Here is a 227,095-nt window from a genome sequence, read left to right as displayed (position 1 = left end):
AGCTTCTCCGTCGACGACCCGCGGTTCTCGGTCGACGACCAGGGACGGCTCGCGATCGCCGAGGGAGCGGATTTCGACGCTGCGGCCGAGCCGCAGATCACGCTCGCAATCGCGGCGAGCGATGGGATCGCGGAGCCGGTTGCGAGCAGCTTCATCCTGCAGGTGGGGGCCAGCGGCGCGCTGGTGGTCGCCCTCGTGAACACGGCCACCGACCTCGCCGAGGCAGAGGTGGTCGAGGGCGCCGTGTTCGGATTTCCACCGGACGTGATTGATGTGCTCGGGCTCTCGGTCACGGTGCCGGATGGCTCGCCCCTTGCCGGCCTCGTCGGCAGCGTCCGGCTGATCCTCGACGGGGACGAGGTAAACGTCGAGAACAGTGCTCCCTACAGCCTCTTCGGCGACAGGAACGGCGATTTCGGCCCCGGCTCGATCGGCGACGGCGCGCATGTGCTGACCATCGAGATCTTTTCGGGGCGTGATGCGACCGGCAGCCTGCTCGAGACGCAGCAGATCGCCTTCCGTGTCGAGACGATGGTCGCCGCTGCCGCGGTCGACGACCTTGCCGCCACCGAGACCGGCGTTCCGGTCGTCATCGACGTGCTCGCCAACGATTTCGTGCCCGACGGCGCGGCGGTCATCACGATTGTCGAGGCTCCCCTTTTCGGAACGGTCGAGATCGTTGATGGCGAGGTGATCTACGTGCCGCTCGCCGGCCATGCCGGTTCGGACAGCTTCCGCTACGCCGTGTCGGCCGGCAGCACCTCCGGCGAGGCGCAGGTCGGAGTCGAGACGCTGGCGCCGGCGGCGGCGACCACCCTGGCCGCAGAGCAGCTTCACCTCGCATGGACCGATGACGCGGCGCGTACGCTCACCGTGGTCTGGCGCCTCGACGACACCCTCCCTGCCAGCGAGGTCCAGTATCGAGCATCGGGAGACACCGCCTGGATGGCCGACCAGAGCGGCGTCCGTCCCTCGGGCACCAAGAACGGCGAACTTCACGAGGCGACGCTGCGCGGGCTCGCGCCCGACACGACCTACGAATTCCGCGTGCGGCTCGACGATGGGACGTGGAGCCGGGTCTACGACGTCACGACGGCGCCGGCCACCGATTCCGGGGGCGTCTTCGACCTCGTCTTCTTCGCCGACACCGGGCTGATCGGCCGCGAGGACGGCCTCGCGACCGGGACTGCGCAGGTGCGCGACGAGATCGCGGCGCTGGACCCGACGCTGCTCCTGGGCGGCGGCGACTACATCTATTACAGCACCGACAAGCGCTTCGGCGACCTCGAGGCGTCGATCGACGCCTGGTTCGACCAGTGGCAGGACCCGCTCGGTCAGGCGCCCTTCATGACCGTCTACGGCAACCACGAGGTCTTCCTGCAGGAGGGCTTCGACCAATGGCGCGACCGCTTCCCCCAGGTCGAGACCGGCGCCATCGAGGGCGGGCGGTTCCATTCCTTCGACGTCGGCGACGTGCATTTCACCATGATCCTGATGGCACGGGAGCAGGACGGGCTGACTGCCACCCAACTGGCTTGGATCGAGGCCGATATTCTGGCGGCACAGGCACGCGGCGCCGACTGGGTGATCCCCGTGATGCATGCCTCGCCCTATTCGGATGGCACCAACCACGGCGACGCGCTCGAGGCGCGCGACCAACTCGCACCGCTCTTCGAGAGCCTCGGCATCGACCTCGTGCTCACGACCCACGACCAGTCCTATCTGCGGACCTTCCCCTTGGTGAACGGGTCGAGCACGCTCAGCGCGAGCACCAATGTGCCGACCTCGACCGACCTCTCGACCTACTACACCGAGAGCGACGGCGTGGTCTGGATGAAGGTCAGCCCCGGCGGCAAGCTCAGCAACATCAACGGGAGCTTCTCGGACTGGGAGACCGAGCCCGCCCCCGCCTACACGGCGGTGCGTGACAACACGCTCCACCACTACGCCCATCTCAGCTTCGATGGAGACCGCTCCCTGAGTGTCGAGGTCCTCGGCGTCGTCGGGAACGGCGAGGAACCCGTTGTCGTCGACAGCTTCACGTTCTTCGCGGGCGAGCGCATGACCTTCGCGAACGGAGATTTCGCCGCCACGGACGAGGACACGCCCACCACGATCGACGTACTGGCGAATGACGATCCCGGCACCGTCATCGTCTCATTGGGACAACCCGCCAACGGCGTTGCGGCGCTGTCAGGCGGGACGGTGGTCTACACCCCGGACCCCGATTTCAACGGAACGGACAGCTTCACCTATGTGGCCTCTACCCCGGACGGAGCGCGGAACACTGCCGTGGTCGAGGTCGCGGTGGCGCCCGTCAATGACGACCCATCGGGTCTCGCGCTCATCGGCACGACGGTAATGCCGGGAGCCGTTGCGGGCACGGTGGTCGGAAGCTTGGTCGGGTCGGACGTCGACGGCGACCAACTCACCTTTTCGGTCGACGATCCGCGCTTCGCCGTCGATGCGTCCGAACGTCTCGTGGTTGCCGAGGGAGCAGACCTCGCGCTCGCCCTTGGGACATCGCTGCCGATCGTCGTCACGGCGTCCGACGGCAACGGTGGCACCGCGACCCTAGAAGTGACCATCGTGATCGACGATGCGCCATCCGCGCCCGTTCTCGTCGCGGCCATCAACGTCGGCGGCGCGAGCTACACCTCGATGGAGACCGGGCTGAGCTATGCCGCAGACCCCGGCGTGGCTTCCGGCGCGATTTCGGTGCGCGACATCGCGAACGATATCTCGGGAACGACCGACGACCGGCTCTACCAGACTTATGGATTCGGAACCTTCGGCTACGATATCGCGGTCGCCGACGTGGGCTTTTACGTCGCGCAGTTTCACTTCATCGAGCCTTGGGCGACCACGGCCGGGCAGCGCGTCTTCGATATCGCGATGGAGAGCGTCGTTCCGGCAGAACTCGACGACATCGACCTCCACGCCGCCGCCGGTGGGCGGTATGCAGCGCTGGAGCTTTCTGCGACCACCTATGTCGACGACGGGGTGCTGGATATCGATTTCACACCGATCCAGAACAACGCGATCGTGAGCGCAATTTCGATCTTCTATTACGGCGCTTGACTGGGATGTCGGTGGGCAATGGCGAAGGAACTTCGCTGAAGGGGATGCCGGCCTCCCTCCCCTCTCGGCATGAGCAGACGCAGCCCTTTTCGCTGCGTCCAGACGTTCCCCCGGATCATCCGCCCCGGGGTCATGATGTATTTCCGGTTCCCCCCTCTCCTTCCGGAACGCCGAATACTTGCTCCATGAGGGCGGGATCGACGTCAGCAATGTAGCCAACCGTTTTTGCTGGCTCCGCTTCGGCCCAGTTTTCGCGGCAGCAATCTGGGAGCGCCGGATCGAGGTCATGCAGTCCGTCAGCTGGCGGTGGCCTCCCGGCCAGAAGTTCATCACGATCAATGGCGAGACGCACGGCCTCTCGCTGGCAGGCGACCGCGAAGGCGAGGCTCTGGAAAGCTTGGTCCCGAGGCCGCGAGACCAGGGGCCGCGCTGAAATTCCTCGGGATAGCAATGCGCAAGCGTGGTCAGCCCGAAAGGCTCGTGACCGACAGGCTTCGATCCTAGGGCACCGCGATAAAGGAACTCGGCGCCAAGGCGCGGCGGGGAACCGGTCGTTCGCCAAATGCCGGCAACGCGGCTTCAGCGAACCGCCGAGAAGCCGTCGACCTACGCACCGACGAGCCGCAACCGACCGGCCAAACATGCCGCGGCGAGGGCAGCGAGGCCGATGGCGCCGACGGTCGACGGCCAACCGAGTCTGTCATAGACCGGACCCAGCACCGCTGCGCCGACCAGCCCGCCAAGATAGTAGGCAGCGAGGTAAAGGCCGCTCGCCGCTGCCCGGTTGGACGCCGCGGCCCGGCTGACGAATCCCGTGGCGGCCGCCTGCGCGAGGAATGCCCCGACACCAATCGTCGCGAGCCCCGCAAGAACCGCCTCCAGCCGCGGCACCAGCAGCAGCGGCAATGCGCCGAAGCATGTCAGCATCGACATCAGGACCGTCTGACGAACACCGACGCGACGCACCACTCCCGCGGCAAGGGGCGTCGTGATCAATGCCGGCATGAACACCAGATAGACGAGGCCAAGATGCATCGGAGACAGGCTGAGGGGCGTCCTCGTGAGTTCGAAGTTGACGTAGGTGAAGACGCCGATGAAGACGAAGAGGATCAGGAAGCCGATGGCGAAGGCGGCGCGCAGAGCAGGATTGCCAAGATGCATCGCCCAGGCTGCCAGCGGCGGCTGCATCGGCCGGCAGATCGGCGCCATCCGCAGTGAGGGCCGGAGACTGGCCGCAACGAGCGCGGCTCCGGCGAGGTTCAGCCCCGCGAACACCCAGAAAGTCATCGCGACGCCGGCCAGATCGACCACGGCGCCCGAGATCAAGCGACCGACCAGGTTCGACGCGACGATTCCCGTGACATAGGCGGCCAGAGCCGCAGCCGCTTCGTCGGGCCCCGCACGTTCGGCGATATAGGCCATGGTAAGGGCGAAGGCGGCCGCCATCATGACGCCCTGCACACTCCGCAGGACCGTGAAGACGGCAAGGTCCGGCGCGAAGGCGAGCGAAGCGGTCGGCACGGCGAGGAGCACGAGGCTCAGCCACACTCCGCGCCTGCGGTCGATCCGGCGCGCGATCAACGAGACAAGCAGGCCCGCAGCCGCCATGCCGAAGGTGCTCGCATTGACGGCGAACCCCATTGCTGCGGGACTGACCCCATAGACATCGACCAGTGTCGGCAGGATCGCCTGTGCCGCAAAGAGGTCGACCAGGGTAAGGAAGCCGATCAGCCCGATCACCATCGCGCGCGGCAGAGCGGTGCGCCCCGGCTGAGCCACGGGCTGGACAAGTTGCAGGGTATCGGTCATCGCAGGGCTCCCGCGCGAAAGAGGATCGGGACGGGCAAGCCCGTCCCGGATTGGTCACTCGGCCCTCGGCAGGTCGGCGGCGATGAGCACGGCGGGGTCAGAGGATTCGTTGCGCCACCAATGCTCGAGCGCGCCGATCTCGGTGGCGACCTCGCCCACGCGGTGAACGATCGGCTCGGCACAGGTCGAGCGGTATTCCACGACCTCGCCCGACACCACATAGATCAGCGCGGGTCGGTCGGCATGGCTATGCCAGGGCACTTCGCCGCCCGGCTCGATGGTGAGCATGCGCACGCGCTGGTCGCGGCTCGCAAGTTCGGGGTGGTAGGCGCCGAGATCATTGACCGCGAGCACGATATCGGTGACGCCGATACCCTCGGCATGCCCCGCCCCGGTCGTCGCGGCGGCGACGACCTGATCCGGCGGACAGTCGCCGGCATTGGCAAACGGCGCCGCGCCGAACAGGGCGATCGCGCCGATCAGGAGTTTCTGCATCTGCTTTTCCTTCCGTGTCCTGGGAATGCGCCGGGGCAGCCGGCGATGGCCCAATGGTGAGGTCCGTCAGCGCGGCGTTGAAATGCCGGTTCGTTGTCGGGATCATGCGCGGCGCGCATCGCGGGGAACGTGGTGCCGCAGGCAAGACAAGCCCGCCGCACGGGGCGGTGGGCTTGGGACCGGGATGCTCGGCACCCTCAGATATCGCGGCACCCGGAACGCAGGCTCATGCGGATTTCCGGGCAGAGAACTCCGATGTCATCCAGGAGATGACCCGGCGGCGCCGAGAGATGCCAATGGGTTCGAACGCGCCGGACCAACCCTCGGAGGCATGCGCACGCGGCGACCACAGCACGAAGCTCCGCCGCTGAACCGGGCATGGCACAGGTGTTCATTTCGGGCTCACTCCGCGGTCCAGCCGCCATCGACCGGGATCGCGGCACCGGTGATCGAGGCAGCGCCGGGCGAGCAGAGAAAGGCGACCACGGCGCCGATCTCTTCCACCGTGACGAAACGCCGGTTGGGTTGTTTCTTCAGCAGCACCTCGCGGATGACCTCCTCGCGCGGGATGCCGTGCGAGCGCGCCTGATCGCTGATCTGCCGCTCGACCAGCGGCGTCCAGACATAGCCCGGACAGACCGCATTGGCGGTGATCCCGCTTTCGGCAAGTTCCAGTGCCGCGACCTTCGTCAGGCCCAGAATGCCATGCTTCGCCGCGACATAGGCCGACTTGAAGGGCGAGCCCACGAGGCCGTGCGCCGAGGCCACGTTGACGATCCGGCCCCAGCCACGGGCTTTCATCCCCGGCGTCGCAGTGCGTATAGCATGGAAGGCGCCGGAAAGATTGATCGACAGCACGCTCTCCCACTTGTCGACCGGGAACGAGTGGATCGGCGCGACATGCTGCACGCCGGCGTTGTTGACCAGGATATCGACCGAGCCGAAGGTTCGCGCGGTCCGCTCGATCATCTCCGCGACCTGATCGGGCCGCGAGATATCGGCGCCGTCATATTCGACGCTGGCGCCGGTTTCCGCGGCGAGTGCATCGCGCGTGCGGGAGATTTCGTCCGCATCCCCGAACCCGTTGAGCATGATCGCGGCGCCTTGGGCCGCGAGCGCACGGGCGATGCCAAGCCCGATGCCGCTGGTCGATCCGGTGACGATGGCAACGCGGCTGGCAAGGGGGAACGGCTTGACGCTGGCGGGCTTCGTGGCGGCGAGGTTCATCATCTGGCAGTCTCCTGATGCGGGGTGTCGGCCGGATTGCCCGGTGTCCGACGCTCTGGCGATTGTGGAGGCCGCGGGCAGATGGCGGAAATGCCGTCCCGGCAGGGTCGCGATAACCACGCCGCATGGTCGGTGGCGGCCGATCGCTCACGGATCCGACGCCCGGCCCCGCAAATCGATGTGAGGACCCGCGTCGCGGTGCTAAGCTCGATCACGAAGCGGCATTCGGGACCACGGAGATGGAGCTTCACGAGATCCGCTATTTCCTCGCGCTGAGCGAGACGCTGAACTTCACCCGGGCTGCCGAGGCCTGCAACGTCACCCAGCCGGCCTTGACCCGCGCGATCAGGTCGCTCGAGGACAAGCTCGGCGGCACGCTCATCCACCGCGAGCGTGGCAATACCCACCTGACCGAACTTGGCCGCACGATGCGACCCTATTTCGAGGAGATGTTCGTGCGGCTCGAGGAAGCCCGGCGCCAGGCCGAGAGCTTCGTCCGGTTGCGCCAGGCGAGGCTGACCGTCGGCCTGATGTGCACCATCGGCCCGACGCGGCTGATCGACCTCTTCGCCGGCTTCAACGGCCGCTACCAGGGGGTCGAACTCTGCCTGCGAGACGGGGCGGCAGGCCAGCTCGAGGAGGCGCTCGCGAAAGGCGGGATCGACGTCGCCATCTACTGCAAGCCGGACCTCGAGAGCGACGCGCTGCACAGGATACCGCTCTACAGCGAACGCTTCATGATCGGGGTGGCGCCCGACCACCCGCTGGCCAGGCTCGAAAGGATCCGGCTTCACGATCTCGAGGGTCAAAGCTATCTCAGCCGCATCAACTGCGAGTATCGCGACGTGATCCGGGAGCGACGGGAGGCCATCGGCATCGCCGTCAAGCAACCCTACAGCAGCGAGCGCGACGACTGGATCCAGAGCATGGTGATGGCTGGCCTGGGATTTACCGTGATCCCCGAATTCGCCGTGACGGTGCCCGGTCTCGTGACCCGGCCGCTGGTCGAACCGGAGTTCGTGCGGGAAGTCAATCTGGTGACGGTTCGCGGTCGTCCGCACTCGCCCGCCGTGGGCGCGTTCGTGCATGAGTGCCGGCGCTATCCCTGGGGCGAGAAGATGGCGGCCAGTCCGCCATCGCCTGCCCCGGTCGCGGCGGAATGATCTGGCTCAGGCGGCGTGGGATCGCAATGCGCTGGCCGTCGCGGGCGCGATCGGTCCGGTGATCAGCCGGGCGCTGCGATCGCGGCACAGGTAGCTCCAGGCCCAGCTCGTCGCGACCGCAAGCCTGTTCCGCGCGCCGATCAGAAACCAGAGATGTACCGCCGCCCAGAGAAGCCAAGCCGGCGTGCCGGAAAGGCGCAGTCCCGCGACCTTGGCCACCGCCGCGCCCCGTCCGATGGTCGCGAGCGATCCGGCATGGCGATAGCGGAACGGGGCGCTCCCGGTCGGGCGCCAGGCGATGCGTCGTGCGATCAGTCGCCCGGCATGCCGGCCCATCTGCCTTGCCGCCGGCGCAATTCCGGGCACCGGCCCGCCGTCGCTGGCGGCGATGACGATGGTGTCGCCGACGGCGTAGACGCCATCATCCCCGGAACGGAGAGGTCGGGCGCCACCCGGACCCGTCCCGCGCGATCGGTTTCGACGCCAAGCCAATTGCCCGCCGAGGAGGCCATCACACCCGCCGCCCAGACGATGGTGCGCGCGCTGATCTGCTCTGCACCGATCTGCACGCCCTCGGCCGTGCATTCGGCGACCGGAACACCGAGACGAACCTCGACGCCGAGCCGCTCGAGCGCCGCCTGCGCCTTGACCGAGAGCCGCTCGTCGAAGGCCGGCAACACCCGAGACCCGGCCTCGACCAGCAGGATACGCGCCGTTCGAGGGTCGATCCGCCGAAAATCACGGGCGAGCGCGTCGCGCGCAAGCTCGGCAATCGCACCGGCCAGCTCGACCCCGGTCGGACCAGCGCCAACGATCACGGAGGTCAGCAGACTCGCCCGTTCGGCAGCATCCTCGCCATTCTCTGCCCGCTCGAAGGCAAGCAGCACGCGCTGGCGGATCTCGGTCGCGGCATCGATCTTCTTCAGCCCTGGCGCGACGGGTGCCCACTCCGCGTCCCGGCCGAAATAGGCGTGCCGCGCACCCGTCGCGAGCACGAGGCAGTCATAGGGAAAGCGTCGTCCGTCCTCTGTCAGCACGAAACGGCCCGCGCGGTCGAGGCCGCAGACACGGTCCATCACGACGCGCGCATTGCTTTGTCCGCGCAGCAGCGATCGGATCGGCCAGGCGATGTCCGCGGGCGAGAGCGCCGCGGTGGCGACCTGATAGAGGAGCGGCTGGAAGAGGTGGTAGTTTCGCCGATCGATCACCGTGATCTCGGCTTCGCTGCGGGCGAGTGCGCGCGCCGCCCCGAGCCCGCCGAAGCCCGCGCCGACGATCACCACCCGGGCCCTGCGTGCCATGCCACGGCAGTGCGTCATGGCCGTACTCCAGCGATATCGGCGAGCACCACAGCGCCGCCATGATCGGCGCGCCGCAGCGCAACCTCGGGGCCGAGGGCAACGATCTGAGCGACGATCAAGCCGATACCGACCGTCGCATAGACGATCAGCGTGGCCCACAGATCCTCTTTCTTTCTGCCAACGCGCATGACGCTCCTCCTCCGGATACTCCGCCTGACGTTTCGCTCCCGAGATTGGCCGGGCTTCGCGCGCGGCGAAAATGCTGCCTCCCTATCGCATCGATGCCGCAACGGCATTCGATGGCGCGCCAGCCGGCGCGCATCCTGTCTCGCATCGCTGCATCGAAGGAGGAGGCCTGCGAATGGACACGACAATCGAACTCGACGGCCGGGCCCGGCCGCTCTTTCCGGCCCTGGCCTGGTCGACGCTCGGGACCGCGGTGCTGGCCGGTGCGGCGGCCGATCTCGTCTGGGAAGGCTGGGCTCGGATCGTCACGCCCGTCCTGGTCGGCGGACCGCTGCAACCTGCTGCGCTGGTCCAGTCGGTCTTCGGCTTCGAAAGCTGGATCTGGGCCGAGGTGATCCACGGCGCCGTCGGCGTCGTCTTCTACCCGCTCGGCTATCTCTTCATCGCCCGGCCGATCGCCCGCGTCGTCGTGCCGTTCCTGCCGTGGTGGATGGTGGGCATCGGCTTTGGCCTTGGCCTCTGGGTGTTCGCGCTTTATGTCATGGCGCACCTCATCGCCGGTCTGCCCGCGTTCCTCGACTTCATCCCGCTTGCCTGGGCCTCCTGCGCGGGGCACGCGATCTTCGGCCTCGTCACCGCGACCGTCGTGCATTGGCGCGAGGCGCACATGAAGGAGTGACGGTCATGAACATCGCGACAGGAGCGACCCGACGCACGGTCGACAGCGAACCCGCACGGCGCCCGCCGCTGCCTGGGCAGGTGGTGCTGGTCCTGCAGGGCGGAGGCGCGCTGGGCGCCTATCAGACCGGTGTCTACCGGGCGATGCACGAAGCCGGCATCGAGCCGGACTGGGTGATCGGCACCTCGATCGGCGCCATCAATGCCAGTCTCATCGCAGGCAACCCGCCAGAGGAGCGGTTGGCACGCATGGAGGAGTTCTGGGAGCGGGTCACGCACGGCCCCCTCCAGCGCCTCTTCGCCAGCATGCCGATGGTCGGAGGCACGATGGCGAACTGGCTGACCTTCGCCGGCGGCATCACGCCCTTCTTCCAGCCCAACCCGGCGGCCTTCCTCAGCCCGCATGCCCCGCTCGACGCCGAGGCCGCGGGCTATTACAGCACGGTTCCGCTGCGCCCGACGCTGGCGGCGCTGATCGACTTCGATCGGGCGAACGCGGGCCCGGTGCGCCTGACGGTCGGCGCTGCCAATGTAAGGACCGGCGAGATGCGGTATTTCGACAGCCGCGACATGCCGCTCGATGCGCGTCACGTGATGGCCTCCGGCGCCCTGCCGCCGGCCTTTCCGGCGATACGGATCGACGGGGACCTCTACTGGGATGGCGGCATTCTCTCGAACACGCCGGTCGAGGCGGTGTTCGACGACAATCCGCGCCGAGATGCGGTCGTGTTCGCGGTGCATCTCTGGAATCCAGGCGGCGAGGAGCCGCGCACCATCTGGCAGGTGATGAACCGGCACAAGGACATCCAGTATTCAAGCCGCGCGGTCAGCCACATCCGGCGCCAGCGCCAGATCCATCGGCTGCGTCACATCATCAAGGAACTCGCACACCGATTGCCACCCGAAGACCGGGCGCGGCCCGAGATCCGCCAGATGGAGGCCTATGGTTGCCTGACCCGCATGCATGTGGTCCGGCTGCTCGCCCCCAGCCTCCGCGGCGAGGACCACCAGAAGGACATCGATTTCAGCACGAGCGGAATCCGCGAGCGAAGCGCGGCCGGTTACGCCGACACGATGCGGGTTCTCGATGCGGCCCCCTGGGAAAGCTTCATCGATCCGCTCGAGGGCTTTGTCCTGCATGAAGACGGGTCAAGCCTCGGGCAAACATGACCCGGCGGTGCTCGGACCTGCGCCCGGCGCTGCGATGCGGCGCGATCGCGCCCCGGGACGCGGGCGACACCGGCACGCCTCGCCGCGGCACCGTGCAGCGTTGCGTCGACATTTGCGAGGAGCCCGACGGCCGCGCCCGACTTCGCCCTATCCTGGAGGATCCTCGCCGCCCTAATCTGCCCGCGGGCATCTCGCTGGGGTCGGGCGTTCACTGCCTGTACGGAGGCAGGATGGGACTTGGGTCGAGGCTGCAGACGATGATCGGCTGGGCGGGAGGGATCCTGGCTGCTCTGCTTCTGTGCCTGACGATCTCCGCGGGTGCGGCAGCACAGACTCCGCATTCCCGCCTCGTCACAGGCTCGACGGCGGAAACGGCGCCAGCGATCCCTCGGGATCTGACGCCGGAGATGGTCGACACGATGCTGGCGCGCCTGACCGATGCCGAGATCCGGGCGCTGCTTGCCGACGAACTGCGCCGACGTGCCGAGGAACGCGCCGCGGCCGCGCCCGCGGTCGATAGGCTGGCCGAGATCCCGGCGCGGCTCGTCGAGTTGGAGGCGAACATCCGCGCGCGCCTCGCCGAGTGGGCCGAGGCTTGGGCCGACATTGGTGCCCGGCGCGACGCCATTGCCGAGCGCCTCCGACTTGCGGGAAACGGTATCTGGGGCATGATTGCGGCCTCGCTCGCCGTGGCCGCTGCCGGGCTCATCGCGGCAAGGGCGGTCAGCCGCGCGACACACGGCTGGCGCCGACGCCTGGCCAATTGTGGTCGCGACACCTATTGGGATCGGGTCGGTCGCAGCTTCGCGCTTGGGCTGGTCGAGTTCCTGCCGATCTTCGCCTGGGCATTCGTGACGGTCCGCACGGCGCCCCTGTTGTCGGGGCCGCTTGGCCCCATGATCGACTATGTCTGGATCTACGAGGTCGGCGTCGCCTATGGCTGGGGCTTCCTGGTCATCGCGCGCCGTGCATTCGCGCCGGATGCGCCGCTGATCAGGATCAACAGCTTCAGCAACGCGACGGCCGGGCAAATCCATGCGCTGGTGCGCAAGGCGGTGCTGATCGGCGCTGGCGGCTGGCTCGTGGCGGGGCTCTCGCCGACGCTCGGTCTTGGCTACCCGCCGGCGCTGACAACGGTCGCACTGGCAGGCAGCATGGTGGCGGCGCTCTTCCTCGCGGCATCCATTCGGAACTACCGCCGGATCGGCAGCGCGGTCGCCGATCTGCTGATCGCCGACAGCGATGCGCCCTCCGCCTTCGCACGGCTCTCGGTCGCCGTCGCGCCGGTCGCGCTCGTCGGCTATCTTGTCTTCGCTTGGCTCTACTGGATCGCCAACTGGATCGAGAGCGGTCAGCAGCATCTTTACGGCCCCGCCGGAACGCTGGTCGTTCTGCTTGCGCTTCCGATCCTTGACCGGCTCGGCTTCGAGCTGTGCGACAACCTCAAGCGCGCCGACAGCGCCTCGGCCGCGCGATATCACGCGGTCTTTCACGGCGGCTGGAGGATGCTGATCGGCATTGCCGCACTTCTCTTGACCGCCGATCTTTGGGGGCTTGACCTCTACGGTCTCGCCAAGGGCGAAATGGCCTCGCCCTGGGCGGGCATGACGTTCGACATCGTCATCACGCTGCTCATCGCCCGCTTCGTCTGGCAGCTCATCCTCGCGGCACTCCACCGAGACCCGCGGGTTGCTTCCTCTGGAGAGGACGGCGATGACGAGATCCCGGCCGCAACACGGCTCGATACGCTTGTGCCGCTGCTTCGCAACCTTCTGCTCATCATTCTCGCTGTCGTCGTGACGATGATCCTGCTGTCCTCGGCCGGCGTGAACATCGGCCCGCTGCTGGCGTCGGCCGGTATCGTCGGCATCGCCATCGGCTTTGGGGCGCAGGCGCTGGTGCGCGACATCTTCTCGGGCGCCTTTTTCCTCGTGGACGACGCCTTCCGGGTCGGCGAGTACATCGAGCTCGACGACCAACTCCGCGGCGAGGTCGAGTCCATCTCGATCCGCTCGCTGCAGCTTCGGCACCATCGCGGCCCGGTCATCACCATCCCCTTCGGCGAGTTGAAGAACGTCATCAACCACAGCCGAGACTGGGTGATCTACAAGATGAGCTTCCGGATGGAGCCCGAGACGGATCCCCTGCAGGTGAAGCGCATCGTCAAGGCGGTTGGAAAGGAATTCCTGAGCGATCCGGAACACGGGCCGAAATTCCTCGAGCCCCTGAAGAGCCAGGGTGTCCAGATGATCGACGATGACTCGGCGCAGGTGTTTCGGGTCAAGTTCAAGTGTCGGCCCCGCGCGCAGTTCGTGCTCCGCCGCGAGATCTATCACCGGCTGCGTCAAGCCTTCGCCGAAAACGGCCTGCATTTCGCGCGCCGCAAGGTCGAGGTCGTCGCGGCGCAAGACGGGAATGACACCGTCCAGCTGGCGGCGGCAAGCGTCGGAGACGCGGCGCAGGACACCCCCGCCCGCCCCGCCCGATGACTGCCGAGGAAATGGCGGACAACAGGTGACGAACATTCATCTCCGCGAAGGAGCCGGCAGGGAACCGCCACCGGCGAATGGCTGCCATCGTCGCAGGGGGCCCCGTCGGAGACCCGCGCCGCCGCCGCGGAGGGGTGGCATCAGCGCGACGCGGCCTGAACCGTCCCTGCGGCCCAGGCAATCCGCGACTGGCTTGCGTTGGCCCTAGGGAACAGCCGCCGCCGCGCCGGTTTGGCGGAAGGCCGCGGGCGATACGCCGATCTCCTTCTTGAAGGCCCGGCTGAAGGCCGATTCCGAGGCGTAGCCAACCACCTCGGCGGCCGCGGCCACCGACAGCCCACGCCTCGCCAGCGCCTCGCGCGCGATCTGCATCCGCCAGGACGTGACATAGGCCATCGGCGTGACGCCGAGGCGCGCCGCGAAGCGCTCGGCAAAGCCCGTGCGCGACAACCCCGCCTCGCGGGCCAGCCCCTCCACCGTCCAGGCCGATGCCGGGTCGCGGTGGAATGCCGCCAGCGCCCGGCCAAGATGCGGATCGGCGAAACCCGCGACGCCGGACTCGGCGCCCCGCGCCTGCTCGATGCAGGCCCGGACCGCCTGGGCGAAGATCGCCTCGGACATCTTGAGCGCGATCAGGTCGCCGCCGAGCCGCGCGCCGCCAGCCTCGGCCCCGATCACCCGCAGCGTCGCCTCGAGCCAGGGGCCGGCCTCCTCGCCATAGCCGCGCAGGTGGATGAAGGGCGGCAGGCGATCGAACAGCAGGTGCCGCGAGCCCTCGGCCAGCGCAAAATGCCCGCAGATGAGTTGGGTGTCCTGCGGGCTCTCCTCGCCGCCCCAGACCAGCGTGCCGTGGCCGGGAAAGCCGGACCGCGACAGCACGTCGTCGAGCGGCAGCGCTTCCTCGGGCCCGGTGTGCCGGCAGGACAGGACGTGCGCCGCGCCATGCGGGATCACGATCAGATCGCCCTGCGCCAGATGGACAGGCAGCCGCGCGCCCGCGACCCGAACCAGCGCCTCGCCACGATGCGCGAAGTGGAACCGCGCGACATTGCGGAAGGGTGGGACGCGCAGCCCCCATGGCTCGGTGAAGCTCGTGCGGAAGTAGAGCGTGCCGCGGAGCGAGAGGCGGGTCAGGATGTCACTGAGCAGGTCCAGCATGCGGCCGAGTTTATCCGTGAAATCAGGTGCGTCCAGATCTCCGGACGCTCGGGCAAGAATCACGGACCATCCGGCATTCATGCGCCGCCTGAGTTGGGGCAACCCGATGGCACCGAAAACCGCTCAGGAGATCATCCGATGAAGGCCCTTTCCCTTGCCCTCGCCCTTGCAGCGACCGTCGCCACGTTCGGCGCCGAGGCCGGTGAGCCCATGAACGACCTCGAGATCGCTCACACGGCCTACACGGCCGGCGGCATCGACATCCGGTACGCCCATCTGGCGCTGGCGGTGTCCGAGGACGACGCGGTGCGCGAGTTCGCCCGGACGATGATCCGCGACCATTCGGCGGTGAACGAGGCTGCCGGCACGCTCGTCGCCGAGTTGAACGTCACGCCGCAGGACAACGCGCTTTCCCGGGCGCTGGTCGAAGGTGCATCGGCGAAGCGCGCGGAACTGACGGCGCTGACGGGCGCCGCCTTCGACTGCGCCTATGCGACGAACGAGCTCGCCTATCATCGGCTGGTGAACAAGACCGTTGCCGAGACCTTCATCCCGGCGGTGACGGTTGCACCCCTGAAGGCGCTGCTCGAGGACGCGCTGGCGACGTTTCGCGCGCACGAGGCCCATGCCGAACACATGGTCGCGGAGCTGAAATGCGCGGGCTGAACCTGCCCACGCGCCGGCGCTTCGGCCAGGGTCTGGGCACGGCCCTGGCTCTGGCCTGCCTCCCCCGCGCGCTCAGGGCGCATGACGGGGCACACGAGGTCGAGGTGCATGTTGCCCGCTTCGCTTTCGAACCCGCCCGGGTGGAGATCCGGGTCGGCGACAGTGTGACATGGCTCAACCGCGATCTCGCACCGCACACGGCGACGGCTGATGGCGGCGGCTGGGATACCGGGGCCCTCCCACAGGGTGCCGCCGGGCGGATCACCTTCGATACGGCCGGCCACCATTCCTATGTCTGCGCCTTTCACCCGCACATGAAGGGAGCAGTTGTCGTGCGCCCGAGAGCGGGTGCCTGACGCTTGGCGCAACCGACAGCCCGGGCGCTCGCGCACCGGCAACCCGTGATCGATGGAAGGATGAACATGAAACGCTTCTTCGAGAAACGCCTCGCCTTTGGCTTTCTCGCGGCTCGGGCAAGCGGCGGTGCCGTTGCACAGGTGACGGAGACACCGCCGACGGAGGTCGAGCCCGTGCTGCGCGTGCCCGCCGAGGACTACCGCACGCAGTGGGTGCAGATCGGCGCCTTCTCTCTGCTGGCGGAAAATCCGGCGGAAGGCGCCCGCGAAATTCACACCGTCCATGTCGAGCGGTCGGCCCTCGAGGCCTATCTCAGGGACGGCGATTTCCCCAATGGGACGAAGATCGTCAAGGAGGCGTGGTCGACGCGGACCGAAGTGCTGACCACCGGAACAGCCAGCTATGCCGACAAGCTTGAAGGCCGCTTCGTCATGGTGCGCGATGCGGCTGGCACGCTGGGGTCCGGCGCCCGGTTCGGCGACGGCTGGGGATGGGCTTTCTTCGCAGGCGACGAGACGAGGATGACCGTCACGGGCGACTACAAGGTCGACTGTCTCGCCTGCCACGAGCCGGCGCGCGATCAGGGACTTCTCTACATCCAGGGCTATCCGGCCGTCAGGAAGTGACCGCGGTCGCACCTTCGCCGGCACCGCGGCACCCGTGGCGCGGACGTGGCGCGCCGACGACGTGCTGTCATTCGGCGCGCCCCGGCACATCGCCCCGCGGTGTCCGCATCGTCCAACTTGCAGGAGACGGAACATGTCCCACCCCATCACCCTCGTGAGCCACGCGTTGTGCCCCTATGTCCAGCGCATCGCCATCACCCTCGCGGAAAAGGGCGTGGCGCATGACCGCGTCACGGTCGATCTGGCCGACAAGCCCGGCTGGTTTCTCGACATCTCGCCGCTCGGACGCACGCCGGTCCTGAAGGCAGGATCGGCTGCACTTTTCGAATCCGCGGCGATCCTCGAATTCCTCGAGGAGACGCAGCCGAACCCGCTTCATCCCTCCGACCCGATCGAACGCGCGCGCCACCGGGCCTGGATCGGGTTCGGCTCGGAATGCCTGGACGACATCGCGGGGTTCTATTCGGCGCCCGATCACGCGACGCTCGAGGCCAAGGCGGCCGCGCTGCGCGGCCGCTTTCGCACGCTCGAGAGCCACCTTGCGGTGGGTCCGTGGTTCGCCGGCAAGTCGTTCAGCCTGGTCGATGCGGTCTTCGCCCCGGTGTTCCGCTATTTCGACACCTTCGACGGGATCGACAGCTTCGGCATCCTGGAGGACCTTGCGAAGACCGCGGCCTGGCGCGCCGCGCTGGCCGCCCGCCCTTCGGTCCGCGAGGCCGTGGCCGATGACTATCATGACCGGCTGGCGGATTTCCTGCGGCGCAGGGGCGGCGCGCTGGCCGAACTCATGGGCCCACCGGCCGGGCGCGGGTCGCGCTCGACCGCGTGAGCGCGGGCGAATTGACGCTCAGGCCCCGAACACCATTGTGACGCGAAGGCCCGGCCCGGAATGGCTTCGGGACCGTGATTCACCGTCAGGCGACCGCTCACGCGTCTCCGGGTACATGTCAGCGCGTGCTCCGCACTGGAGGACCCTCGTCAGCCCAGGCTCCAACGGTCATTCCGCGGCAACGGGGGGTGTCCCGGCCGACGGTATCTGGCGCGGCAGGACCGCGACGGCACAAAAGATGATCGAAGCCGCGATGGCCAGCACCCGGAACAGCGTGTCGAAGCCCCAGTTGTCGTACACGAAGGCGATCAGGGGCAGCGAAACCGCCAGCACCGTGAAGCTCACGACGTAACGGACACCATAGATGCGGGCCCGCGCGGCGCCGCTCGCCAGCTTTCCAATCATGTAGTCGTTGATCGGGATCTGCCCGAAGGCGCCGAGCATGAAGCCCAGGGCCACCGCCAACGCCGCGGCGTCGGTGAGACCCGGCATCATGCCGAAGAACGCGATCTGAACTGCCGCGGCGACCATGAAGACGCGGCGCGGCCCATGCCGGTCGAGCATGGCGCCAACGGCCAGCTGCGCCATCGAGGCGATGGCAAAGACGACGAAGGCGAGCGAGCCGATCATGGTGGCGACCTCGCCCCGCCCGTCGGCCGATCCCGCGGTCCAGTCGGCCAGACCCTGCGCGAGGCCGTGAAGACGCTCGTCGAACATCTTCGGCAGCGCAAAGGTCGTGGACTGGAAGATGATCGAGGAAACCGCCGTCGTCAGGAAGATGATCGACGACACGCGAAGCAGAAGCCGTTGCTCGGTCGGGCCGAACCCTCGCCGGTCGGCGTCGGCGCGCGCGGCCGGCATGGCGTTGGCCATCCGGATACTCGCCCGGCGGAGCGCCAGGTAGGCGAACCCCACTGCAATGGACACGGCGCCCGGCAGCGCGAACGCCAGCCGCCAGCCGCCATGGTCGATGAGATAGCCGGTGATCAGCGCGGCGCTCGCGACGCCCAGGTTGCCCCAGACCCCGTTCGCCGCGATGCGCATGCCGGTGTTCTTCCATTTCATCGTCACGATCGCGAGGCCCACCGGATGATAGATGGCCGCGAAGACCCCGATCACGAAGAGGCCAACGCCGATCTGCAGCGGAGACTGCGAGAAACTGGTCAGGATCGATGCGACCCCGATGCCGATGAAGAAGACCACCATCATCCCGTCCCGGCTCCAGCGGTCCGCGAGCCAGCCGGCGGGCAGCGCGAAAACGCCGAACGCGAAGAACCCGGGCGTCGCGTAGGCCAGAAGCTGGGCATAGCCGAGGCCCCATTCCCGGTGAAGCGCCAGTGCCGCGACGGTTGCAAAGATCAGCGTGAACAGATGATCGAGAAAGTGCCCGATATTGAGCAGCAGGAAATGTGCGCGGTCCCGCATCGTCGTTGTCATCCGTCCTGCGGGGGCGGCGCTCTGCGCGCCCCTCACGTGCCCAGACAGGCTAGCCTTGTCGCGAATGCGATGCCCTGCCATCTTTTGTCGATCTTGCGCCAAATGGGCATGTCGTGAAACACGCACCGCTTCACTCCCGCAGCACGGACGCAAGGGACTATCAGGACCTGCCCCAACGGATCGGGGCGATGGTCAAGTCCTTCCCCGACGGGCACGCGATCGCGCCCCATCGCCACGATCGGGATCAGCTTCTCTACGCCGTCAGTGGAGTGATGCGCCTTCGCACCGATCGTGATGCGCTGATCGTGCCGGCGGACCGCGCGGTCTACATTCCCGGCGGCACCCGGCACGCGGTCAGGATGCATGGCGCCGTCGAGATGCGCACGCTTTACATCGCCCCGAGGCCGGGCGGGGAAACGGTTTCCGTGCTGCGGGTTCTCGCGGTCTCCACGCTCCTGCGCGAACTGATCGGCGCACTCTGCGACGAGCCGGTGGACTACGAGAAGGACGGCCGGGGCGACAAGATCGCGAGGCTGATCGAGGACGAGATCGACCGGGCCAGCGAGCTGCCGCTGAGCGTGCCGCTGCCTCGCGATCCCCGATTGCAGAGGATCTGTGCCGCCGTGCGGCCGACCCCGCGGACCGGCGCAGCCTCGACGCCTGGTCCGGGACCGCCGGCGCCTCGGCCCGCACCCTCGCGCGCCTGTTCGAGCGCGATCTCGGCATCAGCTTCGGCGAGTGGCGCCGCCGCCTGCGCTTCCATCGGGCGGTGGAGCAGCTGTCAGGCGGTGCATCGATCGCCAGGGTGGCGCAGGCATGCGGCTATCGAAGTCCCAGCGCGTTCTCGGCGGCGTTCCACAGCTTCGTGGGGACGCCGCCCTCGAGGTTCTCAACCTCCGACGATCAGGCGAGAAGCCCGACGACAGTTTCACGGCCTAACCGCGGCAACCCGGCCGCTTGAACGTCCCGCGCGCCCTCTCGACCTCGGCTCTGATCACGCAGCCTTCGACGTGATCGTTGATCACGCCCATGGCCTGCATGAAGGCATAGACCGTGGTGGGCCCGACGAACTTCCAGCCAAGCCTTTTCAGAGCCTTCGACAAGGCGATCGATGCCGGCGAGATCGACGCGCTCTGCGGTTCGGCAAGCTCGCCGGCGCCGGGCTCGAAACGCCAGACGAAGGCGGCCAGCGAACCTTCACGCTCGACCAGCTCCTGCGCCCGCCTCGCATTGTTGATGACCGCTTCGATCTTGCCGCGGTGGCGAACGATCCCGGCGTCTCCGAGCAGGCGCTCGACATCCTCGTGGGTGTATTGCGCGATCCGATTGAAGTCGAAGCCGTCGAAGGCACGCCGGAAGCCTTCGCGCTTGGCGAGGATGGTGCGCCAGCTCAATCCGGACTGAAAGCCCTCGAGGCTCAGTTTCTCGAAGAGGCGAAGGTCATCCCCAACCGGGAAGCCCAATTCGCCATCATGATAGGCGAGAAATTCCGGCGCTGCGCCGCACCAGCGGCATCGCGGCTTGCCGTCTGGCCCCTCGATCGTCGCGTTCACGTGTCGTGCCTCCGTCGTCTGGCCTCGCCCGAGACCGCCGCGGTGCAGAACCCCGGCGGTGTCCGCCGGGATCTGGGTTCAGTCGCGCAGGACTGTGGCGGCATCCGCCGTTGCCTGGCGAAGCGCCTCGCAACGCGCCGCAAGCTTCCGCGCGCGATCACGCGCGCAGGAACGCGAGGCGATCGTCCACCCGTGCCGGCGTGATCTCGAGGATCTCCGCCTCGACGACCGCCTCGGCGACGAAGGGGTCCTCGCTCACGCGGGCCCGAAGGTCAGCCAGCGACGTGCCGTGCGCAATGATTCCACCGCCTGCGTTCGGTTCGAGGCTTCCAACAAGCGAGAACACGCCGTCGTCGAATCCACGCCTGATCCAGTCCTTGTGAGCCTCCATGAGTTGGCCGGCGCGGGCCTTGTTGCCGGTGAACCTGAGCAGCACGATGAACATTCGATCTGGTCTCCATCAGGGCTGACGAAGGACGGATGTCCCTCGACGCCGCCGGGGTGACGGGCGGTTGCGGCGCTCAGTCCTCACGCATCTCGTGCGCCGCCTCGTCGACGCATGACGCCAGCCAGTCGCACATCTGCCGGACTTCGTGCCGGACGAACTGCTCGTCGCGGAAGGCGCTTGCGAGGGTGGCGACACCCTGGCTGCGCGCGAGAAGATGCATCGCCAGCGCATCGGCGTCCGCCTTGCGTCCGAGGAGCGCGAATTGCCGGCTCAGCCAGCTCCGGAACAGCGTGAACAGCTTGTTCGCCTCGGCATGCGAGACGTGATCGAGCTTCGCGAGCTCGGTGCTCAGGGTGCCGACCGGACAGCCGTAGAGCATGATCTTCGACTGGTTCGCGATCAGGATATGGATGAAGCTGCGGATGCGTGCCTCGGGACCATCGCCCTCGCGCTCCCAATTTTCGAGCATCTTCCTGGTGCTGTCGAGGCGCTGCTCGATCACTGCGTCCAATATATCGTCCTTTGACTTGAAGTGATGATAGAAGTTTCCGCGCGAGATCTTCACGGCACCCGCGATGTCCGCGAAGGAGGTGCGCTCGTATCCCTGTCGATAGAACAGCCGATCGGCAGCATCGACGATGTGATCTCGGGTAGACTTGCCGCTCATCAAACGCTCCATGGGCCCGCGCGACGCACCGCGAACGGATCCAACCGGTCTGCGGGAGCGCCGATCCCCAGCGACGCGACGCTGCCTGGATTAGGACAAATGTCCTAAAAAGCGTTTAGGACAATCGTCCTGGTTCGTCAAGCTCCGGAACTGGCCCCTGCGTGACGCCATCCACCCGACTGGCGCCAGCGCCCCGGCGATCCGGCGCCCGCAACCGGTCGCGACGGCAGCTTGCGGCGGTTGCAGGCGGGTTGCCCCGCACCCGGCTGACCCGCATTCGGGCGCCGCGGGACGGCCGCGTCCGGTCCCGAGCCAAACAAGGCATCCATGCGCTGATCGCGGATCGGGCGATTCCTGCGGCAGTATCATGGCCATTCGGGGCGGCTTGGAACCCCAGAGGAACCCGAAACGGAAAAGGCCGCCCCGAGAGGCGGCCATTTTCCTTCTAACTCATTGAAACGGTTGGCTCCGGCGGCAGGACTCGAACCTGCGACCCGCGGATTAACAGTCCGATGCTCTACCAACTGAGCTACGCCGGAACAGCCGTCTCGTCGAGTGAGGCGCGTATAACAAAGGCGTTTTCGCCAGTCCAGAGCTTTCCGGCAGGTTTCAGGCGCGGCAAGGCTTATGCCAGCGCGGGGCCGCGCCCCCCTGGGGGAGTGGCGTTACTGGGCGGCCACGGGCGGCGCGCCACCGTAGTCCCGGGTCGCCTCCGCCGCCGCCTGGGCCGTCATTCGCCCCAGCGTCACCAGCCGGTCGATCGGGATGCGGGCCGAGGGCCCGGACACCGAGATCGCCGCGACCGCTTGGCCATATTCGTCGAACACTGGCGCCGCGACGCAGCGCAGGCCCAGCGCGTGCTCCTCGTTGTCGATCGCATAGCCGAGCGCGCGCACCTCGGTCAGCACGGCCTCGAGCCGACCGCGCTCGGTCACCGAGTTCGCGGTCGCGCGCGACAGCGGCATGGTCGAAAGGATCCTCCCGCGCCGCATCGGGTCCATGAAGGCCAGCAGCGTCTTGCCCACGGCCGAGGCGTGCAGGGCCACCCGCCCGCCGACGCCGGTGATGGCGCGCATGGCGTGGCGCGACTCGATCTGGCCGATACAGACAGCCTCGCCGTCCGACTCGACGAACAGGTTCGCCGTTTCGCCCGACATTTCCATAAGGCGCCGCAAGTAGGGCCGCGCCAGACTTAGCTTGTCGCGGCTCCGCGCGAAGGCCGAGCCGACATAGAAGGCCGCGACCCCGACGCGCCAGACGCCGCCCTGCGGGTCGGGGCGGACGAAGCGCTCGGACTCGAGCGTCGTGAGCAGACGGTGTGTCGTCGAGGGCGGGAGGCCCGCCGCCTCGGACAGTTCGGTCAGCGACATCCCCTCGCCGCTCGCGGCAAGGTAGCGCAGGAGCGAGAGCGCCCGCGTGAGCGAGCGGACCTGGCCTGCGGATTTCACCTTTCCTTCCGTCACCGTCGCGCCCCCGGCATCATCGTCCCGAGACATATCATAGCGCCGGACGGGGCTTCGGGAAGAGCACACCGCACCATCTTCGCGTTTTCTGGAACGCTCGCCACCGCCGGGTGCCGACGGGCGCTCAAGCAACCGCGGCCGCGCCGAGGTCGAGCAATGCCGCTTCGATCGCAGCTGGCAGGGCCTCGCCCAGTGCCGCGGCGCGTGCGCTGTCGCCGGCATGGATCGCCTCCTGCATCGCGCGGGCCGCGCCGTCGAGCGCGTCGGCCCCGACCGACCCGGCAAGGCCCGTCAGGATGTGCAGTGCCCCGCGTATCGCGGTCTCGTCGCCGCTCTCGACCCCGGCGGCGAGCAGCGCGCCGGCATCGCCCAGGTCGGCCTGCGCCTTCTCGAGGATCTCGGCGAACGCCTCGGCACCGACGGCCTGCCGCAAGGTGGCCAGCGCCTCGCGGTCGACCGCCGCAGCGGGCACGGGCTCGGGCCATGCCCGGTCCGGCACAGCCTCGGCGACGGCGCGGCCGGCATCGCTGGCCGGGCCTCGCGCATCACGGCCGTTGCGGCGTCCGGCAAGGTCGAGGATCTGGCGGCCGAACTCGGCAATCGAGATGATGGGTTTCGCGATGACGCCGTCCGCGCCCGCGGCATCGATCGCCTGGCGATGCTCGCGCATCACATAGGCGGTCAGGGCGATCATCGGCACATCGCGATGCCGCCCACCCGGCTGGCGCAGCGTGCGGATCACCTCGATCCCGTTCTTCCGCGGCATCTCGATGTCCACGAGCAGGATGTCGAAGTCCCGCGTCTCGAGAATCTCGAGCGCCTCGCCGCCGTCAGACGCGACGGTCACGCCCGCGCCGAGGGCCTCGAGCATCTGCACCGCGACCATCTGGTTGGTCGGGTTGTCCTCGGCCAACAGGATTCTCAGTCCGTCGAGCACATCACGCCTCCGGGTCCGTAGAATGCCCGCAGGGGCCGGGGAGCCGGCAAGCCAGGGCGCAGGGGAACAAGCGGGCGCGGTGGAGTCACGAGACGACCCTGTCGCCGGAGCGGTCGGCGTCGAGCGCGCGCGCCAGCGCCGCGCGGTTCACCGGCAGCGGGCAGACCGCGTCGAACAGCTCGGGATGCTCGGGCGCGCCGGCTGCGACGACGCACGCGCCGGGAAAGCGGCTGCGCAGGCGCATCACCGACTCCGCCTCCTCGCGCCCGTCGGCAGAGAATATCACAGCGTCCACCGGCTGGTCGCCGGTGCTCGCGCCCTGCATCCGCCAGCCCTCGGCCTGCGCAAGGGCGCCGACGACGGCGGCGAGCGTGCGCGACTGCACGTCGATGCGGACCGAGCGCAGCCGTTCGGGCAGCCGCTGTGCCGGGACGCTCACCCGCACCGAGGCGCGCCCGGCCACCGGCCTCTCCACCACCACCCGGCCGCCCATCAGCTCGATCAGGCCCTGGGCGATCATCGGCGCCAAGGCGTCCGAGGCGAAGCTGCCATAGTCGACCGGACCGCGGTCCAGCATCTCCTCGGGCTGCCAGCCGGCCTGCTCGCGGCCATGGACGGCGGCGTCGATCTCGACATTCACGCTGCCGCCGTCATGACCGACGCGCAGGACCAGTTCGGGGCTGCCGACAATGTCGATGATGTGGGTGAGCAGGTGGATCAGCGCCTGGCGCAGGCGCACGAAGTCGCCGATCACTCGCGCCGGGGCGTCCGGCGAAACCTCGCATCGCAGGGCGAGACCCGCGCGCTCTAACCGCGGCGCGAGGTGGCGGTTCAGTTCGGTGCAGAGATCGGTCAGCGCGAAGACTTCGGCGCCGATCACCTGCTTCTCGGATTGCAGGTCCGAGAGGTCCAGCATGTCGCTGAGCAGGGTCACCATCTGGGTACCCGAGCGCTGGGCCTGCTCGACCAGCCGGCTCTGCGCCTCGGTCAAGTGGGTCTGGCGGACCAGCGCGAGCATGCCCATGACACCGTTCATCGGGGTTCTGAGCTCGTGGCTCATCATGGTGAGGAAGCGCGACTTCATGCGCGATGCCGCCTCGGCGCGCTCGGCGAGGGCCGCGCTCTCGCGCGCCATGGCGCGGTAGCGCCGCGACTCGAGAAGCAGCAGCAGCAGCAGCGTCAGGACGATGGCAAGCACCGCGCCCACGGCGGCCAGCGCGAGGAAGCTGCTGTTGCGCACGTTGCCGCGCACCTCGGCCAGCCGGTTCTCCTCGGCGCGGATCACGCGGATCGACAGCGCCCGAAGCTCGTCGCCATAGCCGAGGAAGTCCTGGAGGATCGCCTGCACCTCGGCCGCGTCCTGTTCGGCGATGCCGAGGATGGCGGGCTCATGGCGGCGCATCTTGGCGAACAGACGCTCGACGACACCGGCATGGTCGAGCGCGGCAAGCCGGCGCCCGACATCGCCTTCGCGGAACAGCAGGACCCGGCTCCACAGGATGTCGAAGCGCTCGTTCACCCGCTCGGCCCCGGTCTCGTCGGGCCCGAGCGCGAACTGCCCCATCGTCGCGGCGAAGCGCGACAGCTCGACCTCGACCTGCACCGCGCTCCAGAACAGGCTTTCCTGCGAGGCGCGCTCGAGCCCCTCCGAGCCCTGCTGCTGCGAGCGCAGCGCGACGCCCGCCGCCACCATTGCGCCGACGAGGGCGATGAAGAACAGGCTTCGCGTTATGCCGAAGGACTGGTTCACCTCAGTTCGATCTTCACGACCTGCCAGATCAGGCGATTGTTGTAGACGGGATCCTGCAACTCCTCGAAGTCGTCGAGCGGATACATCAGCCAGTGGGGCCCCTTGTCGCGCCGCGACAGCTCGCGCCCGTCCATGCGGCGCGCGAGGATCACGCCGTAGGCCTGGAAGTCCGTGATCGGGATGTCGATCGCGTAATCGTTCGCCGCGGTGAGCCGCGCCAAGGTCCACCCGCGATTCCCCACGAGCTTGAGAAGGTCGGTGACGAGGGGGCCTTCGAACCGGATCTCCCCGTCGGTGAACTCGGTCCGCGTGACGATGGCATGCGGCTGCAGCGCTTCGAGCTGCTCGGCCGACACGACGGTCTCGATCGGGGGCGTCGCCAGTGCATCGCGCACCAGGATGGAGCCTGACGCCGTCCCGGCGCGCGCCGGCGTCAGCGCCGCTACGAATGCCCCCACGCCCGCGAGGAGCACGAAGAAAAGAAATTTCCGACCCGTCGCCACCACGTTCAAGCCCTCCGCCACGTCGCCTCGTACGATGAATGCGCGTGCGACGACACCCTGCCCATCAGGGCGCCGCCGGTCCTAGGCTTAAACGATCATCCTTATCAATTCCCTTCGCGCCGCGTCGCAGAAGTCGCAAACAGCCCTGATCACGGCGCCATCATTAGATATCTTTCTATGCGGCAGAAGAATGGCGAGGCAGGAACGATTCTGCCACCAAAGGGGCATCCGCGTCCATGGCGGATGCCCCTCGCGCGGATTTCAGGCTCGCTGCGGATAGCCGAGACCGGACAGCGCGCCGCGGATCTCGTCGAGGATCGCCGGGTCGTCGATGGTGGCGGGCATCTTGAAGTCCTGCCCGTCGGCGATCTTGACCATGGTCGCCCGCAGGATCTTGCCGGAGCGCGTCTTGGGAAGACGGTCGACGACCGTCGCGAGCTTGAAGGCCGCGACCGGCCCGATCTCGTCGCGCACGAGCCTGACGCATTCGCGCACGATCTCGTCATGCGGCCGGTTGCAGCCCTTGTTGAGACAGAGGAACCCCATAGGAAGCTGGCCCTTCAGCTCGTCCGCAACGCCGATGACCGCGCATTCGGCAACGTCGGGGTGGCTGGCCAGCACCTCCTCCATCGCGCCGGTGGACAGCCGGTGACCGGCCACGTTGATGACGTCGTCGGTGCGCGCCATGATGTAGAGGTAGCCGTCCTCGTCCATCATCCCCGCGTCGCCCGTCTCGTAGTAGCCGGGGAAGGTGTTGAGGTAGCTCTTGCGGAAGCGGTCGTCCGCGTTCCACAGCGTCGGCAGCGTGCCCGGCGGCAGCGGCAGCCTGACCGCGATGGCGCCAAGCTGCCCGCGCGGCACCTCGTGCCCCGCCTCGTCGAGGATGCGCACGTCGTAGCCCGGCATAGCCATGGTGGGCGAGCCCAGCTTGACCGGCAGAAGTTCGATTCCCACGGGGTTGGCGGCGATGGCATAGCCGGTCTCGGTCTGCCACCAGTGGTCGATCACCGGCACCTTGAGCTGGTCGGCCGCCCACTTGATGGTGTCGGGGTCGGCCCGCTCGCCCGCCAGGAACAGGGTCCTCAGCGAGGGCATCGCGTACTTCCTCACGAACTCGCCCTTGGGGTCGTCGCGCTTGATCGCGCGGAAGGCCGTGGGCGCGGTGAACAGCGCCTTGACCCCGTGTTCCGAGATCACCCGCCAGAAGGTGCCGGCATCGGGCGTGCCCACGGGCTTGCCCTCGAACACGATGGTGGTCGCCCCGATCAGCAGCGGCGCGTAGACGATATAGCTGTGGCCGACCACCCAGCCCACGTCCGAGGCCGCCCAGAACACCTCGCCGGGCGCGATGTCGTAGATATTCTTCATGGTCCAGCTCAGCGCGACCATGTGCCCGGCATTCGCCCGCACCACGCCCTTGGGCTGCCCGGTGGTGCCCGAGGTGTAGAGGATGTAGAGCGGGTCGGCCCCGCCAGCCGGCTCGCACGGCGCGGGCTCGACGCCGTACTGGAAGGCGTGCCAGTCGAGGTCGCGGCCCTCGATCAGCTTCGCCACCTCCTGCTCGCGCTGGAAGATCACGCAGAAGTCGGGCTTGTGGCGCGCCTGCTCGATGGCCGCGTCGATCAGCGGCTTGTAGTGGACCACCCGGCCCGGCTCGAGCCCGCAGGAGGCCGCGATGATCGCCTTCGGCGTCGCGTCGTCGATCCGCACGGCCAGCTCGTGCGCGGCAAAGCCGCCGAACACCACCGAATGGATGGCGCCTATCCGCGCGCAGGCCAGCATCGCCTCGACCGCCTCGGGCACCATCGGCATGTAGATGATGACCCGGTCGCCCTTGGCCACGCCGCGCGCCTTCAGCGCGCCCGCGAGGCTCGCCACTCGGTCGCGCAGCTCGGCGTAGGTGATGACGTGCCGCGTGCCGGTGATCGGGCTGTCATGGATGATGGCGGGCTGCTTGCCGCGCCCGGCCTCGACATGGCGGTCGACCGCGTTCCAACAGGTGTTGCAGACGCCGTCGGCGAACCAGCGGTAGAATGGCGGGTTCGCGTCGTCGAGCGCACGCGTCGGCTTCTCGATCCAGTCCACCGCCTCGGCGGCCTCCATCCAGAAGCCCTCCGGGTCGGCCTTCCAGCGCGCATAGACTTCGGCGTAGCTTGTCATTCCAGTCCTCCCGATCCTCGCGGATGCGCGCCCTCGCGCGCCCTCAGGCGTAGTGCTGCACCGGCGTCCCCGCCAATGCCGCGATGTTCAGCAAGCCCCGCGGCGTGACCGAGGGGCTGACGATATGCGCCTTGTTCCCCATCCCCATCAGGATCGGCCCCACCTCGAGCCCGCCGGTGAGCTGCTTGAGGATGTTGCGCGAGCCCGAGGCGGCATCGACATTGGCAAAGATCAGGCAGTTGGCCTGCCCGGTCAGCCGCGAGTTGGGGAAGATCCGCGCCCGCAGGTCGGCGTCCAGCGCGTGGTCGGCATGCATCTCGCCCTCATACTCGAAATCGACCTCGCGCTCGTCGAGGATCTCGAGCGCGCGGCGCATCTTTCGCGCCGAGTCGGTGTCGAGGCTGCCGAACACGGAATGGCTCAGCAGCGCGACCTTCGGCACGATGCCGAAGCGCTTGATGTGCCGCGCCGCGCCGATCGCGGTTTCGGCCACCTGCTCGGCGGTGGGCTCGTGGTTCACCTGGCTGTCGGCGATGAAGATCACGCCCTGCTCGAGGATCACCGGGCTCAGCGCGCCCACCGGCCTGAGCTTCTCGGGCCCGCCCGACAGGACCTGGGCCACGTAGCGCAGGTGCCAAAGATACTGCCCGAAGGTGCCACAGATCAGGCTGTCGGCATCGCCGCGATGGACCATCACGGCGGCGATGGCCGTGGTGTTGGTGCGGATGATCGTGCGCGCGAGCTCGGGAGTCACGCCGCGCCGCTCCATCAGCGCGTGATAGGTCTGCCAGTAGTCGCGATAGCGCGGGTCGTTGTTCGGGTCGCAGATCTCGAAATCCTTGCCCGGGCGGATCGCCAGCCCCTCGCGCTCGATGCGCGCGGCCATGACGTCGGGGCGGCCGATCAGGATCGGGCGGTCGACGCCCTCCTGTACCACCGACTGCGCGGCGCGCAGCACTCGCTCGTCCTCGCCTTCGGCGAAGACCAGCCGGCGCGACGACGAGCGGGCTGCCTCGAACACCGGCTTCATCAGCATGGTCGAGCGGAACACCGAGCCGTCGAGCTTCGCGCGATAGGCCTCGGGGTCGGGCAGCGGGCGGCGCGCCACGCCCGTCTCGGTCGCGGCCTTGGCCACGGCGGCGGCGATCTGGCCCAAGAGGCGCGGGTCGAACGGCTTGGGGATCAGGTAGTCGCGCCCGAACACCATCCGCTCGCCCCGGTAGACCGCCGCGGCCTCGGCCGACGAGGTCTGGCGGGCGAGGTCGGCGATGGCATGGGCGCAGGCGATCTTCATCTCCTCGTTGATCTGGGTCGCGCCCACGTCCAGCGCGCCGCGGAAGATGAAGGGGAAGCACAGAACGTTGTTGACCTGGTTCGGATAATCCGACCGCCCGGTGGCGACGATCGCGTCGGCCCGCGCGTCCCTCGCCTCGTCGGGGAAGATCTCGGGCCTGGGGTTCGCCAGCGCGAAGATGATCGGGTTCTTGGCCATCGGCGCGATCATCTCGCCGGTGAGCAGGCCGGGCGCCGAGAGGCCGAGGAACATGTCCGCGCCCGCCAGCGCCTCGGCCAGCGTCTTGTCGTCGGTCGGCCGGGCGTAGGAGCGCTTGGTGTCGTCGAGGTCGTCGCGCCCGAGGTGGCACAGGCCGCCGATGTCATAGAGCCAGATGTTCTCGCGCTTGACGCCGAGGTCGCACAAGAGGTTGAGGCAGGCGATCCCTGCCGCCCCCCCGCCGGTCGAGACGATCTTGGCGTCGCCGAAGGTCTTGCCCGCGATCTGCAGCGCGTTGATCGCGGCCGCTGCCACCACGATGGCGGTGCCATGCTGGTCGTCGTGGAACACCGGGATGCCCATGCGCTCCTTGCAGAGCCGCTCGACCACGAAGCATTCGGGCGCCTTGATGTCCTCGAGGTTCACGGCCCCGAAGGTGGGCTCGAGCGCGATGACGATCTCGGCCAGCTTCACCGGGTCAGACTCGTTCACCTCGATGTCGAAGCCGTCGATGTTGGCGAACTTCTTGAACAGGGCGACCTTGCCCTCCATCACCGGCTTCGAGGCCGCGGCGCCGATATTGCCGAGCCCCAGCACCGCGGTGCCGTTCGAGATCACGGCCACGCGGTTGCCCTTGCCGGTGTAGCGATAGGCGTCGTCGGGTTCGTCGCGGATGCGCAGGCAGGCTTCCGCCACGCCCGGGCTGTAGGCGAGGCTCAGGTCGCGCTGCGTCGCCATCGGCTTGGTGACGCGGATCGCCAGCTTTCCGGGTTCGGGCGTCTCGTGATAGCGCAGCGCCGCCTCGCGCAGCGCGTCCTCGGTGGTCTTGTCCATGGTTGCGTCGCCCTCCCCGCGGCGGTCGGTGAAATCCCGTGCCCGCCTTTATGTCCTCGACACTCGCGCTGCCAGCATCTGGCGCGCAAGCATCTTGCGTTCTCATTTCCGTCCGGCACCGTCCTTCCATGGCGCCAGAATGGCAGCAACGGTCTCGGACGCGGGCGCCGCCAGCCCGTGGCGCGCCCCCAGCCGAGGCACCGCGCCCGCGAGCCAGTCGATCTCGAGCCGCTTGCCGGCCTCGAGATCATGCGCGAGCGAGGCGCGCATCTCGCCCGGCAGGCCGCGGGCGAAATCCAGCATCCGCTGCGGCAGGTCGTCGGGCAGCGCCACCCCCTCGGCCCGCCCCAGCGCCAGCACCTCGCGCGCCAGCCGCAGGTAAAGCAACTCGAGCGCGGGCGTGGCCCTGAGCGTCGCCGCGTCGCAGCGCGCCCCAGCCGTCACGCCCGAGAAGGCCGAGAGCGCCGCGAACTTGGTCCACAGGTCGATCCGCACATCGGTGCTTTCCGGCACGGTGATGCCCGCCGCGTGGAAGGCCGCGCGGATCTCGGCCACGCCCGGGTCGTCCTGCCGCCCGCCCGCCGTGCCGATGGTATAGGTCGCGCCCGGCGTGACCTGCCGCACCACCCCCGGCGCCTCGATGAAGGCCGAGATCCGGGCGATGCCGATCAGCACGCGCCCCGCCCCAAAGCGCGCCTGAAGCCGGTCCGTCGCCTCGACGCCGTTGAGGAAAGGCAGCGCCAGCGCACCTCCCGCCATCGCGCCCGCCATCTGCTCGATCGCGCCGTCGAGGTCCTGGGCCTTGACCGCCACGATGACCAGATCGGCCGCGGGCAGGTCCGCGCCGCGGTCGGTTGCGATCGCCGGATGCAGCACGACCTCGTCACCCGGCGTGACCAGCTTCAGCCCCGCCTCGCGGATCGCCGCGAGATGGCCGCCTCGCGCCAGCAGCGAGACCTCGTGCCCCGCCGCCCCCAGCCGCGCGGCCAGCATGCCGCCCACGCCGCCCGCGCCGATGATCGCAATCCGCATCACACTCACTCCGCCGCGCGCGGGCGGCGCGCCGCGCGGATCAGGTCGAGGATGTTCTTCGCCGCTTCCGGGATGTTGGTGCCGGGGCCGAAGATCGCCTGCACGCCGCGCGCCCTGAGATACTCGTAGTCCTGCGCCGGGATCACGCCGCCGCAGATCACGATGATGTCCTCGGCGCCCTGCGCCTTCAGCGCCTCGATCAGCTTCGGCGCCAGCGTCTTGTGCCCGGCCGCCTGCGAACTGATGCCGACCACGTGCACGTCGTTGTCGACGGCATCGCGCGCGGCCTCCTCGGGCGTCTGGAACAGCGGGCCCACATCGACGTCGAAGCCGATGTCGGCAAAGGCGGTCGCGATCACCTTCGCGCCGCGGTCGTGGCCGTCCTGGCCCATCTTGACCACCAGCATGCGCGGGCGGCGCCCTTCCTCGGCGGCGAAGGCGTCGACGTCGCGCTGGATCGCGGCGAAACCCTCGTCGCCCTCGTAGGCCGCGCCATAGACGCCCGACAGCGTCTGCACCTCGGCGCGATGGCGCCCGAAGACCTTTTCCATGGCGTCCGAAATCTCCCCGACCGTTGCCCGGGCCCGGGCCGCCTCGACGGCGGCCTCGAGCAGGTTGCCGCCCTCGCGGGCGCGGCGCTCGACCTCGGCCAGCGCCGCCGCGCAGGCGGCCCTGTCACGGCCCGCGCGGATGCGCTCGAGCCGCGCGATCTGGTTCTCGCGCACCTTGACGTTGTCGACGTCGAGGATGTCGATCGCATCCTCTTGGCTCAGGCGATACTTGTTGACGCCGACGATCACCTCCTCGCCGCGGTCGATGGCAGCCTGACGGCGGGCCGCGGCCTCCTCGATCCTCAGCTTGGGCATGCCGCTCGCCACCGCCCGCGTCATGCCGCCGAGGCCGTCGACCTCCTCGATCAGCTTCCATGCCTCGGCCGCCAGCCGGTCGGTCAGCGCCTCGACGTAATAGCTGCCGGCCAGCGGGTCGACGACCTTCGTCACCCCCGTCTCGTGCTGCAGGATCAGCTGCGTGTTGCGCGCGATGCGGGCCGAGAAATCCGTTGGCAACGCAATGGCTTCGTCGAAGGAGTTGGTGTGGAGGCTCTGCGTCCCCCCCAGCACCGCGGCAAGCGCCTCGTAGGCCGTGCGCACGATGTTGTTGTAGGGGTCCTGCTCCTGCAGGCTGACGCCGCTGGTCTGACAGTGCGTGCGCAGCATCAGGCTCTCGGGACGCTTCGGGCCGAACTCCGACATGATCCGCGTCCAGAGCGTGCGCGCCGCGCGCAGCTTCGCCGCCTCCATGAAGAAGTTCATGCCGATGGCAAAGAAGAAGCTGAGCCTTCCTGCGAAGGCATCCACGTCCATGCCCCGCGCGATCGCGGCCTTCACGTATTCGCGGCCGTCCGCCAGCGTGAAGGCCAGTTCCTGCACGAGGTTCGCGCCCGCCTCCTGCATGTGGTAGCCCGAGATCGAGATCGAGTTGAACCGCGGCATCTCTTTGGCCGTGTATTCAATGATGTCGGCCACGATCCTCATGCTGGGCTCGGGCGGGTAGATATAGGTGTTGCGGACCATGAACTCCTTGAGGATGTCGTTCTGGATGGTCCCTGAAAGCTCGGCGCGCGAGGCCCCCTGCTCCTCGCCCGCGACGATGAAGCTCGCCAACACCGGGATGACCGCGCCGTTCATGGTCATCGAGACCGAGATGTCCCGGAGCGGGATGCCGTCGAACAGGATCTTCATGTCCTCGACGCTGTCGATGGCGACGCCCGCCTTGCCGACATCGCCCTCGACGCGCGGGTGGTCGCTGTCATAGCCGCGATGGGTGGCGAGGTCGAAGGCCACCGACACCCCCTGCTGCCCCGCCGCCAGCGCCCGGCGGTAGAAGGCGTTCGATTCCTCGGCGGTCGAAAAGCCCGCATACTGCCGGATGGTCCATGGCCGCCCGGCATACATCGTGGCCCGCACGCCGCGGGTGTAGGGTGCTGCGCCCGGCACCCCGCCCAGATGCCCGACGCGGGTCAGGTCGTCCTCGGTGTAGAGCGGTTTGACCGCGATCCCCTCGGGTGTCTCCCAGGTGAGCGCATCGGGCGAGCGGCCCTTGAGTTCCTTCGCGGCGAGTGCCTTCCACTGCTCCAGCTTGTCGCTCATCGTCATCCTCCCGCGGTCACCGCCTTGCCGGCAGCGCGTCCGCTCACTCGAATTCCATGATCACCGCGTCGACCGCCATGCTCTGGCCGGGCTTGGCGTTGATCCTCGCGATGCGGACCCTGCGCTCGGCGCGCAGCACGTTCTCCATCTTCATCGCCTCGACGGTGCAGAGCGCCTGTCCGTCCTCGACCTCGTCGCCCTCGGCCACGTCGATCCTAACCACCACGCCCGGCATCGGGCAGAGCAGCATCTTCGATGTGTCGGGCGGCAGCTTCTCGGGCATCAGGCGCGCCAGTTCCGCCGCGCGCGGCGTGCGCACCTTCACGTCGAGATCGGCACCGCGATAGCGGATGCGGAAGCCCTCGGTCCGCAGATCGACCTTCAGCGCCATGGCGTCGCCGCCGATGTTCGCCCGCGCCACGGTGTCGCCGGGCGTCCAGTCCAGCCGCACGCCCAGCGACTCGCCGTCCGCGAACAGGATCACCGCCTCGTCGCCATTCGAGACCGAGACCGCGAAGTCCTCGCCTTGCGCCGAAACCACCCAGTCGCGGCCCACCGCCCGCTCGTGGTTCGACATGGTGCCCGAGATGCGCGCCGCGCGCCGCTCGACGATCAGCTTCATCGCCGCCGCGACCGCCGCCACGCGCCGCAGCGTCTCGGGCGGCAGGCGCACGCCGTTGAAGCCCTCGGGGAATTCCTCGGCGATGAAGGCCGTCGTCAACCGCCCCTCGACGAAGCGCGGATGGTCCATCACCGCCGACAGGAAGGGCAGGTTGTGCCCGATCCCCTCGACCTCGAAGGCGTCGAGCGCGTCGCGCATCGCCTCGATGGCACGCGGCCGGTCCGGCGCCCAGGTGCAGAGCTTGGCGATCATCGGATCATAATACATCGAGATCTCGCCGCCCTCGTAGACCCCGGTGTCGTTGCGCACGACCGAGGCGAGGTGGTTGTGCTCGGCGGGCGGGCGATAGCGCGTGAGCCGCCCGATCGAGGGCAGGAAGCTGCGATAGGGGTCCTCGGCATAGAGCCGGCTCTCGATCGCCCAGCCGTCGAGTCGGATGTCGTCCTGCGCAAACCCCAGCTTCTCGCCCGCAGCGACCCGGATCATCTGCTCGACGAGGTCGATCCGGGTGACAAGTTCCGTCACCGGGTGCTCGACCTGCAGCCGGGTGTTCATCTCGAGGAAGTAGAAATTTCGCTCGCCGTCGACGATGAACTCGACCGTGCCGGCCGAGCAGTAATCGACCGCCTTGGCCAGCGCCACCGCCTGCTCGCCCATCGCGCGCCGGGTGGCCGCGTCGAGGAAGGGCGAGGGCGCCTCCTCGATGACCTTCTGGTTGCGGCGCTGGATCGAGCATTCGCGCTCGCCCAGATAGAGGCAGGTGCCGTGCTTGTCGCCCAGCACCTGGATCTCGATATGGCGGGGGCTGGTCACGAACTTCTCGATGAAGATGCGGTCGTCGCCGAAGGATGCCGCCGCCTCGTTCTTCGAGGACTGGAATCCCTCGCGCGCCTCGCGGTCAGACCAGGCGATGCGCATCCCCTTGCCGCCGCCGCCGGCGCTGGCCTTGATCATCACCGGATAGCCGATGTCGCGGCTGATGCGCACCGCCTTCTCGGCGTCGCCGATCAGGCCCATGTAGCCCGGCACGGTCGAGACCCCGGCCTCGGCGGCAAGCTTCTTCGAGGTGATCTTGTCCCCCATCGCCTCGATCGCACCGACCGGGGGCCCGATGAACTCGACGCCCAGCCCCGCCAGCGCCTGCGCGAACTCGGCGCGTTCCGACAGGAAGCCATAGCCCGGATGCACCGCCTGCGCGCCGGTGGCCCGGATCGCGTCGAGGATGCGGTCGATCACGATATAGGACTGGCTCGCGGGGGGCGGGCCGATATGCACGGCCTCGTCGGCCATGCGCACATGCAGCGCATCGCGGTCGGCGTCGGAAAAGACCGCGACCGTGCGGATCCCCATCTTGCGCGCCGTCTTGATGACGCGGCAGGCGATCTCGCCCCGGTTCGCGATCAGGATCTTGTCGAACATGCGCCCCTCGTTCTCTCGGTCTTGCCTGTGATGCGCGCGCGGCGGCCCTGCCCGCCCCGGACGCAAGCCGCCGCCGCGCCCGATACGAGCCGCCGCGCTCCGATCTTGATGTCACTGGGTATCGCCCGCATCGCCCCGCGCGGGGCGGCTGGCTGCTTCGGCAGGAGTGCCGGGCCTATTTCTCGTCCGGCAGCATCACCATCACCCGCCAGGCGATGCCGACGAAACCGAAGGTCACCGCGAAGGACGCGAGCAGGATGAACAGCGCCGTCACGCCCTGCGCCGCTCCATGCACCAGGCTGCCGAGGCCGCCGATATCCATCGTGAGCAGGATCAGCAGGAACACCCACCCGGCCGCCACCCCGTCCGCGGCCGAGACCGCGACGTACTTCACCAGCCAGTAGGGGTCCTGGCGATACTTCTGACGGCTGTCGGGCGTCATGGTAGCCCTCCGGGGCGGAACTCCACATGTTCCATGTGGGATGCCATCCCCCGGCTTCAAGCGCGATGCCGCACGGCGACGCCATCAGGCCCCCTCCCCCATCGGGCGGCGGGCGATCATGTCGATCTCGACCAGCGCGCCCACGGCCAGCGCCGTCACCCCCACGGTGGTGCGCGCCGGGCGCCGGTCGGGCGGGAAGTAGCCCTGATAGGTCTCGTTGAACGCGGCGTAGTCGCGCTCGAACTCGGTCAGAAAGCAGCGGCACTGGATCACGTGGCTCAAGTCGAGCCCCACGCCCGCGAGGATGAGCCGCAGGTTCTCCATCACCCGCCGGGTCTGCGCCTCGATGCCGTCCGGAAGGGCTGCGTCGGGCACGGCCGGGTCGGTCGGCATCTGGCCGGTAAGGAACACCCAGCCATCGGCCTCGACGGCGTGCGAGAAGGGCGCGACCGGGCGGGGGCCGCCCGCGATCATGTGGAAGAGGGGATCGCTCATGCCGGGCCTCACAGCGGAATGTTGTCGTGCTTCTTCCACGGGTTCTCGAGCACCTTGCCGCGCAGGGCGGCGAAGGCGCGCGCCACGCGGCGCCGCGTGGAATGGGGCATGATCACCTCGTCGATGAAGCCCTTCTCGGCCGCGACGAAGGGGTTGGCGAAGCGGTCCTCGTAGTCTTTTGTGCGCCCGGCGATCTTCTCGCGGTCGCCGAGTTCCGAGCGGTAGAGGATCTCGACCGCGCCCTTCGCCCCCATCACCGCGATCTCGGCGGTGGGCCAGGCATAGTTGATGTCGCCGCGCAGGTGCTTCGAGGCCATGACGTCATAGGCCCCGCCATAGGCCTTGCGGGTGATGACGGTGACCTTCGGCACCGTCGCCTCGCCATAGGCGAACAGAAGCTTCGCGCCATGCTTGATGACGCCGCCATATTCCTGCCCGGTGCCCGGCAGGAAGCCCGGCACATCGACGAAGGTCAGGATCGGGATCGAGAAGCAGTCGCAAAAGCGCACGAAGCGCGCGGCCTTGCGCGAGCTGTCGATGTCGAGGCAGCCCGCCAGCACCATCGGCTGGTTTGCCACCACGCCCACGGTCTGGCCTTCGAGGCGGATGAAGCCAGTCAGGATGTTCCGGGCGTAATCCTTCTGGATCTCGAAGAAATCCCCCTCGTCCGCCACCTTCCGGATCAGCTCGTGCATGTCGTAGGGCTGGTTGGGGTTCTCGGGCACCAGGCTGTCGAGGCTGTCCTCGACGCGCGCGGGGTCGTCGAAGAAGGGCCGAACCGGCGGCTTCTCGCGGTTCGAGAGGGGCAGGAAATCGACAAGCCGACGGATCTCGGCCAGCGCCTCGACATCGTTCTCGAAGGCGCCGTCGGCGACCGAGGATTTCGTCGTGTGGGTCTTGGCGCCGCCCAGTTCCTCGGCCGTGACGATCTCGTTGGTGACGGTCTTCACCACGTCAGGGCCGGTCACGAACATGTAGCTCGAGTCGCGCACCATGAAGATGAAATCGGTCATCGCAGGGCTGTAGACCGCGCCGCCCGCGCAGGGCCCCATGATCACGCTGATCTGCGGCACGACGCCCGAGGCCATGATGTTGCGCTGGAACACATCGGCATAGCCCGCGAGCGACGCCACCCCCTCCTGGATGCGCGCGCCGCCCGAATCGTTGAGCCCGATCACCGGGGCGCCGTTCCGCATCGCCATGTCCATGATCTTGCAGATCTTCTGGGCGTGCGTTTCCGACAGCGAGCCGCCGAAGACGGTGAAATCCTGGCTAAACACATAGACCTGCCGCCCGTTCACGGTGCCCCAGCCGGTCACCACGCCGTCGCCGGGATACTTGACCTCGCCCATACCGAAATCGGTGCAGCGATGGGCGACGAACATGTCGAATTCCTCGAAGGACCCCTCGTCGAGCAGAAGCTCGATACGTTCGCGCGCCGTGAGCTTGCCCTTGGCGTGCTGCGCCTCGATCCGCGTCCGTCCACCGCCGAGGCGGGCTTCGGCACGGCGGGTCTCGAGCTCGGCGAGGATGTCCTTCATCTCTTTTCTCTCCCTTAGGCCTGGGCCATTGCGCGGGGATGCCGTGACGGAATTGCGAAATCCATAGAAAATGCGAACATCTTTTGCGAAACTGCGTAAACCCTGACCCGCCCCGCAAAGGAAATGCACATGACCGCCCGAAAAACCTTTGCAGGCGCGCGGCTTGGCGAGATCCGCCGGGGCCTCGGCATGACGCAGGCGGCACTCGGTCGCAGCCTCGGCGTCTCGACCTCCTACCTAAACCAGATGGAGAACAACCACCGCCCCGTCAGCCGCGACGTGGTGCAGGGTCTGGCCGAGAAGTTCGGTATCGATGTCTCGGTCTTCTCGATGGACGAGGGCGACCGGCTGATGGCCGACCTGCGCGAGGCGATGGCCGACCCGGTGTTCCCCGACCCACCCAGCCGGGCAGAGCTTCAGATCCTCGCCACCAGCGCGCCGGGGATGGCGCATTCGTTCCTGGCGCTGCATCGCGCCTACACCCGCGCGCAGGAGCGGCTCGCAAGCCTCGACGAGGCGCTGGAGCGACCGGAATCGGGCCTCTCGCCCCTGCCGTGGGAGGAGGTGCGCGACTTCTTCCACTATGTCGACAACTACCTTGATGCGGTGGACCGCGCGGCCGAGCAGTTCGCCCGCACCGCGGGGTTCGAGGGGCGAGACAAGGTGGCGGCCGGGGCCGAATGGCTGAGGGCGCGCCACGGCATCGCGACCCGCTTCGAGCCCGGCATGATCCGCCGCTATGACGAGGGCGCGCGCGTGCTGCGGCTCTCGCCCGACCAGCCGCCGGCGACGCAGGCCTTCCAGTTCGCCCACCAGGTGGCGCTGATCGCCCATGCGGGCCTGATCGAGGCCACGCTCGACCTCGCCCGCTTCCGGTCCGAGGAGGCGCGCGCCATCGCCCGGATCGGCATCGCCAACTACTTCGCGGGCGCAGCCATCCTGCCCTATGGAGCCTTCCTCGAGGCCGCGCGCGCCCTGCGCCACGATCTCGAGGCGCTGGCCGGGCGCTTCGGCTGCTCGCTGGAACAGGTGGGACACCGGCTCTCGACCCTGCAGCGCCCAGGCGCGCGAGGGGTCCCGTTCTTCTTCGTGCGCGTCGACCAGGCGGGCACGATCACCAAGCGCCACTCCTCGACGCCCTTGCAATTCGCCCGTTTCGGCGGCGCCTGCCCGCTCTGGAACGTGCATCGCGCCTTCGAGACGCCGGGCCGCATCCTGCGCCAGCTGGCCGAGACGCCGGACGGCGTGCGCTACCTGTGCCTCGCCACGGATGTCATCAAGCCGGGCGGGCATTACCGCGCGCCCACGCGGCGCTATGCGATCGGGCTGGGCTGCGAGGTGAAATATGCGGACCAGCTTGTCTATGCCGACGACCTCGACACCGCGAACGCCGCCGCCTACGAGCCGATCGGCATCAGCTGCCGCATCTGCGAGCGGCGCGCCTGCCACCAGCGGTCCGTGCCACCCGTCGAGAAGCGCCTGCTGATCGACCGCAACGCCCGCGACGTGCTGCCCTACGCGATCCGCCGCTGAGCGCGCCGGTTGATAATTCCGTCCCGCTGGCCGGAAAAGTCCCTTTCGGAAACCTCGCGCACCTGCAAGTTAGTTGCTGGGCGCGCCGGTCCGCGATGCGGCGCGAGACCGGAATTCCAGCAGCGGGGGGCCACGCTGAAACGTTTGCTCTACATCAGCCGAAGTCTGATCTCGGCCGATCACCCGGAAATGAACGCCATCGCGCGCACCGCGCTCGAGCGAAATTCGCAGTGCGGGGTGACGGGGTTCCTCTATTACGACGACGACACCTTCCTGCAAGTGCTCGAGGGCATGCCCGAGGACGTGGACGAGATCTATGCCGGAATTCGTCGCGACGGGCGGCACGAGAACGTGCGCATGCTGGACGAGGCCCCGGCCGAGAAACGGATGTTCGGCGGCTGGGCCATGGGGCTGCACGACGGCAGCGAGGGCGGCGGTCTGCTGCCCCGCGTGGTCCGCGCCAATATCGCGCGCAGCGCTGGAAGCAGGGACGCCCCCGCGCTGGTGCGGTTCCTGAACGATCTCAGCCTCGGGCGCCATGACGTGCGCCTGATGGCGGCGGGCGGTGTCTGAGGCTCAGCGGTCCGAGACCTCCCATCGCGGATTGATCCACGGCGCCCGGTTGTCCCGCGGCAGCGGCGGCTTGTCCAGAACCATGTCCGCCACCTTCTCGCCCACCATGATCGAAGGGGCATTGAGGTTTCCATTGGTGATCCGGGGAAAGATCGAGCTGTCGGCGACGCGCAGCCGCTCGACCCCTATCACGCGCGCCTGAGGGTCCACCACCGCCATCGTGTCGTCGGCCCGCCCGATGCGGCAGGTGCCGCATGGGTGATAGGCGCTCTCGACATGGGCGCGGATGAATGCGTCGAGGTCGTCGTCGGTCCGCACCTCCGCGCCCGGCTGGATCTCGTGCCCGCGGAAGCCGTCGAAGGCGGGGGCGGCGAAGATCTCGCGCGTGAGCCGGATGCAGTGCCGGAAGTCGGCCCAGTCCTGCGGATCGGACATGTAGTTGAAGAAGATCCGCGGCGCCTCGCGCGGGTCGGCCGAGCGCAGCGTCACGGCGCCGCGCGAGGCCGAGCGCATCGGCCCCACATGCGCCTGGAAGCCGTGCCCCTCGGACGCCGCCTTGCCGTCGTAGCGCACCGCGATCGGCAGGAAATGGAACTGGATGTCGGGGTAATCGACGCCGGCGCGCGAGCGCACGAAACCCGCCGCCTCGAACTGGTTGGACGCTCCCGGCCCCGTCCGGGTGAACAGCCAGCGCGCGCCCACATAGGCTTTGCCGATCAGGTTCCAGTAGCGGTAGAGCGTGATCGGCAAGCTTGCGGCCTGCTGGATGTAGAGTTCGAGGTGGTCCTGCAGGTTGCGCCCGACGCCGGGGCGGTCGGCCACCACGCCGATGCCCTGCGCCGCCAGCTCCGCCCCCGGCCCGATGCCCGACAGCATCAGCAGCTTGGGCGAGTTGATGGCCGAGGCCGCGAGGATCACCTCGCGCCGGGCACGGACGACCTCGACCCGCCCGCCGCGCTCGATCTCGACGCCGGTTGCGCGCCCGTCCTCGATCACCACGCGGCGGGCGAGGCAGCGGTGGAGCGCACAGTTCGGACGCCTGAGCGCGGGCTTGAGATACGCATCCGCAGCCGACCAGCGCTCGCCCTGCCAGATGGTGCGGTCCATCGGGCCGAAGCCCTCCTGCCGCTCGCCGTTGTAGTCCTCGGTCCAACCGAAGCCGAGCGAGGCGCCGGCTTCCTCGAAGGCATGCACCAGCGGGTTGTCCCGCCCGCCGCGCGTCACATGCAGCGGCCCGCCGCGGCCGCGCCAGTCGCCGTTGCCGCCATGGCCGCCGTCGTGCCAGTCCTCCATCCGCCGGAAATAGGGGGCGACGTCTGGCCACGCCCAGCCATCGGCGCCCTGATCGGCCCAGTGGTCGAAGTCGCGCGGATGACCGCGGACATAGACCATGCCGTTGATCGAGGACGACCCCCCGACCACCTTGCCTCGCGGGCAGGCAAGGCGCCGCCCGCCCAGATGCGGCTCGGGCTCGGTCATGAAACCCCAGTCGTAGAGCGACATGTTCATCGGGTAGCTGAGCGCCCCCGGCATCCGGATCAGCGGCCCCCAGTCGGTGCCGCCATACTCCAGCACCAGCACCGAGTGGCGCCCGTCCTCGGACAGCCGCGCGGCCAGCGCCGAGCCGGCCGACCCCGATCCAACGATAACGAAATCGGCTTCCATCTTACTCGCCCCGCGGGAAGCGCTTGCCCGCGTCCAGCACGTTCAGGTCCATGTGGTTGCGCATGTATTGCTCGGAGGCCGCGCGCAGCGGCTGGAAGTCCCAGGGATAATAGGCGCCCTTGCGCAGCGCCTCGTAGACCACCCAGCGCCGCGCCTGGCTCTCGCGCACCTCGGCGTCATAGGCCGCGAGGTCCCAGCGCGCCTCGGACTTCGCCCGCAGCATGGCCAGCGTGCCGGCATGGGCGGGGTCGGCGGCAAGATTGATGAGTTCGTGCGGATCGGCCTCGAGGTCGAACAACTGGTCGGGGTCGAGCGCGCAGCGGTTGTATTTCCACCGCCCGTAGCGCAGCGAGACCATGGGGGCATAGGACGCCTCGGCGGCATACTCGATCGCCACGGGCGCGGTGCGCTCGGCGCTCCCGATCAGCGGCACCAGGCTCTCGCCATCGGTCCAGGGCGCGATCTCGTCCATCGCAACGCCGGCGAGGTCGGCCAGCGTCGGGCAGACATCGACGGTCGAGACCGGCGCCGCGATCCGGCCGGGCGTGACCCCCGGCCCCGCGATCATCAGCGGCACGCGCGACGAGCCGTCGAAGAAGCTCATCTTGAACCACAAGCCCCGCTCGCCGATCATGTCGCCGTGGTCGGACACGAACAGCACCAGCGTGTTGTCGGCCATCCGGGAGCGCGCGAGCACGTCGAGGATCGAGCCGATCTTGTCGTCGAGATAGCTGATATTGGCGAAATAGGCCCGCCTTGCGCGGCGGATGTCATCGGCCGTGATATCGTAGCTGCGCCAGTCGTTCGCGTCGAATATGCGCTTCGAATGCGCGTCGTGGCTGTCATAGGGCATCGCCGGCACCTCGGGGTCGAGATGGGCGCAATCCTCGTAGAGGTCCCAGAACCGGCGCCGCGCGACATAGGGGTCGTGCGGGTGCGTGAAGCTGACCGTTAGGCACCACGGCCGCCCATCCTCGGCGCGGGCGTAGTCCCACAGCTTGCGCTCGGCGTTGAAGGCCACCTCGTCGTCGTAATCCATCTGGTTGGTGATCTCGGCCACGCCCGCGGCGGGGACCGAGCCGAGGTTGTGATACCACCACTCGATCCGCTCCCCCGGCTTGCGGTAGTCGGGCGTCCAGCCGAAATCGGCGGGGTAGATGTCGGTGGTCAGCCGCTCCTCGAAGCCGTGGAGCTGGTCGGGCCCGACGAAATGCATCTTGCCGGAAAGGCAGGTGGCATAGCCCGCCCGGCGCAGGTGGTGCGCGTAGGTCGGGATCGCCGAGGCGAACTCGGCGGCGTTATCATAGACCCCGGTCCGGCGCGGCAACTGCCCCGACATGAAGCTCGCCCGCCCCGGCGCGCAGAGCGGCGAGGCTGTGTAGGTGTTGGCGAACCGCGCCGAGCGCGCGGCAAGGGCCTTCAGGTGCGGCGCATGCAGCCAGTCGGCCGGGCCGTCAGGGAACAGGGTCCCGTTGAGCTGGTCGACCATCAGGATCAGGATGTTCGGGCGGGTCATGCGCGGCTCCGGGCAAGCTGGCTGTCGAGGTAGTCCTCGACCAGAGCGATGGCGGTTTCGGGGGCGTCGGCGGGCGGGCGCGGGTCCACGGCCAGCGCGCGGCGGATGTAGAGGCCATCGATCAGCGCGGCCACGCCCTCGGCGATGCGGGGCGCATCGGCCCCGGCAAGCGGGCGCAGATCATAGATGAGATTCGCGTGCAGCCTGCGCGCATAGACGCCGAGCAGCCGCCGCGCCCCGGCCTCGTTCTGGGCATGGACATAGAAGGCGAGCCAGGCCGAGACGGTCCCCGGCGCGAATTGCGCGGGGGCGAAGCTCTCCGCCACGATCAGCGACAGGCGCCGGCGGGGGTCCCGCTCGCCCCGCAAGGCCGCGGCGACCGAGCGCCCGAACTGCCCCAGCAGGTGACGCATGGTGGCGACAAAAAGCTGCTCCTTGGCACCGAAGTAATGATGCGCGAGCGCGGGCGAGACGCCGGCGCGCCGCGCGATCTGGCTCATCGTCACATCCAGCCCGCCGCGGTCTCCGATCGCCTCGACAGCGGCCTCGATCAGCGCCCGGCGGCGGATCGGCTCCATTCCCAGCCTTGGCACGGCGCTCTCTCCTCGGTCAGTTCGCGCCCGTTCTGCGCCTTCTTTGATTGACTCGTCAATCAAGAAAAACTGGAGGGCTCACCATTGCGCGACAAGCCTTTCCCGGCCCGTCGAGACGGTGGACACGCGCGAAATCCTGCCGCACGATCCCCCGCAACGAACCGACGGCCCGGACGGGCCGGACAAGGGAGAGGACGACACGATATGAACATGTCGGGTGAGCGGCTCATCGCCGCCCCGCGCGCCGATGTCTGGGCCGCGCTGAACGACCCCGAGGTGCTGAAGGCCTGCATTCCCGGCTGCGACAGCCTCGAGAAGACCTCGGACACCTCGTTCTCGGCGGTCGCGACGCAGAAGGTCGGCCCCGTCAAGGCCACCTTCAAGGGCGAGGTCAACCTCTCGGACATCGCCGAGGGCGAGGGCTACACCATCACCGGCGAGGGCAAGGGCGGTGCCGCGGGCTTCGCCAAGGGCGGCGCCAAGGTGCGACTCAGCGATGCCGAGCCGCCGGAGGGCAAGGCCGGCCCCGCGACGCTGCTCAGCTACGAGGCCGAGGCCAAGGTCGGCGGCAAGCTCGCGCAGCTTGGCTCGCGCCTGATCGACGGCTTCGCCAAGAAGATGGCGGACGACTTCTTCAACCGCTTCCAGACCGCGATCGAGGGCCCGGCCGAGCCGGAGGAGGCTGGCGAGGCCTCGGCAGACGCCCCCGCCGCCGAGAAGAAGAAGAGCTGGCTCAAGCGGCTGGTCGGCTGAGCGGCACGACACATTCGGCCCGGGCGCGGAACGCGCCGCCGGGCATACAGGGACCATCAGGGGAGGACATTCCAAGATGCCAAAGGTTTCGATGACCGTGAATGGCAAGGCCGTCTCGGGCGAGGTCGAGGGGCGCACGCTGCTGGTGCAGTTCCTGCGCGAGGGGCTGGGGCTCACCGGCACGCATGTCGGCTGCGACACGTCGCAGTGCGGCGCCTGCGTGGTGCATGTGAACGGCGAGAGCGTGAAGGCCTGCACCGTCTTCGCGCTGGGCTGCGAGGGCGCCGAGGTCCGCACCATCGAGGGAATGGCGAACCCCGACGGCTCGCTCGGCGTGATCCAGGCCGCGTTCCAGGAGCATCACGGCCTGCAGTGCGGCTTCTGCACGCCCGGCATGGTGATGTCGGCCGCGGACCTTCTTAAGCAGAACGCCAGCCCCTCCGAGCGCGAGGTGCGCGAGTGGCTGGAAGGGAACATCTGCCGCTGCACCGGCTACCACAACATCGTCAAGGCGATCATGGCCGCGGCGGCGACGCTGCGCGGCGAGCAGGTCGCGGCGGAATAACCGGGCGCCAGCCACGGACAGACCAGGGAGAGACGACATGCCCAAGGATCACGGCATCGGCGCCAGTTCGAAACGGCGCGAGGACGTGCGGTTCCTGACCGGCAAGGGTCAGTACACCGACGACATCAACCGGCCCGGCCAGACCTATTGCTATTTCCTCCGCTCCTCCGTCGCGCATGGGAAGATCAACGGCATCGACACCTCGGCCGCGGCTGCAGCGCCGGGGGTGGTGGCCGTCTTCACCGCCAAGGACCTCGAAGGCGTGGGCGGCGTGCCCTGCGGCTGGCAGGTGACCGACAAGGACGGCAACCCGATGAAGGAGCCCAAGCACCCGATCCTCGCCGAGGGCAAGGTGCGCCATGTCGGCGACCCCATCGCCGCGGTGGTGGCTGACAGCCTCGCCGCCGCGCGCGACGCGGCCGAGCAGATCGAGCTCGACATCGAGGAGCTGCCCGCCGTCATCGACATGCGTGCGGCCGTCAAGGGCGGCACGGCGGTGCACTCCGAGGCGCCCGACAACATCTGCTACGACTGGGAATTCGTGGCCGAGAACAAGGCCGCGGTGGACGAGGCGATCCGCGGCGCCCACCACGTCACCACGCTGGAACTGGTCAACCAGCGCCTCGTGGCCAACCCGATGGAGCCGCGCTGCGCCATCGGCGAGTATGACGCCGGGCGCGACGAGCACACGCTCTGGACCACCTCGCAGAACCCGCATGTCATCCGCCTGCTGATGGGCGCCTTCGTGCTGTCGATCCCCGAGCACAAGCTGCGGGTGGTCGCGCCCGACGTGGGCGGCGGCTTCGGCTCGAAGATCTACCACTATGCCGAGGAAGCCTTCGTCACCTGGGCGGCGAAGAAGGTCGGCCGCCCGATCAAGTGGACGGCGGACCGGTCCGAGGCGTTCCTGTCGGACGCGCAGGGCCGCGACCATGTGACGAAGGTCGAGCTTGCGATGGACAAGGACGGGCATTTCCTCGCCCTGCGCTGCTCGACGCTCGCGAACATGGGGGCGTATCTGTCAACCTTCGCGCCCTGCATCCCGACCTGGCTGCACGGCACTCTGCTCGCGGGCAACTACCGCACGCCGCTGGTGTTCACCAACGTCAAGGCGGTGTTCACCAACACCGTGCCGGTCGATGCCTACCGCGGCGCGGGCCGGCCGGAGGCGACCTTCCAGCTCGAGCGCACCATCGACAAGGCGGCGCGCGAGATGGGGATCGACCCGGCGGAACTGCGCCGCCGCAACTTCATCCAGCCCGACCAGTTCCCGTACCAGACCCCCGTCGCGGTGGTCTATGACACCGGCAACTACGGTGCCACGCTCGACAAGGCGCTGGAACTTGCCGACGTGAAGGGCTTTGCCGCGCGCAAGGCGGCGAGCAAGGCCAAGGGCAAGCTGCGCGGCCTCGGTATCGCCAACTACATCGAGGCCTGCGGCATCGCGCCGTCGAGCCTCGTCGGCGCGCTGGGCGCGCGCGCCGGGCTCTACGAGGCCGCGACCGTTCGGGTAAACCCCACCGGCAACATCTCGGTCTTCACCGGCTCGCACAGCCACGGACAGGGGCACGAGACGACCTTCGCCCAGGTGGTGGCCGAAATGCTGGGCTGTTCGGAGTCCCAGGTCGACATCGTGCATGGCGACACCTCGCGCATTCCCTTCGGTATGGGCACCTACGGCTCGCGCTCGCTGGCGGTGGGCGGATCGGCCATCGTGAAGTCGGTCGAGAAGATCATCACCAAGGCCAAGAAGATCGCGGCGCATCTGCTGGAGGCGTCCGAGTCCGACATCACCTTCGCGAACGGCCAGTTCACGGTGAGCGGCACCGACCGGTCGATCGACTGGGGCACGGTGGCGCTGACGGCCTACGTCCCGCACAAGTACCCGATCTCGGAGATCGAGCCGGGACTCGAGGAGACCTCGTTCTACGACCCCGCGAACTTCACCTACCCCGCGGGGACTTACGTCTGCGAGGTCGAGGTCGACCCCGACACCGGCGTGGTCGAGATCCAGAGCTTCGTCGCCGCCGACGACTTCGGCAATGTCGTCAACCCCATGATCGTCGAGGGACAGGTCCATGGCGGCCTCGCCCAGGGCATCGGGCAGGCGATGCTGGAAGGCTGCACCTATGACGAGAGCGGCCAGCTTCTCTCGGCCAGCTACATGGACTACGCCATGCCGCGCGCGGCGGACCTGCCGAACTTCGTGGTGGACCACTCCTGCGCCACACCCTGCACGCACAACCCGCTGGGCGTGAAGGGCTGCGGCGAGGCCGGGGCCATCGGCTCGCCGCCGGCGCTGGTCAACGCGGTGGTGGACGCGCTCGCCGGCCATGGCGTCACGCATATCGACATGCCGCTCAGCCCGGGGCGGGTCTGGGAAGCGATCCGCGCGGCGCGGCACTGAGGTGGCACGGCCCGCCCCCGGGGGCGGGCCAGGCGCCCGACAGAACAGGGAAGAACGGACATGTATGCATTCGACTACACCCGCCCCGCCAGCCTCGCAGAAGCCATCGAGGCGATGAGGGGCGACGAGGCCAAGGCGCTCGCCGGCGGCCAGACGCTGATCCCGACGCTCAAGCAGCGGCTCGCGAGCCCGGCGACGCTGGTGGACCTGACCGGCATCACCGAGATCCGGGGCATCTGCCTCAAGGACGGCGCCGTCTCGGTCGGCGCGGGAACCCGCCATGCCGAGGTAGCGGCCTCGGCGGACGTGCGGCGGCTGATCCCGGCGCTTTCGCATCTGGCGGGCCATATCGGCGATCCGCAGGTCAGGAACCGTGGCACGTTGGGCGGCAGCCTCGCGAACAACGATCCCTCGGCCTGCTACCCCGCGGCCGTGCTGGGCCTTGGCGCCACCGTCCACACCTCGGCCGGACGGGCGATCGCCGCGGACGACTATTTCCAGGGCATGTTCACGACCGCCCTGGACGAGGGTGAGCTCATAACCTCGGTCGATTTCCCGGTGCCCGAAAAGGCCGCCTACATGAAGTTCGTCCAGCCCGCCTCGCGCTTTGCGCTGACGGGCGTGTTCGTGGCGAAGTTCGCGGGCGGCGTGCGCGTGGCGGTGACCGGCGCGTCCGAGGGCGGGGTCTTCCGCTGGGCCGAGGCCGAGGCGGCGCTGGGCAGGAGCTTCGCGGTCGGCGCGCTCGACGGCGTCGAGGCATCGCCCGACGGGATGATCGGCGACCTGCACGGGACGCCCGAATACCGCGCGCATCTGGTGGGCGTGATGACCCGCCGCGCGGTCGAGGCCGCGGCCTGAGCACCGGCGCCTGACGGGATACCTGGGGACGGCGGCGCAACCCTGTGCCGCCGTTCCGCGTCGCAGAGCGCCCACATGCGCCCCGACAGTTTCGATCTGCAATCTTGGCAGGCCGCGCGCGGGGCTCTAGACATTTCCGGACAGCCCGCAACGCGGTCCCTTGACGGGCTGACGCGGGCGCGCCCGCCGAGGGGCGGGCTGCCGGGGGAAACCAGATGAGCGAGACGCGATGGCAGATCCGTGACGCGGATTACGCGCGGCGGGTGCACGCCTCCTTCGCGCGCCAGCACTTCATGACCCTGCTCGGCGCCCGGCTTGCCAGCGTGGCGCCGGGCGATGTGGTGATCGAGCTGCCGGTGCGCGCCGATCTGGAACAGCAGCACGGCTATGTCCATGCCGGCGCCTGCTGGTCGATCGCCGATTCGGCTGCGGGCTATGCCAGCCAGACCCTGATGGCGGCCGAGGACGGCGTGCTGACGGTCGAGCTCAAGATCAACCTGCTCGCCCCCGCCGCCGGGGATCTCGTGCGCGCACATGGCCGGGTCGAGCGCGCGGGGCGCCAGCTCATGGTCGGCCGCTCGGACGTCTATGCCATCCGGGACGGGGTCGAGAAGCATGTCGCAACCGCCCTTGGCACCTTCATGGTCATGCCGGGGCTGAGGGACCAGCCGTGAGCGCGCCCGAGATCCATCCCCTCACCCCCGACCGAAAGGCGGATTTCGAGGCCCTGATGGGCCCGCGCGGCGGGGCCGAGGGCTGCTGGTGCATGCTGTGGCGCCTTCCCGCCGCCGCGTTCAAGGCGGGCAAGGGCGAGGCCAACCGCGACGCCATGCGCGCGCGGATCGCGTCGGGTCGCCCGCCCGGCCTGCTCGGTTATGTCGAGGGGCGGCCCTCGGGCTGGATCTCGGTCGCGCCGCGCGACGAGTTCCCGCGGCTTCGGGGCTCGCGCATCCTCGCGCCCGTCGATGCCCAGCCGGTCTGGTCGGTGACCTGCTTCTTCATCGCCCGCGAGGCGCGCCGCAGGGGCCTCACGGTCGCGCTCCTCGACGCCGCCGCGCGCTTCGCACGGGCACATGGCGCAACGGCCCTCGAGGGCTATCCGGTCGATCCGGGCGACGGGCGCTACCCCGCGACCTTCGCCTGGACCGGGCTTGCGCCCGCATTTGTCGCCGCCGGCTTCCACGAGGTCGCGCGGCGATCCGACAAGCGCCCGATCATGCGGCGCGCCCTCGACGAGGACGACGATGCCTGAACCCCTGACCGGCCGCTGCCTTTGCGGCGCCGTGACCTTCGAGATCGACCGCCTCAGCGAGGGCCCCGTCGCCTGCCACTGCCGCGAATGCCAGCGCCAGAGCGGTAGCGCCTTCTGGACCGCCGTTACGGCGGCGCGCGAGGCCGTGCGCATCGCGGGCGAGCGGTTGGGCTGGGTGCGGCTGACGCAGAACGCCTGGCGCGGCTTCTGCCGCGACTGCGGCGGCTACCTGTTCTGGCAGCCGGTGCAGGGCGACACGCTCGACATCGCGGCGGGCGCCATCGACGGCATCGACGGCATGAAGATCGAGGCCCATATCTTCACCGCCGAGGCGCGCCTGCCCCTTCCCGAGGATGGCGCCCCCCGCTTTCCGCATGGCCGCAAGGGGATCGACTGAGGGGCGTGGCACATGCCTAACCGCGCGACGCTGCCCCGACCTTGAGCCGGGGCCTTCCCGGCCTCACCCGCCAAAGCGGCGCGACCCTGAAGCGCCAGGCGCCGCGGCCAGCGTCCCGCCCCACCGTATGACTGGCCCGATGCGCCCGCCGCGCGGGGCCGGTCTAGGCCCCGGGTCAAGCCCGGGGCAGCGCGGGCGTTCGACGCGCAAGGCGCGATCAGGCGGTCAGCCCCTCGGGCTCGGGCAACCCGTTCGCGCGGCAGCAGGCGGTGAGCGTGTTGGCGAGCAGGCAGGCGATGGTCATCGGCCCCACCCCGCCCGGCACCGGGGTGATGGCACCCGCCACCGCCGCGCAGCTGTCGAACGCGCAATCGCCGACGATCTTGTGCCGCCCCTCGCCCAGTTCCGGCGCCGGCACGCGGTTGATGCCAACGTCGATCACCACGGCGCCGGGCTTCAGCCAGTCGCCGGTGACCATCTCGGGCCGCCCCACAGCTGCGACGACGATATCGGCCTGGCGGCACACGGCCTCGATGTCCTTGGTGCGGCTGTGCGCGACCGTGACCGTGCAGCTGTCGCGCAACAGCAGGTTGAACATCGGCTTGCCGACGATGTTCGAGCGTCCCAGCACCACGGCCGTTTGCCCCGCAAGGCTGCCGAAATGGTCGCGCAGCAGCATCAGGCAACCCAGCGGCGTGCAGGGAACCATGGATTTCTGACCAGTGCCCAGCAGGCCCACATTCGAGATGTGGAAGCCGTCCACGTCCTTTGCCGGGTCGATCGAGTTGATGACGAGGTCGCTGTTCAGGTGCCCCGGCAGCGGGAGCTGCACCAGGATGCCGTTGATCGCGGGGTCCGCGTTCAGCCGCTCGATCAGCGCCAGCAACTCGGCCTCGGAGGTCGAGGCGTCGAGCCGGTGCTCGACCGAGTTCATGCCGACCTCGACGGTCTGCTTGCCCTTGTTGCGGACATAGACCTGGCTGGCGGGGTCTTCGCCCACCAGCACGACCGCAAGGCCGGGGGTCAGCCCGTGCTGGGCCTTGAGCCGCGCCACATGCTGCGCCACCTGGCCGCGCACAGTGGCCGCGAAGGCCTTGCCGTCGATCAGCTTCGCCGTCATTCCTCACCTCTCATCCATTGTCCCCCGCGCTGGCCGGCGGGCGCTTCAGCCACGTCCGCGGTAGGGCGCGACGCCCGGATCGGGCAGCCAGAGACCCTCAGGCGGCGTCCCCGTCTGCCAGAACACGTCGATCGGGATCCCCCCGCGCGGGTACCAGTATCCCGCGATTCGGAGATAGCGCGGCGCCACCGCGGCGACGATCCGTCGGCCGATTTCGACGGTGCAGCCCTCGTGGAAGGCGCCATGGTTGCGGAAGCTGAACAGGAACAGCTTGAGCGACTTCGATTCGACCAGCCACTGGTCGGGCACGTAGTCGATCACCAGGTGGGCGAAGTCGGGCTGCCCGGTGACCGGGCAGAGCGAGGTGAACTCGGGCGCCGTGAAGCGCGCGACATAGTTCGTGTCGGGATGCGGGTTCGGCACGGGGTCGAGGCGCGCCTCGTCCGGGCTCGCGGGAATCGACGCGGCCTTGCCAAGCGTGGTGTGCGAGAGGTCATGATCCGTCATGGCGGCCCAGATAGCCCGCCGCCGGGCGGCAGGCAATCTCGCTCTGCGGAAAAGGTCGTCTACTCGAGCACGATCCGGTGAGACCAAGCCCTGCCGTCCGAGATCACGATGTCCCGAAAGCCCAGGAGCTTGGCAAGGTCGAACCACGTCGCGGTGGTCGCCAGATTCGCGCGCTGGAAGAAGTCGGTCGAGCGGGCATTCGAGGTCAGTTGGGCCATCACCGCGCGCGCCCTGTACAGCGTCGCGAACACCTCGTCATCCAGCGCCACGATGATCATGTGGTCGGCATCGGCGCCCTTGGCGAAGATCGAGAAGCGCGGGTTCTCCGGGGCTTCGAGCTGGGCCTTGGTGATCTGCGTGATGAAGTTGACCCTTACCGCCCGCTCGGCCGCCGGGGCGCCGGTGAGATCGCGATCGAACACCTCCTCCGAGCCGATGGGAGGGTAGTAATAATCGTCCGGCTGTGCAGGGGCCGTCAGCGGGCCGAGCCCGATCAGAACGGCGAGGACAAGGCGGGAAGCGGCGCGGTTCATCCATGTGTCTCCATCCGGGAGGTCCGCAAGAAGCATGGCGCGCGCGCAGCGGCTCGACAAGCGCGGCCACGCGCCCAGGGGCGGTCACGATCGCGTTTGCCCGCCCCCCGCTCGCGGTCTGTGCCACGACGCTCAGAGATGCGCGTAAAGCCGCTGGGGCGGCACGTGCAGCCTGGCCCGTTCCCCGGCCCGGATCGTGCCGGGGCGCTCGATCAAGCCGGTCACCCCCCGGCGCCCGCGCGCGACCCTTGCGAAGGCCATACCATGTCCGGGATGGTGCTGCTCGATGACCTCGGCGGGAAAGCGGCAGGGGCCGCTCTCGATGTCGATCGCGATCGTCGCACCCCCCTCGAAGACGAGGCGCGAGGCGGGCGGCACGGTGGTGAAGTCGGGAATGCCCCGGATCACCATGTTCGCCCCCAGCCATTCCGGCATCAGCCGCGGGATGCCAAGGTCGGCCGCCACGCCCGCAAGCTCCTCCTCGGAAAGGATCGAGACCTGCCGGGTGTTGCGGATCTCGGTGCCGCGCACCGGGTATTGCCGCAGCACCCGCGAGCAGGACGGGCGGGTGAGGCCGCCATGGCATTCGCCGGCGAAGCCCTCCCAGCTCGCCTCGGCCTCGGCCATCGGCTCGGAGCAGAGCGTGACCGCCCTGTCCCGCACGACGCCAAGGAACGCGACGGTGGCGTAAAGACCGGTCGGTGTCAGCATCACGCCCCGTCGCGCGCCAGCGCCCGCCACGCAATGTCGCGGCGGCAGAACCCGTCCGGCCAGTCGATCAGGTCGACCGCGCGATAGGCGCGCGCGCGGGCCTCGGCGACCGTGGCGCCGGTGGCCGAGACGTTCAGCACCCGCCCGCCATTGGCCAGCACCCGACCGCCATCGGCGCGGGTGCCGGCGTGAAAGACCGTGACGCCCTCGACCGCCGCCGCCGCCTCGAGCCCCCGGATCTCGGACCCCCTGGCATAGCTGCCGGGATAGCCCTTCGCCGCCATCACCACGGTCAGTGCCGGCTCGGCGCGCCAATCCAGCGTCACATCGGCAAGCCCGCCGGTCGCGCAGGCCATCAGCGCGGGCACGAAGTCCGAGGCGAGCCGCAGCATCAGCACCTGCGCCTCGGGGTCGCCGAAGCGGACGTTGAACTCCACGAGCCGCGGCTCGCCCGCCTCGATCATCAGCCCGGCATAGAGGACGCCGCGATAGGGCGTGCCGCGCCGCGCCATCTCGGCGATCACCGGACGGACGATGCGGGCGAGCGCCTTCTCCTCGACCTCGGGCGTCAGCACCGGGGCGGGCGAATAGGCGCCCATGCCGCCGGTGTTCGGGCCCTCGTCGCCGTCGAAGGCCCGTTTGTGGTCCTGAGCGCCCGCGAGGGGCAGCACCGTCTCGCCGTCCGAGAGTACGAACAGCGAGGCCTCCTCGCCGGTCATGAACTCCTCGATCACGACCTCGGCGCCGGCCGCGCCAAGGGCGCCGCCCAGCATGTCGTCGACCGCCGCCTCGGCCTCGGCCAGCGTCATCGCGACCACGACGCCCTTGCCTGCGGCGAGGCCATCGGCCTTGACCACCACCGGCGCCCCGGTGCGCGCAAGATGCGCCTTCGCCGCCGCGGCCTCGGTGAACCGCGCCCAGGCGGCGGTGGGCGCGCCGCAGGCGTCGCAGACCTCCTTGGTGAAAGACTTCGACGCCTCGAGCCGCGCAGCGGCCGCCGATGGGCCGAACACCGGCACGCCCGACGCTGCCAGCGCGTCGGCGACCCCGGCGGCGAGCGGCGCCTCGGGCCCCACGACGACGAGGCCGATCCCCTGCTCGCGGCAGAAGGCTGCCACCGCCGCGCCGTCCTCGGGATCGAGCGGCACGCAGGTCGCGAGCGCCGCGATCCCGGCATTCCCGGGCGCCGCGACCACCGCCTCGACCAGCGGGCTCTGCGCCACCTTCCAGACCAGCGCGTGCTCGCGCCCGCCGCCGCCGAGGACCAGAACCTTCATCTCGCCGCTCCCGCCTGCCCGTCCCGCGGCTCCCCTAGCATGCGGGTACGCCCGGGCAAAGCGCGCGATCGCCCTTTCCCTCTTGCGCCCGGCGCCCGGCCGGGGCCACCTTGGCCCCAGCCGCAGCCGACCGGTATGACCGCCGATGAGCCTGATCGACGACGCCCCCGAGGGCAGCAACGCGCCGGAGTTCACGGTTTCGGAGCTGTCGCGCGGCATCAAGCGCACGCTCGAGGGCACCTACGGCCATGTCCGCGTCCGCGGCGAGCTTGGCCGCGTCACCTTCCACCGCAACGGGCACTGCTATCTCGACCTCAAGGACGAGGGCGCGGTGCTGTCGGGCGTGATCTGGAAATCGGCGATCGGAAGCCTCGAGATCCGCCCGCAGGAAGGCGACGAGGTGATCGCGACGGGGCGGATCACCACCTTCGCGGGCCAGTCGAAATATCAGCTGGTGATCGAGAGCCTCGCCTATGCCGGCGAGGGTGCCCTGCTCGCCCGGCTCGAGCGCCTTCGAAAGCAGCTCGCGGCCGAGGGTCTGTTCGACGCGGCGGCAAAGCGGCCCCTGCCCTACCTGCCACGGGTGATCGGCGTCGTGACCTCGCCGACCGGCGCGGTGATCCGCGACATCCTGCACCGGCTGGCCGACCGCTTCCCGGTCCAGGTTCTGGTCTGGCCCGTCGCGGTGCAGGGGCCGCAGTCGGCGCCGCAGGTGGCCGCCGCGATCCGGGGGTTCGATGCGCTGGCGCCCGGTGGGGCGGTGCCGCGGCCCGACGTGCTGATCGTGGCGCGCGGCGGCGGCTCGGTCGAGGACCTGTGGGGCTTCAACGACGAGGCCGTGGTGCGCGCGGTCCATGCCTGCCGGATCCCGGTGATCTCGGCCGTCGGGCACGAGACCGACACCACGCTGATCGATTTCGCCGCAGATCGCCGGGCGCCCACGCCCTCAGCCGCCGCCGAGATCGCGGTGCCGGTACGGACCGAGCTGGTCGCCGCCGTCGCCGGCCTCGATGCCCGGCGCAAGGCGGCGGTGGCGCAGATGCTGCGCCAGCGCGGCCAGCGCCTGCGCGACATCGCGCGCGCCCTGCCCCGCCCGGCCGAGATCATCGAGTCGCGCCGCCAGCGGCTTGACCTCGCCGCCGCGCGGCTGCCGCGCCCGGCCGACCTGATCGAACTTCGGCGCCAGAGCGTTGCGCTCGCGGGCTCGCGCCTGCCCGGCGCGCTGGGCCGCGCGGTTTCGGCGGCGCGGCTCGATCTCATGCGGCGCAGCGGGCGGCTCGGGGCGCCGCTGCTGGTCGGCCGTGTCGAGCGCGGGCGCGAGCGGCTCGACGGCTGGGCCATGCGCCTGCCTCCGGCGGCGACACGCGGGCTCGAGCGGGCGGCCGAGCGGCTGTCGGCCCAGGCGCGCCTGCTCGGCTCGCTGGGGTATCGCCAGACGCTCGAGCGCGGCTTCGCGGTGGTGCGCAACGGCGCGGGGCAAGTGGTCACCGATGCCGCCGCGCTGAGCGCCGGGCAGCCGATCGACATCGAGTTCCGCGACGGCCACGCAGGCGCCGTGGTCGACGGCGCGGGCACGCCGCCCAAGGCCGGGCGCAAGGCCGAGCCCCGCCCCGCAGGCGCCGGCCGCCAGGGATCGCTGTTCTGAGGTTCACCAACGAAGGAAGGAACCAGATGCCGAAGGGATACTGGATCGCGAGCGTCCGGGTCGACGACATGGACAAGTGGCAGCAATACGTCGCCGCGGCGCGGCCCGCCTTCGAGGAGCATGGCGGCCGCTTTCTCGCGCGCGGCGGCGCGCATGAGGAGGCCGAGTCGGGCCTCGGCCGCTCGCGCCACGTGATCTGCGAGTTCCCCAGCCTCGCCGCCGCGCAGGCCTGCTATCACTCGCCCGTCTATCAGGCCGCGCGGAAGCTGCGCGAAGGCGCGGGCGTCGCCACCATCACGCTGGTCGAAGGCGCGGAATGAGCGTCACCATCTGGCACAACCCGCGCTGCTCGAAATCGCGGGCGGCGCTGGCGCTGATCCGCGAGCGGGGGATCGAGCCGCGCATCGTCGAGTATCTCAAGACCCCGCCCGGCGAGGCCGAGATCCGCGACGTTCTGGCCCGCCTCGGCCTGCCCGCCCACGCCCTGCTGCGAACCTGCGAGCCGGCCTGCCGCGAGAGGGGCCTCTCCGCCGCGACCGGCGAGGCCGCGCTGATCGGCGCGATGGCCGCCGATCCCGTGCTGATCGAGAGGCCCGTGGTAATCGGTCCGAAGGGCGCCCGCATCGGTCGCCCGCCCGAGGCCGTGGCCGAAATTCTGTGAGGGAGCTGGCGGATGGCGCAAGACATGGGAGGCGCGCACAGCCCGCTGGGACGGGTCGGATCGCGGCATGTTGGCCGCACCCGGCCGCGCGCCGCCCTGCACCGTATTTTGCTCGCGCTCGCGGCGCCCCTCTGCGCGCTCGCGCTGCTCGGCCCCGCCTGCTCGACGACGGGCGGGGGTGCCGGCGTCCCCGCGGCGGGCGACATCGCAGCGGCGCCGGCCGCGAGCCCCTTCCAGCAGGAGCTCGATCGCCTCGGCGTGCCGCTGCGGCTGCCGGCGAGGGGCAAGGCGATCGTCGTCAACATCCCCGCCTTCGAGCTCATCGCCTTTCGCGACGCGATGCCCGAGTTCCGCAGCCGCGTGATCGTGGGAAGCCCGCGAAATCCGACGCCGGTGCTCGAGACGCATGTCACCGCCGTCCGCTTCCGCCCGCGCTGGCGCCCGACGCCCGAGATGGTGGCCAGCGGCGAGTACGAGGACCGCGTCTGGCCGCCGGGCCGCAGGAACCCACTCGGTCTCGCCGCGATTCGGCTCGGCGAGGGGCTTCTGGTCTACCTCCACGACACCAACCGCCGGAGCCTGTTCGAGCGCGACGCCCGCGCCCTCTCGCATGGCTGCATCCGGGTGCAGCGCTGGGACGAACTGGCTGCCTGGGTGCTCGATATCGGCCTTGACGAGGTACACCGCCACGCCGAAGGCCGCCGCACCTTCGACATGGAGGCGGACCCCATCCCCGTCTTCCTCGGCTACTTCCTCGATTTTCCGCAGCAGGACGGCGCGCCACGCCGCCACGCCGACATCTACGCGCTTGGCCGTTCCGCCGGCCCGCAGGGCATGCGCGGCGAGCGGGTTCCCGAGGCGGTCTGCGCCGGCGGCTGAGGCAGCAGGTCAGCTCGCCGCGCCCTCGCCCTTGCAGATCAGCGGCTTGCGATCGCGGTCGACGATCTCGAGCTCGAGCCCCGCGTCCTCGCCGTCGCCCAAGAGGCGGACGAGGATGTTGCCGCCGGGGTGCAGCCGGTGCAGCGACCAGCACAGCACGTCGGTGCCCGGGCCATAGTAGAAGCAGACCTGGTCCTGGTAGGCGCGCCAGACGCCATCGACGCAGGCGCCCTCGCCGTCACGCCAGCGCACCCGGCCGTCGGGGCGGAAATGCTCGGCGCCCGCGGGCTCGCCGTCCTCCTCGTAATAGAGGGTCCAGCCCAGCGCGAAGTCCGAGAACTCCTGCGGGCTCACGCGGTCATCGGCCTGCGCGGCGGCCGCGGAGAGGGCAAGCAGCGCCAACGCAACGGCGCGGAGGGCATGATGGATCATGATCGCAGAATTGATCGTCGGCGCCCCCAGCGCAAGCGGAACGAACTGCCGCCGCCGACGTTCCGGCCCTGCGACGGGTGGTTCCGGCGCGCCGCCCGGACCCCTATATTCAGACACTGTCATCGACGGAGGCCGCGATGGGACATGTCATCCCCCGCCTGGCAGCGGGTGCCGCGGCCCTGCTGATCGCGGCTGGGGCGCAGGCCGGGATCATCGGGCTGAGGCCCGGCGGCGTCGGCGGGCTGGGGCCCAGCGCGCCGCACAGTCTCGCGCCAGATCGCGACCGGGGCCGGCCCGAACGGCCGCGCCCCCCGCGCCCACGGCCGCCGAGGCCGCATCCGGGCCATCCCCGGCCGATCCCGTTCGTGCCGTTCTTCTTCTACGGCGACGACCGACGCGACCCCGAGACGATCATCGTGCCGGTGCCCCTGCCCGGGCCCGCGCCGGAGCCGGAGGCCGCACCTCCCCCGCCGCCCGACCCGCAGGGGCCGGTCCGCCGCCTTCCGGCGCGCGGGCGCGAGGACGCCGCCGCCACGCCCGCGGTCGGCGCCGCCATCAACCCCGACGTGCCGCTGGTGATCCTCGACTGGCGCACGCACGCGCTGCCCGAGCCGCCGCCCGGCGAGGTCTGGGTCCGCCTGCGCCGCGAGGTGCTGAGGATCGACGCGACCACCCGCGTGGTGCGTGCCGCGGGCCTGCCGCCATCCGCGCCGCCCGACGGCGAGGCGCCGCCACGCTGAGCGGGCGGGCGGCACGGCTCGCTGGACAGTCCCCGCGCCCGCGACTAAACCCCGCCCTCATGGACTTCACCGGAACCCGTGCCGAGATCCAGCAGCGCATGGCCGCCACCCGCGACCTTGCCGCGCGGCGCATGGCCGTGCTGCACGAGCTGGCGCCGCGCCGGGGCGAGCGGATCCTCGAGATCGGCTGCGGCGCGGGGCTGCTGCTGCGCGAGATCGGCCTCGCGGTCGGCGCCCATGGCCTCGCGGCGGGCATCGACATCTCGCCCGACCAGATCGCGGCCGCCACGCGCGAATGCGACGGCGTCCCCGGCGTGCGCGCCGAGGTGGGCAGCGTCGCCGCGCTCGACTGGCCCGGCGCCGTGTTCGACGCGGCGGTCGCCGCCCATGTGCTGGAATATCTCGACGATCCCCGCGCCGCGCTGTCCGAGCTTCGCCGGGTGATGAAGCGCGGCGCGCGCCTCGTCGTGCTCGCGACCAACTGGGACGCCGATTTCTGGCACGGCCCCGAGCCAGAGCTGACCGGCCCCGTCGTCGCCGCCTGGCGCGCCGAGGTGCCCTGGCCGAACCTTCCCGCCCAGCTTGGGCCGATGCTCGCCGCCGCGGGCTTCTCGGCAACCCGGCAGGTGCCGGTGCCGGTGGTCAATCCGGGGCTGGGCGAGGACACGCTCGCGCTGTGGATGTCGCGCCTGCTGGCCGTCGTGGCCGAGGAGAGCGGCGCCGAGGCCCGCCCCGCATCCTGGCTCGCCGCGCTCGACCGGGCGGACGCAGCCGGCGAGTTCTTCTATTCTTCGGTCCCCATTCTCACCACAGCCGTCGCGGTCTGAACCCATGCACCCCAATTCCGCCTTCCGCCACCGCGCCGACGCCGAGGCGCTGGACTTCGCCGCGGCGCGCGGCTTCGGCATCGTCACGGCGCAGGGGCCGGACGGGCCGCTGGCGAGCCATGTGCCCTTCCTGCTGGACGGGGCCCGGGCCGAGGGGCATTTCGTGCGCTCGACGGCGCTTGCCCGCGCGCTGGCCAAGGGGCCGCTCGACGCGCTCCTGATCGTGTCGGGGCCGGATGGCTACATCTCGCCCGACTGGTATGGCGAGGACGACAAGGTGCCGACCTGGAACTATGTCGCGGTGCACCTGCGCGGCCGGCTGCGCCTGTCGCCCGAGACCGACATGCGCGGCCATGTCGACCGCCTCTCGGCCCGGTTCGAGGCCACGCTCGTGCCGAAGAAGCCCTGGACCTCGGACAAGATGGACCAGGAACTGATGGGTCGCATGATGCGCACCATCGTGCCGTGGGAGCTGTCGGTGACCGGCGTCGAGAGCACCTTCAAGCTCAACCAGAACCGCGGCGCGGCGGCGCGCAACCGCGCGGCAGACGCGCTCGCGGCGGGTGGCACGCCGGGGGCCGAGACCGCGGCGCTTGCCGCGCTGATGCGCGCCGCGCGCGATGACCACTGAGCGGGTCCTGATCCGCGACGCCCGCGACGCGGACCGCCCGCGCCTCGTCGCCTTCATGGCGGCCCTGCAGGAGTTCGAGCGCACGACAGAACCCAACCGCACACCCGGCCCCGAGATGGCGGAGAGCCACATCGACGCGCTGATCGGCTGGGCAGGCGAGCATCCCGGCGGCTCGGTCCTCGTGGCCGAGATGGGGAGCCGGGTGGCGGGCTTCCTCATCACCGGCGTGAAGGAGGAGCTTGGCACCTATGTACCGGAGCCCGCGCGGCTGGTAGGCGATCTCAGCGACCTTTGGGTCGAGCCGGAATTCCGCGGCCGCGGCGTCGCCCGCGCCCTCGTCGCCGAGGCCGAAGCGCGCCTGCGCGCCACCGGCATCGCGCGGGTCGAGGTCAGCGCCCTGCCGACCAACGCCGACGCCCTCGCGCTCTACCGGCGCCTCGGATATGCCGACTGCCTTGTGACCCTGGAGCGCGACCTCCGGCACGGTACCTAGCGCTTGTCGTCGAGACTGTAGCTCTCGCGCATCCGGGCATAGCCCGCCTCGGCCCCGAACTCGCCCTGCAGGCGCAGCAGTTCCGCGTCGCGGCGGCGGAACTCCTCGATCACCTCGTCGGCCATCGCGCCGTCGCCGAGGACGCCCAGCGCGGTGCGCGCGAGCGCGACGGCCGACTCGAAATTCTCGCGCACCACGCCCGTCGCGCCCAGCTTGGCGAGGCGCAGTTCCTCGAAGCGGTCGGCGGCGCGGCAGAAGATCGGCAGGTTCGGCATCCGCGCGCGCAGCTTGCGCAGCGCGATCGCGTTGGCCTCGCGGTCGTCGCCGCAGACGAAGATCGCCCGCGCCTCGCCCGCCCGCACGGCGCGCAGCAGGTCGGCGCGGCGCAGGTCGCCGAAGAACACCTTGTTGCCGAAGGTCCGCGCGATGCGGATGCGGTCGGGGTCGTTGTCGATCAGCGTCACGTCATAGCCGCGCTGCTTCAGCACGCGGGCGACCACCTGCCCGAAGCGCCCGAAGCCCGCGACGATCACGGGCGCCGCCGCCGCCTCGTCCATGCGCTCGATCCCGCTCAGGTCCTGCCCGCCGCGGCGACGGAGCAGCCGGTCCGCCACCAGCACCGCGAGCGGCGTCAGCGCCATGCTCAGCGTGATGATCGCCGCCACCAGCGTCCCCATCCCCGAGGGCCACAGCGCCGCCACGGCCCCGACGCCCAGCACGACGAAGCCAAACTCGCCGCCCTGCCCCAGCAGCGCCGAAATCCGCAGCGCGTCGGCGGGCGACGAGCCGGTGATCCGCGTGAGCCCCAGCAGGATCGCCGCCTTCAGCAGATAGAGCCCGAATGCCCCCGCCAGAGCGATCCACCAGTTCGCGACGACGAGCGGCCAGTCCACGCTCATGCCCACGCCCATGAAGAAGAGCCCGAGCAGCAGACCGCGAAACGGCTCGATGTCGGTCTCGAGCTGGTGGCGAAACTCGCTCTCGGCCAGCAGCACACCGGCAATGAACGCACCCATGGCCATCGACAAGCCCGCCATCTGCATAATAAGTGCGGCGCCCAGCACGATCATGAGCGCGGCGGCGGTGAAGATCTCCTCGGCCCGTACGCGCGCGATCAGCGCGAACAGCGGCCTCAGGCCGTAGCGCCCCGCCAGCACGACCGCGAGCACGGCGGCCACGGCCTTTGCAAGCTGCGTCCAGCCGTCCTCGGCCACGCCGCCGCCGGGCGCGAGGAAGGCCACGAGCCCCAGAATCGGCACGATCGCAAGGTCCTGGAACAGCAGGATGGCAAAGGCCCGGTCGCCATGGGGCCGCGTGAACTCGCCGCGATCGCGCAGGATCTGGACGCCGAAGGCAGTCGAGGAGAGCGCCAGCGCCGAACCGAGCGCGACCGCCCCTGGCCAGGCCAGCACGCCGACCCAGATCAGCCCGCCGGCGATGACCGTCCCGGTCAGCAGCACCTGCGCGAGCCCTAGCCCGAAGATCTCGGCCCGCATTCGCCACAGGCGCGCCGGTCGCAACTCGAGCCCTATCACGAACAGCAGCAGCACGACGCCGAACTCGGCGAAATGGAGCACCCTCTCGGCGCCGTCGATCAGGGCGAGCACATGCGGGCCGACGATCGCGCCGGCGCAGAGATAGCCGAGGATTGCCCCGAGCCCGAGCCGGCGGAAAAGCGTGACCGATACGACCGATGCGCCGAGGAACACGGCCGCGTCGATCAGCAAGGGGTCGATCGCCGCTGGTGAAGCCATGCTGCCAGTTCTCCCGCCCGCCGCCCGGCCGCATGCCGGGGATGGATCCTTGCCGCTCGCGGGCCTCGGGTCAATCGTCGGCCGGCTCGCGGCCCTCGCCGCCGAAGCGCATCACGAGATACCCGATCACCAGGCCCGCGACAGCCCCCTCGGCCACGAACCAGAAGGGCGAGGCGAGCAGGCCGTCGGCACCGAAAGCTGCGATCATGAAGTCGCGCATCACGCCGGGCGACAGCAGGGTCGCGACGAAGTTCATCCACCCGCCGATCGCGCCGCCCCTCAGCCACCACGGCAGGGCGCGCGACCCGCCTTCGCGCGCGTTGGCCGCCCCGGCAAAGGCGATGACCGCGCCGACGGTCGGATACCACAGGAAGAAGCCCCAGCGCACCATAGGGTCGAGACCGGGCATGAACAGCGGCAGCAACGCCAGCCCGAGAATCCCGAGCAGCAGCCCCGCCATGGTGGCGACGGCGAGACGGATCGGAAGGCTGGCCGGGCGTCGCGGAATGCGGGACATCTGGGGCTGCGTCTCCAAGCGCTGCATGGCTCCAGCAGGCTAGCAAAGCCGGGCGCCGCGTCCGGCGCTCCATTTCGTCGCGGCCCCGCGTTGCGCCCGCTCCATTTCGTCGCGGCCACCGCCTGCGCCGCCCATTGGTCCGCCCCAATGCGGGACTGGCCTTGCCGCAGCCGCGGCGGGTTGGGCTTTGCCGCAGCCGCGGCGGGTTGGGCTTTGCCGCGGCCGCGGCGGGTTGGGCTTTGCCGCGGCCGCGGCGGGGAGGGCTTTGCCGCGGCCGCGGCGGGGAGGGCTTTGCCGCGGCCGCGGCGGGGGCTATAGAAGGCGCGCATCAGACCGGAGACCCGCATGGCCCGCATCCTCGTCACCTCGGCGCTGCCCTACATCAACGGCGTGAAGCACCTGGGCAATCTCGTCGGCTCGATGCTGCCGGCCTGCGCCTATGCCCGCTACATGCGGGCACGCGGGCACGAGGTCCTCTACATCTGCGCGACCGACGAGCACGGCACGCCGGCCGAGCTTGCCGCCGCCAAGGCGGGACAATCGGTCGCCGAGTATTGCGCCGAGATGCACGAGGTGCAGAAGCGGCTGGGCGAGGGCTTCCGACTCAGCTTCGACTTCTTCGGCCGCTCGTCGTCCGTCCGCAATCACCGCCTCACGCAGCACATGGCAGGGCGGCTCGCCGATGCCGGGCTGATCGAGGAGGTAATGGAGCGCCAGGTCTACTCGCCCGCAGACGGCCGCTTCCTGCCCGACCGCTATGTCGAGGGCACATGCCCCAACTGCGGCTATGACCGCGCCCGCGGCGACCAGTGCGAGAACTGCACAAAGCAGCTCGACCCCACCGACCTGATCAACCCGCGCTCGGCCATCTCTGGGTCGACCGAACTCGAGGTGCGCGAGACCAAGCACCTCTACCTGCGCCAGTCGCTGGTGCGCGAGAAGCTCGCGGCCTGGATCGATGCGAAGACCGACTGGCCGATCCTGACCACCTCGATCGCGAAGAAATGGCTCAACGACGGCGAGGGGTTGCAGGACCGCTCGATCACGCGCGATCTCGACTGGGGCATCCCCGTCCGGCGCGGCGACGCGGAATGGCCGGGCATGGAGGGCAAGGTCTTCTACGTCTGGTTCGACGCGCCCATCGAGTACATCTCGGCCACCGCCGAGTGGGCCGACGCGACCGGCCAGCCGGACGCTGCTTGGGAACGCTGGTGGCGCGAGGACAAGGGCGCGGGGGACGTGCGCTATGTCGAGTTCATGGCGAAGGACAACATCCCCTTCCACACGCTCAGCTTTCCAGCGACGCTGATGGGTGCGAACTTCGACGGGACCGAGCCGTGGAAGCTGGTGGACTACGTCAAGGGCTTCAACTGGCTGACCTATGACGGCGGCAAGTTCTCGACCAGCCAGGGGCGGGGCGTCTTCATGGACCAGGCGCTCGAGATCCTGCCCTCGGACTACTGGCGCTGGTGGCTGCTCGCGAACGCGCCGGAGGGGTCGGACGCCGATTTCACCTGGGAGAGTTTCCAGGCCGGCGTGAACAAGGACCTTGCCGACGTGCTGGGCAACTTCGTCAGCCGCGTCACCAAGTTCTGCCGCTCGAAATTCGGCGATGCCGTGCCCGAAGGCGGCGCGCCCGGCGAGGCCGAGGCCGCGCTGACGGCCGAACTCACGCGCCGCCTGCGCAGCTACGAGGCCCACTGGGAGGCAATGGAGATCCGAAAGGCGGCGGCCGAGCTGCGCGCGATCTGGGTGGCCGGCAACGAGTATCTCCAGACCGCGGCCCCCTGGTCGGTGATCAAGGAGGACGCAGCGCGGGCGGGTGCCATCATCCGGGTGGCGCTGAACCTCGTGCGGCTCTACGCGATCCTGTCGCGGCCCTTCATTCCGGATGCATCCGACACGATGCTGCGCGCCCTGGGCGCCGAAGCCGATGCCGAGGCCTGGCCGGGCGACATCGCCGAGGCGCTGCGCGCGCTGCCTGCGGGGCACGCCTTCACCGTGCCCGAGAACCTGTTCTCGAAGATCACGGAGGACGCCCGCGCCGAGATGGCCGCGCGCTTCGCCGGAACCTGATCCAGAGGGCGCGCCGGAGGGGCGGGACAAGCCCGCCGCCATCCGGCGCGCCGTCAGGCCCCTCGCGGGACCTGACGGGCCCCGCCTCAGCCGATCCGCTCGACGGCGAGGGCGATGCCCTGCCCGCCGCCAATGCACATGGTCACGAGCCCGCGGCGGCCTCCGATGCGCTCGAGTTCGGCCAGGCACTTGAGCGTGATGATCGCCCCTGTCGCCCCGATGGGATGGCCAAGCGCGATGGCGCCGCCGTTCGGGTTGACCCGGGCCGTGTCGAGGCCCAGACCCTTGTTGACCGCGCAGGCCTGGGCCGCGAAGGCCTCATTGCTCTCGATCACGTCGAAGTCGCCGGCCGAGAGCCCCAGCTTTTCCAGAAGCTTCGACACCGCAGGGATCGGGCCCAGCCCCATCACCTCGGGCCGCACGCCGGCATGGGCGTAGCCCAGCAGCCGCGCCCGGGGCTTGAGGCCGCGCTGCGCCGCCGTCTCGGCGTCGGCCAGCACGACCGCGGCCGCGCCGTCATTGATGCCCGAGGCATTGCCAGCGGTGACGGTTCCGTCCTTCCGGAAGGCCGCGCGCAGCTTGGCGAGATCCTCGGCCGTCGTGGCGGGCTTGGGGTGCTCGTCGGTGTCGAACACGACCTCGCCCTTGCGGGTCCTGACGGTGACGGGGACGATCTGGCCCTTGAAGCGCCCCTCCCCGATCGCGACGCCGGCGCGACGCTGGCTCTCGAGCGCGAAGGCGTCCTGCTCGGCGCGGCTGATCTGGTGCTCGGCGGCGACATTCTCCGCGGTGACGCCCATGTGACCGGTGCCGAAGGGGCAGTTGAGCGCGCCGATCATCATGTCGACCATGGTGGCGTCGCCCATCTTCTGGCCGGTGCGCGCGACCTGCATCGCGTGCGGGCTGCGCGACATCGCTTCCGCCCCGCCCGCCAGCGCGAAATCGGCATCGCCCAACTGGATCGCCTGCGCCGCCGAGACAATCGCCTGCGCACCCGAGCCGCAGAGCCGGTTCACGTTCATCGCCGGCGTGGTGTCGGGAATGCCCGCGCCGATGGCGGCGACGCGGCTCAGATACATGTCGCGCGGCTCGGTATTGATGACGTGGCCGAAGACCACATGGCCGATCTCGCCCCCCTCGACGCCCGCGCGCTCGAGCGCGGCGGACGCGGCGATCCTTGCGGTTTCGGTCGGCGCAATTCCGGCGAGCGCTCCGCCAAAGGTTCCGATCGCAGTGCGGGCGCCGTCGAGGATCACGACGTCACGAGGCATGGCGGCATCTCCCAGTTGTTGCTTGCTTCGCGCCATCATCAACGGAAAACGGCCCCGCGCAAGGCTGCGCGGGGCCGCATGATGACGCAGTCGCGTGCGGTCAGCCGCGCTGGTCGCGGACCCAGACCTCGACGCGGCGGTTGGCGAAGCGGCCCTGGAAGGTCTCGTTGCAGCCGACGGGCGTGAGCTCGCCATAGCCCTGGACCGTGACGCGCGTGGTCGCAAGCGCCGCCGGCCCCGCCGCGAGCGCGATTTCCTCGAGCACCCCCTGCGCGCGCCGCTCGGCGAGGCCGCGGTTCAGGTCGAACTGCCCGATCGCGTCGGTGAAGCCCACCAGCAGCACCTCGCGCCCGGCGAACTCGCCGCGAGCGATCATGTCCGCGAGCCGCTTGACGTCCGCCAGCGACTTCGCGTCGAGCCGGCTGGAGCCCGGCGTGAAGCGGAAGGCGAAGCTCAGGCGCTGCGCGTCGCGCAACTGGGCGATCATCTCGCGCATGAGGGGCAGCGAGAACTCCTCGTCCGAGGCGATCGAGTGCAGGATGCGCTCCCCCTCGTCGGCGAGCTTGCGCCGCTCGGTCGCGAGGCTCACGAAGCCCGCATCCTCGATGATCGCCTGCGCATCGTCCGACTTGGCGAAGCGGATCAGGTTACGCGCATGCGCGGGAAGGTTCTGCGGGTTCTCGTAGAGGTAGAGACGCCGGACCAGCGGATATTCCTCGGTCTTGATCGAGAAGCTGTCGGGGGTCGAGATGATGCCGCATTCCTGACGGACCGCGAGCACCCGTGCCGCCCGGCTGAACGCGAGGCTGCTGATGCCGATGCCGCCCGGGTCCGCCGACACGGCATCCGAGAGTGCCGCGTCGTCGTCGAAGCGGCGCGCCGCGGCGCCGACGGCGTAGCCTTCGGGCCGGAGAACCAGCAGGTTGAAGGTGTCGAGCGTCCCGCTGCTGTCGGCCGGCGCATTCACCGTGATCGGCAGGTCGGGGCCGCCCACCTCGGACCAGTTGGTGACATCGCCGCCGAAGATCGCCGCAATGTCGGCCGTGCTCAGCGACTGCATCGGGTTGTCGGGATGGACGAGGATCGTAAGCGCATCGAGCGCGACGATATGCTCGCCCGCCCCGTCGCGGGGGTCCGCAATCCCCGCGGCGGCGAGGGACGCCACCTCGGCGTCGCGCGCCACACGCGACGACATCGCGATCGAGGCCGCATTGGTCGCGATCGACTGGAACGCCTCGTTCGAGCCATGGGACCTCAGGTCGATCGCCGCCATCTCGCGCCCGTCGGCCGCCTTGATGCGAAGGACGCTCTCGTTCTCGACGCCGCCGAGCTCGTTCTCCATGTCGGCGTCCAGCGAGAAGGCATACCCCTCGATCAGCGCCGGCATCAGTGTGTCACCCATCGTGCGCGAGCCGGCGATGGCGAATGCCGCGCCGAACATCTCGTCCTTGGGGCACTGATCGCCCTCGCAGCGGACCTGCAGCGCGTCGACCTGCAGGGTACCGAGCGGCGTCGAGATCGTGTAGGTGGAGCCGTCGAAATCGACCAGCTCGCCGCGCAGCTGCGTGAAGCCGTCGAGCGACTTCAGCGTCACCACCGGGCGTTGCTGCGCCAGGGCCCCGTCGGGCACGCCCGCCGCAAGGCAGCCGAGCGCCGCAACGGTCGCGGCAAGCCTCATCATCGTCTTCTTCATCGGTTCCCCCGTCCTCGGCTCCCTTGGCCGCACGCCCCTTCGTCCGCCGCGCCTCAGCGCTGCGAGATGATGATGTCGCGCACGGCTGCTTCGATCAGGTGATTCTGCATGGCGTCGACGGTCTCGCACTCGATCGAGGCAAGCCGCCGGCTGACCGGCATCTCGATCCGGCCGCGCGACGAGCGGATGATCGTGAAGGCGGGCCGCGAGAGCGGGCCATTGCCGCACGTTCCTTCCTGATGCTCGCGATGCCGGCTCGCGAAGTCGATATACAGTTTCACCACTCCGGCCGCGCCACCCCGACGCAGCCAGTGAGAATAGATCTGAACGCTCTGCCCGACGCCCTCGACCGGTGCATAGCTGGCCAGATATCCGCCACCGCGACGGCGAACCTCGCGGAAATCGCCCGGATTGGCGGGGTTGATGTGCCCCGCGGCACCCGGCGATGCGCCGAATTCCATCGCGTGCAGCTCGAGCAGCACCGGCGCGTCCCAGGTCAGCGCCACGCGCTCGATCCGGTCGGTGCCAGTGAAGGGCAGGCTGAACTCGAGCGTCTCTCCATCAGCGAAGGCCAGCACCGCGTCGGCCGAGCTGCGGAAGCCGAGCACCGAGATCGCCCCCTGGCCGCCGCGATCGATGCGGATGCCAAGATCGATTCCCTCGTACGAGAGCTGCGCGATCGAATCGGCATGGCAGGGCGAGGTGATCACCAGTTCGGTCTCGCCCGCGGGGCGGATGTCGAGCGTAATCGACGGCGGCACCGCGCAGGTCTGGTCGACGCGCGGCAGCGCCGCCACGCGCTCCGGCTCCGGCAGCGCGCCGGGTTGGGCGGTCGGCGCGGCGGCAGGCAGGTTCGCGCCGGACGGCTCGACCGCCGCGTTGCGCAGGTCGGGGGTCGAGGACCCCGCCGTCTCGGTCGGCGTCGCAAGCGTCGGCAGGGACGTGTCGATCGGCCTGAGCGTGAGCGGATCGCCGAAGGTGAGGATCTCGCCGAGGCCCGTCGAGGGCTCCAACATGGTGATCTGCTGCCCGTCGGTCGCATCGATCTCCGGCGCGAGGCGCGGCGCGCTCAGCGTGCTGTCGCGCGTCGCCTGATCCACCGCGAGATCCCGCGCCTCGGCGGCGGCCGGGGCCGCCACGGCATCGGGAACCTCGACGCGAGCGAGCGCGATGGTCGCGACACCCTCGCCCAAGCCGCCGGGAGCCTGACGCCCGGGCGCTTCAGCGCTCGAAGCCCCGCCGATGCCCGCGAGCGATGACCCCGCCACGATCAGGGGCGATTCGAGACCCGCGCCGAGGGTGCCGGGCATGTCGGGAACCGACGGCTCGGACAGCGCGGCGAGCGCCGGGGCCGCGGGTGAAGCCGGTGCGGCCACGCCCGCTCCGGTCGGGGCGGACGGAGCCGCCGGTACGGCGGAACTCGTGGCATTGCCGGTTCTGGTGGTCGGCGCCGCGACGGGCGGCAGGGGGTTCGCCGGCGCGCGCAGGGCAAGTTGTGGCTGCGCCGTGGACGGCACCGCCGCGGGCAAGCCGCTCTCGACGGCCACCGAGGGCAACGCATCGCGCGGCAGGGTCGGCGATGCAGGTGCGGCCGCAAGGTCGGGAGCCGATGGCGCGCGCACGCCGGGCGCGGGAGCCGGCGCCGGTGTCCCAGCACCGGCAACGCCCGGAACGGCCGGCGCATCGCCGGCACCGGCCCCGCCCGATGCGCGCCCCAGCCCCTGCGAGCCCAGGCTGGGACGGGTCGGCGCGGGTTCGCGCGCCAGCCCGGCCGGGGCCGAGGTCGCGGGCGCCGGGTCGCGCGAGACAGAGGGCGCCGGAGTCGCGGGCGTGGGGGTTGCGGGCGTGGGGGTTGCGGGCGTGGGGGTTGCGGGCGTGGGGGTTGCGGGCGTGGGGATTGCGGGCGTGGGCGTCGGGGCGTCGCGCAGTGCCGCGACCTTGTCCCCGGCTTCGGGCTGGGGCGTCGTGCCCCGAACGGTGATGGCGACCTCGCCCGACTCCTTGATGTCGACGCCCGCGAGGCCATAGAGCACACGCTGCGTCGCGAGGCAGCGCCGCTCGCCCAGATATTGCAGCGCGCCCTCCTGCACGAAGACGCGGCCGCATTCGGGCTGGGCCAGAACCACCAGCTTCTGGCCGACGCGGTCCTTAAGGCCGGTATCGTTGGCGAGGACATCGATGCGCGTCAGGGTGTCGGCATCGACGGTGACGACATCCTTGACCAGCACGGTCGGCTCGGGCTCGCCCGCGAAGAACTCGGCGACCACATCGCCGCGCTGGACGAGCGTGCCGATGGCGAGCATCAGCACGATCCCGCTCAGGACCGAGATCATCCTGTCGTCTTTAAACACTGCGTAACCACCCCTGATTCGCTCCGCTCACTCTACCAAACCGGATTTGCGAGCGAAAACACGCAGTTGAAACTCTAACTGAACCTCGCATCTCAGCTGCGAAAATGCCACAACCACGTGGCTTGACGCACTCGTCCCCGCGGTTACTGTGCCATAAAACTTTACATGAGGACAGTCATGAAATTCGGCATCGGCCAGCCGGTGAGGCGGCTCGAGGACACCCGGCTGTTGACCGGAAAAGGGTCCTATGTGGACGATCTCAACCTTCCCAGCCAGCTTCACGCCTTCGTTCTGAGAAGTCAGGTAGCGTACGGAAGAATAACGAGAATCGACATCTCCTCCGTACGCGAGGCACCGGGCGTGATGCTTGCCTGGACGCATGCCGAGATCGCGGGACGGCTGGCGCCTCTGGCGAACGAGTTTCCCCTCTCCCCCACCCCCGCGCCAGTGGTCCTGCCGCATCTGGCCGAGGGCATGGTGCGCTTCGTCGGTCAGCCGATCGCCTTCGTCGTCGCCGAGAGCCGCGCCGCCGCCGAGGACGCCGCCGAGCTTGCAGAAATCGAGCTCGACGAGCTTCCCGTGGTGGTCGATCCCGATGAGGCACTCGCGCCCGGCGCCCCGCAGCTCCATGCAGAGGCGCCCGGGAACCTGGCCTACACCTGGTCCTGCGGCGACGCCGAGGCGACAGCGGAGGCCTTCGCGCGCGCCCGGCACATCGTCTCGACCCCGGTGCTGAACCAGCGCATCGTCGTCAACTCGCTCGAGCCGCGCGCGATCAATGTCCGCCACGACGCCGAAACCGGCCGGTGGGAGGCCTGGCTGGGCAGCCAGGGCGCTCACGGCATGCGGGCGAAGGTCGCGAGGGCTCTGGGCGTGGCGGCCGACCGGGTGCGCGTCCATGTCGGCGATGTCGGCGGCGCCTTCGGCATGAAGCTTATGGATCACCCCGAATACGGCCTCTGCGCGCTGGCCGCGGCCGACCTGGGCCGGCCCGTCAAGTGGATCGGCTCGCGGTCCGAGAGCTTCCTGTCCGACGCACAGGGGCGCGACATGCGCGGCACCGTCGAAGGCGCGTTCGACGCCGACGGCCGCTGTCTCGCCATGCGCATGCGCACCGTCTCGGGGCTCGGCGCCTATTATTCGAGCTATGGCGCGGGGGTGCATACGGCCTTTTCCGCGGCGCTGCTGGGCGGCATGTACGACGTCGGCGCAATCCACGCCGAGGTCCGCGGCGCCTTCCTCAACACCCCGCCGACCGACGCCTACCGTGGCGCGGGGCGGCCCGAGACGATCTACGCGACCGAGCGGCTGATGGAGGCCGCGGCCCGCCAGCTCGGCATCGACCGGGTCGAGCTGCGCCGGCGCAACCTGCTCACGCCCGACCGCGTGCCGCACCGCTCTGCGGGCGGCTTCGTGTTCGACAGCCTGGACACCCATACCGTGCTTTCCCGCGCCACCGAAGCCGCCGATTACGACACCTTCGAAGCCCGCGCGGCCGAGGCGCGCATGCGCGGCCGGTGCCGCGGCATCGGCGTCGCCTACTACTTCGAGCGCACCGGCGGCCAGCCCAGCGAGAACGCGCGCATGGAGCTCGATGCGTCGGGCGTCCTGCGCATCTGGGTCGGCACCCAGTCATCGGGCCAGGGCCACGAGACGTCATGGGCACAGATCGCGCATGAGCGGCTCGGGCTGCCGCTCGACGCGATCCGGGTCATGCCGGGCGACTCGGATGCCCTGCCCTCGGGCGGCGGCACGGGGGGCTCGCGCTCGCTCATCATGGCGAGCCAGGCGCTGATCGCCGGTTCGGACGATCTGGTGGACAAGGCGCGGGAGATGGCGGCCGACCGGCTCGAGGCGTCCGCGGCCGATCTCGAGTTCCTGCCGGGCGAGGGCGGCGTCTTCCGCGTCGCGGGCACCGACCTGTCCGTGTCGCTCGCCGAGCTTGCGGCTGGCTCGGACGGCATTGCCGCGGCGGGGCAGGTCAAGGTCGAGTCGAGCTCGACCTTCCCGAACGGCGCGCATGTCTGCGAGGTCGAGATCGACACCGAGACCGGCGCGCTCGAGATCCTGCGCTACACCATCGTCGACGACTTCGGGCGGCTGGTGAACCCCGCCCTCGTCGCCGGGCAGGTGCACGGCGGGATCGTGCAGGGCATCGGCCAGGTGATCGGCGAGGAGGCCCGCTGGGACCCCGAGACCGGGCAGCCGCTCAACGGCAGCTTCATGGACTATTGCCTGCCGCGCGCCGCCGACGTGCCGATGTTCGACCTCGCCTTCGAGGAGGTGCCGGCGAGGACGAACCCGCTGGGCGTCAAGGGCTGCGGCGAGTCCGGCTCGGTCGGCGGCATCCCGGCCTCCGCGCTCGCCGTGCTCGACGCGCTGTGGCGGGCGGGATACCGAGAGCCGCTGGAGACGCCCTACACCCCGCTGAAGCTGTGGCAGGCATTGCAGACGGCGGCACGCCGGACCGCCGCGTAGCGGCGCGCGCATAGGCGCGCCGCGCTGCCGGCCGGCGCGCGTCCGTGCTTTGCGCGGAACGGCGTCCGCCTACTTGCCGGGAGCCCGGTAGGCGCCAGCGATGCTCGCCGCCTTCTCGCAGATCTTTTTGAAGTCCTTGCCGGTCCAGGCCCGCTGCGTAGCGCCGTGGGCGATGGCGCCGCCCGCCGAGGCGGCGAGCATCGCGGCCGTCACCGCGTCGCCGTCCTCGGCGTCGGCGATCACCAGGAACCGGATCGGCTCCCGTGAAAGACTGACCCACGCGGGAGCCGTGCCAATCACCGGAAGAGAAGAGCTTAATCCTTGATCCAGAGCGGTGACGGCCTCGACGATTGCGCCTGCGCCATACCGAACCGGCACGACATAGCAGTCTCAGCAACAGCCGCCTGTCGCCCTCGACACATCTTGGTACCGCTCGACCAGAACGTACTGACACCGCGCCAGAGCCAGTCGGCCTCTGTGTGTCTGCATCATCTCGCGCAAGGTTTCTGCTCGCTCGGCGTGGCAGGCATCCAGACTATTGAACGCCGTATTATCCGACAGGTCGCGACAGAAAAGACCGTCGGGCGAACATGACATGACAACCAAGAAGATCTTAATCGCTTCCATAGTCCCCTCCATACGAAAGCGGACTGCGGGAGCGACTAACCCTGGGAGATCGCAGAGGGATCTCAGACCGATGAAGAAAAAGAGCATCGCCCCCAATCCTCACAGGGTCAACGGAATGCAGCGATCCTAGCTGTGACAAACCTCACACTCACTGCGTGTAACGCAGGACGCGGGGACCACCTCACACTGAGCAACCATCGTTCTCGCCACTGGTGACGTAGAAGGCCTTGAGCTTACCGCCCGCTGCCTCGATCAGCTTCGACACGGCTTTCTCGCGGTCCTCCGGCTTGCTGACGAACCCCCTGATCGCGGCTTCGGAATACCGTCCCTGAACGATGAATGTGGCCATCGCGGCTGCCTCCATGCCCCTCGCAGCGAGGGGCAGGATACCATCGTGACGCGAGTCGGCGCGCACGGATACACCGTGCAGCGCGGCCTGCCGAACAGGATCAGCTCAGCTTGCCGTGGCAGTGCTTGAACTTCTTCCCCGAGCCGCAGGGACATGGCGCGTTGCGGCTCACCTTGCCCCAGCCTTCGGGATCCGAGGGGTCGGCCGCGACGGCGACATCGCCCTCGGCCGCCTCGACCGCAGCGGCGGTCGTGGCCGAGGCGACGCCGCCGGCCCGTGCCGCGGCACCCAGCGCCTGCTGCGTGGCCGCGCGCTCGGCCTCGGCGCGGATGCGCGCCTCGAACTCGGCGATCATGCGCTGGCGCTGCTCGAGCTCCTCCTCGGTCAGCGGCCTCAGCGACGACAGCCGCGCGGTGACGTCGCGCCGCAGCTGCGTCAGCAGGCCGTCGAACAGCTGGAAGGCCTCGGACTTGTATTCGTTGAGAGGGTCCTTCTGCGCGTAGCCGCGGAAGCCGATGACCGATCGCAGGTGGTCCAGCATCACGATATGCTCGCGCCAGTGGTGGTCCAGCAGGCGCAGGAGCTCGCGCTTCTCCTCCTGCTGCATCACGCCCTCGCCATGCTGGCGCTCGATCACGGCGACCTTGTCGGCGTAGATGCGGTCGGTCTCCTCGACCAGGCGCTCGGCGATGGTCTCGTCATCGACGCCTTCCTCGGCGGCCCAGTCCTTGATCGGGAAGGGATGGGCGAGCGTCTTGTGGACCTCCTCCTCCAGCCCGTCGATGTCCCACTGGTCGGAATAGGCGCGCTTGGGGATATGGCGCGCGACCATCTCCTCGATCACGGCGTGGCGCATGTCGCGGATGGTGTCGCCGACATCCTCGGCCTCCATGATGTCGAGCCGCTGCTCGAAGATCGCCTTGCGCTGATCGTTCATCACGTCGTCGTATTTCAGGATGTTCTTGCGGATGTCGAAGTTGCGCGCCTCGACCTTCTTCTGCGCCTTCTCGATCGCCTTGTTCACCCAGGGGTGGATGATCGCCTCGCCCTCCTGAAGCCCAAGGCGCTGGAGCATCGAGTCGAGCCGGTCCGAGCCGAAGATCCGCATGAGATCGTCCTGGAGGCTCAGGAAGAAGGTGGACCGTCCCGGGTCGCCCTGCCGGCCCGACCGGCCGCGGAGCTGGTTGTCGATGCGCCGGCTCTCGTGCCGCTCGGTGCCGATCACCCAGAGCCCGCCGGCGGCAAGCGCCTGCTGGCGCCCCTCCTCGACCTCGGCCTCGATGCGCTGCGCGACGGCGGCGCGCTCGGACCCGTCCTCGATGCCCTTCACGGCGTCCGCCACCATCATCTCGGCGTTGCCGCCCAGCTTGATGTCGGTGCCGCGTCCGGCCATGTTCGTCGCGATCGTGACCGCCCCCGGGCGGCCCGCCTGCGCGATGATGTGGGCCTCCTGCTCGTGGTAGCGCGCGTTCAGCACCTTGTGCGGAATGCCGAGGCGCTTGAGCTCGGCCGCAAGCTGCTCGGACTTCTCGATCGAGGTGGTGCCGACCAGAACCGGCTGCTTGCGCTCGCGCGCGTCCCTGATCGCCTCGACGATCGCCGCGGTCTTCTCTGCGGCTGTGCGGAAGACCTGGTCGTCCTCGTCGGCGCGCGCCACCGCCACGTTGGTGGGGATCTCGACGACGTCGAGGCCGTAGATCGACATGAACTCCTCGGCCTCGGTCAGCGCCGTGCCGGTCATGCCGGCAAGCTTGTCGTAAAGCCGGAAATAGTTCTGGAAGGTGATCGAGGCCAGCGTCACGTTCTCGGGCTGGATCGCGACCTTCTCCTTGGCCTCGAGCGCCTGGTGCAGCCCGTCGCCATAGCGGCGGCCTTCCATCATGCGGCCGGTGAACTCGTCGATGATGATGACCTTGCCACCCTTGACGATGTAGTCGCGGTCCTTCTGGAACAGCTTGTGCGCCCTCAGCGCCTGGTTGACGTGATGCACCAACGTGACGGAGCCGGGGTCGTAGAGGCTCGCGCCCTCCTTCAGAAGGCCCTGGGCCGTCAGCATCTGCTCGACCGCCTCGTTGCCCTCGTCGGTCAGCGCGACCGAGCGCTGCTTCTCGTCCTTCTCGTAGGCGTCCTCGGCAAGCTGCGGGATCACCTTGTCGAGCGCGACGTAGAGCTCGGACTGGTCCTGCGTGGGCCCCGAGATGATCAGCGGCGTGCGAGCCTCGTCGATCAGGATCGAGTCCACCTCGTCAACGATGGCAAAGGCATGGCCGCGCTGGACCATCTCGTCGCGCGAGAACTTCATGTTGTCGCGCAGGTAGTCGAAGCCCAGCTCGTTGTTGGTGGCATAGGTGACGTCGCACTGGTACGCGGCCTTGCGCGCGGCGTCGTCGATGCCCGGCACGATCACGCCCACGCTGAGCCCGAGGAAGTTGTAGACCTTGCCCATCCACTCGGCGTCGCGCCGGGCCAGGTAGTCGTTGACGGTCACGACATGCACGCCCTTGCCGGTCAGGGCGTTGAGATAGACCGGCATGGTCGCGACCAGCGTCTTGCCCTCGCCGGTCTTCATCTCGGCGATCTTGCCCTCGTGCAACACGATGCCGCCCAGCAGCTGCACGTCGAAGGGCCGCAAGCCCAGCGCGCGCTTGGCCGCCTCGCGGACATTCGCAAAGGCCTCGGGCAGGATGGCGTCGAGGCTCTCGCCCGCCGCCACGCGGTCGCGGAACACCTGGGTGCGCGCGCGGATCTCGTCGTCGCTCAGCGCCGCGAACTGCGGCTCGAGCTCGTTGATCGCAGTCACGATCCGGCGCGCGGCCTTGACCTTGCGATCGTTCGTCGTGCCGAAGACCTTGCGCGCGAGACTGCCCAGTCCAAGCATGGATACCCGCCTCCCCTGCGGCCGTCCGGGGGCCGCCCGTTTCGCAGGCACGCCCGCGAAGCCGTGGGAGCGTCGCGAAAAATATTTCGTGCCGTGGCTTGCCGGGCCGCGCCCCGCGCCGTAACTGTGCCAGCCGAGCCGTGCGGCAAGCCCGCCCGTGATGTATTGGGGTGGCAGGGCGGTGTCAACGCCCCCGGCCCCCGGCGCCAGAGGAGGCAAGCCACCATGCGATCCGCCGAAACCGCCCGCATCCTGACCGCGGGAACGTTCGCGGCCTTCATGCTCGCCGCGCCCGCCATGGCACAGACCGCAGGCCCCGCCGCGCCCGCTGCCGATGCCGCTGTGCCCGAGGCGGGCATCGATGGCGATATCAGCGCGGCGAGCGTGCTCGCGACCGTGGGCGCGCGCGAGATCACGCTGGGCGAGATCATCTCGCTCAGGCGCGACCTGCCCGAGCAGTACCAGTATCTGCCCGACGAGATCCTGAGCCAGGGCCTGCTCGACCAGCTTATCGACCAGACGCTGATGGAGGAGGCCGCGCGCGCCGCGGGCGTAGACGACCGGCTCGACGTCGCCCTCTCGATCCGCAACCAGATCCGCGCGGTGCTGGCAGACGCGTGGCTGCGGAGCGAGGTCGCCGCCCGCCTGACGGACGAGCGCCTACGCGCCGCCTACGACCAGCAGTTCGCCACCGCGACGCCCGAGGAGGAGATCCGCGCGGCCCACATCCTGGTCGAGACCGAGGAGAAGGCGCAGGAGCTTCGCGCCCAGCTCGATGCCGGCGCCGACTTCGCGGCGCTCGCCGCCGAGCACGGCACCGACGGCACCGCCAGCCGGGGTGGCGATCTCGGCTGGTTCGTCAAGGCCGACATGGTCCCGCAGTTCGCAGAGGCCGCCTTCGCGATCGAGGCCGGCGCGATCGGCGGCCCCGTGGAGACGCCCTTCGGCTGGCACCTGATCAAGGTGTCGGAGCGGCGCCAGAAGCCCGTGCCCGGCTTCGACGAGGTTCGCGACCAGCTTGTGGCCGAGGCCACGCAGTCGATCCAGACCGAGATCATGGAGGAGCTGCGCGCCGCGACCCCCGTCACCGTGACCGAGCCGCCCGTGCCCGCGGCTGCGATCCGGGCCGACGACCTGATCGCGCCGCAGGGCGAGGGCAGCGGCAACTGAGCGTCCGATACGGGCAGAGAGTGGCCGGGCAGAGAGGGGAGAGACGGGGATGACGACCGGGGATGACGCAACCGCGAAGCTCGAGGCCCGCCGCCGCGAGCTCGAGGCCCTGACGGCCGAGATCGCGGCGCTCGAGGCGGCCGCCGGCGGCCGGAAGAAGCCCCCCCCCGTCTCGCCGCTCGCGCCGGCGGGCTTCCCCGACCTGCCGGCCATCGCGGGCGTCAGGCTCGCGGCCGGCGCGGCGGGCGTGCGCTACAAGGGCCGGCTCGACGTGATGCTGGCCGAGCTTGCGCCGGGGTCGGTCATGGCGGGCACCTTCACGCGCTCGGCGACCCGCTCGGCTCCGGTCCTGTGGTGCGAGGAGCGCATCGCCGCGCTCGCGGGCGGGGCCGAGGGTCCGCTCGGCATCGTCGTGAACTCGGGAAACTCGAACGCCTTCACGGGGCGCAACGGCCGCGAGGCGGTCGAGCGCGTGATGCAGGCCGCGGGCGCGGCGCTGGGCACCGCGGCGGGCAACTGCTTCATGGCGTCGACCGGCGTGATCGGCGAGCCGCTGCCGCACGAGCGCATCACCGCCAAGCTCGCCGAGATGGCGGCGGCGCTGGCCTCTGACGCGATGGAGCCGGCGGCGCGCGCCATCATGACGACCGACACCTTCCCCAAGGGCGCGACCGCGCGTGTCGACCTCGACGGCGCGCAGGTCACGATCGCGGGCTTCGCCAAGGGCTCGGGCATGATCGCGCCGGACATGGGCACGATGCTGGTGTTCATCTTCACCGACTGCGCCATCGCCCAGCCGGTGCTGCAAGAGGCCGTGCGAGCGCTGACCGACCGCACCTTCAACGCGATCACGGTGGACAGCGACACCTCGACCTCGGACACGCTGCTCGTGGGCGCGACCGGCCGGGCCGGCATGGCGCCGATCCGTGATGCCGCCGACCGGCGCCTGCCTGCCTTCATCGCGGCGCTCGAGGGCGTCATGCGCGATCTCGCGATCCAGGTCGTCAAGGACGGCGAAGGGGCGACCAAGCTCGTGCGCATCACCATCTCCGGCGCCGCCTCGCCTGCGGCGGCGCGCCGGATCGGGCTTTCAGTGGCGAACTCGCCCCTCGTCAAGACCGCGGTGGCGGGCGAGGATCCCAACTGGGGCCGCATCGTCATGGCCGTTGGCAAGGCCGGCGAGGCGGCCGACCGCGACCGTCTCTCGATCCGCTTCGGCGACATCGTGGTGGCCGAGCAGGGCTGGGTCTCGCCCGGCTACCGCGAGGCGGACGGGGCTGCCTACATGAAGCGGCAGGAGATCGACATCCATGTCGATGTGGGCGTGGGCGAGGCCGAGGCCACCGTCTGGACCTGCGATCTCACCAAGCGCTACATCGAGATCAATGCCGACTACCGCTCGTGACGCCGCAGCGCGGCCCGTCGTCCTCGTCGCCGCGGTCGCGCTGATCGACGCCGACGGGCGCGTCCTGCTGGCCCAGCGCCCCGCCGGCAAGTCCATGGCGGGACTGTGGGAATTTCCCGGTGGCAAGGTCGAGCCGGGCGAAACCCCCGAAGCCTGCCTGATCCGCGAGCTGCACGAGGAACTGGGCATCGACACCTGGGCAAGCTGCCTCGCGCCGCTGACCTTCGCCAGCCATGCCTATGATAGCTTCCATCTGCTGATGCCCCTCTATGCCTGCCGCAAGTGGCAGGGCACGGTCACGCCGCGCGAGGGCCAGCGCCTCGCCTGGGCGCGCAAGGGGGAACTCCGGGGCTTCCCGATGCCCCCAGCCGACGTGCCGCTGGTGCCAATCCTGCAGGACTGGCTCTGACGCGGCCACGCCGCCTGTGCCAGCTTAACTTGAAACCATTCTTTAACCATCTTCACTGAATAGTGTCGGATCGAACCCAAGCGATGCACACGGTCCCATGGCCCAAGGAAGCACCCCCGACGCGGTCCTTCGCGACAGCCTGAAGGCCAGCCTCGACCCGGCGGCGCTCAGGCTGACCGACGTGCATGTCGATCTGCGGCTGCCCGACCGCATCATCACCGGCGCCGCGCCGCTCGGGGCCGCCTTTCGCGCGCTCGCCGCATGGCTCGCCGCCGCCGGCCCGGCCGGCGAGCGGGCGATCGCGGTCTGGGCCGACGACGATTGCGCCGTGAGCGGCCCCTTGGGCGCGCGCGTGCCGGAGACCGCCGAGGGCCGCCTCCCTCTTCTGATCGAGGCCACCCATCTCGGCCCCACCGCATCCGGCTGCGCGGCGATGACACCGGAGCTTGCCGAGGCGGCCGATGCGCTCGGCGCCACGATCGAGGAGCGCCCCGCCTCCGCCGACGGGGTCGCGCGCCTCGCCCTCCGCTTCGTCAGCCGCGCAACGCCCTCATCGGCCCCGCTCGGCAGCCACTGGGGTGGGGCCCTGCGGGGTCGGCGCCTTCTTATCCTGCGGCGCGCGGCGCTTGACCCAAGGCGGCTCGAGCGATCCTTCGCCGCGCTCGGCATCGCCACCCGGGTCGAGACGATGGCGGATGCCGCGCTCGGCGCCGCCCATGCAGCGGCCCGGGCGGGAGAGGCCTTCGATCTCGCGCTGATTTGCCCGCTCGGCCTCGGCGCCGATCCCTCGGCGACGCTCGAGCGCCTCGGGACGCTACCGGGCGGGCCGCCGCGGATCGTCATGGTCGGGCCCGAGGGCCTCGATCCGTCGGAGTTCCCGCGCGTCGACCGCTTCGTGCCCCAGCGCCGCAACTGGCGCCGGGTCATCGATGCGCTGGTCGATGTCGCCCGCACCACTGGCGACGGTCCGGCGGAGCGCGCGCACGCAATTCCCGCCTTCGCCGGCCGCCGGATCCTGATCGCCGAGGATGTGCGCACCAACCAGGCGCTCCTGCGCGCGATGCTCGCCCCCACCGGCGCCTCGGTCGCGGTCGCCTCGGACGGCGCGCAGGCGGTCGAGGCCATGCAGGCCATGCCGGCCGATCTCGTGCTGATGGACATCCAGATGCCGGTGATGGACGGGCTCGAGGCGACGCGCCAGATCCGCGCGATGGGCCATCCCGCGCGCATCATCGCGCTGACCGCCCATGCCCGCGAGGCCGACCGCGCGCATTATCTCTCATCGGGGCTCGACGGCTATCTTGCCAAGCCGATCCGGGTCGACGACCTCTACGCGGTGCTTACCGAGGCGCTGGAAGCCGAAGCCCGCTGACCGCGCGCCCCGCGTGCCGGCACCCGCCTCAGGCCGCCCCGCGCCGACCGCGTCGCGCCGCGCGCGCCTTGCGCGCATCGGCGCCAAAGGCCTCGAACAGCACCCGGCTCACCGGATCGGCGGCCGCGTCGTACTCGGCATGCCACTGCACCCCCAGCGCGAAGGCCTGCGCCCCCTCGATGGCGATCGCCTCGACGGTGCCGTCCTCGGCGTGCCCCTCGACCAGCACGCGCCGCCCCGCCGTCCAGACCGCCTGCCCATGCAGCGAGTTCGTCACCGTCTCGGTCGCGCCCAGCAGGCGGTGGAAGGCCCCGCCCTCGCGGAAACGGACAAGGTGGCGCTTGGCGAAGATCACGCCATGATCCTTCTCGCCCTTCGGCATCCGGTGATTCATCCGCCCCGGCAGGTCGCGGATTTCCGGGTGCAGGGTGCCGCCGAAGGCCACGTTCATCTCCTGGATGCCGCGGCAGATGCCGAAGACCGGCTTTCCCGCCTCGATCATCGCGCGGAGCAGCGGCAGGGTCACGCCATCGCGCCCGCGGTCGAAGGGGCCGTGCGCCTCGGTCTCGGCTTCGCCGTAGAACTCGGGATGCACGTTGGGACGCGCGCCGGTCAGCACCAGCCCGTCGAGCAGGTCGACCAACTCGCCCGTCGAGGCCATGCCCGGCAGGCCGGGCAGGATCATCGGCACCGCATCGGCCACCGCCGCCACCGCCTCGATCGTGCGCTCGCCCGAGCCCTGCACGCGGTAGCTTTCCTCGATCAGATGCGCGTTCGCGCTGACGCCGACCACCGGGCGGTTCATCCGCGCCCCTCCCCGCAGGCAAGAAGCTGCGCGATCAGCGGGTGCGACACCTCGCCCGGAACCCTCTCGGCCACCAGCGCACCGTCCTGCATCCGCACCTTCATGACGGCGCTCCAGCCGAAGTCGGGCAGGATCATCTCGGGCCCCTGCCCGCAGTCGCGCACCCCGCCCGTGACGAAGCCCTCGCCGATCCGGTGGTTCGAGAACCCGGGCGCCGAGGCAAGCTCGGTCAGCCCGCCCGGCGCGAAGCCCCAGACCCTGAGCATGCCGCCCACATGCGGCATCTCGACATAGGCGATGTCGAGGCCGCCGTCGCCGTTGAAGTCAGCAATCCCCACGAGCGCGAGCCAGCGGTGCCGGCGCCCGATATGCGCGGTGGCCGTGGACTTGCGCAGCTCAGTGCGGTCGCCCCGCACGTCCAGCGCATAGACCGCAAGCTGCGATCCAAGCTCGAAGTCGCTCTCGACCACCACGATCTCGCGCGGCCCATGCCCGTCGAGATCGACGCACCGGGGCGCCACGTCCTCGAAGACGGCCCCCTCGGGCAGGCGGAACGTCAGCGCATGCCCGTCCGGGCTGCCGCCCGCCCTGGCCAGCGCCTCGCGGGTCAGTTCGATCGCGCGCCACTCGCCCGCGTCGCCCAGCACGCCATGGCCATAGGCCGCGGTCGGCTCGGCGAAACGCAGGCCGCTGCACTCGGTGTCCGGCAGCGCCGCTGCACGCCCTGCCCCGAGGGCCAGCGCGAGCGCCGCGGCGATGCCGGCAAGCGGCCTCAAATCTGCTTTTCCGGCATCGTGACGACCAGCCCCTCAAGCTCCGCCGTCACCTTGATCTGGCAGGTGAGCCGCGAGTTCGACTTCGGCTCGAAGGCGAAGTCGAGCATGTCGCTCTCCATGTCCTCGCGCGGCGGCAGGCGGTCGACCCAGGTCGGATCGACATAGACATGGCAGGTCGAGCAGGCACAGGCCCCGCCGCAATCGGCGTCGATGCCGGGGATGTTGTTCGTCACCGCCCCTTCCATGACGGTGAGGCCCTCGGCCACGTCCACGACGTGCTCGGTGCCGTTGTGCTCGATATACGTGATCTTCGGCATTTGATCCCTCGTCCGCGCGATTCCTGCCGCTACTTAGCCGCTCGCGGGCCGGATCGGAAGTCCCGCCCCCTCGGAGGCCGTCTCGGGCAGCGGATCGGCGACGGGAGCGGGCACCGCGCGTGCCGCGATCGGCGCGGGGCCGAGCCGCGCGACATGGCGCAGCGCCGCCGCGAGCGCGAGGCTGCCCACCAGCATCCCGGCCGCGCCCTGAACGACCACGGCCCCCTCGGCGCCAAGCGAGACGCCCACCAGCGCGACCAGGATCGGGATCACCGCGGCATCGCGCGCCCAGTTGAACGCGGTCGAGGCCAGCGGGCGCCCCAGCGTGTTGAAGGCCGCGTTCGACACGAACAGCGCCGCGGTGAAGGCAAAGAGCCCCGCGCCATAGGCGCCGAAGGCCCGCACGATTTCGGCCCCCGCGCCGGTCAGCCCGAAGACCGCGACAATCGCGCCGGCGCCGTGCCACATCAGGAACCACGCGACCGCCACGTAGAGCGCGGCGAACAGGATCGCATCGCGGAACGCCTGCCCGACTCGGTCGAGCCGCCCGGCGCCCCAGTTCTGCCCCAGGATCGGCCCGACCGCGCCCGAGAGCGCGAAGATACCCCCGAACACGAGGCTGATGACCCGCCACAACACCGCCCAGCCCGCCGCCGCCTCGTCCCCGAACTCCGAGACGAGCCGCATGATCCAGGCATTCCCGAAAGGGGTCGAGACCTGCGTCGCCACGGCCGGCAGGGCAATCGCGAGGATCTGCCGCGCGTCGCGCGCCGCGCCCGCCAGCCCGATCCGCCCGACCATGTCGTGGACGCCCAGCACCGCCCGCAGCGCGATCGCCGCGATCGCAACCCGCGCGATGACCGAGACGATCGCCGCGCCTGTGACCTCGAGCCCCAGCCCGAAGATGAAGATCGGGTCGAGCACCGCGCCGATCAGCCCGCCGCCCAGCGTCACCCACATGGCCCGGCGCGCATCAGCCACGGCGCGCAGGAGGCCGCCCGACACCATGCCGATGCCAAGAAGCGGCAGCGACGGCAGCACGATGGCTAGGAAATCACCCGCCACCGCCCGGGCCTCGCCGCTCGCGCCCAGAAGGCCCAGCGCGGCGTCGCGCCAGATCCAGACGCCGGCCGCGACCAGCGCGAGCACCGCGACCAGCGTCGCCATCGACGATGCCGCAAGCTGCCGCGCGCCCTCCCAGTCCCCCGCGCCGACGGCCCGGCTGACCACCGCCGTCGCCGCGATCGACAGCCCGATCGAGACCGACACGAGAAAGAACTGCAGCGTCGCGGCATAGCCCAGCGCCGCCGTGAGCTCGGCCCGCCCGATGAGCGAGATGTAGAAAAGGTTGGCCGCGTCGACCAGGAACAGCGCCGTCAGCCCCACCGCCCCGGTCGCCGTCATCACCGAGACATGGCGCATCGTCGGGCCGGTGACGAACCTCGCCTCGCGCGTCACGCGTCTACTCGCCGGGCTGGACGGCCGGCACGGGGCGCGCGGGCCACAGCGTCTCGCCGCCCGGCTCGGGATGGCGCGGCACGAGGAAGGCGAGCCCAAGGGACACCACCGCGAGCGCCGCCGCCAGCGCATAGACCGCGCCCGGCTGCGCCAGCCACAGGAGGCCCAGCGGCGCCGGCAGCGTGACGGCCGCGATGTGGTTGATGGTGAAGGCCACGGCCGCCGTCGGCGCCTGATCGGCGGGATCGGCGATCTTCTGGAAGTAGGTCTTGTGCGCGATGGCCAGCGAGAACAGCATGTGATCGGCCACATAGAGCGCCATCGCGAGCCACAGGCCCCACTCGAAGAAATAGATCCCCGCATAGAGCGAGAAGACCGTCAGCAGCCCCACATACTCGATCTTCAGTGCGGTCGACTCGCCCAGCCGCTGGATCAGCCGCCCGGCATAGGGGGCGAACAGCATCACGGCGATGTAGTTCGCCAGCATCAGCCCGGTGACCTCGTGCACCTTCAGGCCGAAGCGCTCGACCATCATGAAGGGCGCGAACACCACGAAGATCTGCCGCCGCGCGCCGCCGATCAGGATCAGCGCGTAATAGAGCCAGTAGCGCCGCCGCAGCACCATCTGCTTGTTCTGCGCCACCGGCGCCTCGAAACGCGGATAGGCGATCCAGCAGAACACGGCGATCGCGGCGCAGGCCAGCCCTGCGCTCCAGTAAACGGTGGAGTAAGCCAGGTCGAACTCGCGCCACGCGACGATGATCAGCCCGAACACCACCAGCGAGCCGAACGAGCCGGCCGAGACGATCCGCCCGATCACCCGCGGCGCGCGATCCTTCGGGATCCACTGCAGTTGCAGCGACTGGTTGATCGTCTCGAAGTAGTGGAAGCCCACCGACGACAGCGTGGTGGTGATCATCAGGCCCCAGAAGCTGGGAAACTCGCCGGTGATCGCCGTGCCCAGCCCCAGCAGGATCAGCGAGCAATAGGCCAGCACCTGCTCGCGCAGGATCAGCAGGATCCAGACCACGAGGAAGGCGAGAAAGCCCGGGATCTCGCGCGCCACATGCAGCACGCCGATGTCGAAGCCGTCGAACTGCGCGACCTCGACCACGAAGTTGTTGAGCAGCGCCATCCATGTCGCAAAGGCCAGCGGCGAGGCGATCGCCATCAGCATCAATAGCGTCTCGGGCCGCCGCCAGCGCGGCAGGTGATCGACGGCACCGACGGGAACGGGCAGTGCTGGCATGGGCGGAGGCTCCTCGGACGCTCAAGCCCTACTCTTTCCGCGAGGCACATGCCAGTGCCCTGCGGGGAAGGCAGTCTTGCCGTCCGCGCAACGGCGTGAGCCGAACCGATGGGCCTCCGCGGCGGCCTTGCAGCGGACCTGCCCTTCGACTTAGCCTCTCCACATCTGTGTCGTCTCCCGCGCGGAGGGTGCGTCCCGTGAGCCCTGCCTCGGCCAGAACACTGCGCGGAGACATCTTCGGCGGACTCACGGCGGCCGTGGTGGCGCTGCCGCTCGCGCTCGCCTTCGGCGTCGCCTCGGGCGCCGGGGCCATCGCGGGCCTGTGGGGCGCCATCGCCTCGGGCTTCTTCGCGGCCGTGCTCGGCGGCACGCGCGCGCAGGTGTCGGGCCCGACCGGACCGATGACGGTGGTGATGGGGGCGGTGGTCGCCCAGTATGCGCAGAACCTCGCCGAGGCCTTCACCATCGTCATGCTGGGCGGGCTGTTCCAGATCGCCTTCGGGCTGGCGCGGCTTGGGCGGTTCGTGTCCTACACGCCCTACTCGGTCGTCTCGGGCTTCATGTCCGGGATCGGCGTGATCATCATCCTGATCCAGGCGCTGCCCTTCTTCGGGCTGCCGGCCGCCGAGGGCGGGCCGATCGGCGCCGTCCTGGCCTGGCCCGCGATCCCCGACGCGGTGAATGCCGAAGCGCTGGCGATCGGCATCGCCTGCCTGTTCATCATGATCGCCTGGCCGCGGCGCGCGGCCCACATCCTGCCGGCGCCGCTCGCCGCGCTGGTCGTCGGGACGCTGATGGGGATCGTGGCGCTTGGCGGCGCCCCGGTGATCGGCGAGGTGCCCGGCGGGCTGCCCGAACTGGTGGTGCCGACCCTCGTGCTCGATGAGTTGCCGCAGATCCTGCAGGCGGCGCTCGTGCTTGCCCTGCTGGGCTCGATCGACAGCCTGCTCACCTCGCTCGTCGCCGACTCGATCACCCGCACCCGGCACGACAGCGACCGCGAGCTGATCGGCCAGGGCATCGGCAACCTCGCGGCCGGGCTGGTCGGCGGGCTGCCGGGCGCGGGGGCGACCATGCGCACGGTCGTCAATGTCCGCGCGGGCGGCACCACGCCGCTTTCGGGCGCGCTCCATGCCGTGGTGCTGCTCGGCTTCGCCCTCGGCCTCGGACCGCTGGCCGAGCGCGTGCCCCATGCCGCGCTCGCGGGCATCCTGCTCAAGGTCGGCTGGGATATCATCGACTGGGGGTATCTGAGGCGCCTGCGCCATGCGCCACGCGACAAGGTCTCGGTCATGCTGATCACCATGGGGCTGACGGTTGCGGTCGACCTGATCACGGCGGTGGCCGTCGGCCTGATCGTCGCGGGCTTCGCCACCGCCCGCTGGATGGAGGTCGAGGAGATGAAGGGTGTCGAGGCCATCGCCCTGCCCGCGCCCGGAACCGGTCCCCTCCACCCCGAAACCGCCAGCGCGCTTGCGGACAGCGCGGGACGGATCCAGCTCATCCGGATGCGGGGACGCTTCTCCTACGCCTCGGCCCGGCAGCTCACGCGCGCGCTCGGCCGCACGGTCACCGAGACGCGCGCGGTGGTGTTCGATTTCACCGAGGCCGCGCATATCGATACCTCGGCCGCCATGGCGCTCGAGGAACTGGTGCGCAGCGCCCAGGATGCCGGGGCGGTGTGCCATGTCGCGGCGCTCTCGGGCGTCGCGCGCAAGACGCTGGCGGGGCTCGGGGTGCTCGACCTCGTCGGCCACGGGCGCGTCCACCCCGACCGCGAGGCGGCGGTCGCGGCCGCCTTGGCCGAGATCGGCGGCAAGGCGGAGGCCGCCTGACGGCCCCCGCCCATCGTGGACACGCCGCGGCGAAGGCCGGGGCGCACGCCCCGGCCGCAATACCCCGCCCGGGCGCGTGTCAGGATGCGATCCGCCCGCCGTCCTCGCGTGTCACGACCACCACCGAGGGGCGCGGCGGCATCCCGTCCCTGAAGTCGGGCCAGCGCGTCGCCGGGTCCTCGAAGGTCGACTCGCGCCCGAACGGCGCATAGTCCTTCGTCCCGTCCGTGCCCGGGTGCTGCACCGCGAGGAACAGCGTCCGCTGGTCGGCGGTGAAATAGGGGCCGCACAGCTCGGCTCCCACCGGGCAGCGGAAGAACAGCTTCGAGGTGCCGCGGCCTTCGCCTTCGGTCTCGAGCGCGTAAAGCCCGTCCGACTTGCCGGTCTTGCCCCAGCCCGAGCCCTGGTCGGTCGAGATCCACAGCCGCCCATCCGCGTCCACCGCGCAGTTGTCGGGCGAGGCGAACCAGCCATGCCCGGTGGTGGCAGGGTTCCACAGGGCACCGACCTCGGCCACCGCCGGGTCGCCGCATTTCACCAGGATGTCCCAGCGCGCGTGCGCCGCTGCGTGGTCGCCGCCGGGCACCGTCAGTTCGACGATATGGCCGAAGGTGTTCTCGGGTCGCGGGTTGGCCGCGTTCACCTGGTCGGGCTTGCGCCGGGTGTTGTTGGTCAGCATGACATAGACGCGGTCGCCCGCCGGCTGCACGTCCTCGGGCCGGTCCATCGGCGTGGCGCCCAGCAGGTCGGCGGCGAGCCGCGCGTCGATCAGCACGTCGGCCTGACCGTCGAAGCCGTTCGCGGCGGTCAGGGGCCCCTGCCCGTGGACCAGTGGCATCCAGTCGAGCGTGCCGTCGTCGTTGAAGCGCGCGACCGACAACTCGCCCTCGGACAAGAGCCGCATGTCGGCCGCCTTGTCGCCGGTCACCTTCCCGGCCGAGACGAAGCGGTAGAGATAATCGAAGCGCGCGTCGTCGCCCGAATAGACCACGACCCGACCGTCGCCGTTCACGATCGACTCGGCCCCCTCGTGGCGGAAGCGGCCCAGCGCGGTGTGCTTCACCGGCAGCGCCGCGGGGTCCATCGGGTCGACCTCGACGATCCAACCGAAGCGGTTGACCTCGTTCGGCTCGCGGTCGATGTCGAAGCGCGGGTGATGCTGGCCCCAGTTGTACCACATCCCCGGCGCGCCATAGCGCTTCAGCGAGGCCGCGGCGGGGTTGCCGCCCAGGTCCGGCTTGCCCTCGAAGTCGAGCTTCGATGTCCAGAAATAGCCGTGGAAATTCTCCTCGGCCATCAGGTAGGTGCCCCAGGGGGTGATCCCGCCCGCGCAGTTGTTGAGCGTGCCGATCACCCGCGTGCCCGAGGGGTCGGCCGTCGTCTGCATCCGCGGATGCCCCGCCGCCGGCCCGTCGATCGCCATCAGCGTGTCGAGCGCGGTGATCCGCCGGTTCAGCGGGCTGTCGAGCACCACCGACCACTGCCCGTCGGCGCCGCGCGCTATCTCGACCACGGTGCCGCCATGGGCTGCCATCTCGATCTCGGCCAGCTCGCGCGTCATGCCGGCGAACGCCACCTTGTCCTGCCGGCCGAGGCCGGGGAACATCACCTCCTCGTTGGTGTATTCGTGGTTGACGCACAGCACGCCGCGCGTGCCCTCGGCGTCGAGCGGCACGAAGCCCACATAGTCGTTGTTGTAACCGAACTGCTTCTTCTGGGCCTCGACGCTCTGGTTCAACGGGTCGAACTCGGGCGCGCCGGCGGTGATCGGATCGCCCCAGCGCAGCAGGATCTGCGCACGATACCCGGGCGCAATGTGGTGCGTCTCGTCATTGCCCGAAGCGATCTCGTCGAAGCGGAAGCGCGCAGCGCCCTGCCCGCCCGCCCGCGCCTCGCTTGCGGACAGGATTGCAGTCGAGCCGAAAAGCGCCGTGGCCGCCCCCACCCCCAGCGCGCCGCGCAGCAGGTCGCGCCGGCCGAAGCGGCGGTTGATCACGTCGCCGATGGTGTTGCCGAGATGGGCGTGGGTCGGAATGTCGTCCGCCGCCTCGAAGGCTTGCGCCTTGTTGCAGAACTCGTCGTCGCGGGTCATCGCAGGCTCCGTCATCGGTCGCGCGGGGAATCGCGCAGCTGCGCCCGAGCCTAGCCGCGGCGCACGACATACGGGTGACAAAACCGTGGGAACGGACGGCCCCCGCCCGAAACGAGAACGGGCCGGCGCCTTTCGGCACCGGCCCGCGAAGATGTCGTCCCGCCGGGGACGGATCAGTTCTTGGCGTAGAACTCGACCACCAGGTTCGGCTCCATCTGCACCGGGTAGGGCACGTCCGTCAGCCCGGGCACGCGCAGGAAGGTCGCGCTGCCCTTCGAGGCATCGACCTCGAGGTAGTCGGGCACGTCGCGCTCGGCCGACTGCGCAGCCTCGATGACCAGCGCCATGTTGCGCGCCTTGTCCGAGATGGTGACGATGTCGCCTTCCTTGACGCGGGCCGAGGCGATGTTGCAGCGCTTGCCGTTCACCTTGACATGGCCGTGGTTCACGAACTGGCGCGCGGCGAACATGGTGGGCACGAACTTGGCGCGGTAGACGACCGCGTCGAGGCGCCGCTCGAGCAGGCCGATCAGGATGTCGCCGGTGTCGCCGCGCTGCCGCTCAGCCTCGCCATAGATCTTGCGGAACTGCTTCTCGGTCAGGTCGCCGTAATAGCCCTTGAGCTTCTGCTTGGCGCGCAGCTGCGTGCCGAAGTCGCTCATCTTGCCCTTGCGGCGCTGGCCATGCTGGCCGGGGCCGTACTCGCGGCGGTTCACCGGCGACTTGGGGCGGCCCCAGATGTTCTCGCCCAGACGACGGTCGATCTTGTATTTGGCGGACGTGCGCTTGGTCACGGCCTACTCCTTCGGTCAATATTCAAGGCGGCCTCCTCTCCCCGGGCTCATTCCCGAAGCGACAGGATCCCGCTTGCGCGGGCCGCGGACGCCAAAACGGCACCACCGCCCCAACGGGCGGCGGCGATGGCGCCGTCTATACCCGCAGGCGGGCGGCTGTCAACATGGGACGCGGTTCAGCGGCGCAGCCGCCAAGGCCGCGCGAAGACGCCCAGCACCGCCTCGATCGCGTGCTCGTCGGCCTCCGGCCCCTCGACGGCGATTTCGGCGGTCAGGCCCAGCTTCGGGTCCTCGACCACGGTCACGTCGGCCCGGATGCCCGCGTCCAGGAGCGCGCGGGTGTAGATCCGCGCCGTTGCGCGCTTGCGCAGGTCCGGCTTGAAGATCTTGCCGACCGCCGTCTTGGGCAGCTCGTCGAGGATCTCGATGGTCTTGGGCACCGCCGCCTTCTCGGCGATCCGCCCAGCGGCGAAATCGAGCAGGTCCTGCTGGGTGACCTGCGCCCCGGCGGCCAGCTCGACATAGGCGCAGGGCACCTCGCCCGAATGCGCGTCCGGCTGGCCGATCGCGCCGACGAAGGCGACCGCGGGATGCCCGGCCAGCGCCTCCTCGATCAGCGCGGGGTCGATGTTGTGCCCGCCGCGGATGATCAGGTCCTTGGCGCGGCCGGTGATCCAGATGTAGCCGTCGGCGTCGATCCGGCCTAGGTCGCCCGTTCGCAGCCAGTCGCCGGGCTGCGCGAACAGCCCGGCATTGCGCGCGGGGTCCTTGTAGCCCGGGAACACGCCGGGCGAACGCAGGCAGATCTCGCCCACCTCGTCGGTGGCGCAGTCGCGCAGCACCGTGCCGTCGGCCGCGCAATGCAGGATCTTCGCGGCGGTGTAGGGGATCGGCAGGCCGACCGAGCCGATCTTGCGCTCGCCATCGGGCGGGTTGATCGAGACGAGGCAGGTCGCCTCGGTCATGCCGTAGCCCTCGAGGATGCGCAGGCCGGTCGCCTCCTCGAAGCGGCGGAACAGTTCGACCGGCAGCGGCGCCGAGCCGCAGAGGGCGTATTTCAGGCTCGAGACGTCCGCATTCACCGGCCGCTGCATCAGCGCCGAGGCCGCGGTCGGCACCATCACCATGAAGCTGACGCCCCAGCGCTCGACCAGCTTCCAGAAATTGTCCATCACCCCCTCGCCGCGATAGCCCGCGGGGGTGGGCAGCACCAGATGCGCGCCCGAAGCCAGCGCCGTCATCGTCACCGGGTAGGCGGCCAGAACATGGAACAGCGGCAGCGGGCAGATCAGCACGTCCTCGGCCCCGATCAGGCACAGCGCGCCGACATGGCCGTTGTAGACCATCCCGCGCTGGCAGTGCCGGGCGATCTTGGGGTGGCCGGTCGTGCCACCGGTGTGGAACATCGCGGCAATACGGTCGGGGTCGCGGTCCTCGGCGAAATCGAGGGCGTCGGCGCGCGCACGGGCCAGCTCGGCCCGGAAATCGAGCACCCGCGCGCGGTGCCGCCGCTCGACCTTCGGGCGCAGCAGAGGGACCAGCCAGGACAGCGGCGGGCGCAAGTAGCGCTTGAGATCGACCTCGAGCACCGTCTCGACCCCCGGCGCCTCGGCCACGGCGGCATGCACCTTCTGGGCGATGTCGGTCTTTGGGAACGGCGCGAGCGTCACCACCACCTTCGCGCCCGTTTCGCGAAGGATGGCGGCGATCTGCGCGGTCTCGAGCAAGGGGTTGACCGGGCTCACCACGCCCGCGGTCATGCCGCCGAGAAGGGCCAGCACCGTCTCGGTGGCATTCGGGAGCACATAAGCGACCGCATCGCCATCGCCCACGCCGATGCTGCGAAAGAGGTTCGCCGCCTGCGTCACCTGCGCTTTCAGGGCAGTCCAGTCGAGCGTCTCGGCGGGGTCGGCGGGACCCCCCTTCAGCTGGAAGCTCACCGCCGGGCGCGAGGGGTGGCGGGCGGCCGTCCCGGCCAGCATCTGGTAGACCGTGCCGCCGGGCCAGCGCTGCTCGGCCGGGATCGCCTCGATCTGTCGCTTGTCGTCCAGCGTCGCCCAGGCAAAGCGTTCCTGCGCCATGTGACCTCCCCGCCGCAGGGTCATCACGCGCCCCGCCCGCCGCCCCGTTGTCCCGAGTTCTGATGTCATGAATACACGCCCGTCCTGCCCCGGCAAGCGCTGCCGCGCCGTCACCCGGGGGCGAAACCCCCTCTGGCATCGCCCGGGCGCTGACATATCTGTGAGGCATGGGACGACGGGGACATCCGCATGAGAGGATCGCGGCCTGCTGCTATTGCGGCTCGCGCTCGATCCTGCCTGCCGCGGCCCGGCGCGAGCGGCTGGTCTGCCACGGCTGCGGCGCGCCGATCCGCGTGATCGAGGCGATGCCTCCCGCCGCTGCCCCGCACGAGGCCCCACGCAGCCAGCGCCCGGCCATCCCTCATCCCGCCGAAGCGCCCGGCGCGCACGCGCCCAAGGACCGCCCGGTGCGGCGCAAGAAGGGCCGGCACAGGCCGGGTCTCCTCGCCCGGCTCGGGCGCAGCTTCGACGATCTCGACGACATCCTCGACATCTTCGATTGAGGCGCGGTGCGCGCCCGCGGCCGGATCACTCCGCCGCCAGCCCCTCGGTGAACTGCAGTCGCGCGAGCCGGGCATAGAGCCCGCCCGCCGCCACCAGTTCGTCATGCGTGCCCGAGGCCACCAGCCGCCCCTCCTCCAGCACCAGGATCCGGTCGGCCCGCTTCACCGTGGCCAGCCGGTGCGCGATCACCAACGTGGTGCGCCCCTGCGAGAGACGCTCGACCGCCGCCTGCACCGCCCGCTCGCTCTCGGCATCGAGCGCCGAGGTCGCCTCGTCCAGCAGCAGGATGGGCGCGTCGCGCAGGATCGCGCGGGCGATGGCGATGCGCTGCTTCTGGCCGCCCGACAGCAGCACGCCCCGCTCGCCCAGCCATGTCTCGTAGCCCTGCGGCAGGCGGGTCACGAAGTCATGGGCGGCCGCGGCCTCCGCCGCCGCCTCGACCTCCGCATCGCTCGCCCCGGGCCGGCCGAAGCGGATATTGGCCGCGACCGTGTCGGCGAAGATCACCGGCTCCTGCGGCACCAGCGCGATCTGCCGGCGCAGGTCGGCCAGCCGCAGGCGATCGATGGGCACGCCGTCGATGCGGATGGCGCCGGAGTCGGGGTCGTAGAAGCGCAGCAGCAGTTGCAGCACCGTCGTCTTGCCCGCGCCCGAGGGGCCGACCAGGGCCACCGTCTCGCCCGGCTCGACGTGGAAGCTCAGGTCGTCCAGCGCCGGCGTGGCGCTGCGGGTCTGGTAGGCGAAGCGCACGTTCTCGAACTCGATCCGGCCCTCGGTCGGGTTCGGCGCCGGCAGGGGATCGGCGGGCTCGGCCACCGGGTTCGGCATCGACAACAGCTCGACCAGCCGCTCGGTCGCGCCCGCCGCGCGCTGCAACTCGCCCCAGACCTCGGACAGCGCGCCCACGGCGCCCGCGGTGAACACCGCGAACAGCACGAACTGCGTCATCTCGCCGGGGCTCATGCGCCCCGCGATGACGTCGCGCGCGCCGATCCAGATCACGCCCACGATGCCCGCGAAGATGAAGAAGATGACCAGCACCGTGAGCAGCGAGCGCGCGCCGATCCGCTCCCTCGCCGCGCCGAAGGCCGCCTCGACCTTGCCCGAGAACACCCGGCGCGCCTCGCCGTCGTAGTTCATCGCCTGCACGGTCTGCGCGGCCTGCAGCATCTCGCCCGCATGGGTCGCGCTCTCGGCCAGCTTGTCCTGGCTGAGACGCGAGAGCCGCCGCACCCGCCGCCCCAGGATCAGGATCGGAAACACCACCGCCGGCACGATCAGCAGCGTCATGCCGGTAAGCTTCGGCGAGGTCCACAGCAGCATCCCGATGCCGCCGAACAGCAGCAGGATGTTGCGCAACGCGATCGAGGCCGTCGAGCCCACCACCGTCTGGATGATCGCCGTGTCGGCGGTCAGCCGGCTCAGCACCTCGGTGGTCATGATCCTCTCGTAGAAGGCCGGCGACATGCCCGCGACATGGGCGAAGACGCCCTTGCGCAGGTCGGCGATCACCCGCTCGCCCAGCCGTGTGACCAGGTAGAAGCGGGCCGCCGTCGCGGTCGCGAGCAGGGCGGCCACCCCCAGCAGGGCGAGGAAATAGCGGTCGATCAGCCCGCTGTCGCCGCGCATGATGACGTCGATCACCCGGCCGAAGGCCACCGGCACGGCCAGCGTGAAGCCCGCCGCCGCCACCAGCGCCACGACGACGAACGCGATATGCCGCCGGTATGGCGCGAGATAGGGCAGCAGGCCCCGCAGCGGGCTCAGCCGGGCCGATTTCGCCCGGTCCCTCGCCTCCGCGTCGCCGGACGCGCCGTTCGCCTGTCTCCCCGCCCTCACGCGCCTCTCCCGAATTTCTGTCCGCGTCCGGTGATACCAACCGCCGGCGCCCCACCGCAAGGCGCGCGCATCGCCGCAGGGGAGCCATGCGCGCGCGCCTCGGGCCGCGGACCCGGCGCGTGCGTCCGCGCCATGCGCCGCGGCGCAGACCTGCTATGCATGGCGCGCAGATCTTCTTCCGTGACGCCCCCGGCGCTTCATGGCACAACAAGTCGAACATCGAGCCCCGAGGCCCGTCAGTCCCGGTCCGGTCACGCCGTCCCGTTGCGCCGCGGCCCCAGCAGAGCCCGCCATCGCCCGCGCATGACAGCCCTGATCTCGTTCACCTCGCTGTTCGTCTCGATCTTCCTCGTGCAGATGGGGTCGGGATCGCTTGCGCCGCTCGATGCCCTCGCGGGGGTGTCGCGCGGCTTCACGACCGAGCAGATCGGGCTCCTGGGCTCGGCGCATTTCCTCGGCTTCTTCGTCGGCTGCTTCATCACCCCCCGGCTGATCGGGACCGTGGGACATTCGCGCTGCTTCGCGGCGGCGGCGGCGATCGGGGCCACCGGGGCGCTGCTGCACCCGGTGCTGGTGGGGCCCTGGCTGTGGGCGGGGCTGCGCGTGCTCACCGGCATCGCCATCGCCGCGTCCTACACGGTGGTCGAATCATGGCTGCAGGCAAAGGTCGAGAACACCAACCGGGGCCGCATCTACGGCGTGTTCCGCGTCGTCGACCTGCTCGGCGCGGTGACGGCGCAGGCGATGATCGCGGTGCTCGATCCGGCAAGCTACGTCGCCTACAACATCGTCGCGGTGTTCTGCGTCATCTGCCTGCTGCCGCTGGCTCTCACGCGCCGCGTCGCGCCCACGACGCCCACGGCGCCGCGGCTCAGGCCGCTCGCGGCGCTGAGGCTCTCGCCCTCGGCGGTGATGGGGGTGATCGTCGCCGCCATGACGGGCTCGTCCTTCCGCATGGTGGGACCCCTCTACGGCTTCGAGAAGGGACTGGCGCAGGAGGAGATCGCGATCTTCCTGTCGGCCGCCATCCTCGGGGGCGTCGCGGCGCAGTATCCGGTGGGCTGGATCGCCGACAAGGTGGACCGCCGCGCCGTGCTGGTGGGGCTCTCGGGCCTGTCGATCCTCGGCTGCCTGTGGATGTCGCTGGCCATGCCTGCGGGGCAGCCAGTCATGCTCTATCTGGGCGCCGCCATCTTCGGCATGACCGCCTATCCGATCTACTCGGTCGCGGCGGCCTATGCGAACGACTTCGCGCCGCCCGACTTCATCGTCGAACTTTCCGCCGCACTGCTGTTCTTCTTCTCGGTGGGCGCGATCTTCAGCCCGCTGATCTCGGCCTGGCTGATCTCGACGCACGGGCCCGACGCGCTGTTCCTGTTCGTGTCCGGCGCGCATCTTGTGCTGGTGCTGTTTGCGCTCTATCGCATGACGCGGCGCCGGGCCCCCGCGCCGCAGACCGCCTACAGCTACACGCCCCGAACCTCGATGATCCTGGGGCGCCTGTTCGCGCCGCGCCGGCGGCCCGAGGCACCCATCCCCGACCGCCCTGACAGGAGGCTCTGACCATGAAGCTCTATTACTCCGCGACCTCGCCCTATGTGCGCAAGGCGATGGTGATCCTGCATCTCGGCCGCCTGGCCGACCGGGTCGAACTGATCGCGGGCTCGGGCACGCCGCTCGCGCCGAACGAAGGCACGCTGGCCGTGAACCCGCTGGGCAAGGTGCCCTGCCTGGTCACCGACGTGGGCGAGGCGATCTTCGACAGCCGGGTGATCTGCCGCTATCTCGACCATGTCGCGGGCACCGGCCTCTACCCCTCGGACGACAGCATCTGGAAGGTGCTGACGCGCGAGTCGCTGGCCGACGGCATCCTCGACGCCGGTATCCTCGCGGTCTACGAGCGCCGCCTGCGGCCCGAGCCGATCCGCATGCAGGCATGGGTCGACGGGCAGGTCGCCAAGGTGCGCCACGCCATCGCGGCCCTCGAGGCCGACGCAGACGCCCTTGCCGGTCCGGTGAGGGCCGACCACGTCGCCATCGGCTGCGCGCTCGGCTACATCGACTTCCGGTTCGCCGATCTCGGCTGGCGCGCCGGTGCGCCGCGGCTCGCCGCCTGGTACGAGACCTTCGCGGCGACGCCCGCGATGGCCGCGACGGCGCCGAAGGAATAACCCCGCCCCTGCCCGCCCGGGCCGCCATGATCCCCTGGACCGAGATCCTGACCGCCTGGGCGGTGTTCGCGGCGAACGTGCTTTCGCCCGGGCCCAACGTCTTCAACACCATCGCCATCGCTCTCGGTTCCGGCCGGTCGGTGGCGCTGGCGGTGGTGCCCGCGGTCGCGCTGGGGGTGACGGGCTGGGCGCTCGCGCTGATCCTGGGCGCGGCCTTCCTGTTCGCCCGGCTGCCCTGGCTCGAGCCCGCGCTGACCGCGACGGGCGGCTGCCTGCTGGTCTGGTTCGGCACGCGCTACCTGCATCGGGCCTGGCACTGGTCGGCCGGCATCGGACGGGCGCGGATGCTGAGCGCGCGGCAGGCCTTCGCCATCACGCTGGGCATCCTCGCCACCAACCCCAAGGCGCTCACCACGTGGATCGTGCTCGTCTCGATCTTCCCCGCCGGCCAGGCCACGCCCGCGGCGGTCGCCGTCATGGTGGCGGGCTCGGCCTGCGTCGCGGCGCTGGGACATCTCGGCTACGCGCTCGCCTTCTCGACCCGCCGCGCGGCCGAGGCCTATGCCCGCGCCGGGCGCTGGATCAACGCGGGCGTCGGCATCTTCTTCGCGGCGCTTGGGCTGCGGCTGCTCGCTGGCGTGGCGGGCCTGGCCTGACGGCGAACGGGGTGCGAGGCCGGTTGCAACCCGCCCGCCATGCTGCAAAGTGGCGGCAGGCTCCCGGCGGACAGGTCCCGATGAAAGTCGAGTTGCGCGATCTGGAAATTCTGGCGGCGCTGGCCAAGCACCGCCACTTCACCCGCGCGGCCGAGGCCTGCGGCATCTCGCAGCCCGCGCTGTCGTCGCGCATTGCCAATCTCGAAAACGTGATCGGCATGGCGCTCGTCCGGCGCGGCTCGCGCTTCGGCGGATTCACCGAGGAAGGCGAGATCCTGCTGAAATGGGCACGCCGGATCCTCGCCGAGAACGACGCCATGATGCAGGAGATGACGAACGCCCGCGGCGTCGTCGCGGGCCGCGTGGTGATGGGGGTGATCCCCACCGCGCTGGGTCAGGCCACGCGCATCGCGGCGGCCGTCAAGCGCAAGCATCCGCGCGTGGTGCCCGAGATCCGCTCGGCCTCGTTCGCCGAGATCGACGCGGGCCTCGGCGCCGGAAACTTCGATGTCGGGCTCTCGTATCTCGACGAGCGCGCGACCTCGCGCTTCAGGGCTCTGCCGCTCTACCGCGAGTCCTATGTGCTTGTCCTTCCTGCAGCCCTCGGTCCCACCGGGCGCGGCACGATCACCTGGCGCGAGGCGGCGGACCACCCGCTGGCCCTGCTCACGCCGAACATGAAGAACCGCCAGATCATCGACGCAGCCTTCCGCGAGGCCGGCGTCCTGCCCCGCCCGGTGTTCGAGACCGACGACCTCTCGGCACTGTTCAGCTATATCGCCGACAGTGATTCGGCGACTATCGCGCCCGCGAACGCCACCGATACCCGATTCTTCGGCCCCGGCTTCCTGACCCTTCCGCTGGTCGAGCCCGAGATCCGGCGCACCGTCGCGCTGCTCACGCCCGAGACCGGATTCGAGCCCCCTGCCGTTACCGCAATGCTGCGCGTCGCTTCCAGGCTACCGCTGCCCTCTTTATAAGCGCAGATTATCAAACGATCGGGAATTCGCACTTGCGCGCCCGCCCAGAGATGGGCTTTTTGTGGTATACCACGAAAACGGAAAACTTCATCGGGGGCGCTGATGGCACCGCTGGACGACAAGCCCGGGGTCTGGAAATCGGGCAAGGGCAAGGGGCGCAAGACGCCCAAGGGGCGCCAGTATGACGACGCCGCACTCACGGAGGTGCGCGCGCTGATCGGCGACCGGCCGCGCCGGCGCGACCTGCTGATCGAGTTCATGCACCTGATCCAGGACAAGCACGGCCATCTGTCGTCCGCCCATCTGCGCGCGCTGGCCGAGGAGATGCGCCTGTCGCAGGCCGAAGTCTGGGAGGTCGCGACCTTCTACGCCCATTTCGACCCGGTGAAGGAAGGCGAGACGCCCCCGCCCGCGCTGACCATCCGGGTCTGCGACTCGCTTTCCTGCGAGCTTGCGGGCGCGCAGCAGTTGCTCAAGGCGCTCGAGGGCGGCATGAACCCCGCCCAGGTCCGCGTCCTGCGCGCGCCCTGCATGGGCCGCTGCGACACCGCGCCGGTGCTGGAAATAGGCCACAACCACATCGACCACGCGACCGTCGAGAAGGTCGAGAAGGCGATTGCAGCCGGCGACACGCACGCGCATCTGCCGGACTACGAGACCTATGACACCTACGCGGCCAAGGGCGGCTACGAGACGCTGAAATCGCTGCGTGCGGGCGCGGCCACGCCGGATCAGGTGCAGGAGAAGGTCCTCGCCTCGGGCCTGCGGGGCCTTGGCGGCGCGGGCTTCCCGTCGGGCCGCAAGTGGTCCTTCGTGCGCGCCAATCCCGGCCCCCGCTTCCTCGCCGTGAACGGCGACGAGGGCGAGCCCGGCACCTTCAAGGATCGCTATTATCTCGAGCGCACGCCGCACCTGTTCCTCGAGGGCATGCTGATCGCCGCCTGGGCGGTCGAGGCCGAGAAAGCCTTCATCTACATGCGCGACGAATACCCGGCGGTACTGGAAATCCTGCGCCGCGAGATCGCGGCCCTCGAAGCCGCGGGGCTGGTCGCGCCGGGCTACATCGACCTGCGCCGCGGCGCCGGCGCCTATATCTGCGGCGAAGAGTCCGCGATGATCGAGTCGATCGAGGGCAAGCGCGGCCTTCCCCGCCACCGCCCGCCCTATGTCGCGCAGGTCGGCATCTTCGACCGCCCGACGCTGGTTCACAACGTCGAGACGCTGCATTGGGTCGCCCGCATCTGCCGCGAGGGGCCCGAGATCCTCTCCTCGGTCGAGAAGAACGGCCGCAAGGGTCTGCGCTCCTACTCGGTGTCGGGCCGGGTCAAGAACCCGGGCGTGCACCTCCTGCCCGCAGGCTCGACGATCACCGACATCATCGAGGCCGCCGGCGGGATGCTCGACGGCCATCGGTTCAAGGCCTACCAGCCGGGCGGCCCGTCCTCGGGCCTCCTGCCCGCCTCGATGGCGGACGTGCCGCTCGACTTCGACACGCTGCAACCGCATGGCTCGTTCATCGGATCGGCCGCGGTCGTGGTGTTGTCGGACAAGGATTCGGCCCGCGACGCGGCGCTGAACATGCTGCGCTTCTTCGAGGACGAGAGCTGCGGCCAGTGCACGCCCTGCCGCGTCGGCTGCGAGAAGGCGGTGAGGCTGATGGAAGCCGACAGGTGGGACACCGGCCTGCTGGAGGAACTCAGCCAGGCTATGGTCGACGCCTCGATCTGCGGCCTCGGACAGGCGGCGCCGAACCCGATCCGGCTGACGATCAAGCACTTCCCGGAGGAGATCTGACATGGCTGACGGTGGAAAGATGGAGACGATCACCTTCACCCTCGACGGCCGCGAGGTCGAGGCAGCCCCCGGCGAGAGCATCTGGCAGGTCGCCAAGCGCGAGGGCACGCTGATCCCGCACCTGTGCCACAAGGACGCGCCGGGCTACCGATCGGATGGCAACTGCCGCGCCTGCATGGTCGAGATCGACGGCGAGCGCACGCTTGCCGCCTCCTGCGTCCGCATGCCGACCCCCGGCATGAAGGTCAGCACCGGCACCGAGCGCGCCGACAAGGCCCGCAAGATGGTCATGGAGCTTCTGGTCGCCGACCAGCCGGCGCGCGAGAACGCGCATGACCGCGACAGCCATCTGTGGGACATGGCCGACCGGCAGGGCGTCACCACCAGCCGGTTCCCGAAGATCGAGTCCGACCGCGTGCCGCTGATCGATGCGAGCCACGTGGCGATGAAGGTCAATCTCGACGCCTGCATCCACTGCAATCTGTGCGTGCGCGCCTGCCGCGAGGTGCAGGTCAACGACGTGATCGGCATGTCGGGCCGCGGGCATGATGCCCAGATCACCTTCGACTTCGATGACCCGATGGGCGCCTCGACCTGCGTCGCCTGCGGCGAATGCGTGCAGGCCTGCCCGACCGGCGCCCTGATGCCCGCGACCGTGGTGGACGAGGAACAGCGCGGCTCGTCGAAGGACTATGACCGCGAGGTCCAGTCGGTCTGCCCCTATTGCGGCGTCGGCTGCCAGCTCAGCTTCAAGATAAAGGGCGACAAGATCGCCTGGGTCGAGGGCATCGACGGGCCCGCGAACGAGAACCGGCTCTGCGTCAAGGGCCGCTTCGGCTTCGACTATGTGCGCCACCCCCACCGGCTGACCAAGCCCCTGATCCGCCGGCACGACGCGCCCGCCAAGGGGCTCAACGTCGATCCCGCCAACCCCTGGACGCATTTCCGCGAGGCGACCTGGGACGAGGCGCTCGACGCCGCCGCGGCGGGGCTTGCCAAGCTGCGCGGCTTCTTCGGCGGCAAGTCGGTCGCGGGCTTCGGCTCGGCCAAGTGCTCGAACGAGGAAGCCTACCTGTTCCAGAAGCTGATCCGCACCGGCTTCGGGCACAACAACGTCGACCACTGCACGCGGCTTTGCCACGCCTCGTCGGTGGCAGCGCTGATGGAGAACGTGGGCTCGGGCGCTGTGACCGCCACCTTCAACGAGATCGAGAACGCCGATTGCGCGATCGTGATCGGCTGCAACCCGACCGAGAACCACCCCGTCGCCGCGACCTACTTCAAGCAGTTCGCCAAGCGCGGCGGCAAGCTGATCGTGATGGACCCGCGCGCCCAGGCGCTCAAGCGTCACGCGACGCACATGCTTCAGTTCCGCTCCGGCACCGATGTGGCGATGCTGAACGCCATCATGCACGTGATCGTCGAGGAGAAGCTCTACGACCGCAACTATGTGCAGGGCTTCACCGAAGGGTTCTTCCAGCTCCGCGACCACCTGAAGGACTACGCGCCCGAGAAGATGGCGCCGATCTGCGGCATCGATGCCGACATGCTGCGCGATGTCGCCCGCACCTTCGCCAAGGCCAAGGCGGGGATGATTTTCTGGGGCATGGGCATCAGCCAGCACATCCACGGCACCGACAACTCGCGCTGCCTGATCTCGCTCGCGCTGCTGTGCGGCCATGTCGGGCGGCCCGGGGCGGGCCTCCACCCTCTGCGCGGCCAGAACAACGTGCAGGGCGCGTCGGATGCGGGCCTCATCCCGATGGTGCTGCCCGACTACCAGCCGGTGAAGGACCAGGGCGCGCGCGAGCTGTTCCGCTCGATCTGGCAGATGGAGGTGAACCCCGAGCCCGGCCTGACCGTGGTCGAGATCATCGACGCGATCTATCGCGGCGAGATCAAGGGCATGTACATCCTGGGCGAGAACCCGGCGATGTCCGACCCCGATGTCGAGCACGCCCGCAAGGCGCTCGCCCATCTCGACCACCTCGTGGTGCAGGACATCTTCCTGACCGAAACGGCAAACTTCGCCGATGTCGTCCTGCCCGCCTCGGCCTGGCCGGAAAAGACCGGGACGGTGACCAACACCAACCGGCAGGTGCAGATGGGCCGCAAGGCGCTGAACGCGCCGGGCGAGGCGCGCGAGGACTGGTGGATCGTCGTCGAGCTCGCCAAGCGCCTGGGGCTCAAGTGGGACTACAAGCACCCCTCGGAAGTCTTCAAGGAGATGAAGATGGGGATGCAGTCGCTGCGCAACATCTCGTGGGGCCGTCTCGAGGAGGAGGGCGCCGTCACCTACCCCTCGCTCAGCCCCGAGGATCCCGGCCAGGCGGTGGTGTTCGGCGACGGCTTCCCGCGCCCCGGCGGCCGCGCCAAGTTCACCCCCGCCCGCGTCACCCCGCCCGCCGAGGTGCCGGACGAGCGGTTCCCGATGATACTGACTACCGGGCGGCAGCTCGAGCACTGGCACACCGGCTCGATGACCCGGCGCGCCACCGTGCTCGACTGGGCCGAACCCGAGGCCAATGCCTCGCTCCACCCCGCGACGCTGCGCAGGCTGGGGGTCAAGCCGGGCGAGATGGTCCGCATCGAGACCCGCCGCGGCGCGATCGAGATCATGGCCCGCGCCGACCGCGCCGTGGCCGAGGACATGGTCTTCGTGCCCTTCGCCTATGTCGAGGCGGCGGCGAACACGCTGACCAACCCGCAGCTCGACCCCTACGGCAAGATCCCCGAGTTCAAGTTCTCGGCCTGCCGGGTCAACAAGGCGGGCGGGGAGACCGTCGCGGCCGAGTGAGGCCGCGCCACCAGCGAGCAAGGCGGGCGGCGGGTCATCCGCCGCCCGTTCGCATACCGGCCGCCCGGCATTCATTGCCCGGAGCGCAATAGTTTCATAACAAGCAGGGCGGTTGTTCTCGCGCGCGCGAGCGATACCTGCTTCCCCGAAGCGAAACCCGCGAACGGAGGCGACAGATGGCGAAGGTTCTGGTGCTCTACTATTCGATGTATGGCCACATCGAGACGCTGGCGAAGGCGGTGGCCGAAGGCGCGCGCGACGCCGGCGCCGAGGTCGACGTCAAGCGCGTGCCCGAGACGATGCCGCGCGAGGTGGCCGAGAAGGCAGGCGCCAAGCTCGACCAGGACGCCCCCGTGGCGAGCGTCGCGGATCTCGAGAACTACGACGCGATCATCTTCGGCACCCCAACCCGCTTCGGCAACATGGCCGGACAGATGCGCACCTTCCTCGACCAGACCGGCGGGCTCTGGATGAAGGGCGGGCTGGTCGGCAAGCCGGCCTCGGTCTTCACCTCGACCGGCACCGGTGGCGGCAACGAGGCCACGATCCTCACCTTCATCCCGACGCTGATGCATCACGGCATGATCGTGGTCGGCCTGCATTACGGGATGAGCGAGCTCACGGACCTCTCGGTCCTCAAGGGCGGCTCACCCTATGGCGCGGCGACCATCGCGGGGCCCAAGGGGGATCGCCAGCCGATCGAGCAGGAGCTCTCGCTGGCCCGCCAGCAGGGCGCGCGGGTGGCGCAGATTGCGGCGAAGCTCGCAGAGTGACGCTGTGTCCGGGCCGGGGCGCGCACAGGTCCCGGCCCGGCATCCGGGGCCCACGACCGTCCGGCGTGACGCCCTGCCCCTGCGCTTGTGTCCGTCCACCCTTCACGCCGCCCCGCCTTTCCCGCTAGGATCGGGCCGGCGCGGCAGAAGGGTGCGACGTTCGGCATGAAATCCCTGCACATCGGCTCGGCAACGATCGACATCATCTGCATCGTGGCTGCCGAGAATATCGAACGCATGACCATGACGAACGAGGGCAAGTCGTTTCTCATGGTCGAATCCGGCCGCAAGGTGCCGGCCGAGTCGATCTCCGACCATGTCGGCGGCGGCGCCTGCAACACCGCGGTCAGCCTTGCCCGGCGCGGCTGGAGGGTTGCAGTGCTCGCGCGCGTCGGCGACGACCTGAACGGCGAGGCGGTGCGCGAGCACCTCGCCCGCTATGGCGTGGCCGCGGACCGCCTGATCACGGATTCCGACGCGCCCACCGGCACCTCGGTGATGATCGCGAGTCACGACCGCAACGCCTCGATCTTCGTGCAGCGCGGCGCGAACGAGCGCCTGACGATGGACGACATCCCCAACGCCGTGCTTGCGGGGCACGATCTCGTCTATGTCGGCCCGCTCTCGTCCGGCTCGGCCGACTGTTTCCCTGCGATCGTGGCGGCAGCGAAGCGTTCGGGCGCGCTGGTGATCTCGAATCCCGGCATTCGCCAGCTCACCTCGCGTACGGCGGCGTTCGTCAAGGCGCTCGGCGACGTGGACCTCCTCTCGGTCAACCGCGTCGAGGCCGAGGCGCTGGTTCCCGCCTTCGCCGCTCGCTCGGAAGGCCCCGACCCGGTGCCCGGACCGGATGCGCCCGCGCTCCTGCGACGCGGCCTCAGCTTCGGCGGCTTCGAGATGGGCCTCCTGCGCTTCCTGCACGAGGTGCGCGAGGTCGGGCCACGTTGGGTTTGCCTGACCGATGGCACCGACGGCGCCTGGCTCGCCGCGCCCGAGGGCGTGTTCTGGCGCGCCTCGGCCCCTGCCGAGGTCGCGGGGACGGCGGGGGCGGGCGACAGCTACACCTCGACTCTCGCCGCAGCGCTCGCCGAGGGCCTGGCCCCCGAGGACGCGATGCTGGAAGCCGCGATCAATGCGGCCTCGGTCGTGTCGGTGGTGGACACGACCTCGGGCCTGATGGACCGCGACGCCCTCGCCACGGCCCGCGCCCGGTTTGCCGATCTGCCCCTGTTCCGCGCCTGAGCCTCAGACGGTGCGCAGATAGGCGTCGTATTCGACGTCCGACACGCGCCCCATCAGGGTCGAGCGCTCCTGCCGCTTGATCGCGGCATAGATGCGCTGGAACTCGGCGCCCAGCCATTTCTCGACGAAGTCCGAGGCGTAGAATGCCTGCTCGGCCATGGCCCACGAGATCGGCAGCAGCTCGGCGTGCTCCTCGTTCGCCTCGCCGAAGATCGGCTCGGGCGGCGTGAGGCCACGCTCGAGCCCGTCCAGCGCCCCGGCCAGCACCGCCGCCGCCATCAGGTAGGCATTGGCATCCGACCCCGAGACGCGGTGCTCGATCCGCGCTCCCTTGCCGGAGGTCTCGGGCACCCGCACCGCCGTGCCGCGGTTGTCGATGCCCCAGGCCGCCACCACCGGCGCATATGACCCCGGCAGGAGCCGCCGGTAGCTGTTGTGATGCGGCGCGTAGAGCAGCATCGTGTCAGCCATGCTGTCCAGCATCCCGGCCACCGCCTGACACACCTTCTCGTTCGGCACCTTCGAGCCGCTGTCGAAGATGTTGCGCCCCGTCTCGTCCAGCAGGCTTAGGTGGATGTGCTGGCCCGACCCCGCCATCTCGCCGAAGGGCTTGGGCATGAAGCTCGCATCCATGCCATGCGCCCGCGCCACGCCCCGGATCGCGCGCTTCAGCGCCACCATGTGGTCGCAGGCTTCCAGCGCGTCCTCGACATGGCGCAGGTTCATCTCGAACTGCCCCGCGCCGAACTCGCAGATCGCCGTCTCGGCCGGCGCGCCCAGGGCCTGCGCGGCCTCGGTGATCTCGGACAGCACCGGCTCGAAGGCGCGGATCACCGACATATCATAGAGCTGCGCCCGGCTCAGCCGCCCGCCCGCCACCGGGTTTCTGGGCGGCAGCGGATGCTCGGGGTCGATCAGGTAGAATTCGAGCTCCAGCGCCATGACCGGCGTGAGCCGCATCGCGGTCGCCTTCTCGACCACGCGCGCGAGCACGCCGCGGGGGTCGTAGTCGCAAACCGCCGAACCCGTCTCGTTCAGCATCATGCACTGCATCTGCGCGGTCGGGCGCTTGGCCCACAGCATCGGCGCCAGCGTCTCGGGCAGCGGGCGCAGGATGCCATCGGGGTCGCCCACCTCCAGCGCGATGGCGTTCTTGGGCACGTCCGCCCCGAAGATATCGAGCCCCAGCGTCGAGATCGGCAGCCTCATGCCGCCCTCGCCCAGCTTCTCGAGCATGTCGATGGGCACCAGCTTGCCCCGGGGGATGCCGTTGAGGTCGGTCACATAGACCTCGGCAACCTCGATCTGCGGAAACTCGGCACGGAACGCGGCCAACTGCTCGGCGAAGTTCATGATATCCCTCGGGTCCGCGCATAGAGACACAGCATCTCAAGCGCCAGTGTCGCGCCCGCGAGCGCGGTGATTTCGGCATGGTCGTAGGCGGGGGCGACCTCGACCACGTCCATGCCCTTGAGGTCGATGCCGTCAAGCGCCCTCAGCGCCTCCTTCGCCTGCCAGGTGCTCAGCCCGCCGCAGACCGGCGTGCCGGTGCCGGGCGCGAAGGCCGGGTCGAGGCAGTCGATGTCGAAGGTGAGATAACAGGGCCGGTCGCCCACCACCTTGCGGATTTCCGCGGCCACCGCCTCGGGTCCATGGCGGTGCACCCAGTTCGCGTCGCGGATGTTGAAGCCCATCGGGTCGTCGTTGGTGGTCCTGAGCCCGATCTGGATCGAGCGTTCGGGGTCGAGGACCCCCTCCTCCACCGCGCGGCGGAACATCGTGCCATGGTCGATGCGCTCGCGCTCGTTCGCGCCCCAGGTGTCGGAATGGGCGTCGAACTGGATCAGCGACAGGGGCGCGCCATGTCTTGCCGCATGTGCCTTCAGCGATGGGTAGGTCACGAAGTGATCGCCCCCGATCGCCAGCGCCGCCGTCCCCTGCCCAATGACATGGGAGATCGCCGCCTCGATCGCCGCCGGCACCTGCGCGGGATAGCCCGGGTCCCACTGCACGTCGCCCCAGTCCACCACCGCCATCCGCTCGAACGGGTCGAAGGGCGAGGGCCATGCCCGGCTCCAGGCAAGCTGGGACGATGCCGCCCGCACCGCGCGCGGCCCGAAGCGGCAGCCGGGACGGTTGGTCACCGAGGTGTCGAAGGGCACGCCGATCACCGCCACGTCGACGCCCTCCAGGTCGCGCGCATAGCGACGGCGGCAGAAGCTCAGCGCTCCCGCATACATCATCTCGTCATGCGTGACCGCCTTCGCATCCTTGGCGAGGAAGGCGTAATCCTTGCGGTACGGGTCGGACATCCGGGCACCTGCCATTTGACATTGGCGCGGATTGTGATCACAAACTTGCCCGAAGATCAAGCGGCGAGGAGACCGATGAACGCCCCCAGGCTGGATGGACAGGTCCCGGCGCACGAGGCGGTCTACCGCGCGCTCAGGGCGCAGATCCTCGAAGGCGGGCTCGCGCCCGGCGCCTCGCTCACGCTCCGCGGCGTGGCCGAGGGGCTCGGCGTCTCGATGACCCCGGCGCGCGAGGCCGTCCGGCGGCTGGTGGCCGAACGGGCGCTGGCGATGACCGACACCGGCCGCGTGCAGGTTCCCCTGCCGGACGCCGGGGCGCTGGACGAATTGTTCCGCGCCCGCTCGCTGCTCGAGCCGGAACTGGCGGTGCGCGCCCTGCCGGGCGTGGACAAGCCGCTCATTTCGGCGCTCCGCGTCATCGACGACCGGCTCGAGGAACGGCTCGAGGCCGGCGACGCCGCGGGCTATGTGCGGGCCAACAACGCGTTTCACAGCCTGCTTTACGCCCGCGCCAACGCCCCGGCGCTGATGGCGCTGGTCGAGAGCGTCTGGCTCCAGACCTCGCCGGTGATGCGGCGGGTCTATGGCCGGATCGGCACCGGCTCGCTCATCGACTACCACGAGGCCGCGCTCGAGGCGCTGGCCGCCCGCGACGCGGACCGCCTCGCCGCCGCCATCCGCTCGGACGTCGAGCAGGGTGCGGCGCTGGTGCGCGAGGGCGCCGCTTGACGCCGGGAATTTGTGATCACAAAATGCGCCGCAATCGAATCCCCGCTTTCCCGCCCTTCCCGGAGGTGACCAGATGACCGCGCCCCTCAACCTGCGCTCGACCGCCGACTACCAGAAGATGGACGCGGCGCATCACTGGCACCCCTTCACCGACACGGCCGAACTGAACGCCAAGGGCGCGCGCGTGTTCACCGGGGCCGAGGGCGTGTGGCTGCGCGATTCCGAGGGCAACCGCATCCTCGACGGCATGGCCGGGCTCTGGTGCGTGGCCGTCGGCTACGGGCGCGCCGAGATCGTCGAGGCCGTGACCCGCCAGCTTCACGAGCTGCCCTATTACAACACCTTCTTCCAGTGCACCCACCCCGCGGCCGCCGAGTTCTCCGAAGCCGTCACGGCGGTCGCGCCCGCGCACATGAACCGGGTGTTCTTCACCAATTCCGGATCGGAATCGAACGACACCGTGTTCCGCCTCGCGCGCGTCTACTGGGACTGCATGGGCAAGCCGTCGAAGAAGCAGTTCATCGCGCGCAGGAACGGCTATCACGGCTCGACCGTGGTGGGCGCGTCCTTCGGCGGCATGTCGGCGATGCATGGCCAGTCCGGACTGCCGATCGAGGGCGTCCACCACATCGGCCAGCCCTACTGGTTCGGCGAGGGCAAGGCCACCGGCATGACGCCCGACGAGTTCGGCCGCGCCCGAGCGCGCGAGCTGGAAGCCAAGATCCGCGAGGTCGGCGCCGACAACATCGCGGCCTTCATCGCCGAGCCGATCCAGGGGGCCGGCGGCGTCGTCATCCCGCCCGAGAGCTACTGGCCGGAAGTCAGCCGCATCTGCCGCGAGCACGACATCCTGCTGGTCGCCGACGAGGTCATCTGCGGCTTTGGCCGCACCGGCAACTGGTTCGGCTCGGACACGTTCCAGATCAAGCCCGACCTCATGTCGATCGCCAAGGCCATGACCTCGGGCTACGTGCCCATGGGCGGCGTGTTCATCTCGGACCGCGTCGCCGAGGTGGTGATGGCCAAGGCGGGCGAGTTCTACCACGGCTATACCTATTCCGGGCACCCCGCCGCCTGCGCCGCCGGCCTCGCCAACCTGCGCATCATGCGCGAGGAGAAGCTGGTCGAGCGGGTGCGCGACGACATCGGCCCCTACCTCCAGCGCAAATGGGCGACGCTGTCCGACCACCCGCTGATCGGCGAGACCCGCATGCGCGGCCTGATCGGTGCGGCCGAGATCGTGCGCCGCAAGGAGCCGATGGAGCGCTTCGCGAACCCTGGCACCACCGGCACGCGCTGCCGCAACCTCTCGGTCGGCAACGGCCTCGTGATGCGCGCGGTGGGCGACACCATGGTGATCGCGCCGCCCCTCGTCATCACCCGCGAGGAATGCGACGAGCTGGTCGCCCGCGCGCGCAAGACCTTCGACGACCTTGCCGACGCGCTGACCCGCGAGGGCGCCCTCTGAAGGCCGCGCCATGGCCGGCTACCTCACCGCGAACGACACCCCCGGCCGGCACCCGTCAAGCTGGTATACCGACACGGCCGGGGAGATGCCCGACCACCCGTCCCTTGCGGGCGAGAGCCGCGCCGATGTCTGCGTGGTCGGCGGCGGCTATGCGGGGCTCTCGGCGGCGCTGCACCTGGCGGAACGGGGCTTCTCGGTCGCCCTCGTCGAAGCCAACCGCATCGGCTGGGGCGCCTCGGGGCGCAACGGGGGCCAACTCGGCACCGGGCCGCGCGCCGACATACGCGTCTATGAAGCGAAGATCGGCCGCGACGACGCGCGCAAGGTCTGGGGCATCGCGCTCGCGGCCAACCGGCTAGTGCGCGACCTTATCGCCCGCCATGCCATCGACTGCGACCTGACCGACGGCGGCATGGAGGCCGCGTGGAAGTCCGACCACGCCGCCGAGATTGCGAACTACGCCGAGCACGTCGCCCGCCACTACGGCCGCGACGACCTGACCGTCATCCCGCGTGAGGCGATGGGCGACTGGCTCGGCACCCAACGCTATCATGGCGGGCTGCACGAGGGGCTCTACGCCCATCTCCACCCGCTGCGCCTCGCGCTGGGACTGGGCCGCGCCGCGGCGGCGGCAGGGGCGCGCATCTTCGAGCAGAGCCGCGTGACCCGCGTGAGCCCGGGCCGGGTCGAGACCGCCCAAGGCGCGGTGTCGGCCGATCACGTCATCCTTGCCATGAACGGCTATCTCGACGGGCTGGTCCCGGCCGTGCAGGCGCGCTCGATGCCCATCAACAACTTCATCGCCGTCACCGAGCCGCTGGGCAAGGCGCGCGCGCAAGAGATCATCAAGGGGCCGTTCTGCGTCTCGGACACGAAATTCGTGCTCAACTACTACCGCATGACCCCGGATCACCGGCTGCTGTGGGGCGGGGGTGAGAGCTATGGCGCGCGCTTCCCCGCCGACATCGCGGGGCTCGTCCGCTCGAAGATGCTCGAGATCTTCCCGCAGCTTTCCGGCGTGAAGCTCACCCATGCCTGGGGCGGCACGCTCGCCATCACCGCGCCCCGGATGCCGGCCTTCCAGCGCATCGACGCGCAGACCCTCGCCGTCTCCGGCTGGTCGGGCTCGGGCATCCACATGGCGACCATGGGCGGGCAGATCGCCGCCGAGGCGATCGCGGGCCAGATGGAGCGCTGGGACGTGATGGCACGCCTCCCCATCCCCGCCTTCCCCGGCGGCGACTGGTTCCGCGCGCCGCTGCTCGCGCTCGCGATGACGTGGTATTCGCTGCGCGACCGGATGTGATCGGGCGCTCGCGCCCGGGACCGCCGCTCGGGAAGCGCCCCCACCCCACTGCCCCGGACTTGACCCGGGGGCTTTCGAAGCTCGCGCCCGGCATCACGAGGCCCCGGCTCAGGGCCGGGGCGGCGGCGCCTAAAAGCGACGGAAAAGGCCCCGGGATCGCCTCCCGGGGCCTCGCCGTCGCTCTGGCCTTCGCCGTCAATGCACCGTGGCGTGCTCCGCCTCGGGCCTCGCCCGCTCGCCGAGGATCAGGCCATCCGGCCCGGCCGAGACCCTCAATGTCTCGCCGTCCTTCAGCACGCCGCCCAGGATCAGTTCGGCCAGCGGGTCCTGCAGCGCCTTCTGGATCACCCGCTTCAAGGGCCGCGCGCCATAGATCGGGTCGTAGCCCTTCTCGCCCAGCCAGGCCATCGCCGCGTCGTCCAGATCGAGCGTGATCTTGCGCGGCTCGAGCCGCCGCTGCAGATCGCCCACCTGGATCTTCACGATCCCCGCCATGTGGTCGCGCGACAGCCTGTCGAACAGCACGATCTCGTCGAGCCGGTTGAGGAACTCGGGCCGGAAATGCGCCCGCACCTCGGCCATCACCTGCGGCTCGGCGTCCCGCGCATGCGCCCCGTCCGGCAGCGCCGTCAGGTACTGCGCGCCGAGGTTCGAGGTCAGGATGATCAGCGTGTTGCGGAAATCCACCGTCCGCCCCTGCCCGTCCGTCAGCCGCCCCTCGTCCAGCACCTGCAAGAGCACGTTGAAGACATCGGGGTGCGCCTTCTCGATCTCGTCGAACAGCACCACCTGGTAGGGACGACGGCGCACGGCCTCGGTCAGCTTGCCGCCCTCCTCGTAGCCGACATAGCCCGGGGGGGCGCCGATCAGCCGGGCGACCGAATGCTTCTCCATGAACTCGGACATGTCGATGCGCACCATCGCCTGGTCGTCGTCGAACAGGAACCCGGCCAGCGCCTTGGTGAGTTCGGTCTTGCCGACGCCCGTGGGGCCGAGGAACAGGAAGGACCCGATCGGCCGGTTGGGGTCGCTGAGGCCCGCCCGGGCCCGGCGCACGGCGTTCGACACGGCGGTCACCGCCTGCTCCTGCCCGATCACGCGGGCGCCGATGGTCTCCTCCATCGCCAGCAGCTTCTCGCGCTCGCCCTCCAGCATCTTGTCGACCGGAATGCCGGTCCAGCGGCTGACGACGCCGGCGATGTGCTCGGGCGTCACCGCCTCCTCGACCAGAACGTCGGTCTGCTCGGCGCCTTCCGCCTCGGCCAGCTTGCGTTCCAGATCCGGGATGACGCCGTAAGCCAGCTCACCCGCCTTGCCGAGGTCGCCCTGGCGCTTGGCAATCTCGAGCTGGCTGCGTGCCTCGTCGAGCTTTTCCTTCAGCTCGCGCGCCGTGCCCAGCTTCGAGCGCTCCGCCTCCCAGCGCGCGGTCAACTCGTCCGACTGCTCGGTGAGATTGGCAAGCTCCTTGGTCAGCTTCTCCAGCCGGTCTTTCGAGGCCGCGTCGGTCTCCTTCTTCAGCGCCTCGGCCTCGATCTGCTTCTGCATGATCTCGCGGTCGAGCGCGTCGAGCTCCTCGGGCTTCGAGTCCACCTCCATCCGCAGCCGGCTCGCCGCCTCGTCCATCAGGTCGATCGCCTTGTCGGGCAGGAAGCGGTCGGTGATGTAGCGGTTCGAGAGCGTCGCCGCCGCGACCAGCGCCGAGTCGGTGATCCGCACACCGTGGTGGACTTCGTATTTCTCCTTGATGCCGCGCAGGATGCTGATCGTGTCCTCGACCGTCGGCTCGCTCACGAAGACCGGCTGGAAGCGCCGGGCAAGGGCCGCGTCCTTCTCGACATGCTTGCGGTATTCATCCAGCGTCGTGGCGCCGACGCAATGCAGCTCGCCCCGCGCCAGCGCGGGCTTGAGCAGGTTCGAGGCGTCCATCGCCCCGTCCGCCTTGCCGGCGCCCACCAGCGTGTGCATCTCGTCGATGAACAGGATGATGCCACCCGCGGCCGACTGGATCTCGGACAGGACCGCCTTGAGGCGCTCCTCGAACTCGCCGCGATACTTCGCCCCCGCGATCAGCGAGCCCATGTCGAGCGCCATCAGGCTCTTGTCCTTGAGGCTCTCCGGCACGTCGCCATTGACGATGCGGATGGCGAGGCCCTCCGCGATCGCGGTCTTGCCGACGCCCGGCTCGCCGATCAGGACGGGGTTGTTCTTGGTGCGGCGGGACAGGACCTGCACCGTGCGCCGGATCTCCTCGTCGCGGCCGATGACGGGGTCGATCTTGCCCTCGCGCGCGGCGGCCGTGAGGTCGCGCGCGTATTTCTTCAGCGCGTCATAGCCTTCCTCGGCGCTGGCCGAATCCGCCGTGCGACCCTTGCGCATCTCGGCAATCGCGTGCTCCAGCGGCTGGGGCTTGACGCCCGCGCTCTCCAGCACCTTCGCCGCCTCGGTTCCCTTGGCCAGCGAGATCGCGGTCAAGAGCCGCTCGGCCGCGACGAAGCTGTCGCCCGCCTTCTCGGCCACGCGCACCGCCTCGTCCAGCAGCCGCGCCAGCGCCTGGTCCATGTAGATCTGGCCGTCGCCGCCCGACACTTTCGGGATCCGCGCCACCGCCGCATCGGCGCCCGCCCTGGCCGCGCGCGCATCGCCCCCGGCGGCCGTGATCAGGTTGGTGGCCAGGCCCTTCTGGTCGTCCAGCAGCGCCTTCAGCAGGTGCTCGGGCGTCAGCCGCTGATGCCCCTCGCGCATCGCGATGGTCTGGGCCGCGTTGAGGAACCCCTTGGCCCGGTCGGTGAACTTGTCGAGATTCATGCACTGCTCCCTCTGGCACGATCCGCCCGGCGCCCGTTATCGGCCCGCCCGGCCTCGCCTCGCTCGCTGGGCATCCGAAGCCTGCCCGCCGATCCGATGTGGTGAATGTGCAACGCCTGTGCAAGCCGCGGCATGTCGCAGCACCGCCGCCGCGCCGGCCTGCGGACGTGTCCGCGCCGCGGGGCGCGATGGCAGAGGCAGGGTGCGACATGGCGCGCGCGCAACGCTTTGGGAACGCCTCGACTCACTTTCGCGTTTAAGTTGTGCAGAGCGCCGGAAGCCCGTGGGGCCGCCATGCGATCAACCGCCCGACCGTCACGATCAGCGCGCCGCACCCTGCAGGTGCTGGTGCTTGCACCGGCCCTCCTCGCTGGATGCGCCGCGACGCAGGACGCGGGCGCGCCGACACTGCGCGGCATCGTCCTTCCCACGCCTGCGGTGGTGGCGAGCCTGAACCGCGCCGAGATCGGCGGCAAGACGCCCTCGGCTCTCGCGCTGCCCGCCTGGCAGGCGGTTGCGCCGCCGGCCGCCCTCCTTCCCACGCCCTCGCCGCTTGCACCTGCCATGCCCCGTATAGCGGTCCAGCTGACCCTTGCGCCCGCCACGGCCCTTGCGCTCGAGGCGGCATCGCTCGACACGCCACCCAGCGACGCCGGCACTCCCCTCCCCGCCACGCCGACGGTTAGGGCAGTGTTCGAGCCCTGCGAGGCGGTAGGTGAGGCCCTGGGGCGCTGCGCCCCTCCGCTCCCCGCCGACCTCGACCCGCCCGGATGCGAGGGGCCGGGACCGTGCGCCGACGCCGGGAACGAGGCCATCCTCCGCGCCGGGAACGTGCCGGACGACGACAGGGAACCGGACCGGAAGCTCAAGCTGAAGATCTACGAGGCCGAGGACATCGGCGACCTCCGCGTCGTCTGGGGCCGGGGAACCGGCATCGGCCTGCGCTGGGTCGTGCCGCTCGACGCCGACTGACCGCGACGCATTGCGCCCCGGCCCCCGGGCTGGCATGAAGCGTCCTGCTCCGAAGGGGAGGACAGCATGCCCGAGCGCACCAACGACGACCGCCTGATCGTCGCCCTCGACCTGCCGAACGCGCTGGCCGGCGAGGCAATGGCCGACCAACTGGGCGATGCCGTCTCGTTCTACAAGATCGGCCTCGGGATGCTGACGGGCGGCGGCCTCGCGCTGGCCTCCGAGCTCAAGTCCCGCGGCAAGCGCGTCTTCCTCGACCTCAAGCTGTTCGACATCGGCGCGACCGTCGAGGCGGCCGTGCGGGGGCTGTCGGCCTTCGAACTCGACTTTCTCACCGTCCATGGCGACCCCCACGTGGTGCGCGCAGCCGTAAAGGGCCGCGGACGGGCGCCCACCCGCATCCTCGCCGTCACCGTGCTCACCTCGCTCGACCGCGGCGACCTCGACGAGATGCTGATCCGCCCGGGCGACATCACCGGGCTCACCGTCGAGCGCGCCCGCCGCGCACTCGCCGCCGGCGCCGACGGGGTGATCGCGAGCCCGCAAGAAGCAGCCCTGATCCGCGCCCTGCCCGAAGCCGCAGGTCGCCTGATCGTCACCCCCGGCGTGCGCCCCGCCGGCGCCGACGCGGGTGACCAGAAGCGCATCGCCACCCCCGCCGCGGCGCTGGCCGCCGGGGCCGACCACATCGTCGTCGGCCGCCCGGTCTGGGCCGCCCCCGAGCCACGCGCCGCGGCCGAGGCCATCCTGGCCCAGATCGCCTGAACTCACTTCCCCTCGGGCAGCGCGACGCGTCCTGATGGCCTTCGACCAGAAGGGCCGGCTGGCGCAAGCGTGCGAGCGGAAGCGGCCCTCGCGCCCGCCGGAACTCATGCCCCGTTCGGGCGCGGTCCGGGCGGCCCGCGCGCCACGATCTCATCCGCGGCGCAGACCCGGTCCATCCGCGGGCTCCCGCGCCGGACCGCGCCGCCGGGCTTCGCGCGAAGCCAGTATGGTGCGGGAGCGCAGTCCGCGACCGCCCCCATCCGCGACAGCGGCCGGCAGCACCGCCCCCGCGGCGGTGACCGGCATACCCGGCGTCGCCGTGGCAAAGCCCAAGGCGTCGTGCCGATCGGCGAGGTCGGCCCCTCGCATCCCCGGCGACCGGATCGGCAGGCAGGGGCTCTCCCGCCTCACCCCCCAACCTGCTAACGTCCCGCCCATGGAGGCCCTCTGCCGCGACTGTCTGACCTGGTTCGACCACGCCCCCGGCCCGCGCTGCCCGGCCTGCGGGCGGCGGCGGATGCTTGCGCATGCCGAACTCGGGTCGCTTTCGGTCGCCCATCTCGACTGCGACGCCTTCTATGCCTCGGTCGAGAAGCGCGAGGACCCCGCCCTCGCCGACCTCCCCGTGATCGTCGGCGGGGGGCGGCGGGGTGTTGTCTCGACCTGCTGCTACATCGCCCGGATCGCCGGGGTTCGGTCGGCCATGCCGATGTTCCGCGCGCTCGAACTCTGCCCCGACGCGGTGGTGGTGCGGCCTCGGATGGAGCTCTACGCCGCCGTGAGCCGCGAGATCCGCGCCCGGATGGAGGCGCTGACGCCGCTGGTCGAGCCGCTCTCGCTCGACGAGGCGTTCCTCGACCTCGCGGGGACCGAGCGGCTGCTCGGCGCTCCGCCCGCGCTCTCGATGGCCCGCCTCGCGCGGCGGATCGAGGACGAGCTGGGCGTCACCGTCTCGGTCGGGCTCAGCCACAACAAGTATCTGGCCAAGCTCGCCTCCGACCTCGACAAGCCGCGCGGCTTCGCGGTGATCGGCCGGGCCGAGGCCCGCGCCTTCCTCGCGCCGCGCCCGGTGCGGACGATCTGGGGGGTCGGCGCCGCCATGGCCGCCCGGCTCGAGGCCGACGGGCTGCGGACGAACGCTGATCTCGCGAACGCCGACCCCGCGACGCTGGTCGCCCGCCACGGCAGCGTCGGGCGGCGGCTGTGGGAACTCGCCCAGGGAATCGACCACCGCCGCGTGAACCCCCACGAGCCACCCAGGAGCATCTCCTCCGAGATCACCTTCGACGAAGACGTCCGCGACTTGGACATGCTGATCGGCCATCTGTGGCGCCTCGCGCTGCGGACCTCGGACCGGGCGAAGTCGAGACGGATCGTCGGGCGCGGCGTGACGCTCAAGCTCAAGGCCGCCGACTTCCGCCAGATCACCCGCCAGACGCGGCTCGAGTCGGCTACGAACCTCGCCGAGACGATCTTCCGCGCCGCCGAGCCGCTGCTGCAGGGCGCCATGGGGGGCGCACCCTTCCGGCTGCTCGGGGTGGGCCTCGGTGCGCTGGAGGCGGACGTGCCGTACGCGCCCGACGCGCTCTTCGGATCCCCCGAGACCCCCGCCGGTCGCGCCGAGCGCGCGACCGACCAGATTCGCGCCCGCTTCGGCGCCGACGCGATCATCCGCGGCCGCGCGCTCCGCTGAGTCGCCCCGGCCCGCGCCTCGCCACCGCCCGCGCCGGGGGCAGTTCGCTGCACGGCCTGCCCAAAGTTTCGGCGCCTGTGGCACCGCTGCCGCCCAGTCAGCGAAGGTGCCGCGAATTCTTCCCGGAAATCACCCTATTTCGCATGTGCACTCTTGTCTTTGTTGCGGCGCACACCTAACATCCTGGACAGCGGTGCTTCGGCACCGCCGCCCTTCCTGGGCGTTTCCTCCCTTAGACTTGGGCCGGGGCAACCCGGCCTTTTTTTGTTTCAATGCAGTGGGAAAGGCGCGCGGCCTCACGTGGCACGGAGGCGACGCGCCGGGCGGTCACTCGGCTGCGACGGCGCCAAGTTCGGGCGTGATGCGGACGAGATCGCCGATCACGCCGGCGAGCCGCTGGCGGATCGCGTCGAAGCCTTCTAGCGGCTCCAGCCTCGCCTGGTCGAGATAGAGCCCGCGGTCGATCTCGATCTGCACCGCGTGGAATCCACGGGCCGGGCGGCCATAGCGCTGCGTGATGTAGCCACCCGCGAAGGGCGCGTTGCGGGCTACGACGAAGCCCGCGCGCTCGAACGCCGCCTGCGTCGCCGCCATCACCGCGCGGCCCGACGCCGCCCCGAAGCGGTCGCCCAGAACGATCTCGGGCGTCCTCCCATGCACCCGCGGCGCCGCGCGCAGGGCTTCGGTCGGCATCGAATGGCAGTCGAACAGGACCGCCGCGCCGAACCGGCCGCGCGCGCGGGCGAGCAGCGCCTCGAGCCGCTGATGATAGGGCACGTGGATGCGCGCCACCCGCGCCTCGGCCTCGGCAAGCGTGATCTTGCCATGGTAGATTTCGGCCCCCTCCGAGACGACGCGGGGCACGACGCCGAGGCCCGCGGCGACCCGCTGGTTCAGCCCCTGCGGCCGGATCCCCTCGATCAGCGCCGGATCGAACTCGGCCGGCGCGCGGTTGAGGTCGAGCCATGCGCGCGGCGCCGTCGCCCGCAACAGCGGGGCCCCGAACCGCGGCGCGTCGCCGAACAGCTCGTCGACCAGCACGTCCTCGGACGCCCTGAGCCCAGGCATACCGAGGCGCGAGCGGCGAAGCAGCTCTTCGGGATAGTTGCGGCCGCTATGGGGCGAACTGAACACCGCCCCCGACGCCAAGGCCGCGGGCTCGGACAGCACGAAGGGGTCGGTCTCGCTCATGGCGCCACTCTAGAGGCTCGGGGCCGCGTGCGCATCCCCTTTTGCGCACGCCGATAGGGGGTTGCACGCCGCCCCGACGCGGATTATACGCCTTCCCACCCCGATGCTCAGGGCGCGTAGCTCAGTGGGAGAGCACTACGTTGACATCGTAGGGGTCGCTGGTTCAATCCCAGCCGCGCCCACCATATTTCTCAAATCCAGACAATGAGTTAGGACTCCCATCGGGCGTCCACACGTCCTGTCTCTCGATGCCGTCACACCTGTGTCACACGACAAAGGACCACGTGATGGCGAGTATCAGAAAACGTGGAACCAAGTGGCGGGCTCAAATGCGCCGCAAGAGACGCGTCCCGATGGCGCGGAGCTTCGACGGGAAGGCCGATGCCGTGGCTTGCGCTTCGGGCGCCGGTGGCCTCCATCCTGGCGCCGAATGAAGCCAGACCGTGTTCTAATGGCGCCGGCGGCGCCAGAGCCGACGACATCGCCGTCGGGCCCCATCGGAAGCGCATCCCGCGCCGGTAGCAAACCGAGGCTCTGGTGCTCGTAATTGGCGAGATCATGGCCCGCAAGCTGGTGGCCGCCGCGGTCGTCCACGTCGTGGAAATGTCCATGCGGGCGGTGTCGGACGAATGCGAACTCGTCTTCGCTAATCGGGTTGTGATTGTGAAGTCCTTCAGGCGGCGTCTTCGCTCGGGCGGATCTGCGGGCAGGCAGGCTTCATTCTTCGCTCCGTGGTCGGCGCACCCATCGAGATCGGGGGCCGCCACAAGTTGGGGCCAGAAAGGGTAGGCGCATCAATCTCAGAAGTTCCGTGCTTTCCGTCTGGCTGACGGACGCGACAACTGGTTCGACGATGTCGCCGTGCCCTGCGTCCTGCCGGACATTTCCGCCGTTGCGGATCCGTTTTGGGTCTCGTCCTGTCTCCTTGCTTGCGACTTCCGGATCAGGCGGCGCGGCCTTCGACCTCGTCGCGGCTGCCACGGAACTCGGTCCCGTCCACCCATATCCTGTGCAGGATCACTGCCAGGCGGATGATCTCTGGGCTGCTTTGGAAGCCCATGAACGGGTTCGATTTGCTCATCCCGCGACGCTACGAACCCGCCCCGACTGGCTCAAGCCGGAAGTTTCTGACAGTGCTGGGCGGAGCACCCGGCCCCCGTCGAGCGGCAAGGCAGGCACCATGTTGAAGACGGCCAGCAGGATGTTGAGCCCGCCGAGATAGGCCAGCACGCCCAGTGCCGGCACGCCAAGCCCTGCCGCGTCCCCCAGTATGCCGCAGCCCCGAGGCCCGGGTAGAGCGCCGGAAAGAGCCCGGCGGCAAGGCTCCAGGTCACCAGTACCGCGAGCACGATCCACCAGAGGTCGATCGCCACGCTGAAGCCGAGAAGGCTGAAGAGCGGAATGCGCTTTGTGAACAAGATGCACCTCTGCGCCTTCTGGACGGGCGGGGGAACGGGCGCGAGGCCGCGGCGACGCCTCTCGCCGGCACCGATCGGGTCGCGTTCCCCACGCCCTTTCAACGCCACCCGATGCCCGGCGTTGCGGGCCGCGCCGCAGCGCTGCGGATCGGCGTGTCGCCGCGATCCGGCCCCCCGGGCGCGAGCGCGCCACCGCCCGACCCGACGGGTGCGCCTAACTCAGAAGCCGGTGAAAAGCGGCGTCCGGGGCGCGGGTTCGTCGGGCCGGTAGATGCTCTCGCCCCAGCGCAGCGTCGCGGTCATGCTCTCACCGGGCGCGGCCATCCGGTGCTGCCCGCGGGCGAGGAGGACACTCTCGCCCGGCGCGACGGGAACGCCGTCGATCGTCACCGGGCCCGGGCTCTCGAGCGTGTAGCGCCCCTCGATCACGATCTCGAAGGCCGCCTCGCCGCCGCCGCCCGCCAGCTCCACGCGCTTTCCCGCGACATATATGGCGCCCCAGTGGCGGATGAAGTTGGCGCGCAGCGTCTCGATGTCCTCGCGGAACAGGCCGAACGCCGCGGGGCCGTGCTCTTCAGGCCCGAGATCGTCAAGTTCGAGCATCCGGCGATTGGCCAGGAGGAACTTCGGCTGGTCGCGCTCGAGGATGCCCCGCATCACCGGCACGCCCTGCCGGTAATAGCCCCACATTCCCCAGGCGCTCATGAAGAAGCCCGTCTTGGGGTAGGACGAGACCATCGAGCAACGGTCGATATAGGGCGTGGGCTCGGGGAACATCCGGTGCACCACCTCGAGCGTCTGCCGCTGGGCCTGCGTGTCCTGCCCCAGCGCGACGCGGTAACCCGAGACGAGCGAGAGCGCGAGCCCGATGCCCGCGAAGGCCGCCACCATCGGGCGCACGCGCGCGGGCATGAGCATCGGCGCGGCGCCGGCGAGCACGACCGCCGGCGCCAGCATGAACGGGTAGAAATATGGGAAGCTGTGGGCGTAGACGAGCAGGCTGCCCAGCATGGCGCCGCAGGCCAGGACGACCGCCCAGCGCGCCCGCGCAGCGCCCCGGGACCGCACGACGCAGGCCGCCGCCGCACCCAGCCCCGCCGCGATCAGGAGCCAGAACACCGGGTTGCGCCGGACGGCGTGGACGAACGCCGAGATCGCGTTGGCGAAGTCGCGCTCGCCGAGGGTCTTGGAGGCCGCGCCGCCGATCCCACCGATCGTCGGCTCGGTGCCCGCGAGGCTCAGCTTGTGCAGCGCAAGGCCGGCGAAGAAGACGAACCCCGCCAGCGCGCCCAGCCCCAGCGCATGCAGCAACGCCGCGCGGCGGTTCCCGGCGCAGGCAACGCCGATCAGCAGCACCGCCGCGATGCTGGGCACGTAGAGCGCCGACTTGATGGTCGCGAGCCCCGCAAGCCCGATCGCCGTCGCAGCGATGCAGGTCCGCAGGACATCGGGCGGGCGCGTGATGACCAGCCACAGCGCCGCCATCAGCAGGAACGCCGCGAGCGGATCGGTGCGGAAACTGCTGGCATGCTCGACGACGAACGAGAACGAAACATAGGCCGCCGCCGCAAGCAGCGCCGCGTCGAGGCCAAGCAGGTGCCGCCCGATGGCAAGGACGCAGGCCACCGTCCCCAGCATCAGCCCGAACATCGCCAGCCGCGCCGCCACGATCTGGTCGATCTCACCATCCGCGACCCATCGCACCCAGCCGAAGGCGTGGGCGAAGGCGGTCTGGAGCGCCCTGTCAAGCTCGCCCCGCGCCGCTTCGTGCACGATCGACAGGTGCAGGAACTCGTCCCAGTTGATCTCGTGCACGAAGGCGAGATGAAGCTGCGCGCCAAGACCGGCGAGGATCACGACCGCGAGGATCGCGCGCGCTAGGCCCGGGCTCACGAGCGCCCGCCGCACGGGGGCCGAGTTGCCTGCGGCCGCGATGCTCACCGGCCGCCCCCTGCGCCGTGGCCGCCCGGTGCCGCGGGCCGGATCACGAGGCGCCTGCGACCTGCGGGCCCTGCGCCGCCGGTTGGACCGGCTCGCGCAGCAGGTCCCGCGCCCGGATATCCTCGAGCAGCGTGCGGTTGACCGCGATCAGGTCGGCGAGGATGCCCACCGCGAACAGGATGCTCGCCATCGCCAGTAGCGCGCCCGACAGGACCAGCGACTGGATGTGGGCCCCGCCGCCATCCATGGCGAAGAGCCACAGGAACCGCGCGACGCCAACAAGCCCCGGCAATACCACCAGCGCCGCCAATGCCGTGAAGAAGCGCAGGGGCGCATAGACCACGAAGATCCGCAGGATCGTCACCGCCGATCGCAGGGTGTAGCCCCCGATGCTGCGGAACAGCCGCGAGGGCCGCGTCACCGGGTTCACGCGCACCGGCACCGAGGTGATCCGGTAGCGCTTGCGGCCGGCCTGGATGATGGTCTCGAGCGTGTAGGTGTAGGTGTTGATCACGCAGACCCGCGCCGCGGCATGGCGCGAATAGGCGCGAAACCCGCTCGGCGCGTCGGGGATCGCGGTGCCACTCGCGCGCCGCACCACCCAGCTTCCCAGCGCCTGCAACGCCTTCTTGACCGGCGAGAAGCTCTCGATCTCGAGGATCGGACGGGCGCCGACGACGATCTCGGCTTCGCGCGCCAGGATCGGCTGCACCAGCGCGGGGATATCGTCGGCGCAATATTGGTTGTCGGCATCGGTGTTGACGATCACATCGGCGCCGAGCGCGAGCGCGCGCTCGATCCCCGCCGCGAAGGCGCGCGCGAGCCCCATGTTGCAGCCCAGCCGCAGCACGTGATCAGCCCCCGCCGCACGGGCCACATCGACCGTCGCGTCGGTCGAACCATCGTCAATCACCAGCACCTCGACCGCGTCGAAGCCCTCGACCTGCCGCGGGATCGCGCGGATTGTCCGGCCCAGCGTGTCTTCCTCGTTCAGCGCGGGGATTTGCACGACAAGTTTCATGCAGCCTTCTCGCCTGGGAAACGGGCCCGGAGTCTCGTCAGCCGGGTATACCGGAAATCGGACCAGAGTAAGGCGCCGCGATCGGGTTGCCGGCGCGTTGCGGCTGCGCGCGCCGGGCAGCGCGTCAGTTCTTGCCGAGGCTTCGGAGCAGGTTGTCGAGGGTGCGCACGGCCTCTTCCTCGATGCGCGGGCGGGCGGGTTGCCCGGCGTCGGGCGACGGCGCGGGCTCGGTGGGCGGCGGCATGCGTTCGACCGTGCCATCCGCCGCGGGCGCGTCCGGCAGCGGCGCGGGTGGCTTGGCCGCTCCGGCCGTTCGGCGCGGTGCCGACATTGGCGCGGCGCCGGGCGCGAGGGCGCCGCCCTGCCCGTCCTCCGCAACCGGCGCAGGTTCGGGCTGGGGCTCGGGCACCGCCTCGGGCACGGCGCGCGCCTCGACCGAAGGGTCCGCGGGCGCAGGCGCGGGGGTCGCATCGGCCGGCGCATTGCGGCGCGAGGGGTCGAGCGTGCCCAGGAGCCCACCCAAAAGGCCCGAGACCGGATCGCGCGGCGCGGGCGGCGCCGACGCCTCGCCGCCGGCGCCCGTGGTCGTCCCCGCATCCGGTGCGGGGGTTGTCGTCCCGCCACGCCCCGTCAAGGTCCCCAGAAGCCCGCCAATCGGCCCGGTCGCGCTACTCCCGCCCTCGGTCGGCGCCTCCGCCCCGCGCCCGGTCAGCGTACCGATCACGGCCCCTGGCAGGCTGGCCGCCCCGGTGACCACCTCCTGCAGCCCGGTCGCCGCATCCACGGGCGAGCGCATGATCCGGCCGACAGCGGCGCCGAGGTCGGGCGCGATCCGCGGATTGCTCCAGCTTCCGGTGATGCGGATGGGGAAGATCGACAGCCCCGCCGCCTGCAGCGGGCCGCCCTGCCCCAGGAGCGTCGCCACCGCCCGCGGCGTCAGGGTGAAATCCTGCCGCTGCGCGCCGAGATCGACGCTTCCCACGCCGGTCACGCGCAGCAGCGGGCCGAGAAAGGCGAAATCGCTGTTCCTCAGCACGCCCTTCTCGATCGCGAAGCTTCCGGTGACCGACGAGAAGTCCGTCCGCTCGGCCGTCGTGCGCCCGGTCAGGTTCTGCGCGATCGCCGCGAGGTTGACGCCCAGAACCGCGCCATCCTGCAGGTCCAGCGCCCCGTCCCCACTCAGGCTGCGCATCAACTCGGCCATCGAGCGGCCCTGTCCGTCGAGCCGCAGGCGCAGCGCGCCGCGCCCCTCCAGCCGGTCGGAGACGCCCAGCGCGGTCAGGAGCGGATGAAGCTCGACCGACGCGATGTCGAGATCGGTCGCAAGCCGCGCCGTCTCGCGCCCGCCAAGGTCGACCCGACCCGCGACCTGACCGCCATAGAGGTCAAGCCGACGGATCTCGAGGTCGAGACGCCCGCCCGATAGCGTCGCCTGGAGCTGCGCGCGCCCCGTGCGCAGATCGCCGGCGCGGATCGAGGCGGCATCGACCGTGACCTCGGCATCGAGCGCCCCGAGCCCCGAGAGATCGAACGGCTCGCTGCTCCAGCCCCCGACGGACGTGCCGCCACTGCCGCTCCCGGCCCCGCCTGCACCCTCGCCCGGGCCGCCAAGGACGGGCGTGAGGTCGAGATCTCCCGCGGTCAGCGACGCCGTCAGCCGCGGCGGCGTCGTCGCCAGCGCGATCTCGGCGCTTCCGCGCGCCTCGGTCCCGTCGAGCGCGGCGTCGAGTTCGCTCACCGCGACGCGGTCGGGCCCGATCTCGACCCGCCCCGCCAGCCGCGCCGGGCCCATCGTGCCCGGCGGGGTCTCGGGCGCGGTACCGCTCGCCCAGGCGATCAGGCCGCGCAGGTCGGGCGTGCTCGCGCTGACCGGGCCAGTGAAGCCCGCTGTCGCGCCCAGCCGCGCGCGCCCCTCGGCGCTCGCCTCGAGCAGGCCCGGCGCCTGCGCGGCAAGCTGCAGCGTGAGCGGCCCGCCCTCGCGCCAGTCCGCGCCGCCCTCGGCCGCGACATCGAGCCGGACCGACCGGCCTCGCCACTCGGCCGTCCCGCCGCCATCGAGCTCGAGGCCAGCCGGTACCAGCCTCACCTGCGCCGCCGCCGTCATCGCGCCCAGCGGCGCGAGGCCGGGTTCGGGCGCGCCCCCGCTCGCCCAGGCCAGCGCCGCGGCAGGTGCCGCAAGCGCCACTTCGAACCGCCCGTCGAGCGTGGGCCGGTCCTCCGCCAGCGCGACCGGCCCTTCATAGACGACACGCCCCAGCCCCTCGCTCTCGGCCACAAGCGTCACGACCGCCGACGGCTCCGATGCCGTCACGTCCTCGGAGGCTAAGGAAAGGTCCACCGCGACCGCGCGCTGGCGCCATGTCATCCGACCCTTCGCGGTCGCGCGCATCGCAGTGGCATCGGTCTGGGCCATGCCCTCGACCGCGACGGGACCAAGCGCGGCCAAGCCGGGATCGAGGGGCACGCCTACGAGCGCGGCCAGCCCTGCGGGGTCGGGCAGGTCGAGGGCATATGTCCCTGCGATGCGCGGCAGCGTGGCGTCCATCCCCGCCACGTGGCCGTCGAAGCTGGCCACGCCATGCTCGCCGCTCAGCCGTGCCTCCAGCGTGATCTCTCGGCCCGCCATCAGGTCGGCGGGCGTCGCAAGCCGCGCCTCGAGCGCGATGCGACGGCCCTGCACGACGCCCTCGGCCGACAGCGTCACAGGCTCATCGAGCGCCTCGAGTGCCGCGCTCAGGTCCAACGCCTCGACCTCGACGCTGCGGCCGTCGCGCGCGTCATGCAGGCTGATCCGGCCATCGACGATCTCGGCGGCGGGTAGCGCGACGCCGCGTGGCGCTTGGCGAGCAGCCCCGGTGCCGCCCCCACCCGGCACGGCGGTCCCCGTACCCGCGGGTGTGAACTCCCAGTTCCGCCGCCCATCGGCCGCGATCTCGAGCTCGATCACGGGCTTGACCAACCGCAGGCGCCGCACCTTCAGGTCGCCGGACAGGAGCGCCACCAGCTCGACCCCGATCTCGACAGCCTCGGCGCGCACGAGGTCCGGCGCGGTCCCCCACTCGGCGTTGCCGAGCCTGACCGGCCCGGTCGCGACGCCCAGCACCGGCCAGATCGAGGCCTCGAGCCCGCCCTCGATCACCAGCGGCCGCCCGGTCGAGCGCTCGACCTCGCGCGACACCAGGGCCGCCACCTGCTCGCGCGGCATGAAGACCACGAGGACCACCGCCGCCGCCGCGGCCACCGCCGCGGCGCCGATCAGGTAGCCAAGAAGTCGCAAGATCCGTCGCATGGCATTCGTCCCGAAAACGCCCCGGCAGCGCGGCGGTTCCGCCGCCACCAGGCGCGTGCGCCCGTCTCTCAGTTCCAGTCGCCGTAGAGGTTCTCCCAGATCTTCTCGCCAATCAGGCAGTCATAGCCCGTCGCCGCCACGGGATGCACCGCGGCGCCCGCGGCCTCTGGCCGGCGCCCCGCCAGCTCCAGCACCAGCTTGTTCCGAACCGCCTGCTGGAAATGCTCCCATTCGAGGACCGGCAACATGAAGGCCGTCGGCCCACCGATCACGCATTCCCGGTAGTAGACATCGAGATCGTCGAGATGCCACTGCGCGCCCAGCCCTTCGCGCGTCATCAGCGGCAGACCGTTGATGACGATCCCCTGCGCGACCGCGTCGTCGCGCGCCCGCGTGACCGGGCGGCCCGCATTGTTCGGCCCGTCGCCCGAAATGTCGATCACCCGGCGCAACCCCGCGAAGCCGTTGCCCTCGAAGCGCGACGCCGCGAAGTCGATGGCCCCCGAGATCGAGGTCCGCTGCATCGAGCTTGGCTCGGTCGCCGTCAGGCGCCGCGCGACCACCTCGGCGTCGGCGCGGCCCCCGATCAGCGTCCAGTCGACGACCACGTTATGCAGGCTCGCGCCCGCCCACTCGATATAGGTGAGCGCGATCCTGCCATGGCCCCCGGTCTCGATCGCCTCGACCACCTCGCGGCTCGCCAACGCCTCGGCATAGCCGCGCCGCTGGATCTCGAGCTCGCGCGGGGTCATCGAGCGCGAGACGTCGACCGCCAGCACCAGCTCGACATCGACCGCGATCTCGGCCGCCGCGACGGCGCCCGCCACGCCCTGCGCGAGCGCGGCGGCAAGACCGAGCGCAACCAGGTCCAGCCGTCTGTGCATGACCCCAGCCTGCTTGCTCGCGCGCGCCTTGTCGAGAGCCGCGGACCGCAAAGTGAGGGCGGCGAGATCAGGCCGCTCCGGCAAGTCGGAACCCGATCGCGACCAGCCCGAAACCGCCCGCCATCGCCAGCACGGCCATCCGCCAGCTTCGCTGGATCGCGGCGAACTGCGGGTCCGCCCGCAGGTTCGCCGGCAGCGCGCCCGTCAGCATCTTGGCCGCGAGCGCGCGGCTCACCCGCTTGTCCTCGCTCGAGAACTTCTTGAGCACCGGCGTGCCGTAGTCCGACAGCATCCGGAACACCTCGGGGAAGCGCGAGGTAATGCAGTCGAGCGCCGCCGACAGCACGATCCGCCCCCAGATCACGCCGAGAAAGACGACCGCGATGCCGCCCCAGACCAGCGCCTGGCTCATGCCGCGGCCCCCACCAGCTCGCCCGCCAGCGCCCGGTCGATCAGAGCGACGGTCTCCTCGACGCCGTAGATCGCGACGAAGCCACCGAAACGCGGCCCCTGCTCGGCGCCCAGCAGCACCTCGTAGATCGCCTTGAACCAGTCGCGCAGCGGCTCGAAGCCGTGCTCGTTGCCGACCGCGAAGACGATGTCCTGCAAGGTCTCGCCGTCCCGCGGCCCCTGATGCGCCGCGAGCCGCCCGCGCAGGTCGGCAAGCGCCGCGCGCTCGCGTTCGTCGGGCAGGCGGTAAGTCTTGAAGGGCGCCACCCGGTCGATGACATAGCGCACCGCATGGCCCGCCGCCGCATCCAGCCCCGGATGGGTTTCCGGGCTCGCCTCGGGCGCATAGCGCCGGATGAAGCCCCACAGCACCGACTTGTCGTGGGCCGACGCGGCCGAGGCGAGGTTCAGCAGCATCGCGAACGACACCGCGAGGTCCGACTTCGGCGGATGCCCCGAATGGATGTGCCAGACCGGGTTCTCGAGCTGCTTCTCTGGCTCCTGCCCCTCATAGGCGCGCAGCTGCTGGTGGTAGTCGTCCACCGCCCGCGGGATCACGTCGAAATACATGCGCTTCGCGGTGCGCGGCTTCTGGAACATGAAGTAGCCAAGGCTTTCGGTCGAGGCGTAGGTCAGCCATTCGTCGATCGTGAGCCCGTTGCCCTTCGACTTCGAGATCTTTTCGCCGTTCTCGTCGAGGAACAGCTCGTAGATGTAGTGCTCGGGCGGGGTGCCGCCGAGGACCTTGCAGATCCCGTCATAGATCGGCGTGTTCGAGGCATGATCCTTGCCATACATCTCGAAATCGACCCCCAGCGCCGCCCAGCGGGCGCCGAAATCGGGCTTCCACTGCAGCTTGACCCGCCCGCCGGTCACCGGAACGGTGACGTCGCGCCCGTCCTCGCCCTCATAGGTGATGGTGCCGTCCTTCGCGTTGACCTCCTTCATGGGCACGTAGAGCACGCGCCCCGTCTCGGGCGAGATGGGCAGGAAGCAGGAATAGGTCTTCTGCCGCTCCTCGCGCAGGCTGGGCAGCATGATCGCCATGATCTCGTCGTACTTCTCGGCCGCGCGCAGCAGGATCTCGTCGAACTTCCCGGACTTGTAGTAGTCGGTGGCGGACGCGAACTCGTATTCGAACCCGAAGGTGTCGAGGAAGCGGCGCAGCATCGCGTTGTTGTGGTGGCCGAAGCTCTCGAACTCGCCGAACGGGTCGGGGACCGAGGTCAGCGGGCGCTGCAGGTGCTCGCGCAGCATCTCGGGCTGCGGCACGTTCTCGGGCACCTTGCGCATGCCGTCCATGTCGTCCGAGAAGCACAGAAGCTTCGTCGGGATGTCCGAGATCGTCTCGAAGGCGTGGCGGATCATCGTCGTGCGCGCGACCTCGCCGAAGGTGCCGATATGCGGCAGGCCCGAGGGGCCGTAGCCGGTCTCGAACAGCACGTATCCCTTCTCGGGCGGGCGCTTCTCGAAGCGTTTGACCAGCTTGCGCGCCTCCTCGAACGGCCAGGCCTTGGCGTTCATGGCGATGTCGCGCAGCGTGGTCATCTCGTCGTCCTTTCCCCCGATGGGTCCGGCGCCGAGTGCTAGTGCCGCCCGGCGCGGCGGTCAACTGCAATGCAGGCCCGCGCCGCCGGGTCACAGGCGCGTCATGGTGCCCGGATATTGTCTCGCATCCGCGCAGACCATACTCTCAATACTCCCGCCGCATATCCCCTCAGCGAGGCCCCATGACCACCGACTCCCTCAGCCCGCAGGATGCCCTTGTCGCCGTCATGATCGCCGTGTCGGCGGCAGACGAGCGCGTCTCGGACCGCGAGCTCAAGTGGATCTTCTCGATCATCGACATCCTGCCGGTGTTCCAGGGCTACGACCGCAATCGGGTGAGCAACGTGATCGGCGTCGTCAACGACCTGTTCGAGGACGAGGACGGGATCGACGCGCTCGTCGGCCTCGTCGACCAGGCCCTGCCCGACCACCTGCACGAGACGGCGTATGCGCTGGCCTGCGACGTCTCTGCCGCCGATGGCAGGCTCGAGATGACCGAACTCCGGCTGCTCGAGATCCTGCGCCACGACCTCAATGTCGACCGCCTCACCTCGGCGGCGATCGAGCGGGGCGCGCGCGCGCGCCACCAGCGGCTGGAGCCGCGGGGCACTGCGTGACGCTCACGCTTCACCGATCGTCCGGCAGCGCCAGTCGCACCGTCCGCCTCGCGCGCGACGAGCCTGGCCCGGCCTGCCTGCAGCCGGGAGCGCCGGCTAGCCGCGCTGCGCCACCCGGCCCGCATCGGCCATCAAAACCCAGTCGCGCAGCAGCGCCTTCTCGAAGCCGCGCGCGCGCCCCATCCAGGCCCGGTCGATCCGCGTGACCCCGCCCGAGCGCCGGTCGAGATCGTTCGAGAACATCGCGAAGGCCAGCCGCCGCCCGCCCGGCGTGACGATATAGCCCGCCAGCCCGCGAATGAGGTCCATCGTGCCGGTCTTGGCCGCGATCGTCAGGTGATCATGGTCGAGGCCATCCCCCTCGGTCGCGATCCGGTGCGGCCGCAGCAGCCGCGCGACGCCGCCGGGCAGGCGCGCGTCGCCGGGCTCGGCCCCCTCGGGCGCCGGGCGCTTGGCCGCCGCGCGCAGGAAGGCGACCAGCCGCGCGGGCGCGACGCGCGAGCGCGTGGTCAGGCCCGAATGGTTGGCGAAGGCGAAGCCCGCATCGCCGGGCGGAAACCCGGCGAAGCCCGCGGCCCACAGGTTCATCGCCGCAGCCGAGCCCAGCGGGTCGCCCGGCATGCCGCTCGCCGCCTGTCCCACGATCTCGGCGGTGAGGTTGGTCGAGTGGTGCAGCATGCCCGAGAGGATCGCGACCAGGGACGCGCTCGGCTGCGCGGCCAGCATCACCGCCTCGGGGCTTGAGCGGCCGGCGACCGGCGCGGGCAGCGCGATGCCATGCGTTGCCGCCAGCGCCGCGAACACCTCGCCCGCGTAGGCGGCGGGCTGGCGCACCGGCAACCAGCGACCGCCCTTTCGCACCAGCTCGCGGTCGGCGATGCGCCAGACCTCGATCTCGCCCTCGAAGGAGTGCATCAGCACCGGCGCGTCCCCCGCGGCCGAGACCACGCGCACCCCGCGCACATCCGGATCGAGCCTCAGCGCGCGTGCCGTGACCTTAATGTCCGAGGCCGCGGCCTTCGCCGGCCACTCGACACGGACGCGGTTGAAGTTGAGGTTGAGCCACGAAAGCGCCGGGTTGTAGGCCGCGTCCTCCGGCTGTTCAGGGTCGATCGCCGCGATCTCGGGCGCGGGGCCGGGATCGACCACGAAGCGCCCGGCGACGCGGCGCACCCCCTTCTCCTTCAAGGCCAGAACGAGCGGCAGGAGCGCGTCGGTGTCGAGTTCGGGATCGCCCCCGCCGGCAAGGATCAGGTCGCCCGCCAGCAGATCGCCCTCGATCCGCCCGCGCGTGGCGAGACGGGTCGCGAAGCGATGCGCCGGGCCCAGCCGCTCGAGCGCATAGACCGCGGTCGGCAGCTTGGCGACCGAGGCCGGCGCCATCGGCATGTCGGCGTTGCGCGCGTCCAGCACCTCGCCGCTGTCGAGATCGACCGCGAGCCAGCCGGACACCCCGCTCGGCGCCCGCGGCAGCGACTGGCGCGCCGGCGCGACGGCGCTGGCCCGACCGCCGGGCCGCGGCCTTGGCAGCGGCGCCTCGAAGGCGAAGGCCCCCGGTGCGAGCGCGGTGGCACACAGGCCCGCCAGCACCGCCCTTCGCCCAAAGCGATCCGTCATGGCTCCCCCGACACGCTGCGAATTCCCCCGCGAGAATCCCAGACCCGCGCCGCCGGCGCAAGCGCCCGTCACCGCCAGCGGATCATGGCCAGTCGCCGCGCGCGCGGATCGCGGTCGACGAGACGGGCGACATCGCCCCGGTCAGCAGCACCCAGCCCGGCCGCCCGCCCCGGCCCAGCCCAGCCGCCGCCGATTGCGGCAGGCGCAGACGGGCGAAGCGCCGCGCCGCCGGCGACAGGCCCGCGCGCACCTGCTCGCCCGGCCGCGCCATCACGCCGACGGGGTGGCGTGCCAGGATCTCGTCCCAGCGCTCCCATTGATGGAAGCCCACGAGGTTGTCGGCACCCATCAGCCAGACGAAGCGCACGCCAGGAAAGCGCGCCGCCAGCCGCTCCAGCGTGTCGGCGGTGTAGCGGCTGCCGAGCCGCGCCTCGATGTCGGTGACGCGCACGCGCGGATCGCACATCATCGCGCGCGCCGACGCGAGGCGCCGGGTCATCTCGGCCGGACCGCGCTGCTTCAGGGGGTTGCCGGGCGAGACCAGCCACCACACCCGGTCGAGCGCGAGCGTGCGCAGCGCCCAGCGCGTGATGTGCACATGCCCCGCATGCGGGGGATCGAACGAGCCGCCGAGCAGGCCGATCCGCTGGCCGGGCATCGCGATGAGGTCGCAAGGGAACATGGGGCTCGGGCGGGTCCTGATGACGAGGGCCCGGACGGGCCGCGGCGGGGCATGGCCATGCGATGGCCGGCAAAGAAGGCAGGGCGGGCCGCCCCGATGTCAAGAGCGCCCGCCCCGCATGCCCCCCAACCCCGCTGCCCCGGGCTCGGCTCGGGGCCTCGCCAGGGAGCTAGCCGGCCAGCCGGTGCGCTCGGCGCCTGAGTCCCCCGAACGCGGAAGGCCGCGCCTTGCGGCGCGGCCCCCTGGTTCAGATTGGCCGCCGATCAGGCGAACCACCACCGCTCGATCAGCTTGTGGCCGTCCATGTCCCAGTTCGACGCGAGCGCCCCATGGTCGAGCTTGGTCGAACGCGCGAAAACATAGGACGAGAACATCGGGATCACCGAGCCGCCCTCGTCGCGGCAGATGATCTGCATCTCGCGGTAGATGTCGGCGCGCTTGCCGGGATCGAGCTCGGCCCGGCCTTCCTTCAGCAACTTGTCGAAACGCTCGTTCGACCAGAACGCCTCGTTCCAGTCGGCGCCCGACTGGTAGACCTGGCTGAACATCCAGTCCTCGGTCGGCCGCCCGCCCCAGTACGAGCCGCACCAGCCTTTCTTCATCCACACGTCCGACCAGTAGCCGTCACCCGGCTCGCGCACCACGTTGATGGTGATGCCGGCCTTGGCCGCGGACTCGGAATAGAGCACGCCCGCATCGACCGCGCCGGCAAAGGCCGCCTCGGACATGTGCAGATCGACCGCGAGGCTGTCGAGCCCGGCCTTCTTCAGGTGGAACTTCGCCTTGTCGGCATCGAAGGCCATCTGCTCGATGTCCTTGGCCAGGAACACGTTGGCGGGGCCGATCGGGTGGTCGTTGCCGAGCGTGCCATAGCCCTGCAGGATCTTCTGCAACAGCTCCTCGCGGTCCAGCGCATACTTCAGCGCCAGCCGCACGTCGTTGTTGTCGAAGGGCGCCATCGTCGTGATCATCGGCAGCGTGTAGTGCTGGTTGCCGTTGGTCTGCTCGACGGCGATGCCCGGCGCGCGCTTCAGGCGCTCGACGGTCTTGAGGTCCACGCGGTCGATCACATCGACCTCGCCGGTCAGCAGCGCATTGGTCCGCGCCGCCGAGTCGATGATCGCGATCTGCTCGATCGCGTCGAAATGCGCCCGGTCCGACTTCCAGTAGTCCTTGTGCCGCTCGTAGGTCGCGCGCACGCCGGGCTCGAACGAGGTGATCTTGTAGGGACCGCAGCCGATGCCCTGGCTCCAGTCGATCTTGCCATCCGCGGCCGGCATGATCGCGAGGTGGTAGTCCGACACGATGTAGGGGAAGTCGGCATTGCCGCCCGACAGCGCCACCACGACGTTGTCGCCGTCGGCCTTGATGTCCTCGATCTGGCCCACGATGCCCGCGGCGGCCGACTTCGAGTCGGGCCCGCGGTGGTAGTTGATCGAGGCCACCACGTCCTCGGGCGTCACGTCCTTGCCGTTGTGGAAGGTCACGCCCTTGCGCAGCTTGAACACCCACTGCTTGGCGTCGGGGCTCGCCTCCCAGCTCTCGGCGAGCTCGGGGGCAAGCTGGTTGTCCTGGCCGATCTCGGTCAGGTAGTTGTTGTAGATGAAGCCCTGGCCGATGGTGAAGTCGTTCTCCCACACGCCGGGGTCGAGGTTGTCGGTCGTCGAGCCGTGCCCGCGTCCGATCCTGAGGGTGCCGCCCTTCTTCGGGGTCTGCGCGAACGCCTTGGGCGCCGCCATCAGCGCGGCCCCCGCGGCGCCGAGCTTGAGAAGCTGGCGGCGGTCGAATTCGGTCATGCGTGGTCTCCCTGCAGGGGCTTTTGACATCTGCCCGCCCGGCCGCCCCCATGGGGCCGGAGAGCTTTCCCGGCCGCGGCTGTCCGCGGTCCCGGCGCACAGTCTTGTCGGAAATCCCGCGCCGCGCCAGAGCGTTTGCGACCCTCGCGGGCCGCTTTCACGCCACCGCGCGTTGCGCCGGGCCCGCTCGCACGATATTGATCCGCCCCGAATCCTTCCAGCCCCCGGAGAAGCGCGCGATGGCCAGCTACCAGTACGTCTACCACATGGATGGCGTCTCGAAGACCTATCCGGGCGGCAAGAAGTGCTTCGAGAACATCCGCCTCTCGTTCCTTCCGGGCGTGAAGATCGGCGTCGTCGGCGTCAACGGCGCGGGCAAGTCCACGCTGATGCGCATCATGGCGGGTCAGGACAAGGACTTCACCGGCGAGGCCTGGGCGGCCGAGGGGGTGCGCGTCGGCTACCTGCCGCAGGAGCCGAAGCTCGACGAGAGCCTCGACGTCCGCGGCAACGTGATGCTGGGCGTTGCCGCCAAGCAGGCCAAGCTCGACCGTTACAACGAGCTTGCGATGAACTACTCGGACGAGACCGCCGACGAGATGGCACGCCTGCAGGACGAGATCGACGCCGAGAACCTGTGGGACCTCGACGCGCAGGTGGATGTCGCCATGGAGGCGCTGCGCTGCCCGCCCGACACGGCGCGCGTCGCCACCCTCTCGGGCGGCGAGCGGCGGCGCGTGGCGCTATGCAAGCTGCTGCTGGAAGCGCCCGAGATGCTGCTGCTCGACGAGCCCACCAACCACCTCGACGCCGAGACGATCGCCTGGCTGCAGAAGCACCTGATCGAGTACAAGGGCACGATCCTGATCGTCACCCACGATCGCTACTTCCTCGACGACATCACCGGCTGGATCCTCGAGCTCGACCGCGGCCGCGGCATTCCCTACGAGGGCAACTACTCGTCCTGGCTCGAGCAGAAGGCCAAGCGGCTGGAGCAGGAAGCGCGCGAGGACAAGTCGCGCCAGAAGGCGCTGGCCTCGGAACTCGAATGGATCCGCCAGTCGCCCCGCGCCCGGCAGGCCAAGTCCAAGGCCCGCATCAACGCCTACAACGAGCTTGCCTCGCATTCCGAGCGCGAGCGCGTGGGCCGCGCCCAGATCATCATCCCGAACGGGCCGCGCCTCGGCTCGAAGGTGATCGAGGTCGAGGGGCTGAGGAAGGGCTATGACGACCGGCTGCTGATCGACGGCCTCGACTTCTCGCTGCCGCCGGGCGGCATCGTCGGCGTGATCGGGCCGAACGGAGCGGGCAAGTCCACGCTGTTCCGCATGCTGACCGGGCAGGAGCAGCCCGACGCCGGCACCATTTCCCTCGGCGACACGGTGAAGCTGTCTTACGTCGATCAGAGCCGCGACGACCTCGACCCCAACAAGACCGTGTGGGAGGTGATCTCGGACGGCCTCGATATCCTCCAGCTTGGCGACGCCGAGATCCCCAGCCGCGCCTATTGCGGCGCCTTCAACTTCAAGGGCGGCGACCAGCAGAAGAAGGTCTCGCTCCTCTCGGGCGGCGAGCGCAACCGCGTCCACATGGCGAAGCTCCTGAAATCCGGCGGCAACGTGCTGCTGCTCGACGAGCCAACCAACGACCTCGACGTGGAGACCCTGCGCGCGCTTGAGGATGCGCTGGAGGCTTTCGCCGGCTGCGCAGTCGTGATCAGCCACGACCGGTTCTTCCTCGATCGCCTCTGCACGCATATCCTGGCGTTCGAGGGCGAGGCGAAGGTCGAGTGGTTCGAGGGGAACTTCCAGGCCTATGAGGAGGACAAGATCCGCAGGCTGGGGCCGGATGCGGTGGAGCCGAAGCGGATCAAGTATAAGAAGTTTGCGAGGTGAGGGAGGCCACGTGTCATTCCCCGTGCCTCCACAAATCTTTGCCGGGGAACCGTTTTTCCCACGTTGCAATGAGAAATAACGAAATGGAGCTTGCCGAGTTAATTGCCAACTCGGCAACTCTTTTGTCTATCCTTCTAGTTCCCCTTTCTCTTCCATGCGCATCTCCGCTATGGGTTCTCAGAGAGCCGATGCCTGAAACTGCGGTAGTAAGCCCAGCAAGAATCTGACGGATATCCGCCGCGGCCTCGCCCTAAAGGTCTTCCCTATCAGCAGACAGCTTCAATGGAACCTTGACGGCCTTGTAGAGTGTCTGAATGTCCATCTTCTTCGGCAGAGGCTCCCCAAGCTCCACGAGGATGGAACGGCAGACGCTCTCCAGCATCGAGCAGGCTGCGGTTATGGCATCTTCCGGATCGATATCCGCAGCTTTGTGCGCGCGCTCGACCTCTCGCAAGACTGTATCGAAGTTCACTTTCTGCGCGGCGCTCGAAAGTTTTTCCGCTCCAATCCGCGGCGATGTTGTTGGTATCGATTCCAAAAACTCGGAAAGCTTCTTTGTCTGAAAAAATTAATCCGCATACTTTAATTCTGTTAATTCCAGATCCATCGCGCCAATTGATATAAGATGATTATCAATCTCAATCAAATTCCTGGTCTCTTCCGCTGCCAACTCCCAAAGTGCCTCGAGAACCTGAACAACATCATGCCGTGAGGAATTCTCAATGAAGCACCGCAGCCGATTCACCTTCGAGTTGCCGCGAGTCGCGTATTCACTAGAATAGATGTCTATGCCGAGTTGGTCCTCAAAAAATTCCTTGAATCCTTTATTGTTGAAGTCGAGTACGTAACCGGCACCCATGTCAAAAAAATTCGTCGATTTGGCGCCACTGGAAATGCTTCAAACTCACCACTTGCGCGCTCCAATCTAGTTATCTCCGCTCAAAAAAGCGAAATCTGATCCGCATTGCAAGCAGCAAGCCTAGCAACTGTCTTTCACGTTGCTGCTCTGGTGTAGACGGTTCCGTCGCGGATCATGGCGTTGAGGATGGTGAGAAGCTTTCGGGCGCAGCACTCGTAGGGCGGGGTTCACCCCGCCACCCCTCCCGCCGTCGCACACCGGCGGGGTGAACCCCGCCCTACTCCCCAAACCGGCCGTCGGGAACCTCGACCGACCACTCCGCCTCCACCCGGCCCAAACGGATGTCGCGGTGGATCGACGAATGCGGCCAATCCACCGCCCGCGCGGCGAACCCGTGCTTCACCGGGCTGGCCCAACAATACCGGACGTGAGCCGCGCAATCCGCCGCGTCGCGGATCATGTCGGCTTCGGCCCCGGGGCTTCGCCCGCTCGGGGCGGAAACAGGTCCACCGAACCGATGTCCGGGCGCGCCTCACGCCAGAGTCTCGGGTACCGCGGTCCCATCTCGAACCGGCCCGCACGGCCCACATGACCCCCGCCCTGATCGCCCGCGATCCGCATCGCCCGATTCCCTTAAGAAAATCTCCCGATCTCCCCTACCCTTCCGCGTCGCCTCGCGGTCCCCCGGAGGAGGGCTGGAACTGCCGGGCGGCGGAACCGGAAGGGGAATCCGCATGAAGAAATCCGATCATTCCGATATCACCAAGAAGGGCTTCGACCCCCAGTGGTGGGAGTCGAGAGCCCCGAAGCTTTTCAAGATGAACAAGGATGTCATTCAGGCTCTGCACAAGATCCGGACAGCCTTTATCGGCCCGAACGGCCTGCCCAACCTCCAGCGCGCGAAGGAGACCGGGTTCAAGCTCGAGAACGTCGAGGTAATGTACAAGGACCTCATTCACATCCTTACAAGGGCGCAGAAGGAGTGCGTGAAGGGCGTGCATGACGACACGAAGGCCGGCCTCGACATCTACCTGAAGCAGGCGAAAGTCGGCCAGATGATGGTCCAGGCTGCCCTCAAGTAGCACCCACGCGATGCATGGGGCGGGTCCGCCCGCCCTATCCATCGGCACTTCCCTCGCCCCGTCCTTCGTGACGGCCGCTCCCGCCCCGTGGCGCCGAGGGCCCCGCGCCCGGGACCGCCTGCGTCGAGGCGCAATGCCCGCGGTCCGGCACAGCCAACGAGGCGCCGGTGCCGAAGCAAGCCGCAGGGGCATGCCGGCACTCACGACTCCCGCCGCACCGCACCGCCCTCTCCGCGCAATTCCCTTGCAATCCCGCCCCGAAAGGCCCATGTATGGCGCGCGACGTTATCTCTATCGAACCGCTGTCTCCCTAACCGGCTTCAGTCACTCGATCTTGTCATGACTGCGCCGGGCTGCCGCATGTTGCGGGCAGCGACACACAAAGGAGACATTCACATGGCCAAGGGCACTGTGAAGTGGTTCAATGCCACCAAGGGTTTCGGCTTCATCCAGCCCGAGGGCGGCTCGAAGGACGTGTTCGTCCACATCTCGGCTCTCGAGCGCGCGGGCATCGACCGTCTCGATGACGGCCAGAAGGTGACCTTCGACATCGAGAGCGGCCGCGACGGCCGCCAGTCGGCCGGCAACCTTCAGCTCGCCGACTGACCTGCCGCGACGGGCGCGCGCCGACGGCGCGGCGCCCTGGCGGTCACACGAAGCCCGCGCGTCCCCGCGCGGGCTTTTTTCATGCCCTCGCGCCTGCGGCCCCCGCGCGATCAAGAATTGGCGCGGCGCGCCGGGGCCGCTCGCGGCGACGCACAAAGGAACGGGACGGGTCACGACGCGCATGTCCGCCCGCGCCCGGCCGTGCCGCGAAGTCCGGAGCCGCCTGTCCCAAGATGATACGGGGCCGGGACACGCCCAGCCTGCCCGCGCAACTTACGCGCGAACTGCCCGGCGGCCCGCGACATTGCCCGTCACCGGCAAGAATTTCTTCCTTATACTCTCTCGCGTTTTCTCGGATGACATTAAATCGCAAATAAAATTTCATGTAAAATCGGCCTTGCGTCGCCGGGCGCGACGCCACATACTTTCCCTGCCGTGTGGCGTTCCCCATTCAATCGGTGTTTTTCGAGTTTTCACAAGCCCTTGAAGCTCCGAAAGGGTGATTCATGGCAGACGAACTCAGGAAGACCACGCTTAGCTTCTCGCGGCCCGCGCAACTTGCGGGTGCGGACCGGGTGCTGCCGGCAGGCGACTACCTGATCGAGTGGCGGCAACATTTCCTCGACGACGTGTCGATGCCCGAGGCGCCGGCGACCGAGGTGCGTCTCCATCTGGGCACGGACGATGCCGCCGAGGTGCTCACCGTCGCTTGGGTCGAGTTGCGGGCGGCGCTGTTGCGCGACCGCGCGCCCCTCCCGCGGCCGGGCAAGCCCCCCGTCGACGACCTGCTCGCCGACCCGCTCATCCGCCTCGTGATGTCGAGCGACGGGCTGAGCGGCCACGCCGTCCGCCGCGCCCTGCGCGCGGCCCGGATGCGCCGCACGGGGCTCGCGCCCCTCGCCGGGCGGCCCCGCCATGCACCCCAGCAGGCGCCGGGACGCGGCAGCCCCGGGCAGGTTGCCCCCCGCGGGCATCTGCCCGCCCCCTTCTGACCGGCACGGCGCGCGGCGCGCGCGTTGGCGCGCGCCGCCGACGTCTTGCGGTCAATCCTCAAGAACGAATGTCACTTTCATGTTGACGCGATACTCGGCGATCCGGCCGTTCTCGACCGCGACGGTCTGATCCTGGACCCAGGCACCCTTGACGTTCTTCAACGTCTTGGAGGCGCGTTCGACCCCCTTGACGATCGCATCCTCGAAGCTGGTGCTCGACGCCGATGTGATCTCGGTCACGCGTGCGACGCTCATGGCGGTTCTCCCTCCTCGGATGGGTTTGCGCCATGCAGTCTGCACGCTGGCCGGGGCTGTGCCTTGATACACCTCAAGGTTGTGCGGATTTCGCCGGAGGCCCCATGCCGCCGGGGGAGCACCTTCTCGGGATATTCGTTTTAGATCAGAATTTTGAGCCGCACCTCACGCGAGACACCACGCGCCTTGCAACGTCACTCCTGCAGCAGCACCAGCGCCGAAGCGTCCCAGGCCAGCCGAACCGGGTCGCCCCAGGTGATCTCGCGCTCGGCCGCGCGCAGCCGGTTCGTCCGCGCGACCTTGACCCTCAGATCGGGCGTGACCCGGACATGGTAGATCGACATGTCGCCCAGATAGGCGATGTCCTCGACGTGGCCCACCATCTCGTTGACGCCCGCCGCCTCGCCCTCGCCTGCGCGGGAAAGCGAGATCTTCTCGGGCCGCAGCGCAAGCTCGACGGCCGTGCCCTCGCTCCGTGACGCCGCGGCGGGACATTGCGCGGTGCCGCCGGCGGCGAGATCGATGGTCCCGTCGCCCCGCACGCCGCCGGTCAGGACGTTGACGTCGCCGATGAAGTCGGCCACGTAGCGCGAGGCCGGGGCCTCGTAGACCTCCTGCGGCTCACCCACCTGCGCAACCTTGCCGTCGCGCATGACCGCGAGGCGGGTCGAGACCGTCATCGCCTCTTCCTGGTCGTGGGTGACGATCACGAAGGTCAGGCCGAGTGTCTCCTGGATGTTCACCAGCTCGAACTGCGTGGCCTCGCGCAGCTTGCGGTCGAGCGCGCCGAGCGGCTCGTCCAGCAGCAGGAGCTTGGGCTTCTTGGCCAGCGCGCGAGCCAGCGCCACCCGCTGGCGCTGCCCGCCGGAAAGCTGGTCGGGCCTGCGCCGCGCGAACTTCTCGAGCCGCGTCAGCGCCAGCATCTCGGCCACGCGCTCGCGGATCTGGGGACGGGGCATGCGCTCCATCTGCAGGCCGAAGGCGATGTTCTGCTCAACCGTCATGTGCGGGAACAGCGCATAGCTCTGGAACATCATGTTCACCGGCCGCTCGTAGGGCGGGATGCGCGAGAGGTCCTCGCCGCCCAGCAGTATCTGGCCGGAATCGGGCGTCTCGAACCCCGCGAGCATCCTCAGCAGCGTGGTCTTGCCGCAGCCCGATGGTCCCAGCAGGGCGAAGAACTCGCCGCGGTAGATGTCGAGCGAGACGTGATCGACCGCGACCGTCTCGCCGAAGCGCTTAACGAGGTCGACGATTTTCAGATGCGGCACGGCGCTTGGATCGCGCCAGGGCTTGAGGGGGGTGTCGCGCTTCTCGGCAACCGCCACGGCAGCCTCCAATCGGAAGGGGCGCGCGCCGGGCCCGACTGGGCCCGGCGCGCACAGGCTGTCACGAACCGGTCTTGATCCGGGTCCACTCGCGCGTCAGCACGCGCTGCTCGGCCGGGCCGTAGGGCGAGGTCACGTAGAGCTTCTCGACCGTCTCGGCGGACGGGTAGATCGCCGGGTCGCCGATCACGTCCTCGTTGAGGAGCGGCTGCGACGCCTTGTTGCCATTGGCGTAGTAGACGTAGTTCGACGCCTTGGCCGCAACCTCGGCGCGCATGATGTAGTCGAGGAAGATGTGCGCCTCCTCGGGGTGCGGAGCGTCCGAGGGGATCGCCATCTGGTCGAACCACATGAGCGCCCCTTCCTTCGGGATCGCGTATTCGACGGTCACGCCGTTGTTCGCCTCGGCCGCGCGGTCTCGGGCCTGCAGCACGTCGCCCGACCAGCCCACCGCCAGGCAGGCATCGCCGTCGGCCAGCGCGTTGATGTAGGGCGACGAGTTGAAGCTGGTGACCGAGGGCCGGATCTTTGCGATCAGTTCGGCCGCCGCGCGGATGTCGTCGACGTTTTTCGAGTCGGGGTCCTTGCCCATGTAGTTGAGCGCCGCAGGGATCATCTCGTCCGGCGCGTCGAGGATATGGATCCCGCAATCGGCGAACTTCGCGATCAGCTCGGGATTGAAGATCACTTCCCACGAGTCGATCGTCTCGGCGCCGAGGCGTGCCTTCACCGCATCGACATTGTAGCCGATCCCGGTGGTGCCCCACATGTAGTTGATTGAATACTCGTTGCCCGGGTCGTATTTCGCGGTCCGTTCCGAGATGCGGTCCCACATGTTGGCAAGGTTCGGCAGCTTCGACTTGTCGAGCTTCTGGAACACGCCCGCCTGGATCTGGCGCTGCAGGAAGCCGCCTGTGGGAACGACCACGTCGTAGCCCGACGATCCCGCCAGCATCTTGGTCTCGAGGATGTCGTTCGAGTCGAAGACGTCATAGACGACCTTGATCCCGGTCTCGGCTGTGAACTCCGCGAGGATCTCCTCGTCGATGTAGTCCGACCAGTTGTAAACATTGACGACCCGGTCCTGGGCACCGGCCGGAACAGCCAGCATCAGAGCCAGCGCCGTGCCGGTCAGAAATCGCGTCATGATCACCTCTCCCGATCTTCTGTTTGGGGGCCGCTGGGCCATCCGCAGCCTGTTTCCGGCGGCAGCTTAACGCCCGCAAGGGCCCTTGCAAGGTCTAAATGCCGCGGTGCGGAACAGGCTTGCAAGCGCCGCTGCGGCCGCTCTAGGCTCGGGCGGCAGGCCGCTTCTGCGGCGGGGCGGGAGTGCGTCGGGGAATGGCGGGACAGGCGGTTGGACATTCGGGCTGGGGGCGGCGCGCCGCGATCCTGATCCCCTATCTGTGGCTGATCGCCTTCTTTCTCGCGCCCTTCCTGATCGTGCTCAAGATCTCGATCAGCACGACGGCGATCGCGCAGCCGCCCTACACGCCGGTCTGGGACTCGATGGGCGCGGCGCTCACGCATCTCGCGACACCCAATCTCGGGAATTACAGCTTCCTGTTCGACGATCCGCTGTACATCGACTCGTATCTCAACTCGCTCAAGGTCGCGGGGCTGTCCACGCTGATCGCGTTGCTGATCGGCTATCCCATGGCCTATGGCATCGCGCGCTCGTCGCGGAACTGGCGCGGAGCGCTGCTGACACTGGTGATCCTGCCGTTCTGGACGTCGTTCCTGATCCGGGTCTACGCGTGGGTCGGCATCCTCAAGACCGAGGGCATCCTGAACGCCTTCCTGCTGTGGACCGGCGTGATCTCCGAGCCGCTGCAGATCCATTTCACGCCGACCGCGGTCTATATCGGCATCGTCTACAGCTATCTTCCTTTCATGATCCTGCCGCTCTACTCGACGCTCGAGAAGCTCGACGAGAGCCTGCTCGAGGCCGCCGCCGACCTCGGCGCGCGCCCCTTCACGACCTTCTGGCGCGTAACCCTGCCGCTCAGCATGCCGGGCATCGCAGCCGGCTGCTTCCTCGTCTTCATCCCGGCGGTGGGCGAGTTCGTCATCCCCGAGTTGCTGGGCGGGTCGTCGACGCAGATGATCGGCCGCACGCTGTGGAACGAGTTCTTCCAGAACCGCGACTGGCCGCTTGCCTCGTCGGTCGCCGTGCTGCTGCTGATGGTGCTGGTGGTGCCGATCATGATCTTCCAGCGATATGCGCGGCGCGAGGGGACGGGCTGATGCGGCGCGGACCGGGGCTGTTCCTGAAAGGCGCGATGGCGCTGGGCTTCGCGTTCCTCTACGCGCCCATCCTCATCCTGATGCTCTATTCCTTCAACGCCTCGAAGCTGGTCACGGTCTGGGGCGGCTTCTCGACCCGGTGGTATGTCGAGCTGTGGTCGAACACCGCGCTGCTCGATGCCGCCTGGGTTTCGGCCACCGTGGCGGCGACAGCCTCGACGCTGGCGACCGTGCTGGGCGTGATGGCGGGCTATTCGCTGGCGCGCGTGCCGCGCTTCCTCGGGCGGACGCTGTTCTCGGGCATGGTGCTGGCGCCGCTGGTCATGCCCGAGGTCATCACCGGGCTGTCGCTGCTGCTCGCCTTCATCTCGGTCTCGATGGACCGCGGCTTCGTGACCATCGTGATCGCGCATGCCACGTTCTCGATGTGTTACGTCGCGATCGTGATCCAGGCGCGGCTTGCCGGCTTCGACCAGTCGGTCGAGGAGGCGGCCGAGGATCTGGGCGCGCGCCCTGCCACCGTGTTCCGCCGGATCACCCTGCCGCTCATCATGCCGGGGGTGATCTCGGGCTGGCTCCTGAGCTTTACGCTCTCGCTCGACGACCTCGTGATCGCGAGCTTCACCTCGGGGCCGGGCTCGACAACGCTGCCGATGAAGATCTTCTCGTCGGTGCGCCTCGGCGTGACGCCCGAGATCAACGCCATCGCCACCATCCTGATCGGCCTTGTCGCGATGGGGACGATCTTCTGGTCGCTGGCGCTGAAGCGGGCCGAGGCCAACCGGCTTAGGGCGGCGCAGTAGGGCCGCTCAGGCGGCGGCGCGCGCCGCTTCCTCGAACACCATCGCGTGACGCTCGGCCAGCCGCATGGGGTCGCTGTCGTAGCCGCCGCCGATGACGATCACGAGCGGCACGCCCGCGGCGCGCACGGCGTCGATGACCAGACGCTCGCGCGCGCGCAGCCCCGCCATCGAGACGGCCAAGCGTCCGAGGCGGTCGCCCTCCCAGACATCGACGCCGGCATTGTAGAACACCAGCGCCGGCGCCGATGCAGCCAGCGCCTGCGCCATCGACGCGCCCAGCGCCGCGAGGTAGTCGCCATCGCCCGTCCGGTCGGGCAGCGCCACGTCGAGGTCCGAGCACGCCTTCCTCGCCGGAAAGTTCTTCGCCGCATGGACCGAGAGGCAGAACACGCTGGCGTCGCCGCCAAAGATCCGGGCGGTTCCGTCCCCCTGATGCACGTCCGCGTCGATCACGAGGATGCGCCCGGCAAAGCCCTGCGCGCGCAGGTTCCGGATGGCGACGGCGACGTCGTTGAAGACGCAGTAGCCCGCTCCGCCGTCGGGCCCCGCGTGATGCGAGCCGCCGGCGGAATTCGCGGCGATCCCGTGCTCGAGCGCGAGCCATGCCGCCAGCAGCGTGCCCGAGGCCGAGAGCCGGGCGCGCCGCGCCACCGCCTCGCTTGCCGGCAGGCCGATGCGCCGCACCTCCTCGGGCGCGAGCCGCCCGTCGAGGACCCGCGCCACGTATCCGGCGTCATGCGCCAGTGCGACCTGCGCGGCCGTCGCGGGGGCCGGCGCAAGATACCGGCCCGGCACGAGCAGCCCCCTGCGCGACAGGGCGTCGCGCAGATAGCCGTATTTCGACATCGGAAAGCTGTGCCCGGGCCTCAGCGGCGCCTGGTAGTCCGGGTGATGTACGATGGGCAGCATCGCGCCGTGGGACACGCGGCCCGCATGGACGGGCCGCGCAGATCCTGCGTGCCCCGCGCTCAGCGCCGGGCGTCGCCGACCATGCGCCACGCTGCCGGAATCAGCAGCGCCGCGAGCGCAAGCTTCAGCGCGTCGCCCGCGAGGAACGGGTAGAGGCCCCAGTCGAGGATCGGTTTGTCCCAGCCATAGAGCTGGCCCAGCCACAGCAGGCCGGGCACGTAGATCGCGAGGTTGCCGAGCACCAGCGCCAGCGCCATGCGCCCGACGCTGCGGTCCCAGCCCGCCCGCGCGAGCGCCCCGAGGAGACCCGCCGCGAGCACGAAGCCCAGCAAGTATCCGCCGGTGCCGCCCAGCATGTAGGCGATCCCGTGCGACTCGGCCGAGGACGAGGTGAAGACATCGAAGCCGAGCGCGCCCACTGCCAGATAGGCCAGCACCGTGCCGACGCTCAGCCGAAGCCCGTAGGCCGCGCCGATGGTCAAAACGACGAAGGTCTGCATGGTGATCGGGACCGGCCAGAACGGAACCTTGATCTTGGCCGCGACCGCCAGGGCCGCCACGCCGAATGCCACCAGCAGAACCTGCTTGGCGCGCAGGGCCGCGCCCTCTCCGCCGGGCAGCGCCTCGGCCAGAACCCGCTTGGTCAGGGGGGATGCCATCAGTCTCTCCTCCGTCTTCGCCCGCGGTCGGCACGGCCTTCCGCCCGGCCGATCTATGCACCGCGCGCCCGCTCCGCGCAAGCGGCAGGCATGTCGCGCCCACGCACCGGGCGGCCCGCAACTGTCCCTTTTCGCGCTCGCATGCTTTTGGCTAATGTCGGAAGGACGATGGGGGCAGGACGGAGACGCGACCTTGGCGGAAGGCGGCGAGCGCAGCCGGTCGGAACGTCCCTGCAACGATCCGGCGCATGCCCGGCAATCGAATGCCGATGCGCCGCAGCTTGCGCTCGATCTCGGCGGCGGCACGGTCGCGCTTCTCCGGCGCGAGGGCCTCGAATGGCGCGAGGTCGCGCGCGCTGGAATCCGCCCCGACGGCACGCTCGCCTCGGCCTCGGCACTGCTGCGCGCGGCGCGGGACGAAGCGATGGAGTTCGACGGGACGGCCGCGCCCACGCCGCGGGTGACACTGTGGCTGCCGCCGGAGCAGGTTCTGGTGCGCCGGCTCGCCTTGCCGCCCGGCGAGCCCGCGCGTTGGCACGCGGCGCTCGCCGATGCCGCGGCGGTCAGCGGCCAGCGGACCGAGGATCTCGCCCTCGACATCGCGGCGCCGGGGCCGGACGGGCGGTCGGTGGTGCTCGCGGCCTTCGCGCAGAGCTGCCGCGAGGCCCGCGCCTATGCCGAAGGCTGGGGCTTCGCGCCGGCCGCGGTCTCGACGGCGGTCGAGGCCGCCGCCTTCGGCCCCGGCGGCCCCGAGTTCCGGACAGGTGGCGCAGGCCCCATCCCCGCATCGCCCACCCATCCCGCGAGCGCGCTGGAAGAGCCCGCACGCGCGGACGCGCGGCCCGCGCGCCCCCCGATGCCCGGCGCTGCCGCACGACCCGCTGCCCCGAAAGCGCGGCGACGGGTGGCGGCCATCGGCACGTTGGCCGCGATCGCGCTCGGGCTCGTGATCCACGCCGCGCCGTGGGAGCGAAACGCGGCAACTCCCGACCGGTCGGCGTCGGTCGAGAGCGCGGCGGCGCAGCCGGAGATGGACGGCCCCGGCGCGCGCCACGCGTTTGCGCCCGAAGCGGCCGAACCGGAGGGCAGCAGCACGCGGCCCACGCCCGACATCGCCGCGACCGACACCGCCGCCGGGCAGCAGGCCGGGCCTGTTCCGGCACGGGTGCCGTGGCCTGCGCCGCTGGTCGCCCGCACCGGCTCCACCGTCGATCTCTGGACCGGTGCGCCCGAGCCGTCGGCGCCGCCACCGCCCGCGCGCCCCGCGCCATCGGCGCTGGCAGCGCCGTCCTCTCCCGCCGGGCTGCCCGAACTCGATCTCCCGCCCGGGATCGCGACAGCTGAAGCGGACGCGTCCGCCGACATGCCCATAGACGCGCGCCCCGACGCCCCCAACGACGGGGCTGGCGACGCGCAGCCGGCCATCGTGCGCCCAGGCCCGACGCTCTGGAAGCAGCCCGTGCGGACGCGAGGGGGTCCGTCGCCGTCGCTCGCGGCCTCAGCGATCGCGGCGGAGGGGCCGGGTGCAGCGGCCTCGGACATGCCGGCGGCAGAACTCGCCGACGGGACCGAACTTGCCGAACTCGCCCCTGGTGTGCTGGCGCCCGGAAAAAGCATCGCACCCCGGACCCGGCCGGCGGACGATCCCGCCGCAGTGGAGGGCGCAAGCGACGACGCAGCCCCGCGGGCCCCGAGCGCGGCCACCGGGGAGGGCGAGGCCGTTGGGGAGGGCGAGGCCGCCGAGATCCCACAGGACGCCTCGGCGCTCGCACCCGCGGCATCACCGAGCCCGAGGCTTCGCGGGCAGGGCGGCACGGCCGCGGATGAGGTGGATGTGGTGGGCGGGCGGGACACGGGCGCCGCGGACCCGGGCGCCGATGCTCCGGGCGGCGAGGACGCGGGAGAGCCCGCCTCGGAGCACGCCGCCGCGGACGCCCCCCGCCCCTCCCCGCGCCCGGCGACGCTGGGCGCGCCGATCCGGCCCTCGGCGCGGAACGGCGGCGGCACCGGGGCGGCGATGCCGGCCCTGCCCGGCCTGAGCCGCTCGGCGCCGCGGCAGGTGCAGCGCTCGGCCGTCGAGCAGGGCATCCCGCTCGACCGCACGGCGCTCATCGGCATCCTCGACATCGAGACCGGCCGGCAGGCCCTGCTGCGACTGCCGAATGGCCGCTACGAGCGGCTGATGCTCGGCGACAGCGTCGAGGGCTGGACGGTCAGCGCGATCGGGATCGACGCGATGCGGCTCACGCGCAATGGCGAGGAGCGCACCCTGCGGCTGGTCAACCGCTGACGGCCCGCGCCGGTGCGCGCCGCAAGGCAGCGGGCAGAATGTCCTCGCTGGGCCACCAGCCGGTTTCGAGGCAGACGTCATAGCCCTGCACGAGGCCGGCCGAGCGCATGCCGGCCTGCGCCCCGCGCCAGTCGTAGCCGAGACGGCGCATCTCGACGCCGCCCGCCCGGATGATGGCGTAGGACACCCGCCGGTCGCCGTCATGCGGCGGCATCCCCAGCGCCCCGGTGTTGAGCCACAGCCGCCCCCCGACCTCGCGCCGGAAAGGCACGCCGCAATGCCCGGCGAGCACTGCGTCGACCGGCCCGACCGTCCGTCCGAGAAGTGCGATCTCGGCCGCGAACACCGCGTCGTCGTCAGTGGGCCAGACATAACGGTTGACCGCGCTCGCGCCGCCATGCAGCACGCCCCAGCGGCGCCCATGTGCCCGGAACGCCGCGAGCCGCGGCAGGCCCTGCATCCAGTCGCGCGCCTCGAGCGGAATGGCGGCCGCCGCATGCGCGAACCACGCGCCCGAGGCAAGATCGCAGGCGGTGCCGGTTGCGAAGCCGCAACCGCAATCCCCGGCCCCCGCACCCAGGCTCTCCTCGCAGTTCCCGGCGATCGACCACATGCCCCGTTCGCGCAGCAGGGCGAGCGTCCGCGCCGGCTCGGCGCAATAGGCGCAGTGATCGCCGGTCGAGACCATCGGCGCCGCGCCCAGTCCCAGGTGCGCGAGTTCGGCGATCAGCGCCTCGGCGGCATGCGCGTTCGAGACGGCGCCGCCGAAGGCGACCACATCGCCCGCCAGATCGCGCAAGTCCATGAAACCGCTCATCACCTGCCTTGTTCCCGGCCCGCTGCGCGCCCATAACTGGAAGCAGATCTTCTGATGTGCAAGGACCATCCGGATGGACCCCGCAATTCTGTGGACGAGCGGCATCATTCTCGTGCTGCTCGGCCTCTCGGCCTTCTTCTCGGGCAGCGAAACGGCGCTGACCGCAACCAACCGCGCGACGATGCACGCGCTTGCCGCGCAGGGCTCGCGCGGGGCCTCGACGGCGCTGAGGCTGACCGAGGACAACGAGCGGCTGATCGGCTCGATCCTGCTCGGCAACAACCTCGTCAACATCCTTGCCGCCTCGCTCGCGACCTCGATCTTCACGATGATGTTCGGCGAGGCGGGCGTCGCCTGGGCGACGCTGGTGATGACCTTCATGGTGCTCGTGTTCTCCGAGGTGCTGCCCAAGACCTACGCGATCAGCAACCCCGAGCGGGCGGCGGTGCGCGTCGCCCCCATCATCGCGGTCGTCGTGCGCGTCTTTGCGCCGATGGTCGCCTTCATCCGGGTGATCGTGCGCGGCGCGCTGCTGGTGATGGGCGTCCGAACCGACCCCGATGCCCATGCGCTGGCGCCCTACGAGCTGATCCGCGGCACCATCGCGCTCCATGCCCGCGAGGGGGGCGTGGACAAGGCCGAGCGGGACCGGCTTCTGGCCGCGCTCGACCTGCGCGACCGCGAGGTGGCCGAGGTGATGCGCCACCGGCGCGACATCTCCTCGATCTCGGCCGACGCGCCGGCCGAGGAGATCGTCGACTTCTGCCTCGGCTCGCCGCACACCCGCATCCCGCTGTGGCGGGGCGAGCCCGAGAACATCGTCGGCGTGCTCCACGCCAAGGACCTGCTGCGCGCGTTGAACCGGCAGATCCGGGCGAAGGAATCCATGGCCGAGGCGCTGTCCACGCTCGACGTGATGGCGGTGGCGATGAAGCCCTGGTTCGTGCCGGACACCCGGCCGCTCGACGACCAGCTGCGCGCCTTCCTCAAGCGCAAGTCGCATTTCGCGCTGGTGGTGGATGAATACGGCGTCCTTCAGGGGCTGATCACGCTCGAGGACATCCTCGAGGAGATCGTGGGCGACATCGCCGACGAGCACGACATCGAGCGCGAGGGGATCGTGCGCGAGGCCGATGGCTCGATGATCGTGCAGGGCTCCATGACGATCCGCGACCTCAACCGCGCCTGCGACTGGAACCTGCCCGACGACGAGGCCACGACGATCGCGGGGCTGCTGATCCACGAGGCGCAGACGATCCCGACCGAAGGGCAGGTCTTCGCCTTCCACGGGATGCGCTTCGAGGTGCTCGAGCGCCAGCGCCACCAGATCACCCGCCTGAAGCTCAAGGCGCTGAAGGGCGTCACGCCCAATGCGGGCCGCGCGATGCAGGCGTGAGCTCCGTCACGCCGTCGGGCGCCCGGCCATGGCATCCTGCGGAGATTCGCGAAGCTGAGGGAGGCGGCAGATGGCGAGACGGCCCGGGCAGAAGGTCAGGGACGGGCGCGGCGGCGTGTCCGACGCGGACCGCGCCGACTCGAAGAAGAAGGTGGCCATCAACAAGGCCGAGCAGAAGGCCGCCTTCTCGGAAATCGTGAAGCGACACAACGCGATCGGCCGTGACGTGGCGAAGCTGCGCGACGCGATGGCGAAGATCGACCAGATGCAGAAGGACGAGGAGGAGAAGCGCAAGCTGCGCGAAAAGGTCGCCAAGGCCGTCGCCAAGGTCCTCAAGGACGCGCAGGACATGGTGAAATCGCAGAGCGGCACGGTGGTGGTGGACAAGGCGCTCGACGCGCAGCTGATGAAGTTCGCCTCGGCCAATACCGGGAACTTCCTTGTCATCCTGGCCTTCCTCGTTTCCTACTTCCTGCAGAAGAAGCCGAAGAAGGCCTGAGAGCGCGGCTCCGGGCGTTGCCAGGGGGAATGCGATGCGCGCGGCAATCTATCGCCGGTTCGGACCGGCGCGGGAGGTTCTGGAGATCGCCGATCTGCCGACCCCCGACCCCGCGCCGGGCGAGGTCGTGGTGGCCGTCCGGGCATCGGGCGTGAACCCCTCGGACGTCAAGCTGCGGGCGGGCTCGCGACCGGGTGCGACCATGGGCTGGGACTTCGTCGTGCCCCATTCCGACGGCGCGGGCGAGATCGTGGCGCTGGGCGACGGGGTGCCGCGCGCGCGGCTGGGCCAGCGGGTCTGGATCTGGAACGGCCAGTGGCGCCGCCAGATGGGCACGGCGGCGGAATTGATCGCGCTCCCGGCCGATCAGGCAGTGCCGCTGCCCGACGGAACCAGCTTCGCCGAGGGCGCCTGCCTTGGCATTCCGGCGATGACCGCCTGGGCGACCGTGCTGGGCGACGGGCCGGTCGATGGGCAGACGCTGCTGGTGACGGGCGGAGCGGGCACGGTCGGACGCTACGCCGTCCAGATGGCGAGGCTTGCCGGTGCGCGAGTCATCACCACGGTCTCGAGCGCGGCCAAGGCCGCGCATGCGGGGCCGGCGGATCACGTCATCGACTATCGCCGCGAGGACGTGGCCGAGCGGGTTCTGGAGATCACCGGGGGCCGCGGCGTCGATCGCATCGTCGAGGTGGACTTCGGCGCCAATCTCGACGCGACCACGCGCATGATCGCCGAGGGCGGGACGATCGCGGCCTATGCCTCGGCGGCGCGGATGACGCCGGGGCTGCCGTTCTATCCGCTGATGTTCCGCAATGTCCGGCTGTGGATGGCGCTTGTCTACCTGCTCGACCCGGCGCGGCGACGCCGGGGCGAAGCAGACCTTGCGCGCTGGCTTGATGCGGGCGCGCTGAGCCACGCGGTCGCCAGCACCCATGACCTCGACCGCGTCGCCGATGCCCACGTGGCGGTCGAGGCCGGCGAGAAGCTCGGTACGGTGGTGGTCACGCTCTGAGGCCATGCGCGCGGCCCGCAGCGGGCGTCGATGGAACCCACCGACGGCCCCCCAGGCGCCCGCGCGTCAGCCGAAGTGACGCTCCATCACGACGCGGGCGATGTCGGTGCGGCTCAGGCCATCGCGGGCAAGGGCGCGGTCGCTCAGCGCGTTCAGGCGCTCGAACTCGGCCGCGGCGGCCTGGGCGCGGCGCAGCGAGCCGGCCAGAGCGACGATGGCGGACATGACCCCCGAGAAACCCGGGACGCCGTGGCCAGTGCTGAAGGTGATGCTGCTCGACGACATGATGCTCTCCCGCATCTGCGAATTATGTTGCAATTGCTAATTGGTATACCAGGCACGCCTCAGCAAGCCAAGCAACTGCAAGGCGGCCTTGCAGTTTCTACATGCCTCTGATCGAAAAAGATGAATTTGAAGGCAACGAGTGCCCGCAGATCGCCCTCGGCGTCAGGAAGCTTCGTCGGCGCGGCTTTGGAGGAAAGGAAATTGTGCGACGCAACAGATTGGCCTCGCACGCGCGGGGCAGGCCGTCACGGCATGGGGATCGGCCCGGCATCCTTCGGCACGGCATAACCCCGCTGGACCGCGGGCCGCGCCGCGATCCGACGATACCAGTCGCGGACATTCGGGAATTCGGCGAGGTCGATGCGCTGCCATTCGAAGCGCGAGATCCAGGGCCAGCAGGCCATGTCCGCGATCGAATACTCGTCCGCGATGAAATCGCGCCCGGCGAGCCGGCGCTCGAGCACCCCGTAGAGCCGCCGCGTCTCGGTGGCGTAGCGCTCCTCGGCATAGGGCGCCTTGCCGGGATTGAACTTGAGGAAGTGATGCGCCTGCCCCGCCATCGGGCCCAGCCCGCCCATCTGCCACATGAGCCATTCAACGACCCGCCAGCGGCCCGCGCCGCTCTCTTCGCCATCGAAGCGCCCATACTTGTCGGCGAGGTAGAGCAGGATCGCCCCTGATTCCATCAGGCTCTGGCCGGTCTCGTGGTCGAAGATCGCGGGGATCCGATTGTTCGGGCTGATCATCAGGAACGAGGGCTGGAACTGCTCGTCCTTCGTGATGTCGATGGGCTTGACGGTGTAGGGGACGCCCAGCTCCTCGAGCATGATTGAAACCTTCCGCCCATTGGGCGTGGTCCATGTGTACAGGTCGATCATCTTCCCCTCGCCGCTACGCTCAGACGTGCTGGCCCCCGTTGATCTCGATCTCGACGCCCGTCACGTACGAGGACTCGGGCGTGCAGAGGTAGTAGATCGTCCGCGCAACCTCCTCCGGCTTGCCGAGGCGGCGCAGCGGGAGCGTCTCGGCCAGCTTCTCGGTGCCGGGGCTGAGGATCGCCGTTTCGATCTCGCCCGGCGCGATGGCGTTCACGCGGATGCCGTGGGGCCCATAGTCGTGAGCCATCTCGCGCGTCAGCGCCGCCAGCGCCGCCTTGGAGGTCGCATAGGCCGCCCCCGCGAAGGGATGCACGCGGCTCCCCGCGATGGACGTGACGTTGACGATGGCGCCCTGCGCCGCCTTGAGTTCCTCGAACATCCCGCGCGCCAGCACCACCGACGCGAAGAAGTTCACGTGGAACACCTGCCCCCATGTCCGCAGGTCGGTCGTGATGGTGTCGAGACGCTCTCCGCCCGCCCCCTTGGGCGAGATGCCCGCATTGTTGACCAGCGCGTGCAGCTTGCCGTTCGGCAGCCGGCGCTTGATCTCGGCCACCGCCTCGATGGTCGAGTTCGGGTCGGAGAGATCGACCTCGATGTGATCTTCCTCGCCGGCAAACCAAGGGCATTCCTCGGGAAAGGGCTGGCGCGAGCAGGTGATGACCCGCCAGCCGGCCGAGGAGAAGCGCTTGACGGTCGCGTGCCCGATGCCACGGCTCGCGCCGGTCAGCAGAAGCGTCTTGCCATCGAAGCTGTCGGCCATGGACTCTCTCAATCGCCAAGCGGAGTCGGAAGATCCGGTTCCGCGCCATCTGATCCGGGAACCCGAGCCGGATCAAGCCCCGCAGCGCCGGAGCCTCGGCACCCGCGCCGATCTTCGTGAAGCAACGGCGCGGGTGCCGCCGCGCGTGCGGAGGGGGCGTCCTCTCAGGGATTGAGCCGCTGCACCGTCCAGCCAGTCGCGTCGGTCCGCATGCGCGTCCAGCGGAAGCGATCATGCAGGCGGAAGTCGCCGTTCGCCCAGAACTCGATCTCGAGCGGACGGATGCGGTAGCCGCCCCAGTGCGGCGGGCGCGGCGGCTTCACGGGGTATTTCGCCGCGATCTTCGCGACCTCGGCCATCAGCGCGCGGCGGCTCGCGAGGGGGCGCGACTGGCGGCTTGCCCAGGCGCCGATCCGGCTCTGATAGGCGCGCGAGCTGTAATATTCGTCCGCCTGCTGCGGGCTGACCGTCTCGACCGGGCCGCGCAGGCGGATCTGGCGGCGCAGCGACTTCCAGTGCAGCACCATCGCGGCCTGCGGGTTGGCCTTGAGCTCGGTGCCCTTGGCGCTCTCCGAGTTGGTGTAGAAGACGAAGCCGCCCCGCGTCTGGCTCGGCTCGATTTCCTTGAGCAGCACCATGCGGACATTGGGCAGGCCGCGCGCGTCGGCGGTGGCCAGCGCCACGGCGTTCGCGTCCTCGGGCTCGGATGCTTCGGCCTCGGCCAGCCAGTCGCGGGCCAGCGCATAGGGATCGTCGCCCGCGAAGATGCCCGTAAGCCTGCCGCCTGTCGAAAGCTCCACCATGCCCGCTCTCCGCACGCTGCCACGGCCCGAATACCTAGCGTGCCACCCGGCTGCGTGGAAGCCCCCGGCCGCCGGTCTTGCTTGCCCGCAACCCGATTTTGCCCTAAGCCCGCCGCACGATGGGCCGAGGCGAGACGAGAGAGGGACCATGTCGGGACTGATGGCAGGCAAGCGCGGCCTCATCATGGGCGTCGCGAACGACAAGTCCATCGCCTGGGGCATCGCGAAGGTCTGCCGCGAGCAGGGCGCCGAGCTTGCGTTCACCTACCAGGGCGACGCGCTGAAGAAGCGGGTCGAGCCGCTGGCCGCCGAGGCGGGGTCCGAGATCGTCCTTCCCTGCGACGTCACCGATGCGGCCTCGATGGACGCGGTCTTCGCCGAGCTCGAATCGCGCTGGGGCAGGCTCGACTTCCTGCTGCATGCCATCGCCTATGCGGACAAGAACGAGCTCAAGGGCCGGTATGTCGATACCAGCCCGCAGAACTTCGAGATGTCGATGAACATCTCGTGCTACTCGTTTACCGCGCTCGCCCAGCGCGCCGAGAAGCTGATGACCGATGGCGGCTCGCTGCTGACCCTGACCTATTACGGCGCCGAGCGGGTGATGCCTCATTACAACGTGATGGGCGTCGCCAAGGCCGCGCTCGAGGCGTCGGTGCGCTACATGGCGGCCGATCTGGGCAAGCAGGGGATCCGCGTCAACGCGCTCTCGGCTGGGCCGATCAAGACTCTCGCAGCCTCGGGCATCGGCGATTTCCGCTACATCCTCAAGTGGAACGAGCTCAATGCGCCGCTCAGGCGCAACGTGAGCCAGGAGGATGTCGGCAAGGCCGGGTTCTATCTCTTATCGGACCTCTCGTCGGGTGTGACCGGCGAATGCCATCACGTCGATTGCGGCTATCACGTCGTCGGCATGAAGGCCGAGGACGCACCCGACATCGGCCTCGACCGCGGCTGAGGCCGCCATCCCGCACTGCACCCCGCTCCGAGCGGCTTTGTCCCCACGGGCCCGGCGGGCGACGGCCCGCCCAAGCCAGCGCGCCAGGATGCCGTGACGATTCCTGGCGCCGCGGCCTTCGCCGGGCGCACGCGCTCACGCCGTGCCTGCCTCTGCCATCAGCGAGGCATTGCCCCCTGCCGCGGTCGTGTCGACGCAGACATGCCGCTCGACCTGGTAGCGCGCCGGCGCATCGCCCGAGCTCAAGGGCGCCAGGATCGGCCCCTCGCGCGCAGAAAGGGCGCGGCGGATCGCCGCCAGCGCCTCGCCGCGTGCATCGCTCGCCACAGCGTCGAAGCCACGCAGTGTCGCGAGCGCCCCGGGATCGAGCCGGCCGTCGATTGCCGCGGGCCCATCGGGTTTCTGCACCGCACCGGGGCAGACGATCAGCGCCACATTCCCCGTCGCCGCCGCGCGCGCGGCCTGCGCCTCGGCCGAGGCGAGGTCCGGCCCGAGGCACAGCACCCGCCCGCGCGGGTGGAGAGAGAGCCGGTTCGACTCGCCGGTCGGTCCGGGAAGGCTCTCCGCCTCGCCCGCCGCGCGCGGAATGGCAAGCCGGGCAAGCGCCGCCTCCACGCGCCGCGGATCGAGCGGTGCGCCCTCGGCGGCAGCGCCGCCGACGCCGGAGGCGGGGCTCGATGCCCCGCCTCCGGCACCCGCCGCCCGCATGAAGCGGGCAACGTAATGCGGCCCGCCCGCCTTGGGCCCGGTTCCCGACAGACCCTCGCCGCCGAAGGGCTGCGAGCCCACGATCGCTCCGATCTGGTTGCGGTTGACGTACATGTTGCCCGCCCGGATGCGGTCCACCACATGCTGCACCCGATCGTCGATCCGGGTGTGCAATCCGAAGGTCAGGCCGTAGCCGGTCGCGTTGATGTCGTCGATCACGCGGTCGATGTCGGTCGCGCGGAAGGTCGCGACATGCAGCACCGGTCCGAAGATCTCGCGCTCGAGATCCGCGATCCCCGCGACCCGGATCACTGCCGGCGCGACAAATGTCCCGTCCCGCGGCACGCCCAGCGCCTTGACGAGGCGCCCGGCCGCCTGCGCGGCGGCGACATGGGCATCGATGCCGGCCTTCGCTTCCGCGTCGATCACCGGCCCCACATCGCTCGCCAGCTGCCACGGATCGCCGAGGCGCAGCTCGTCCATCGCGCCCGTCAGCATCTCGAGCACCCGTGGCGCGATGTCCTCCTGCAGATAGAGGCACCTGAGCGCCGAGCAGCGCTGCCCCGCGCTCTGGAACGCCGAGGCGATGATGTCGCGCACCGCCTGTTCCGGCAGCGCGGTCGAATCGACGATCATCGCGTTCAGCCCACCCGTCTCGGCGATCAACACGGCGTCGGGGGCGAGGTGGTCGGCCATCGCCCGGTCGATGCGCTTGGCGGTCTCGGTCGAGCCGGTGAAGCACACCCCCGCTATGCGCGGATCGGCCGCGAGCCGCCCGCCCACCGTCGGCCCGTCGCCGGGCAGCAATTGCAGGGCGGAGACCGGCACCCCCGCCTCGTGCATCAGCCCGACCGCGCGCGCGGCGATCAGCGGCGTCTGCTCGGCGGGCTTCGCGATCACCGCGTTCCCTGCCGCCAGCGCCGCCGCGATCTGCCCGGTGAAGATCGCGAGCGGGAAGTTCCACGGGCTGATGCAGGCGAATACCCCGCGAGGCGCGAGCCCCTGCCCCTCCAGCCGCTCGGCCTCGGCGGCGTAGAAGCGTAGGAAATCGACCGCCTCGCGCACTTCGGCCACGCAGTCGGGCAGGGTCTTGCCCGCCTCGCGCGCCGCTAGCGCGAACAGTTCCGCCGCGTGTGCCTCGTAGAGATCGGCAGCCCGGCGGAGCGCAGTCGCGCGCGAGGCCGCGTCCCGCGCCGACCATTCGCCAAAACCCTCGCCCGCCGAGGCGAGCGCGGTCTCGACATCGGCGGGCGTGGCCTCGACCACCCGTCCCACCGGCTCAGCGAGGTTCGCGGGGTTCATCGCCAGGCGTTCGGGCGCGCCGCCCACCGGCCCCGCGAGGATCGGGCGGGCCTCCCATACATGGCTGCGGAAGGGCGCGCGCGCGGCCTCGATCCGGGTGAGTTCCAGCGGGTCTGTCAGGTCCCAACCCTTGGCGTTGCGCCGCCCGGCGCCGTAGAGCACGGGCGGCCGGGCGATGGCGGGATTGGTGGCCTCGGCCAGCCCCTCGGCCACCGCGATGGGATCGCGGGCGATCTCCTCGGGGCTGACGCTTTGGTCCACGATCTGGTTGACGAAGGACGAGTTCGCGCCGTTCTCGAGCAGCCGGCGCACCAGATAGGCCAAGAGGTCGCGATGCGCGCCCACCGGCGCATAGATGCGACAGCGCTTGGCGTGCTTGCCCTTCACCGCCTCGTGCAGCACCTCGCCCATGCCGTGCAGGCGCTGGAACTCGAAGGGCCTCTCGCCCGCCATGTGCAGGATGGCCGCGACCGTGTGCGCGTTGTGGGTCGCGAACTGCGGATAGATCCGCTCGGTCATGCCCAGCAGTTTCCGCGCGCAGGCGAGGTAGCTGACATCCGTCGAGACCTTGCGCGTGAACACCGGGAAGCCGTCGAGCCCCAGCACCTGCGCGCGCTTGATCTCGGCGTCCCAGTAGGCGCCCTTGACAAGCCGCACCATGATCCGCCGGTCGAGCCGCGTCGCCAGCGCGTGCAGCCAGTCGATCACATGGCCCGCGCGCGGCCCGTAGGCCTGCACCACGACGCCGAAGCCGTCCCACCCCTTCAGCGCCGGGTCGGCCAGCACCGCCTCGATCACGTCGAGCGAGAGGTCGAGCCGGTCGGCCTCCTCGGCGTCGATATTGAGCCCCATGTTGGCCGAGCGCGCCAGCAGCGCCAGCGCCCGCGTGCGGCTGACCAGTTCCTCCATCACCCGGCCGCGCTGCGCCATCTCGTAGCGCGGATGCAGTGCGGAGAGCTTGACCGAGATGCCGGGATTCGCCCGGATGTCATCCGAGGTGCAGGCTGGCGCGATGGCCGAGATGGCGCGGGAATAGCTCAGGTGATAGGCGCGCGCGTCGCGGTCGGTGCGCGCCGCCTCGCCCAGCATGTCGTAGGAATAGGTGTAGCCCTTCGCCTCCATGGCCGAGGCGCGCTTCATGGCCTCGGCGATGTCGCGGCCCAGCACGAACTGGCGGCCCATCTCCTTCATCGCCTGGCCCACGGCGACACGGATCACCGGCTCGCCCAGACGCCGCACCGCGCCCTGCAGGATGCCGGCGATGCCGCCCTCCTCCTCGCCGAGAACGCGGCCCGTCAGCATCAGCGCCCAGGTCGAGGCATTGACCAGCGACGACGAGGAATGCCCCAGATGCACGCCCCAGTCCGACGGCGCGATCTTGTCCTCGATCAGCGCGTCGATGGTTTCGGCATCGGGCACGCGCAGCAGCGCCTCGGCCAGACACATCAGTGCCACGCCCTCGCGCGTCGAGAGGCCGTATTCCGCGAGGAAGCTCTGCATCAGCCCGGGGTCGGAGGCCGCCCGCACCTGCCGCACCAGCCCCGCCGCCGTGGCCGAAATCGTGGCGCGATCCCCGGGTGACAGCGCCGCGGTCGCGATCAGCCGGCGGATCACGGCCCCTTCGTCCGGCAGGATATCGGCGCGCATGGCCGAGCGGATGGCGTCGAGGTCGCGGTCGATGCTGGACATGGCTCTCTCCTTGCGGCCCCCCGCGGGGCCGGTCTCGCGGTCGGGCGCAGGATAGCATTGGCGCCCCGGACGTTCCGTCCGATTATGCGAAGCGAAAGGGAGATTCGACCAATGATTCGCCAAAACCCGGCCACTCCGGTAGCCGAGGCGCCAGCCAGCGGTGAAATCGACCCGATTGACCGGCGTATCCTGACGGAGCTTGCGGCCAACGGCCGACTGACCGTCACCGAACTGGCCGAGCGGGTCGGGATCTCCAAGACCCCCTGCCACAACCGGATGCGCCGGCTCGAGGCTCAGGGCGTCATCCTGGGCTATCGCGCGGTGATCGATCCCGAGCGGCTGGGCCTCGGGCATGTCGCCTTCGTCGAGGTCAAGCTCAACGACACCAAGGCGGCTGCGCTCGATGCCTTCAACGCGGCCGCCCGGCGGATGCCCGAGATCGAGGAATGCCACATGATCGCGGGCGGCTTCGACTACCTGCTGAAGGTCCGCACCGCGTCGATCGCCGCCTATCGCCGGGTGCTGGGCGAGAAGATCTCGGGCCTTCCGCATGTCGCGCACACCTCGACCTACGTGGCGATGGAGGTGGTGAAGGACCCCGGCGCCACTGCGCCGGTGCGCTGAGCGGGCTTTTCACGGGGCGCGCGATCTGCTCGGATGGCGCGCGACCAGGGAGGATGACGATGCGCGCACTGACGGCGAACGGGGTTCTGATCCACTTCCGCGACGAGGGGCCCCGGGAGGTGCCGGCGCTGGTGTTCTCGAACTCGCTGGGAACGGACCTCAGGGCTTGGGAGCCGCTCATGCCCCACCTGCCCGCGGGCTGGCGCGTCATCCGCTACGACAAGCGCGGCCACGGGCTTTCCGCCTGCCCGCCGCGGCCATGGAGCATGGGCGATCACGTTGCCGACCTTGCCTCGCTGCTCGACCGGCTGGGCGTCAATGCCGCGGTCGTCTGCGGCCTGTCGGTCGGCGGGCTGATCGCGCAGGGGCTGGCGGCGGAACGCCCCGACCTCGTGCGCGCACTGATCCTGTGCGACACCGCCGCGAAGATCGGGACCGACGACATCTGGAACGGCCGCATCGCCGCGGTCGAGGCGGGGGGAATGGAGGCCGTGGCCGACGCCACCATGACCCGCTGGTTCACGAAGAAATCGCTCCGCGACGACCCCGAACGCATCGCGCTGTGGCACAACATGGTGACCCGCACGCCGGCAGAGGGCTATCTCGGGACGATGGAGGCGATCCGCGATTGCGACCTGCGCGAGAGCACGCCGCGCCTCAAGCTGCCTTGCATGGGCGTGGGCGGCATCGAGGACGACGCAACCCCGCCCGACCTGGTGCGCGAGACGGTCGAGATGATCCCGGGCGGGCGCTTCCACCTGCTGCGCGGCGCGGGCCACATCCCGCAGGCCGAACAGCCCGAGGAGCTGGGGCGGCTGATCACGGATTTCCTCGCGGCGCTGTAGGTCGGCGGCGTCGCGGCGCAAGCGCCGCGACCGAGTCCCTGCGCTTGCCGCGCGCAAGACACGCGCGGCAAGCCGTTCGGGGGGCCTCAGGTCGCCCCAACGGCGCCAAGCCCTCCCATCCGCTCGATGAACGATGCGATCTCGGCCACGCCCTCGCCAGCCCTGAGCCGCGTGAACAGCAAGGGGCGCGCGCCGCGCATCCGCGCCGCATCGCGCTCCATCACCTCGAGCGAGGCGCCTACATGGGGGGCGAGGTCGGTCTTGTTGATGACCAGCAGGTCGGACCGGGTGATGCCGGGCCCGCCTTTTCTCGGGATCTCCTCGCCCGCCGCGACGTCGATCACGTAGATCGTGAGGTCGGCAAGCTCGGGGCTGAAGGTGGCGGCGAGGTTGTCGCCGCCCGACTCGATCAGCACGAGGTCGAGATCGGGGTGGCGCGCCCGCAGGTCCGCCACCGCCGCGAGGTTGATCGAGGCATCCTCGCGGATCGCGGTGTGCGGGCAGCCGCCGGTCTCGACGCCCACGATCCGGTCGAGCGGCAGCGCCTGCGAGCGCATCAGGAACTCGGCATCCTCGCGCGTGTAGATGTCGTTGGTGATGGCGGCGAGCGAGTAGCGGTCGCGCAGATGCTTGCACAGCCGGTCGGTCAGCGTCGTCTTGCCGGCGCCGACCGGGCCGCCGATGCCGACGCGCAGGGGGCCGTGGGGGGAGGTCATGAGCGAAAAAGCCTCACAGCTTGGGTTTCATGGCGCATGGCGGCGATGTCGCCGAGGATCAAGGCCGAGCCGATGTCGTCGAGCGGCGCCGCGACCGCCTCGGCCGCGACCGCGCGAACGAGCGGCCCAAGGCGCGCGACGATCCCCTGCCCCGCGGTCTGCCCGAGCGGGATCAGCCGCACGCCGGCCGAGACAAGATTGGCAGCGAAGGCGTGGAGATAGAGCGCCGCCGTGTCGCCGAGCGGCAGGCCATGCGCCGACGCGGCCCGACCCACCGCAACAGGATAGGGCGCGGGCGCCATCGGCGGGCCCCAGGCGGCGGCTGTTGTTGCGGCGAAGGCCGCGCCCTGCGCCTCGGTCTCCATCAGCCGCTCGGCCGAGGGGGCAAGCGCGCGGGCGAGGTCGGCCAGATCCTCGTCACCCGGCGCCCGGAAGGCGTGCACGAGCAGGATCGCGTCCGTCCGCCCCGCCCCGTGCTCGAGCGTGTCGGCAACCCAGCCCTCCAGGGTCGCTGCATCGCGGATCGCGCCGTCGGCAATCGCGGTCTCGAACCCGTGCGAATAGCTGAAGGCGCCGACCGGGTAGGACGGGCTGAGCCAGGCCGCGAGCGTCAGCAGCGCGTCACTCATGGTCGTGGCCGTGGTCATGCCCATGCCCGTGCCGGTGCGGGATATGCGCGTTCGGGTCGGCATGGGGGTCGTGAGCATGGCTGTGGCCATGGGTTCGGCCATGACCATAGGCGCCGCCCTCGGGGTGGAACGGCTCGGTCACCGGCCGGACCGTGGCGCCGAGGCGGGTCAGCATGTCCTCGATCACGTGGTCGTGGCGGATCAGCAACCTGTCCGTGCCGACCGCAACGGGCAGGTGGCGATTGCCGAGATGCCAGCAGAGCCGCAGCAGGTGGTGCGGGTCGGTGCCGCGAACCTCGCACAGCACCTCGGGTGCGGCGCGGATCAGGACGTGGCGGCCGTCCTCCAGCACCAGCGCCCCGCCATCCGGAAGCTCGGTCGCCTCGGGCAGGTCGAGCAGGACCTCCTCGCCCTGATCGGTGGTCAGGAGGCCGCGGCGGCGGTAGCGCTCGTCATGCGAGAGCGTCACGCTTGCGGTCGGCGCGACGGCGGCGGGGGTGAGGCGGGTCGCGCGCATCAGAACAGGAAATACCGCTGCGCCATCGGCAGGCTGGCCGCCGGCTCGCAGGTCAACAACTCGCCGTTCGCGCGGACCTCGTAGGTTTCCGGGTGGACCTCGATCTCGGGCGTTGCGTCGTTGAGGGTCATGTCGGCCTTGCCGATGCTTCGCGTACCCCTGACCGCCAGCGTCTCTTTGGCGAGGCCGAGGCGCGCGCCCACCCCCTCGGCCAGCGCGGCCTCGCTGACGAAGGTGACGGACGACGCCTCGCGCGAGCGGCCATAGGCCCCGAACATCGGCCGCGTAAAGACCGGCTGCGGCGTCGGGATCGAGGCGTTGGGGTCGCCCATCTGGGCGCAGGCGATGGTGCCGCCGACCAGCACCATCTCGGGCTTCACGCCGAAGAAGGCGGGCGACCACAGCACCAGATCGGCGCGCTTGCCGACCTCGACTGAGCCGATCTCGTGCGCGATGCCGTGCGCGATGGCGGGGTTGATGGTGTATTTCGCGACGTAGCGACGGGCGCGGAGATTGTCGTTTCCGCCCGCCTCGTCCGCAAGCCGCCCGCGCTGAACCTTCATCTTGTGCGCGGTCTGCCAGGTGCGGATGATGACCTCGCCCACCCGCCCCATCGCCTGGCTGTCCGAGGCGATGATCGAGAAGGCGCCCATGTCGTGCAGGATGTCCTCGGCGGCGATGGTCTCGCGCCGGATGCGGCTCTCGGCGAAGGCCACGTCCTCGGGGATCGACTTCGACAAGTGATGGCAGACCATCAGCATGTCGAGGTGCTCGTCCACGGTATTGACCGTGAAGGGGCGCGTAGGGTTCGTCGAGGACGGGATCACGTTCGGCAGGCCGCAGACCCGGATGATGTCGGGCGCGTGCCCGCCGCCCGCACCTTCGGTGTGGAATGCGTGGATGGTGCGGCCCTTGAGCGCCCGCATCGTGGTCTCGACGAAGCCCGATTCGTTGAGCGTGTCGGTGTGGATCATCACCTGAACATCGAGCGCATCGGCGACCGACAGGCAGCAGTCGATGGCGGCGGGCGTGGTGCCCCAGTCCTCGTGCAGTTTCAGCGCGCAGGCGCCGGCCCTCACCTGCTCCTCGATCGCCCCGGGCAGCGAGGCATTGCCCTTCCCCGCGAAGGCGAGGTTGATGGGGAAGGCGTCGGCCGCCATCAGCATCCGCCCGATATGCCACGGCCCCGGCGTGCAGGTGGTGGCGAGCGTGCCATGCGCAGGGCCGGTGCCGCCGCCCAGCATGGTGGTGATGCCAGAATGAAGCGCATCCTCGATCTGCTGGGGGCAGATGAAATGGATGTGGCTGTCGAAGCCACCCGCGGTGAGGATGCGGCCCTCGCCGGCGATGATCTCGGTGCCGGGGCCGATGACGATGGTCACGCCCGGCTGAGTATCGGGGTTGCCGGCCTTGCCGATGGCGGCGATGCGCCCGTCCCTGAGCCCCACATCGGCCTTGTAGATGCCCGTGTGGTCGAGGATCAGCGCGTTGGTGATGACGGTGTCGACCGCGCCCTCGGCCCGCGTGACCTGGCTCTGGCCCATGCCGTCGCGGATGACCTTGCCGCCACCGAACTTGACCTCCTCGCCATAGGTGGTCAGGTCGCGCTCGACCTCGATGACCAACTCGGTGTCGGCAAGGCGCACCCGGTCGCCGGTGGTGGGGCCGAACATGGCGGCGTAGGACTGGCGGGAGATCGGGGTGGGCATGGGCTCAGTCCTCTCCTGACATCGAGGCGGTGCGGCGCGACGGTTCACCACGCGTGAAATCTGTTTTAACCATATGATTTATATCGTTTTTCGACATGGCATTCACAACGCTCCCCGTGCTCGCGGTCACTCGATCCATAGCCCGCGCGTGCGGTGCCAGTCCTCGATCGACTGTGCGGGGTAGAGGTCGAAGCAGAGGTCGTCTGGGCCGACCTGTGGCTCGACCCAGGGCGCCCTGAAGGCGATCATCAGATGGACGCGCGACGGCGGCACGGGGAGGTCGGTGTCGATGGCCGAGGCAAAGGGGTGGACGAGGTCCGGCCAGTTCGGATCCCAGACCCACAGCGCGGTGGCGCATAGCGTGCAGAAATGGCGCTCGCCCTCGCTCACCTCGCAACGGCCCGCCTCGTCGCGGATCTCGGCGCGATAGATGGCGGTCGCCTCGCTCCCCTCGACCTTCAGCGTCGCGGCAACGCCCATGATGTTGATGGCATAGCCGCCGCCCCCCGCGGTCTTGCGGCAGATGGTGCAGTAGCAGCGTTGATAGGGCTGCGGCGTGTGGCTCGCGACCGAGAACCGCACGGCGCCGCAGCGGCAGGAGCCCTGGAGGGTCAGGGGCATGGAACCACTCGCCTCGTGCAGGTGCTCGCGCGGATCACAGCACCCCCATCACCGCCTGGTTGAACCCATACACCCGGCGCGCGCCGGCATAGGGCACCAGCCGCACCTCGCGTTCTTGCCCCGGCTCGAAGCGCACCGCGGTTCCCGCGGCGATGTCCAACCGCATCCCCCGCGCCGCCTCGCGGTCGAAGGCGAGCGCCGCGTTCGTCTCGGCGAAGTGGTAGTGCGAGCCCACCTGCACCGGGCGGTCGCCGGTGTTGGCGACGGTGAGGGTGATCGCCTCGCGGCCGTCGTTCAGGACGATATCGCCCTCGGCGGGGAAGATCTGGCCGGGGATCACTTGCGCAGGCTCCGCGCAGCCCACAGCGCGCCAGCGATCAGGACGGCTGCGATCAGCAGGCCCTCGAGGCCGTGGGGGTGGACGTGGCCCGCCGCGCCGCCATCGGCGAGGGCGGCCGATGGGACAAGGGCGAGGACGGCTGCGAGACGCTTCATGGCGTGCCTTTCGGTCAGCGGATCGGATGATGGACGGTGACGAGCTTGGTGCCGTCGGGAAAGGTGGCCTCGACCTGCACCTCGGGGATCATCTCGGCCACGCCCTCCATCACCTGCGCGCGGGTGACGACATGGGCGCCGGCCGACATCAGCTCCGCCACGGCGCGGCCGTCGCGCGCCCCCTCGACCACGAAGTCGGTGATCAGCGCGATGGCCTCGGGGTGGTTGAGCCGGACGCCGCGGGCGAGGCGGCGGCGGGCCACCTCGGCGGCCATCGAGACCAGGAGCTTGTCCTTCTCGCGGGGGGTCAGCATCATCGCGGGTGCCTCCTCACATCGTCCAGACGCGCGGCAGCGGGTGCGCGCGAAACCCGGTCAGGAAATGACTCAGCGCGGACCGTAGGCGCGCGCCATCGGGCGCGGCAAGCCTGATCGACAATGTCCCGCGCAAAAAGGAGGCAGCTGCACGATCTTTGGGCAGAAGAGCGCGAGCGATGCCGAGTTTCTGCTCAGCATCGGGCCCCGCATAGAGGATCGTGGCGAAGGCGCGCATCCCGTCCAGCACCGCGGGCCGTGCGGCGATCCTGGCCACGGGACCGTCGAGGCGCGTGGCCTCGGCGCGGATCAGTCGGCCCTCGCGGCGGATCTCCCACCGGTCCGTGAAGCGCGCCTGCGCGACCGTCTCGCCCATCGCCGCGCGCCCGAGCACGACGGGCTCGACCACGAGGAGCCGGGCGTCGACGGCCATCTCGACGGTCAGGCGGCGATCGAGCGCCGCGCCGTCGAACAGGATCGTCTCCTGCGCCAGCCAGTCGAGCCATGCACCGGGGCCGAGCGTCAGGCGGGTCTCGACCCGCCCGGTTTCGCCCGGCTGGGCGCGGTAGGCGCGCTCGGCGGTCTGGGTGGCGAGGACCAGCCCTGCCCCCGATCCGGCATGCGCCTGCCATGCGAAGCGGTCGCCGCCGGTGATGCCGCCGGCGGTGTTGATGAGCACCGCGGTCGCCGCAGGCTCGCCGGCAGGCAGGAGGCAGCGCGCCGACCCCTGCTGGTAGAGATCGGCAAGCCGCGCGGCGGCCCCGGCGACCTCGCCCGCGCGCACGCCCACGCGGACGGCGCCCAGCGCCCGCGGCTGCCGGGGGTGGCCCGCGAGGGGTGCGCCGGCACCCGCGGCGCGGGGCGGAAGGGCGGCGGCGGTCGGCATCGGCGTCTCCTTGCGGCCTGTGAACGCGCGAAGCGATGCAAGCGCCGTGCCGCGACGCCGCGCCCTCGCCTGCCGGTTGATGGCGAAGGCGGCGCGGGCTAATCAATTCAGAGTGCGTGCGGCGTGTCGCGGGGGTCGGGGATGGCGGTTCTGGTAACGGGTGGCGCGGGCTACATCGGCAGCCACATGGTGCTGGCGCTGCGCGATCGCGGCGAGGCGGTCGTGGTGCTGGACAACCTTGCCACCGGGCGGCGCGAGGCGGTGCCGGAAGATGTGCCGCTGGTCGTGGGCTCGGTCGCCGACCGGGGGCTCGTGGACGCGGTAATCGCGCGCCACGGCGTGCGCGAGATCGCGCATTTCGCGGGCTCGATCGTCGTGCCCGACTCGGTGGCCGACCCGCTAGCCTACTACGCCAACAACACGCTGGCGTCGCATGCGTTGATCTCGGCGGCGGTGGCGTCGGGGATCGGTGGGTTCATCTTCTCGTCGACCGCCGCCGTCTATGGCGCGGGCGAGGGCAAGCCGATCCGCGAGGACGCCCCGACCCGGCCCGAGAGCCCCTACGGCTGGTCGAAGCTGATGACCGAAGTGATGCTGCGCGATGCGGACGCGGCCTATGGCCTGCCGCATGTGTGCCTGCGCTATTTCAACGTCGCGGGCGCCGACCCCGCTGGGCGCGCGGGACAGGCGACGCCGCGGGCCACGCACCTGATCAAGGTGGCCTGCGAGGCGGCAACCGGCCAGCGCGAGGGGATCGCAATTTTCGGCACCGATTATCCCACGCCGGACGGAACCTGCCTGCGCGACTACATCCACGTGAGCGACCTGATCGCCGCGCATCTCGCGGCGCTGGACCACCTGCGGGCCGGGGGCGCGAGCCTCACGCTCAACTGCGGCTACGGGCGCGGCCATTCGGTCCGCGAGGTGGTCGAAGCCGTGGGGCGCGCCGCCGGGCGGCCGATTGCGGTCACCGAGGGGCCGCGGCGGCCGGGCGACGTGGCTGTGGTGGTGGCCGATGCGGAGCGGATCCGCGAGGAGCTGGGCTGGCGGCCGGCGCATGACGACCTCGACCGGATCGTGCACGACGCGCTGGCCTGGGAGCGCCGGATGCAGGCGACCACGTTCACCGATGCGAAAGGTCTGCCGCGCTAGGCAGGTCGCGGGCGCCCCAGCCCGGACGACCTCGCGGAGGACCCGATGCCGCCGAGACCGGCGCACTCAGCATCCTGGCATGCCGGCGGGCTGCGCGGCGCGGCGGCAGGCTGCCTCGCGGGGCTCGGCCTTGGCGCGGCGTCGATGACCGGGCCACTGGCGGCGGGAGGCGCCGGGGGCTGGGCGGTGGCGCTGGGGCTCGCGGCGCTGATGCTGGGCCTCGGGCTCGGGCTGGCCGCGCAGGCGGCCACCGCCGCGCTCGCCCCCCGACGCCCTGCCCGCCGTGATGCTGCCGGCCCCGCTGGGCGGACGCATCGACGCGGCCGGCTATCTGGGCGAGGCGGCGCTCTACGACCCGGTGACCGGGCTGCCGACACGGCGCAAGCTGGCGGAGCACGTGGCGGGGCTGCGGCGGCGGTCCGAGACGGCGGCGCAGCCGCTCGCGCTGCTGCATCTCGATCTCGACGGCTTCCGCACGGTGAACGAGACCTATGGGCGCGACGTGGCAGACCGCTTCCTCGGCCATGTCGCCGAGACGCTGCGCGGGGCCTGCGGCGCTGGCGACATGGCGGTGCGCAGCGGCGCCGACGACTTCATGCTGCTGATCATCGGTCGCTCGGACGTCGAGGAAGTGCTCGAGCTGGCGCAGTCCGTGCAGGCGCTGATCGCCGCGCGCACGGCGATCGAGGGGCATGTTCTGCGGGTCACCGCCTCGGTCGGCGTGGCCGTCGAGGCGCCTGAGGCGCCGGTGACCGAACTGATGACCAAGGCCGAGCGCGCGCTGGGCGAGGCGAGCCGTCTGGGTCGGGGCCGGCTCTCGCTCTACACGACCGACCTCGGCGACCGGCTGCGGCGGCGGCGCGAGACCGCCGAGGAATTGCGCCAGGCGCTGGCGCGCGACCAGATCGAGCCCTTCTTCCAGCCGCAGATCGACGCAGCGACGGGTGAGATCACCGGCTTCGAGGCGCTGGTGCGCTGGCGCCACCCCGAGCGCGGCGTGCTGGCGCCGTGGCAGTTCCTCGAGATCGCGGCAGAGGCGGGACTCGGCGCGCAGATCGGCGCGGTGATGCGCGCGAAATCCTTCCGCCAGCTTGCGCGGTGGAAGGCGCGAGCGCTTGGCGTGCCGCGGATCGGGCTGAACTTCACCGCCGCCGAGCTGCGGGTCGAGGGCTTTGTCGACACGTTGCAGTTCGACGCCGACCGCGCCGGGATCGCGCCGGGGGAGGTCTCGGTCGAGCTGCTGGAATCGGCGATGATCGAAAGCCAGGACGACCCCGTAATCGGGGTGCTCGCGCAGCTTTCGGCTGCGGGGTTCCGGGTCGAGCTCGACGATTTCGGAACCGGGCATGCTTCCATCTCAAACCTGCACCGCATCCATGTCGACGGGATCAAAATCGACCGGAGCTTCGTGATGAAGCTGCACGAGCGGCCCGAGCAGCAGAAGCTGACCGGGGCGATGCTGAGCCTCGCGGCGGCGCTGGGCATCGATTCGATCGCCGAGGGGGTCGAGACTGGCGCCGAGCGCGAACTGCTCACCGCGATGGGCTGCGGCAAGCTGCAGGGCTACGCTATCGGCCGCCCGATGGCCGGCGAGGAGGCAACGCTCTGGATCGAGCATCACATCGCCCGGGCCGCGGACCCGGCCGCGCCGCAGGCGCCGAGGCTTCGGGCCTGAGCCCCGGCGCGCTGGGCCGCCCGGCCATCGCCTCGTCAAGACCGCGTTGCACGCGGCATGGCAAGGGCGCGGGGCATTCGGGCATGTCGCGGCCCCCGCCCCCGGCGGCCAGCCTGTGGGGCCCCGCCCTGCCGCCGCGCGACCGCTGACGGGGCCTCGGCCGAGGACCTCAGTCGGCCCCGTGGCTCGCGAAGTGCTCGGTGGTGCCGTCGCGACGCAGCAGGAGGACGTCATAGCGCTCGGCCGCGCCACCCATCTCCATGCCTGGCGAGCCGAGCGGCATGCCGGGCGCGCTGAGGCCGATCGCCTCGGGCTGCTCGGCCAGCAGGCGGCGGACGTCCTCGGCCGGGACATGGCCCTCAATCACATAGCCCTCGACCGTCGCGGTGTGGCACGAGGCGGTCTCGGGCGTGATCCCGAGGCGCGCCTTCGCGGCGGCGAGCGCGTCGTCGGGCGTGTCTGTGACCGCCACGTCGAAGCCCTCGGCCTGCATGTGGCTCGCCCAGCCCTCGCAGCAGCCGCAGGTCGGCGACTTCATCACCTCGACGCGCTGCGCCGCTGCAATGCCGGGAAGCGCGCCGAGCGCGAGGATGAGGGCAAGCGCCGCGGCGGACCCCTGCGGATGTGAGACACGGAAGTTCATTGGCATTTCAATCAATCCTTCGTCAGAGCCGGATGCGGCCGAGCCGCAGGGCGTTCGTGATGACCGAGACCGAGGAGAGGCTCATCGCCGCCGCCGCGACCATCGGCGAGACCAGGAAACCGAAGACCGGATACAGCACGCCCGCGGCCACCGGCACGCCGGCGGCGTTGTAGACCAGCGCGAAGAACAGATTCTGCCGGATGTTGCGCATCGTCGCCTGCGCGAGCCTGCGGGCGCGGACGATCCCGTTGAGATCGCCCTTGACCAGCGTGAGCCCCGCGCTCTCGATCGCGACATCGGCGCCAGTGCCCATGGCGATGCCGACATCGGCCTGCGCGAGCGCGGGCGCGTCGTTCACGCCGTCGCCCGCCATTGCGACCTTGCGCCCCTCTGCTTGAAGCTCGCGGATGATGCGGGCCTTGTCGGCGGGCAGCACCTCGGCGCGGATCTCGTCGATGCCGAGCCGCCCGGCCACGGCGCGCGCGGTGCGCTCGTTGTCGCCGGTCGCCATGATGATCCTAAGCCCCAGCGCGTGCAGCGCCTCGAGCGCCTCGGGCGTCGTCTGCTTGACCGGATCGGCCACGCTGACGAGTCCTGCGACGCGGCCGTCGAGAACGACGAACATCACCGTCTCGCCCTCGTCGCGCCGCGCGTCGGCCTGCGCCCCCGCCTCGCCCGGCTCGATGCCGAGATCGTCCAGCAGCGCGGCATTGCCCAGCGCGACCGCGCGGCCATCGACCCGGCCGGTGACGCCCTTGCCGGTCACCGCCTCGAAATCCTCGGCCCGGCCGAGCGTGACGCCGCGCGCCTCGGCGCCCGCGACGATCGCCTCGGCCAGCGGGTGCTCGGAACCCCGCTCGAGGCTCGCGGCGAGGCGCAGCACCTCGTCCTCGTCATGGCCCCCTGCGGGCAGCACGGCGGTCAGCGAGGGCTTGCCCTGCGTCAGCGTGCCGGTCTTGTCCACGATCAGCGTGTCGACGGCGGCGAAGCGTTCCAGCGCCTCGGCGTTCTTGATCAGGACGCCCGCCTGCGCGCCGCGCCCCGTGGCGGTCATGATCGACATCGGCGTGGCCAGCCCCAACGCGCAGGGGCAGGCGATGATCAGCACGGCGACCGCCGCGACCAGCGCATAGGCATAGGCGGGCGGCGGCCCGAAGGCGGCCCAGCCGATGAAGGCGAGCACCGCCACCGCGATCACTGCAGGCACGAACTTGCCCGCCACCGCGTCCGCCACCTTCTGGATCGGCGCGCGCGAGCGCTGGGCGCTTGCCACCATCTCGACGATCTGGGCGAGCATGGTGTCCTTGCCCACGCGCCGCGCTTCCATGACCAGCGAGCCGGTGCCGTTGATCGTGGCGCCGGTCACGGCATCGCCCGCGACCTTCTCGACCGGCACGGGCTCGCCCGTGAGCATCGACTCGTCGACCGAGGATCGGCCCTCGACCACCTCGCCGTCGACGGGCACCTTCTCGCCCGGACGCACGCGGATCCGGTCGCCGACCTTGACCTCGGCGAGGGGGATCTCCTCCTCGCGGCCGTCCTCGCGGATCACGCGGGCGGTCTTGGCGGCGAGGTCCATCATCGCGCGGATCGCGGCACCGGTGCGCTCGCGCGCGCGCAATTCGAGGATCTGGCCCAGCAGGACCAGCACGACGATCACCGCGCCGGCTTCGAAATAGACGCCGACATGGCCCTCGGCGTCGCGGAATCCTGCGGGGAAGATGCCGGGCGCGAGCACGGCAACGAGGCTGAAGGCCCATGCGGCCGCGACGCCGAGTGCGATCAGGCTGAACATGTTCAGGTTCCAGGTGCGAAACGACCGCGCGCCGCGCAGCAGGAACGGCCAGCCCGACCAGAGGATCACCGGCGTCGCGAGGACGAGTTCGAGCCACTGCGCGAGCCGTGCCCCCAGCAGATCGCGGACCGGCAGGCCCAGCATCGGCCCCATGGCCAGCACGAGCACCGGCAGCGTAAGCACGGCGCCAACCGCGAAGCGGCGGCGGAAATCGACGAGTTCGGGATTGGGCCCCTCATCGCCCGCGGGCACGCCCATGGGTTCGAGCGCCATGCCGCAGATCGGGCAGTCGCCGGGGCCAACCTGTTCGATCTCGGGGTGCATCGGGCAGGTGTAGACGGTGCCCTCGGGCATCGGCTCCGGCGCCGGGCGGTCGCCGAGATAGTCGTCGGGCGCGGCCTCGAACTTCTCGACGCAGCGGGCCGAGCAGAAATAGAACCGCTCGCCCGCGTGCTTGGCCATGTGGCGGGCCGAGGCGCGATCGACATTCATGCCGCAGACCGGGTCGGTCGCGGTCACATAGTCCCCGGGCGCGGCGGCGAAGCGCTCCTTGCAGCGGGGGTTGCAGAAATGGAAGACCCGCCCATCGTGCTCATGCGCGGGCTTGCCGGCGTCGGGATCCACGGTCATGCCGCAGACGGGGTCGCGGATGACGGCCGGTTCGTCGGTCGAGGCGAGGATGTTCATGCTGTCCTGCGTGGCGTGGGTGTGACGTGGACCGATGCGCCGTCGAGGCCGCCGGTCGCCTGGGCATGCAGATAATCCTTCCAGCAGCTGGAGGGTCAAGAGGCGCGCGTACGACCGCGGCGGCACGCCACCAAGGCGCCGCAACGAGAGGCAACTCAACCTTCAGTGATCTTGGAGGTTGACCGCCTGCCGGCATGCAGTCCTATGTATTCTCGGGGAACGGCGTTGGCATGCGGCGCGGCATTGGATCCGCGAAGCCGCACCGGAGCGTCGCAAGAAACCGAAGGATATTTGAGACGTGTCAGTCCGCAGCGGGCACAGGAATTACCGGGTCGGCTACACCTTGTGGCCAGCGAGCTTCGAACTTTCCGATCCCACCCCCTGGCTCGACGAGGCCGAGATGCTGGGCGTCGACTCGGTCGAGGTGCCGCTGTTCTGCACGCGGCTGATCGCCGGCGCGCGGCCGATCGAGCGGGCGCTGTCGCGCTTTGCGCGGACCTTCGCGGGGCGCCGGCTCGCGGTCAGCAGCCATGCGATGCTGTCGATCAACCTGATGGACGCAGCCGGCCGGCTGGACCGGCACGAGGCGGTGGCGCGGGCCAATATCGAGGTCTCCGCCCGCCTCGGCGCGCGGCGGATGGTGCTGCATTGCGGCATGGCCGAGAGCGGCGACGAGCAGACGCTCGAGGCCGCCTATGCCCGCCAGCGCGACAGCCTGGCGCGGCTGGGGGACTTCGCCGCCGCGCGTGACGTCGAGATCTGCGTCGAGACGGTGTGGAGCTTCGACGGGCGCGAGACCGCCCTGCCGTCGCGGCTGGCGCGCGAGCTTGCGGCGGTCGATCACCCGGCGGTGCGCGCGACCATCGACTTTGCGCATGCCGCGCTGCAGTGCCAGCGCCACAGTGTCGAGTTGATGGACGAGATCCACGCCCTGGCGCCGCTTGTGCATCACATCCACCTCAACGACTGCTTCGGCGTCGAGCACGACCTCGATCTCGCGCTCCCGACCGAGCAGATGGCCTACGGCTCGGGGGACCTGCACCTGCCGCTCGGCTGGGGCTCGCTCGACTGGGCGCGGCTGCTGACCGAGCCGGAGTGGCCGGATGTCGGCATCGTGCTGAACCAGGAGCTGCACCCGACCTTGTGGCATGCCCTGCCCGACGACGTGACCGAGATGCGGCGGCTTTCGGCCATGATGTCGGGACGGAACGCGCCCGAACCCGCCGCGCCCGGCGCGGTATGGCACTGAGGGGCGCGCTCAGGCGCCGAGTGCCGACAGCTTTGCGCGGGCCTGGCTAAGCTGGGCGTTCGTCGCCTCGAGCCGCGTGGCGATGACGCGCAGGAACTCGAAGGCGAGATCCGGGAATTCGTGGATCAGGTTCTTCAGCGCGCTCTTCTCGAGCCGCAGCACGCTGAGCGCGCCGCGCGCCGCGATGGCGGTGGTCCGGGTCTGGTCGCAGAGCGCGGCGATCTCGCCGAAGATCTCGCCCTTGCCCAGCGTCGCCACCACGGTTTCCTGGCCGGGCTTGCCGAGCAGGACATCGACGGCGCCCTGGATCACCACGAACGCCGCGTCGCCGGGCTCGCCGCGCTCGAACAGCCGCTCGCCGGGGGCGTAGCTCAGGGTCTCGCCCATCATCGCGATGATCTTGAGGCGGCGCTCGTCGATGCGGCGGAACGGCGCTGCATCGCGCAGGGCGGTCACGGCTTCGTTGACACTCATTCGCCTGCTCTCCGGTCGATTGGGCGTGTGGCTTCGGACGATGCGTCGTCACCGTCCGGCGGGGCGACCGGCACGCCGCCCCCGGTTATGGAACCGGGCTGGACGGCATCGCGTTCCCCCGCGGGCTCGAACAGGCGGACACCGCCGTCGTCTGCCACGGCAAGGATGCGGTCGGCGTCGGCGGCGGCGGCCTCGGAATCGGCGGCCCACACCAACGTCGCGTCGGGAAGCTCGGCGCGCATCGCGGCGCGCAGCTCGGCATCGGCCGCGCTGGCGCTGCCGGCGACGCCGTCGAGGATCACCAGCCGGGGCCGCTTGATCACGGCGCGGATCAGCCCGACGCGCCGGCGCGCATTGGCGGTGAGCCCGGACCCGCCGGAGCCCACCGGCGCGTCGAGGCCGAGGCGCATCAGCGCGTCGCGCAGGCCCGCCGCGCGGGTCGCCTCCTCGAGCGCGACATCGAGCTGGCGCCAGCGGGCCTTGCGGTCGAAGCGCCGCTTGGCGCCGATGATGTTCTGCGACACCGAAAGCGCGGGGCTGAAGCGCGCCTCGTCGAACCGCACCACGTCCTGCCGGTCGCCGAGGGTGTCTAGCACGCGCGCGCGGCACGCGAGGACGCGTGCGCGGGTCTCGTCGTCGATCACGTCGAGCCGGTCGCGCTGCGGCACGAAGCGGGCGGCGAGCACGGCGAGCGTCTGGCGCGCCGTCGCGGGCAGCTTGCCGGGCGGATCGCCGCGATGGCGCGCGAACAGCTCGCCCGCCGCGAGCACCTCGGCCCGGGAGTAGCCCGGGAAGCCGTCGAGCACGGTCGAGTCCGGCGTCACCGCCTCGATCAGCTCGGCGAATTCCGACGCGATGCGCCAGCCGAGCCCCTCGAGCTCGGCCATCCCTCCGGTGCGGGCGAGAAGCTCGGCGACATCGGCGCGGCGCATCAGGTCGGCCGAGTCGCCCCATGCGTCGATGGGAAGGGCGAACAGCAGGTTCTCGAACACGCTGGCGTTGCGATTGAACGCGGCGCGGTCCCAAGGCTCGAGCAGGTCGGACAGTTCGGCCCCGGCCCCCGAGGTGGCGAGACGTGCGCGGGCGGCCAGCACCGGCGCGGTCCATTCCGCGGCCTCGGCCGGCGGGATGCGCGCCTCGAGCGCGCCGGAATAGAGCTCGGTCCCCAGGCCGAAGGTTTCGGTCAGGTCGATCAGCCGGGCTTCGAGCGCAGCGGCGTCGGGCACGCCGGCGGCGTCGTAGTCGACCCAGTCGCCCTCGGGATCGGCCTCGATGTTGCCGGTTGCGCGCGCCTCGCGGCGCATCATCTGGGCCTCGGCCGCGCCGGGCGGCTCGGGCGCACAGGCGAAGAGGCCATAGAGCAGGTTGTCGCGCATCGAGCGGTTCACGAGGCCCGGCTCGGCGCCGACGAAGGCGAGGCTGCGGCCGATCTGCGGCAGCGTCGCATCGGCGAGCGCCTGGCCGCCGATCCGCACGTTCCCGGCATGGGGCAGCATGAGCCCCGAAATCATCCGCAGCAACGCCTCGCGCGCCCCGTGCTCGCCCCCGACGACTGCCACGCTGGCCCCCCGCGGCAGCGTGATACCGCTGGCGTGGAGCCCGCCGGTGCCCGGCCCGCCGTCGATGTGGTCGAGCGCGAGATCGCCGGCAAGCGGTCGGCCCCGGCCGGTCACATCCCAGACGCGCGCCGGCGGCCCGACATCATCGCCCATGAAGTTGTCGACGACATAGCCATAGCGCCCGTTGAAGTCTGACCAGCGCTGGACATAGGCGAGCACCTCCTTCCACGGCCCGGCGAGGTCCTTGTAGGCCGCCAACACGGCGACGAGCGCGCCGAAGTCGAGTTCGCCCTCGATCACGAGGTAGCCGCCGATCGAGTAGAAGAAGAAGGGCGTGAGCTGGTTGAGGAAGTTGTTGACGAACTTGATGGTGAACTTGCGCCGGAAGATCTGCATCCGGATCAGCGTGTTCTGGTAGAGCTTGCCCGCCACCTGCGCCATGTGCCAGCGCGCGGTGTCGTTGGTCTGGATCTCGGGCATCTGGCCCACGCTCTCGGACAGCGTATCCGCGAGCGTGCGGTTGTTGGCGGCGCGCTCCTTGTTGAGTCGCACGACCTTGGCCTGCATCCACGGGATCAGCCAGGCCTGCACCGGGTAGAGCGAGATCGCGGCGAGTCCGAGAAGCGGGTCCTGCATGAAGATGAAGAACACGTAGACGCAGAGCAGCCCGCCCTGGAAGGCCGGCGTCGCGATCACCTCGCCGATGAAGCCACCGAGCGGCTCGATCTCGCCCATCAGGGCCTGCACGACCTCGCCCGGCTTGGTCGAGCGCATCCGCGACATTGGATAGCGCATGACCTGCTCGATGAGCTGGAAACGCAGGCGGCGCAGCATCCTCTCGCCGGTCATGCCGATGGCGATGTTCATCACCCATTTGACGCCGTTGATCAGCACGACCATGCCGAGAAAGGCGGCGCAAAGCAGGAGAAGATAGGGGATCTGGCCGAACTCGAGCCCAAGGATCTCGCGCGGGAAATCGCGCCCGCTGATCGCGTCGTTCACGATCATCTTCGGCAGTTCGAGCGAGAGGTAGACCAGCGGGAAGGATGCCACCGTCAGCGCGAGAATGAAGATCTGCTCGCGCTTGGAAAAACGCCAGACGAACCAGAAGAAGCTCTTTTCCATCTACGCCGGTCCCCGCGGCACGACGCGCCGACAGGTAGCCCCCGCCCTGCGGCACACATGCGGCGCCAAGCATCACAGACCGGTGCGGCGGGCGCAAGCCGCTCGCGGGCATCACCCGGTGACCTGCCGCGCGGATCGTGCTAGGCGCTCGGCCGGAGCGGCCGGACAGGAGGGGTGCATGGAGTTCGACGAGAGCCTGCCGTGGCGGGTGATCCGCGGCGAGGGGTTCAACGCCCATGTCGGGCCCGCGCGCATCGCGCGGGCGGGCGAGCGGGTGTGGCATGCCGCGCTCGACATCGAGCCGCGCCACATCAATGTGGGCGGCGTCTGCCATGGAGGCGTGATCCTGTTCCTCGCGGATGTCGCGATGGGAACGGCCAGCTTCGAGGCGGGAGGCGCGCATCCCTGCGCGACGATCGATATGGACTGCCATTTCCTCGCCGCCGCCAAGCGCGGCGAGCGGCTGATGGCCCGCGCCGAGCAGTTGCGCCGGGTGCGGGGCCTGTCCTTCATGCAGTGCGAGCTGTGGTCGGGCGGGCGGCAGGTCGCGCGCGCGGGCGGAATCTGGAAATACCTCGAGAGCCGGGCGCCGGGCGCTGGCGGCGGGCCTTGACGCCTGCCGCCACCAGACTGCCGCGCGGCGGGCAACCCGTGCCCGCCACGCCCGCGCGGGCAGCGGGATCAGGCGGTGCCGAGCGCCTCGATCAGCTTCTCGACATCGCCGCCGCGGCTGTCGAACATCGCGCCGATCTCCTCGCGCTGGGTGGTCGCCATCGACACGCCCTCGATGACGATGTCGACGATGCGCGCCCCGTCGCCGCCACGATCCGAGACGAGCCAGTCGACCGGGATGGGCTGGCCGCCGCCGGGCTGGCTGACGGCGCTCTGCACCAGGATGCCCTTCTTGCCCGCGTCGATCGCGCGCGCGAGCGAGACCGTCTCGCCGGAATATTCCTGGAAGCGGCGCGCGTAGATGCGGGCGATATAGGCGCTGAAGGCGGCGACGTAGCGGCCCTGCTGGTCGTCCGACATCTCGCGCCACACGCGGCCTGCGGCGAAGCGCGCGATCTGGGGCAGCGCGGCCGAGCGCTCCATGATCGCCTGAAGCGCCGCGGCCTTCTCCTCGGCCGTGGCCTCGCGCTTGACCAGCGCCAGGACCTCGTCCACCGCGGCCTGAACGACGGCGCGCGCCTCGTCCTCGGCCAACGCGAGGGCGGGTGTCGGGGCAAGCGTGCCGGCGGTTGCCGCCGTGAGCCCGAAGGCTCCCGCAAGACCCAGGAAGGCGCGACGTCCGATCATCTGTTCATCCTCTTCCGCGATTCGATCTGCAGCGCGCCGCGCCGCCAAAGCCAGATAGCAGGCCCTGCCCGGCGCACCAAACCATCAAACGCAGCCCGCCGGCATTCCGTTGCAGCGCGGCCACGCAGGCGCGGCGAACGGTGCGCTTTGCGGATTGCCCGGCAAGCGTTAACATTGCTGGCTGGATTTGCGTCAATCCGCCGGGCGCCGGAGCGGCGGATCGTGAGTGGGTGGGCCAGGACGTGACGAAGAAGAGCGGGCGCGACGAGCTGCACGCGGCGCTGGGCCAGTTTCGCGGACATTTCGCTGCGGTGGGCGTGTTCAGCGCATTCGTGAACCTGCTGATGCTGACGGGCCCCCTGTTCATGCTGCAGGTCTACGACCGCGTCCTTTCGAGCCGGTCCGAGGCCACGCTGGTCGCGCTGGTGGTGCTGATCACCGTGCTGTTCGGCTTCATGGGGGTGCTCGACTACCTGCGCGGGCGGGTGCTGGCGCGGGTCGGTGCCTCGTTTCAATCGAGCTTCGACGCGCGCGTCTTCACCGCCGCGCTGCGCCGCGCGGTCGCGCCGCAGGAGCGCGCGCGCCCCAATACGGCGGCGCGCGATCTCGAGTCGCTGCGCCAACTGCTGTCGGGCCCAGCGCCGTTCGCGCTGTTCGACGTGCCATGGGTCCCGATCTACCTGGGCGCGATCTTCCTGTTCCACCCGTTGCTTGGCTGGACCGCGGTGGCGGGCGGGCTGATCCTCATCTCGCTCACCGCGATGAACCAGATCCGCTCGCGCGCCTCGAACGAGCGCAGCCAGATCACCGGCAGCACCGCCGACGCGCTGGGCGAGCAGCTTCGGCAGAACGCCGAGGCGGTGCAGGGTCTGGGCATGGCGCGCGCGGGGCTCTCGCGCTGGCAGGGGCTGCGCGAGGAGGCGCTGGGCGCGCAGATCACCGCCTCGGACCGCACCGGCAGCTACTCGACGGCCGCCAAGACGCTGCGGTTCTACCTGCAGTCGGTCATGCTCGCCGTGGGCGCATTCCTGGTGCTGGAGCAGCAGATCTCGCCCGGAATGATGATCGCCGCCTCGATCCTGATGGGCCGCGCGCTCGCGCCGATCGACCAGGCGATCGGCCAGTGGCCGCTGGCGCAGCGGGCCTTGCTGGGCTGGCGGCAACTGGCCGAGTTGCTGGAGAAATCGCCCGTCGAGCCGCAGAAGACGCAGCTTCCCGCACCGAAGGGTCATGTCGAGGCGAACGGCGTCGCGGTAGTCGCCCCGGGCGACAGCGTGCCGGTGCTGCGCGGCATCTCGTTCAAGCTGCAGCCGGGCCAGGCGCTGGGTGTCATTGGCCCGTCGGGCGCGGGCAAGACGACGCTGGCCAAGGTGCTGGCAGGCGTTTGGCCGGCGGCCGCCGGCAAGGTTCGCATCGATGGCGCGGCGCTCGACCAGTGGAACACCGACGATCTTGGCCGGCATATCGGCTATCTTCCGCAGGAGGTCGGCCTGCTGCCCGGCACCGTTGCACAGAATATCGCGCGCCTCTCACCCCAGCCCGACGACGCCGCGGTGATCGAGGCGGCGCGACGTGCGGGGGCGCACGAGCTTCTGCTCGCGCTGACGCAAGGCTACGACACCGAGATCGGCGCGGGCGGCCAACGGCTTTCGGGCGGGCAGCGCCAGAGGGTCGCGCTGGCCCGCGCCTTCTACGGCGACCCGGCGGTGCTGATCCTGGACGAACCGAACGCCAATCTCGATGCGCAGGGCGAGCAGGCGCTGGTCACCTCGATCCGCGAGGCCAAGGCGCGCGGCTGCAGCGTGATCGTCATGGCCCACCGCCCCAGCGCGATCGCCGCCTGCGACCTGCTGCTTGTCATCGACAAGGGCCAGCAGGTCGACCTGGGCCCGCGGGACGAGGTGCTGCGCCGCCGCACAAAGAACCACGAGCAGATCGTCGCCGGCGCGCGCGAGCTCGGCCCGCCTGCCGCGCCGGGGACGGCGACACCGGCGAAACTGGGCACGGGGGCACGACCCGAGGTCAAGGGCGGCGCGCCGGCCGCGCCGCAAGCCGCGGCTGCCGCACGGGCCGGCGGCGCCACCGCAGCGAACGGTGCGCCGGCGGCATCGGCGCCGGCGCGCATGGCGCCGGGTGTCGTCAGCGCCAGCATGGGAAGCCCCGCGATGCTTTCGGCGGCGATGCTGGGCGCGCCCGCTGCCGCCCCGGACCGCCCGGTGTCGGGCTCCACGTCCGCCGCATCCGATGGCGAGCCGCGTGGCTCGACGCCCGCGGCGCCGCGGGTGGACGGCTCTTCCGCAGCGCCGGCAGCACCCATGGCAGGCGCGGCGCCCTCGCCTCCCCCTCAGCCCACGGCGGCCGCGACGACGACCGAGCCCGGGGGCATCCCCGCGGCAAGCGCTCCTCGGGCCGCGCAGAAGCCGGGCGCGAGCGACAAGGATGAGCCGCTGGTTCTGCGGGAGGAACTGCCATGACGCCGATGCTTCCCTCGCCGGATGCCGCGGCGGCGCCGCGCTGGGGTGTCCAGAGGCAGGTCCGCGCAGGGCTGCTGGCGATCCTCCTGCTCGCCGGCGGCATGGGCGGCTGGGCCGTCACCGCCGAGCTCGCGGGCGCCGTCATCGCGCCGGGGCGGCTGCGGGTCGAGGCCCAGCGGCAGGTCGTCCAGCATCCCGACGGGGGCGTGGTTGGCGAGATCCTGGTGCGCGAGGGCGACCATGTCGAAGCGGGCGCCACGCTGATCCGGCTCGACGACACCACGCTACGATCCGAGCTTGCCGTGCTCGAGAGCCAGCTCTTCGAGATCATGGCCCGCCGGGGGCGGCTCGAAGCCGAGCAGACGGACGCCGCCGAGATCGCCTTCGACCCCGAACTCGCCTCTGCCGCCGCCGTGCGGCCAGACGTGGCGGCGCTGATCGAGGGCCAGCGGCGGCTGTTCCGCGCGCGGGCCGAGACCATGGAGGGCGAGCGCAGCCTGCTGGCCGAGCGGCAGATCCAGATCGCGCAGCAGATCACCGGGACCGAGGCGCAGCTTGACGCGCTGCGGCGCCAGCACGCCTTCATCGACGAGGAGCTGGAGGGTCAGCGGAAGCTGTTCGCACAGGGACTCGCGCAGGCGAACCGCGTGCTGTCGCTCGAGCGCGAGGCCGCGCGGCTCAAGGGGCAGGAAGGCGAACTCATCTCGCGCGTCGCGCAGCTCACGGCGCAGATCTCGGAAATCGGGATCGAGCGGCTCAAGCTGGGCACGCTGCGGCGCGAGGAGGCGATCACCCAGCTTCGCGACCTCGGCTTCCGCGAGCTGGAGCTCAAGGAGCGCCGCATCGCCCTGCGCGAGCGGCTCGACCGGCTCGACATCCGCGCGCCGCGCGCGGGCGTGGTCTACGAGCTTGCGGTCTTCGCCATCAAGGCGGTGATCCGCCCGGCCGAGCCCGTTCTCTATGTCGTGCCGACCGACGAGAGCCTTGTCATCGACATCGAGATCGACCCGATCCACATCGACGAGGTCGCGCCAGGCATGCAGGCGGTCGTCCGCTTCCCCGCCTTCAGCAGCCGCACGACGCCCGAGCTCAACGGCATCGTCGCGCGGATCTCGCCCGACGCGCATCTCGACGAGCAGTCGGGGCGCAGCTTCTACCGCGGCGAGGCCGTGCTGGCCGAGGGGGAACGCGAGCGGCTGGCGGATCGCGAACTGCTGGCCGGCATGCCGGTCGAGGTCTTCGTCCAGACCGGCGCGCGCACGCCGATGGCCTACCTGATGAAGCCGCTGACCGACTACTTCAACCGCGCCTTCCGCGAGACGTGAGGGCGGGGGCCTTGATCGGCGCCCCGCCCCACCCACCTTGGCCGGCATGAACCGCCCCGAAACCCACCCGCCCGACGGCGAGACGCGCATCGAGATCGAGGTCGTGCGCGGCATAGCTGCGATCGGGGCTGCGGATTGGGACGCCTGCGCGGCGCCCGGACGCGCCGCGGGGGCGCGGGCCGTCAATCCTTTCGTGACCCACGCCTTCCTTGCGGCGCTCGAATCCTCGGGCTCGGCCACGCCGGCGACGGGCTGGGCGCCGCATCACCTGGTTGCGCGCGTGGCCGGGCGGGTCGAGGCGGTGATGCCGCTCTACCTGAAAGGCCACAGCCAGGGCGAGTATGTCTTCGACCATGCCTGGGCGAATGCCTGGCACCGCGCGGGGCGCGAGTATTACCCCAAGCTGCAATCGGCCGTCCCCTTCACCCCCGCGACCGGCCCACGGACGATGGCCCGCCCGGATGCCCGGCCGGGCGCCGAGGCGATGCAGGCCGCCCTGATGGGCACGGCACGCGACCTCACGGCCGGAAACGATCTCTCCTCGCTGCACATCACCTTCTGCACCGAGGCGGAGTGGGAGCTGGGCGGGCGTCTGGGCCTGCTGCAGCGCACAGACCAGCAATTCCACTGGATCAACCGCGGCTATCGCGACTTCGCAGATTTCCTCGACGCGCTTGCCTCGCGCAAGCGCAAGCAGATCCGGCGCGAACGGGCTGGCGCACTCGCGGACGGCGTGCGGCTGCATCACCTCACCGGTGCCGCCATCCGGCCCGAGCACTGGGACGCGTTCTGGCTGTTCTACCAGGACACCGGGTCGCGGAAATGGGGCAGCCCGTATCTGACGCGCAGCTTCTTCGACATCGTGCACCAGACGATGGCCGACGACATCCTGCTGGTGATGGCCGAGCGCGAGGGCCGCTGGATCGCGGGCGCGCTCAACTTCATCGGGGCCGAGACGCTCTATGGCCGCTACTGGGGCTGCCGGGAGGATCGCCCCTTCCTGCATTTCGAGTGCTGCTACCACCAGGCGATCAACTTTGCGCTGGAGCACGGACTGGCGCGGGTCGAGGCGGGCGCGCAGGGCGCGCACAAGCTCGCGCGCGGCTACGAGCCAGTGACGACGCGCTCGCTGCACTGGATCCCGGACCCCGGTTTCCGCGCCGCGGTGGCGCGATATCTCGAGCAGGAGCGCGCAGCCGTCGCGGCCGAGGGGGCGGAGCTGGCCGGGTTCACCCCGTTCCGGCGCGGCGGGTGAGGGCAGACGGGCCGACCGGCAAAAGCGGGCCGGGAGGCCCCGGGTCAAGCCCGGGGCAGCGCGGGAGGGGACGTAACGGCCGCGGCGATGCACGCAGCAAGCCGCAGCCCCGGCCTCGAGCCGGGGCCTTGCCGAGCGGAGAGCAGCCGTCAGAGCTGGCCGAGCAGCACGTCCGCCTTGGTCACCTCGGCCTTCGACGGCGCGTCCTCGACATTGAGCGAGGCAATCTTGCCGTCCTTCACCACCGCCGAGAAGCGCTGAGCGCGGTGGCCCAGCCCCGCACCCGAGGCGTCGAAGCTGAGGCCCATGGCGGTGACGAGGCTCGCATCCGCGTCGCACATCACGCGGATGCCCGCGTCCTTCGCCCCCGTCGCCTCACCCCAGGCGCGGGCCACGAACGGGTCGTTGACCGTGATGCAGACGATCTCGTCCACGCCCTTGGCCTTCAGCGCCTTGGCGTTCTCTACGAAGCTCGGCATGTGCTTCTGGTGGCAGGTGGGCGTGAAGGCGCCCGGCACGGCGAAGAGCGCGACCGTCCTGGCCCCGAACACCTCGGCCACGGGCACCGCCTTGGGGCCGTCGGGGGTCATCTCGAAGAGCTTGCCGTCCGGCAGCTTGTCACCGACTGCGATGGTCATGGAACGTCTCCCTCTGGTTGATGGCCGGGCGCGTCAGCGCGCGCCCATCCGGATGGCGCCGTCGAGGCGGATGACCTCGCCGTTCATATAGCCCGTCTCGACGATGAAACAGGCAAGGCGCGCGAATTCCGCGGGGTCGCCCAGACGGACCGGGAAGGGCACCTGGGCGGCAAGGCTGTCCTGCACCTCCTCGGGCAGGCCGCGCAGCATGGGCGTGCCGAAGATGCCGGGCGCGATGGCGCAGACGCGGATGCCGTCGCGGGCGAGGTCGCGCGCGGCCGGCAGGGTCAGCGCGGCGACCCCGCCCTTCGACGCGGCATAGGCCGCCTGCCCCATCTGCCCTTCGAAGGCCGCGACCGAAGCGGTGTTGACGATCACCCCGCGCGCGCCGTCGGGGTCGAGGGGCGCGGCCTCGCGCATCGCCTGCGCGGCCAGCGCCATCACCCGCATGGTGCCGATCAGGTTGACCGCGACGACCTTGGTGAAGAGGCCCATGTCGTGCGGCCCCTTCGAGCCCGCGGTCTTCATCGCCGGCGCGATTCCCGCGCAGGAAATCACGATGCGCGCGGTGCCGTGGGCCTCGGCGGCCTCAGCCAGCGCGGCCTCTACGCTCTCGTCGCTGGTCACGTCGGTCGAGATGAACTTCGCGCCGGACTCGGCCGCGACGCGGGCGCCATCGGGCGCGGCCATGTCGAGGATGGCAACGGGCGCCCCCTTGACGCGCAGGGCCGCGACGCAGGCGGCGCCGAGGCCGCTCGCCCCTCCGGTCACGATGGCGGGGGTCTCGGGTCCGATCTTCATGGCGCGCTCCTTGATCTGTCGCATCGTTCCTAGCGCCATGCCGGACATGCGCCAAGGGGGGTCAGACGGCGCGGAAGATGGCAATCCGTGTCTCGCCATACTGGCGGGTGTCGAGCGGCTCGAGCCAGTCGAAGGCGGGAAGCGGGTCGCCGGCCCGGCCCTCCAGCACCACCAGCGCCCCGGGCGCGAGCCAGCCTCCCTCGCGGGCCGAGGCGAGCGCCCGGATGCCAAGATCGGTGCCATAGGGCGGATCGGCGAAGACGAGGTCGAACGGCTCGCCGCGACAGGGGCCAAGGCGGGTGGCGTCGCGGCGCCAGATCTTCGTGACGCCGCCGAGGCCGAGGCGCTCGACCGTCTCGCGGATCAGCGCGCGGGAGGGCCCGTGATCGTCCACGAAGACGGCGCGGATGGCGCCACGCGACAGCGCCTCGACCCCCAGCGCCCCGGTGCCGGCGAAGAGGTCGAGCACGTGTGCGCCCTCCGGCACGGGCGGGTCGGCATAGCCGCCATGGGCGAGCAGGTTGAACAGCGCCTCGCGCACCCGGTCCGAGGTCGGGCGCAGATGCGCCTCGCCGCCGCCCGCCGCGCCGGGGGCGGCGATCCGCGCGCCGCGAAAGCGCCCGCCGATCACCCGCATCAGCGGCCCGAGAGCACGCGGTCGAGGGCGCCGATGGCGCGCTCGATTTCGGCCGGCGAGGTGTAGTGCAGGAACGACAGCCGCAGCACGCCGTGGTCGGGGTCGATCCCCAGCGCCTCGATGAGGCGCACGGCGTAGAAATCCCCGCCCCCCGCCATGATCCGGTGGGCGCCGAGCGCGCGGGCGAGGTCCTCGCCCTTGCGGGCATGAGCGATGGCGATGGTGGGCGCGCGGCGCGCGGGGTCGCGGGGCCCCAGCAGGCGCACATCGTTGCGCGCGGCAAGATAGTCGAGCAGCGGCGCGGCCAGCCGCACCTCCTGCGCGCGGAAGAGATCATGGACGCGGCGTGCCCGCTCGGCCGGGCCGGGGCGGTCGGCGAAGTGGTGGTCGTGCACGGCATCGGTATAGAGCGCGATGCCGGCAAGGGCCGCAACCTGCGCGTGGTCGGGACCAGCGGGGACCAGCTTCTTGCGGATGTGCCCGGCGTTGAACCAATGGCTCTGGTTCGGCAGCCGGTCGGCGACCTCGCGGCGGACTGCCATCACGCCCTGATGCGGCCCGTAGGTCTTGTAGCTGGAGAACAGGTAGACGTCGGCGCCCAGCGCCCCGATGTCGGGCAGGCCGTGCGGCGCGTAGGAGACGCCATCGACGACCGTGACAGCGCCGGATTGTCTGACCTTTGCGCAGATCTCGGCCACGGGATTGATCTCGGCCACGATGTTCGACGCATGCGGGAAGGCAACCACGCGCGTTTTGTCAGACAAAAGACGGTCAAGATCGCCAAGGTTCAGATGCCCGGTCTCGGGATCGACCTTCCACTCGCGGATCACGATGCCGCTGTCCGCCAGCCGACGCCAGGCGCCCGAATTGGCCTCGTGGTCCTGGTTCGTGACGATGACCTCGTCCCCCTCGCGCATCCGGGCGCGGAAGGCGTGGGCCAGCACATAGGTGTTCTGGCTGGTCGAGGGGCCGAAATGAACCTCGTCCTCGCCTACATTCAGCATCGCGGCGAGGCGGGCATAGCTTTCGTCCATCATGGCGCCCGCCTGCTCCGAGGCCGGGTAGGGCGCGTAGGGCTGGACCTTGCAGCTTGTATAGAAATGGGTAAGCCGGTCGACCACCTGCCGGGCGGGGTAGGAACCGCCGGCATTCTCGAAGAAGCCCCAGCCCGCGAGCGAAGGCTCGGTGAAGGCGGGAAACTGCGACCGGATGAAATCAAGATCGATCTGCGTCATCGCGTGAGCCCTGTTCACAAACGGCACCATCCCGGGGAAACGCCCGCCTGGACATGGGCATCCCCCATCCTGGCAGGTCTTCCAGCCGAGCCGGTGAGCCTGTCAGTCGGCTCGCGGCAGCCCGCGCCGTGGCGCGCGGACCAGCGTCGGATATCGCAGGGTCAGCAGGCGGTCAAGCGGTCAGGCCCGCACGTCGACGACGACCCGCCCCTGCACCTGCCCCTTGAGAATCGCCCGCCCCAGATCGGGCAGATCCGCAAGTGTCGCCGGACGGATCATGCTGTCGAGCAGGTCCATCGGCAGGTCCGATGCGATGCGCGCCCAGGCACTGGCCCGATCGGCCTGCGGACGCATCACCGAGTCGATCCCCAGGAGGTTCACGCCGCGCAGCAGGAAGGGGATGACGGTGGCCGGGAGCGCCGCGCCCCCGGCGAGGCCCACGGCCGCGACCGAGGCGCCATATTTCATCTGCGTCAAAACCTTCGCGAGCATCTTGCCGCCCACGGCATCGACGCACCCAGCCCAGGTCTCGCTCTCCAGCGGCCGGCCCGAGGGCTCGGCCAGATCCTCGCGGGGCACGATGGTGGTGGCGCCAAGGCTGCGGAGATAGTCGGCCGTTTCGGGCCGGCCCGTGACGGCCGCGACCTCATGGCCCAGATGGGCGAGGATCGCGGTCGCCACCGACCCAACGCCGCCCGCGGCGCCGGTGACCAGCACGGGCCCCTGCCCCGGCTTCAGCCCATGCGCCTCTAGCTCCATGATCGCGAGCATCGCGGTGAAGCCCGCCGTGCCAACTGCCATCGCGCGCCGCGCATCGAGCCCGGCGGGCATCGGCGTGAGCCATTCGGATCTCACGCGCGCCTTCTCGGCATAGCCGCCCCACCAGGCCTCGCCCACGCGCCAGCCGGTCAGCAGGACCTTGTCGCCAGGCCGGAAGGCGGGGCTGTCGGAGGTCTCGACCGTGCCTGCGAAGTCGATCCCGGGGACATGGGGGTATTTCCGCACCAGCCCGCCGCCGCCGGTCAAGCAGAGCCCATCCTTGTAGTTGAGGGTCGAATACTCGACCGCGACGGTCACATCGGCCTGCGGCAGGCGGTCATCGGAGATCGTTTCGATGGTCTGACTAATGGTGCCGTCCTCGGCCTTGTCGACGATCAGGGCGCGAAAGCTCATGGCGGGCTCCTTTCGGGTCCGGGCCGGCGGGTACGGCGCCGGCGAGTCGGATTTCAAATTGTCAAACATTCGGAAGTTTGGCAAGCTCCACTCCCGGACGAAACGGCGGAACGAAGTGCGGATGTCGGACGAACGCGGCAAGGGAATGGGCGCCGGCGAGGCGATCGCGGCGCAAATTCGCGCCTTGATTCTCGAGGGGCGGATCGGCGTGGACGAGCGCCTGCCAGGCGAGCAGGATCTTGCCGCGCGCTTCGGCGTCTCGCGGCCGACGGTGCGCGAGGCGCTGAAGACGCTGGCGGCACAGAACCTGATCCGCACGCGGCGAGGCTCCTCGGGCGGCAGCTTCGTAAATCGCTACGGCATCGAGGAGGCGCAGGACCAGCTCGTCTCGACCGCGATCATGCTCATGGGACTCAATCGCATTGCGCCTGAGGCAGTGACCGAGGCGCGGCTCACGTTCCTGTCGGCGATCGCGCCGCTGGCCTGCGCGCGACGCACGGCCCAGCAGGTTGCCGCGATGCGCGCCGAGATCGACGTGCAGCGCAACCCCGCGACGACGGACGAGGAATTCTGCGCGTCCGACGTGCGCTTCCACCGCACTCTCGCGAACGCCGCCGGCAACCCGCTGATCGCCTTCCAGATGGCGGCGGTGATCGAGGCGATGCAGCCGCTCCTCAACATGCTGACCTGGCGCGGGCGCGACCGCGCCGAGATTGCGGCTCGGCATGCCAGAATCGTCTCGACGCTGGAGCGGCGCGACGCCACGGCGCTGATCAACGAGCTCGCGCAATTGTCTGACTATACGGGCCGCCTGGTCGCCGAAGCGCAGGCCATTGCTGGCCGGAGCCGGGTGTCGTGAGCGTGCTCCGCCTTTCCGAGCGGCCACGGCTGATGGCCGGCCTCGGCGTCGGGCTTGCGGCGGCGGCGGGGTGGCTTGCGCTGGTGGCGCTGGGGCATGGCGTCGAGACGGTCTTCCTCGCAGAGGTCGCGGAGCTCTGCCTCGCGCGGGGCGCGCCCGCGCCGGGCGCCTATCCGGCGGTTGCGGCGATGTGGCTGCTGATGAGCGTCGCCATGATGCTGCCGACCGCGGCGCCGGCGATCGATCTCTACGCGCGGCTGTCGCGACGGATCGAGCACGGGCGGGCACTGTGCCTTGCTGCCTTCGCAGGCGGTTATGTCGCGGCCTGGGGCGGCTTCGGACTGGTCGCCGCGGCGGCGCAGCTCGCGCTTGCGGGCGCAATGGACGCGACGGCGGACGCCGGGCTGACCGGCGCTGCGGCGGGCACCGTCCTGCTGCTGGCCGGGGGCTACCAGCTCACGCCGCTCAAGGCCGCATGCCTCACGCTGTGCCGCAACCCCCTCGCCTTCTTCATGGCGTCCTGGCGCGACGGCCCCGCCGGCGCACTGACGATGGGATTGCGGCACGGGCTGATCTGCATCGGCTGCTGCTGGGCGCTCATGGCGCTGATGTTGGTCGCTGGCGCCATGAACCTGACCTGGATGGCGGCCCTGGGCGCGCTGATGCTGGCCGAAAAGACGCTGCCGGGCGCCGACCGGGCGGGGCGGCTCGCCGGGGCGGCGCTGGCGGTGGCGGGGCTTGCGCTGGTTCTCGAATCAATTGTCTGACAAACGGCCTGGGAACGGGCGAAGGGAGGCATCATGCTGGACGCGGCGAAAACGGCGATCGAGCCCTGGTCGATCAAGGGCGAACTGATCCTCAACTGCAATTGCACGGTGTTCTGCCCCTGCGTCGTGAGCCTTGGCGCGCATCCGCCGACCCAGGGGACCTGCAAGGCGTGGCTTGGCGTCCGGATCGACGAGGGGAAATGGGGTGCGACCGACCTCTCGGGCCTCAACGTCGCGATGATGCTGGACATTCCAGGCTCGATGAGCGAGGGCGACTGGAAGGCGGCGGGCTATTTCGACGACCGCGCAGATGACGCGCAGTTCGCCGCGCTCGAACTGATCTTCTCGGGCCGCGCGCGAGGGACGACCGGTCTGTTCCGGCTGCTGGTGAGCGAGTATCTCGGCTCGATCCGCGAGGAGATCCGCTTCACGACCGAAGGGAACGTCCGCCACCTGACGGTCGGGCGCCGCATCCAGGGTGCCATCGCGCCGGTCGAGGGGGCCGATCCGGGGCAGGACCTGAAGGTCACCAACACCAAATACTGGATGGGGCCGGACGTGACCATCGCGCAGGCGCTGAAGGGCAAGGTACGCGACTTCGGGCGGGTCTGGAACCTCGACGGCAAGTCGGCCGAGATCTGCCAGATCGACTGGACAGGGCCGTGACGCCCGGCGCTCTTGCCGCCGTACGTGACAATGCGATGAAACGCGCTTTGCAGCGCGGGCCCGATTGTCCTATGAAGCGCGCGTCGTTTGGGGGCTGGATTTCATGAAATCGGACGAGCGCAGGATGAAGATCATCGCTGGGAACGCGAACCGGCCGCTGGCCGAGGCCATCGCGCGGCGCATCTCGGTCTATCGCGGCGACCGCATCGGGCTGGCGAACGCGCGGGTCGAGCGGTTCAACGACAAGGAAATCTTCGTCGAGATCTACGACAACGTGCGCGGCGAGGATGTCTTCATCATCCAGTCGACCTCGAACCCCGCGAACGACAACCTGATGGAACTGCTGATCATGACTGACGCGCTGCGGCGGGCCTCGGCGCGGCGGATCACGGCGGTGACGCCCTATTTCGGCTATGCCCGGCAGGACCGCAAGAGCGCGGCGCGCACCCCAATCACCGCCAAGCTGGTCGCGAACCTGATGACCGAGGCGGGCGTCGACCGGGTGCTGACGATGGACCTGCACGCGGGACAGATCCAGGGATTCTTCGACATCCCCACCGACAACCTCTATGCCGCGCCCGTGTTCGCGCTCGACATCAAGCATCATCTGGCGGGGCGTGAGAACCTCACCGTGGTCTCGCCCGACGTGGGCGGCGTGGTTCGCGCGCGCGATCTTGCCAAGCGCATCGGCGCGACGCTTGCCATCGTGGACAAGCGCCGCTCGCGCCCCGGAGAGGTCGAAAGCATGACGGTGATTGGCGAGGTTTCGGGCCGGACCTGCGTGATCGTCGACGACATCTGCGACACCGCCGGCACCCTGGTCAAGGCGGCCGAACTGCTGAAGGAGGAGGGGGCGGAAGAGGTTCACGCCTATATCAGCCACGGCGTGCTATCGGGCCCCGCCATCGAACGCGTCACTTCGTCGGCGATGGAGACGCTGGTGATCACCGATTCGATCGAGCCCATCGAGGCCGTGAAGAAGGCGCGCAACATCCGCGTCGTCTCGATCGCGCCGCTGTTCGCCCAGGCGATTCTCAACGTCGGGAACGACACGTCGGTCTCGTCGCTGTTCGACGAAACGACGCTCGCGCCGATCTACGAGGCCTTCTACCGCTTCGACTGACGGCGCTCGGCGCGGGCGCTACGCCCTGAGGCCCGATGCCGGCCCGGCGAGAAGGTCCGGCGCAGCGGCGAGCCAGCGCGTCGCGTCCTCGCCAGGCATCGGGCGCGCAATTGCATAGCCCTGCACCGCGTCGCATCCGAGCGCGGCAAGTCGGGCGATGTCGGCCGCGCTCTCGGCGCCTTCGGCGATGGTGCCAAGGCCAAGTTCCGTGGCCATGGCGGCGACGGCACGGATCACCGTCTCGCTGCGGCCGTCGGTGCCGAGGTGCCGCGCCAGCGCCCGGTCGAGCTTGAGCGCCCTGAGGTCGAGGCGCAGCAGGTTCGCGAAGGCCGCGTGGCCCGATCCGAAGTCGTCGAGTTCGACCACCACGCCCGCGCGCGCCATCGCGCGGACGTTACGAATCGCGACGTCGTTATCGTCCTCGATCAGCACGGATTCGACGATCTCGACGGCAATGTCGGCGGGCACCAGGTCCCGTTCATCGAGATGGAGCTGCAGCCGGTCGAGCCAGCGCGGGTCGCGCAGCGCGGCCGCGGAGACGTTGACGGAGACCCGCGGCACCTCGATACCCTGGCCCCGCCAGGCGCGGAGCCGGTCGAGCGCCCCGCGAAGGACCGCATCGTCGATCCTTTCGATCAGGCCCATCGCCGCGGCCGGGCCGAGGAAGGCGGCCGGCGGCAGGAGTTCGCCCGTCGGCAGACGCCAGCGGGCCAGCGCCTCGAACCCGAGCAGCGCGCCGCCGCGCAGCGTCACCTGTGGCTGGAAGACCGGAATGATCGCGCCGTCGTCGATCGCGGCGAGAAGCGCGGCCCGGCTTGGACGCGGCGGGTGCGGCGGCGCCTCGCGATGCAATGCGTCCACGCAGGGCGACAAGCGGGGCACGGGCTGGGCGGGGGATCTCGGCGGCGCGGACGCACCGGGGCAGCGTGTCGCGATGAAGGATGGGGCGCGCGCAGCGGCCGGGGGGTGATCGGTCGTCGGGCTCATTCCACACTTCGTCTCACGCGTTCTGCACGATCCGGTCCCTAGCACGACGCGGGTTAAGGTTCCCCTGCCCGATGGTTACCAGTTCCTTCCCCCAGAGAGCGTCCTTCCCCAGTCGGCGCCGGCCCGGCGTTTCGGGACTTGCCGCACCGGGGGCCTTCCTCTATACACCGCGCGACACCGGCCGGTGCGCAGCGGCGGGGCGATGCTTCGTTTGCGCTGGGCCGTTTTCGACAAACGGGCCCCGGCGCCCGACCGTGCCCGAGGAGCGAGTTGATGAAGGCCGACATCCATCCCGAATACCACGTCATCAACGTGGCGCTGACCGACGGCTCGGTCGTGCAGATGCGCACCACTTGGGGCAAGGCGGGGGACACCATGACCCTCGACATCGACCCGAGCGTGCACCCCGCCTGGACAGGCGGCTCGCAGCGCCTGATGGACACCGGCGGCCGCGTTTCGCGGTTCAAGAAGAAGTTCGAGGGCTTCGGCTTCTGAGCATCGCCCGGCACGGCCCGATCGGGCTGCCTGGCTGGCGGGTAAGGCGCGCCCCTCCTCGGCGGGGCGCGTTTTCGTCTGTTGCGGCGAGGAGTGCGTGATGGAGGTCGGGGCGGCATGACCGGGCGAGCCCATGTCATCGTTCTGGGCAACGAGAAGGGCGGCGCCGGCAAGTCGACGACCGCGATGCACCTGTTCGTGGCGCTTGCGCGCGCGGGGCACAGGGTGGGCGCGCTCGATCTCGACCTGCGCCAGCAGAGCTTCTTTCGCTACCTCCAGAACCGCGAGGCGCTGGGCCGGCGCGTCGGCAAGCCGCTGCTGATGCCCGAGCGCCTCGAGGTCGGCGCCAGCCGCGCCGCGCTCCGCGAGGACGCCGCCGACGAGGAGCGCGCGGCGCTGGCGGCGGCGATCGGGCGGCTGTCCGAGACCTGCCGCTTCATCGTCGTCGATACCCCCGGCGCGGTCACCACGCTGAGCGAGGCGGCCCACGCGGCGGCGGACACGCTGGTCACGCCGATCAACGACAGCCTCGTGGATTTCGACCTGCTTGGCCGGGTCGATCCGGTCAGCGGCAGGGTGACCGGGCCGTCGATCTATGCCGAGATGGTGTGGTCCGCGCGCCAGCGCCGCGCCGCGGCGGGCCGCCCGCCGATGGACTGGGTGGTGCTGCGCAACCGCATCTCGATGCTTGAATCGCGCAACAAGCGCAAGGTCGGCAAGGTGATGGAGGAACTGTCGCAGCGGATCGGCTTCCGCATCGCGCCGGGCTTCTCGGAGCGCGTCATCTTCCGCGAGCTGTTCCTCAACGGGCTCACGCTGCTCGACCTCAAGCAGGGCGGAGCGATCAGCATCACGATGAGCCATATCGCGGCGCGGCAGGAAGTGCGCGACATGGTGAAGGCGCTGGAACTGCCCGACGTCGCGGCGCTGGTCTGAGAGCGCGGCCCGTCGGAGCGGCCCTCGCGGGCGACCCGCTCGGGTGGCATGCGGCGGGCAACCTTCCGCCTGACAGCACGATCCCCTCGACGCGGCGCCCGGCCTGTGCAGGCGCGGCCCGCGAAGGCGGCTTGCGCGCGATGTCATGGGCCGCCAGGAAAACGCCCCCGCCGAGACGACGGGGGCAAGGTTCGACAGGGAGACCGGATAAGGCGCGCGCACCGGCGCGCCCATTGCTCAGTCCTGCGGGCTGATCGCCGAGCAGGCAGTCCCGTGCGCGCGCAAGGTCGAGCAGGTCGACTCGGCCGCGCGCGGATCGAGGCCGGTCACCTCGACCCTGTAGAGCTTGCCGCGCGCGCCGTTCACCTCCTCGATCCGAGGAGCGGCGCCGTCGAGCCCGGCGATGTCGGCCAGCGACACGGAGGTCGCGATGGCCACCGCCTCGGCCTGATCGCGATACTCGCCCAGCGTCACCGACCAGTCGGGGCGCGCCACGGGCATCGGCTTGGGCTCGACCAGAGCGATGCGCGTGCCGCCACTGCCCGGCTTGATGCGGGGCAGGGCCGCGCGCACCGGAGCATGGCGGGTGCCGCGACCGCCCGCGGTGACGACTGGCGCACTTGGCCGCGTCGCAGCAACCGCCTCGCTCGAGAACGCCTCCGATAGCGCGGCTAGGCCCGTCGGTGCCAGCTCGGGCTTCGGCTCGGGGATCGGGGCCTCGGCCACGCGGGTCTGCACCGCGGCAGCCTGCGGGCGGACGATGGCGACGCGGGTCGGCGCCTTGCGGAAGCCGAGGTCGAGCAGCTCGGCCACCTTGTCGTTCCGGGCGCGCGAGCTGCGCCCGCCGAGCACGACGGCGATGACCCGCTCGCTGCCGCGCGCCGCGACGGCCACGAGATTGTAGCCCGCCGCGCGGGTGTAGCCGGTCTTCATCCCCTCGGCGCCGCGGTAGCTGCCCAGCAGCCGGTTCGTGGTCCAGATCCGCTTGCCCGCGGCGATGTCGCTGCGCTTGCTGAAGACGTTGTAGTACGCGGGAAAATCGAAATAGAGGTGCCGCGCGAGGATCGCCATGTCGCGCGCGGTCGTCACATGCCCCTTCTCGGTGAGGCCATGCGGGTTGCGGAAGGTCGTGTTCCGCATGCCCAGCGCGCGCGCCTTGTCGGTCATGAGCTTGGCGAAGCCCGCCTCGGACCCGCCGATCGCCTCGGCCAGCACCATCGCGGCATCGTTCGCCGACTTGATCGCGGCGGCGCGGATCAGGCTGCGGATGGTCACCCGCGAGCCTTCCTTGAGGTAGAGCTTCGACGGCGGCTGCCGCGCCGCGTTGCGCGAGACGCGCACCGACTGATCGAGACCAAGCTGCCCGCTCTCGACCGCCTCGAAGGCGAGATAGAGCGTCATCATCTTTGTGAGCGATGCCGGGTGTTGCACCCGGTCGGCATTGTCGGCGTGAAGGACACTGCCGTCGCGCATGTCCATCACGATCGCCGCATAGGGCGCCGCCTTCGCAGGAACCGATACCACGGCCACCACGGTGCACAACGCCACAAGTATGATTCCCCGCCCGAGGAGTCTCATTGCCACCCCCGCCTCACTGAACTCTGCCTCGGCGCGGCTCTGACTGACCGCTTCCATCGCCTGCTTTTGAAAAGCAGCCTAACAGACTGTCGGCAGATTGAGAATCCCCTTTTGTCTCATTTTGGCTAACAGGATCTTAACGTCTGTCCGGCGAGCCCGGCGCGGCGGGGCGTCGCAGGAATTTGTGCAACGCACCATCATTCTTGACGCGGCGCAGCATTTCTCCTACATCTTCGGTCAAGTCGGACCGCACCGGCATCGCAAAGTTCAAGCCCGCGCGCTGCGCGGCATCGCAAGGAGACGCGAGATGACCAAGACCGCCACGAAGAAGGTCGAAGACTTCGCCACCGAGGCGCAGAAGACCATCGAGCAGAACGTCGAGAAGGTCGCGAAGGGCGTCGAGGACGCCGCCGCCTTCGGCCAGGAGAATGTCGAGGCGCTGGTGACCTCGTCGAAGATCGCCGCCAAGGCGATCGAGACGGTGAACGCCGAGATGCTCGCCTACTCGAAGAAGGCCTACGAGGACAGCCTCGCCGCCGCCAAGGACATGACCGCCTGCAAGTCGATCAGCGAACTGGTCGAGAAGCAGACCGCCTTCGGCAAGAGCGCGATCGAGGGCTTCGTCGCCCAGGCGACCAAGGTGAACGAGATCCTGACCGCTGCCTCGAAGGACGCGGCCGAGCCGGTCAATGCCCGCTTCAACGCCGCCGTCGGCGCGTTCAAGGGCCTCGGCGCCTGAGCCTCGCGCACGAGACGCGACACCGATCAAAGGGGGGCCTCGGCCCCCCTTTCCTATTCCGGCGTGGCGAATATATGCTGGCGGGCAGGACCGGGCCCCGCGCCTTCGCACGCGCAGGCCCCGACCGAGACGCCGCCCGGAAGACTGACGCCATGACGCCGACCGCCGACCGCCTTGACGCGATCCCGACGCGCCCGCCGCATGGCGGCGCTGTGGCCATCCGTGCGAGCGCGGGCGACGACAACGGCGGCGGGCGAGGCAAGGCCGGGCTCGCGGTCAAGGCCAAGCCCAAGACCAAGCGGCCCTCGCTCTACAAGGTCCTCATGCTCAACGACGACTACACGCCGATGGAGTTCGTCGTCTACGTCCTGCAGCGCTTCTTCAACATGGACCATGGCCGCGCCGTGGACATCATGCTCACCGTGCACAACAAGGGTGTCGCGGTCGTTGGCGTCTATCCGTTCGAGATCGCCGAGACCAAGGTCACGCAGGTCATGGACTGCGCCAGATCGAACCAGCATCCGTTGCAATGCACGATGGAGAAAGAGTGATCGCGCATTATTCGCGGCACACGCGAAGTTGCGCTTGATCGCGGGCCTGAGAGGCCCAAGATAATCGATATGCGCATGCCTGACGGGTGAGCCGCGATGCGCGCGGACCCTGCGGGTATGCCGGTGGCCGGCCCATAGGAGAGTTCGATGCCCTCACTGACCGCAACGCTCGAAGACGCGATCCATCGCGCGATCGGGCTCGCGAATGCCCGGCGGCACGAGCTCGCGACGCTCGAGCACCTGCTGCTGGCGCTGATCGACGAGCCCGACGCGGCGCGCGTCATGCGCGCCTGCTCGGTCGATCTGGGCGAGTTGCGCGCGACGCTGACGCGTTTCGTGGACACCGAACTGGAAACGCTGGTGTTCGATGGCGAAGGCGCCGAGGCGACGCCCTCGACAGGCTTCCAGCGGGTGATCCAGCGCGCGGCGATCCATGTCCAGTCCTCGGGCCGCTCGGAGGTCACGGGCGCGAACGTTCTGGTCGCGATCTTCAACGAGCGCGAGAGCCATGCCGCGTTCTTCCTGCAGGAACAGGACATGACCCGCTATGACGCGGTCAATTTCCTCAGCCACGGTGTCGCCAAGGACCCCGCCTTCGGCGAGAGCCGCGCCGTGCGGGGCGCCGAGGAGCCCGAGGCCGAGCAGCAGAACACGCGCGCCAGCAGCCGCGACGAGAAGGCCGAGGAAACCTCGCTGGGCAAATTCTGCGTGGATCTCAACGCCAAGGCGCGCCAAGGCCGGGTCGACCCGCTGATCGGGCGCGAGCTGGAAGTAGAGCGCTGCATCCAGGTGCTGTGCCGCCGGCGCAAGAACAATCCGTTGCTGGTGGGCGACCCCGGCGTCGGCAAGACCGCGATCGCCGAGGGGCTCGCGCGCAAGATCATTCTCGGCGAGGTGCCCGAGGTGCTGGAGGGCGCCACGATCTACTCGCTCGACATGGGCGCGCTGCTTGCCGGCACGCGCTACCGCGGCGATTTCGAGGAGAGGCTGAAGTCGGTCATCAAGGAGTTGGAGGAACACCCCGACGCGATCCTGTTCATCGACGAGATCCACACGGTGATCGGCGCGGGTGCGACCACGGGCGGGGCGATGGACGCCTCGAACCTGCTGAAGCCCGCGCTCCAGTCGGGCACGCTGCGCTGCATGGGTTCGACCACCTACAACGAATTCCGCCAGCACTTCGAGAAGGACCGTGCGCTGAGCCGGCGCTTCCAGAAGATCGACGTGAACGAGCCCACGATCGACGACACGGTCAAGATCCTGAAGGGCTTGAAGCCCTTCTTCGAGGAGCATCACGACGTGAAGTACACCGCCGACGCGATCAAGTCGGCGGTCGATCTCTCGGCGCGCTACATCAACGACCGCAAGCTTCCCGACAAGGCAATCGACGTGATCGACGAGGCGGGCGCGGCCCAGCACCTGCTGCCGGTGGCCAAGCGCCGCAAGACGATCACGCCGAAGGAGATCGAGGCGGTGGTCTCGAAGATCGCGCGCATCCCGCCCAAGACCGTCTCGAAGAGCGACGCCGAGACGCTGCGCGACCTCGAGGGCTCGCTCAAGCGCGTGGTGTTCGGGCAGGAGACGGCGATCGACGCGCTCGCCTCGGCCATCAAGCTCGCCCGCGCGGGCCTGCGCGAGCCCGAGAAGCCGATCGGCTGCTACCTGTTCGCTGGCCCCACCGGCGTCGGCAAGACCGAGGTGGCGAAGCAGCTTGCCTCGATTCTGGGCGTCGAGATGCTGCGCTTCGACATGTCGGAATACATGGAGAAGCATTCGGTGAGCCGCCTGATCGGCGCGCCGCCGGGTTATGTCGGCTTCGACCAGGGCGGGCTCCTGACCGATGGCGTGGACCAGCACCCGCACTGCGTGCTGCTGCTCGACGAGATCGAGAAGGCGCATCCGGACGTGTTCAACATCCTCCTGCAGGTGATGGACCACGGGAAGCTGACCGATCACAACGGCAAGCAGGTGAACTTCCGCAACGTGATCCTGATCATGACCTCGAACGCGGGCGCGCAGGAGCAGGCCAAGGCCGCCATCGGCTTCGGCCGCGAGCGGCGCGAGGGCGAGGACCAGGCCGCCATCGAGCGGATGTTCAGCCCCGAGTTCCGCAACCGGCTGGATGCAGTGATCTCGTTTGGCGCGTTGCCGCGCGAGGTGATCCTCCAGGTGGTCGAGAAATTCGTCCTCCAGCTCGAAGCCCAGCTCATGGATCGCGGCGTCTCGATCGACCTGACCCGCCCCGCCGCCGAATGGCTGGCCGAAAAGGGCTACGACATGACCATGGGCGCCCGCCCTCTGGGCCGCGTGATCCAGGAACATATCAAGAAGCCGCTGGCCGAGGAGCTGCTGTTCGGCCGGCTCGCCAAGGGCGGCGTCGTGCGAATCGGGGTGAAGGATGGCAAGATCGACCTGCAAATCCTGCCGCCCGACAAGCCGCGGCTGACGGGCGGGAAAGCCACGCCGCTGCTGACCGCGGGCTGACGCGCCCGGACCCCACGATCGGAGGGCCGCGCCCTGCAGGGGGCGCGGCCCTTGGCCTTCCGGATCTTGGGGATTGCATTCCGCTGCCGGATCTGGCATCTGGTATACCAAGAACAACGGGAGGAGAGCATGGGCCGCAGAGTCGTCGTCATCGGCGCCGGTCAGGCGGGTCATTCGCTGGCCGCGAAGCTTCGCGACCTGGGACATTCGGGGCCCATCACCCTGATCGGGGACGAGGCCGAGATCCCTTACCAGCGCCCGCCGCTGTCGAAGAAATACCTCCTCGGCGAGATGACGGTCGAGCGGCTGCATCTCAAGCCCCGCCGCTTCTATGCCGAGCGCAACATCACGCTGGTCACCGGCGAACGGGTCGAGGCGATCGACCGCGCGTCGCGCGAGGTGGTCACCGCCGGTCGGCGCCTCGGCTATGACGTCGTGGCGCTGACGACGGGCGCGGTGCCCCGCCGCCTGCCGGCCGCCATCGGCGGTGACCTCGCCGGGGTCTACACCGTGCGCACGCTGGCCGATGTCGACGCGATGCGGCCCGAATTCGCCGAGGGGCGTCGCGTGCTGATCGTGGGCGGTGGTTATATCGGGCTCGAGGCCGCGGCGGTCGCGGCGCAGAAGGGCCTTGCCGTCACGCTGATCGAGGCCGCGCCGCGCATTCTCGGACGCGTCGCGGCGCCCGAGACCGCCGAGTTCTTCCGCCGCCTGCACCGCTCGAACGGCGTCGACATGCGCGAAGGCACGGGGCTCGAGCGGCTCGAAGGCGAGGACGGGCGCGTCGCCCGCGCGGTTCTGGCCGGGGGCGAGTCGCTGGCTGTCGATTTCGTCGTGGTCGGCGTCGGGGTCGATCCCGCCACCGCGCTGGCCGAGCGCACCGGGCTGCGGATCGAGAACGGCATCGCGGCCGACCAGATGTGCCGCACGTCCGATCCGGCGATCTTCGCGGCCGGGGACTGTGCCTCGTTCCCGTGGCGCGGCGGACGGGTGCGGCTCGAGTCCGTGCAGAACGCCATCGACATGGCCGAACACGCCGCGAACGCGATCCACGGTGCGACCGCGCCCTATCGCCCGGTCCCATGGTTCTGGTCGGACCAGTACGCGGCACGGCTTCAGATCGCTGGGCTCAATCTGGGCTACACCCGCACGGTCCGGCGCCCCGGCACGCGCGCGGGCGCCGAATCGGTCTGGTATTTCGAGGGCGATCGCTTCCTCGCGGTGGACGCGATGAACGATCCCAAGGCCTACATGCAGGGAAAGCGCTGGCTCGAGATGGGCCACTCTCCCAGTCCTGCGGCCATTGCCGACAGCGCGCTCGACCTCAAGACGCTGGCCGAGGCCACCCAGGGCGGACGGTAAAACGGGCGGCCCCGGAGAAAGCCGCCCGCTGCACCGATTTACGCAAGGTACCTACGGAACGCACGCCGACCAACTCGGTCCCCCCGGACCGCCCCCGCCCCGCACGCCCTGTGCTCGGCGGGGAGGCGCCGACACACCCGCTGTCGCATGGCTCCGCGCCGTCGGGCTGTGAGAAGTTTCACATTGCGGCCGGGCAACCGGCAGAATTTGATCTAATTCATTGCGAACACCGCCCAAGCTGGGCCATCAGACGGAATCGATGGAATGTGAACATGGATTCACAGGGGACCGCGGATGCCGGGCGCTGACGACGACTTTCCGAAGGACAGCACGCTCGACCGATGCGGAGCCGCCGGCCGCGCTGCCCTCTCCGCGGCATGGGTCGAGGCGCGGTATTCCGCCGGGGCGATGATCGTCAGCGCCGACGACACTGATGACGACGTGTTCTTCATCCTCTCGGGTCGGGCGCGCGCCGCAACCTACACGAACCAGGGCAAGGAGGTGATGCTCTCGGATCTGACGCCGGGCGAATCCTTCGGGATCTTCGCCGCGATCGACGGCCAGCCCCGCTCCACCAATGTCGTCGCGATCGAGGAATCCCGGCTCGCGCGCATGTCGGCGCAGCGCTTCAACGATGTGCTCTACACGAACAGCGACGTCACTCGGGCCTTCCTGCATTACCTCATCAACCGGATCCGCAGCCTTTCGGAACGCGTCACCGACGTGACGACGCTGAATGCCGAGCAGCGGCTGATCTCCGAGCTTCTGCGGATCTCGGTCCCCGACCCGACACGACCGGGCACGGCACTGGCCGATCCCCTGCCCACGCAGCAGGAGCTTGCGACCGTCATCTTCTCGCAGCGCGAGTCGGTGGGGCGGGACATGTCGAAGCTCAAGGACCTCGGCCTGATCGAGCGCAAAGGGCGCAGCCTTCGCATCCTCGACGTTGCCCGCCTGCGCGACCGGCTGGGCACCGACTGAGCACGGCCCCGGCGTGCTGCGACCGACGGCCCGCGCACCACGCGCGGCTTAACCTTTCCTCAACCCTCCTTGCGTATTCATGACCGCCTGACCGGCCCCATGGCGGAGCCGCGTCCGGCTGGCGAGCGGAACGGCGCGTCAGCAACGGACATGCTTCCTTCCTCTCCAGCACTCACCGCGGCGGGCCGTCCAGCCGCGCCGCTGAAGCTTGAACCATGACGCCCGGCCCCGGCCATGCCGCCCGGGTGGCCACGCGCGAGGAGGCAAGGATGCCCGGGACACTGAAGATCTGGTGGCACGACGGCGCCACTAAGGATGTCCGCTACAATGAACTGCCCGTTGCGAATGAACCCGAACTCGGCTTCACCAGCCTGGTGGTGGGGCCGGTCGCGGTCTCGTCGCCGGCTGCGCCTGCCGAGGCGACCGTCGCGATCGTCGAATCGGACGTGAACTTCCGCTACACGGTGGTCGCGCCCGGCAGTTCTGTCGCGGCCGATCCGCTGAGCAGCAAGCCGATGGCCGCCACCGGATTCGCGACCGACGCGATCGGCGTGCAGCCCGGCTACCGGATTTCCGTCATCGAGGCCTGAGACGCCGCGGCGCCATCCGCGCCCTCCGGCCGCGCCAGCCCGGCGCGGCCGGCAACGATCTGCCCGGCACGTCGCCGCAGTCCCCCTCGTTTCCGCGTGAAACGGCGAAGCTGCCCAGGCCTCGGCTTTTCCTCGCGAAGCGGCAATGATCTGCTAGACTTCGCGTTAGGCGTTGCGTCCGTCTGCCGGGTGCGGCCTGTCCCGCACCGGCATATCGCCGGCCCGCCCGACGACGCAACCGAGACGCAACCCATGCCCGAGACACATCTTCCACGCCTCCTCGCCGCCGCCTTCCTGAGCGTGGCGCTTGGGACGCAGGGCTGCTCGGTCGTGCCCGAGATCCTGCCCGAGGATGATGGGCTCCCGCGCGGCAGCTATCGCGATTCGTGCCGCGACGCCCGCATGCCCGACGCGCGCAGGCTGGTTGCCGAATGCCGCAACGATGCAGGCGAATATTTCCGGACAACGCTGACCCTGCCCTGCTTCGGCCGCATCGAGAACCGCGACGGATGGCTGGTCTGCGACGACGATGGCGGGCGGCTGACGGTGCCGGAAGGCCCCTACCGCACGCAGTGCCGTGGAGAGCGCGTGACCGACAACGACAGCCTTCTGGTGGCCGAGTGCCGCGACAAGCGCAATCGATGGGTCGAGACCTCCCTCGCGCTGCCATGCCTCGACGTCATCACGGTCGAGGATGGACGCCTCGCCTGCGGCTTCTCGGGCCCCGCCCCGAGGCTCGACGTACCGGGCGGCAGCTATCGCGAGCGCTGCACGGCTTCGCGGATCGTGCAGGACGACATCCTCGTCGCCAACTGCGCCGACGATGCGGGCCGCGTGTTCGAGACGCGTCTGCGCCTGCCCTGCGACGGCGACGTGGCAAGCGTTTCGGGGGAACTGATCTGCCGCCCCTGACACAGCCGCGCCAAAGGCCTCGCGCCCGCCCGGCTCAGAAGATGCGCTCGGTCACGCGAATGATGTCGCCGGGCCGGACCACCGTGTCGGGCGGCATCCTGACCTCTTCCTTGCCGTCGCGCTTGACGCGGATGTCCTTGCTGTCGGCGCGATAGGTGAAGCCGCCAGCAAGTGCGGCCGCGTTCAGGATGGTCATTCCCTCGCGATAGGGATAGCTGCCCGGCGTCTTGACCTCGCCGAGGATGTAGAACGGGCGATAGTTCAGCACCTCGACACTGACCTGGGGGCTCTTGAGGTAGCCTTCGCCATAGAGGCGCGCGATCTCGGCCTCGAGCTGCCGAGCCGTCAGCCCGTCGCCCCGGACGGTGCCGATCAGGGGCATCGAGAAGACGCCGGAGCCGTCGATCTCGAACTCCCCCGACAGGTCGGGTTCGTTAAAGATGTTGATCCTGAGCCGGTCGCCCCGGCCAAGCTGGTAGCCCGTGGCCTGGGCGAAGGCATCAACTGCCGCGAACATCATTACCATCGCGGCCATCAATGTGCCAAGGATTGCGCGTGTGAACGCGCGGCCGTCACGCATGTTCCCGCCTCCGGTTGTCAGTAGAAGAACCGCACCGACAGCAGAACAGTGTGATCGTCATAATCGAGGTTCGCCACGTTCGAGTCACGATGCTCGTACTCGTACTCGAAGTTCAGCGCTGCGAAGCGCGCGACATCCCACTCGGCGCCGATGCGCCCGAAGAAGATGTCGTCGTTCCGCGTGATGCCCTCGAAGTCACGATCGAAATAGCCGGCGCCGGCATAGACGCCGAGCGTGCGCAGCAATTCATGCTCGACACCGACCGAGCCGCCGAAATCGACCCGCGCCGACGCATTGTCTACGGTGGTCTCTTCGACATTGCGCTCGACGGTGGCAAACAGCGAGGTCCGCTGCGTGATGTCCCAGCGCAAGCGCCCGCTCGTCGAAAAGCCCGAGAAGTTCTCGAGCGTTGGGTCGTCATAGTCGCGGTTCTCGTAGCCGAGCCCGACCGAGGCCTCGATCAGCCGGGTGAGATCGACGTTCATGCCGCCCAGAACGCGAAAGCCCGACGAGTCGCGGTCGAGGCCGTTGTCGTCCACGGCCGCGTCGTAATCGATCTCCTTGAACTCGCCGCGCACGAATGCCTCGTAGCCGGTGCGGACGGAATAGCCGACCTCGAGGCCACCGCCATACTCGACGCGGTCGCGGTCATTCTGGTTGCTGATGGTGCCGTTGTTGAGCGGGACGCTCTGGTAATCCAGGTCAACGCCGAAGACGAAGGGCTCGAAACGGAAGCGCCCGAAGTTCAGGTCGCCCGCAAGGTTTGCGTCGAACTCGTCGAACTTGACCGGCTCGCGGGCCGCGGTCGGGACGTCATCGCCGCCGCGCCCCTCGTGGTCACGGCTGTAGCCGCCGCGCACCACGATGCGGTGATCGCGCGTCACGTCAATCACGCCATCCAGACGGGCGCCGTAGTCGATGTAATTGTCGTCGCTGTCGTTCGTATAGAAGCCGAAGGCGCCGTAGGTCGTGACACGAAGCGCGTGACGGCTGAAGTCGGATTCGATCACCATCGCGGGCGCGATCTCGGTGATGAAGGTGTCCTGTTCGTTCGAATCCACGTGGAGGTAGTTCGACTCGTAGGACTCGCTCACGCGCACTTCCGGCTTGAACACGAAGCTGCCGGCGCGCACGCCGACGCGCCGATCCCGGTCGTCTCGATCCTGGGAAAACGCTGTACCGGGAAGAATGCACAGGGTGAGGAACAGGGCTGCGTATCGCTTCATCTCTTCACATGATCGCTGGCTGACGCGTTCTACTCAGTTCGGACTCGCGCTATTCTGTTCTTCGCTCGGAAGCTCGAACCTGATCGGAGTTGGTAGATCGTCACCCGCATCGACCACATCGTCAATCGGTCTTTTCGAAAAGTCGGAGAAAGTGTCGTCCGGATCGTCGGTCGCCATGGCCAGTTCGACCGCCAGCTTCGGGTCGAATTCCAGCAGAAGCTCCTGCAGCGCCGCATGGATGCGGATCGCCATCATGCGCACGAAGTCCTTGTCCCGGCCCGATGCCTCGACGGCGTCGATCGCGGCCGCGCCGATCACACCGACCATCTCGCGCCGGTCGGGCGCACCGATCGCGCGATAGGCCGCGGCGGCGACCACGTCGGCTTCCTCGGGGGAGGCCTCGGCGGCAGCGAAAACCAGCGTCCTGAGCATCTCGGGCCGGGTCGAGGGGTCTACGGCCAGCCCGACCAAATCCGGCGCCGACGCCACGCCCATTTCGCCCGCGCGCCGGATGATCGTGCCGGCGAAGCCGGGGCTCTGCACGACGAGGCCCGCGACCCCGCGCGCATCCTGCGCGTCCAGCAGCGATGCCGCGATGCCGCTTGGCAGGGTCTGATCGATGGCCCCCGGCGAATCCCGCGGCGCACCCAGCCACGGCAGGCTTGCAGCAACGACGAGGACGACGAAGCGATTCATGGTGTCTCTCCGATACGCAGCCGACTTCACGGCGAAAACTCCGTCGCTTACTCTACCCCAAGGCGAAGCTCCATGCGAAGCTACAATCGCGAGTCGCGGGAATCTTTGCCATACCTGTGTCCTGATTCCGCGAACAATGGGCAAGGTGGGTCGAGGATTTGAGCGCACTGGACGGGAAGTGAGGAAAACTGTCTCGTAATGGTGCATTGTTGTTGTGAGTGAAGGAGATCGGTGTGCGTAAGCTTGTCGTCCTTATCCCCGTGCTGATCGCTGCCGGCCTTTCGGCATGGTGGTTCAGCTTCGACAGCGACGAGGCGCGGGCGCGGTTGGAGGCCGAGGCCGCCCGCAAGGCCTCGACCGCGGCGCTCGGCCAGATGCTCGACGGCCACCCGGCCTTCGAATTCCGTGACGTCGTGGTAGGGACCTCGCCGAGCACGGGGCGGCGCGACTTCCGTGCCCTTGTCGAGCGCAATGGTGCCCTGCGGCCGGCCTATGGCGAGGCCGAGTATGCCTGCCCGGATGTCTCGGCCAATCCCGGATGCTGGCGCCTCGCGCGCCTCGACGTCGATGGCGTCGCCATTCCGATGGGGCTCGCGGGCGCGCGCATGCCGGCGCCCGCCGCTCCGGCCACGGATGCAACCGGGTCCGACGCGCCGGCGCCGCCGGAGGGGTCCGCATCGACCGAGCCCGAGATTCCCTCGCCGCAACCTCGGCCGGTGCTCGAGGAGGTTGCCTCGGCCACGCAGGCCGAGCCCGCGCCATCGGCGACCGACGCGGCCAACCCGGGCGCGCTCGCCGCGGCGCCGGCAGCGGCACAGGGCGAGGCCGAACCGGACGCCGCGACTGGCGCACGCAGCCGGACGCACCGCGTCGTCGTCTCGCTCGCGAATGCCCGCGCGGGCCCGGGCACCGAGAACGCGATCCGCTTCACCCTGGCGCAGGACGTGGACCTGCACATGCTCGAGCGCGACGGGCGCTGGGGGCACTTCCTGGTCCTGTCCGGCGATGCCGAGGGCAAGACGGCCTGGATGGCCTTCTCGACCATCGCCGAGGCACCGGCGGAGAACTGAGCGCGATGTCCACGCCCCCGCTCCCCGCCGAGGCCCATGCCCGACCCGCGCACATGGCGCGCCGCGTCGCGATCCTTCAGGGCTTGGTGTTCTGGCTCACTTTCGCTGCCGTCTGCGCGTCGGCGGTCTTTCTCGGCGGCAACCGCCCGGCCGTCTGGGTGGCGCTTTCGCTTGCCGTCATCGCATTGTATGTCGTGCAGATCGTCTGCGATCTGGCCGCACCGCCGGACGCGACGGACCGCAGCTTCCTCGTCTCGCTGGCGGTGCTATGGGCGCTCGTCATCGCCTGGGCCCTTGTTCAGGGCCTGCCGGCCGCGGTGGCCGGCTGGAGCCACCCGGCATGGAGCGCCGCCGGGGTGGCGCCGGGGCGGATCACGCCCGATCCCGCAGCCACCGCGCAGGCGGCGCTGAGGATGATCGCCTATGGCGGTATCTTCTGGATCGCCTACCGGGCCGGCACGGATCGCCGGCGCGCACGCGCCTTCGTGTCGATGGTCGCGCTGTGGGTGCTGGTCACGGCGCTCTATGGCTTGATCGCGCTCGGGGCCGGCGTGAACCCGATCACCGGCCCGTCAGCCTATCCAGGCACGGTGACCTCGAGCTTTGTCAACCGCAACGCCTATGCGCTCTATGCGGGCTTCGGGCTGCTCGCGGCGATGGCAGGGGTCGGCCTGATCGTCCGTCGCGAGCTGAGCCAGCTTCCGCCGATGATGGAAGCGGCGCCGCTCCGCGCCATCGAGGTGGTGATCACCCGCGGATGGGTGCTGGCGCTCGCCGCGATCGTCCTTGCCGCTGCGATCCTGCTCACGGAATCGCGCGGCGGCACCGTGGCCAGCGGCGTCGGACTATGCCTGTTGATCGCGCTCCTCGCCTACCGGCGCGGCGCGACGACGCGGGTGCTCACCTGGTCGATCGCGCTGCCCGCCATGCTGCTGGTGGCCGGCCTCTGGGTCTCGGCGCAGGTCACGGCGCAGGAGGCACAGGGGCTGACCGGACGGCTCGCCTTCGAGGACCCCTCGCGCGACGCGCGCTGGTCCGTCTATGCTGCCGTGCTCGGCGCGATCGCGGCGCGCCCGCTGATCGGCCACGGCTTCGGGGCCTTCCAGGACGGCTTCCGCCCCTTCGCCACGGCCGAGCTTGGCAAGACCGAGTGGGACTTCGCCCACAACACCTACCTGCAGACCGCCTTCGAGCTTGGCCTGCCTGCCGCCGCGCTGATGTTCCTCGCGCTTGGCCTAATCGGGCTGCGGTTGATGCGGGGGGTCGCGACCCGCTCGCGGGGGCGCGCGCTTCCGGCGCTCGCACTTTCGGCGCTGGTCGCGGCGGGGTTGCACGGGCTGGTCGACTTCAGCCCCGAGATGCCCGCCACGGCCGCGCTGCTGGCGATGACCCTCGGCGTCGGGGCGGCGCAGAGCAACCGCCCCCGCAGGCCGCCGCGCCCGGATCAGTTCACGTAGTAGTCGTCATTGCCGTAATAGGCGAAGGCCGACTGCATCGATGACGCGTGACGCGAGGCGCGGTCGCGGTTGACGAAGGTCAGCACCGCCCCCGCCACCCGGATCCCAAGGCTGCGCAACTGCCGGATGCCCTGCGCGGCGGCCTCGCGCCGGGTTGAATCCCAGGCGATGACGTAGACCGATAGGTCCGCATACTTGCCGACCACGCAGGCATCCGACACCAGCAACACGGGCGGCACGTCGAGCACGACGAAGTCGAACCGGCTGCGCAGCTCCTCGATCAGCCTGGCGAAACGCTGCGACGACAGGATGTCGGCGGCCTGCGGCGAGCGCTGCATCACCGGAACGACATGGACCTGGTTCTCCGCGTCGTAGATGATCGCCTCTTCCAGCGTCGTCCGGTCCTGCAGCACCGAGATCAGATCGGCGTCGCGGTGCTCGAGCCCGAAGGCCGCCTGCATCATCGGCCGGCGGATGTCGCAGTCCACTATGACCGAGGATTTGCGCATCTGTGCGCTGGCACGCGCCAGCAGCATCGAGGTGATCGACTTGCCCTCGCCGGACAGCGACGAGGTGACCATCACGACCTTCGGCGGCGCGTCCACATTGGCGAGGAACAGCGCCGTGCGCAGGTTGCGGATGCTTTCCGACAGGGCCGAGTTGGGCTTCTTCAGCGCGTAGTTCAGGATCTGCCGATGGCGGTAACGCCGGCCAAGGCTGGGGATGTAGGCGAGCACCGAGGCACCCGTTGCGGCCTCGATCTCCTCGGGCAGGCGGAAGGTGCGATTGAGCATCTCCACGAGGAAGATCAGCGCCAGCCCGCCCATCAGGCCGCCCACGCCCGCGATCGCGACGATCAGCTTAGTCTTCGGCGAGGATGGGATCGCCGGCGGCTCGGCGCTCGCGATGATCCGCGCATCGGGCTGCAGCAGGCCGTCCTGCTCCGAGGTCTCGCGGAAGCGGTTGAGGAAGTTCTCGTAGATCAACCGGTCGGCGGCAGCCTCGCGTTCGAGCTGGCGCAACTCGACGGAACTGCGCGCCAGATTGACCGAACGGCCCTCGAGCGCCTCGAGGCTTTCGACGAGCGCCGCCTCGCGCGCCTCGGCAACGGCCACGTCGTTGCGCAGCCCCTCGACGATCTTGCGGACCTCCGAGATGATGGCCGAGGAGACGTCGCCGATCTCGGCCTGGAGATTGATCATCGTCGGGTGGCGCTCGCCATAGCGGTTCGAGAGCTCGGCCCGCCGGCGCTGCAGCTCGGCACGCTGCTGGCGCAAGGTAAGGATCAGCGGCGAGGATAGCACATTGGCTGCGGCGTCGATCCCGCCTTCCTGGATGCGGCGGTCGACCTGGGCATAGCGCGCTCGCGCTTCGGCCACGCCTGCGCGGGCCGAGATGAGCTGCGAGTTGAGCTCGGCCAGCTGCTGCGAGGTGACGTCGACGCCGTGCTCATCGCCCGCCTGGGTCGCCTTGAAGGCCTCGATCGCGGCCTCGGACGCCTCGACGCGCTCGCGCAACTCGTTCACCCGCTCGTTCAGCCAGGATGTGGCGCGCTGGGTCGCCTCGAACTTCGCCTCGAGCTGGTCGACCAAATACTGGTCGGCAATGGTGTTCGCGATCAGCGCGGCCTTCCTGGGGTCCTCGGAGGAGACGTCGATCAGGATCACGACCGAGACGCCCCGCTGGCGGACATCGACCGCCGATCCGAGCGAGCGCACCACGGACAGCCGCTCGCGCTCGGCCTTGTCGGCGAGGCTCACGGGCGCCTCGACGTTCTCGAGGCCTAGCGCGAGGCGCAGCTTCTCGGGCAGCGAGTCCTTCAGCCCGTCGATCCACGCCCCGATGAAGGGCTGCGGGCGCAGCGCCGAGTTGAACTCGGGGTCCCGGTCGAGGCGCAACTTCTCGACCACCCGGCTCATGAGCTGAGCCGAGTTGATCACCGCGATCTCGCCGTCGACGAACTTCGAATCGACCGGGATGCCTGTGACCACGCTCTCGATGTCGACGACATTCGTCTTGCGCGTGTTGAGCATGACCTCGGCCGTCGCGGTGTAGAGACGCGGCACCTTCTGCAGGATGACGGTCGCGATGCCGATGCAGAACAGAATCGGGATCACGAGCATCCACTTGCGCACCCACAGCAGCCGAACCGCGCTGCGCAGGTCGAAGAACTCGTGGGCTTCGTCTCCGCCCGGGTGCTGGGCGGCGGCGGGCGGAAACTCGTGTCGCGTGGTCATCGCATTCCCCTCGTATCAACGCACCCGAAGGCGAACGCGTTCGTCCACGCCAAACACCTGGTGACAGTTCAGATCCCGCCAGACGCTCGCCAGGTCCTGAAGGTCCTGCGTCGCCCACTGGTCCGAGATGATCCCCTCGATCCGCTCCGAGACGACCTTGCAGTAATGCGCGATCGCGCGCGCCGCTTCCTCGGCGTCCGCCTGAGTCACCTCGGGCGCCTTCTCCGCCGCCGAAGACTGAGACGCGGCAAGCATCGCCGCCGCAAGCACGCAACCGGCTAGGCATTTTCCAATCGACTTCATTACTCCACCCCCTGAACTCTCACCCAAACCGCATTGCCGCCACCCGCCGGTCGTCCCATACGCTCTCCTGCGCGCAGAGCACGCCCTGCCCCGGCCGTCAGTCTACGCTCCGGCAAAGATCGCAAGCTCTTGCGGATCATGAACCTTCCGTTCGATGCCGAAAGCCGCTCTCATCTCCTCAGCTCCTTCGGATAGTCGACCTCGTAAATCAGGCGCCAGACCGTCCAAAGGCGCGGATTGCGCTGCATCTCGTCGATGAAGGCGGCGCGATGCACGACGCGCGCCATCCTGGCCTCCTCGACGATGCGCCCGCGCTCGCCGGGGTCCGCTTCGGGCCACCATTTCAGGGCGAGCAGCAGCCGCATGAATGACAGGTTGCCCGAATGCGGCGCCCATTCCCAGGACGCCGCCAGCGCCGCTTTCGCAGCCGCGTCGTTGCCCGCCGCAAACTCTGCCCAGGCGAGCGTCAGCCACGCATAGGCGTTCGCCGGACCGAAGGACAGGCTGCGGTGCGCCGCGTCGGCGGCGCCCAGTGCCAGTTTCACGCGCGCCTCGCCGGTCGTGGCGAGCGCCGCGGCCGTCAGCCTCCGCGCCGTGTCGAGATGCTCGCGTTTCGGATCGATCCACCGCGGTTGCCCCCCTCGCGATGCGTCGCGCGATCCGTCGCCGGCGAGATGCATCGCCGGGGACGCATCGGGGGGAATGCGCTCTCCGGCGCCAACGCCAACGGCGTCGACACACAGCAACACCCCCAACGCCAGACAGAGGCTGGGCGCCTGAAAACACAGAACGAACAGACGTGGCTCCACCGAATTACCCGTTTTAGGCGAAACAACCATGCCAGCACCACGATAACGAGCGTCAACGAATTTCGCCAAAAGGGCAAGGGTTTCTCGCGGAATACTGAGGATTCAGGTGACACGGGCCCTGCCGCGATGCAGCACAACGCCAGGGCAGGCTCCGGCCGCGCAAGCCGCGGCGCGCGGCGGCCTATGCCGCCCAGCTCACCGCAACGGGCGGCAGGCTCCGCGATATGGAAGCGCTCCGCCAGCCGCCCGTTGCTCCGTCAGCGCGAGAGCGCAACAGTGAAGCGCCGACTCCGGTTTCAGCTGGATGATCATCGGGGGTCACAGCAGGACCCGCCACGCGCCGGCGCCACCCGCCACGGGGCCCGCCCCCATCTAGCGGCGCACACAACCCCGGCAGGCGCGGGCGATGACCTCGATATATTCCGCCGCGATCGCGTCGACCCGGTAGTCTTCCATGCGCCGCGCCGCCGCCGCGCCGATGTCGCCGGCCCGCTCCATCGCCATCAGCTGCTCCAGCGCGGCGCGCATCGCATCGCCATCGTCGACCGGAACGAGAATGCCGCAACCGGTGCGGACGACGCCCGATCCCGCAGGTGCTTGCGCACCGAGGAGTTCGGACGGCCCTGAAGGACAATCCGTCGCCACGACCCGGCACCCTAGAACCATCGCCTCGGCCAGGGCGTTCGGGAAACCCTCGACGTTCGATGACAGCACGAACCCCGCCGAGCGCGCGAAGATCGGGTACGGGTTGCGCGCAAAGCCCGGCAGATGCACGCGCCCCGCGACACCGAGGTCTCGGGCAAGCTCCGCCAGCGCATCGCGCGCCTCACCCTGGCCAAGGATGACAAGATCACAGTCGATGCGCGCGGCGGCAAAGGCGCGGATCAGCATCGCGTAGTTCTTCGCCGCGGTGAGCCGGCCAACAGCCAGAAGATAGGACCGCCCGCCCGGCGGGAGCCATTCCGGCTCCTGCCCGGCGAGCGCGCGGATCCCGTCGATGTCGTAAGGGTTCGGGATGACCGCCACCTTCGCGGCCGGCACTCCATAATGCGCGGTCAGATCCTCGCACACGCCCTCCGACACGGCGATCACGCCATCGGCACGCGGGTAGAGCGCGCGGACCAGCCATCTCAGCACGCGGCCCCGCGCTGCTGCACCAAGGTGATAGGTGGTGTTGATCCGCTCGGACACCACGCAGGGAAAACCGAAAGAGCGCGCCGCGATGATGTTCGCGCAGTTCGCGCGGGTCAGGAAGCTGACCGTCATCGCGGGCCGAAGACGGCGCAGCATGCGCCAGAGCCGGAGCGTGCTGGTTAGCATCCGCTCGCCGCAATCGAGATTGGTGCGCGGGACCGCGTCAGGGATCTCGTATTTCTCGTCCACCCGGTCGAGCAGGACGAGATGCAGCCGCACCCCCTCGAGCGCTGGCGGACCGTCCCCCTCGACTTGCCAGGCGGCGATACGGGCAAGGAGCACCGAAAGAACGCGCTCGGCTCCCCCGCCAACCAGCGAATTGATGATGATGGCGACCCGCTTTTGCGTCATGCGCGGCGCCCTTCGCCCGCCCCGCCTTCCGCCGCCAGTTCGAGTATCACCGCCCGCGTGCGGCGTGCGACCTCGTCCCAGTCATATTCCCGGACCAGTTCCGACGACTGCGGCCGCAGTGCCTCATAGCCATTCTGCGGGTCATGCGCCGCAAGCTTTGCCGCAAGCTGGGCCACGTCGCCCATCCGGAAATAACACTCCGGCGGCAGACCGAGATCAAGATTCGGACCGATGTCGCTCAGGAGCGCCGGCGCCCGTGCCACCAGTGCCTCGAGCGCCGAGATCGGCAGCCCCTCATGTGCCGAGGGCAGCACGAACAGACCGCATGACCGGTAGAGCGTGGAAAGCTCATCGAGGCTGCGCCGTCCGGCGAAGATCACGCGTTCCGACGCATGCGCCCGCAAATCCCGCGTGAAGCGGTCCTCGTGATCGGCGCCGCCGACGATGAGGAGCGGCGGCGCCGCTGGCGCCTTGGCGTGGGCGGCGATCAGGTCCTGGAACCTCTTGCCCGGGTCCAGACGGCCGACGGCAAGGATGAAGCCGCCGGGTGTCAGCCCGAACTCTGCAAGAACCTCGGCCGCCGGCCGGCTCGGCTCGGGCAGCGACGCACCATTTGGGATGTGCATGATCGCGGCCCGTCGGGACGGGAAGCGCTCGGCCAGCGAACGCGCGGAACTCGCGCTTACCAGGATGATCCGGTTGGCCGAAAGCACCGAGAGCGCCTCCCCCATCCGCAGTGCGAACTTGGCAACGGCGTTCCATTTCTCGCGCTTATAGTCCTGGCCGTGATGGGTCGCGACCACGCGCATACCCAAAAGACGCGCGAGCGGCGTCAGCAGTCCCGATCCGATGGCGTGGATATGCATGACATCCGCCTGCTCGCGAAAGCGCGCGTGGAAGATGCAGACCGTCGTGTGGAGCAGCGTCTCGAGATACTTGTTTCGGATTGCCCAAAGTGGCTGGACGACGACGCCGCGCCACGTGCGCCTGCCGTCGTCGATGTAGCCCCTGCGCCCGAGCACGACGATGTCTAGCGCGCCTCCCATGCCCGCGATGCGCGGGTAGAGCTGCTCGCTGTGGGTCTCGACGCCGCCCATGACGCCTGGCACGCCCCGCAGGCCGGCAACGCAAAGCTTCGTGCGGCGCCCCTCAGCCGCGGCTGGCATCGCGGCCCTGGTCAAGATCGAGAACGATCGTCGCGGATGCCGCCCGGGAGGATTTGGCGCGACCTTTCAAATTCTCGTCTACCAGCCCCCGATGCCCAACCGTTCGTCGTGAGTAATGCAGGAGGCAACCATTCATGACCGCGAAGCAGATCAGGCCTTCAACCTGCCAAATCGGCATCGTCGCGAGGTTCAGGATGGTGAACCCCGCATAGATTGACAGCATCAACATACACAGCCCCGCATCCTTGATCGCAAGGCACATCGCAAAATTTCCAATCCAGAACACAAGGAACGCAATCAGGCCAAGATATCCAAACTCATAGAGATAAGAGATGAAGGTGTTGTGCGCATACAGGACAAAGACCCCCTGCCAGCTTTCAGGCCCGAAGCCGATCAGCTGGTTCGCGATATCGGCCTCGCGAAAAGCTGAAAGATACTGGCTCCAGATGTAGAGGCGCGCCGACAACAGGTCGCGCTCGGCCTCGGTCAGCATGTTAGGCGAGCGTGAGAAGTTCGCGAGATCAATCGCGATCAGATCGCTGAAGCGGGTCACAAGTTCGCTTGGCCCAAGAACGACGATGCTCGCGGCGATAGCGGCAAGCACGGACAGCGTCACCCAGAACCCACGCTGACCCGCCGCGAAGATCTTGGCCGAACGAACAAAAATGATCACGAGAAGGATTGGGCCCGCCGCAAGAATTGTCGTCCGATAGTTTGCAAACATGATTCCGAGTATCGTAGCAGCGAGGAGCACCCAGAACGCCGCACCATATCGCGAACGCCAGAAAGCCACACATACCAGCATCGTCAGCAGGATCATGGAAAACCCGCTCTCGTGTCCGTAGGGACCGATGAAGTTAATGTCCTGCGGATTCAGCTCGCCGGCTGAGAGCCGTTGGGTAACCCCGAGAGCCCGCGAATCCAAACCCAACAGGACCGATATGGCCTGAAGCCCCGCGGGCATCGTGAAGACCAGCAAAAGGGTACTAAAGACTCGCCGTGGCCCCAAGCTTTCCAAGGCGTGAAACAAGGCAAGCTGGATCGTTACGAGGTAGATGAACTTGGTGAATACCATGAACAACGTGATGAATTTGCCGTTGGCGATCCCGGAAAACGCGACGAAGAACACGAATATATAGAAAGGAAGCAACGCGCGGAGGCTTAGGAGACGCTTGTCGACGATCAACAGGCCCAGCGCACTAATAGCGACACTCGACAGCGCAATGGCAGATAGCCCTCCGACGACGGGCGTATTCGTGGCGCTCGAAAACGCCGAGATGAGATAGCGCGAGCCTAGGGCGACAATTACGAAAGCCAGATGACGGTCCTGAGCGCGCGACGCCGTTCGGACGACCAGTGCAGTGTAGAAAAAACTCATCGAGATGACGATCGCCGACCACATACACTACGCCTTCCCGCGCATCGAAGTCGGATCAACGAGCTGCGGCGAATCGGGATTTACGTCATGCGACATTAAGCCGTGCATCATCGAGCGCACATGACCACAATCCGACGTCCCCGCCTAAGCGCCACAACTGCAAAGCCGCCGTCAGACTCGCTCGCGTTTATGGTGATTCTGTGGCGCCCCCTCACCCAGAGCGCGATACGGCGCGACACCTCCGGCTCTTGCGTCGCTGGCGTGGCTCGGTGCGGCAGTGCGTTACATCTGAACACAAGCACCCGGTCGTTGTGCGATGCGAACATGCCCCGTGACAGCATCTCCATCACTCCAACTCAAACCGGTTGCCCCCTGGAGTAGGGTCGCCCCGGCCGCTGAAAAGGATATGTGATCGCGCTCGCTCGACTCGTCGTTTTGCCGAGCGGCGGAATTTTCGACAAGAAGGATAATTCTGCCCAACTTTGCAAAAAATCATGGCACACCTTCATTTACGCGCGATGCAGGATTTCGGCGTGAAATTTCTTGCCGATACGCCACACGGCGCGCAGCCCACGCCCCAACTTCGTCAATGTGTACGGCTCATTTCCCTTGATCGCTGCTTTCCACAGGAAGGGTGCAAGCACGTAACGAACCTTGATGTACGGGTAATTGATAGTGCGCATCATGATTTGCCGAATGGGCGAACCATTCAGGAACGTCGCGAGGTCAAGACCGGTATATGGGAACCACTGGCTCGGATACGGATTGCGAAAGTAATCGACGCCGGCGGGCAGATCACCGCGAGATGTGTCTGGCACCCCTACGAGCCCATGAGCATCGTCGGGCGGATAGCTTTCGCCCCGATCATGCCAAAACTCGAAATCGATTGCTTTCATTCCGCCGTTGCGATCCATCAGCAAATTATTGCGGGGAGCGAAGTCGACGGGGTCATAGCCTGCAGCGGCCACTGTCTTGATCATTCCGGCGAGCTGCCGGACGCAACTGAGCGGCAAGGGGCGCGGAACATTCCCCCGCCAGACATCCTCGATGTGCTCGAGCAGAACAGCATTATCCTTTACCGCCAATATCTTAGGCACATTCCCGGAATCGGCAAGCAGCTGCAGAACTTCAACCTCCCTTTCGAGGAACCTTCGGCACTGAGGTTTGAACGTCTTCTTGACTGCAAGTCCACCGTCCCGCTGGATAATTTCAACTCTTGCACGGTGACCGTGCCGCGTCATGTTCCTGCTTTGATCTGCCGGCAGACCGAACTCGTCAAGGCGCGCCCGGACCGTCTCTGCGAGCCATCCGATATCTTCAGGCGCACAGAGCTGAATTGCGCTCCATGCCTGCCTGAAACTATCGGTGGAATGAACCGCGTTATACTGCTGCTTACGGGGCCGATCCGCGTTAATCATTATTCGAATCATGTTCTTGACCTTGAGCGTCCGCAAGTTCTCGAGCAGCGGATGCTCCTTGGCAATTTCCCTCGGCACGGGCATTGGCAAAACGTCAAGCGCCACAATGATAGACACGGGTGGTCCGCCACTAAGGGCAAAGACGCCTTGGCCCCAATTTCCACCCCGGATCTCTTGCGTCACGGACCGCTTATGTTCAGGCGTCAGCTCCCTCACGAGGAGCGGCTCGAATCCGCGATTCTCAATCAGCTCTACAATCCCGTCCATCCAGCCTTCCAAACTCGCCCTTTCGCGGACAAAGAAGACCGTTACTCCCGGCAGACGCTGAAAGGCATCGGGGGATGAAAAGTAACGGCGCTGTACCCAGGGCGACCAGACCGAGATACGCTCGAGCATATCTTCGGTGGGCCGCCATCCGCATGCGCCAAGTATTTCATCGAGATCTTCAAGCGTTGCCGCAGATGGTACAGAGATGCCGACTCTAATCGCCAGTTCCCCAAGGACTGTCGCATAATCATGCGACACGCGCTCGGCTAATTCGCTCTCCATCAAGGTGCTTGCGAGCCCAGAGCGTAGCCCCTCCAGGTAGACCGCATGATACGCGATTGAAAGGAAATGATCCGCCTCACACGGCACCCTGTACAGACCATCGCGCAGACAGGCGCGTTCCAAGATCTGCCGAGCAAGATGAGGCGGGAACGGGGCCATCTCGTGTGGCTGCCGTAGTTCCACGAACGAGGGAGAAAACGCAAATCCAGAGCGCCCGGTCTCTGAATAAAGATCAATCTGCTGACCGAGTGGCCAAAGCGACCAGAGATCCGCTATTCGCTCAAGATCATGGTCAGCAATCAAGATATCCAGACTCCGCCCTTTGGGGATATCTGGCAGCTCTTCAAACCGCCGCAGAACAACGTAATCTACATCTCTATCCCTCAATAGTTTGAAGAATTCCGGCACTGAAATACGCGGATCAATATAGCGCTTCCTCCGCTTATTGAAAAATTTTCGCGCAAATTTCTCACTTAGGCGGGGCCATCCGCGAGTCGCTCGGTATATAGTTTTCGTGATAATCTGGCGTGCAAACGCTCTGCTCATTACGCTAACCCATACTTTACCCGGGCCATCTCGATCTCGCAGATGAAGATATGCGGCCCAGAAACACAACCTCCAGTAGACACCTTGATCGAGCGCTGCGCGCCCGTCAACAAGGCGTTTTCGCTTCAATGCATCCCACGTTGCAGTGGGCGCCCCGACGTCAGGCTTCTACCTCCGGAATGTGGCAGACCCCGGGGCCGTGACACGACCGCGAGCCAAGCCAGCATGACGCACACGCGTCGATCACGTAGCTCCTAATTTACTGAACAAGGGTGGACGAATCACGGCGGCTAGAAGCAGCATCTACGAGATCTGACGTGAGACCCGACTTCGCTCCGGCCTTTGGGAAAATCCGTCGGTTGATTTCTGGCCTCATGCGGCCTTGGTTTCCAGTCTCGATTTGATTGCGAATTCCTGCGGCGTGAGATTGCCGAGGGATGAGTGGGGTCTGTTGCGGTTGTAGTCCTCCTTCCATGCAGTGATCTTTTCTCGGGCCTCTGCCAGCGACGAGAACAGGGTTTCATTCAAAAGCTCGTCCCGAAAGCTGCCGTTGAAGCTCTCGACGAAGGCGTTTTGCATCGGCTTGCCCGGCGCGATGTAGTGCCAGTCGATCTGCGTGTCCTGGCACCATTGAAGCACGGCCATACTGGTCAGTTCCGTGCCGTTGTCGCTGACAATGGTCTTGGGCCGCCCTTGCCGCGCCATGATCGTCGTGAGTTCCCGGGTGACGCGCGGCCCGGAGAGCGAGGTGTCGGCGACCAGTGCCAGACATTCGCGGGTGAAATCGTCGACGACAGCCAACACTCGGAACCTGCGCCCATCTGTGAAGGCGTCCGAGACGAAATCCAGGCTCCAGCGCTCGTTGGGCCGTTCAGGCACCACCATCGGTCTGCGCGTCCCGATCGCCCGTTTCCGGCCGCCGCGCTTCTTCACCTGCAGCTTCTCTTCGCGATAGAGCCGCCTCAGCTTCTTCTGGCTCACCTGCCAGCCTTGCCGTTCCAGCATCACATGCACGCGCCGATACCCGAAGCGACGGCGTTCAGCCCCCACCGCCTTCATTGCCTGGCGCAACTCGGCATCGTCCGGACGAACGCTGCGATACCGCACGCTCGACCGGTCGACGCCCAGAACGGTGCACGCCCGCCGCTGGCTCACCTGATGCGCTGAGCAGAGGTGCGCCACGACCTCCCGCCTGGCTGCGGGCGTCACCACTTTCGCGAGGCCACATCCTTCAACATCGCGTTGTCCAGCATCTGCTCGGCCAGCAGCTTCTTCAGCTTCGCGTTCTCGTCCTCGAGCGCCTTGAGCCGCCGGGCGTCCGACACCTCCAGCCCTCCGAACTTGGCCTTCCACTTGTAGAATGTCGCCGAGCTGATCCCGTGCTCGCGACACACATCCGCCGTAGCTACGCCGCTCTCCTGCAGCTTCAGGATCGCGATGATCTGCTCCTCGGTGAACCGTGATCTCTTCATTCCGTCCCTCTCCCTGGTTGGGACGGACTCTACCTCAAACCGGAGGAGGAAACGGGTCTCAGGTCAGATCGCAAGGAGCTAGCGTCTCCTTGCCGCGAACCCCAATGAACGCCTCGTGTACTCATAGAGAGACGCGGCAAACAGAAAATTTATGAACGCCAGCAATTCAACTTTTTCGAGAAACGAAAACTCCTGGGAATAAATCGCCTTCAGCGAACGTCCCGCCGCACAACGCGCCGCAAATACATAGAGCGTCATAAGCTTTGGTGTAGGCAACCAGCGGTCCCAAACGCCGCCTTGAACGCGGACATGCTTACTGACCACTTCCTTGAGCGCGCCGCGTATCGGGTGCCGGACCTCTACGCCCTCGACATAGATAAGGGCATGGCCCCCTGCCACCGCGCGCCTCGTAAACTCGGCATCGCCCGTTGACAACAATTTCTGATCAAACCCTCCGAGGTTGGTGAAGACTTCGCGCGAACACATGATGTTTGCGGTCACCGCCATGCCCCATCGCTCGACATTCGAGCGCTGCCTTAACTCGAACATTTTCTCATAATTGACACACACACGCCGCGCCCCGGTCGCGGGTGCGAAAAGAGTGACCTCGCCCGCCAGCACACCGGTATCCGGGTTCTCGGCAAGGTACTTCAGTCCGTTTTCCAGCCATTGTGGCGACGGAATGCAGTCGGCATCCGTGAATGCAATAACTTTGCCGCGCGCTTCACGTGCCCCTGAGTTGCGCGCGGCGTATGATCCTTTCTGGGGCTCAATTACAATCTTAACCCCCGGAAAGGATCTCGCAACCTCGACCGTGTTGTCCGTGGAGCCGTTATCGGCGACGATGACCTCGAAGCGGTCCCGCTCAAGCGTCTGCATATCGAGCGCTTCAAGACAGAGCCTCAATCTCTGCGGGTCATTCCAAACCGGAATGATGACGGAAACGGCTAAATCCTCAACATTATCACGCATACTTCACATCCCGATCCACCGCTTGAAACCGAGCGGACAACATACTCCAAGGACCTAACTAAATAATGCTGAATTTGGAGCTTGGCGGCAAGCCGCCAAAACTGCGCGCCTGTCGCCAGCTCGTGCGCCGGACCCCATCATCACGACAATTCGGGAGATTTTCAGCACCGGGCAAGAGCGTATAAGCTGCCTCGACAGCCCGGTGGTACTCGCCGAGGATTCAGCCGTTAGTGGACAGCGAAGGGGGAAAAGATGCGTTCAGCCGCGGGACCTCTGATCTTGCGTCCCAAGGCATCCGCATATGCCATGGCTCGCCAGGAATTGAGGCGCGCAGTCATCGCGGGAGGACTAGAGACAGCCGCCGTTGCGGCGCGCCTCGGGCTGTTTCAGGGAGCGGCAGGACTCGGGCTCATATTCATGCTGCATCACGTCCGCCCAGCATCGGAGACAGCGTTTGATCCGAACGCACTTCTCTCGGTCACTCCAGAGTACCTAGATGCCGCGCTCGCGCGCCTCAAGGCGCTCGGTCTGCGTGCGGTTGATCTGACGGAACTTCCCGAGACGATGTGCCGAGGCGATCCATCGGATCGCGTCTTTGCCGTTACACTCGACGACGGCTATCGAAACAATTTCGAGCATGCTCTCCCGGTCTTCGAACAGCACGGCGTCCCCTTCACGGTCTTCACAACAAGCGGTTTCGTCGAGCGTCGCTTTACGCTCTGGTGGGAAACGGCGGAGCGGCTCCTCCGCGTATCGGACAATGTGACGCTCGATCTCGGCAGCGGCACGCAGCGCTTCGACGTTCGCCGCAACGCGCAGAAGGCAGCCTTGTTTCAAGCGCTTCTTCCGCTCATGACGGGCCCTGCACAAGATGTCGCGATCAAGGCGTTAAATCTTGCAGCTCGTGCTAGCGGACTCGATCCCATCGGGATCACTGATGAGCTGATCATGACCGAGGATGACGTCCGGAAGCTGTCTCAGCACCCCCTCGCGCGCCTCGAGCCCCATACAGTCAGCCACCCCTCACTTGCGCAAGTTGATCGCCCGCGATTGATCGGCGAGATCAATGAGTCTGTGGAGCGACTGCGCGCTTGGACAGGCCATCAGCCAAGCTGTTTCGCTTACCCTTACGGTGACCGCCGCGCGGCGGGTCGACGCGAGTTCGCCGCCATCCAGGATTCGGGGCTTTCCCTCGCCGTGACGACACAGCCTGCTGTCCTGCAATCAAAGTATGCTGCATCGCCGACGGCGCTGCCACGCGTATCGCTGAACGGTCTGTTTCAGAAATCGCGCTACGTCGATGCTCTCGTCTCGGGACTGCCGTACGGTTTCGCAGGCTTGATCCGAAAATAAGCCACCCCGCACAGGGTGTACTCCTCGATCACATAGGGAACTCTCCTGCCTCGCGGGGCTTAGGTCCGACGCCACATCAAGCGACTAGCAAATTTTTTAAAAATTACACTCGCCGTTGCTACTATCCCCGCCCGCCTTATAGCGTGCTTGAAGAAAAGCATCTTTTGCTCCCGAGCTCCGATATAAGTCAGGAGATAAGATGCAAGGCGGTAACGATAATTAAATTCCCCCAACCACTCTCGATGTTTGCACAAAACGAGCGCGCGGCGCTCAAGCGCATCAATATCCGCGTGCCTCCCAGCCAGAACAAGACTTTCATGATTCCCAAACCGCCGCCGGAAAAGCGGCCGCGCGGAATATGCAAGATCACATCTCTTACTCAAGCGAATAAAAAGGTCCCAGTCTTCGCTATAACGCAGCGTTTCGTCCCAACGCTCTTGGAGCAGAACATCCCGGCGAGCAAAAAGCCCCGTGGCACCGCAGTATTTGTTGCCCCACCGCAGGTCATTCTGGCTCACCCGCGTGGCATTAACGACATTTACGCCGTCCAAATCCATGAAGGAAAAGCCACAGAGCGCCGCTTCCGCACCCTTTGCAAGTGCTGCCACCTGAAATTCCAGGTAATTCGTCTCCCAGACATCGTCGTCATCGAGAAACGCGACGAAATCCGACGTTGCCAGTTCAACTCCCTTGTTGCGCGCTGCCGAAACGCCCCGGTTCTTGGAAAGACGGTAGTATATGACCCATGATGGCATGCCTGCCAGATGAGGGGTCACCTCAACGGGCGAGCAATCGTCGACGACAATGATTTCTCGTGGCGACAGAGTTTGCGCGAGCACACTTTCCACCGCTTCCCGCAGGAATTGCGGCCGATTGTAAGTTGGGATCACGACGCTCACGGACGGACCCTTACCAGCATCCGCTGACCGGGAAGATCTGACTGCTACGCTTGAAACCATGCTCAGGCCTTTTCGATCTTTCCAAAATTGTACCGCACACAGAGACGGAAGCACTCTGCGTCACAGCCCCGACTCCCATCTCGCTCAAGCATTAAGCTTTACGCAGCCTCTGCGAATCGGTCGACAAAAATGATCGCGTATGCTGTCTCGCATCACACGAGCAGTTTACTCCAGAAAACATCTTCATCGAACTGAGCCACTTGCATGCCCACCACCGTGATAACAGGGATCATAAACCGCGTTTCCAAAGGCATTAATCAGCGATACGGTGAGCAATATTCCAGAGTCGCGATCTTAAACGGCTGGCTCGGAACCAAGTCCGTAGCCGAGCGATTGTCCACGGCACGGTTTTTCTGACCAGGCTTACGGTCTGCGCCAGTGTTAAATGCCAGACCGACGTATCCCGAAGAAATAATTCAACTGGAACGCCAGTTCTTGGACGAAGAAGGCTTTCATATGGATAAAAGACTGATAAACTAAAATCTATTGGAAGTTCACCTTTGAAATCGTCACTAGGTGGAAACAAGGCGAGACATTTATTCAAATTATTGGACTCCTCAGAAGAGATCTGTATAAACTCGAAATCCAGAGCCTTCAGCCCTTCTTTCTTATCCAAGATCAGGTCATCAGGACGAAAATCAATCCAATCGTAACCAGATTTACAGAAGTGTAGGAGTATTTTTCGGATTTCCTTAAGATAAATGGGCCTGATATAGCCCCGACGATTTATCCCTGGAACACGCATCCAAGAGAGTCGATCTGAGCTTCGGTAGCGCTTTAGTACCAGGTAGTTTTCTCCAATTTCTAGGATTTCAGACATATTCATGAGCGGTTTTCCTATCTCTCGCGCAGCAATTTCCCGCTCCATGAACCGCTCCCGCCCCGTCCGAAACATCTTGAGGACAGCAGTTTGATCGCCGTATTTAATCAAATAAACCTTTGCTCTCCTAGACAATCCACCAAACTCCGACAATATTGGAAAAGGTGATTGATGCCTTTGGTGTATTTGGTATACTTTCTTATTTAGAGTCTCCTCTAATTGCGGCGCGATAAGACGCAAGTATTGTAGCGCTTGTGTTCCATTATCAGAGCTTTGCACTATGTTACAAAGCTCTTTCGGCAGTCGATCATGGTTGTAGAGGCTTCGGAGTCCCTCTTTAGCCTCCAATAGCCGCCTGTTGTTCAATCCAGGATGCTTAGCCATATCTCCGTCATGCGGAGAGATCGGGAAGACATCGTAGGCCATTATTAGGTGCGCAGGCTCGCCGCCGTTTACCGGCCACGACCCGCGGCTCCACACCCCGCCGCAAACATGCGACTGAACTACTTTGGCATCCGCATTGCTGAGGGGTGCTTCCCAAAGGATATCGTATCCGTATTTCTCGAGTGTCTCTCGGATCCTCGGGAGCAAGTAAACGCCTCGGTCTCTGACGATAAAGCAGGCAAGACCCGTTAGATGCTCGGCTAACTTATCCTCTTCCTCAGAAATAATAGCCTTAAGCCACGCGTTGTGCGGCGCTAACTTTGTAAGAGTGTCAATGGGTGGGCGCCAATCGACTTTCCCCAGAAAGTCATGAAGGTACTCAAGGTTAATTTCAGCCGGTTTAAGCGATATACCTGCAATCGCCGCCTTATCCGCGAGTATCGTCACATAGTCATGGTCTTTGTATTCATAGCTCGTTCTTTGTGCTCCGCGTTTGATTGGAACATTCGAGGCCAAACCTTTATGGTATACGACGTGATAGGCCAATGACAAAAATGCATCTCGGGGATTGGGGACTCGGCAGAGCCCGTTCCATCTCACAGACCGGTCCAGAATATCTTTCGCTATTCTTGGGGTATAATAGGGTATGTCTTTGAATGTTGTTCCATCGAGGCCAGTCTCACTATAGAGATCGACAGGTTGGTGCTTGCTCCTCCTCCCCTCTAGCAGCGATACTACATTTGGAAGATCATTGTCCGCAATCAATATATCAATGTCTTCGCCAGGATCGATTTCGGGCAGTTTTTCATACCAACGCAATACGACATAATTCACGCCCCTAACGTCCAACTCTCGAAAGAATTCAACGACCGATAGCTGATTGCTTATATATCGGCGAGCGCCTTTCCTGGTACGCAAACGTCTGATAATCGTATTCACGCAAAAACTTTCCGACTGGACTGCGGCACTCCAGGAAGCTGCTTGGTGGCTTCCCGCCTGCGCCTCAACTTATGGCACATTCTCAGCAAAACGCAACTTGGAGCTTGCAATATCGGACCAATCTTAAACTCCGCGAGCTATTGGCCGGATTTCGTGGCAAATGAAGTTTACGCTTGGTTCGATCATGATCTCTACGCGGCATTTCCCACTGTTGGCCTAGATCCGTTTAACAGGGTCACTCGATCAGCAGAGCACATCCGTATCTCTCGTCCCCCCATTACGCTTAGCCTATACGAAGTTGAAGTCGTCATAGATGTCCAGTTCATACAACCGGCCGTCTGCAAACTGATCCACGCCATAATCAACGGCGTAGAGGCTCAGCGTGTCTCCATCGTTGGGATCACTGCTAGGAGCGAGGTCAAGCCCCTTCAGCTTCGGCGTGATACCGCTATATGGGTTGATGTCGTCGTTGAGAAAATCGCTCGAAGCCAAGAGCTTGCCGCTTTTGTCGATCTTGAAAACCACGCCGTTTGTAAGTCCGCTGGACACGAGAAATGTCTGGTCTCGATAATCGTACACCAGTCCTTCTGCGTCCGTGATGACACTCGGTAGCCGGAACGAGGACACCAGGTCCCCTGCAACAGTGAGTTCGTAGAGTGTCCGGTCTGCGCCGTCCAGAATGTACATATGCCCTGTCAAGGGATCGAAGACAGGCTCCTCGGCGTCACCGATGCCGAGGCCGGAGAGGTTGATCGTTCTGAGAAGTGTCGTCGGATCGAGAGGATCCACGACAAAAACTGCTGCCTGGTCGTCGTCGGAAATATAGAGCAATCCATCTAGCGGATTGTAGCCGAGCCCCGTCGGCTCATCCGTGAAGCCCCGCAGGGAGAAAGCACCAACATACGTACCATCGGTCCTCACCGCAAAGAGATTGATACTGCTGAAAAATGGGCTTTCGTTATGCTCCGAGTCGGCGATGAAGAGCATATCTAGTTCCGGTATGTAGGCGATACCCGACGGGTCGGCAGACCCGTAACCGGAAGGGTCGTCGGCAGACCAGAGGGTCGTATCGTACTTCGCGATCAGGCCAAGATTGAACACCGGCGGCGGCGGCGGCACAGATCCGGGTTCAAGCAGGATATTGGTGACACCCCACTTGTAGGTCACGCCGCGCAGCTTCTCGAAGGTGATCGAGTTGATACCGGTATGCAAAAGATCGGCAGAGAGGGACAGCACGTAGGCGGCCAAGCCCTCGTCGACTCCGGCCGGAACAGTCCCGAGGTCGACGTCATTGACGAACACTCTCAGCTCGTCGTCGTAGTCGATGTCGAAGCCGTCGAAGCTCAGCACAAGATCTTCGGGCGCGCCATCGATGACGAAGGCCCCATAAACCAGGCCGTCGGGGTCGAGCGCGTCATTGAACCTGTTGCCGTAATCGCCTGTCTCAATCACCCCGATAGTCAACTCGAAATCCACCGTCGCGCCGATCGTCGCGAAGTCCCGCTCCGCCGGCACCGCCGCGTCGCTCACCGAGGCCTCCAGCGTGTAATCCGCTCCGTCCGCCAGACCGCTCAGGTCCACCCCGCTCACGCTCCAGGTCCCAGACGCCACCGTCGCCGTCCCCGACCACAGCAGTTCCGTCCCGCCTACAGCGCGCAGCGACAGCGACACCACCTTGCCGTCCTCGACCCCCGACGTCGTCCCGGCGAAGCTCACCGACCCGTCCTCGGTGTCGTCCAGCACGTCGTCGCCCGCGATCACCCCGATCGTGATCGACGGCGCCGTCGCGCCGATCGTCGCGAAGTCCCGCTCCGCCGGCACCGCCGTGTTCCCCGCCGCGTCGCTCACCGAGGCCTCCAGCGTGTAGTCCGCCCCGTCCGCCAGACCGCTCAGGTCCACCCCGCTCACGCTCCAGGTCCCGGACGCCACCGTCGCCGTCCCCGACCACAGCAGTTCCGTCCCGCCTGCAGCGCGCAGCGACAGCGACACCACCTGGCCGTCCTCGACCCCCGACGTCGTCCCGGCGAAGCTCACCGACCCGTCCTCGGTGTCGTCCAGCACGTCATCGCCCGCGATCACCCCGATCGTGATCGACGGCGGCACAGACCGCGGTTCCAGTAGGAGATTGGTGACACCCCACTTGTAGGTCACGCCGCGCAACTTCTCGAAGGTGATCGAGTTGACGCCGGTCTGCAAAAGATCGGCAGAGAGCAAAAGCGTATAGGCCGCGAGGCCTTCGTCCACCCCAGTCGGAACCGTCCCAAGATCGACGTCATTGACGAACACCCTGAGCTCGTCGTCGTAGTCGATATCGAAGCCGTCGAAGCTCAGCACAAGATCTTCAGGCGCACCATCAATGACGAAGGCCCCATGAACCAGGCCGTCGGGGTCGAGCGCGGCGTTGAACCTGTTGCCGTAGTCGCTTGTCTCAACCACCCCGACAGTCAACTCGAAGTCCACCGAAGTGAAGTTCCGCTCCGCCGGCACCGCCGCGTTCCCCGCCGCGTCGCTCACCGAGGCCTCCAGCGTGTAGTCCGCCCCGTCCGCCAGATCGCTCAGGTCCACCCCGCTCACGCTCCAGGTCCCGGACGCCACCGTCGCCGTCCCCGACCACAGCAGCTCCGTCCCGCCCGCAGCGCGCAGCGACAGCGATACCACCTGGCCGTTCTCGACCCCCGACGTCGTCCCGACAAAGCTCACCGACCCGTCCTCGGCGTCGCTCAACACGTCGTCGTCAGCGATCATCCCGATCGCGATCGTCGGCGCGTCGTTCGCCGGCGTCACCACCGGCGTGTCGCTGCCATCGCCGGACAGCGTCCCGTCGCTGACGG

General features: G+C 69.1%; 200 protein-coding genes, 2 tRNA genes and 2 pseudogenes (1 of these 204 cut by a window edge). 89 read left to right on the top strand and 115 right to left on the bottom strand.

The genetic code is table 11. The features are described from left to right. Nucleotides 1-3,081 carry the 3' portion of an Ig-like domain-containing protein gene (locus tag M1105_RS13935; protein ID WP_249581032.1) on the top strand. It extends 936 nt beyond the left edge of the window, so 3,081 of the gene's 4,017 nt are visible here — the last part of the coding sequence; the start codon falls outside the window, past its left edge; its stop codon occupies nt 3,079-3,081. 606 nt (nt 3,082-3,687) lie between these two features. Here the strand turns inward: M1105_RS13935 and M1105_RS13930 are convergent. The 3 genes from M1105_RS13930 to M1105_RS13920 all read right to left on the bottom strand — a co-directional run bounded on the left by M1105_RS13930 (nt 3,688) and on the right by M1105_RS13920 (nt 6,615). Next, entirely contained in the window at nt 3,688-4,824 is a 1,137-nt protein-coding gene (locus M1105_RS13930) for an MFS transporter (RefSeq protein ID WP_249580982.1), read from the bottom strand. Nucleotides 4,825-4,944: 120 nt separating this feature from the next. Beyond that, a complete protein-coding gene (locus tag M1105_RS13925) occupies nt 4,945-5,385 on the bottom strand; it encodes a cupin domain-containing protein (protein ID WP_249580981.1) in 441 nt (146 codons plus the stop codon). Between the two features lie 402 nt (nt 5,386-5,787). Continuing rightward, nucleotides 5,788-6,615, bottom strand: coding sequence for a 3-hydroxybutyrate dehydrogenase (locus M1105_RS13920; RefSeq protein ID WP_319936796.1), 828 nt, complete (start codon nt 6,613-6,615; stop codon nt 5,788-5,790). Nucleotides 6,616-6,851: 236 nt separating this feature from the next. Here M1105_RS13920 and M1105_RS13915 point away from each other — a divergent pair, with 236 nt between their 5' ends. Continuing rightward, nucleotides 6,852-7,775, top strand: a complete 924-nt coding sequence (locus M1105_RS13915; RefSeq protein WP_249580980.1) for a LysR family transcriptional regulator — start codon at nt 6,852-6,854, stop codon at nt 7,773-7,775. 6 nt (nt 7,776-7,781) lie between these two features. Here the strand turns inward: M1105_RS13915 and M1105_RS13910 are convergent, their stop codons facing one another. The 3 genes from M1105_RS13910 to M1105_RS13900 are packed head-to-tail and all read right to left on the bottom strand — an operon-like array spanning nt 7,782 to nt 9,264. Further along, nucleotides 7,782-8,111, bottom strand: a complete 330-nt coding sequence (locus M1105_RS13910; protein ID WP_249580979.1) for a hypothetical protein — start codon at nt 8,109-8,111, stop codon at nt 7,782-7,784. Beyond that, the gene (locus M1105_RS13905; protein WP_249580978.1) at nt 8,087-9,094 is read right to left on the bottom strand and encodes an NAD(P)/FAD-dependent oxidoreductase; all 1,008 of its coding nucleotides are present in this window, start codon (nt 9,092-9,094) and stop codon (nt 8,087-8,089) included. The genes M1105_RS13910 and M1105_RS13905 overlap by 25 nt, the downstream gene beginning before the upstream one ends. Further along, nucleotides 9,091-9,264: a hypothetical protein gene (locus tag M1105_RS13900; RefSeq protein ID WP_249580977.1), complete on the bottom strand. Its 174-nt coding sequence runs from the start codon at nt 9,262-9,264 to the stop codon at nt 9,091-9,093. The genes M1105_RS13905 and M1105_RS13900 overlap by 4 nt, the downstream gene beginning before the upstream one ends. A gap of 173 nt (nt 9,265-9,437) precedes the next feature. Here M1105_RS13900 and M1105_RS13895 point away from each other — a divergent pair, with 173 nt between their 5' ends. From M1105_RS13895 to M1105_RS13885, 3 genes are all read left to right on the top strand, one after another. Beyond that, the gene (locus M1105_RS13895) at nt 9,438-9,941 is read left to right on the top strand and encodes a hypothetical protein (RefSeq protein WP_249580976.1); all 504 of its coding nucleotides are present in this window, start codon (nt 9,438-9,440) and stop codon (nt 9,939-9,941) included. Between the two features lie 5 nt (nt 9,942-9,946). After that, complete coding sequence (locus M1105_RS13890; RefSeq protein ID WP_249580975.1) at nt 9,947-11,110, top strand: patatin-like phospholipase family protein; 1,164 nt, start codon at nt 9,947-9,949, stop codon at nt 11,108-11,110. A gap of 407 nt (nt 11,111-11,517) precedes the next feature. Beyond that, a complete protein-coding gene (locus M1105_RS13885; RefSeq protein ID WP_249580974.1) occupies nt 11,518-13,599 on the top strand; it encodes a mechanosensitive ion channel family protein in 2,082 nt (693 codons plus the stop codon). 204 nt (nt 13,600-13,803) lie between these two features. Here M1105_RS13885 and M1105_RS13880 read toward each other — a convergent pair whose 3' ends face one another. Then, a complete protein-coding gene (locus M1105_RS13880) occupies nt 13,804-14,757 on the bottom strand; it encodes an AraC family transcriptional regulator (RefSeq protein ID WP_249580973.1) in 954 nt (317 codons plus the stop codon). A 138-nt stretch (nt 14,758-14,895) separates the two neighbouring features. On the opposite strand from M1105_RS13880, the gene M1105_RS13875 reads away from it, so the two are divergent. The 4 genes from M1105_RS13875 (at nt 14,896) to M1105_RS13860 (ending at nt 17,235) form a co-directional block, all read left to right on the top strand. Beyond that, nucleotides 14,896-15,423, top strand: a complete 528-nt coding sequence (locus M1105_RS13875) for a DUF4142 domain-containing protein (protein ID WP_249580972.1) — start codon at nt 14,896-14,898, stop codon at nt 15,421-15,423. Further along, a complete protein-coding gene (locus tag M1105_RS13870) occupies nt 15,411-15,779 on the top strand; it encodes a cupredoxin domain-containing protein (protein ID WP_249580971.1) in 369 nt (122 codons plus the stop codon). The genes M1105_RS13875 and M1105_RS13870 overlap by 13 nt, the downstream gene beginning before the upstream one ends. 66 nt (nt 15,780-15,845) lie before the next feature. Next, the gene (locus M1105_RS13865) at nt 15,846-16,406 is read left to right on the top strand and encodes a cytochrome P460 family protein (protein WP_249580970.1); all 561 of its coding nucleotides are present in this window, start codon (nt 15,846-15,848) and stop codon (nt 16,404-16,406) included. 133 nt (nt 16,407-16,539) lie between these two features. Continuing rightward, nucleotides 16,540-17,235 carry a glutathione S-transferase family protein gene (locus tag M1105_RS13860; RefSeq protein WP_249580969.1) on the top strand — a complete coding sequence of 232 codons (696 nt, stop codon included), beginning with the start codon at nt 16,540-16,542 and terminating at the stop codon, nt 17,233-17,235. A gap of 168 nt (nt 17,236-17,403) precedes the next feature. Here M1105_RS13860 and M1105_RS13855 read toward each other — a convergent pair whose 3' ends face one another. Continuing rightward, on the bottom strand, nt 17,404-18,825 hold the full coding sequence (locus tag M1105_RS13855; protein ID WP_249580968.1) for an MFS transporter: 1,422 nt from the start codon (nt 18,823-18,825) through the stop codon (nt 17,404-17,406). A gap of 35 nt (nt 18,826-18,860) precedes the next feature. Here M1105_RS13855 and M1105_RS20980 point away from each other — a divergent pair. Together M1105_RS20980 and M1105_RS20975 are read left to right on the top strand one after the other, a co-directional pair. Then, nucleotides 18,861-19,178: pseudogene (locus M1105_RS20980) on the top strand (AraC family ligand binding domain-containing protein); the annotation flags it as partial. Continuing rightward, on the top strand, nt 19,151-19,633 hold the full coding sequence (locus M1105_RS20975; RefSeq protein WP_406600625.1) for a helix-turn-helix domain-containing protein: 483 nt from the start codon (nt 19,151-19,153) through the stop codon (nt 19,631-19,633). The pseudogene M1105_RS20980 and the gene M1105_RS20975, both read left to right, overlap by 28 nt. Here the strand turns inward: M1105_RS20975 and M1105_RS13850 are convergent. The 16 genes from M1105_RS13850 to M1105_RS13775 form a co-directional block, all read right to left on the bottom strand. Continuing rightward, entirely contained in the window at nt 19,608-20,225 is a 618-nt protein-coding gene (locus M1105_RS13850; protein WP_249580967.1) for a DNA-3-methyladenine glycosylase I, read from the bottom strand. The two genes, M1105_RS20975 and M1105_RS13850, sit on opposite strands and share 26 nt — an antisense overlap. A 157-nt stretch (nt 20,226-20,382) precedes the next feature. Continuing rightward, on the bottom strand, nt 20,383-20,670 hold the full coding sequence (locus M1105_RS13845) for a YciI family protein (protein ID WP_249580966.1): 288 nt from the start codon (nt 20,668-20,670) through the stop codon (nt 20,383-20,385). Between the two features lie 76 nt (nt 20,671-20,746). Continuing rightward, complete coding sequence (locus tag M1105_RS13840; protein ID WP_249580965.1) at nt 20,747-21,340, bottom strand: TetR/AcrR family transcriptional regulator; 594 nt, start codon at nt 21,338-21,340, stop codon at nt 20,747-20,749. A 463-nt stretch (nt 21,341-21,803) separates the two neighbouring features. Continuing rightward, nucleotides 21,804-21,879: transfer RNA gene (locus tag M1105_RS13835), tRNA-Asn, on the bottom strand. Nucleotides 21,880-22,005: 126 nt separating this feature from the next. Continuing rightward, nucleotides 22,006-22,788 carry an IclR family transcriptional regulator gene (locus M1105_RS13830; protein WP_249580964.1) on the bottom strand — a complete coding sequence of 261 codons (783 nt, stop codon included), beginning with the start codon at nt 22,786-22,788 and terminating at the stop codon, nt 22,006-22,008. Between the two features lie 139 nt (nt 22,789-22,927). Then, nucleotides 22,928-23,740, bottom strand: a complete 813-nt coding sequence (locus tag M1105_RS13825) for a response regulator (RefSeq protein ID WP_249580963.1) — start codon at nt 23,738-23,740, stop codon at nt 22,928-22,930. A gap of 85 nt (nt 23,741-23,825) precedes the next feature. Continuing rightward, entirely contained in the window at nt 23,826-25,490 is a 1,665-nt protein-coding gene (locus tag M1105_RS20850) for a sensor histidine kinase (RefSeq protein ID WP_249580962.1), read from the bottom strand. Further along, the gene (locus M1105_RS13815) at nt 25,487-26,014 is read right to left on the bottom strand and encodes a hypothetical protein (protein WP_249580961.1); all 528 of its coding nucleotides are present in this window, start codon (nt 26,012-26,014) and stop codon (nt 25,487-25,489) included. Before M1105_RS13815 ends, M1105_RS20850 begins: the two co-directional genes overlap by 4 nt. A 240-nt stretch (nt 26,015-26,254) precedes the next feature. Then, entirely contained in the window at nt 26,255-28,153 is a 1,899-nt protein-coding gene (locus M1105_RS13810) for a propionyl-CoA synthetase (protein ID WP_249580960.1), read from the bottom strand. A 43-nt stretch (nt 28,154-28,196) separates the two neighbouring features. Continuing rightward, nucleotides 28,197-30,479, bottom strand: a complete 2,283-nt coding sequence (locus tag M1105_RS13805) for an NADP-dependent malic enzyme (protein WP_249580959.1) — start codon at nt 30,477-30,479, stop codon at nt 28,197-28,199. 102 nt (nt 30,480-30,581) lie between these two features. Continuing rightward, nucleotides 30,582-31,511 carry a ketopantoate reductase family protein gene (locus M1105_RS13800; protein ID WP_249580958.1) on the bottom strand — a complete coding sequence of 310 codons (930 nt, stop codon included), beginning with the start codon at nt 31,509-31,511 and terminating at the stop codon, nt 30,582-30,584. Nucleotides 31,512-31,516: 5 nt separating this feature from the next. Continuing rightward, nucleotides 31,517-33,661: a methylmalonyl-CoA mutase gene (gene scpA / locus M1105_RS13795; protein ID WP_249580957.1), complete on the bottom strand. Its 2,145-nt coding sequence runs from the start codon at nt 33,659-33,661 to the stop codon at nt 31,517-31,519. Nucleotides 33,662-33,704: 43 nt separating this feature from the next. Beyond that, on the bottom strand, nt 33,705-35,702 hold the full coding sequence (locus M1105_RS13790; protein WP_249580956.1) for an acetyl-CoA carboxylase biotin carboxylase subunit: 1,998 nt from the start codon (nt 35,700-35,702) through the stop codon (nt 33,705-33,707). Nucleotides 35,703-35,877: 175 nt separating this feature from the next. Then, nucleotides 35,878-36,144: a hypothetical protein gene (locus tag M1105_RS13785; RefSeq protein WP_249580955.1), complete on the bottom strand. Its 267-nt coding sequence runs from the start codon at nt 36,142-36,144 to the stop codon at nt 35,878-35,880. Between the two features lie 84 nt (nt 36,145-36,228). Then, complete coding sequence (locus M1105_RS13780; RefSeq protein WP_249580954.1) at nt 36,229-36,639, bottom strand: RidA family protein; 411 nt, start codon at nt 36,637-36,639, stop codon at nt 36,229-36,231. 8 nt (nt 36,640-36,647) lie between these two features. Continuing rightward, nucleotides 36,648-38,180, bottom strand: a complete 1,533-nt coding sequence (locus M1105_RS13775) for an acyl-CoA carboxylase subunit beta (protein WP_249580953.1) — start codon at nt 38,178-38,180, stop codon at nt 36,648-36,650. A gap of 129 nt (nt 38,181-38,309) precedes the next feature. Here M1105_RS13775 and M1105_RS13770 point away from each other — a divergent pair, with 129 nt between their 5' ends. After that, nucleotides 38,310-39,713, top strand: a complete 1,404-nt coding sequence (locus tag M1105_RS13770; protein WP_249580952.1) for a helix-turn-helix domain-containing protein — start codon at nt 38,310-38,312, stop codon at nt 39,711-39,713. Between the two features lie 144 nt (nt 39,714-39,857). Next, nucleotides 39,858-40,286, top strand: a complete 429-nt coding sequence (locus tag M1105_RS13765) for a BLUF domain-containing protein (RefSeq protein ID WP_249580951.1) — start codon at nt 39,858-39,860, stop codon at nt 40,284-40,286. 3 nt (nt 40,287-40,289) lie between these two features. Here the strand turns inward: M1105_RS13765 and betA are convergent, their stop codons facing one another. Genes betA through betI form a run of 3 tightly spaced genes read right to left on the bottom strand, consistent with a single transcriptional unit; the run spans nt 40,290 to nt 44,060 of the window. After that, nucleotides 40,290-41,951: a choline dehydrogenase gene (betA, locus tag M1105_RS13760; protein WP_249580950.1), complete on the bottom strand. Its 1,662-nt coding sequence runs from the start codon at nt 41,949-41,951 to the stop codon at nt 40,290-40,292. Between the two features lies 1 nt (nt 41,952). Next, the gene (gene betC, locus M1105_RS13755) at nt 41,953-43,467 is read right to left on the bottom strand and encodes a choline-sulfatase (RefSeq protein ID WP_249580949.1); all 1,515 of its coding nucleotides are present in this window, start codon (nt 43,465-43,467) and stop codon (nt 41,953-41,955) included. Beyond that, nucleotides 43,464-44,060, bottom strand: coding sequence for a transcriptional regulator BetI (betI, locus tag M1105_RS13750; protein ID WP_249580948.1), 597 nt, complete (start codon nt 44,058-44,060; stop codon nt 43,464-43,466). The genes betC and betI overlap by 4 nt, the downstream gene beginning before the upstream one ends. A gap of 204 nt (nt 44,061-44,264) precedes the next feature. On the opposite strand from betI, the gene M1105_RS13745 reads away from it, so the two are divergent. The 7 genes from M1105_RS13745 to M1105_RS13715 all read left to right on the top strand — a co-directional run bounded on the left by M1105_RS13745 (nt 44,265) and on the right by M1105_RS13715 (nt 50,292). Continuing rightward, nucleotides 44,265-44,813, top strand: coding sequence for a CoxG family protein (locus M1105_RS13745; RefSeq protein WP_249580947.1), 549 nt, complete (start codon nt 44,265-44,267; stop codon nt 44,811-44,813). 76 nt (nt 44,814-44,889) lie between these two features. Beyond that, nucleotides 44,890-45,378 (top strand): (2Fe-2S)-binding protein, encoded by a 489-nt coding sequence (locus M1105_RS13740; protein WP_249580946.1) that lies wholly within the window; start codon nt 44,890-44,892, stop codon nt 45,376-45,378. A 37-nt stretch (nt 45,379-45,415) separates the two neighbouring features. Next, a complete protein-coding gene (locus M1105_RS13735) occupies nt 45,416-47,785 on the top strand; it encodes a xanthine dehydrogenase family protein molybdopterin-binding subunit (protein ID WP_249580945.1) in 2,370 nt (789 codons plus the stop codon). Nucleotides 47,786-47,845: 60 nt separating this feature from the next. Then, nucleotides 47,846-48,643 (top strand): FAD binding domain-containing protein, encoded by a 798-nt coding sequence (locus M1105_RS13730; protein WP_249580944.1) that lies wholly within the window; start codon nt 47,846-47,848, stop codon nt 48,641-48,643. A 215-nt stretch (nt 48,644-48,858) separates the two neighbouring features. Then, nucleotides 48,859-49,317, top strand: coding sequence for a PaaI family thioesterase (locus M1105_RS13725; protein WP_249580943.1), 459 nt, complete (start codon nt 48,859-48,861; stop codon nt 49,315-49,317). Beyond that, nucleotides 49,314-49,895, top strand: coding sequence for a GNAT family N-acetyltransferase (locus M1105_RS13720; protein WP_249580942.1), 582 nt, complete (start codon nt 49,314-49,316; stop codon nt 49,893-49,895). Before M1105_RS13725 ends, M1105_RS13720 begins: the two co-directional genes overlap by 4 nt. After that, nucleotides 49,888-50,292 (top strand): GFA family protein, encoded by a 405-nt coding sequence (locus M1105_RS13715; protein ID WP_249580941.1) that lies wholly within the window; start codon nt 49,888-49,890, stop codon nt 50,290-50,292. The genes M1105_RS13720 and M1105_RS13715 overlap by 8 nt, the downstream gene beginning before the upstream one ends. 217 nt (nt 50,293-50,509) lie before the next feature. On the opposite strand, the gene folD is transcribed toward M1105_RS13715, so the two are convergent. From folD to purD, 5 genes are all read right to left on the bottom strand, one after another. Next, the gene (gene folD, locus M1105_RS13710) at nt 50,510-51,412 is read right to left on the bottom strand and encodes a bifunctional methylenetetrahydrofolate dehydrogenase/methenyltetrahydrofolate cyclohydrolase FolD (protein ID WP_249580940.1); all 903 of its coding nucleotides are present in this window, start codon (nt 51,410-51,412) and stop codon (nt 50,510-50,512) included. 45 nt (nt 51,413-51,457) lie between these two features. Continuing rightward, a complete protein-coding gene (gene queF / locus M1105_RS13705) occupies nt 51,458-51,919 on the bottom strand; it encodes a preQ(1) synthase (RefSeq protein WP_249580939.1) in 462 nt (153 codons plus the stop codon). Nucleotides 51,920-51,978: 59 nt separating this feature from the next. Continuing rightward, the gene (locus M1105_RS13700; RefSeq protein ID WP_249580938.1) at nt 51,979-52,452 is read right to left on the bottom strand and encodes a hypothetical protein; all 474 of its coding nucleotides are present in this window, start codon (nt 52,450-52,452) and stop codon (nt 51,979-51,981) included. A gap of 132 nt (nt 52,453-52,584) precedes the next feature. Continuing rightward, nucleotides 52,585-53,163 (bottom strand): MOSC domain-containing protein, encoded by a 579-nt coding sequence (locus M1105_RS13695; RefSeq protein WP_249580937.1) that lies wholly within the window; start codon nt 53,161-53,163, stop codon nt 52,585-52,587. After that, nucleotides 53,163-54,440, bottom strand: a complete 1,278-nt coding sequence (gene purD / locus M1105_RS13690; protein ID WP_249580936.1) for a phosphoribosylamine--glycine ligase — start codon at nt 54,438-54,440, stop codon at nt 53,163-53,165. The genes M1105_RS13695 and purD overlap by 1 nt, the downstream gene beginning before the upstream one ends. 145 nt (nt 54,441-54,585) lie before the next feature. Between purD and xseA the strand changes: the two genes are divergently transcribed. The 4 genes from xseA to M1105_RS13670 are packed head-to-tail and all read left to right on the top strand — an operon-like array spanning nt 54,586 to nt 57,625. Continuing rightward, a complete protein-coding gene (gene xseA, locus M1105_RS13685) occupies nt 54,586-56,085 on the top strand; it encodes an exodeoxyribonuclease VII large subunit (protein WP_249580935.1) in 1,500 nt (499 codons plus the stop codon). A gap of 26 nt (nt 56,086-56,111) precedes the next feature. Continuing rightward, nucleotides 56,112-56,405, top strand: a complete 294-nt coding sequence (locus tag M1105_RS13680; RefSeq protein WP_249580934.1) for a DUF1330 domain-containing protein — start codon at nt 56,112-56,114, stop codon at nt 56,403-56,405. Continuing rightward, on the top strand, nt 56,402-56,746 hold the full coding sequence (arsC, locus tag M1105_RS13675; protein WP_249580933.1) for an arsenate reductase (glutaredoxin): 345 nt from the start codon (nt 56,402-56,404) through the stop codon (nt 56,744-56,746). Before M1105_RS13680 ends, arsC begins: the two co-directional genes overlap by 4 nt. Nucleotides 56,747-56,758: 12 nt before the next feature. Further along, on the top strand, nt 56,759-57,625 hold the full coding sequence (locus M1105_RS13670) for a L,D-transpeptidase family protein (protein ID WP_249580932.1): 867 nt from the start codon (nt 56,759-56,761) through the stop codon (nt 57,623-57,625). Nucleotides 57,626-57,634: 9 nt separating this feature from the next. Here the strand turns inward: M1105_RS13670 and M1105_RS13665 are convergent, their stop codons facing one another. Beyond that, on the bottom strand, nt 57,635-58,057 hold the full coding sequence (locus M1105_RS13665) for a hypothetical protein (protein WP_249580931.1): 423 nt from the start codon (nt 58,055-58,057) through the stop codon (nt 57,635-57,637). 137 nt (nt 58,058-58,194) lie between these two features. On the opposite strand from M1105_RS13665, the gene M1105_RS13660 reads away from it, so the two are divergent. From M1105_RS13660 to M1105_RS13645, 4 genes are read left to right on the top strand one after another with little or no spacing between them, the layout of a single operon-like run. Further along, nucleotides 58,195-58,797, top strand: a complete 603-nt coding sequence (locus M1105_RS13660) for an RcnB family protein (RefSeq protein ID WP_249580930.1) — start codon at nt 58,195-58,197, stop codon at nt 58,795-58,797. A gap of 59 nt (nt 58,798-58,856) precedes the next feature. Continuing rightward, nucleotides 58,857-59,624 carry a methyltransferase domain-containing protein gene (locus M1105_RS13655; RefSeq protein WP_249580929.1) on the top strand — a complete coding sequence of 256 codons (768 nt, stop codon included), beginning with the start codon at nt 58,857-58,859 and terminating at the stop codon, nt 59,622-59,624. 4 nt (nt 59,625-59,628) lie between these two features. After that, nucleotides 59,629-60,255: an FMN-binding negative transcriptional regulator gene (locus M1105_RS13650; protein ID WP_249580928.1), complete on the top strand. Its 627-nt coding sequence runs from the start codon at nt 59,629-59,631 to the stop codon at nt 60,253-60,255. Further along, a complete protein-coding gene (locus M1105_RS13645; protein ID WP_249580927.1) occupies nt 60,245-60,748 on the top strand; it encodes a GNAT family N-acetyltransferase in 504 nt (167 codons plus the stop codon). The genes M1105_RS13650 and M1105_RS13645 overlap by 11 nt, the downstream gene beginning before the upstream one ends. Here M1105_RS13645 and M1105_RS13640 read toward each other — a convergent pair. Both M1105_RS13640 and M1105_RS13635 read right to left on the bottom strand, forming a co-directional pair. Further along, nucleotides 60,745-62,502: a monovalent cation:proton antiporter-2 (CPA2) family protein gene (locus tag M1105_RS13640; protein ID WP_249580926.1), complete on the bottom strand. Its 1,758-nt coding sequence runs from the start codon at nt 62,500-62,502 to the stop codon at nt 60,745-60,747. The two genes, M1105_RS13645 and M1105_RS13640, sit on opposite strands and share 4 nt — an antisense overlap. Nucleotides 62,503-62,572: 70 nt before the next feature. Further along, nucleotides 62,573-63,019, bottom strand: a complete 447-nt coding sequence (locus tag M1105_RS13635) for a hypothetical protein (RefSeq protein ID WP_249580925.1) — start codon at nt 63,017-63,019, stop codon at nt 62,573-62,575. Nucleotides 63,020-63,364: 345 nt separating this feature from the next. On the opposite strand from M1105_RS13635, the gene metG reads away from it, so the two are divergent. Further along, nucleotides 63,365-65,095, top strand: a complete 1,731-nt coding sequence (metG, locus tag M1105_RS13630) for a methionine--tRNA ligase (protein WP_249580924.1) — start codon at nt 63,365-63,367, stop codon at nt 65,093-65,095. An 86-nt stretch (nt 65,096-65,181) separates the two neighbouring features. Here the strand turns inward: metG and M1105_RS13625 are convergent, their stop codons facing one another. From M1105_RS13625 to M1105_RS13615, 3 genes are all read right to left on the bottom strand, one after another. After that, on the bottom strand, nt 65,182-66,366 hold the full coding sequence (locus tag M1105_RS13625) for an acetyl-CoA C-acyltransferase family protein (RefSeq protein WP_249580923.1): 1,185 nt from the start codon (nt 66,364-66,366) through the stop codon (nt 65,182-65,184). 100 nt (nt 66,367-66,466) lie between these two features. Beyond that, the gene (locus M1105_RS13620; RefSeq protein ID WP_249580922.1) at nt 66,467-68,059 is read right to left on the bottom strand and encodes a phosphate ABC transporter substrate-binding/OmpA family protein; all 1,593 of its coding nucleotides are present in this window, start codon (nt 68,057-68,059) and stop codon (nt 66,467-66,469) included. 53 nt (nt 68,060-68,112) lie between these two features. Continuing rightward, nucleotides 68,113-70,392 (bottom strand): hypothetical protein, encoded by a 2,280-nt coding sequence (locus M1105_RS13615; RefSeq protein WP_249581035.1) that lies wholly within the window; start codon nt 70,390-70,392, stop codon nt 68,113-68,115. Between the two features lie 195 nt (nt 70,393-70,587). Between M1105_RS13615 and M1105_RS13610 the strand changes: the two genes are divergently transcribed. Beyond that, nucleotides 70,588-72,888 (top strand): xanthine dehydrogenase family protein molybdopterin-binding subunit, encoded by a 2,301-nt coding sequence (locus tag M1105_RS13610; RefSeq protein ID WP_249580921.1) that lies wholly within the window; start codon nt 70,588-70,590, stop codon nt 72,886-72,888. 69 nt (nt 72,889-72,957) lie between these two features. On the opposite strand, the gene M1105_RS13605 is transcribed toward M1105_RS13610, so the two are convergent. From M1105_RS13605 to secA, 3 genes are all read right to left on the bottom strand, one after another. Continuing rightward, the gene (locus M1105_RS13605; RefSeq protein ID WP_249580920.1) at nt 72,958-73,266 is read right to left on the bottom strand and encodes a hypothetical protein; all 309 of its coding nucleotides are present in this window, start codon (nt 73,264-73,266) and stop codon (nt 72,958-72,960) included. 430 nt (nt 73,267-73,696) lie between these two features. Next, a complete protein-coding gene (locus tag M1105_RS13600; RefSeq protein WP_249580919.1) occupies nt 73,697-73,864 on the bottom strand; it encodes a GYD domain-containing protein in 168 nt (55 codons plus the stop codon). 100 nt (nt 73,865-73,964) lie between these two features. Then, a complete protein-coding gene (secA, locus tag M1105_RS13595; protein WP_249580918.1) occupies nt 73,965-76,742 on the bottom strand; it encodes a preprotein translocase subunit SecA in 2,778 nt (925 codons plus the stop codon). A gap of 225 nt (nt 76,743-76,967) precedes the next feature. Between secA and M1105_RS13590 the strand changes: the two genes are divergently transcribed. From M1105_RS13590 to M1105_RS13575, 4 genes are all read left to right on the top strand, one after another. Continuing rightward, complete coding sequence (locus tag M1105_RS13590) at nt 76,968-77,912, top strand: peptidylprolyl isomerase (RefSeq protein ID WP_249580917.1); 945 nt, start codon at nt 76,968-76,970, stop codon at nt 77,910-77,912. Nucleotides 77,913-77,961: 49 nt separating this feature from the next. Continuing rightward, nucleotides 77,962-79,317, top strand: a complete 1,356-nt coding sequence (gene argJ, locus M1105_RS13585) for a bifunctional glutamate N-acetyltransferase/amino-acid acetyltransferase ArgJ (RefSeq protein WP_249580916.1) — start codon at nt 77,962-77,964, stop codon at nt 79,315-79,317. Further along, nucleotides 79,298-79,726, top strand: coding sequence for a (deoxy)nucleoside triphosphate pyrophosphohydrolase (locus M1105_RS13580; protein ID WP_249580915.1), 429 nt, complete (start codon nt 79,298-79,300; stop codon nt 79,724-79,726). The genes argJ and M1105_RS13580 overlap by 20 nt, the downstream gene beginning before the upstream one ends. Nucleotides 79,727-79,823: 97 nt before the next feature. Next, complete coding sequence (locus M1105_RS13575) at nt 79,824-81,098, top strand: response regulator (RefSeq protein ID WP_249580914.1); 1,275 nt, start codon at nt 79,824-79,826, stop codon at nt 81,096-81,098. Between the two features lie 28 nt (nt 81,099-81,126). Here the strand turns inward: M1105_RS13575 and M1105_RS13570 are convergent, their stop codons facing one another. From M1105_RS13570 to M1105_RS13550, 5 genes are read right to left on the bottom strand one after another with little or no spacing between them, the layout of a single operon-like run. Then, nucleotides 81,127-81,903 (bottom strand): gamma-glutamyl-gamma-aminobutyrate hydrolase family protein, encoded by a 777-nt coding sequence (locus M1105_RS13570; RefSeq protein ID WP_249580913.1) that lies wholly within the window; start codon nt 81,901-81,903, stop codon nt 81,127-81,129. Continuing rightward, a complete protein-coding gene (locus M1105_RS13565; RefSeq protein WP_249580912.1) occupies nt 81,900-82,679 on the bottom strand; it encodes a VCBS repeat-containing protein in 780 nt (259 codons plus the stop codon). Before M1105_RS13565 ends, M1105_RS13570 begins: the two co-directional genes overlap by 4 nt. Continuing rightward, nucleotides 82,676-82,996, bottom strand: coding sequence for a 2Fe-2S iron-sulfur cluster-binding protein (locus tag M1105_RS13560; RefSeq protein WP_249580911.1), 321 nt, complete (start codon nt 82,994-82,996; stop codon nt 82,676-82,678). Before M1105_RS13560 ends, M1105_RS13565 begins: the two co-directional genes overlap by 4 nt. 33 nt (nt 82,997-83,029) lie before the next feature. Then, nucleotides 83,030-84,454: an MATE family efflux transporter gene (locus tag M1105_RS13555; protein ID WP_249580910.1), complete on the bottom strand. Its 1,425-nt coding sequence runs from the start codon at nt 84,452-84,454 to the stop codon at nt 83,030-83,032. 4 nt (nt 84,455-84,458) lie between these two features. Continuing rightward, on the bottom strand, nt 84,459-85,703 hold the full coding sequence (locus tag M1105_RS13550) for an MFS transporter (protein WP_249580909.1): 1,245 nt from the start codon (nt 85,701-85,703) through the stop codon (nt 84,459-84,461). A gap of 197 nt (nt 85,704-85,900) precedes the next feature. On the opposite strand from M1105_RS13550, the gene M1105_RS13545 reads away from it, so the two are divergent. After that, nucleotides 85,901-87,538, top strand: a complete 1,638-nt coding sequence (locus tag M1105_RS13545; protein ID WP_249580908.1) for a SulP family inorganic anion transporter — start codon at nt 85,901-85,903, stop codon at nt 87,536-87,538. A gap of 79 nt (nt 87,539-87,617) precedes the next feature. Here the strand turns inward: M1105_RS13545 and M1105_RS13540 are convergent, their stop codons facing one another. From M1105_RS13540 to M1105_RS13530, 3 genes are all read right to left on the bottom strand, one after another. Further along, complete coding sequence (locus M1105_RS13540) at nt 87,618-89,630, bottom strand: PhoX family protein (RefSeq protein ID WP_249580907.1); 2,013 nt, start codon at nt 89,628-89,630, stop codon at nt 87,618-87,620. A 173-nt stretch (nt 89,631-89,803) separates the two neighbouring features. Next, nucleotides 89,804-90,424, bottom strand: coding sequence for a 30S ribosomal protein S4 (gene rpsD / locus M1105_RS13535; RefSeq protein WP_249580906.1), 621 nt, complete (start codon nt 90,422-90,424; stop codon nt 89,804-89,806). Between the two features lie 176 nt (nt 90,425-90,600). Further along, nucleotides 90,601-92,505 (bottom strand): acyl-CoA synthetase, encoded by a 1,905-nt coding sequence (locus tag M1105_RS13530; RefSeq protein ID WP_249580905.1) that lies wholly within the window; start codon nt 92,503-92,505, stop codon nt 90,601-90,603. 167 nt (nt 92,506-92,672) lie between these two features. Between M1105_RS13530 and M1105_RS13525 the strand changes: the two genes are divergently transcribed. After that, nucleotides 92,673-93,008 (top strand): hypothetical protein, encoded by a 336-nt coding sequence (locus M1105_RS13525; RefSeq protein WP_249580904.1) that lies wholly within the window; start codon nt 92,673-92,675, stop codon nt 93,006-93,008. A gap of 25 nt (nt 93,009-93,033) precedes the next feature. Here M1105_RS13525 and M1105_RS13520 read toward each other — a convergent pair whose 3' ends face one another. Further along, nucleotides 93,034-94,848, bottom strand: a complete 1,815-nt coding sequence (locus M1105_RS13520; protein ID WP_249580903.1) for an ABC transporter transmembrane domain-containing protein — start codon at nt 94,846-94,848, stop codon at nt 93,034-93,036. 303 nt (nt 94,849-95,151) lie between these two features. Between M1105_RS13520 and M1105_RS13515 the strand changes: the two genes are divergently transcribed. The 8 genes from M1105_RS13515 to M1105_RS13480 all read left to right on the top strand — a co-directional run bounded on the left by M1105_RS13515 (nt 95,152) and on the right by M1105_RS13480 (nt 105,261). Further along, entirely contained in the window at nt 95,152-96,411 is a 1,260-nt protein-coding gene (locus tag M1105_RS13515) for an MFS transporter (RefSeq protein WP_249580902.1), read from the top strand. Between the two features lie 2 nt (nt 96,412-96,413). Beyond that, nucleotides 96,414-97,019, top strand: coding sequence for a glutathione S-transferase (locus tag M1105_RS13510; protein WP_249580901.1), 606 nt, complete (start codon nt 96,414-96,416; stop codon nt 97,017-97,019). 26 nt (nt 97,020-97,045) lie between these two features. Beyond that, complete coding sequence (locus tag M1105_RS13505; RefSeq protein ID WP_249580900.1) at nt 97,046-97,675, top strand: LysE family translocator; 630 nt, start codon at nt 97,046-97,048, stop codon at nt 97,673-97,675. A gap of 80 nt (nt 97,676-97,755) precedes the next feature. Continuing rightward, nucleotides 97,756-98,655, top strand: coding sequence for a LysR family transcriptional regulator (locus M1105_RS13500; RefSeq protein ID WP_249580899.1), 900 nt, complete (start codon nt 97,756-97,758; stop codon nt 98,653-98,655). Between the two features lie 102 nt (nt 98,656-98,757). Continuing rightward, entirely contained in the window at nt 98,758-100,449 is a 1,692-nt protein-coding gene (locus tag M1105_RS13495; protein WP_249580898.1) for an NAD(P)H-dependent oxidoreductase subunit E, read from the top strand. A gap of 1 nt (nt 100,450) precedes the next feature. Further along, entirely contained in the window at nt 100,451-103,246 is a 2,796-nt protein-coding gene (gene fdhF / locus M1105_RS13490) for a formate dehydrogenase subunit alpha (protein WP_249580897.1), read from the top strand. 176 nt (nt 103,247-103,422) lie between these two features. Beyond that, the gene (gene wrbA / locus M1105_RS13485; RefSeq protein ID WP_249580896.1) at nt 103,423-104,019 is read left to right on the top strand and encodes an NAD(P)H:quinone oxidoreductase; all 597 of its coding nucleotides are present in this window, start codon (nt 103,423-103,425) and stop codon (nt 104,017-104,019) included. 165 nt (nt 104,020-104,184) lie between these two features. After that, the gene (locus tag M1105_RS13480; protein ID WP_249580895.1) at nt 104,185-105,261 is read left to right on the top strand and encodes a carbohydrate kinase family protein; all 1,077 of its coding nucleotides are present in this window, start codon (nt 104,185-104,187) and stop codon (nt 105,259-105,261) included. Between the two features lie 3 nt (nt 105,262-105,264). Here the strand turns inward: M1105_RS13480 and M1105_RS13475 are convergent, their stop codons facing one another. Together M1105_RS13475 and speB are read right to left on the bottom strand one after the other, a co-directional pair. Beyond that, nucleotides 105,265-106,614 carry a glutamine synthetase family protein gene (locus M1105_RS13475; protein WP_249580894.1) on the bottom strand — a complete coding sequence of 450 codons (1,350 nt, stop codon included), beginning with the start codon at nt 106,612-106,614 and terminating at the stop codon, nt 105,265-105,267. Beyond that, entirely contained in the window at nt 106,611-107,573 is a 963-nt protein-coding gene (speB, locus tag M1105_RS13470) for an agmatinase (RefSeq protein WP_249580893.1), read from the bottom strand. The genes M1105_RS13475 and speB overlap by 4 nt, the downstream gene beginning before the upstream one ends. Nucleotides 107,574-107,648: 75 nt before the next feature. On the opposite strand from speB, the gene M1105_RS13465 reads away from it, so the two are divergent. From M1105_RS13465 to M1105_RS13455, 3 genes are all read left to right on the top strand, one after another. Beyond that, entirely contained in the window at nt 107,649-108,302 is a 654-nt protein-coding gene (locus M1105_RS13465) for a GntR family transcriptional regulator (protein WP_249580892.1), read from the top strand. A 73-nt stretch (nt 108,303-108,375) separates the two neighbouring features. Next, nucleotides 108,376-109,770 (top strand): aspartate aminotransferase family protein, encoded by a 1,395-nt coding sequence (locus M1105_RS13460; RefSeq protein ID WP_249580891.1) that lies wholly within the window; start codon nt 108,376-108,378, stop codon nt 109,768-109,770. Between the two features lie 10 nt (nt 109,771-109,780). Beyond that, nucleotides 109,781-111,076 carry an NAD(P)/FAD-dependent oxidoreductase gene (locus M1105_RS13455; protein WP_249580890.1) on the top strand — a complete coding sequence of 432 codons (1,296 nt, stop codon included), beginning with the start codon at nt 109,781-109,783 and terminating at the stop codon, nt 111,074-111,076. A 195-nt stretch (nt 111,077-111,271) separates the two neighbouring features. On the opposite strand, the gene clpB is transcribed toward M1105_RS13455, so the two are convergent. Next, nucleotides 111,272-113,881 (bottom strand): ATP-dependent chaperone ClpB, encoded by a 2,610-nt coding sequence (clpB, locus tag M1105_RS13450; protein WP_249580889.1) that lies wholly within the window; start codon nt 113,879-113,881, stop codon nt 111,272-111,274. A 348-nt stretch (nt 113,882-114,229) separates the two neighbouring features. Between clpB and M1105_RS13445 the strand changes: the two genes are divergently transcribed. The 3 genes from M1105_RS13445 to M1105_RS13435 all read left to right on the top strand — a co-directional run bounded on the left by M1105_RS13445 (nt 114,230) and on the right by M1105_RS13435 (nt 117,311). Further along, nucleotides 114,230-114,853 carry a hypothetical protein gene (locus M1105_RS13445; protein WP_249580888.1) on the top strand — a complete coding sequence of 208 codons (624 nt, stop codon included), beginning with the start codon at nt 114,230-114,232 and terminating at the stop codon, nt 114,851-114,853. Between the two features lie 66 nt (nt 114,854-114,919). Further along, nucleotides 114,920-115,618: an orotidine-5'-phosphate decarboxylase gene (pyrF, locus tag M1105_RS13440; RefSeq protein WP_249580887.1), complete on the top strand. Its 699-nt coding sequence runs from the start codon at nt 114,920-114,922 to the stop codon at nt 115,616-115,618. Nucleotides 115,619-116,054: 436 nt separating this feature from the next. Next, nucleotides 116,055-117,311: a DNA polymerase IV gene (locus M1105_RS13435; protein ID WP_249580886.1), complete on the top strand. Its 1,257-nt coding sequence runs from the start codon at nt 116,055-116,057 to the stop codon at nt 117,309-117,311. 327 nt (nt 117,312-117,638) lie between these two features. Here the strand turns inward: M1105_RS13435 and M1105_RS13430 are convergent, their stop codons facing one another. Then, a complete protein-coding gene (locus M1105_RS13430; RefSeq protein WP_249580885.1) occupies nt 117,639-118,502 on the bottom strand; it encodes an N-formylglutamate amidohydrolase in 864 nt (287 codons plus the stop codon). A 110-nt stretch (nt 118,503-118,612) separates the two neighbouring features. On the opposite strand from M1105_RS13430, the gene M1105_RS13425 reads away from it, so the two are divergent. After that, nucleotides 118,613-118,687: transfer RNA gene (locus M1105_RS13425), tRNA-Val, on the top strand. A 758-nt stretch (nt 118,688-119,445) separates the two neighbouring features. On the opposite strand, the gene M1105_RS13420 is transcribed toward M1105_RS13425, so the two are convergent. The 8 genes from M1105_RS13420 to M1105_RS13385 all read right to left on the bottom strand — a co-directional run bounded on the left by M1105_RS13420 (nt 119,446) and on the right by M1105_RS13385 (nt 129,053). Then, nucleotides 119,446-119,583: a hypothetical protein gene (locus tag M1105_RS13420; protein WP_249580884.1), complete on the bottom strand. Its 138-nt coding sequence runs from the start codon at nt 119,581-119,583 to the stop codon at nt 119,446-119,448. After that, complete coding sequence (locus M1105_RS13415) at nt 119,580-119,747, bottom strand: site-2 protease family protein (protein ID WP_249580883.1); 168 nt, start codon at nt 119,745-119,747, stop codon at nt 119,580-119,582. The genes M1105_RS13420 and M1105_RS13415 overlap by 4 nt, the downstream gene beginning before the upstream one ends. Before the next feature lie 392 nt (nt 119,748-120,139). After that, nucleotides 120,140-121,861 carry a hypothetical protein gene (locus tag M1105_RS13410; RefSeq protein ID WP_249580882.1) on the bottom strand — a complete coding sequence of 574 codons (1,722 nt, stop codon included), beginning with the start codon at nt 121,859-121,861 and terminating at the stop codon, nt 120,140-120,142. Between the two features lie 43 nt (nt 121,862-121,904). Then, nucleotides 121,905-122,882: a glycosyltransferase family 2 protein gene (locus M1105_RS13405; RefSeq protein ID WP_249580881.1), complete on the bottom strand. Its 978-nt coding sequence runs from the start codon at nt 122,880-122,882 to the stop codon at nt 121,905-121,907. 124 nt (nt 122,883-123,006) lie between these two features. Then, nucleotides 123,007-126,171: an AsmA family protein gene (locus M1105_RS13400; RefSeq protein WP_249580880.1), complete on the bottom strand. Its 3,165-nt coding sequence runs from the start codon at nt 126,169-126,171 to the stop codon at nt 123,007-123,009. A gap of 68 nt (nt 126,172-126,239) precedes the next feature. Further along, nucleotides 126,240-127,055 carry a DUF1194 domain-containing protein gene (locus M1105_RS13395; protein ID WP_249580879.1) on the bottom strand — a complete coding sequence of 272 codons (816 nt, stop codon included), beginning with the start codon at nt 127,053-127,055 and terminating at the stop codon, nt 126,240-126,242. A 67-nt stretch (nt 127,056-127,122) separates the two neighbouring features. Beyond that, the gene (locus M1105_RS13390) at nt 127,123-127,467 is read right to left on the bottom strand and encodes a hypothetical protein (protein WP_249580878.1); all 345 of its coding nucleotides are present in this window, start codon (nt 127,465-127,467) and stop codon (nt 127,123-127,125) included. Then, a complete protein-coding gene (locus M1105_RS13385; protein ID WP_249580877.1) occupies nt 127,464-129,053 on the bottom strand; it encodes a lysine--tRNA ligase in 1,590 nt (529 codons plus the stop codon). The genes M1105_RS13390 and M1105_RS13385 overlap by 4 nt, the downstream gene beginning before the upstream one ends. A 182-nt stretch (nt 129,054-129,235) precedes the next feature. On the opposite strand from M1105_RS13385, the gene M1105_RS13380 reads away from it, so the two are divergent. Further along, nucleotides 129,236-129,670, top strand: a complete 435-nt coding sequence (locus M1105_RS13380) for a tellurite resistance TerB family protein (protein ID WP_249580876.1) — start codon at nt 129,236-129,238, stop codon at nt 129,668-129,670. 96 nt (nt 129,671-129,766) lie between these two features. On the opposite strand, the gene dacB is transcribed toward M1105_RS13380, so the two are convergent. From dacB to M1105_RS13365, 3 genes are all read right to left on the bottom strand, one after another. Then, on the bottom strand, nt 129,767-131,287 hold the full coding sequence (dacB, locus tag M1105_RS13375; protein WP_249580875.1) for a D-alanyl-D-alanine carboxypeptidase/D-alanyl-D-alanine endopeptidase: 1,521 nt from the start codon (nt 131,285-131,287) through the stop codon (nt 129,767-129,769). Between the two features lie 82 nt (nt 131,288-131,369). Continuing rightward, on the bottom strand, nt 131,370-131,969 hold the full coding sequence (locus tag M1105_RS13370) for a nicotinate-nucleotide adenylyltransferase (RefSeq protein ID WP_249580874.1): 600 nt from the start codon (nt 131,967-131,969) through the stop codon (nt 131,370-131,372). A 263-nt stretch (nt 131,970-132,232) separates the two neighbouring features. Further along, nucleotides 132,233-133,765: an ABC transporter substrate-binding protein gene (locus M1105_RS13365; protein ID WP_249580873.1), complete on the bottom strand. Its 1,533-nt coding sequence runs from the start codon at nt 133,763-133,765 to the stop codon at nt 132,233-132,235. A gap of 239 nt (nt 133,766-134,004) precedes the next feature. On the opposite strand from M1105_RS13365, the gene ettA reads away from it, so the two are divergent. Beyond that, nucleotides 134,005-135,660, top strand: a complete 1,656-nt coding sequence (gene ettA / locus M1105_RS13360; protein ID WP_249580872.1) for an energy-dependent translational throttle protein EttA — start codon at nt 134,005-134,007, stop codon at nt 135,658-135,660. Nucleotides 135,661-135,673: 13 nt separating this feature from the next. On the opposite strand, the gene M1105_RS20970 is transcribed toward ettA, so the two are convergent. After that, complete coding sequence (locus M1105_RS20970) at nt 135,674-135,892, bottom strand: abortive infection family protein (RefSeq protein ID WP_406600624.1); 219 nt, start codon at nt 135,890-135,892, stop codon at nt 135,674-135,676. A gap of 82 nt (nt 135,893-135,974) precedes the next feature. Between M1105_RS20970 and M1105_RS13355 the strand changes: the two genes are divergently transcribed. After that, entirely contained in the window at nt 135,975-136,223 is a 249-nt protein-coding gene (locus M1105_RS13355) for a hypothetical protein (RefSeq protein WP_249580871.1), read from the top strand. A gap of 5 nt (nt 136,224-136,228) precedes the next feature. Here the strand turns inward: M1105_RS13355 and M1105_RS13350 are convergent, their stop codons facing one another. Both M1105_RS13350 and M1105_RS13345 read right to left on the bottom strand, forming a co-directional pair. After that, the gene (locus M1105_RS13350) at nt 136,229-136,519 is read right to left on the bottom strand and encodes a hypothetical protein (RefSeq protein WP_249580870.1); all 291 of its coding nucleotides are present in this window, start codon (nt 136,517-136,519) and stop codon (nt 136,229-136,231) included. Between the two features lie 277 nt (nt 136,520-136,796). Next, a complete protein-coding gene (locus M1105_RS13345; RefSeq protein WP_249580869.1) occupies nt 136,797-136,979 on the bottom strand; it encodes a hypothetical protein in 183 nt (60 codons plus the stop codon). 274 nt (nt 136,980-137,253) lie between these two features. On the opposite strand from M1105_RS13345, the gene M1105_RS13340 reads away from it, so the two are divergent. The 3 genes from M1105_RS13340 (at nt 137,254) to M1105_RS13330 (ending at nt 139,199) form a co-directional block, all read left to right on the top strand. Continuing rightward, the gene (locus tag M1105_RS13340) at nt 137,254-137,601 is read left to right on the top strand and encodes a hypothetical protein (RefSeq protein ID WP_249580868.1); all 348 of its coding nucleotides are present in this window, start codon (nt 137,254-137,256) and stop codon (nt 137,599-137,601) included. Between the two features lie 396 nt (nt 137,602-137,997). Further along, complete coding sequence (locus tag M1105_RS13335; protein WP_249580867.1) at nt 137,998-138,207, top strand: cold-shock protein; 210 nt, start codon at nt 137,998-138,000, stop codon at nt 138,205-138,207. 506 nt (nt 138,208-138,713) lie between these two features. Beyond that, nucleotides 138,714-139,199, top strand: coding sequence for a hypothetical protein (locus M1105_RS13330; RefSeq protein ID WP_249580866.1), 486 nt, complete (start codon nt 138,714-138,716; stop codon nt 139,197-139,199). A gap of 51 nt (nt 139,200-139,250) precedes the next feature. Here M1105_RS13330 and M1105_RS13325 read toward each other — a convergent pair whose 3' ends face one another. From M1105_RS13325 to M1105_RS13315, 3 genes are all read right to left on the bottom strand, one after another. Then, nucleotides 139,251-139,454 (bottom strand): dodecin family protein, encoded by a 204-nt coding sequence (locus tag M1105_RS13325; protein ID WP_249580865.1) that lies wholly within the window; start codon nt 139,452-139,454, stop codon nt 139,251-139,253. Nucleotides 139,455-139,648: 194 nt separating this feature from the next. Continuing rightward, complete coding sequence (locus M1105_RS13320) at nt 139,649-140,782, bottom strand: ABC transporter ATP-binding protein (RefSeq protein WP_249580864.1); 1,134 nt, start codon at nt 140,780-140,782, stop codon at nt 139,649-139,651. A gap of 61 nt (nt 140,783-140,843) precedes the next feature. After that, nucleotides 140,844-141,929: a polyamine ABC transporter substrate-binding protein gene (locus M1105_RS13315; protein ID WP_264759630.1), complete on the bottom strand. Its 1,086-nt coding sequence runs from the start codon at nt 141,927-141,929 to the stop codon at nt 140,844-140,846. Nucleotides 141,930-142,123: 194 nt separating this feature from the next. Here M1105_RS13315 and M1105_RS13310 point away from each other — a divergent pair, with 194 nt between their 5' ends. Together M1105_RS13310 and M1105_RS13305 are read left to right on the top strand one after the other, a co-directional pair. Next, a complete protein-coding gene (locus M1105_RS13310; protein WP_249580863.1) occupies nt 142,124-143,029 on the top strand; it encodes an ABC transporter permease subunit in 906 nt (301 codons plus the stop codon). After that, on the top strand, nt 143,029-143,832 hold the full coding sequence (locus M1105_RS13305) for an ABC transporter permease (RefSeq protein WP_249580862.1): 804 nt from the start codon (nt 143,029-143,031) through the stop codon (nt 143,830-143,832). Before M1105_RS13310 ends, M1105_RS13305 begins: the two co-directional genes overlap by 1 nt. Nucleotides 143,833-143,838: 6 nt before the next feature. Here M1105_RS13305 and M1105_RS13300 read toward each other — a convergent pair whose 3' ends face one another. Together M1105_RS13300 and M1105_RS13295 are read right to left on the bottom strand one after the other, a co-directional pair. Then, complete coding sequence (locus M1105_RS13300) at nt 143,839-144,756, bottom strand: histone deacetylase family protein (RefSeq protein WP_249580861.1); 918 nt, start codon at nt 144,754-144,756, stop codon at nt 143,839-143,841. Nucleotides 144,757-144,800: 44 nt separating this feature from the next. Next, a complete protein-coding gene (locus M1105_RS13295; protein WP_249580860.1) occupies nt 144,801-145,400 on the bottom strand; it encodes a biotin transporter BioY in 600 nt (199 codons plus the stop codon). 193 nt (nt 145,401-145,593) lie between these two features. On the opposite strand from M1105_RS13295, the gene M1105_RS13290 reads away from it, so the two are divergent. Further along, nucleotides 145,594-147,690: a hypothetical protein gene (locus tag M1105_RS13290; protein ID WP_249580859.1), complete on the top strand. Its 2,097-nt coding sequence runs from the start codon at nt 145,594-145,596 to the stop codon at nt 147,688-147,690. Here M1105_RS13290 and M1105_RS13285 read toward each other — a convergent pair. Continuing rightward, a complete protein-coding gene (locus M1105_RS13285; RefSeq protein ID WP_249580858.1) occupies nt 147,680-148,507 on the bottom strand; it encodes a metallophosphoesterase family protein in 828 nt (275 codons plus the stop codon). The genes M1105_RS13290 and M1105_RS13285 overlap by 11 nt on opposite strands. 73 nt (nt 148,508-148,580) lie before the next feature. On the opposite strand from M1105_RS13285, the gene M1105_RS13280 reads away from it, so the two are divergent. From M1105_RS13280 to M1105_RS13270, 3 genes are all read left to right on the top strand, one after another. After that, nucleotides 148,581-149,903, top strand: coding sequence for an HlyC/CorC family transporter (locus tag M1105_RS13280; protein WP_249580857.1), 1,323 nt, complete (start codon nt 148,581-148,583; stop codon nt 149,901-149,903). A 70-nt stretch (nt 149,904-149,973) separates the two neighbouring features. Beyond that, on the top strand, nt 149,974-150,402 hold the full coding sequence (locus M1105_RS13275) for a hypothetical protein (RefSeq protein WP_249580856.1): 429 nt from the start codon (nt 149,974-149,976) through the stop codon (nt 150,400-150,402). A 34-nt stretch (nt 150,403-150,436) separates the two neighbouring features. Beyond that, the gene (locus M1105_RS13270; protein WP_249580855.1) at nt 150,437-151,417 is read left to right on the top strand and encodes an NADPH:quinone reductase; all 981 of its coding nucleotides are present in this window, start codon (nt 150,437-150,439) and stop codon (nt 151,415-151,417) included. Between the two features lie 66 nt (nt 151,418-151,483). Here M1105_RS13270 and M1105_RS13265 read toward each other — a convergent pair whose 3' ends face one another. From M1105_RS13265 to pdxH, 4 genes are all read right to left on the bottom strand, one after another. After that, on the bottom strand, nt 151,484-151,702 hold the full coding sequence (locus M1105_RS13265; RefSeq protein WP_249580854.1) for a DEAD/DEAH box helicase family protein: 219 nt from the start codon (nt 151,700-151,702) through the stop codon (nt 151,484-151,486). A gap of 245 nt (nt 151,703-151,947) precedes the next feature. Beyond that, the gene (locus M1105_RS13260) at nt 151,948-152,580 is read right to left on the bottom strand and encodes a glutathione S-transferase family protein (RefSeq protein ID WP_249580853.1); all 633 of its coding nucleotides are present in this window, start codon (nt 152,578-152,580) and stop codon (nt 151,948-151,950) included. 19 nt (nt 152,581-152,599) lie between these two features. Next, the gene (locus M1105_RS13255; protein WP_249580852.1) at nt 152,600-153,343 is read right to left on the bottom strand and encodes an SDR family NAD(P)-dependent oxidoreductase; all 744 of its coding nucleotides are present in this window, start codon (nt 153,341-153,343) and stop codon (nt 152,600-152,602) included. A 164-nt stretch (nt 153,344-153,507) separates the two neighbouring features. Continuing rightward, a complete protein-coding gene (pdxH, locus tag M1105_RS13250) occupies nt 153,508-154,146 on the bottom strand; it encodes a pyridoxamine 5'-phosphate oxidase (RefSeq protein WP_249580851.1) in 639 nt (212 codons plus the stop codon). Between the two features lie 148 nt (nt 154,147-154,294). On the opposite strand from pdxH, the gene fabI reads away from it, so the two are divergent. Further along, nucleotides 154,295-155,104 (top strand): enoyl-ACP reductase FabI, encoded by an 810-nt coding sequence (gene fabI / locus M1105_RS13245; protein WP_249580850.1) that lies wholly within the window; start codon nt 154,295-154,297, stop codon nt 155,102-155,104. A gap of 135 nt (nt 155,105-155,239) precedes the next feature. Here the strand turns inward: fabI and putA are convergent, their stop codons facing one another. Further along, entirely contained in the window at nt 155,240-158,803 is a 3,564-nt protein-coding gene (gene putA / locus M1105_RS13240) for a bifunctional proline dehydrogenase/L-glutamate gamma-semialdehyde dehydrogenase PutA (RefSeq protein ID WP_264759629.1), read from the bottom strand. A 111-nt stretch (nt 158,804-158,914) separates the two neighbouring features. Here putA and M1105_RS13235 point away from each other — a divergent pair, with 111 nt between their 5' ends. Then, nucleotides 158,915-159,427, top strand: a complete 513-nt coding sequence (locus M1105_RS13235) for an Lrp/AsnC family transcriptional regulator (RefSeq protein WP_249580849.1) — start codon at nt 158,915-158,917, stop codon at nt 159,425-159,427. Between the two features lie 59 nt (nt 159,428-159,486). Continuing rightward, nucleotides 159,487-160,272, top strand: coding sequence for a 3-oxoadipate enol-lactonase (pcaD, locus tag M1105_RS13230; RefSeq protein WP_249580848.1), 786 nt, complete (start codon nt 159,487-159,489; stop codon nt 160,270-160,272). An 86-nt stretch (nt 160,273-160,358) separates the two neighbouring features. Here pcaD and ureG read toward each other — a convergent pair whose 3' ends face one another. From ureG to M1105_RS13185, 9 genes are all read right to left on the bottom strand, one after another. Beyond that, a complete protein-coding gene (gene ureG / locus M1105_RS13225; RefSeq protein ID WP_249580847.1) occupies nt 160,359-160,988 on the bottom strand; it encodes an urease accessory protein UreG in 630 nt (209 codons plus the stop codon). Next, nucleotides 160,985-161,617 (bottom strand): urease accessory protein UreF, encoded by a 633-nt coding sequence (locus tag M1105_RS13220; protein ID WP_249581028.1) that lies wholly within the window; start codon nt 161,615-161,617, stop codon nt 160,985-160,987. Before M1105_RS13220 ends, ureG begins: the two co-directional genes overlap by 4 nt. Beyond that, entirely contained in the window at nt 161,610-162,134 is a 525-nt protein-coding gene (locus M1105_RS13215) for an urease accessory protein UreE (RefSeq protein ID WP_249580846.1), read from the bottom strand. Before M1105_RS13215 ends, M1105_RS13220 begins: the two co-directional genes overlap by 8 nt. After that, entirely contained in the window at nt 162,134-163,843 is a 1,710-nt protein-coding gene (gene ureC / locus M1105_RS13210; RefSeq protein WP_249580845.1) for an urease subunit alpha, read from the bottom strand. The genes M1105_RS13215 and ureC overlap by 1 nt, the downstream gene beginning before the upstream one ends. Nucleotides 163,844-163,969: 126 nt before the next feature. Continuing rightward, on the bottom strand, nt 163,970-164,464 hold the full coding sequence (locus M1105_RS13205; protein WP_249580844.1) for a GFA family protein: 495 nt from the start codon (nt 164,462-164,464) through the stop codon (nt 163,970-163,972). A gap of 34 nt (nt 164,465-164,498) precedes the next feature. Next, the gene (locus M1105_RS13200; protein ID WP_249580843.1) at nt 164,499-164,804 is read right to left on the bottom strand and encodes an urease subunit beta; all 306 of its coding nucleotides are present in this window, start codon (nt 164,802-164,804) and stop codon (nt 164,499-164,501) included. Next, nucleotides 164,801-164,959: a hypothetical protein gene (locus M1105_RS13195; RefSeq protein ID WP_249580842.1), complete on the bottom strand. Its 159-nt coding sequence runs from the start codon at nt 164,957-164,959 to the stop codon at nt 164,801-164,803. Before M1105_RS13195 ends, M1105_RS13200 begins: the two co-directional genes overlap by 4 nt. Nucleotides 164,960-164,973: 14 nt before the next feature. Beyond that, entirely contained in the window at nt 164,974-165,276 is a 303-nt protein-coding gene (locus M1105_RS13190) for an urease subunit gamma (protein WP_249580841.1), read from the bottom strand. A 13-nt stretch (nt 165,277-165,289) separates the two neighbouring features. After that, the gene (locus M1105_RS13185; protein WP_249580840.1) at nt 165,290-166,159 is read right to left on the bottom strand and encodes an urease accessory protein UreD; all 870 of its coding nucleotides are present in this window, start codon (nt 166,157-166,159) and stop codon (nt 165,290-165,292) included. 141 nt (nt 166,160-166,300) lie between these two features. On the opposite strand from M1105_RS13185, the gene galE reads away from it, so the two are divergent. Beyond that, nucleotides 166,301-167,311: a UDP-glucose 4-epimerase GalE gene (galE, locus tag M1105_RS13180; RefSeq protein WP_249580839.1), complete on the top strand. Its 1,011-nt coding sequence runs from the start codon at nt 166,301-166,303 to the stop codon at nt 167,309-167,311. Nucleotides 167,312-167,597: 286 nt separating this feature from the next. Then, nucleotides 167,598-168,986: a putative bifunctional diguanylate cyclase/phosphodiesterase gene (locus M1105_RS13175; RefSeq protein WP_249581027.1), complete on the top strand. Its 1,389-nt coding sequence runs from the start codon at nt 167,598-167,600 to the stop codon at nt 168,984-168,986. A gap of 169 nt (nt 168,987-169,155) precedes the next feature. On the opposite strand, the gene M1105_RS13170 is transcribed toward M1105_RS13175, so the two are convergent. Both M1105_RS13170 and M1105_RS13165 read right to left on the bottom strand, forming a co-directional pair. After that, nucleotides 169,156-169,629: a DUF411 domain-containing protein gene (locus M1105_RS13170; protein WP_249580838.1), complete on the bottom strand. Its 474-nt coding sequence runs from the start codon at nt 169,627-169,629 to the stop codon at nt 169,156-169,158. A 22-nt stretch (nt 169,630-169,651) separates the two neighbouring features. Continuing rightward, nucleotides 169,652-172,111: a heavy metal translocating P-type ATPase gene (locus M1105_RS13165; protein ID WP_249580837.1), complete on the bottom strand. Its 2,460-nt coding sequence runs from the start codon at nt 172,109-172,111 to the stop codon at nt 169,652-169,654. A gap of 298 nt (nt 172,112-172,409) precedes the next feature. Between M1105_RS13165 and M1105_RS13160 the strand changes: the two genes are divergently transcribed. After that, nucleotides 172,410-173,360, top strand: a complete 951-nt coding sequence (locus tag M1105_RS13160; RefSeq protein ID WP_249580836.1) for a sugar phosphate isomerase/epimerase family protein — start codon at nt 172,410-172,412, stop codon at nt 173,358-173,360. A gap of 9 nt (nt 173,361-173,369) precedes the next feature. On the opposite strand, the gene M1105_RS13155 is transcribed toward M1105_RS13160, so the two are convergent. Continuing rightward, nucleotides 173,370-173,834, bottom strand: a complete 465-nt coding sequence (locus tag M1105_RS13155; RefSeq protein ID WP_249580835.1) for a cyclic nucleotide-binding domain-containing protein — start codon at nt 173,832-173,834, stop codon at nt 173,370-173,372. After that, complete coding sequence (locus M1105_RS13150) at nt 173,831-176,518, bottom strand: ABC transporter transmembrane domain-containing protein (protein ID WP_249580834.1); 2,688 nt, start codon at nt 176,516-176,518, stop codon at nt 173,831-173,833. The genes M1105_RS13155 and M1105_RS13150 overlap by 4 nt, the downstream gene beginning before the upstream one ends. A 178-nt stretch (nt 176,519-176,696) precedes the next feature. Between M1105_RS13150 and M1105_RS13145 the strand changes: the two genes are divergently transcribed. Continuing rightward, a complete protein-coding gene (locus tag M1105_RS13145) occupies nt 176,697-177,131 on the top strand; it encodes a PaaI family thioesterase (RefSeq protein ID WP_249580833.1) in 435 nt (144 codons plus the stop codon). Nucleotides 177,132-177,199: 68 nt separating this feature from the next. Here M1105_RS13145 and M1105_RS13140 read toward each other — a convergent pair whose 3' ends face one another. Further along, nucleotides 177,200-177,817, bottom strand: coding sequence for an MlaC/ttg2D family ABC transporter substrate-binding protein (locus tag M1105_RS13140; RefSeq protein WP_249580832.1), 618 nt, complete (start codon nt 177,815-177,817; stop codon nt 177,200-177,202). 230 nt (nt 177,818-178,047) lie between these two features. On the opposite strand from M1105_RS13140, the pseudogene M1105_RS13135 reads away from it, so the two are divergent. The 3 genes and pseudogenes from M1105_RS13135 to M1105_RS13125 form a co-directional block, all read left to right on the top strand. Further along, nucleotides 178,048-179,784 (top strand): annotated as a pseudogene (locus tag M1105_RS13135) (type I secretion system permease/ATPase); the annotation flags it as partial. A 503-nt stretch (nt 179,785-180,287) separates the two neighbouring features. Continuing rightward, nucleotides 180,288-181,616, top strand: a complete 1,329-nt coding sequence (locus M1105_RS13130) for an HlyD family type I secretion periplasmic adaptor subunit (RefSeq protein ID WP_249580831.1) — start codon at nt 180,288-180,290, stop codon at nt 181,614-181,616. Between the two features lie 46 nt (nt 181,617-181,662). Further along, entirely contained in the window at nt 181,663-182,871 is a 1,209-nt protein-coding gene (locus tag M1105_RS13125) for a GNAT family N-acetyltransferase (RefSeq protein ID WP_249580830.1), read from the top strand. 149 nt (nt 182,872-183,020) lie between these two features. Here M1105_RS13125 and M1105_RS13120 read toward each other — a convergent pair whose 3' ends face one another. From M1105_RS13120 to M1105_RS13100, 5 genes are all read right to left on the bottom strand, one after another. Then, nucleotides 183,021-183,509, bottom strand: a complete 489-nt coding sequence (locus M1105_RS13120) for a peroxiredoxin (protein ID WP_249580829.1) — start codon at nt 183,507-183,509, stop codon at nt 183,021-183,023. A gap of 33 nt (nt 183,510-183,542) precedes the next feature. Beyond that, nucleotides 183,543-184,310 (bottom strand): SDR family NAD(P)-dependent oxidoreductase, encoded by a 768-nt coding sequence (locus tag M1105_RS13115; RefSeq protein ID WP_249580828.1) that lies wholly within the window; start codon nt 184,308-184,310, stop codon nt 183,543-183,545. A gap of 61 nt (nt 184,311-184,371) precedes the next feature. After that, entirely contained in the window at nt 184,372-184,947 is a 576-nt protein-coding gene (locus tag M1105_RS13110; protein WP_249580827.1) for an RsmD family RNA methyltransferase, read from the bottom strand. Continuing rightward, nucleotides 184,947-186,182: an aminotransferase class V-fold PLP-dependent enzyme gene (locus tag M1105_RS13105; protein WP_249580826.1), complete on the bottom strand. Its 1,236-nt coding sequence runs from the start codon at nt 186,180-186,182 to the stop codon at nt 184,947-184,949. The genes M1105_RS13110 and M1105_RS13105 overlap by 1 nt, the downstream gene beginning before the upstream one ends. A 180-nt stretch (nt 186,183-186,362) precedes the next feature. Then, nucleotides 186,363-187,355 carry an MDR family oxidoreductase gene (locus M1105_RS13100; protein ID WP_249580825.1) on the bottom strand — a complete coding sequence of 331 codons (993 nt, stop codon included), beginning with the start codon at nt 187,353-187,355 and terminating at the stop codon, nt 186,363-186,365. On the opposite strand from M1105_RS13100, the gene M1105_RS13095 reads away from it, so the two are divergent. The 4 genes from M1105_RS13095 to M1105_RS13080 all read left to right on the top strand — a co-directional run bounded on the left by M1105_RS13095 (nt 187,309) and on the right by M1105_RS13080 (nt 190,770). Further along, nucleotides 187,309-188,214 carry a FadR/GntR family transcriptional regulator gene (locus M1105_RS13095; RefSeq protein ID WP_249580824.1) on the top strand — a complete coding sequence of 302 codons (906 nt, stop codon included), beginning with the start codon at nt 187,309-187,311 and terminating at the stop codon, nt 188,212-188,214. The two genes, M1105_RS13100 and M1105_RS13095, sit on opposite strands and share 47 nt — an antisense overlap. After that, nucleotides 188,211-188,981: a DUF2182 domain-containing protein gene (locus M1105_RS13090; protein WP_249580823.1), complete on the top strand. Its 771-nt coding sequence runs from the start codon at nt 188,211-188,213 to the stop codon at nt 188,979-188,981. The genes M1105_RS13095 and M1105_RS13090 overlap by 4 nt, the downstream gene beginning before the upstream one ends. A gap of 33 nt (nt 188,982-189,014) precedes the next feature. Beyond that, nucleotides 189,015-189,647 (top strand): DUF1326 domain-containing protein, encoded by a 633-nt coding sequence (locus tag M1105_RS13085; protein ID WP_249580822.1) that lies wholly within the window; start codon nt 189,015-189,017, stop codon nt 189,645-189,647. A 124-nt stretch (nt 189,648-189,771) separates the two neighbouring features. Next, complete coding sequence (locus M1105_RS13080; protein ID WP_249580821.1) at nt 189,772-190,770, top strand: ribose-phosphate pyrophosphokinase; 999 nt, start codon at nt 189,772-189,774, stop codon at nt 190,768-190,770. An 18-nt stretch (nt 190,771-190,788) separates the two neighbouring features. Here M1105_RS13080 and M1105_RS13075 read toward each other — a convergent pair whose 3' ends face one another. Next, complete coding sequence (locus M1105_RS13075) at nt 190,789-191,631, bottom strand: EAL domain-containing protein (RefSeq protein WP_249580820.1); 843 nt, start codon at nt 191,629-191,631, stop codon at nt 190,789-190,791. Nucleotides 191,632-192,030: 399 nt separating this feature from the next. Here M1105_RS13075 and rpmE point away from each other — a divergent pair, with 399 nt between their 5' ends. Further along, entirely contained in the window at nt 192,031-192,252 is a 222-nt protein-coding gene (rpmE, locus tag M1105_RS13070) for a 50S ribosomal protein L31 (RefSeq protein ID WP_249580819.1), read from the top strand. A 117-nt stretch (nt 192,253-192,369) separates the two neighbouring features. Further along, nucleotides 192,370-193,188: a division plane positioning ATPase MipZ gene (locus tag M1105_RS13065; protein ID WP_249580818.1), complete on the top strand. Its 819-nt coding sequence runs from the start codon at nt 192,370-192,372 to the stop codon at nt 193,186-193,188. A 237-nt stretch (nt 193,189-193,425) separates the two neighbouring features. Here the strand turns inward: M1105_RS13065 and M1105_RS13060 are convergent, their stop codons facing one another. Beyond that, nucleotides 193,426-194,766, bottom strand: coding sequence for a D-alanyl-D-alanine carboxypeptidase family protein (locus tag M1105_RS13060; protein ID WP_249581026.1), 1,341 nt, complete (start codon nt 194,764-194,766; stop codon nt 193,426-193,428). Between the two features lie 307 nt (nt 194,767-195,073). Here M1105_RS13060 and M1105_RS13055 point away from each other — a divergent pair, with 307 nt between their 5' ends. From M1105_RS13055 to M1105_RS13025, 7 genes are all read left to right on the top strand, one after another. Continuing rightward, a complete protein-coding gene (locus tag M1105_RS13055; RefSeq protein ID WP_249580817.1) occupies nt 195,074-195,505 on the top strand; it encodes a phasin family protein in 432 nt (143 codons plus the stop codon). 152 nt (nt 195,506-195,657) lie between these two features. Further along, entirely contained in the window at nt 195,658-196,056 is a 399-nt protein-coding gene (clpS, locus tag M1105_RS13050) for an ATP-dependent Clp protease adapter ClpS (protein WP_249580816.1), read from the top strand. 147 nt (nt 196,057-196,203) lie between these two features. Then, nucleotides 196,204-198,540, top strand: a complete 2,337-nt coding sequence (clpA, locus tag M1105_RS13045; RefSeq protein WP_249580815.1) for an ATP-dependent Clp protease ATP-binding subunit ClpA — start codon at nt 196,204-196,206, stop codon at nt 198,538-198,540. Nucleotides 198,541-198,669: 129 nt separating this feature from the next. Beyond that, nucleotides 198,670-199,902, top strand: a complete 1,233-nt coding sequence (locus tag M1105_RS13040; protein ID WP_249580814.1) for an NAD(P)/FAD-dependent oxidoreductase — start codon at nt 198,670-198,672, stop codon at nt 199,900-199,902. Between the two features lie 294 nt (nt 199,903-200,196). Further along, nucleotides 200,197-200,883, top strand: coding sequence for a Crp/Fnr family transcriptional regulator (locus M1105_RS13035; protein WP_249580813.1), 687 nt, complete (start codon nt 200,197-200,199; stop codon nt 200,881-200,883). Nucleotides 200,884-201,152: 269 nt separating this feature from the next. Then, nucleotides 201,153-201,473, top strand: a complete 321-nt coding sequence (locus M1105_RS13030; protein ID WP_249580812.1) for a hypothetical protein — start codon at nt 201,153-201,155, stop codon at nt 201,471-201,473. Between the two features lie 252 nt (nt 201,474-201,725). Then, on the top strand, nt 201,726-202,385 hold the full coding sequence (locus M1105_RS13025) for a CVNH domain-containing protein (protein WP_249580811.1): 660 nt from the start codon (nt 201,726-201,728) through the stop codon (nt 202,383-202,385). A gap of 34 nt (nt 202,386-202,419) precedes the next feature. On the opposite strand, the gene M1105_RS13020 is transcribed toward M1105_RS13025, so the two are convergent. Genes M1105_RS13020 through M1105_RS13010 form a run of 3 tightly spaced genes read right to left on the bottom strand, consistent with a single transcriptional unit; the run spans nt 202,420 to nt 204,887 of the window. Continuing rightward, nucleotides 202,420-202,965 carry a polysaccharide biosynthesis/export family protein gene (locus M1105_RS13020; RefSeq protein WP_249580810.1) on the bottom strand — a complete coding sequence of 182 codons (546 nt, stop codon included), beginning with the start codon at nt 202,963-202,965 and terminating at the stop codon, nt 202,420-202,422. Nucleotides 202,966-202,982: 17 nt separating this feature from the next. Beyond that, complete coding sequence (locus tag M1105_RS13015; RefSeq protein WP_264759628.1) at nt 202,983-204,191, bottom strand: outer membrane beta-barrel protein; 1,209 nt, start codon at nt 204,189-204,191, stop codon at nt 202,983-202,985. Between the two features lie 33 nt (nt 204,192-204,224). Next, nucleotides 204,225-204,887 carry a hypothetical protein gene (locus M1105_RS13010; protein ID WP_249580808.1) on the bottom strand — a complete coding sequence of 221 codons (663 nt, stop codon included), beginning with the start codon at nt 204,885-204,887 and terminating at the stop codon, nt 204,225-204,227. Between the two features lie 233 nt (nt 204,888-205,120). Between M1105_RS13010 and M1105_RS13005 the strand changes: the two genes are divergently transcribed. Both M1105_RS13005 and M1105_RS13000 read left to right on the top strand, forming a co-directional pair. Further along, entirely contained in the window at nt 205,121-205,957 is an 837-nt protein-coding gene (locus tag M1105_RS13005) for a hypothetical protein (protein WP_249580807.1), read from the top strand. A 5-nt stretch (nt 205,958-205,962) separates the two neighbouring features. After that, complete coding sequence (locus M1105_RS13000; RefSeq protein ID WP_249580806.1) at nt 205,963-207,414, top strand: O-antigen ligase family protein; 1,452 nt, start codon at nt 205,963-205,965, stop codon at nt 207,412-207,414. Here the strand turns inward: M1105_RS13000 and M1105_RS12995 are convergent. From M1105_RS12995 to M1105_RS12955, 9 genes are all read right to left on the bottom strand, one after another. Next, nucleotides 207,402-209,651: a GumC family protein gene (locus M1105_RS12995; RefSeq protein WP_249580805.1), complete on the bottom strand. Its 2,250-nt coding sequence runs from the start codon at nt 209,649-209,651 to the stop codon at nt 207,402-207,404. The two genes, M1105_RS13000 and M1105_RS12995, sit on opposite strands and share 13 nt — an antisense overlap. Nucleotides 209,652-209,666: 15 nt before the next feature. Continuing rightward, nucleotides 209,667-209,861, bottom strand: a complete 195-nt coding sequence (locus tag M1105_RS12990) for a hypothetical protein (RefSeq protein WP_249580804.1) — start codon at nt 209,859-209,861, stop codon at nt 209,667-209,669. A 263-nt stretch (nt 209,862-210,124) separates the two neighbouring features. After that, nucleotides 210,125-210,763 (bottom strand): hypothetical protein, encoded by a 639-nt coding sequence (locus tag M1105_RS12985; RefSeq protein WP_249580803.1) that lies wholly within the window; start codon nt 210,761-210,763, stop codon nt 210,125-210,127. A 372-nt stretch (nt 210,764-211,135) separates the two neighbouring features. Next, on the bottom strand, nt 211,136-212,308 hold the full coding sequence (locus tag M1105_RS12980) for a glycosyltransferase (RefSeq protein ID WP_249580802.1): 1,173 nt from the start codon (nt 212,306-212,308) through the stop codon (nt 211,136-211,138). Beyond that, nucleotides 212,305-213,474 carry a glycosyltransferase family 4 protein gene (locus M1105_RS12975; protein WP_249580801.1) on the bottom strand — a complete coding sequence of 390 codons (1,170 nt, stop codon included), beginning with the start codon at nt 213,472-213,474 and terminating at the stop codon, nt 212,305-212,307. Before M1105_RS12975 ends, M1105_RS12980 begins: the two co-directional genes overlap by 4 nt. Beyond that, nucleotides 213,458-214,876, bottom strand: a complete 1,419-nt coding sequence (locus M1105_RS12970; RefSeq protein ID WP_249580800.1) for an O-antigen ligase family protein — start codon at nt 214,874-214,876, stop codon at nt 213,458-213,460. Before M1105_RS12970 ends, M1105_RS12975 begins: the two co-directional genes overlap by 17 nt. Nucleotides 214,877-215,361: 485 nt before the next feature. Beyond that, complete coding sequence (locus M1105_RS12965; protein ID WP_249580799.1) at nt 215,362-217,365, bottom strand: hypothetical protein; 2,004 nt, start codon at nt 217,363-217,365, stop codon at nt 215,362-215,364. 372 nt (nt 217,366-217,737) lie between these two features. Next, nucleotides 217,738-218,837, bottom strand: a protein-coding gene (locus M1105_RS12960) for an IS3 family transposase (RefSeq protein WP_406600623.1) whose coding sequence is annotated in 2 segments (ribosomal slippage) — nt 217,738-218,576 and nt 218,576-218,837 — 1,101 coding nt in all. Because the reading frame shifts where the segments join, the coding sequence is not laid out codon by codon here. Nucleotides 218,838-218,915: 78 nt separating this feature from the next. Continuing rightward, complete coding sequence (locus M1105_RS12955) at nt 218,916-219,809, bottom strand: glycosyltransferase (RefSeq protein WP_249580797.1); 894 nt, start codon at nt 219,807-219,809, stop codon at nt 218,916-218,918. 417 nt (nt 219,810-220,226) lie between these two features. On the opposite strand from M1105_RS12955, the gene M1105_RS12950 reads away from it, so the two are divergent. Further along, nucleotides 220,227-221,162: a polysaccharide deacetylase family protein gene (locus M1105_RS12950; RefSeq protein ID WP_249580796.1), complete on the top strand. Its 936-nt coding sequence runs from the start codon at nt 220,227-220,229 to the stop codon at nt 221,160-221,162. Nucleotides 221,163-221,221: 59 nt separating this feature from the next. On the opposite strand, the gene M1105_RS12945 is transcribed toward M1105_RS12950, so the two are convergent. The 3 genes from M1105_RS12945 to M1105_RS12935 form a co-directional block, all read right to left on the bottom strand. Further along, complete coding sequence (locus M1105_RS12945; protein ID WP_249580795.1) at nt 221,222-222,061, bottom strand: glycosyltransferase family 2 protein; 840 nt, start codon at nt 222,059-222,061, stop codon at nt 221,222-221,224. Nucleotides 222,062-222,374: 313 nt separating this feature from the next. Next, nucleotides 222,375-224,159, bottom strand: coding sequence for a hypothetical protein (locus tag M1105_RS12940; RefSeq protein WP_249580794.1), 1,785 nt, complete (start codon nt 224,157-224,159; stop codon nt 222,375-222,377). A 393-nt stretch (nt 224,160-224,552) separates the two neighbouring features. Beyond that, nucleotides 224,553-227,095, bottom strand: a 2,543-nt coding sequence (locus M1105_RS12935; protein WP_249580793.1) for a hypothetical protein, incomplete at its 5' end; no start/stop codon positions are given.

The sequence above is a fragment of the Thermohalobaculum sediminis genome (genome assembly GCF_023487995.1).
Lineage (GTDB): Bacteria > Pseudomonadota > Alphaproteobacteria > Rhodobacterales > Rhodobacteraceae > Thermohalobaculum > Thermohalobaculum sediminis.
This window is presented reverse-complemented; position numbering and strand designations above follow the sequence as displayed.

What these genes read in the sequence shown, in the direction of transcription:
- M1105_RS13930 (WP_249580982.1), bottom strand. Translation starts at nt 4,824, where the DNA reads ATGGTGATCGGGCTGATCGGCTTCCTTACCCTGGTCGACCTCTTTGCG.
- M1105_RS13925 (WP_249580981.1), bottom strand. Translation starts at nt 5,385, where the DNA reads ATGCAGAAACTCCTGATCGGCGCGATCGCCCTGTTCGGCGCGGCGCCG.
- M1105_RS13920 (WP_319936796.1), bottom strand. Translation starts at nt 6,615, where the DNA reads ATGATGAACCTCGCCGCCACGAAGCCCGCCAGCGTCAAGCCGTTCCCC.
- M1105_RS13915 (WP_249580980.1), top strand. Translation starts at nt 6,852, where the DNA reads ATGGAGCTTCACGAGATCCGCTATTTCCTCGCGCTGAGCGAGACGCTG.
- M1105_RS13910 (WP_249580979.1), bottom strand. Translation starts at nt 8,111, where the DNA reads ATGGGCCGGCATGCCGGGCGACTGATCGCACGACGCATCGCCTGGCGC.
- M1105_RS13905 (WP_249580978.1), bottom strand. Translation starts at nt 9,094, where the DNA reads ATGACGCACTGCCGTGGCATGGCACGCAGGGCCCGGGTGGTGATCGTC.
- M1105_RS13900 (WP_249580977.1), bottom strand. Translation starts at nt 9,264, where the DNA reads ATGCGCGTTGGCAGAAAGAAAGAGGATCTGTGGGCCACGCTGATCGTC.
- M1105_RS13895 (WP_249580976.1), top strand. Translation starts at nt 9,438, where the DNA reads ATGGACACGACAATCGAACTCGACGGCCGGGCCCGGCCGCTCTTTCCG.
- M1105_RS13890 (WP_249580975.1), top strand. Translation starts at nt 9,947, where the DNA reads ATGAACATCGCGACAGGAGCGACCCGACGCACGGTCGACAGCGAACCC.
- M1105_RS13885 (WP_249580974.1), top strand. Translation starts at nt 11,518, where the DNA reads ATGGTCGACACGATGCTGGCGCGCCTGACCGATGCCGAGATCCGGGCG.
- M1105_RS13880 (WP_249580973.1), bottom strand. Translation starts at nt 14,757, where the DNA reads ATGCTGGACCTGCTCAGTGACATCCTGACCCGCCTCTCGCTCCGCGGC.
- M1105_RS13875 (WP_249580972.1), top strand. Translation starts at nt 14,896, where the DNA reads ATGAAGGCCCTTTCCCTTGCCCTCGCCCTTGCAGCGACCGTCGCCACG.
- M1105_RS13870 (WP_249580971.1), top strand. Translation starts at nt 15,411, where the DNA reads ATGCGCGGGCTGAACCTGCCCACGCGCCGGCGCTTCGGCCAGGGTCTG.
- M1105_RS13865 (WP_249580970.1), top strand. Translation starts at nt 15,846, where the DNA reads ATGAAACGCTTCTTCGAGAAACGCCTCGCCTTTGGCTTTCTCGCGGCT.
- M1105_RS13860 (WP_249580969.1), top strand. Translation starts at nt 16,540, where the DNA reads ATGTCCCACCCCATCACCCTCGTGAGCCACGCGTTGTGCCCCTATGTC.
- M1105_RS13845 (WP_249580966.1), bottom strand. Translation starts at nt 20,670, where the DNA reads ATGTTCATCGTGCTGCTCAGGTTCACCGGCAACAAGGCCCGCGCCGGC.
- M1105_RS13840 (WP_249580965.1), bottom strand. Translation starts at nt 21,340, where the DNA reads ATGAGCGGCAAGTCTACCCGAGATCACATCGTCGATGCTGCCGATCGG.
- M1105_RS13810 (WP_249580960.1), bottom strand. Translation starts at nt 28,153, where the DNA reads ATGACAAGCTACGCCGAAGTCTATGCGCGCTGGAAGGCCGACCCGGAG.
- M1105_RS13805 (WP_249580959.1), bottom strand. Translation starts at nt 30,479, where the DNA reads ATGGACAAGACCACCGAGGACGCGCTGCGCGAGGCGGCGCTGCGCTAT.
- M1105_RS13800 (WP_249580958.1), bottom strand. Translation starts at nt 31,511, where the DNA reads ATGCGGATTGCGATCATCGGCGCGGGCGGCGTGGGCGGCATGCTGGCC.
- scpA (WP_249580957.1), bottom strand. Translation starts at nt 33,661, where the DNA reads ATGAGCGACAAGCTGGAGCAGTGGAAGGCACTCGCCGCGAAGGAACTC.
- M1105_RS13790 (WP_249580956.1), bottom strand. Translation starts at nt 35,702, where the DNA reads ATGTTCGACAAGATCCTGATCGCGAACCGGGGCGAGATCGCCTGCCGC.
- M1105_RS13785 (WP_249580955.1), bottom strand. Translation starts at nt 36,144, where the DNA reads ATGACGCCCGACAGCCGTCAGAAGTATCGCCAGGACCCCTACTGGCTG.
- M1105_RS13780 (WP_249580954.1), bottom strand. Translation starts at nt 36,639, where the DNA reads ATGAGCGATCCCCTCTTCCACATGATCGCGGGCGGCCCCCGCCCGGTC.
- M1105_RS13775 (WP_249580953.1), bottom strand. Translation starts at nt 38,180, where the DNA reads ATGAAGGACATCCTCGCCGAGCTCGAGACCCGCCGTGCCGAAGCCCGC.
- M1105_RS13770 (WP_249580952.1), top strand. Translation starts at nt 38,310, where the DNA reads ATGACCGCCCGAAAAACCTTTGCAGGCGCGCGGCTTGGCGAGATCCGC.
- betA (WP_249580950.1), bottom strand. Translation starts at nt 41,951, where the DNA reads ATGGAAGCCGATTTCGTTATCGTTGGATCGGGGTCGGCCGGCTCGGCG.
- betC (WP_249580949.1), bottom strand. Translation starts at nt 43,467, where the DNA reads ATGACCCGCCCGAACATCCTGATCCTGATGGTCGACCAGCTCAACGGG.
- M1105_RS13745 (WP_249580947.1), top strand. Translation starts at nt 44,265, where the DNA reads ATGAACATGTCGGGTGAGCGGCTCATCGCCGCCCCGCGCGCCGATGTC.
- M1105_RS13740 (WP_249580946.1), top strand. Translation starts at nt 44,890, where the DNA reads ATGCCAAAGGTTTCGATGACCGTGAATGGCAAGGCCGTCTCGGGCGAG.
- M1105_RS13735 (WP_249580945.1), top strand. Translation starts at nt 45,416, where the DNA reads ATGCCCAAGGATCACGGCATCGGCGCCAGTTCGAAACGGCGCGAGGAC.
- M1105_RS13730 (WP_249580944.1), top strand. Translation starts at nt 47,846, where the DNA reads ATGTATGCATTCGACTACACCCGCCCCGCCAGCCTCGCAGAAGCCATC.
- M1105_RS13725 (WP_249580943.1), top strand. Translation starts at nt 48,859, where the DNA reads ATGAGCGAGACGCGATGGCAGATCCGTGACGCGGATTACGCGCGGCGG.
- M1105_RS13715 (WP_249580941.1), top strand. Translation starts at nt 49,888, where the DNA reads ATGCCTGAACCCCTGACCGGCCGCTGCCTTTGCGGCGCCGTGACCTTC.
- folD (WP_249580940.1), bottom strand. Translation starts at nt 51,412, where the DNA reads ATGACGGCGAAGCTGATCGACGGCAAGGCCTTCGCGGCCACTGTGCGC.
- queF (WP_249580939.1), bottom strand. Translation starts at nt 51,919, where the DNA reads ATGACGGATCATGACCTCTCGCACACCACGCTTGGCAAGGCCGCGTCG.
- M1105_RS13700 (WP_249580938.1), bottom strand. Translation starts at nt 52,452, where the DNA reads ATGAACCGCGCCGCTTCCCGCCTTGTCCTCGCCGTTCTGATCGGGCTC.
- M1105_RS13695 (WP_249580937.1), bottom strand. Translation starts at nt 53,163, where the DNA reads ATGCTGACACCGACCGGTCTTTACGCCACCGTCGCGTTCCTTGGCGTC.
- purD (WP_249580936.1), bottom strand. Translation starts at nt 54,440, where the DNA reads ATGAAGGTTCTGGTCCTCGGCGGCGGCGGGCGCGAGCACGCGCTGGTC.
- xseA (WP_249580935.1), top strand. Translation starts at nt 54,586, where the DNA reads ATGAGCCTGATCGACGACGCCCCCGAGGGCAGCAACGCGCCGGAGTTC.
- M1105_RS13680 (WP_249580934.1), top strand. Translation starts at nt 56,112, where the DNA reads ATGCCGAAGGGATACTGGATCGCGAGCGTCCGGGTCGACGACATGGAC.
- arsC (WP_249580933.1), top strand. Translation starts at nt 56,402, where the DNA reads ATGAGCGTCACCATCTGGCACAACCCGCGCTGCTCGAAATCGCGGGCG.
- M1105_RS13670 (WP_249580932.1), top strand. Translation starts at nt 56,759, where the DNA reads ATGGCGCAAGACATGGGAGGCGCGCACAGCCCGCTGGGACGGGTCGGA.
- M1105_RS13665 (WP_249580931.1), bottom strand. Translation starts at nt 58,057, where the DNA reads ATGATCCATCATGCCCTCCGCGCCGTTGCGTTGGCGCTGCTTGCCCTC.
- M1105_RS13660 (WP_249580930.1), top strand. Translation starts at nt 58,195, where the DNA reads ATGGGACATGTCATCCCCCGCCTGGCAGCGGGTGCCGCGGCCCTGCTG.
- M1105_RS13655 (WP_249580929.1), top strand. Translation starts at nt 58,857, where the DNA reads ATGGACTTCACCGGAACCCGTGCCGAGATCCAGCAGCGCATGGCCGCC.
- M1105_RS13650 (WP_249580928.1), top strand. Translation starts at nt 59,629, where the DNA reads ATGCACCCCAATTCCGCCTTCCGCCACCGCGCCGACGCCGAGGCGCTG.
- M1105_RS13645 (WP_249580927.1), top strand. Translation starts at nt 60,245, where the DNA reads ATGACCACTGAGCGGGTCCTGATCCGCGACGCCCGCGACGCGGACCGC.
- M1105_RS13640 (WP_249580926.1), bottom strand. Translation starts at nt 62,502, where the DNA reads ATGGCTTCACCAGCGGCGATCGACCCCTTGCTGATCGACGCGGCCGTG.
- M1105_RS13635 (WP_249580925.1), bottom strand. Translation starts at nt 63,019, where the DNA reads ATGTCCCGCATTCCGCGACGCCCGGCCAGCCTTCCGATCCGTCTCGCC.
- metG (WP_249580924.1), top strand. Translation starts at nt 63,365, where the DNA reads ATGGCCCGCATCCTCGTCACCTCGGCGCTGCCCTACATCAACGGCGTG.
- M1105_RS13625 (WP_249580923.1), bottom strand. Translation starts at nt 66,366, where the DNA reads ATGCCTCGTGACGTCGTGATCCTCGACGGCGCCCGCACTGCGATCGGA.
- M1105_RS13620 (WP_249580922.1), bottom strand. Translation starts at nt 68,059, where the DNA reads ATGAAGAAGACGATGATGAGGCTTGCCGCGACCGTTGCGGCGCTCGGC.
- M1105_RS13615 (WP_249581035.1), bottom strand. Translation starts at nt 70,392, where the DNA reads ATGATCTCGGTCCTGAGCGGGATCGTGCTGATGCTCGCCATCGGCACG.
- M1105_RS13610 (WP_249580921.1), top strand. Translation starts at nt 70,588, where the DNA reads ATGAAATTCGGCATCGGCCAGCCGGTGAGGCGGCTCGAGGACACCCGG.
- M1105_RS13600 (WP_249580919.1), bottom strand. Translation starts at nt 73,864, where the DNA reads ATGGCCACATTCATCGTTCAGGGACGGTATTCCGAAGCCGCGATCAGG.
- secA (WP_249580918.1), bottom strand. Translation starts at nt 76,742, where the DNA reads ATGCTTGGACTGGGCAGTCTCGCGCGCAAGGTCTTCGGCACGACGAAC.
- M1105_RS13590 (WP_249580917.1), top strand. Translation starts at nt 76,968, where the DNA reads ATGCGATCCGCCGAAACCGCCCGCATCCTGACCGCGGGAACGTTCGCG.
- argJ (WP_249580916.1), top strand. Translation starts at nt 77,962, where the DNA reads ATGACGACCGGGGATGACGCAACCGCGAAGCTCGAGGCCCGCCGCCGC.
- M1105_RS13580 (WP_249580915.1), top strand. Translation starts at nt 79,298, where the DNA reads ATGCCGACTACCGCTCGTGACGCCGCAGCGCGGCCCGTCGTCCTCGTC.
- M1105_RS13575 (WP_249580914.1), top strand. Translation starts at nt 79,824, where the DNA reads ATGGCCCAAGGAAGCACCCCCGACGCGGTCCTTCGCGACAGCCTGAAG.
- M1105_RS13570 (WP_249580913.1), bottom strand. Translation starts at nt 81,903, where the DNA reads ATGAACCGCCCGGTGGTCGGCGTCAGCGCGAACGCGCATCTGATCGAG.
- M1105_RS13560 (WP_249580911.1), bottom strand. Translation starts at nt 82,996, where the DNA reads ATGCCGAAGATCACGTATATCGAGCACAACGGCACCGAGCACGTCGTG.
- M1105_RS13550 (WP_249580909.1), bottom strand. Translation starts at nt 85,703, where the DNA reads ATGCCAGCACTGCCCGTTCCCGTCGGTGCCGTCGATCACCTGCCGCGC.
- M1105_RS13540 (WP_249580907.1), bottom strand. Translation starts at nt 89,630, where the DNA reads ATGACCCGCGACGACGAGTTCTGCAACAAGGCGCAAGCCTTCGAGGCG.
- M1105_RS13530 (WP_249580905.1), bottom strand. Translation starts at nt 92,505, where the DNA reads ATGGCGCAGGAACGCTTTGCCTGGGCGACGCTGGACGACAAGCGACAG.
- M1105_RS13525 (WP_249580904.1), top strand. Translation starts at nt 92,673, where the DNA reads ATGGGACGACGGGGACATCCGCATGAGAGGATCGCGGCCTGCTGCTAT.
- M1105_RS13515 (WP_249580902.1), top strand. Translation starts at nt 95,152, where the DNA reads ATGACAGCCCTGATCTCGTTCACCTCGCTGTTCGTCTCGATCTTCCTC.
- M1105_RS13510 (WP_249580901.1), top strand. Translation starts at nt 96,414, where the DNA reads ATGAAGCTCTATTACTCCGCGACCTCGCCCTATGTGCGCAAGGCGATG.
- M1105_RS13505 (WP_249580900.1), top strand. Translation starts at nt 97,046, where the DNA reads ATGATCCCCTGGACCGAGATCCTGACCGCCTGGGCGGTGTTCGCGGCG.
- M1105_RS13500 (WP_249580899.1), top strand. Translation starts at nt 97,756, where the DNA reads ATGAAAGTCGAGTTGCGCGATCTGGAAATTCTGGCGGCGCTGGCCAAG.
- M1105_RS13495 (WP_249580898.1), top strand. Translation starts at nt 98,758, where the DNA reads ATGGCACCGCTGGACGACAAGCCCGGGGTCTGGAAATCGGGCAAGGGC.
- fdhF (WP_249580897.1), top strand. Translation starts at nt 100,451, where the DNA reads ATGGCTGACGGTGGAAAGATGGAGACGATCACCTTCACCCTCGACGGC.
- wrbA (WP_249580896.1), top strand. Translation starts at nt 103,423, where the DNA reads ATGGCGAAGGTTCTGGTGCTCTACTATTCGATGTATGGCCACATCGAG.
- M1105_RS13480 (WP_249580895.1), top strand. Translation starts at nt 104,185, where the DNA reads ATGAAATCCCTGCACATCGGCTCGGCAACGATCGACATCATCTGCATC.
- M1105_RS13475 (WP_249580894.1), bottom strand. Translation starts at nt 106,614, where the DNA reads ATGAACTTCGCCGAGCAGTTGGCCGCGTTCCGTGCCGAGTTTCCGCAG.
- speB (WP_249580893.1), bottom strand. Translation starts at nt 107,573, where the DNA reads ATGTCCGACCCGTACCGCAAGGATTACGCCTTCCTCGCCAAGGATGCG.
- M1105_RS13465 (WP_249580892.1), top strand. Translation starts at nt 107,649, where the DNA reads ATGAACGCCCCCAGGCTGGATGGACAGGTCCCGGCGCACGAGGCGGTC.
- M1105_RS13460 (WP_249580891.1), top strand. Translation starts at nt 108,376, where the DNA reads ATGACCGCGCCCCTCAACCTGCGCTCGACCGCCGACTACCAGAAGATG.
- M1105_RS13455 (WP_249580890.1), top strand. Translation starts at nt 109,781, where the DNA reads ATGGCCGGCTACCTCACCGCGAACGACACCCCCGGCCGGCACCCGTCA.
- clpB (WP_249580889.1), bottom strand. Translation starts at nt 113,881, where the DNA reads ATGAATCTCGACAAGTTCACCGACCGGGCCAAGGGGTTCCTCAACGCG.
- pyrF (WP_249580887.1), top strand. Translation starts at nt 114,920, where the DNA reads ATGCCCGAGCGCACCAACGACGACCGCCTGATCGTCGCCCTCGACCTG.
- M1105_RS13435 (WP_249580886.1), top strand. Translation starts at nt 116,055, where the DNA reads ATGGAGGCCCTCTGCCGCGACTGTCTGACCTGGTTCGACCACGCCCCC.
- M1105_RS13430 (WP_249580885.1), bottom strand. Translation starts at nt 118,502, where the DNA reads ATGAGCGAGACCGACCCCTTCGTGCTGTCCGAGCCCGCGGCCTTGGCG.
- M1105_RS13420 (WP_249580884.1), bottom strand. Translation starts at nt 119,583, where the DNA reads ATGAGCAAATCGAACCCGTTCATGGGCTTCCAAAGCAGCCCAGAGATC.
- M1105_RS13405 (WP_249580881.1), bottom strand. Translation starts at nt 122,882, where the DNA reads ATGAAACTTGTCGTGCAAATCCCCGCGCTGAACGAGGAAGACACGCTG.
- M1105_RS13400 (WP_249580880.1), bottom strand. Translation starts at nt 126,171, where the DNA reads ATGCGACGGATCTTGCGACTTCTTGGCTACCTGATCGGCGCCGCGGCG.
- M1105_RS13395 (WP_249580879.1), bottom strand. Translation starts at nt 127,055, where the DNA reads ATGCACAGACGGCTGGACCTGGTTGCGCTCGGTCTTGCCGCCGCGCTC.
- M1105_RS13390 (WP_249580878.1), bottom strand. Translation starts at nt 127,467, where the DNA reads ATGAGCCAGGCGCTGGTCTGGGGCGGCATCGCGGTCGTCTTTCTCGGC.
- M1105_RS13385 (WP_249580877.1), bottom strand. Translation starts at nt 129,053, where the DNA reads ATGACCACGCTGCGCGACATCGCCATGAACGCCAAGGCCTGGCCGTTC.
- M1105_RS13380 (WP_249580876.1), top strand. Translation starts at nt 129,236, where the DNA reads ATGACCACCGACTCCCTCAGCCCGCAGGATGCCCTTGTCGCCGTCATG.
- dacB (WP_249580875.1), bottom strand. Translation starts at nt 131,287, where the DNA reads ATGACGGATCGCTTTGGGCGAAGGGCGGTGCTGGCGGGCCTGTGTGCC.
- M1105_RS13370 (WP_249580874.1), bottom strand. Translation starts at nt 131,969, where the DNA reads ATGTTCCCTTGCGACCTCATCGCGATGCCCGGCCAGCGGATCGGCCTG.
- M1105_RS13365 (WP_249580873.1), bottom strand. Translation starts at nt 133,765, where the DNA reads ATGACCGAATTCGACCGCCGCCAGCTTCTCAAGCTCGGCGCCGCGGGG.
- ettA (WP_249580872.1), top strand. Translation starts at nt 134,005, where the DNA reads ATGGCCAGCTACCAGTACGTCTACCACATGGATGGCGTCTCGAAGACC.
- M1105_RS13355 (WP_249580871.1), top strand. Translation starts at nt 135,975, where the DNA reads ATGTCCATCTTCTTCGGCAGAGGCTCCCCAAGCTCCACGAGGATGGAA.
- M1105_RS13350 (WP_249580870.1), bottom strand. Translation starts at nt 136,519, where the DNA reads ATGGGTGCCGGTTACGTACTCGACTTCAACAATAAAGGATTCAAGGAA.
- M1105_RS13345 (WP_249580869.1), bottom strand. Translation starts at nt 136,979, where the DNA reads ATGATCCGCGACGCGGCGGATTGCGCGGCTCACGTCCGGTATTGTTGG.
- M1105_RS13340 (WP_249580868.1), top strand. Translation starts at nt 137,254, where the DNA reads ATGAAGAAATCCGATCATTCCGATATCACCAAGAAGGGCTTCGACCCC.
- M1105_RS13335 (WP_249580867.1), top strand. Translation starts at nt 137,998, where the DNA reads ATGGCCAAGGGCACTGTGAAGTGGTTCAATGCCACCAAGGGTTTCGGC.
- M1105_RS13330 (WP_249580866.1), top strand. Translation starts at nt 138,714, where the DNA reads ATGGCAGACGAACTCAGGAAGACCACGCTTAGCTTCTCGCGGCCCGCG.
- M1105_RS13325 (WP_249580865.1), bottom strand. Translation starts at nt 139,454, where the DNA reads ATGAGCGTCGCACGCGTGACCGAGATCACATCGGCGTCGAGCACCAGC.
- M1105_RS13315 (WP_264759630.1), bottom strand. Translation starts at nt 141,929, where the DNA reads ATGACGCGATTTCTGACCGGCACGGCGCTGGCTCTGATGCTGGCTGTT.
- M1105_RS13310 (WP_249580863.1), top strand. Translation starts at nt 142,124, where the DNA reads ATGGCGGGACAGGCGGTTGGACATTCGGGCTGGGGGCGGCGCGCCGCG.
- M1105_RS13305 (WP_249580862.1), top strand. Translation starts at nt 143,029, where the DNA reads ATGCGGCGCGGACCGGGGCTGTTCCTGAAAGGCGCGATGGCGCTGGGC.
- M1105_RS13295 (WP_249580860.1), bottom strand. Translation starts at nt 145,400, where the DNA reads ATGGCATCCCCCCTGACCAAGCGGGTTCTGGCCGAGGCGCTGCCCGGC.
- M1105_RS13285 (WP_249580858.1), bottom strand. Translation starts at nt 148,507, where the DNA reads ATGAGCGGTTTCATGGACTTGCGCGATCTGGCGGGCGATGTGGTCGCC.
- M1105_RS13280 (WP_249580857.1), top strand. Translation starts at nt 148,581, where the DNA reads ATGGACCCCGCAATTCTGTGGACGAGCGGCATCATTCTCGTGCTGCTC.
- M1105_RS13275 (WP_249580856.1), top strand. Translation starts at nt 149,974, where the DNA reads ATGGCGAGACGGCCCGGGCAGAAGGTCAGGGACGGGCGCGGCGGCGTG.
- M1105_RS13270 (WP_249580855.1), top strand. Translation starts at nt 150,437, where the DNA reads ATGCGCGCGGCAATCTATCGCCGGTTCGGACCGGCGCGGGAGGTTCTG.
- M1105_RS13265 (WP_249580854.1), bottom strand. Translation starts at nt 151,702, where the DNA reads ATGTCGTCGAGCAGCATCACCTTCAGCACTGGCCACGGCGTCCCGGGT.
- M1105_RS13260 (WP_249580853.1), bottom strand. Translation starts at nt 152,580, where the DNA reads ATGATCGACCTGTACACATGGACCACGCCCAATGGGCGGAAGGTTTCA.
- M1105_RS13255 (WP_249580852.1), bottom strand. Translation starts at nt 153,343, where the DNA reads ATGGCCGACAGCTTCGATGGCAAGACGCTTCTGCTGACCGGCGCGAGC.
- pdxH (WP_249580851.1), bottom strand. Translation starts at nt 154,146, where the DNA reads ATGGTGGAGCTTTCGACAGGCGGCAGGCTTACGGGCATCTTCGCGGGC.
- fabI (WP_249580850.1), top strand. Translation starts at nt 154,295, where the DNA reads ATGTCGGGACTGATGGCAGGCAAGCGCGGCCTCATCATGGGCGTCGCG.
- putA (WP_264759629.1), bottom strand. Translation starts at nt 158,803, where the DNA reads ATGTCCAGCATCGACCGCGACCTCGACGCCATCCGCTCGGCCATGCGC.
- M1105_RS13235 (WP_249580849.1), top strand. Translation starts at nt 158,915, where the DNA reads ATGATTCGCCAAAACCCGGCCACTCCGGTAGCCGAGGCGCCAGCCAGC.
- pcaD (WP_249580848.1), top strand. Translation starts at nt 159,487, where the DNA reads ATGCGCGCACTGACGGCGAACGGGGTTCTGATCCACTTCCGCGACGAG.
- ureG (WP_249580847.1), bottom strand. Translation starts at nt 160,988, where the DNA reads ATGACCTCCCCCCACGGCCCCCTGCGCGTCGGCATCGGCGGCCCGGTC.
- M1105_RS13220 (WP_249581028.1), bottom strand. Translation starts at nt 161,617, where the DNA reads ATGAGTGACGCGCTGCTGACGCTCGCGGCCTGGCTCAGCCCGTCCTAC.
- M1105_RS13215 (WP_249580846.1), bottom strand. Translation starts at nt 162,134, where the DNA reads ATGCGCGCGACCCGCCTCACCCCCGCCGCCGTCGCGCCGACCGCAAGC.
- ureC (WP_249580845.1), bottom strand. Translation starts at nt 163,843, where the DNA reads ATGCCCACCCCGATCTCCCGCCAGTCCTACGCCGCCATGTTCGGCCCC.
- M1105_RS13205 (WP_249580844.1), bottom strand. Translation starts at nt 164,464, where the DNA reads ATGCCCCTGACCCTCCAGGGCTCCTGCCGCTGCGGCGCCGTGCGGTTC.
- M1105_RS13195 (WP_249580842.1), bottom strand. Translation starts at nt 164,959, where the DNA reads ATGAAGCGTCTCGCAGCCGTCCTCGCCCTTGTCCCATCGGCCGCCCTC.
- M1105_RS13190 (WP_249580841.1), bottom strand. Translation starts at nt 165,276, where the DNA reads ATGATGCTGACCCCCCGCGAGAAGGACAAGCTCCTGGTCTCGATGGCC.
- M1105_RS13185 (WP_249580840.1), bottom strand. Translation starts at nt 166,159, where the DNA reads ATGCCGACCGCCGCCGCCCTTCCGCCCCGCGCCGCGGGTGCCGGCGCA.
- galE (WP_249580839.1), top strand. Translation starts at nt 166,301, where the DNA reads ATGGCGGTTCTGGTAACGGGTGGCGCGGGCTACATCGGCAGCCACATG.
- M1105_RS13175 (WP_249581027.1), top strand. Translation starts at nt 167,598, where the DNA reads ATGCTGCCGGCCCCGCTGGGCGGACGCATCGACGCGGCCGGCTATCTG.
- M1105_RS13170 (WP_249580838.1), bottom strand. Translation starts at nt 169,629, where the DNA reads ATGAACTTCCGTGTCTCACATCCGCAGGGGTCCGCCGCGGCGCTTGCC.
- M1105_RS13165 (WP_249580837.1), bottom strand. Translation starts at nt 172,111, where the DNA reads ATGAACATCCTCGCCTCGACCGACGAACCGGCCGTCATCCGCGACCCC.
- M1105_RS13155 (WP_249580835.1), bottom strand. Translation starts at nt 173,834, where the DNA reads ATGAGTGTCAACGAAGCCGTGACCGCCCTGCGCGATGCAGCGCCGTTC.
- M1105_RS13150 (WP_249580834.1), bottom strand. Translation starts at nt 176,518, where the DNA reads ATGGAAAAGAGCTTCTTCTGGTTCGTCTGGCGTTTTTCCAAGCGCGAG.
- M1105_RS13145 (WP_249580833.1), top strand. Translation starts at nt 176,697, where the DNA reads ATGGAGTTCGACGAGAGCCTGCCGTGGCGGGTGATCCGCGGCGAGGGG.
- M1105_RS13140 (WP_249580832.1), bottom strand. Translation starts at nt 177,817, where the DNA reads ATGATCGGACGTCGCGCCTTCCTGGGTCTTGCGGGAGCCTTCGGGCTC.
- M1105_RS13130 (WP_249580831.1), top strand. Translation starts at nt 180,288, where the DNA reads ATGACGCCGATGCTTCCCTCGCCGGATGCCGCGGCGGCGCCGCGCTGG.
- M1105_RS13125 (WP_249580830.1), top strand. Translation starts at nt 181,663, where the DNA reads ATGAACCGCCCCGAAACCCACCCGCCCGACGGCGAGACGCGCATCGAG.
- M1105_RS13120 (WP_249580829.1), bottom strand. Translation starts at nt 183,509, where the DNA reads ATGACCATCGCAGTCGGTGACAAGCTGCCGGACGGCAAGCTCTTCGAG.
- M1105_RS13115 (WP_249580828.1), bottom strand. Translation starts at nt 184,310, where the DNA reads ATGAAGATCGGACCCGAGACCCCCGCCATCGTGACCGGAGGGGCGAGC.
- M1105_RS13110 (WP_249580827.1), bottom strand. Translation starts at nt 184,947, where the DNA reads ATGCGGGTGATCGGCGGGCGCTTTCGCGGCGCGCGGATCGCCGCCCCC.
- M1105_RS13105 (WP_249580826.1), bottom strand. Translation starts at nt 186,182, where the DNA reads ATGACGCAGATCGATCTTGATTTCATCCGGTCGCAGTTTCCCGCCTTC.
- M1105_RS13095 (WP_249580824.1), top strand. Translation starts at nt 187,309, where the DNA reads ATGGTGCCGTCCTCGGCCTTGTCGACGATCAGGGCGCGAAAGCTCATG.
- M1105_RS13100 (WP_249580825.1), bottom strand. Translation starts at nt 187,355, where the DNA reads ATGAGCTTTCGCGCCCTGATCGTCGACAAGGCCGAGGACGGCACCATT.
- M1105_RS13085 (WP_249580822.1), top strand. Translation starts at nt 189,015, where the DNA reads ATGCTGGACGCGGCGAAAACGGCGATCGAGCCCTGGTCGATCAAGGGC.
- M1105_RS13080 (WP_249580821.1), top strand. Translation starts at nt 189,772, where the DNA reads ATGAAGATCATCGCTGGGAACGCGAACCGGCCGCTGGCCGAGGCCATC.
- rpmE (WP_249580819.1), top strand. Translation starts at nt 192,031, where the DNA reads ATGAAGGCCGACATCCATCCCGAATACCACGTCATCAACGTGGCGCTG.
- M1105_RS13065 (WP_249580818.1), top strand. Translation starts at nt 192,370, where the DNA reads ATGACCGGGCGAGCCCATGTCATCGTTCTGGGCAACGAGAAGGGCGGC.
- M1105_RS13060 (WP_249581026.1), bottom strand. Translation starts at nt 194,766, where the DNA reads ATGAGACTCCTCGGGCGGGGAATCATACTTGTGGCGTTGTGCACCGTG.
- M1105_RS13055 (WP_249580817.1), top strand. Translation starts at nt 195,074, where the DNA reads ATGACCAAGACCGCCACGAAGAAGGTCGAAGACTTCGCCACCGAGGCG.
- clpS (WP_249580816.1), top strand. Translation starts at nt 195,658, where the DNA reads ATGACGCCGACCGCCGACCGCCTTGACGCGATCCCGACGCGCCCGCCG.
- clpA (WP_249580815.1), top strand. Translation starts at nt 196,204, where the DNA reads ATGCCCTCACTGACCGCAACGCTCGAAGACGCGATCCATCGCGCGATC.
- M1105_RS13040 (WP_249580814.1), top strand. Translation starts at nt 198,670, where the DNA reads ATGGGCCGCAGAGTCGTCGTCATCGGCGCCGGTCAGGCGGGTCATTCG.
- M1105_RS13035 (WP_249580813.1), top strand. Translation starts at nt 200,197, where the DNA reads ATGCCGGGCGCTGACGACGACTTTCCGAAGGACAGCACGCTCGACCGA.
- M1105_RS13030 (WP_249580812.1), top strand. Translation starts at nt 201,153, where the DNA reads ATGCCCGGGACACTGAAGATCTGGTGGCACGACGGCGCCACTAAGGAT.
- M1105_RS13025 (WP_249580811.1), top strand. Translation starts at nt 201,726, where the DNA reads ATGCCCGAGACACATCTTCCACGCCTCCTCGCCGCCGCCTTCCTGAGC.
- M1105_RS13020 (WP_249580810.1), bottom strand. Translation starts at nt 202,965, where the DNA reads ATGCGTGACGGCCGCGCGTTCACACGCGCAATCCTTGGCACATTGATG.
- M1105_RS13015 (WP_264759628.1), bottom strand. Translation starts at nt 204,191, where the DNA reads ATGAAGCGATACGCAGCCCTGTTCCTCACCCTGTGCATTCTTCCCGGT.
- M1105_RS13010 (WP_249580808.1), bottom strand. Translation starts at nt 204,887, where the DNA reads ATGAATCGCTTCGTCGTCCTCGTCGTTGCTGCAAGCCTGCCGTGGCTG.
- M1105_RS13000 (WP_249580806.1), top strand. Translation starts at nt 205,963, where the DNA reads ATGTCCACGCCCCCGCTCCCCGCCGAGGCCCATGCCCGACCCGCGCAC.
- M1105_RS12995 (WP_249580805.1), bottom strand. Translation starts at nt 209,651, where the DNA reads ATGACCACGCGACACGAGTTTCCGCCCGCCGCCGCCCAGCACCCGGGC.
- M1105_RS12980 (WP_249580802.1), bottom strand. Translation starts at nt 212,308, where the DNA reads ATGACGCAAAAGCGGGTCGCCATCATCATCAATTCGCTGGTTGGCGGG.
- M1105_RS12975 (WP_249580801.1), bottom strand. Translation starts at nt 213,474, where the DNA reads ATGCCAGCCGCGGCTGAGGGGCGCCGCACGAAGCTTTGCGTTGCCGGC.
- M1105_RS12970 (WP_249580800.1), bottom strand. Translation starts at nt 214,876, where the DNA reads ATGTGGTCGGCGATCGTCATCTCGATGAGTTTTTTCTACACTGCACTG.
- M1105_RS12965 (WP_249580799.1), bottom strand. Translation starts at nt 217,365, where the DNA reads ATGAGCAGAGCGTTTGCACGCCAGATTATCACGAAAACTATATACCGA.
- M1105_RS12955 (WP_249580797.1), bottom strand. Translation starts at nt 219,809, where the DNA reads ATGCGTGATAATGTTGAGGATTTAGCCGTTTCCGTCATCATTCCGGTT.
- M1105_RS12950 (WP_249580796.1), top strand. Translation starts at nt 220,227, where the DNA reads ATGCTGCATCACGTCCGCCCAGCATCGGAGACAGCGTTTGATCCGAAC.